Source organism: Winogradskyella costae (assembly GCF_013403865.1).
In the GTDB taxonomy this organism is placed as follows: Bacteria; Bacteroidota; Bacteroidia; order Flavobacteriales; family Flavobacteriaceae; genus Winogradskyella; species Winogradskyella costae.
On sequence record NZ_JABFDK010000004.1, the window covers coordinates 1 to 230,686 of the forward strand.

The 230,686-nt window shown below is 33.2% G+C and carries 210 protein-coding genes and 2 other RNA genes (1 of these 212 cut by a window edge); 99 read left to right on the top strand and 113 right to left on the bottom strand.

Annotated elements, in window-relative coordinates:
* The first annotated feature begins 261 nt into the window (after positions 1-261).
* Positions 262-705, top strand: a complete 444-nt coding sequence (locus HM986_RS10225; protein ID WP_218841427.1) for a hypothetical protein — start codon at positions 262-264, stop codon at positions 703-705.
* A 195-nt stretch (positions 706-900) separates the two neighbouring features.
* The gene (locus HM986_RS10230; RefSeq protein WP_179334997.1) at positions 901-1,317 is read left to right on the top strand and encodes a hypothetical protein; all 417 of its coding nucleotides are present in this window, start codon (positions 901-903) and stop codon (positions 1,315-1,317) included.
* 251 nt (positions 1,318-1,568) lie between these two features.
* Here HM986_RS10230 and HM986_RS10235 read toward each other — a convergent pair whose 3' ends face one another.
* A complete protein-coding gene (locus tag HM986_RS10235) occupies positions 1,569-2,165 on the bottom strand; it encodes an NAD(P)H-dependent oxidoreductase (RefSeq protein WP_179334998.1) in 597 nt (198 codons plus the stop codon).
* Positions 2,166-2,258: 93 nt separating this feature from the next.
* On the opposite strand from HM986_RS10235, the gene HM986_RS10240 reads away from it, so the two are divergent.
* The 5 genes from HM986_RS10240 (at position 2,259) to HM986_RS10260 (ending at position 6,114) form a co-directional block, all read left to right on the top strand.
* The gene (locus HM986_RS10240; RefSeq protein WP_179334999.1) at positions 2,259-3,161 is read left to right on the top strand and encodes a LysR family transcriptional regulator; all 903 of its coding nucleotides are present in this window, start codon (positions 2,259-2,261) and stop codon (positions 3,159-3,161) included.
* 278 nt (positions 3,162-3,439) lie between these two features.
* On the top strand, positions 3,440-4,384 hold the full coding sequence (locus tag HM986_RS10245) for an SDR family NAD(P)-dependent oxidoreductase (RefSeq protein WP_179335000.1): 945 nt from the start codon (positions 3,440-3,442) through the stop codon (positions 4,382-4,384).
* A gap of 9 nt (positions 4,385-4,393) precedes the next feature.
* Complete coding sequence (locus tag HM986_RS10250) at positions 4,394-5,305, top strand: helix-turn-helix domain-containing protein (protein ID WP_179335001.1); 912 nt, start codon at positions 4,394-4,396, stop codon at positions 5,303-5,305.
* Positions 5,306-5,308: 3 nt separating this feature from the next.
* Positions 5,309-5,839 (top strand): hypothetical protein, encoded by a 531-nt coding sequence (locus HM986_RS10255; RefSeq protein WP_179335002.1) that lies wholly within the window; start codon positions 5,309-5,311, stop codon positions 5,837-5,839.
* A gap of 35 nt (positions 5,840-5,874) precedes the next feature.
* Positions 5,875-6,114 (top strand): hypothetical protein, encoded by a 240-nt coding sequence (locus tag HM986_RS10260; protein ID WP_179335003.1) that lies wholly within the window; start codon positions 5,875-5,877, stop codon positions 6,112-6,114.
* A 56-nt stretch (positions 6,115-6,170) separates the two neighbouring features.
* On the opposite strand, the gene HM986_RS10265 is transcribed toward HM986_RS10260, so the two are convergent.
* Positions 6,171-6,362 carry a hypothetical protein gene (locus HM986_RS10265; RefSeq protein WP_179335004.1) on the bottom strand — a complete coding sequence of 64 codons (192 nt, stop codon included), beginning with the start codon at positions 6,360-6,362 and terminating at the stop codon, positions 6,171-6,173.
* Between the two features lie 375 nt (positions 6,363-6,737).
* Here HM986_RS10265 and HM986_RS10270 point away from each other — a divergent pair, with 375 nt between their 5' ends.
* The 4 genes from HM986_RS10270 (at position 6,738) to HM986_RS10285 (ending at position 10,201) form a co-directional block, all read left to right on the top strand.
* Positions 6,738-7,274 carry a Crp/Fnr family transcriptional regulator gene (locus HM986_RS10270; protein ID WP_179335005.1) on the top strand — a complete coding sequence of 179 codons (537 nt, stop codon included), beginning with the start codon at positions 6,738-6,740 and terminating at the stop codon, positions 7,272-7,274.
* A 56-nt stretch (positions 7,275-7,330) separates the two neighbouring features.
* On the top strand, positions 7,331-7,894 hold the full coding sequence (locus HM986_RS10275; RefSeq protein WP_179335006.1) for a DinB family protein: 564 nt from the start codon (positions 7,331-7,333) through the stop codon (positions 7,892-7,894).
* Between the two features lie 218 nt (positions 7,895-8,112).
* Positions 8,113-9,135 carry a methyltransferase gene (locus HM986_RS17840; RefSeq protein ID WP_179335007.1) on the top strand — a complete coding sequence of 341 codons (1,023 nt, stop codon included), beginning with the start codon at positions 8,113-8,115 and terminating at the stop codon, positions 9,133-9,135.
* A gap of 169 nt (positions 9,136-9,304) precedes the next feature.
* Positions 9,305-10,201, top strand: a complete 897-nt coding sequence (locus HM986_RS10285) for a PIG-L deacetylase family protein (RefSeq protein WP_179335008.1) — start codon at positions 9,305-9,307, stop codon at positions 10,199-10,201.
* Here the strand turns inward: HM986_RS10285 and HM986_RS10290 are convergent.
* Positions 10,181-10,498: a hypothetical protein gene (locus HM986_RS10290; RefSeq protein WP_179335009.1), complete on the bottom strand. Its 318-nt coding sequence runs from the start codon at positions 10,496-10,498 to the stop codon at positions 10,181-10,183. The genes HM986_RS10285 and HM986_RS10290 overlap by 21 nt on opposite strands.
* Before the next feature lie 515 nt (positions 10,499-11,013).
* Here HM986_RS10290 and HM986_RS10295 point away from each other — a divergent pair.
* The 4 genes from HM986_RS10295 to HM986_RS10310 all read left to right on the top strand — a co-directional run bounded on the left by HM986_RS10295 (position 11,014) and on the right by HM986_RS10310 (position 14,014).
* A complete protein-coding gene (locus HM986_RS10295; protein WP_179335010.1) occupies positions 11,014-11,730 on the top strand; it encodes an FRG domain-containing protein in 717 nt (238 codons plus the stop codon).
* A gap of 247 nt (positions 11,731-11,977) precedes the next feature.
* Entirely contained in the window at positions 11,978-12,823 is an 846-nt protein-coding gene (locus HM986_RS10300; protein WP_179335011.1) for an SDR family oxidoreductase, read from the top strand.
* 11 nt (positions 12,824-12,834) lie between these two features.
* Entirely contained in the window at positions 12,835-13,083 is a 249-nt protein-coding gene (locus HM986_RS10305; protein ID WP_179335012.1) for an Atu4866 domain-containing protein, read from the top strand.
* 16 nt (positions 13,084-13,099) lie between these two features.
* Complete coding sequence (locus HM986_RS10310) at positions 13,100-14,014, top strand: helix-turn-helix domain-containing protein (protein WP_179335013.1); 915 nt, start codon at positions 13,100-13,102, stop codon at positions 14,012-14,014.
* 219 nt (positions 14,015-14,233) lie between these two features.
* Here the strand turns inward: HM986_RS10310 and HM986_RS10315 are convergent, their stop codons facing one another.
* A complete protein-coding gene (locus tag HM986_RS10315) occupies positions 14,234-14,983 on the bottom strand; it encodes a hypothetical protein (RefSeq protein WP_179335014.1) in 750 nt (249 codons plus the stop codon).
* Positions 14,984-15,220: 237 nt separating this feature from the next.
* Here HM986_RS10315 and ribB point away from each other — a divergent pair, with 237 nt between their 5' ends.
* The 7 genes from ribB to HM986_RS10350 all read left to right on the top strand — a co-directional run bounded on the left by ribB (position 15,221) and on the right by HM986_RS10350 (position 22,039).
* Entirely contained in the window at positions 15,221-15,883 is a 663-nt protein-coding gene (gene ribB / locus HM986_RS10320; protein ID WP_179335015.1) for a 3,4-dihydroxy-2-butanone-4-phosphate synthase, read from the top strand.
* Positions 15,884-16,459, top strand: coding sequence for a Crp/Fnr family transcriptional regulator (locus HM986_RS10325; RefSeq protein ID WP_179335016.1), 576 nt, complete (start codon positions 15,884-15,886; stop codon positions 16,457-16,459). It begins immediately after the preceding gene.
* A 25-nt stretch (positions 16,460-16,484) separates the two neighbouring features.
* Positions 16,485-17,228, top strand: a complete 744-nt coding sequence (locus HM986_RS17655) for a hypothetical protein (protein ID WP_218841428.1) — start codon at positions 16,485-16,487, stop codon at positions 17,226-17,228.
* 196 nt (positions 17,229-17,424) lie between these two features.
* Complete coding sequence (locus tag HM986_RS10335) at positions 17,425-18,660, top strand: ATP-binding cassette domain-containing protein (RefSeq protein WP_179335017.1); 1,236 nt, start codon at positions 17,425-17,427, stop codon at positions 18,658-18,660.
* 261 nt (positions 18,661-18,921) lie between these two features.
* On the top strand, positions 18,922-19,995 hold the full coding sequence (locus tag HM986_RS10340) for a hypothetical protein (protein WP_179335018.1): 1,074 nt from the start codon (positions 18,922-18,924) through the stop codon (positions 19,993-19,995).
* Between the two features lie 171 nt (positions 19,996-20,166).
* Complete coding sequence (locus tag HM986_RS10345; RefSeq protein ID WP_179335019.1) at positions 20,167-21,165, top strand: lipoate--protein ligase; 999 nt, start codon at positions 20,167-20,169, stop codon at positions 21,163-21,165.
* A gap of 91 nt (positions 21,166-21,256) precedes the next feature.
* Positions 21,257-22,039: a hypothetical protein gene (locus HM986_RS10350; protein WP_179335020.1), complete on the top strand. Its 783-nt coding sequence runs from the start codon at positions 21,257-21,259 to the stop codon at positions 22,037-22,039.
* 8 nt (positions 22,040-22,047) lie between these two features.
* Here HM986_RS10350 and trhA read toward each other — a convergent pair whose 3' ends face one another.
* The 4 genes from trhA to HM986_RS10370 all read right to left on the bottom strand — a co-directional run bounded on the left by trhA (position 22,048) and on the right by HM986_RS10370 (position 28,100).
* On the bottom strand, positions 22,048-22,674 hold the full coding sequence (gene trhA / locus HM986_RS10355; protein WP_179335021.1) for a PAQR family membrane homeostasis protein TrhA: 627 nt from the start codon (positions 22,672-22,674) through the stop codon (positions 22,048-22,050).
* A 2-nt stretch (positions 22,675-22,676) separates the two neighbouring features.
* The gene (locus tag HM986_RS10360; RefSeq protein ID WP_179335022.1) at positions 22,677-23,351 is read right to left on the bottom strand and encodes a DUF4294 domain-containing protein; all 675 of its coding nucleotides are present in this window, start codon (positions 23,349-23,351) and stop codon (positions 22,677-22,679) included.
* A 186-nt stretch (positions 23,352-23,537) separates the two neighbouring features.
* Positions 23,538-27,185, bottom strand: coding sequence for an ABC transporter permease/M1 family aminopeptidase (locus tag HM986_RS10365; protein ID WP_179335023.1), 3,648 nt, complete (start codon positions 27,183-27,185; stop codon positions 23,538-23,540).
* Positions 27,186-27,209: 24 nt separating this feature from the next.
* Positions 27,210-28,100: an ABC transporter ATP-binding protein gene (locus HM986_RS10370; RefSeq protein WP_179335024.1), complete on the bottom strand. Its 891-nt coding sequence runs from the start codon at positions 28,098-28,100 to the stop codon at positions 27,210-27,212.
* A gap of 222 nt (positions 28,101-28,322) precedes the next feature.
* Between HM986_RS10370 and HM986_RS10375 the strand changes: the two genes are divergently transcribed.
* The 6 genes from HM986_RS10375 (at position 28,323) to HM986_RS10400 (ending at position 34,480) form a co-directional block, all read left to right on the top strand.
* Positions 28,323-29,411 (top strand): M42 family metallopeptidase, encoded by a 1,089-nt coding sequence (locus HM986_RS10375; protein ID WP_179335025.1) that lies wholly within the window; start codon positions 28,323-28,325, stop codon positions 29,409-29,411.
* 48 nt (positions 29,412-29,459) lie between these two features.
* A complete protein-coding gene (locus HM986_RS10380) occupies positions 29,460-30,020 on the top strand; it encodes an NUDIX hydrolase (protein WP_179335026.1) in 561 nt (186 codons plus the stop codon).
* On the top strand, positions 30,017-30,694 hold the full coding sequence (locus HM986_RS10385; protein WP_179335027.1) for a PrsW family intramembrane metalloprotease: 678 nt from the start codon (positions 30,017-30,019) through the stop codon (positions 30,692-30,694). The genes HM986_RS10380 and HM986_RS10385 overlap by 4 nt, the downstream gene beginning before the upstream one ends.
* Before the next feature lie 94 nt (positions 30,695-30,788).
* A complete protein-coding gene (locus HM986_RS10390) occupies positions 30,789-31,265 on the top strand; it encodes an acetyl-CoA carboxylase biotin carboxyl carrier protein subunit (protein WP_179335028.1) in 477 nt (158 codons plus the stop codon).
* 105 nt (positions 31,266-31,370) lie between these two features.
* Entirely contained in the window at positions 31,371-32,810 is a 1,440-nt protein-coding gene (gene accC, locus HM986_RS10395) for an acetyl-CoA carboxylase biotin carboxylase subunit (RefSeq protein ID WP_179335029.1), read from the top strand.
* Between the two features lie 128 nt (positions 32,811-32,938).
* A complete protein-coding gene (locus HM986_RS10400; protein WP_179335030.1) occupies positions 32,939-34,480 on the top strand; it encodes an acyl-CoA carboxylase subunit beta in 1,542 nt (513 codons plus the stop codon).
* A gap of 157 nt (positions 34,481-34,637) precedes the next feature.
* Here HM986_RS10400 and HM986_RS10405 read toward each other — a convergent pair whose 3' ends face one another.
* The 3 genes from HM986_RS10405 to HM986_RS10415 form a co-directional block, all read right to left on the bottom strand.
* Positions 34,638-35,726: an amidohydrolase family protein gene (locus HM986_RS10405; protein ID WP_179335031.1), complete on the bottom strand. Its 1,089-nt coding sequence runs from the start codon at positions 35,724-35,726 to the stop codon at positions 34,638-34,640.
* 75 nt (positions 35,727-35,801) lie between these two features.
* Complete coding sequence (locus tag HM986_RS10410; protein WP_179335032.1) at positions 35,802-37,574, bottom strand: ABC transporter ATP-binding protein; 1,773 nt, start codon at positions 37,572-37,574, stop codon at positions 35,802-35,804.
* Positions 37,575-37,642: 68 nt separating this feature from the next.
* Positions 37,643-38,086: a DUF1572 family protein gene (locus HM986_RS10415; protein ID WP_179335033.1), complete on the bottom strand. Its 444-nt coding sequence runs from the start codon at positions 38,084-38,086 to the stop codon at positions 37,643-37,645.
* A gap of 83 nt (positions 38,087-38,169) precedes the next feature.
* Here HM986_RS10415 and HM986_RS10420 point away from each other — a divergent pair, with 83 nt between their 5' ends.
* Positions 38,170-39,372, top strand: a complete 1,203-nt coding sequence (locus HM986_RS10420; protein WP_179335034.1) for a multidrug effflux MFS transporter — start codon at positions 38,170-38,172, stop codon at positions 39,370-39,372.
* 57 nt (positions 39,373-39,429) lie between these two features.
* On the opposite strand, the gene HM986_RS10425 is transcribed toward HM986_RS10420, so the two are convergent.
* Together HM986_RS10425 and HM986_RS10430 are read right to left on the bottom strand one after the other, a co-directional pair.
* Entirely contained in the window at positions 39,430-42,324 is a 2,895-nt protein-coding gene (locus HM986_RS10425) for a T9SS type A sorting domain-containing protein (protein WP_179335035.1), read from the bottom strand.
* Positions 42,325-42,632: 308 nt separating this feature from the next.
* On the bottom strand, positions 42,633-43,253 hold the full coding sequence (locus HM986_RS10430) for an L-threonylcarbamoyladenylate synthase (RefSeq protein ID WP_179335036.1): 621 nt from the start codon (positions 43,251-43,253) through the stop codon (positions 42,633-42,635).
* Between the two features lie 50 nt (positions 43,254-43,303).
* Between HM986_RS10430 and HM986_RS10435 the strand changes: the two genes are divergently transcribed.
* Positions 43,304-44,167, top strand: coding sequence for an alpha/beta hydrolase (locus HM986_RS10435; protein ID WP_179335037.1), 864 nt, complete (start codon positions 43,304-43,306; stop codon positions 44,165-44,167).
* On the opposite strand, the gene HM986_RS10440 is transcribed toward HM986_RS10435, so the two are convergent.
* Complete coding sequence (locus HM986_RS10440; RefSeq protein ID WP_179335038.1) at positions 44,164-46,506, bottom strand: ATP-dependent helicase; 2,343 nt, start codon at positions 46,504-46,506, stop codon at positions 44,164-44,166. The genes HM986_RS10435 and HM986_RS10440 overlap by 4 nt on opposite strands.
* Before the next feature lie 133 nt (positions 46,507-46,639).
* On the opposite strand from HM986_RS10440, the gene HM986_RS10445 reads away from it, so the two are divergent.
* Positions 46,640-47,911, top strand: a complete 1,272-nt coding sequence (locus HM986_RS10445; protein WP_179335039.1) for an amidohydrolase — start codon at positions 46,640-46,642, stop codon at positions 47,909-47,911.
* On the opposite strand, the gene HM986_RS10450 is transcribed toward HM986_RS10445, so the two are convergent.
* From HM986_RS10450 to HM986_RS10485, 8 genes are all read right to left on the bottom strand, one after another.
* Positions 47,908-49,479, bottom strand: a complete 1,572-nt coding sequence (locus HM986_RS10450; RefSeq protein ID WP_179335040.1) for a hypothetical protein — start codon at positions 49,477-49,479, stop codon at positions 47,908-47,910. The two genes, HM986_RS10445 and HM986_RS10450, sit on opposite strands and share 4 nt — an antisense overlap.
* A gap of 139 nt (positions 49,480-49,618) precedes the next feature.
* The gene (locus HM986_RS10455) at positions 49,619-51,370 is read right to left on the bottom strand and encodes a hypothetical protein (protein WP_179335041.1); all 1,752 of its coding nucleotides are present in this window, start codon (positions 51,368-51,370) and stop codon (positions 49,619-49,621) included.
* 155 nt (positions 51,371-51,525) lie between these two features.
* Positions 51,526-52,269 carry a LytR/AlgR family response regulator transcription factor gene (locus HM986_RS10460; RefSeq protein ID WP_218841429.1) on the bottom strand — a complete coding sequence of 248 codons (744 nt, stop codon included), beginning with the start codon at positions 52,267-52,269 and terminating at the stop codon, positions 51,526-51,528.
* Complete coding sequence (locus HM986_RS10465; RefSeq protein WP_179335042.1) at positions 52,266-55,127, bottom strand: sensor histidine kinase; 2,862 nt, start codon at positions 55,125-55,127, stop codon at positions 52,266-52,268. The genes HM986_RS10460 and HM986_RS10465 overlap by 4 nt, the downstream gene beginning before the upstream one ends.
* A 145-nt stretch (positions 55,128-55,272) precedes the next feature.
* Positions 55,273-56,313: an LVIVD repeat-containing protein gene (locus HM986_RS10470; RefSeq protein ID WP_179335043.1), complete on the bottom strand. Its 1,041-nt coding sequence runs from the start codon at positions 56,311-56,313 to the stop codon at positions 55,273-55,275.
* 107 nt (positions 56,314-56,420) lie between these two features.
* The gene (locus HM986_RS10475; protein WP_179335044.1) at positions 56,421-56,966 is read right to left on the bottom strand and encodes a hypothetical protein; all 546 of its coding nucleotides are present in this window, start codon (positions 56,964-56,966) and stop codon (positions 56,421-56,423) included.
* A gap of 9 nt (positions 56,967-56,975) precedes the next feature.
* Positions 56,976-57,641: a hypothetical protein gene (locus tag HM986_RS10480; protein ID WP_179335045.1), complete on the bottom strand. Its 666-nt coding sequence runs from the start codon at positions 57,639-57,641 to the stop codon at positions 56,976-56,978.
* An 11-nt stretch (positions 57,642-57,652) separates the two neighbouring features.
* The gene (locus HM986_RS10485; RefSeq protein WP_179335046.1) at positions 57,653-58,093 is read right to left on the bottom strand and encodes a hypothetical protein; all 441 of its coding nucleotides are present in this window, start codon (positions 58,091-58,093) and stop codon (positions 57,653-57,655) included.
* Between the two features lie 338 nt (positions 58,094-58,431).
* Between HM986_RS10485 and HM986_RS10490 the strand changes: the two genes are divergently transcribed.
* Entirely contained in the window at positions 58,432-58,953 is a 522-nt protein-coding gene (locus HM986_RS10490) for a DUF7935 family protein (protein WP_179335047.1), read from the top strand.
* A 96-nt stretch (positions 58,954-59,049) separates the two neighbouring features.
* Here HM986_RS10490 and bshA read toward each other — a convergent pair whose 3' ends face one another.
* The 11 genes from bshA to HM986_RS10545 form a co-directional block, all read right to left on the bottom strand.
* Positions 59,050-60,189 (bottom strand): N-acetyl-alpha-D-glucosaminyl L-malate synthase BshA, encoded by a 1,140-nt coding sequence (gene bshA / locus HM986_RS10495; RefSeq protein ID WP_179335048.1) that lies wholly within the window; start codon positions 60,187-60,189, stop codon positions 59,050-59,052.
* A 181-nt stretch (positions 60,190-60,370) separates the two neighbouring features.
* Positions 60,371-63,328, bottom strand: a complete 2,958-nt coding sequence (locus HM986_RS10500) for a glycoside hydrolase family 3 N-terminal domain-containing protein (RefSeq protein WP_179335049.1) — start codon at positions 63,326-63,328, stop codon at positions 60,371-60,373.
* Between the two features lie 135 nt (positions 63,329-63,463).
* On the bottom strand, positions 63,464-64,687 hold the full coding sequence (gene serB / locus HM986_RS10505; protein ID WP_179335050.1) for a phosphoserine phosphatase SerB: 1,224 nt from the start codon (positions 64,685-64,687) through the stop codon (positions 63,464-63,466).
* Between the two features lie 84 nt (positions 64,688-64,771).
* A complete protein-coding gene (locus tag HM986_RS10510) occupies positions 64,772-65,257 on the bottom strand; it encodes an ABC transporter ATPase (RefSeq protein ID WP_179335051.1) in 486 nt (161 codons plus the stop codon).
* Between the two features lie 35 nt (positions 65,258-65,292).
* Positions 65,293-66,795 carry a PH domain-containing protein gene (locus HM986_RS10515; RefSeq protein ID WP_179335052.1) on the bottom strand — a complete coding sequence of 501 codons (1,503 nt, stop codon included), beginning with the start codon at positions 66,793-66,795 and terminating at the stop codon, positions 65,293-65,295.
* Entirely contained in the window at positions 66,782-67,300 is a 519-nt protein-coding gene (locus HM986_RS10520; protein WP_179335053.1) for a PH domain-containing protein, read from the bottom strand. The genes HM986_RS10515 and HM986_RS10520 overlap by 14 nt, the downstream gene beginning before the upstream one ends.
* 15 nt (positions 67,301-67,315) lie before the next feature.
* On the bottom strand, positions 67,316-67,522 hold the full coding sequence (locus HM986_RS10525) for a hypothetical protein (protein ID WP_179335054.1): 207 nt from the start codon (positions 67,520-67,522) through the stop codon (positions 67,316-67,318).
* 12 nt (positions 67,523-67,534) lie between these two features.
* Complete coding sequence (locus tag HM986_RS10530; protein WP_179335055.1) at positions 67,535-68,317, bottom strand: (Fe-S)-binding protein; 783 nt, start codon at positions 68,315-68,317, stop codon at positions 67,535-67,537.
* A gap of 110 nt (positions 68,318-68,427) precedes the next feature.
* On the bottom strand, positions 68,428-69,744 hold the full coding sequence (locus HM986_RS10535; protein WP_179335056.1) for a (Fe-S)-binding protein: 1,317 nt from the start codon (positions 69,742-69,744) through the stop codon (positions 68,428-68,430).
* 11 nt (positions 69,745-69,755) lie between these two features.
* Complete coding sequence (locus HM986_RS10540) at positions 69,756-70,703, bottom strand: MlaD family protein (RefSeq protein WP_179335057.1); 948 nt, start codon at positions 70,701-70,703, stop codon at positions 69,756-69,758.
* A 56-nt stretch (positions 70,704-70,759) separates the two neighbouring features.
* Positions 70,760-71,875: an N-acetylmuramoyl-L-alanine amidase family protein gene (locus HM986_RS10545; protein ID WP_179335058.1), complete on the bottom strand. Its 1,116-nt coding sequence runs from the start codon at positions 71,873-71,875 to the stop codon at positions 70,760-70,762.
* A gap of 111 nt (positions 71,876-71,986) precedes the next feature.
* On the opposite strand from HM986_RS10545, the gene HM986_RS10550 reads away from it, so the two are divergent.
* Both HM986_RS10550 and HM986_RS10555 read left to right on the top strand, forming a co-directional pair.
* Positions 71,987-74,749: a putative LPS assembly protein LptD gene (locus tag HM986_RS10550; protein WP_179335059.1), complete on the top strand. Its 2,763-nt coding sequence runs from the start codon at positions 71,987-71,989 to the stop codon at positions 74,747-74,749.
* 173 nt (positions 74,750-74,922) lie between these two features.
* Entirely contained in the window at positions 74,923-75,303 is a 381-nt protein-coding gene (locus HM986_RS10555; protein ID WP_179335060.1) for a RidA family protein, read from the top strand.
* 690 nt (positions 75,304-75,993) lie between these two features.
* Here the strand turns inward: HM986_RS10555 and HM986_RS10560 are convergent.
* Complete coding sequence (locus HM986_RS10560; protein ID WP_179335061.1) at positions 75,994-76,542, bottom strand: hypothetical protein; 549 nt, start codon at positions 76,540-76,542, stop codon at positions 75,994-75,996.
* Between the two features lie 123 nt (positions 76,543-76,665).
* On the opposite strand from HM986_RS10560, the gene HM986_RS10565 reads away from it, so the two are divergent.
* The 4 genes from HM986_RS10565 to HM986_RS10580 all read left to right on the top strand — a co-directional run bounded on the left by HM986_RS10565 (position 76,666) and on the right by HM986_RS10580 (position 81,544).
* Positions 76,666-77,442 (top strand): TIGR02757 family protein, encoded by a 777-nt coding sequence (locus HM986_RS10565; RefSeq protein ID WP_179335228.1) that lies wholly within the window; start codon positions 76,666-76,668, stop codon positions 77,440-77,442.
* 190 nt (positions 77,443-77,632) lie between these two features.
* Entirely contained in the window at positions 77,633-78,682 is a 1,050-nt protein-coding gene (locus tag HM986_RS10570; protein WP_179335062.1) for a GMP reductase, read from the top strand.
* A gap of 108 nt (positions 78,683-78,790) precedes the next feature.
* Positions 78,791-80,278, top strand: a complete 1,488-nt coding sequence (locus tag HM986_RS10575) for a S10 family peptidase (protein ID WP_179335063.1) — start codon at positions 78,791-78,793, stop codon at positions 80,276-80,278.
* Between the two features lie 81 nt (positions 80,279-80,359).
* The gene (locus tag HM986_RS10580) at positions 80,360-81,544 is read left to right on the top strand and encodes a sensor histidine kinase (RefSeq protein ID WP_179335064.1); all 1,185 of its coding nucleotides are present in this window, start codon (positions 80,360-80,362) and stop codon (positions 81,542-81,544) included.
* A 64-nt stretch (positions 81,545-81,608) separates the two neighbouring features.
* Here the strand turns inward: HM986_RS10580 and HM986_RS10585 are convergent, their stop codons facing one another.
* Positions 81,609-83,504 carry a M61 family metallopeptidase gene (locus HM986_RS10585; protein ID WP_179335065.1) on the bottom strand — a complete coding sequence of 632 codons (1,896 nt, stop codon included), beginning with the start codon at positions 83,502-83,504 and terminating at the stop codon, positions 81,609-81,611.
* Between the two features lie 83 nt (positions 83,505-83,587).
* On the opposite strand from HM986_RS10585, the gene HM986_RS10590 reads away from it, so the two are divergent.
* The 5 genes from HM986_RS10590 to HM986_RS10610 all read left to right on the top strand — a co-directional run bounded on the left by HM986_RS10590 (position 83,588) and on the right by HM986_RS10610 (position 88,863).
* Positions 83,588-84,595 (top strand): glycosyltransferase family 2 protein, encoded by a 1,008-nt coding sequence (locus tag HM986_RS10590; protein WP_179335066.1) that lies wholly within the window; start codon positions 83,588-83,590, stop codon positions 84,593-84,595.
* A 113-nt stretch (positions 84,596-84,708) separates the two neighbouring features.
* Positions 84,709-86,634, top strand: coding sequence for a BatA domain-containing protein (locus HM986_RS10595; protein ID WP_179335067.1), 1,926 nt, complete (start codon positions 84,709-84,711; stop codon positions 86,632-86,634).
* A complete protein-coding gene (locus HM986_RS10600) occupies positions 86,631-87,884 on the top strand; it encodes a dihydroorotase (protein WP_179335068.1) in 1,254 nt (417 codons plus the stop codon). The genes HM986_RS10595 and HM986_RS10600 overlap by 4 nt, the downstream gene beginning before the upstream one ends.
* Positions 87,884-88,216, top strand: a complete 333-nt coding sequence (locus HM986_RS10605; protein WP_179335069.1) for a hypothetical protein — start codon at positions 87,884-87,886, stop codon at positions 88,214-88,216. Before HM986_RS10600 ends, HM986_RS10605 begins: the two co-directional genes overlap by 1 nt.
* A gap of 2 nt (positions 88,217-88,218) precedes the next feature.
* On the top strand, positions 88,219-88,863 hold the full coding sequence (locus tag HM986_RS10610) for an alpha/beta hydrolase (RefSeq protein WP_179335070.1): 645 nt from the start codon (positions 88,219-88,221) through the stop codon (positions 88,861-88,863).
* Here the strand turns inward: HM986_RS10610 and HM986_RS10615 are convergent.
* Together HM986_RS10615 and HM986_RS10620 are read right to left on the bottom strand one after the other, a co-directional pair.
* On the bottom strand, positions 88,860-89,303 hold the full coding sequence (locus HM986_RS10615; protein WP_317167359.1) for a hydrolase: 444 nt from the start codon (positions 89,301-89,303) through the stop codon (positions 88,860-88,862). The two genes, HM986_RS10610 and HM986_RS10615, sit on opposite strands and share 4 nt — an antisense overlap.
* Before the next feature lie 65 nt (positions 89,304-89,368).
* A complete protein-coding gene (locus tag HM986_RS10620; RefSeq protein WP_179335071.1) occupies positions 89,369-90,130 on the bottom strand; it encodes an MBL fold metallo-hydrolase in 762 nt (253 codons plus the stop codon).
* 206 nt (positions 90,131-90,336) lie between these two features.
* Here HM986_RS10620 and HM986_RS10625 point away from each other — a divergent pair, with 206 nt between their 5' ends.
* Positions 90,337-91,791, top strand: coding sequence for a TonB-dependent receptor (locus tag HM986_RS10625; protein ID WP_179335072.1), 1,455 nt, complete (start codon positions 90,337-90,339; stop codon positions 91,789-91,791).
* Between the two features lie 80 nt (positions 91,792-91,871).
* On the opposite strand, the gene bcp is transcribed toward HM986_RS10625, so the two are convergent.
* Positions 91,872-92,327 carry a thioredoxin-dependent thiol peroxidase gene (bcp, locus tag HM986_RS10630; RefSeq protein ID WP_179335073.1) on the bottom strand — a complete coding sequence of 152 codons (456 nt, stop codon included), beginning with the start codon at positions 92,325-92,327 and terminating at the stop codon, positions 91,872-91,874.
* A 46-nt stretch (positions 92,328-92,373) separates the two neighbouring features.
* On the opposite strand from bcp, the gene HM986_RS10635 reads away from it, so the two are divergent.
* Positions 92,374-93,030: an endonuclease III domain-containing protein gene (locus HM986_RS10635; RefSeq protein WP_179335074.1), complete on the top strand. Its 657-nt coding sequence runs from the start codon at positions 92,374-92,376 to the stop codon at positions 93,028-93,030.
* 130 nt (positions 93,031-93,160) lie between these two features.
* Positions 93,161-93,712 (top strand): hypothetical protein, encoded by a 552-nt coding sequence (locus HM986_RS10640; RefSeq protein ID WP_179335075.1) that lies wholly within the window; start codon positions 93,161-93,163, stop codon positions 93,710-93,712.
* 28 nt (positions 93,713-93,740) lie between these two features.
* Here HM986_RS10640 and HM986_RS10645 read toward each other — a convergent pair whose 3' ends face one another.
* Positions 93,741-93,884 (bottom strand): hypothetical protein, encoded by a 144-nt coding sequence (locus HM986_RS10645; protein ID WP_179335076.1) that lies wholly within the window; start codon positions 93,882-93,884, stop codon positions 93,741-93,743.
* Between the two features lie 57 nt (positions 93,885-93,941).
* Positions 93,942-94,526 (bottom strand): RNA polymerase sigma factor, encoded by a 585-nt coding sequence (locus tag HM986_RS10650; protein WP_020897844.1) that lies wholly within the window; start codon positions 94,524-94,526, stop codon positions 93,942-93,944.
* Positions 94,527-94,841: 315 nt separating this feature from the next.
* Between HM986_RS10650 and uvrA the strand changes: the two genes are divergently transcribed.
* Both uvrA and HM986_RS10660 read left to right on the top strand, forming a co-directional pair.
* Complete coding sequence (uvrA, locus tag HM986_RS10655) at positions 94,842-97,631, top strand: excinuclease ABC subunit UvrA (protein ID WP_179335077.1); 2,790 nt, start codon at positions 94,842-94,844, stop codon at positions 97,629-97,631.
* Between the two features lies 1 nt (position 97,632).
* Entirely contained in the window at positions 97,633-98,292 is a 660-nt protein-coding gene (locus HM986_RS10660) for a hypothetical protein (RefSeq protein ID WP_179335078.1), read from the top strand.
* Here HM986_RS10660 and HM986_RS10665 read toward each other — a convergent pair.
* Positions 98,289-99,347 carry a DUF3667 domain-containing protein gene (locus HM986_RS10665; RefSeq protein WP_179335079.1) on the bottom strand — a complete coding sequence of 353 codons (1,059 nt, stop codon included), beginning with the start codon at positions 99,345-99,347 and terminating at the stop codon, positions 98,289-98,291. The two genes, HM986_RS10660 and HM986_RS10665, sit on opposite strands and share 4 nt — an antisense overlap.
* A gap of 190 nt (positions 99,348-99,537) precedes the next feature.
* On the opposite strand from HM986_RS10665, the gene HM986_RS10670 reads away from it, so the two are divergent.
* On the top strand, positions 99,538-100,782 hold the full coding sequence (locus HM986_RS10670) for a hypothetical protein (RefSeq protein WP_179335080.1): 1,245 nt from the start codon (positions 99,538-99,540) through the stop codon (positions 100,780-100,782).
* 80 nt (positions 100,783-100,862) lie between these two features.
* Here HM986_RS10670 and HM986_RS10675 read toward each other — a convergent pair whose 3' ends face one another.
* The 5 genes from HM986_RS10675 to HM986_RS10695 all read right to left on the bottom strand — a co-directional run bounded on the left by HM986_RS10675 (position 100,863) and on the right by HM986_RS10695 (position 106,822).
* Entirely contained in the window at positions 100,863-102,320 is a 1,458-nt protein-coding gene (locus HM986_RS10675; RefSeq protein WP_179335081.1) for an oligosaccharide flippase family protein, read from the bottom strand.
* A 53-nt stretch (positions 102,321-102,373) separates the two neighbouring features.
* Positions 102,374-103,660 carry a glycosyltransferase family 4 protein gene (locus HM986_RS10680; RefSeq protein WP_179335082.1) on the bottom strand — a complete coding sequence of 429 codons (1,287 nt, stop codon included), beginning with the start codon at positions 103,658-103,660 and terminating at the stop codon, positions 102,374-102,376.
* A 33-nt stretch (positions 103,661-103,693) separates the two neighbouring features.
* Positions 103,694-104,011: a hypothetical protein gene (locus HM986_RS10685; protein WP_179335083.1), complete on the bottom strand. Its 318-nt coding sequence runs from the start codon at positions 104,009-104,011 to the stop codon at positions 103,694-103,696.
* 17 nt (positions 104,012-104,028) lie between these two features.
* Entirely contained in the window at positions 104,029-106,464 is a 2,436-nt protein-coding gene (locus HM986_RS10690; protein WP_179335084.1) for a YfhO family protein, read from the bottom strand.
* Positions 106,465-106,549: 85 nt separating this feature from the next.
* The gene (locus HM986_RS10695; protein ID WP_179335085.1) at positions 106,550-106,822 is read right to left on the bottom strand and encodes a DUF4834 family protein; all 273 of its coding nucleotides are present in this window, start codon (positions 106,820-106,822) and stop codon (positions 106,550-106,552) included.
* Positions 106,823-106,973: 151 nt separating this feature from the next.
* Between HM986_RS10695 and HM986_RS10700 the strand changes: the two genes are divergently transcribed.
* Together HM986_RS10700 and HM986_RS10705 are read left to right on the top strand one after the other, a co-directional pair.
* On the top strand, positions 106,974-107,930 hold the full coding sequence (locus HM986_RS10700) for a transporter (protein WP_179335086.1): 957 nt from the start codon (positions 106,974-106,976) through the stop codon (positions 107,928-107,930).
* Positions 107,931-107,950: 20 nt separating this feature from the next.
* Positions 107,951-109,069, top strand: a complete 1,119-nt coding sequence (locus HM986_RS10705; protein WP_179335087.1) for a GNAT family N-acetyltransferase — start codon at positions 107,951-107,953, stop codon at positions 109,067-109,069.
* A 102-nt stretch (positions 109,070-109,171) separates the two neighbouring features.
* On the opposite strand, the gene HM986_RS10710 is transcribed toward HM986_RS10705, so the two are convergent.
* From HM986_RS10710 to HM986_RS10720, 3 genes are all read right to left on the bottom strand, one after another.
* The gene (locus tag HM986_RS10710; RefSeq protein WP_179335088.1) at positions 109,172-110,431 is read right to left on the bottom strand and encodes an aminotransferase class I/II-fold pyridoxal phosphate-dependent enzyme; all 1,260 of its coding nucleotides are present in this window, start codon (positions 110,429-110,431) and stop codon (positions 109,172-109,174) included.
* A gap of 243 nt (positions 110,432-110,674) precedes the next feature.
* Positions 110,675-111,712 (bottom strand): PLP-dependent cysteine synthase family protein, encoded by a 1,038-nt coding sequence (locus HM986_RS10715; protein WP_179335089.1) that lies wholly within the window; start codon positions 111,710-111,712, stop codon positions 110,675-110,677.
* Positions 111,713-111,785: 73 nt separating this feature from the next.
* Positions 111,786-113,849: a S9 family peptidase gene (locus HM986_RS10720; RefSeq protein ID WP_179335090.1), complete on the bottom strand. Its 2,064-nt coding sequence runs from the start codon at positions 113,847-113,849 to the stop codon at positions 111,786-111,788.
* A 238-nt stretch (positions 113,850-114,087) separates the two neighbouring features.
* Here HM986_RS10720 and HM986_RS10725 point away from each other — a divergent pair, with 238 nt between their 5' ends.
* On the top strand, positions 114,088-114,411 hold the full coding sequence (locus HM986_RS10725; RefSeq protein WP_179335091.1) for a YbaB/EbfC family nucleoid-associated protein: 324 nt from the start codon (positions 114,088-114,090) through the stop codon (positions 114,409-114,411).
* Here HM986_RS10725 and HM986_RS10730 read toward each other — a convergent pair.
* Positions 114,404-115,420 carry a threonine aldolase family protein gene (locus HM986_RS10730; protein ID WP_179335092.1) on the bottom strand — a complete coding sequence of 339 codons (1,017 nt, stop codon included), beginning with the start codon at positions 115,418-115,420 and terminating at the stop codon, positions 114,404-114,406. The genes HM986_RS10725 and HM986_RS10730 overlap by 8 nt on opposite strands.
* Before the next feature lie 207 nt (positions 115,421-115,627).
* Between HM986_RS10730 and prfB the strand changes: the two genes are divergently transcribed.
* From prfB to HM986_RS10750, 4 genes are all read left to right on the top strand, one after another.
* A protein-coding gene (gene prfB / locus HM986_RS10735) for a peptide chain release factor 2 (RefSeq protein ID WP_179335093.1) occupies positions 115,628-116,738 on the top strand; the annotation gives its coding sequence in 2 pieces (ribosomal slippage) (positions 115,628-115,690 and positions 115,692-116,738; 1,110 coding nt in all).
* Positions 116,739-116,750: 12 nt separating this feature from the next.
* Positions 116,751-117,092: an arsenate reductase (glutaredoxin) gene (gene arsC, locus HM986_RS10740; RefSeq protein WP_179335094.1), complete on the top strand. Its 342-nt coding sequence runs from the start codon at positions 116,751-116,753 to the stop codon at positions 117,090-117,092.
* A 96-nt stretch (positions 117,093-117,188) separates the two neighbouring features.
* Positions 117,189-117,611, top strand: coding sequence for a hypothetical protein (locus tag HM986_RS10745; RefSeq protein WP_179335095.1), 423 nt, complete (start codon positions 117,189-117,191; stop codon positions 117,609-117,611).
* A gap of 115 nt (positions 117,612-117,726) precedes the next feature.
* Positions 117,727-120,258, top strand: a complete 2,532-nt coding sequence (locus HM986_RS10750; protein ID WP_179335096.1) for an outer membrane beta-barrel family protein — start codon at positions 117,727-117,729, stop codon at positions 120,256-120,258.
* A gap of 74 nt (positions 120,259-120,332) precedes the next feature.
* Here the strand turns inward: HM986_RS10750 and HM986_RS10755 are convergent, their stop codons facing one another.
* Positions 120,333-122,915, bottom strand: a complete 2,583-nt coding sequence (locus HM986_RS10755; RefSeq protein ID WP_179335097.1) for a zinc-dependent metalloprotease — start codon at positions 122,913-122,915, stop codon at positions 120,333-120,335.
* Positions 122,916-123,128: 213 nt separating this feature from the next.
* Complete coding sequence (locus HM986_RS10760) at positions 123,129-123,791, bottom strand: HAD family hydrolase (protein ID WP_179335098.1); 663 nt, start codon at positions 123,789-123,791, stop codon at positions 123,129-123,131.
* Positions 123,792-123,921: 130 nt separating this feature from the next.
* Between HM986_RS10760 and HM986_RS10765 the strand changes: the two genes are divergently transcribed.
* Positions 123,922-124,074 (top strand): hypothetical protein, encoded by a 153-nt coding sequence (locus HM986_RS10765; protein ID WP_179335099.1) that lies wholly within the window; start codon positions 123,922-123,924, stop codon positions 124,072-124,074.
* Positions 124,075-124,151: 77 nt separating this feature from the next.
* Here HM986_RS10765 and acs read toward each other — a convergent pair whose 3' ends face one another.
* From acs to HM986_RS10825, 12 genes are all read right to left on the bottom strand, one after another.
* Positions 124,152-126,059, bottom strand: coding sequence for an acetate--CoA ligase (gene acs, locus HM986_RS10770; RefSeq protein ID WP_179335100.1), 1,908 nt, complete (start codon positions 126,057-126,059; stop codon positions 124,152-124,154).
* 72 nt (positions 126,060-126,131) lie between these two features.
* Entirely contained in the window at positions 126,132-128,027 is a 1,896-nt protein-coding gene (locus HM986_RS10775) for an acetate--CoA ligase (protein ID WP_179335101.1), read from the bottom strand.
* On the bottom strand, positions 128,024-128,248 hold the full coding sequence (locus HM986_RS10780) for a hypothetical protein (RefSeq protein WP_179335102.1): 225 nt from the start codon (positions 128,246-128,248) through the stop codon (positions 128,024-128,026). The genes HM986_RS10775 and HM986_RS10780 overlap by 4 nt, the downstream gene beginning before the upstream one ends.
* A 73-nt stretch (positions 128,249-128,321) precedes the next feature.
* The gene (locus HM986_RS10785; protein ID WP_179335103.1) at positions 128,322-128,687 is read right to left on the bottom strand and encodes a response regulator; all 366 of its coding nucleotides are present in this window, start codon (positions 128,685-128,687) and stop codon (positions 128,322-128,324) included.
* Positions 128,688-128,703: 16 nt separating this feature from the next.
* The gene (locus HM986_RS10790) at positions 128,704-131,391 is read right to left on the bottom strand and encodes a sodium:solute symporter family transporter (protein WP_179335104.1); all 2,688 of its coding nucleotides are present in this window, start codon (positions 131,389-131,391) and stop codon (positions 128,704-128,706) included.
* A complete protein-coding gene (locus HM986_RS10795; RefSeq protein WP_173589256.1) occupies positions 131,384-131,578 on the bottom strand; it encodes a hypothetical protein in 195 nt (64 codons plus the stop codon). The genes HM986_RS10790 and HM986_RS10795 overlap by 8 nt, the downstream gene beginning before the upstream one ends.
* A 125-nt stretch (positions 131,579-131,703) precedes the next feature.
* Positions 131,704-133,470: a sodium:solute symporter family protein gene (locus HM986_RS10800; RefSeq protein WP_179335105.1), complete on the bottom strand. Its 1,767-nt coding sequence runs from the start codon at positions 133,468-133,470 to the stop codon at positions 131,704-131,706.
* 31 nt (positions 133,471-133,501) lie between these two features.
* Entirely contained in the window at positions 133,502-133,762 is a 261-nt protein-coding gene (locus tag HM986_RS10805; RefSeq protein ID WP_173589254.1) for a DUF4212 domain-containing protein, read from the bottom strand.
* 13 nt (positions 133,763-133,775) lie between these two features.
* Positions 133,776-135,023, bottom strand: coding sequence for a hypothetical protein (locus HM986_RS10810; protein ID WP_179335106.1), 1,248 nt, complete (start codon positions 135,021-135,023; stop codon positions 133,776-133,778).
* 109 nt (positions 135,024-135,132) lie between these two features.
* Positions 135,133-135,552: an IS1/IS1595 family N-terminal zinc-binding domain-containing protein gene (locus HM986_RS10815; RefSeq protein ID WP_179312978.1), complete on the bottom strand. Its 420-nt coding sequence runs from the start codon at positions 135,550-135,552 to the stop codon at positions 135,133-135,135.
* Between the two features lie 192 nt (positions 135,553-135,744).
* Complete coding sequence (locus HM986_RS10820) at positions 135,745-136,104, bottom strand: DUF779 domain-containing protein (protein ID WP_179335107.1); 360 nt, start codon at positions 136,102-136,104, stop codon at positions 135,745-135,747.
* A 69-nt stretch (positions 136,105-136,173) separates the two neighbouring features.
* Positions 136,174-137,673 carry an aldehyde dehydrogenase family protein gene (locus HM986_RS10825; protein ID WP_179335108.1) on the bottom strand — a complete coding sequence of 500 codons (1,500 nt, stop codon included), beginning with the start codon at positions 137,671-137,673 and terminating at the stop codon, positions 136,174-136,176.
* A gap of 172 nt (positions 137,674-137,845) precedes the next feature.
* Between HM986_RS10825 and HM986_RS10830 the strand changes: the two genes are divergently transcribed.
* On the top strand, positions 137,846-138,760 hold the full coding sequence (locus HM986_RS10830; RefSeq protein WP_179335109.1) for an AraC family transcriptional regulator: 915 nt from the start codon (positions 137,846-137,848) through the stop codon (positions 138,758-138,760).
* Here the strand turns inward: HM986_RS10830 and HM986_RS10835 are convergent, their stop codons facing one another.
* On the bottom strand, positions 138,761-140,137 hold the full coding sequence (locus HM986_RS10835) for an alanine/glycine:cation symporter family protein (protein WP_179335110.1): 1,377 nt from the start codon (positions 140,135-140,137) through the stop codon (positions 138,761-138,763).
* Positions 140,138-140,392: 255 nt separating this feature from the next.
* On the opposite strand from HM986_RS10835, the gene HM986_RS10840 reads away from it, so the two are divergent.
* From HM986_RS10840 to HM986_RS10850, 3 genes are all read left to right on the top strand, one after another.
* Complete coding sequence (locus tag HM986_RS10840) at positions 140,393-141,334, top strand: mechanosensitive ion channel family protein (protein ID WP_179335111.1); 942 nt, start codon at positions 140,393-140,395, stop codon at positions 141,332-141,334.
* A gap of 99 nt (positions 141,335-141,433) precedes the next feature.
* The gene (locus HM986_RS10845) at positions 141,434-142,531 is read left to right on the top strand and encodes a heparan-alpha-glucosaminide N-acetyltransferase domain-containing protein (protein WP_179335112.1); all 1,098 of its coding nucleotides are present in this window, start codon (positions 141,434-141,436) and stop codon (positions 142,529-142,531) included.
* Between the two features lie 633 nt (positions 142,532-143,164).
* Complete coding sequence (locus HM986_RS10850; RefSeq protein ID WP_179335113.1) at positions 143,165-143,638, top strand: nuclear transport factor 2 family protein; 474 nt, start codon at positions 143,165-143,167, stop codon at positions 143,636-143,638.
* 36 nt (positions 143,639-143,674) lie between these two features.
* Here the strand turns inward: HM986_RS10850 and HM986_RS10855 are convergent, their stop codons facing one another.
* From HM986_RS10855 to HM986_RS10890, 8 genes are all read right to left on the bottom strand, one after another.
* On the bottom strand, positions 143,675-144,712 hold the full coding sequence (locus HM986_RS10855) for a hypothetical protein (RefSeq protein ID WP_179335114.1): 1,038 nt from the start codon (positions 144,710-144,712) through the stop codon (positions 143,675-143,677).
* A gap of 317 nt (positions 144,713-145,029) precedes the next feature.
* Positions 145,030-145,578, bottom strand: a complete 549-nt coding sequence (locus tag HM986_RS10860; protein WP_179335115.1) for a 1-acyl-sn-glycerol-3-phosphate acyltransferase — start codon at positions 145,576-145,578, stop codon at positions 145,030-145,032.
* A 1-nt stretch (position 145,579) separates the two neighbouring features.
* Complete coding sequence (locus HM986_RS10865; RefSeq protein WP_246288496.1) at positions 145,580-146,662, bottom strand: iron-containing alcohol dehydrogenase family protein; 1,083 nt, start codon at positions 146,660-146,662, stop codon at positions 145,580-145,582.
* A gap of 41 nt (positions 146,663-146,703) precedes the next feature.
* Positions 146,704-147,327, bottom strand: coding sequence for a CatA-like O-acetyltransferase (locus tag HM986_RS10870; protein ID WP_179335116.1), 624 nt, complete (start codon positions 147,325-147,327; stop codon positions 146,704-146,706).
* A gap of 4 nt (positions 147,328-147,331) precedes the next feature.
* The gene (locus HM986_RS10875) at positions 147,332-148,036 is read right to left on the bottom strand and encodes an HAD family hydrolase (protein ID WP_179335117.1); all 705 of its coding nucleotides are present in this window, start codon (positions 148,034-148,036) and stop codon (positions 147,332-147,334) included.
* Positions 148,027-148,740, bottom strand: a complete 714-nt coding sequence (gene kdsB / locus HM986_RS10880; protein ID WP_179335231.1) for a 3-deoxy-manno-octulosonate cytidylyltransferase — start codon at positions 148,738-148,740, stop codon at positions 148,027-148,029. Before kdsB ends, HM986_RS10875 begins: the two co-directional genes overlap by 10 nt.
* 61 nt (positions 148,741-148,801) lie before the next feature.
* Positions 148,802-149,371, bottom strand: a complete 570-nt coding sequence (locus tag HM986_RS10885) for a DUF4126 domain-containing protein (protein ID WP_179335118.1) — start codon at positions 149,369-149,371, stop codon at positions 148,802-148,804.
* A 10-nt stretch (positions 149,372-149,381) separates the two neighbouring features.
* Positions 149,382-150,821, bottom strand: coding sequence for an ATP-dependent DNA helicase (locus HM986_RS10890; protein WP_179335119.1), 1,440 nt, complete (start codon positions 150,819-150,821; stop codon positions 149,382-149,384).
* A 164-nt stretch (positions 150,822-150,985) separates the two neighbouring features.
* Between HM986_RS10890 and HM986_RS10895 the strand changes: the two genes are divergently transcribed.
* The 3 genes from HM986_RS10895 to rsmD are packed head-to-tail and all read left to right on the top strand — an operon-like array spanning position 150,986 to position 153,068.
* Positions 150,986-151,711 carry a hypothetical protein gene (locus HM986_RS10895; protein WP_179335120.1) on the top strand — a complete coding sequence of 242 codons (726 nt, stop codon included), beginning with the start codon at positions 150,986-150,988 and terminating at the stop codon, positions 151,709-151,711.
* A gap of 1 nt (position 151,712) precedes the next feature.
* Positions 151,713-152,519: a DUF3822 family protein gene (locus HM986_RS10900; RefSeq protein ID WP_179335121.1), complete on the top strand. Its 807-nt coding sequence runs from the start codon at positions 151,713-151,715 to the stop codon at positions 152,517-152,519.
* Positions 152,520-153,068, top strand: coding sequence for a 16S rRNA (guanine(966)-N(2))-methyltransferase RsmD (rsmD, locus tag HM986_RS10905; RefSeq protein ID WP_179335122.1), 549 nt, complete (start codon positions 152,520-152,522; stop codon positions 153,066-153,068).
* A 56-nt stretch (positions 153,069-153,124) separates the two neighbouring features.
* On the opposite strand, the gene rnpB is transcribed toward rsmD, so the two are convergent.
* An RNA gene (gene rnpB / locus HM986_RS10910) (RNase P RNA component class A) lies at positions 153,125-153,460 on the bottom strand.
* Positions 153,461-153,595: 135 nt separating this feature from the next.
* Here rnpB and dnaX point away from each other — a divergent pair.
* The 5 genes from dnaX (at position 153,596) to HM986_RS17885 (ending at position 157,555) form a co-directional block, all read left to right on the top strand.
* Positions 153,596-155,320, top strand: coding sequence for a DNA polymerase III subunit gamma/tau (dnaX, locus tag HM986_RS10915; protein ID WP_179335123.1), 1,725 nt, complete (start codon positions 153,596-153,598; stop codon positions 155,318-155,320).
* Positions 155,321-155,545: 225 nt separating this feature from the next.
* The gene (locus HM986_RS10920) at positions 155,546-156,130 is read left to right on the top strand and encodes a hypothetical protein (RefSeq protein WP_179335124.1); all 585 of its coding nucleotides are present in this window, start codon (positions 155,546-155,548) and stop codon (positions 156,128-156,130) included.
* A gap of 2 nt (positions 156,131-156,132) precedes the next feature.
* Positions 156,133-156,714 (top strand): tRNA-(ms[2]io[6]A)-hydroxylase, encoded by a 582-nt coding sequence (gene miaE, locus HM986_RS10925; RefSeq protein ID WP_179335125.1) that lies wholly within the window; start codon positions 156,133-156,135, stop codon positions 156,712-156,714.
* A gap of 442 nt (positions 156,715-157,156) precedes the next feature.
* On the top strand, positions 157,157-157,333 hold the full coding sequence (locus tag HM986_RS10930) for a hypothetical protein (protein ID WP_179335126.1): 177 nt from the start codon (positions 157,157-157,159) through the stop codon (positions 157,331-157,333).
* A gap of 84 nt (positions 157,334-157,417) precedes the next feature.
* The gene (locus HM986_RS17885; protein WP_179335232.1) at positions 157,418-157,555 is read left to right on the top strand and encodes a hypothetical protein; all 138 of its coding nucleotides are present in this window, start codon (positions 157,418-157,420) and stop codon (positions 157,553-157,555) included.
* 58 nt (positions 157,556-157,613) lie between these two features.
* Here the strand turns inward: HM986_RS17885 and HM986_RS10940 are convergent, their stop codons facing one another.
* The 4 genes from HM986_RS10940 to HM986_RS10955 form a co-directional block, all read right to left on the bottom strand.
* Entirely contained in the window at positions 157,614-158,144 is a 531-nt protein-coding gene (locus HM986_RS10940) for a porin family protein (RefSeq protein ID WP_179335127.1), read from the bottom strand.
* Positions 158,145-158,246: 102 nt separating this feature from the next.
* Positions 158,247-159,152, bottom strand: a complete 906-nt coding sequence (locus HM986_RS10945; protein WP_179335128.1) for a Ppx/GppA phosphatase family protein — start codon at positions 159,150-159,152, stop codon at positions 158,247-158,249.
* 2 nt (positions 159,153-159,154) lie between these two features.
* The gene (ppk1, locus tag HM986_RS10950) at positions 159,155-161,209 is read right to left on the bottom strand and encodes a polyphosphate kinase 1 (RefSeq protein WP_179335129.1); all 2,055 of its coding nucleotides are present in this window, start codon (positions 161,207-161,209) and stop codon (positions 159,155-159,157) included.
* On the bottom strand, positions 161,206-161,694 hold the full coding sequence (locus HM986_RS10955; protein WP_179335130.1) for a SixA phosphatase family protein: 489 nt from the start codon (positions 161,692-161,694) through the stop codon (positions 161,206-161,208). The genes ppk1 and HM986_RS10955 overlap by 4 nt, the downstream gene beginning before the upstream one ends.
* 347 nt (positions 161,695-162,041) lie before the next feature.
* On the opposite strand from HM986_RS10955, the gene HM986_RS10960 reads away from it, so the two are divergent.
* From HM986_RS10960 to HM986_RS10980, 5 genes are all read left to right on the top strand, one after another.
* Positions 162,042-162,284 (top strand): hypothetical protein, encoded by a 243-nt coding sequence (locus HM986_RS10960; RefSeq protein WP_179335131.1) that lies wholly within the window; start codon positions 162,042-162,044, stop codon positions 162,282-162,284.
* Between the two features lie 25 nt (positions 162,285-162,309).
* The gene (locus HM986_RS10965; RefSeq protein ID WP_179335132.1) at positions 162,310-167,772 is read left to right on the top strand and encodes a DUF6923 family protein; all 5,463 of its coding nucleotides are present in this window, start codon (positions 162,310-162,312) and stop codon (positions 167,770-167,772) included.
* A gap of 15 nt (positions 167,773-167,787) precedes the next feature.
* A complete protein-coding gene (locus HM986_RS10970) occupies positions 167,788-168,723 on the top strand; it encodes a PorP/SprF family type IX secretion system membrane protein (RefSeq protein WP_179335133.1) in 936 nt (311 codons plus the stop codon).
* A 12-nt stretch (positions 168,724-168,735) separates the two neighbouring features.
* Complete coding sequence (locus HM986_RS10975; protein ID WP_179335134.1) at positions 168,736-170,655, top strand: OmpA family protein; 1,920 nt, start codon at positions 168,736-168,738, stop codon at positions 170,653-170,655.
* A 121-nt stretch (positions 170,656-170,776) separates the two neighbouring features.
* Positions 170,777-171,679: a carboxypeptidase-like regulatory domain-containing protein gene (locus HM986_RS10980; RefSeq protein ID WP_179335135.1), complete on the top strand. Its 903-nt coding sequence runs from the start codon at positions 170,777-170,779 to the stop codon at positions 171,677-171,679.
* A 23-nt stretch (positions 171,680-171,702) separates the two neighbouring features.
* Here the strand turns inward: HM986_RS10980 and HM986_RS10985 are convergent, their stop codons facing one another.
* Both HM986_RS10985 and pdxH read right to left on the bottom strand, forming a co-directional pair.
* Positions 171,703-172,200 carry a CAP domain-containing protein gene (locus tag HM986_RS10985; RefSeq protein WP_179335136.1) on the bottom strand — a complete coding sequence of 166 codons (498 nt, stop codon included), beginning with the start codon at positions 172,198-172,200 and terminating at the stop codon, positions 171,703-171,705.
* Between the two features lie 257 nt (positions 172,201-172,457).
* Positions 172,458-173,105, bottom strand: a complete 648-nt coding sequence (pdxH, locus tag HM986_RS10990) for a pyridoxamine 5'-phosphate oxidase (RefSeq protein WP_179335137.1) — start codon at positions 173,103-173,105, stop codon at positions 172,458-172,460.
* A gap of 82 nt (positions 173,106-173,187) precedes the next feature.
* On the opposite strand from pdxH, the gene HM986_RS10995 reads away from it, so the two are divergent.
* Positions 173,188-173,619 carry a hypothetical protein gene (locus HM986_RS10995; RefSeq protein ID WP_179335138.1) on the top strand — a complete coding sequence of 144 codons (432 nt, stop codon included), beginning with the start codon at positions 173,188-173,190 and terminating at the stop codon, positions 173,617-173,619.
* On the opposite strand, the gene HM986_RS11000 is transcribed toward HM986_RS10995, so the two are convergent.
* From HM986_RS11000 to rpsA, 5 genes are all read right to left on the bottom strand, one after another.
* Entirely contained in the window at positions 173,606-174,514 is a 909-nt protein-coding gene (locus HM986_RS11000; RefSeq protein ID WP_179335139.1) for a ribonuclease Z, read from the bottom strand. The genes HM986_RS10995 and HM986_RS11000 overlap by 14 nt on opposite strands.
* Positions 174,515-174,594: 80 nt before the next feature.
* On the bottom strand, positions 174,595-174,927 hold the full coding sequence (locus HM986_RS11005; RefSeq protein WP_179335140.1) for a ribonuclease Z: 333 nt from the start codon (positions 174,925-174,927) through the stop codon (positions 174,595-174,597).
* 3 nt (positions 174,928-174,930) lie between these two features.
* Positions 174,931-175,860 carry an aspartate carbamoyltransferase catalytic subunit gene (locus tag HM986_RS11010; RefSeq protein ID WP_179335141.1) on the bottom strand — a complete coding sequence of 310 codons (930 nt, stop codon included), beginning with the start codon at positions 175,858-175,860 and terminating at the stop codon, positions 174,931-174,933.
* Positions 175,861-175,940: 80 nt separating this feature from the next.
* A complete protein-coding gene (pyrR, locus tag HM986_RS11015; RefSeq protein ID WP_179335142.1) occupies positions 175,941-176,480 on the bottom strand; it encodes a bifunctional pyr operon transcriptional regulator/uracil phosphoribosyltransferase PyrR in 540 nt (179 codons plus the stop codon).
* 641 nt (positions 176,481-177,121) lie between these two features.
* Positions 177,122-178,957: a 30S ribosomal protein S1 gene (gene rpsA / locus HM986_RS11020; protein WP_179335143.1), complete on the bottom strand. Its 1,836-nt coding sequence runs from the start codon at positions 178,955-178,957 to the stop codon at positions 177,122-177,124.
* Positions 178,958-179,245: 288 nt separating this feature from the next.
* On the opposite strand from rpsA, the gene HM986_RS11025 reads away from it, so the two are divergent.
* A complete protein-coding gene (locus tag HM986_RS11025; RefSeq protein WP_179335144.1) occupies positions 179,246-179,623 on the top strand; it encodes a LysM peptidoglycan-binding domain-containing protein in 378 nt (125 codons plus the stop codon).
* Positions 179,624-179,690: 67 nt separating this feature from the next.
* Here HM986_RS11025 and HM986_RS11030 read toward each other — a convergent pair whose 3' ends face one another.
* The 4 genes from HM986_RS11030 to lon all read right to left on the bottom strand — a co-directional run bounded on the left by HM986_RS11030 (position 179,691) and on the right by lon (position 184,650).
* A complete protein-coding gene (locus HM986_RS11030) occupies positions 179,691-180,092 on the bottom strand; it encodes a hypothetical protein (protein WP_179335145.1) in 402 nt (133 codons plus the stop codon).
* A gap of 65 nt (positions 180,093-180,157) precedes the next feature.
* Complete coding sequence (gene cmk, locus HM986_RS11035; RefSeq protein WP_179335146.1) at positions 180,158-180,844, bottom strand: (d)CMP kinase; 687 nt, start codon at positions 180,842-180,844, stop codon at positions 180,158-180,160.
* Position 180,845: 1 nt separating this feature from the next.
* Positions 180,846-181,865: a type IX secretion system protein PorQ gene (porQ, locus tag HM986_RS11040; protein ID WP_179335147.1), complete on the bottom strand. Its 1,020-nt coding sequence runs from the start codon at positions 181,863-181,865 to the stop codon at positions 180,846-180,848.
* Positions 181,866-182,196: 331 nt separating this feature from the next.
* Positions 182,197-184,650, bottom strand: a complete 2,454-nt coding sequence (gene lon, locus HM986_RS11045; RefSeq protein ID WP_179335148.1) for an endopeptidase La — start codon at positions 184,648-184,650, stop codon at positions 182,197-182,199.
* 230 nt (positions 184,651-184,880) lie between these two features.
* Here lon and HM986_RS11050 point away from each other — a divergent pair, with 230 nt between their 5' ends.
* The 4 genes from HM986_RS11050 to HM986_RS11065 are packed head-to-tail and all read left to right on the top strand — an operon-like array spanning position 184,881 to position 187,835.
* Positions 184,881-185,429: an RNA polymerase sigma factor gene (locus tag HM986_RS11050; protein WP_179335149.1), complete on the top strand. Its 549-nt coding sequence runs from the start codon at positions 184,881-184,883 to the stop codon at positions 185,427-185,429.
* A gap of 2 nt (positions 185,430-185,431) precedes the next feature.
* Positions 185,432-185,989, top strand: coding sequence for a hypothetical protein (locus HM986_RS11055; protein WP_179335150.1), 558 nt, complete (start codon positions 185,432-185,434; stop codon positions 185,987-185,989).
* Positions 185,973-187,064 (top strand): hypothetical protein, encoded by a 1,092-nt coding sequence (locus tag HM986_RS11060; protein WP_179335151.1) that lies wholly within the window; start codon positions 185,973-185,975, stop codon positions 187,062-187,064. The genes HM986_RS11055 and HM986_RS11060 overlap by 17 nt, the downstream gene beginning before the upstream one ends.
* 45 nt (positions 187,065-187,109) lie before the next feature.
* Entirely contained in the window at positions 187,110-187,835 is a 726-nt protein-coding gene (locus HM986_RS11065; protein WP_179335152.1) for a head GIN domain-containing protein, read from the top strand.
* Between the two features lie 125 nt (positions 187,836-187,960).
* Here HM986_RS11065 and HM986_RS11070 read toward each other — a convergent pair whose 3' ends face one another.
* From HM986_RS11070 to HM986_RS11105, 8 genes are all read right to left on the bottom strand, one after another.
* Positions 187,961-189,313 carry an MFS transporter gene (locus HM986_RS11070; RefSeq protein ID WP_179335153.1) on the bottom strand — a complete coding sequence of 451 codons (1,353 nt, stop codon included), beginning with the start codon at positions 189,311-189,313 and terminating at the stop codon, positions 187,961-187,963.
* A 98-nt stretch (positions 189,314-189,411) separates the two neighbouring features.
* Positions 189,412-190,239 carry a M48 family metallopeptidase gene (locus HM986_RS11075; RefSeq protein ID WP_179335154.1) on the bottom strand — a complete coding sequence of 276 codons (828 nt, stop codon included), beginning with the start codon at positions 190,237-190,239 and terminating at the stop codon, positions 189,412-189,414.
* Positions 190,240-190,329: 90 nt separating this feature from the next.
* Entirely contained in the window at positions 190,330-192,747 is a 2,418-nt protein-coding gene (locus HM986_RS11080; protein ID WP_179335155.1) for a glycoside hydrolase family 31 protein, read from the bottom strand.
* Between the two features lie 185 nt (positions 192,748-192,932).
* Positions 192,933-193,787, bottom strand: coding sequence for a hypothetical protein (locus HM986_RS11085; RefSeq protein ID WP_179335156.1), 855 nt, complete (start codon positions 193,785-193,787; stop codon positions 192,933-192,935).
* Entirely contained in the window at positions 193,784-194,191 is a 408-nt protein-coding gene (locus tag HM986_RS11090; protein WP_179335157.1) for a hypothetical protein, read from the bottom strand. Before HM986_RS11090 ends, HM986_RS11085 begins: the two co-directional genes overlap by 4 nt.
* A gap of 79 nt (positions 194,192-194,270) precedes the next feature.
* Complete coding sequence (glgB, locus tag HM986_RS11095; protein ID WP_179335158.1) at positions 194,271-196,181, bottom strand: 1,4-alpha-glucan branching protein GlgB; 1,911 nt, start codon at positions 196,179-196,181, stop codon at positions 194,271-194,273.
* Between the two features lie 3 nt (positions 196,182-196,184).
* Positions 196,185-197,450 carry a glucose-1-phosphate adenylyltransferase gene (locus HM986_RS11100; protein WP_179335159.1) on the bottom strand — a complete coding sequence of 422 codons (1,266 nt, stop codon included), beginning with the start codon at positions 197,448-197,450 and terminating at the stop codon, positions 196,185-196,187.
* A 40-nt stretch (positions 197,451-197,490) separates the two neighbouring features.
* Positions 197,491-198,897, bottom strand: a complete 1,407-nt coding sequence (locus HM986_RS11105; protein WP_179335160.1) for a glycogen synthase — start codon at positions 198,895-198,897, stop codon at positions 197,491-197,493.
* Between the two features lie 165 nt (positions 198,898-199,062).
* Between HM986_RS11105 and msrB the strand changes: the two genes are divergently transcribed.
* The 3 genes from msrB to lpdA all read left to right on the top strand — a co-directional run bounded on the left by msrB (position 199,063) and on the right by lpdA (position 201,846).
* A complete protein-coding gene (msrB, locus tag HM986_RS11110; RefSeq protein ID WP_179335161.1) occupies positions 199,063-199,548 on the top strand; it encodes a peptide-methionine (R)-S-oxide reductase MsrB in 486 nt (161 codons plus the stop codon).
* Between the two features lie 222 nt (positions 199,549-199,770).
* Complete coding sequence (locus tag HM986_RS11115) at positions 199,771-200,325, top strand: DUF1572 family protein (RefSeq protein WP_179335162.1); 555 nt, start codon at positions 199,771-199,773, stop codon at positions 200,323-200,325.
* A 144-nt stretch (positions 200,326-200,469) separates the two neighbouring features.
* Complete coding sequence (gene lpdA, locus HM986_RS11120) at positions 200,470-201,846, top strand: dihydrolipoyl dehydrogenase (RefSeq protein ID WP_179335163.1); 1,377 nt, start codon at positions 200,470-200,472, stop codon at positions 201,844-201,846.
* Between the two features lie 93 nt (positions 201,847-201,939).
* On the opposite strand, the gene HM986_RS11125 is transcribed toward lpdA, so the two are convergent.
* The 5 genes from HM986_RS11125 to HM986_RS11145 all read right to left on the bottom strand — a co-directional run bounded on the left by HM986_RS11125 (position 201,940) and on the right by HM986_RS11145 (position 205,245).
* Complete coding sequence (locus HM986_RS11125) at positions 201,940-202,179, bottom strand: hypothetical protein (protein ID WP_179335164.1); 240 nt, start codon at positions 202,177-202,179, stop codon at positions 201,940-201,942.
* Between the two features lie 566 nt (positions 202,180-202,745).
* Positions 202,746-203,384 (bottom strand): porin family protein, encoded by a 639-nt coding sequence (locus tag HM986_RS11130; RefSeq protein WP_115808532.1) that lies wholly within the window; start codon positions 203,382-203,384, stop codon positions 202,746-202,748.
* Positions 203,385-203,566: 182 nt separating this feature from the next.
* Complete coding sequence (locus HM986_RS11135) at positions 203,567-204,049, bottom strand: outer membrane beta-barrel protein (RefSeq protein ID WP_179335165.1); 483 nt, start codon at positions 204,047-204,049, stop codon at positions 203,567-203,569.
* Between the two features lie 65 nt (positions 204,050-204,114).
* Positions 204,115-204,537, bottom strand: a complete 423-nt coding sequence (gene aroQ, locus HM986_RS11140; protein ID WP_179335166.1) for a type II 3-dehydroquinate dehydratase — start codon at positions 204,535-204,537, stop codon at positions 204,115-204,117.
* A 165-nt stretch (positions 204,538-204,702) separates the two neighbouring features.
* Positions 204,703-205,245 (bottom strand): hypothetical protein, encoded by a 543-nt coding sequence (locus HM986_RS11145; protein ID WP_179335167.1) that lies wholly within the window; start codon positions 205,243-205,245, stop codon positions 204,703-204,705.
* A 379-nt stretch (positions 205,246-205,624) separates the two neighbouring features.
* Here HM986_RS11145 and xerA point away from each other — a divergent pair, with 379 nt between their 5' ends.
* Complete coding sequence (xerA, locus tag HM986_RS11150) at positions 205,625-206,533, top strand: site-specific tyrosine recombinase/integron integrase (RefSeq protein ID WP_179335168.1); 909 nt, start codon at positions 205,625-205,627, stop codon at positions 206,531-206,533.
* A gap of 64 nt (positions 206,534-206,597) precedes the next feature.
* Entirely contained in the window at positions 206,598-207,785 is a 1,188-nt protein-coding gene (locus HM986_RS11155) for a PAS domain-containing sensor histidine kinase (protein WP_179335169.1), read from the top strand.
* A 94-nt stretch (positions 207,786-207,879) separates the two neighbouring features.
* On the opposite strand, the gene rny is transcribed toward HM986_RS11155, so the two are convergent.
* From rny to HM986_RS11175, 4 genes are all read right to left on the bottom strand, one after another.
* Positions 207,880-209,457, bottom strand: coding sequence for a ribonuclease Y (gene rny / locus HM986_RS11160; protein WP_179335170.1), 1,578 nt, complete (start codon positions 209,455-209,457; stop codon positions 207,880-207,882).
* 58 nt (positions 209,458-209,515) lie between these two features.
* Positions 209,516-209,646: non-coding RNA, 6S RNA (gene ssrS, locus HM986_RS11165), on the bottom strand.
* A 59-nt stretch (positions 209,647-209,705) separates the two neighbouring features.
* Positions 209,706-209,993, bottom strand: coding sequence for a cell division protein ZapA (locus tag HM986_RS11170; protein WP_020897946.1), 288 nt, complete (start codon positions 209,991-209,993; stop codon positions 209,706-209,708).
* 20 nt (positions 209,994-210,013) lie between these two features.
* Positions 210,014-210,304: a hypothetical protein gene (locus HM986_RS11175; RefSeq protein WP_179335171.1), complete on the bottom strand. Its 291-nt coding sequence runs from the start codon at positions 210,302-210,304 to the stop codon at positions 210,014-210,016.
* Between the two features lie 178 nt (positions 210,305-210,482).
* Here HM986_RS11175 and HM986_RS11180 point away from each other — a divergent pair, with 178 nt between their 5' ends.
* From HM986_RS11180 to HM986_RS11190, 3 genes are all read left to right on the top strand, one after another.
* Complete coding sequence (locus tag HM986_RS11180; RefSeq protein ID WP_179335172.1) at positions 210,483-212,171, top strand: M23 family metallopeptidase; 1,689 nt, start codon at positions 210,483-210,485, stop codon at positions 212,169-212,171.
* 68 nt (positions 212,172-212,239) lie between these two features.
* Positions 212,240-214,708: a TonB-dependent receptor gene (locus HM986_RS11185; protein WP_179335173.1), complete on the top strand. Its 2,469-nt coding sequence runs from the start codon at positions 212,240-212,242 to the stop codon at positions 214,706-214,708.
* Positions 214,709-214,852: 144 nt separating this feature from the next.
* On the top strand, positions 214,853-216,643 hold the full coding sequence (locus tag HM986_RS11190; protein ID WP_179335174.1) for a T9SS type A sorting domain-containing protein: 1,791 nt from the start codon (positions 214,853-214,855) through the stop codon (positions 216,641-216,643).
* Here HM986_RS11190 and HM986_RS11195 read toward each other — a convergent pair.
* Entirely contained in the window at positions 216,633-217,778 is a 1,146-nt protein-coding gene (locus HM986_RS11195) for a cysteine desulfurase family protein (protein WP_179335175.1), read from the bottom strand. The two genes, HM986_RS11190 and HM986_RS11195, sit on opposite strands and share 11 nt — an antisense overlap.
* Positions 217,779-217,903: 125 nt before the next feature.
* Here HM986_RS11195 and HM986_RS11200 point away from each other — a divergent pair, with 125 nt between their 5' ends.
* Positions 217,904-218,926: a hypothetical protein gene (locus tag HM986_RS11200; protein ID WP_179335176.1), complete on the top strand. Its 1,023-nt coding sequence runs from the start codon at positions 217,904-217,906 to the stop codon at positions 218,924-218,926.
* Between the two features lie 5 nt (positions 218,927-218,931).
* Here HM986_RS11200 and HM986_RS11205 read toward each other — a convergent pair whose 3' ends face one another.
* Both HM986_RS11205 and HM986_RS11210 read right to left on the bottom strand, forming a co-directional pair.
* A complete protein-coding gene (locus HM986_RS11205) occupies positions 218,932-219,489 on the bottom strand; it encodes a Smr/MutS family protein (RefSeq protein WP_179335177.1) in 558 nt (185 codons plus the stop codon).
* On the bottom strand, positions 219,479-219,688 hold the full coding sequence (locus HM986_RS11210; RefSeq protein ID WP_179335178.1) for a hypothetical protein: 210 nt from the start codon (positions 219,686-219,688) through the stop codon (positions 219,479-219,481). The genes HM986_RS11205 and HM986_RS11210 overlap by 11 nt, the downstream gene beginning before the upstream one ends.
* A gap of 197 nt (positions 219,689-219,885) precedes the next feature.
* On the opposite strand from HM986_RS11210, the gene HM986_RS11215 reads away from it, so the two are divergent.
* Both HM986_RS11215 and HM986_RS11220 read left to right on the top strand, forming a co-directional pair.
* A complete protein-coding gene (locus tag HM986_RS11215; RefSeq protein ID WP_246288498.1) occupies positions 219,886-220,083 on the top strand; it encodes a DUF2752 domain-containing protein in 198 nt (65 codons plus the stop codon).
* A 14-nt stretch (positions 220,084-220,097) separates the two neighbouring features.
* Positions 220,098-220,430 carry a CCC motif membrane protein gene (locus HM986_RS11220; protein ID WP_179335179.1) on the top strand — a complete coding sequence of 111 codons (333 nt, stop codon included), beginning with the start codon at positions 220,098-220,100 and terminating at the stop codon, positions 220,428-220,430.
* A gap of 82 nt (positions 220,431-220,512) precedes the next feature.
* On the opposite strand, the gene rocD is transcribed toward HM986_RS11220, so the two are convergent.
* Positions 220,513-221,757 (bottom strand): ornithine--oxo-acid transaminase, encoded by a 1,245-nt coding sequence (rocD, locus tag HM986_RS11225; RefSeq protein ID WP_179335180.1) that lies wholly within the window; start codon positions 221,755-221,757, stop codon positions 220,513-220,515.
* 451 nt (positions 221,758-222,208) lie between these two features.
* Here rocD and rlmD point away from each other — a divergent pair, with 451 nt between their 5' ends.
* From rlmD to HM986_RS11245, 4 genes are all read left to right on the top strand, one after another.
* Complete coding sequence (rlmD, locus tag HM986_RS11230; protein WP_179335181.1) at positions 222,209-223,663, top strand: 23S rRNA (uracil(1939)-C(5))-methyltransferase RlmD; 1,455 nt, start codon at positions 222,209-222,211, stop codon at positions 223,661-223,663.
* The gene (locus HM986_RS11235; RefSeq protein WP_179335182.1) at positions 223,664-224,248 is read left to right on the top strand and encodes a DUF6452 family protein; all 585 of its coding nucleotides are present in this window, start codon (positions 223,664-223,666) and stop codon (positions 224,246-224,248) included.
* The gene (locus tag HM986_RS11240) at positions 224,229-224,972 is read left to right on the top strand and encodes a DUF6048 family protein (RefSeq protein WP_179335183.1); all 744 of its coding nucleotides are present in this window, start codon (positions 224,229-224,231) and stop codon (positions 224,970-224,972) included. Before HM986_RS11235 ends, HM986_RS11240 begins: the two co-directional genes overlap by 20 nt.
* Before the next feature lie 82 nt (positions 224,973-225,054).
* Positions 225,055-225,618 carry a DinB family protein gene (locus tag HM986_RS11245; protein WP_179335184.1) on the top strand — a complete coding sequence of 188 codons (564 nt, stop codon included), beginning with the start codon at positions 225,055-225,057 and terminating at the stop codon, positions 225,616-225,618.
* 47 nt (positions 225,619-225,665) lie between these two features.
* Here HM986_RS11245 and HM986_RS11250 read toward each other — a convergent pair whose 3' ends face one another.
* The 3 genes from HM986_RS11250 to HM986_RS11260 all read right to left on the bottom strand — a co-directional run bounded on the left by HM986_RS11250 (position 225,666) and on the right by HM986_RS11260 (position 228,336).
* Positions 225,666-226,610: a phosphoribosylaminoimidazolesuccinocarboxamide synthase gene (locus HM986_RS11250; RefSeq protein ID WP_179335185.1), complete on the bottom strand. Its 945-nt coding sequence runs from the start codon at positions 226,608-226,610 to the stop codon at positions 225,666-225,668.
* A 120-nt stretch (positions 226,611-226,730) separates the two neighbouring features.
* Positions 226,731-227,246 carry a hypothetical protein gene (locus HM986_RS11255; RefSeq protein ID WP_179335186.1) on the bottom strand — a complete coding sequence of 172 codons (516 nt, stop codon included), beginning with the start codon at positions 227,244-227,246 and terminating at the stop codon, positions 226,731-226,733.
* 136 nt (positions 227,247-227,382) lie between these two features.
* Positions 227,383-228,336 carry a PhoH family protein gene (locus HM986_RS11260; protein WP_179335187.1) on the bottom strand — a complete coding sequence of 318 codons (954 nt, stop codon included), beginning with the start codon at positions 228,334-228,336 and terminating at the stop codon, positions 227,383-227,385.
* Positions 228,337-228,457: 121 nt separating this feature from the next.
* Here HM986_RS11260 and HM986_RS11265 point away from each other — a divergent pair, with 121 nt between their 5' ends.
* The 4 genes from HM986_RS11265 to HM986_RS11280 form a co-directional block, all read left to right on the top strand.
* Positions 228,458-229,294, top strand: a complete 837-nt coding sequence (locus HM986_RS11265) for an SAM hydrolase/SAM-dependent halogenase family protein (RefSeq protein WP_179335188.1) — start codon at positions 228,458-228,460, stop codon at positions 229,292-229,294.
* Between the two features lie 3 nt (positions 229,295-229,297).
* Positions 229,298-229,594 (top strand): putative quinol monooxygenase, encoded by a 297-nt coding sequence (locus HM986_RS11270; RefSeq protein ID WP_179335189.1) that lies wholly within the window; start codon positions 229,298-229,300, stop codon positions 229,592-229,594.
* 247 nt (positions 229,595-229,841) lie between these two features.
* Positions 229,842-230,564, top strand: a complete 723-nt coding sequence (gene gldF, locus HM986_RS11275; protein ID WP_179335190.1) for a gliding motility-associated ABC transporter permease subunit GldF — start codon at positions 229,842-229,844, stop codon at positions 230,562-230,564.
* A 1-nt stretch (position 230,565) separates the two neighbouring features.
* A protein-coding gene (locus tag HM986_RS11280; protein ID WP_179335191.1) for a hypothetical protein crosses the window boundary here: on the top strand, positions 230,566-230,686 show its 5' end (the start). Its footprint extends 377 nt past the window's final position; the window shows 121 of its 498 coding nt (coding positions 1-121); the start codon lies at positions 230,566-230,568; its stop codon lies off the right edge, out of view.

The window sequence follows — 230,686 nt, forward strand, 5'->3', positions numbered from 1 at the left end:
TCTCTAATCTAAAACACGTTATAGTTCTCCTCTTTTTCTAGTTAAAGATATTTAATACAAACTAAAGAAACACGTTGCCTGTAATATGAAAATCAGAATCTATAACAAAAAATGGAAGCCAAAAAAATATTAATAATAATTGGTGTAATATTACTCATCGTAATTGGGTGTTTATATTTCTACATGCGCGCACTTGGTTCAATGTGGGTTGTTAACACGCCTGATAAAAGTCCTTATTTTATAACCACTAAACCAATAGTTGTGAATAATATACTTTTGCCAAAAGAAACAAAAATAACGTATAAGAAACGTTACTTTTGGGAAAAGTATGAACAAAAAAAACCACTCAACGAGAAGGATATTACAAGTATTTCTTTAAAAGAAGGAAAAACAATAGATTGGGCAGGAGTACCAATAACTTCTATTCATAAATTTTTTAATCCAGAAATTAAAGGGTTTTCTGTTTATGCCGATTTCGATAAGTTGAATAGTAATAAAAAAACACGATTCTCTAATCTATGGTTAAGTTGTAATAATGATTTGGGAATAACTGTAGAAAACACAAATGATTGGTCTTTTAACAAAAATAATATTTTGGATATAGAATCTTGTGGTGTAAATAATCAAAGGTATTTTAAAGAAGATAAAAATCAACAAAGCTTTTTAGATGAATTATATAGTCAACTAATGAAAATAAAAGATTAATGCAAAAATACTGACAGGCAACACCGTATATAATTTATTGCTGGCTTCTTGCCTACTTACAAAAATCCTCTCGGACTTTCTTGGTCGGTAATTACCTACTAAATTAGTTGCTTAAACCACGCAACAAATTTTGGATTTAAAAAAACAACAATCAATTAACAATGTATATTCTCAATTAACTGAGACTAAGGTATTATGAAAATAAAAAATCTAAACTCATTTTATTATACAAGTTTAATATTGTATTTAATTTCGTTAACTCAAAATGCTTTTTATATTAATAATGAAAACGAAAATCAAGGATATTTAATTCTAATTTTTGGATTCTATGCGATTTTTGGTGCTGGAGTATCTTGGTTAGCGAATATATTAATCTTATTTTCTTGGCTTTTTCGTCATAAAAAGTCGTCAATATACTTTAGCCTCTCAGCTTTGATTTTAGGTATTTCATTTTTATTCTTTGACAAAGTTGTTATGGGAACGAATAACAAATATGAAATAATCACAGGCTATGATATCGGATATTATTGTTGGATATTAAGCTTTTTAGTTATGTTTATTGGAAATATTTTAAATTATAAAAAACGATTTGCCAACACCATGTATAATTAATTGATTTGTTCTTGCCTACTTTCGAATATTTCTGCGGAATTTTATCAGGTTCATAAATGTTTGCTAACTTAGTTCCTAAACCACGCCACACCCGAGCGCAGCGCACAGACGAAGTAAACCATTTACAAACACGTTTTAATACCCAAAAACATTGAAAACTGAATGAAATTAAAGAATGTAAATTTGAAATTATCCTTTTTTGGAATATTAGTTTTAATGTTTTTGGAGTCTTGTAATAAATGAACAAAATTCTACAATTTAAGCTTGATTTCATTTAAAAATGTACTGTAATTATGTAACTCATAAGGAACATCGGCATTTTTTTCCATATCATGAAAATGATGTGTGGCTAATAATTCCATTCCTGTAAAAGCATTCATCTTATGAAATCCAAACATCACTCCCTCATCTACACTTCTTTGATCAAAAAATTCATTGTCTAAAGTAAAAGCCGTTTTAGGAGCATTCCAACTTGTAGTCAATATATATTTCTTGCCGTGCATTAAACCACCAGTCCCGTAATTAATGTCTGGATTCTTTCTACTTCTACCATCACTGGCATAAATACCGTTTTGATGACCTTCCGTAAAAACATCATCTATATATTTTTTAAACCCAAAAGGTATTTGAAACCACCAAATTGGTGTATGATAAATCACAATATCAGCCCATTTAAATTTTTCAACTTCGTCCTTAGTGTTATAATTATCTCCTACTTGAGTAAATTTCACTTCAAATTCCTCACGCGTATCAAAATATGAAATAGTTTTATTGAAAAGTGTTTCGTTAAACCGTCCTCCTGAATGTGCAAATGGATGACTTCCATTAATTATAAATATATGTTTCATAAGTCTATTATTTTATTTTGGACAAAATTAAAACGATTAAACCTATTGCAAAAATAATACAAATCATACCTTTGTATTAATTTATTAATAGTTATGGTGAATTTAGAATGGTATAGAACGTTTAAAGAAATATATGAAAACGGAACTCTAACAAAAGCGTCCATAGCACTGTATGCCTCACAACCAGGTGTAAGTGTTCATTTAAATGCTTTAGAAGCCTATGTTGGTAAAAAACTATTTGAACGTACGTCGAGAAAAATGATTCCAACGGAAGACGGTAAATTTTTATATGAATACATTATTGAATCATTAAAAAAACTTGAGATTGCCGAACAGCATTTTAAAAAAACAACGCAAGAAAAGAATCCATCCTTAAATATTGGCATGTGCTCTGAAATGTTTCAATTGATTATTGAACCCGAAATTCCAAAATTAGACTTTGATTTAGTAGCCCGATTTGGGGCACATACAGATTTAATAAAAGACCTCAACAATGGTATTTTAGATTTAGTGATAACCCCTGAAAAACAGAATGAAAAAAAGTCATTAGTAGCATATGTGCCATTTTCAAAAGAAAGAATCGTTTTAATAGCAGGAACTAAAACAGATACAACAACAATACAAAAACATATTAAAGCAAAAGATCTCATTAAATTAGAGAATGAACTGCTGCAAAACATTTGGTATAGTTCCTCAAACGAAATGGAACATTTTAGGCGTTTTTGGTTTGATAATTTTAAGAAGAAACCCGCTTTCAAGCCCAACTATATTTTACCAAATCTTACATCTATTATCAGATGTTTAAACAATGGTAACGGATTAGCATTAGTTCCAGATTTTTTATGTCGAGAAGAAGTTTTAAGAAACGAAATAAATGTAGTTTGGGAAGGCAAAGTAAAAACGGAAAACACCTTATATTTTGCATCAAGAACGGATTTAAAATACAAAAAGGAAATAGATACAATTAAAAATATATTTACCTCAAAAATGAAATAAACCCAGTACAAAAATGCATATATTTAATTACTAGGTTCTAGCCTGCTTACAAACATTCCTGCGGAATATTCTATTCAGTTTTATTTGCTAATTTAGTGACTTAAACACGCAACACCCAAGCGCAGCGATCAGACGAAGCAAACCATATGCTAAACCGTGGTGTGTAATTACCACTCAAACCAAAAAGTATACAACATTCGAAAATCCGTATAAAGTATTTAAGCTACTTACAACCGACCTTTGTCTTATAATTTCGATTATTAAATAATAGACAAAAAATGAATACAAATCAATTTGGTAAAAAAGGGTGGACACCAGACAGAATTGGAGACTTGAATGGTAAAACATACGTCATCACGGGAACTACAAGCGGAACAGGTTTTGAAGCCACGAAAATATTGCTGTCCAAAGGTGCAAAAGTGGTCATGCTAAATCGAAACCTAAATAAAGCAGCAGACACCATTAAAACTTTAAAACAAGAACTTGGTAATCATATAGACGTTGCAAATATTGTAATGGATTTATCAGTACAAGCTTCTGTAAAAAAAGCAGCTGAAGAAGTATTAAAAACAGTTTCTCAAATAGATGCTCTTATTTGCAATGCAGCAATTGCACAAGTACCTAAACAGACGCTAACTGTAGATGGTTGGGAAAGTCAAATGGGAACAAACTATTACGGAAATTGGACATTGCAAGCTTTATTGTTCCCACTTATTGAAAAATCTAAAGGACGAATTGTAACTGTTGGGAGTATGGGTTATGATATGGGCATCAAAACGATAAAATTTGATGACTTGAATTGGGATAATGACTACACACCTAATAATGCATACAGTCAAAGTAAATTGGCTCAAATAATGTCTATGTACGAATTACAAGACAGATTGAAAAAAGCAGGAAAAACAGAGGTAAAAGCATACGCTTGTCATCCAGGAGCCTCAAGAACAAACCTAATAAGTACAAGCGGAAGTGTAATGATGCGGATGATGTTTTACCTAATGATGCCTTTAACACAATCAGCTGAAAAAGGGGCTTATCCACAATTGATGTGTGCCACAGAACCAAATTTAGACCAAAGCGGTTTTTATGGACCAACAGGAAGAAGCAATTGGGTTGGTCCTGTAGGAGCACACAAAATAGAACCACACGCTAAAGATAAAGCAGTTTCCAAAAGGCTATGGGAACTTTCAGAAAAAGAAACAGGTGTAAAATGGAATATCTAAATTTGTATTATGCAACATTTTAAAACACTGTCATCGTATTTAGATTATTTAGGGCTTCCTCGGCCGGAACATCCTATGTTGAGTATTTTCAACTCAAAAGGCGAAGGTTATTTACCTTGTCCAAGAGAAAGTTCCCCACCAATTACTAATGATTGCTACTCTATTAGTTTTAAAAAATATGTGAAGGGTGATTTAAATTATGGACGCACAAAATATGATTTCACTAATGGCGCTTTAATTTTCATCGCACCAAGACAAGTCCTACAATGGGACAGCAGCGTAGTTTTTGAACAAAAAGGCTTTTCGATAAACTTTCACGAAGATTTTTTGAAAGGAACAGAATTGGCTCAACAAATTAAAAAACATGGTTTCTTCTCATATGCCGTAAATGAAGCTTTACACCTTTCGCCTAAAGAAGAAAAACAGATAGAATCTATTGTTGAAAATATTGAAATTGAGTATCAAAATAACCAAGATGCTTTTAGCAAAGACATCATCATTTCGCAATTGGACACTTTACTAAAATATGCCAATCGTTTCTATGAAAGGCAATTTTTAAATAGGAAAGAAATATCGAACGACTTGTTAGAGCAATTCAATAAGCATTTAACTGAATATTTTGAATCTGGACAGTTGCAAGAAAAAGGTATTCCAAGTATAGAACAAGTCGCAAATCAACTATCGGTTTCTCAGCGATACTTAAGTGATACTTTGAAAAAGGAAACAGGTAAAACGACTACCGAACATTTACACTTACACTTAATAGATGAGGCGAAAAATATACTATTACAACCCAATAAAAGTATTTCAGAAGTGGCTTACGAATTAGGATTTGAATATCCACCCTATTTTTCGAGACTATTCAAAAAGAAAGAAGGAATAAGTCCAACAGAATATAGAGAAAAATATAAATTAAATTAAACGATGGAACTATTAAAATTAGCGACAGAATGGGCAAAAGCCGAAGTATTTTCAACACGTTTTTTTATCTTATTTGCGATAGGATTTTTAATCGCAAGTGTTGGATTTTGGCAATTAGGAAAAACAGATTTAGCCAAGGCTTATATCATTCCAACCTTGGTAGCAGGTGTATTATTGATGACTATAGGAATTGGTTTACTTTTCACCAATAAATCAAGAATTACCGAATTTAAAAAAGCATTTAACGCGGATAAAGTAGCCTTTTATCAGTCAGAAATAGAACGTACCGAAAGCACTTTAAAAGAATACACAGTGGTATTTAAAGTAATTCCAATCCTTATTATCATTGCAACCTCACTGATCCTATTCGTCAATATACCAACATGGAGAGCAATTAGCATTACAACAATTGCTATGCTGATAATTATATTATTGGTCGATGGAACTGCACATTCGAGAATTGAAGTTTACCATAAAGAATTAAAATTTTTGAATAATATAAACCAGAAACAATCACTTAAAGGTGATTTTTAAAAACAGTTAATCCTAAAGAATCTTACAATAAAAAATTGATCATTTTATTGGGAGAATTAGATAATGACAGTAGTTTAGGAACCTTCAGAACAACCGATTTAGCCATGGAACAAGGAGCACATAGACTAGAACGTGGAACGACGTTTTATAATCAAAATAAGGAATTAAAAACTAAAAACGATTGGACTTTTAATTGGAAAATGGACACTATCAAAGGTGTACGTCACGACTATAAGGAAATGTCTAAAAGTGCAATCGTATGGATAAAAAACTAACTTAAGAAGTACTGTGGCTCAAAATAAATTAAAACAAAGTCGCAATCGCTTAACCTCTACAAACATTTCAAAACCGCAATACCAACACTCCCTTTATCATTTAAAACATATAGAGCTCCATCAACCTCTTGGTAAAACCGCATACCAAGCACACACAGCGCAGTACCAAGACCACTAGGTAAAGTAGCAGGCCCTAAAGTCACCGTTGAACCAGTATAAGAACGATCTAAAACCAAAGGAGGTGCCAAATGCAGAGCATAATTTTTCAGGTGTACAATATCATGTCAGAATAAAACTCAAAGTTGTTGAGAAAAATTTCAGTTTTTATAGTATTGGAGTAAAAGAAGATTCTAAAATAAATTAGAAGGTTATTGTATTCAAATTCTATCAGACAGATACCACGATTCATCTATCTTAATTGATCTAATAATTAGCAAAAAAAAGCATGAATTATATACTGTGGACACCGCTGTATTTAATTCATAGTAAATTCTCAACAACTATCAAAAACCCTCAGAGGTTCTACACTCAATAAATCTGAGTCTACTACGTTATTATTTAGTAAATTAGGTGCTGTAAAAAATCAAACAACGCATTCTTAAAAACATTAGCTTCAGCATCATATGAATCCTATGTCTAATTTTATTAAACGAATCAATAAAGAAAATCTTTGGGACAAAGCCATTGAATTAGAGCGCAACGACTACTTAAAAACAAGAGGAACTAGCGACACCAATATCTACTTAGTCATACATGGAAGCTTAAGAATTTTTGTGATCGACAAAAATGAAGAACACACAATTAGATTCGGTTATAAAGATAATTTAATCGCTGCTCTAGATTCATTTTTAAATGAGCAACCTTCGGATTTATATATACAAGCGCTTAAAAAAACCAAAGTAAAAGTTATTAATAAAGCGAAGTTTAAATCATTTATGATGTCGTCTCCAGAGAATCAAAACATTTGGATGTCGATATTAGAAAATTTGGTATTACAACAAATGGAAAGAGAAAGAGACATCCTTACATCATCTCCTGTTGAACGTTACAATCGCGTTTTAAAAAGAAGCCCACAGCTATTTCAAGAAATACCTAATAAACATATTGCGTCCTATCTAAGAATGACACCCGAAACATTATCAAGAATTAAAAAATCTTAATTTCAATCAATTTTTAAAACAAATTATCTATTCAAATTTGCATTAAAATAAAAACCATGGCCATAGCTTCTCAAAAATTATTGCAAAACTTATTAAAAATCACGCAAGAAAACTGCACGGCTTCAGAAAATTTAAAAACGCAGCCAACAGCTATATTAAATTGGAAACAAGACCCTAAGTGCTGGAGCGTCTTAGAATGTATAGAACACTTAAATAGATATGGCGATTTTTATTTACCAGAAATAACCACTAAAATAAAGACAGCGCAACCTAAACGCTCAGAACTATTTAAAGGCAATTGGCTAGGATCATATTTTAGTAAATCGGTGTCCTACTCCGAGACCTTAAATAAAATGAAGACGTTTAAATCTATGAACCCTTTAAATTCTGAACTAAATAGTCAGACCTTAGAAAAGTTTATAAACCAGCAACATCAAATCATCGGGCTTTTAGAACAATCTAAAAACATCGATCTAGACAAAACCAAAACTGCTATTTCAATTTCAACATTAATTAAACTAAGACTGGGAGACACATTTAAAGTGCTTGTATATCATAACGAAAGGCACATCAAACAAGCAGAACAGACATTAAAAAAAGCTGTAATTAATAACCTTTAGAAACTTCACCTTAGTATAGTAAACCTAATAAATAAAAATCAATCAATGAAAACAGCCGATAAACACGTATTTCTATCCGCATTATTCTTAGCAGTCTATGTAATAATCGAGTTTACAGAAATTTTTGGAGATCCAACATGGTTTAAATTTTTTCTAATTATAGCCTTCGTCACATTTCTAATTAGTGGAGTGTCACAAAAAATAAAGAATCAAAAAAAGTGAACAATTTTACAGAAGCAGAAAAACAAATTATAACCGTGTTATCATGGTTTAGAACACGATATGCGTTGTTTTTAAATTTGGATATAAACAGACGCGCTGACAGAAAAAACCTTGAAGACTTCGGAAACATTTGGATTGGTAATTTTAAATGTAATTGGCAAAGCGCTTTTAGCGCACTTGTAAAAAAAGAAATCTTAGTATGTGCCCAGGGAGAATATCAATTTACGGCTGAAGGGGAGCGCATTAAGCAACAAATAGAAGCTAAAACACCTTTTTTTAAATACGAGTACGATCACTTTTTCGATTCAGAAAAAAAGAGCCATGCCCATTCCCTATTCTGTAAACAAGTATATGGCAAAGATTTGGCACAACATGGACTTATAGATATGAAAGAACTTTCTATCCTCATTGACAAATTAAACACCCAACAACCTAAAACGATTGCTGACGTTGGCTGCGGCAACGGTAAAATAACGGAATATCTTTCACAACAAATACAAGCACATATAACTGGTATTGACATTTCGCATCAAGGTATAAAACTGGCAAATGAACGAACTGAAGGAAACAATGCACTACTGTTCAAAGAAGGAAATTTAAATAACATAGATTTCGTTAACGCTTATGATGCCATCTTATTTTTAGACACACTTTATTATGCAGATGATTTACAAGACACCATAGAAAAAGCGATGAATGGGTTAACAAAAAATGGCCATTTATACGTCTACTTTTCGCAATGGATAATGGACACGGCATTTACAGATACCCTTAAACCTAACAATACCCATTTAGCAAAAGTACTAGCCAATTTAGGATTAAACTATGCATTTACAGACCTAAGCATTTCAGGAATCAACCATTGGAAAAAGAAACTAAAAACACTAGTCGCTATGAAAACCGACTTTGCAAATGAGGATAATATAGACCTTTGGGACTATCGTTACCGGGAAGCTTACAGGTATGCAAATTGGGGAGACCATAAATATACCAGATACTTATATGATGTAAAAAATTAACAGAGACAACAAAACTAATGTTTAAAAACCTATGTAAAGTCGCGTGTTGAAATACCCAAACGCCCCATAACGTTACAAACTTATAATAACAAATAAAATGCGGATATCACAAGCAAAAACAAACCATCAAACATATATAATTTGTCAATCAAAATAAAAACCTTACCGAATGAATAAAACAAATTTAATCATAGCTATACTTATCATTTATAGTCTTTTCAGCTGTAATGAGAAGGTGTCTACTGAAGATCTTAAAAGGTTTGTTCCTACAGAAAATTACCCTGCAGATGTATTTTTAGATACAGTCAGTAATAAACGCGCCGTTATTATAGTAGCACATGATGATGATGACTGCGCAATGTCTGGGACAATTGCCAAGCTTAAAGTAAATGGCTGGAAAATTAAACAACTAAGTCTGCAAAGTCATATTATCGAAAAAACAGGAAAAAACCCAGCAGATATTATTTGTGAAGGTAATGAACGTCTTCTTAAAAATGGTTTATATCGTATCGGTTTAGACACCATAAAAAATCCATATCTACCTATACCCTATCGAGATATTAGCGCACAATTTCTTACCAAAAAAGTTGCTACTGCCATTATAAACAAAGTAAATGAATTTAAGCCATCGGTTATTTTTACGCTCGACAATGTGAAAGGTGGCTATGGACACCCCGACCATATTTTTATTAGCCAATTAGTCAAGGACCTTTTTGAAAATGGAGCGTTAGAAATAAAAAAGATATACCAATCCGTATATACAGACCAAATGGAACGAGAAATTATTGATAATTGGTTAGGTGCAAAAATGAAAAAATGGGGATATCCTAGCCCAAGTGATATAGCTAATAAGATGTATGGAATTGATGGTATGCCTGAGCCAACAGTTCAGATCAACATTGCAGAAGTTGCTGGAATGAAAATGGATTACCTCAGAGCCTACGACGAGGATGTAAGGAAAAATCTCAGAAAATTTATTCCGTATTATGAAATCTTTGATGCAAAGACATATTTTGAAATTTTTGATAAAGAATTTTTTAGAGTATTAGAAAAATCCAACCACTAATAAAGCTGCTAACGATAAGTATATCTTATCCCAAGGCGTTAAAATCAAAGTAGACCCCGTATAAGACCGCTCTAAAACCAAAGGAGGAGCCAAATGCAAGGCATAATTCAAATGGTTAAAATCAAAATCCAAAACCCCATACGTCAATGCCATATGGGTAGCACCTTCCGCAAAGCCTACCTGCGCTATGTTAAAATCAGAAATGGTCAACGTATAATCCGTAGTAGTAATACCAAACTCAAACAAAAACGAACGAAAATTTGACGTTAATAGGGAACTTGGAGGAATGAGACACAAATGGCATAAGTTTTTCGGAAAATTAAAATACCATTTATGGTAAATCAACTATGACCGAAAAAAGAAAATTAGGAATAAAAACGTTGGGTAACACCGTATAAAAATTACTACTTCTCGTCTACTTACCAATCCCAATAGCAATCAAGACACAAATTTGCTGTGCCGTCGATATCTGCTAAACCAATCCTAAAAGTAAAAACCAGTGCTTTTATAACATGTTCTAACTATTAATTTAAAAACCACCTAGCAAAAGCCTAATGGTTTTTGGTGTTTTATAAGGTTTTGGTTGTTATAATTTAGTCATTACGGTTTACCGTAAATTATCTAGAACAGAAACTTTTAACTTAGCCATGATTTAGAGACATATACGTACAACTACGTATAGCTATATTCATAAATATAATTAACTTTAACACCCCTAATTTTTAGGACAAGTAACTTTTGTAATATCCCGCTTAATTTATGGGATATCACTTATAAAAGTTATGATATAACGAGTTGGGCTTAATTTAGAAATGAAAGAATATCATACAACAGAAATAACTTCTTTATCAGAGTTTGTTAAGGAATTGGAAACACGAATTGACGATAGGAATAGGATAATTCTATTTAGAGGTCAAACTGTCGACAAAGCTCTGATACCTAAAATCGCTAGACATATATTTCAGAAGAGTCGGGAAAAAGACGAACAAAGAATGTTAGATGAATTTAGTTCTAAATCTTTAGCTCATATCAAATACAACCCAACTTTGAAACTTGAACACCTAACTATAGCTCAACATTATGGAATTCCAACAAGATTGTTGGATTGGACTGAAAATGCTTTGACTGCTCTCTTTTTTGCGACAAATGTAGATTTAAAAGACACTGAAGAATTCGCTGTAGTTTGGGTTTTAAGTTTGCAGAGAAATAGCGATTTTTTATTAACTGATTTAAGTAAGAATCCCTTTAAATTAAATAAGCTAAAATTATTTAAGCCTGCTGATATAATACAACGAGTTTCTTCGCAATCAGGTTGGTTTAGCATTCACCCTTACGGAGGGCAAGGTTGGTACGAACGTATTGAAACTAACCTAGACGAATCTGTTAGACTAAATAAAATTTTGATTCCTAGAAAAAAAGTTAAAAGTATTCGTGAGACTCTTGAAAGTTGCGGAATTAATGAATATTCAATTTTTCAAGATTTAGATTCTTTAGGTCGTTATGTATTTAATAAGTATAGAAAAAACTAAGCCCAACAACGTGTATAATTCATTGCTAGTTATAGCTTGCTTACGAAAGTCCTCGCGGACTTTCTATCTGTGATTTATTTGCTAATTTAGTTGCTTAACCACGCAACTAACCATACACAAAACCGTTAGCGGTAATACGACCAAAAATCATCAGACAAAGTAGATTTGACTATATCATTCTTAGATTTGGAAAAGCGAAAAACTCTTTAATGAACCAATTTTGTACCATAATCTAAATTCAAAGAATATGAACACAAAAAAAGTATGGTTTATTACAGGAGCTTCGAAAGGTTTAGGATTAATCTTAACAAAAATGCTTCTTTTAGAAGGTTATAATGTTGCCTCTACATCAAGAAACAAACAATCCTTAATTAAAGAAATTGGAGAAGAAAATGAAAAATTCTTACCAATCGAAATGGATTTAACAGAAAATGAAAATGTTAAGAAAGCCATTGAAACTACGATTAGTCATTTTGGTAGAATTGATGTTTTAGTTAATAACGCAGGCTACAGTCAAATTGGAACTTTAGAAGAGCTTTCAGAAAAAGAAGTGGAAGATAATTTTAAAGTAAATGTGTTTGGTTCTCTAAACGTAATTAGAAATGCTACACAATATTTACGTAAACAAAAATCTGGACACATATTTAATATTGCTTCTATAGGTGGTTATACAGGTAATTTTGCAGGTTTTGGTATTTATTGTTCTACAAAATTTGCTGTTGCAGGTTTTACAGAGGCTTTAGCCGAAGAAATGAAATCATTTGGAGTATATACAACCTTAGTATATCCCGGTTATTTTAGAACCAATTTTTTATCAGAAGGCTCTGTCAAAACACCTAATAATCCAATTGAAGATTATAAAACAGCGCGAGAAATGGAACAAGCACATTTAAAGGATATAGATGGTAATCAACCTAATGACCCAGAAAAAGGAGCGGAAGTATTAATCGCTTTAAGTAAACAAGAAAATCCACCAGTACATTTTTTTATGGGTAAAGATGCATATCACTATGCAAACCTTAAAATAGATACGATTCAAAAAACGATGACAGAAAATTTAACTCTAGGAATATCTACAGAATTTGAAAATTAAATTTTGAGCAAATGACAATAGAAGAATCAAAACAATACATTGGAATGTGGGTAACGGAAGATGGAAATATACGTCACAAATTATTACCGAACAACCGATATGACGAGGCTAGAGGACATAATGAAAGTGCTTATCAAGGAAGTTATCAAGTAACAGGAAATCAAATTGATTATAAAGACGATACAGGATTCACAGCAGATGGAGAGTTCAGAAATGGAATCCTTTATCACGCAGGAATGGTATTATTTAAAGAAAATTAATTCTTAATTTTAAAGAATGAAAGAAATCCATCGATTTAAATCTATAAGTGAATTTCATAACTATAGTAATTTACCCAAGTCAGAACATCCACTTATTAGTTTAGTAGACTATAGTAAAGTAAATTATGCAACTGATTCAGATAAAATTAAATGGATGCAGGACTTTTATTCTATTGGTTTAAAAAGAAATGTAAGTGAGAAATTTAATTATGGACAACAAAAATATGATTTTGACGAAGGTGTATTTTCATTTGTTGCACCAAAACAAATATTAACAATTACAATAAATCAGAACATAAAAGTAAATCCGTCTGGATGGCTACTTCTTATCCATCCAGACTTTTTATGGAATACACCTTTGGCTAAATCTATTAAAAATTATGATTTCTTTGGTTATGATGTGAATGAAGCCCTTTTCCTTTCTGAAAAAGAAGAAAATATTATTGTAGAACTATTAAAAAATATACAGAGAGAATATCAGTCGAATATTGACAAATTCAGTCAGAACATTATCATTTCACAAATTGAATTATTGCTCAATTATGCTGAACGTTATTACGAGAGACAATTTATTACAAGAAAAATTTGCAATCATCAAATTCTTATAAAACTTGAACAAACGTTAAACAACTATTTTAACAATAGCGAGACACTTACTAATGGAGTTCCTTCTGTTGCTCAAATTTCAAATGATTTAAATCTATCGCCTAATTACCTAAGTAGCATATTAAAAATAATTAGCGGACAAAGTACACAACAACACATTCAGAATAAAGTAATTGAAAAAGCCAAAGAGAAATTATCAACTACAGAACTGAGTGTTAGTGAAATTGCTTATGAATTAGGTTTTGAACACCCTGCTTCATTTAGTAAATTATTTAAGAATAAAACTAATATTTCACCTATTGCATTTAGACAGTCTTTTAATTGAATATAAAGTACTACCGCTAACAATGTGTTTAATTAATTGCTAGTTCTAGCCTACTTGGAAAATTCCTGCGGAATATTCTATTCGGTTTTTATTTGCTAAATTAGTTGCTTAAACACGCAACTAACCATGCACAATCACGTCCCAAACAATTCCATAAAACTTAGCGCTATTCAATAACTGATCGCAACAAACTAAAACACCTCCACTACCCCAATCTTCCTACAAACATTTCAAAACCGCAATACCCACACTTTCTTTAGCATTTAAAACATATAGCGCTCCATCAACCTCTTGGTAAAACCGCACACCAAGCACACAGAGCGCAGTACCAAGACCACTAGGCAAAGTAGCAGGTTCTAAAGTCAAAGTAGAATCAGCATAAGAGCGATCTAAAACCAAAGGAGGTGCCAAATGCAAGGCATAATTCAAATGGTTAAAATCAAAATCCAAAACACCATAAGTCAACGCCATATGAGTAGCACCTTCCACAAAACCCACCTGCGCAATATCAAAATCAATAAGTGTTAACCCAAAATCACTGCTAGAAACACGAAACTCAAAAGGCAACACCTGCCGTACATCACATGCTGGCGTATAGCTAAACTGTTCCAACAATTGAAGGCCATGCGCCTGCCCTATCCCATTAGCAACAAGTCGTTCCCCACGTTTATGTGTCGTATCCAAAGACTTTATACGCGTAAACAAACCCATCAAACGACTATGAAAATGTGTAAACTTATGTCCCTTATAAAACGGATTCAAAGCAGATCTAAACGCTTTATTCACCGCAGAACAATGCCCAAACTCATTGGCATTTTCGCGCACGCGTTCCATACTAGACTTCGTTTTTATCGCTTTTCTAGTAAACCCACCACCCGCTTTTCGTGCAATCGGTTTACCATTTAAATAATAAAAATTAATACCATTTAACGTCCCTACTAAAGGGATAATTCCAGTCTGTTGTGCCATAGCATCACATTTTTAAGTTAAACACCTACAATACAGCAATATACAAAAAATTATAATACAGGTTATAGCGTGGTTATAGCATGCTTATAAAATGCTTAAAACACGCTTATAGCATCTTAGAAGTCAAATGAGACCTAAGCATACAACTTATAGTAATAAAAAATCGATTTATTGACTTAAGTCAAATAATCTGACTTTAGACAGTATTAGTTTTGCCTATCAATAATAAAAACAAAAATGGTACTTACAGAAATAGAGACGTTAACAACATTTAATAAAGACAGTCAACAACGGTTAGAAAAAGCCCTAATACACCTACAAAACGGAAATGGAATAATCCTAATGGATGATGAAGACAGAGAAAATGAAGGAGATTTAATATTCTCTGCGCATCACATGACGAATAACCAAATGGCACTCATGATTAGAAAATGTAGTGGTATTGTTTGTCTTTGTTTACCTAATAAAAAAGCGGATGCGTTAGAATTACCGTATATGGTCAAAGAAAACACCAGCAGTTACCAAACCCCTTTTACCATTTCAATTGAAGCAAAGGAAGACGTTACTACAGGGGTTTCTGCTAAAGATAGGCTAACAACCATAAAAGCGGCTTGTAAAGAAAATGCGACAAGCAACGACTTAGCAAAACCAGGTCATATCTTTCCTTTAAGAGCGAAAAACAATGGTGTTTTTGAAAGACAAGGTCATACCGAAGGCAGCGTAGATTTAATGAAATTAGCAGGCTTACAACCAGAAGCTGTCCTGTGCGAATTAATGAACGATGATGGAACCATGGCAAAAATGGACACCATTTTAGACTTTGCAGATGAACATAATTTAATGGTACTATCTATTCAGGATATTATTCATTATCGTAAATTTGTAAGAGACTACAAATAGATGACAGACACTATAGAACTCACTAATTTCATAAAAAAGAATATAAATATTGATGATGAAGATTTAACAATCGTGTTGTCTTATTTTAAAACAATTAAAAAAAAGAAAAACGACATTTTGCTGTCCCATGGGAAAAATAGTCAGGTGAGTTATTTCGTAAACAAAGGCTGTTTAAGGCTTTTTTACATTAATGAAGAAGGAAAAGACGTCACACGTTACATCGCCTTTGAAAATCAATTTGCGACAGAACTGGTAAGTTTCATCACCAATGAACCTGCACAAGAAACAATTCAGGTGATTGAAAACAGTGAACTTCTATACATCACACACGATGATTTTAGACATCTTATGACCATTGTTCCTAAATGGAAAGATTTTTATAGCATCTATTTAGAAAAAGCTTATGTCAATAATGCGAAGAGATTAATCTCTTTTACGACACTAGATGCAGCAGAAAGATACAAGCAATTATTCAAGATAAACCCAAACATTGTGAAGCGTTTACCAAACAAAATTGTAGCCTCTTATATCAATATATCACATGAAACATTAAGTAGGATCAAATCTAAAATTTGACACTAAAATTTATAAATTATAAAACATGAAATACGCAGTATTACTCCCATTATTCTTACTACAGATGATGCTTCATGCACAATCGACTGATAGCCTTAACAGCACTGAAAAAGTGGATGACAAGTTATTATTAACCATCTTTCTTAAACACGATCAAAGTCTGAATTTAAATGAGATTGAAAAGATAAAAACCGATCAAGCATTTTATGAAAATTTCCCATCAGAAGGTGTATCAGTTGTGGATTGGTATGTGGTAATGGGAATTGGTCAGATGGTGGTATTAGAACTTCCTGCTTCCAAATTAAGAACGGTGAATGTGGCGCTTGAGAAAACGGCTTGGAAAGCTTTTAAAACAGAATTTTATACCACGTACAATTTGTATCCTATCATTGAACATAAGTTGAAAAATAAGTCAAAGGTGACGCTAGATGTAACACCCAGTTCTGAAAAAGAAGATGACAAGTTGTTATTAACCATCGTTCTTAAACATGATCAAAGTATGACTTTAAATGAGATTGAAAAAATAAGAACAGATCAAGGCTTTTATGAAAATCTCCCTCCAGAAGGGACTTCTGTAGTGAATTGGTTTGTGGTTATGGGACTTGGTCAAGTGGTGGTGATAGAACTTCCTGCTTCAAAACTATCCGCTGTAAATTTAGCTATTGAGAGAACGGCATGGAAGGCTTTTACAACAGAAATTTATCCAACGTACAACCTATACCCTATCATAGAAAATAAATTAAAGAATAAGTCAAAGGTAGAATACTAGAATTTTAGTGACCATAAAAGATCAAAAAAATAAAATCATTGAATAATCGACAGCACGCCATAAATGCAATCGAGCAAACCATATATAATTTGCTCGCAACGGTCACAGCCATTGAATCAGCGTTAAAGAACAATGGCTATTCACATGAATTAGGATTAGGAACAGCTCAACTATTAAAACACTTCTAACTAGACTAATGACACCATCACATCAACATTACGCCATTGAAGACACTGCACGTTCACCACAAAAGCAATGGTTACCGCTGCTACTTAGTGGTTCTTATAAATTACCAGGAATAGAAGGCAAACGAGGGGCTTTATTTTCAAATGCGGTGTTAGAAAAATATATTGAAGAGGAAGAAAAATACGATAATTTTGAATTAACATCGGGAGCAAACAGAAGCCTTAGAACATTATCTTCGGGTGAGCAAAAAAAAGCATTGCTCTCGCATTTACTCCAACAAAACCCAGATTTTATCGTCTTAAATAATCCTTACGAAGCCTTAGACAAAGCGTCTGTGTCTGAATTAAAACAGCAATTAATAGCATTGTCTAAAGATATGCCTATCGTCTTAATTATCAACAGACAAGACGACCTATTACCAGTAATAACACACTCCATTACCTTCGAAAAAGATAAGCTAAAAGCTGTAATCCCAATTGAAAACTATAGATTTAAAAAAAAGAAGTTCATTTTTGATAAAAACCTCCCTCTGGCGATAACAACGTACAACAATATTCCAGAAGTGCTCGTAGAACTTAAGAATGTAAACGTGAATTATGACGAGCGTTCCATTTTAAAAGATATCAACTGGACCATCAAAAAAAAGGAATTCTGGCATTTAATAGGCCCTAATGGCTCTGGTAAAACGACCTTACTCTCTATGATTTATGGGAATAATTCCAAAGCTTATGGTCAAGACCTATATCTCTTTGGCAAGAAAAAAGGCTCTGGTGAAAGTGTTTGGGATATCAAACAGAAAATCGGCTATATCAGTCCTGCGATGTTAGAGTTATTTAAACGTAGCTATACTGTAGAGCACATGATTATTTCGGGCTTTTATGATAGTATTGGCTTATACCAAACACCATCGACCGCACAAATACGTGCCGCTGCTCAGTGGATAGAGGTCTTAAATTTAAGCGACAAAAAAAACACCTCGTTTCTTAAATTATCGCCAGCTGTTCAACGCTTAATATTAATAGCAAGAGCGATGATTAAGCATCCACCGTTGTTGATTTTAGATGAACCCTTAATTAATGTTGATGATGACGGTAGAGCACTTATTTCCGCTTTAATAAACAAAATCGCCAAAGAAAGTGAGACCAGTATTTTGTTTGTTGCACATCGCGACGAGATTAACATTAATCCTGATTTTATCTATGAACTTCACCCTTCTCCACAAGGGTCTGTAGGTATTCAGAAATAACATACAGCGCGGTTTTGGGGCGCCAATGAGTTATACTCGGAACAATTTGGTTTTAATTTCCTAAATTAGGTGCTTAACCATGTAACCAACCACATTCAACAATAGTGTAAGTGATTTGAGAAAATGACAAAAAAAATATAGTGCTACTATAAAAAACATCACGCATTTTCTATTCTTCTTTTATTTGCTAACTTACGCGCTCAATCACGCAACGATTCTTTTACAAACCTACTGTAGAGAATTAAAGAAAACCAATATCTCATGAAAAAAACAATTTTACTTATCACCTGCCTACTATCAATTTTTAGCGTTTATTCCCAAGTAAATATTGGAAGAAAAAGAGGGCTTGGAAATTTATATGTTGTTGAACACAAAGACAAACTATTTGATATTGTAAAGAAAACAACGACTTACTTTGTTGTACCAGATAGTTTAGATTTCGATGAGACAAAAAAAACTATAGAAGAAATATGGACATTCAATAGTATTAAGTTTATATCTGAAGCTGATTATCAAAACGACAAGTTAATTTCAACGGACAATTCTATTATCAAATTTCAGGACCAGAATTACATCAAAACGAAAGAAACAATGGGCGCAAATGATAAGCGAATCGTCGGTGCGATTGATTTATATAAATTTCAAATGTTTTATTATGAAAACGTTTCAAAAAAGAATAACGGGAAAATCAAATCAGAGATAGGGCAAATTGCCGAGATCATATTTACGCCTGAAATCTACTATAGATTTTTAGCAAAAAAGGTTGACTATACTGGTGACTTTGAAATTGGTTATATCTCAAAATCAGATGCGTTTAATTCAGGGATTAATGAAATAACTAGTACATCTAAAGATGATGGTAATAGTTATAAATATATTAAAAACCCTTCATCATATAATTTTCACTTAGGTTATATTAAAAATTACTTTCAAATTTTAAATAATAAATTAACGGACAACGAAAGTTTAAAAATAAGAGATGATATTAAAAATAAAGACAAACTAAAAGAATTGAAATCAAAAACACTTTATGTTCCCAATTGGCTATTAAAAGAATATAGTACATTTAAATTAATGGTAACTAAAGTCCTAAAATCGGAAGAATTATTTGAAGACTATAAATATGATTATAAAGTGCTTTCAAATGAAGAATTAAATTCAAAAATTTTAAACAAAGATGATTTCTATTATTTAATGCACACGTCATATAATGGCGAGAAGGTAATAACAATAATTAATAGTCTGACTGGTGACGTCATTTATTCTGTAGTTGATAACTCTAGTAATCTTATTGAAAAATCTGATTTAAAGACTATCAGTAAGCTACTGAAGTAAAACAATCTATAACCAAGCGTATACATTACAATTTGTAGCTTAATCTAAATTTGGCAGTAGTAATTATGTCAATATCTTACTAAATTGCGTACGCTTCCAACGAATTAAATCCTTCATAAAACAGCAATGTCAAATTAGTATCTTTATGAAGTACTAAATGCTTTACACCTTATGATTTTTATAGATAACGAAGGCCACACCAATCCCAAATTAAACTTAGCATTAGAGGAATATGCTTTAAGACATTTTGATACGTCTACCGATTATTTGTTATTTTACATTAACGAACCTTCTATTATTATTGGTCGTAACCAGAATACCTTAGAAGAAATTAATCAAGAGTATATAGATGCTAATAATATACACGTCGTTAGACGCGTTTCTGGTGGTGGCGCAGTGTATCACGACTTAGGAAATCTAAATTTTAGTTTTATCACCAACCACGATGGTAAAAGTATCAGCAACTTTAAAAAGTTTACGGCACCTGTAATTAAAGTCTTAAATGACATGGGGGTTACTGCCGAACTTAAAGGCCGAAATGACATTTTAGTAGATGAGAAGAAAATCTCTGGCACTGCTCAATTTTCTACAGGTAAACGTATGATCAGTCATGGTACGTTATTATTTGATACAGACATGAGTGAGGTCGCAAAAGCGCTTCAGGTAAAAATGAGCAAAATACAATCTAAAGGTCATAAATCCGTAAGGAGTCGTGTAGCAAATATCAGTGAGTTTTTAAAGACACCGATTTCTATGGCTGACTTTAAAAAACAACTTCTCGTTGGACTATACGAAGCCAGTGAACCTTTTGAAACCTATAAACTAACGGAAGCCGAATGGCAAGCTGTACACCAATTAAAAGCGGAGAAATATGATTTATGGGATTGGAATTTTGGACGCTCGCCTAAATTTAATATTCAACGGAATAAACGTTTTCCTATCGGAGAAATTGACATCCGCATTTTTGTAGAAAAAGGACATATTACCGAGGTTAAAGTCTTCGGAGATTTCTTTGGAAGACAACCGGTGTCAGATCTCGAAAATAGACTTATCGGTGTGCCTTATGATAAACATGACATTCGTAAAACACTTGAAAACGTTTCAGTTGAAGACTATTTTGGCACTTTAGAAACATCCGATTTCATTGATCTTGTGTATGGAAATGATTAGTGTTAAGTGCAGTTTGCAATTCAGGACTGCAGTATCATCTTGAAAAACTATAATTTTACATAAGTTACTTTTAAAGCCTTAAACCTCAAAAATGATTGCACAAAATAGCACGACTAAAGACTTAAAACTCTATTCACAAAAATCAATTGGACTAGCTTCTTTTATTGGTGGTCCTTTGGCAGCCGGATATTTAATTAAAGAAAATTATAAAGCGTTAAACCAAGGTGAAAAAGGAAAAAAAGCTTTAATCATTTCGATAATAGCAACAGTCGCTATTTTTGGAACCATTTTTCTGATTCCAGAATCGGTAATGGATCAGGTTCCAAATATGGTTATCCCTGCCATATATACAGGGATTATATATTTAATAGTCGACAAAATTCATGGTACCATATTAAACAATCACGATCTCAATAATTATCCTTTTTATTCTGGCTGGAGAGCCGCAGGTATTGGTCTAATTTCATTAGTTATTTTAATAGCCATCATTTTTGCTTCTATATTCTTAATTTCTGATGAAATATATGATACCTATGATGCTGAAATGGAGCAGTTCTATAAAAACGAAGAGGTGTCACTACTATTTTACGACCACTTAAATACAGAAGATGACCTAACGCTTGTAAATGAAATTGATAATATATCTATTCCTAAATGGAAAGAGAATGTAGAGATTATTAATAGAACCAATAGTATTGAAGACTTACCATCTGAACTTATAGAGCAAAATAAAAAATTACTGAAATACGCTAAATTAAGATTAGAAGCATTTAAGCTATTTAAAAATTTAATTATCTATGAGACCGATAATTACAACATAGAATTAAATAGAGTTCATAACCAAATAGATGTCGTTATCCAATCCTTATATTAAAAGATCATCTATATAACGTAAAGATAAATCATAAAAAAGTGACAAATAGCACCACCTAGAACAAACAAATGCCATATGACATGGTTATAAGGCATTCTCTGCAAGGCATAGAAAATGATTCCAACGGTGTAAAACATACCACCTGCAAACAACCAAAGGATGCCATTAGGCCCAAGTGCTTCGGACACATTTGAGAAATCAAATACAATTAGCCACCCCATTACTAAATATAAAAGGGTTGAAAAAATCTCAAAGCGCCCAGTAAAAAACAGCTTTAAAACCACACCAAAAGCTGCAATTCCCCATACCGTCCAAAATAAGTGCCAACCCAAACTATTTGTTAGCAGTATCAATAAAACGGGAGTATAGGTCCCTGCAATTAACAGATATATACTCACATGGTCTACAATTCTAAAATAATGCTTGCGCTTCTCTCCTTCTACCGCATGGTAAAATGTTGATGCTAAAAAAAGAATGATAATAGAAAGTCCGTAAACAACAACACTAAATAAACTCCAAGGTTTTAGATTATCTGCATCTATAATTAATACAGTTAAAGCTATGATGCCTAAAAGAGCACCGAAACCATGTGTCCATGTGTTTAGCCTTTCTTCTCGCTTAGTTTGAATACGCATAATTACTTTTTAGGTTTTGGCGACCACTTATTTACACAATTGTAAAAATCGATTTCAAAAGCGGATTCTTGTCGCTTTAAACTTTCACTCTGAAATGCACGCTGCAGAATATCTTCTATGAGATAGTCTTCTTTTTCATCTATGGGGCTAAATTCTTTCTTTAATGAAATATCAAATAAACTTGCGGTACTATTAAACCAAAAGGCACGCCAACCACTGCGTAATTCTTTAATCAGCTGAAAAGTTGTTTTACCTGTTTGTCTATGGATTAATTTAACTAAAATCTGACCTTCGGTCTTTGTGAGTTTCTTGAGTTCTGCTGAAAACTCATCCTCAATATAATTCTGAATTATCTTAGCGTAGCGCTTCTTATCGCGTTTACGTTCTAACTCATCTAAGCGTGTCTGTAAGGCTTCTAATCGCTCTGCAGCTAATTTGGCATACGGATACACTTTTAATGTTTTTCGTCTTAAAATGATATACCGAATGCGTGCTTCCCTATCTTCAAACTTTAAATTTGGTAGGACTAAAACTTCACTTAATTCTACAGAGGTTACAGGAATAGAATCTCCTTCAATATACATGTAATGGACTTCAGTAGAATCTTGTTTTACAGGATCTTCTTGAGCGCTAATGACAATTGAAAAAAGCAAAGCTATGTAGGTAATGTATTTCATGTAATATTCTAATACTAAAATCGTTCCAATTTGAGATTCTTAGCAATTTCAAAATTAATAATATTTAAAGTCTATAACCTTAAATTCTTATTAATATTATGATACCTTTTCAAAAAACCTTAAATAAAAAAGACCTTTCAAATTAATTTTATCTGAAAGGTCTTCAATATTAAAACTTAACTCTAATTATAGTTTTTGACGGTTATCACCAGAGTTTCTATCAATTAACTTATTATATGGGTCTACACCAACTTCTGTCGGTTTCTCATCTACAATAATTGATATTTTATTATCAATAGCAGTAATTTTATGCTTCTTAAGATGCAGTTGCTCTTCTTTCATTTTTCCATCAACATCTTTCTCTGTAAAGATTCCGATATCAATATAATCTTGTAATTGAAGCGATAAGACAGGTTTCGTTTTTCCTTCTGGTAAATATGAAATAGAATCTCTTCCGACTTCAGAAAATAATTGTTTTCCTTTTTCGTCATTTCTGTATTTACTGACTTCAAATTCTATATCTACTTTATACTTACCATTATCTAATTCGGTAGATGTTGTGCTTGTAATACGGTTGTCATAAACCGTAATGGTTTCAAACATATCTTTAATGACATATTGTAAGCTATCTGGAGTTACCGCTTTAAAATGATTCACCATATCAATAGACGTTGTATAAGGTGGTTCTTGAAACTTCACTTTTTCAATATACGTTTTTAAGGCTCCATTTAAAACATCCTCTCCAATATAATCGCTAAGTGCATATAATACCAATGACCCTTTCTGATAATGAATATAACCTTGTCCGTCGTTATACATTAGAGCATTTTCACGTTTTCGCTCAAACGTTCTTCTCAATAAATAATCGTCTAAAGCTTTTTTCAAAAACTTACGCATTTGTGACATTCCTAATTCTTTTTCAAGAACCTTTAAAGACACATATTCCGATAAGCTTTCTGACAACATGGTGGCTCCTAAAACATCAGCTCCAATGACTTGGTGTGCCCACCATTGATGTGCTACTTCATGAACTGTAATCGCGTACGTATAATCTATTCCTCCGTCTTCACTATCATCTACTTCCGCAATAAAACCAGTATCTCCCCCAAATGGAATCGTATTTGGAAACGATTGTGCAAAACCACCACTTGGGAATTCTACAATACGCAATTGCCTATGTTGATAAGGGCTGAAATTCTCGCTGTTATATGCTAATGAGGCTTTCATTCCATCCATCATGCGATCTAAATTATATTCATGTCCTTTATGATAGTAAATTTCTAAACTCACATCGTTCCATTTATCTTTTTTCACTTCATACTTTGCGGAATTGAAGGCGTAAAAATTCAAGATTTTACTATCCATTTTATAATGAAAATAGCGTCTTCCGTCTTCTACCCATTCCTTTTGAAGATAACCTGGAGCAATCGCAATTTGATCTTCACTAGTACTCACTGTCGCTTCAAAATCGATCCAATCACTATCCTTTGCAATATAGGTGTTACCTAATGCTGTGGAATCTGATGGATGTGGTTTTAACTTATTTGGAGGTAAATCGTATTTTTTACGGGTTTTATCATCCGTAAGCTCACCTCCGTTATATCCTAAACTAGGAAACAATTGCATATTATTAATAAATGTTCCGTTTTCGATAATAGGTGAATTAGAAACGAGAAACGTATTAGGTTTATTTTTTACCGTGAAGTTTAACGTCATGGAGTCACCTGGCATCAATGCTTGTTTCAACCTATAAATATCAAAATTGTATAATGTATCTTCTGAAACCAAGGTGTTTTCACGATTAAATTTAAACGTACTTGGATAATCATTATGATTTAAGAAAATACTATCAATAGCAGTATCTGTTTTGTTAATCATAGCGTACTCACCAGACGATTCAAAATTACGATCATCTATAAATAAATCCATGTTTACTTTAACAGAAACAATCCGAGGTTGCGCATAGTTTTCGTATTTCTTATAGGTTTTTTCCCATTCAACAGTCATTTCTTCAACTTCTTTAGAAGAATAACGGTCGTTATTAATATTTGTAGCGTTATAAATAGTGTAACCCATTGTTAAAAAACCTCCTAAAAGCACTACAAACGTAATGGCAATTGGTGCTGTAAATCTTGCTATAGCAATCGATAAACGCTCTCTAAATGAATGCGGCAAACCACGTACCCAAAAGAGAGCAGCAATAAGCATTAGTACTAAGCCGCCAAGTACCCAATAAAATTTATAAGTTAAATAATTGGCTAAGGAATCCCCGTAACCATTCATATCATTGAACCCAAACCCAGGACCTTCGTTATATTTAAATACCGCTTGTTCTACACCCGCCAAACTTAAAAATGGGATGGCTATAGAAATCACTAAAAGTACAAACAGACCTAAGTATGGATTTCTAATTAATGTTTGAATAGATAAGGCCAAGAATGCCCAAATCACATAATTAATTAGTTTTAAACCGAAAAGCTCTTTTATATATAAACCAAGTTCAATATCGAAATATCCTTTATACAGTTGAAATAAAATACCTGAAACCATAATAACGGTAAGCAGTAGTATTTGCATTTTAACTATGGCAATAAACTTAGATAAGAATAACGACCAGTTTGGTATTGGTGTTACGTCCTCTAAACCATGAACGTTTGCTATTTTACTTCTGTTCACCAGCATACCTGCATATAAAAATGTACAAATATTAATAGCAAATACAAATGCACTACCCCCTCGTAGCATTAACCAAGTTCTAGGATACGTTGTTGTTCCGTATGGATTACTTACGTCTGCTAAAGCAATTAACACGACTATTAATCCGACTAAAACAATACTGATAAATGGCCAACTTTTAACGATGTACTTAAATTCTACATTAGAAATTTTCCATGTCGCTTTTAAATTCTGAACAAAAGAGTAATCGTTAACAACCTTTGGCAGATTGATCTTTGTGATACCCCCGAAATTACGTTTTATTGCACGTTCTCCCTTTGATTTTTTAAATAATGAAATGGTCATTGCATTTTGACTAAATGTAAAGAACTTAAACACCAAACCAAACACTAAACTAGCCACACCCAACCATATTAAACGGTTATACAGAATCACTTCTTTAATAGGAATATGTAATTCATTTTGTTCATAAACTGTCCAGTAACGCGTATAATAATCAGAAGCTGAAGACCCAAAAGGATCAAATAATGCCGCTAAATAACGACTATCAGGATCTGACAATAAATTATCAGTGACTCCCTGAATAAAAAGCAATAAAATTACCGTTATAAAACCTGCCGCAATATTTCGTGTAAAGGTGACGACTGCAAAAACAATAGCACCAAACAAAAGTATATTAGGCAGAATAAAAAGCCAATACGCATCGAAATACGATTTGAAATCAAACGCTATAATCAAATCAGAATTGGTACCCGGCAACCTAAAACCAATAAACATTCCAATTCCAATGGTAAAAACTATGAGCGTTACGACTGTAATTGCACTAAAGAATTTAGCAAATAAATAATTGGCTTTTGTAAATGGATACGAATATAAAATAGAATGCATTTCACTTTTAAAATCCCTATTAATAGAAGCTCCTATGATTGACGGAAATAGAAAGAAAATTAAAATAGTAAGTCCATTAAAAAGGTTAGAAATTCCGATTGGAGAATTCACAATCCTTGATGAACTTGTTGTGGCTGTAATACTATCAAAGATGCCCGCTGTTGTCGCAGCCATAAATAATGATAACATAAAGAAAATCGCCATATAAATATAAGTCGCAGGTCGTTTTAACCAGTACTTTAATTCATAAAAAAATATTGTAGAAAACATAGATGTACTTTTTAGGTTAAAAAATTAAACGGCACTTACAGGTTCGTCTTGCTTTAGTGCTATAAAGTACACATCGTCTAATTGTGGCTCAACAGATTTAAAATCATCACTGGGTTGCGAATCATTAAAAACACGAATATTAAGTGAATTATCTTCATTATAGTTAGAAGACAATATATTGTATTGCCCTTCATGCGCTTCTAAATCATCTCTATCTATAATCTTAGTCCAAATACGTCCTTGTAATTCTTGTCTTGCCTGAGATGGCGTAGCTTGTTTTAAGATACGACCACCATTTAAAATTGCCATATCGTTACAAAGTTCCTTTACATCTTCAACAATATGTGTCGAAAAAATTACGGTACAATTGGTACCAACTTCACGAAGTACATTTAAAAAACGATGACGTTCTGCGGGATCTAATCCTGCCGTTGGTTCATCTACGATAATTAATTTAGGATTGTTCAATAGCAGCTGTGCAATACCAAAACGTTGTTTCATTCCACCAGAATAACCCGCCACATGCTTTTTACGCATATCGTACAAATTGGTAATATCTAAAACTTCTTTTACAATAGCTTGTCTATCTGTTTTTGAACTTATACCTTTTAAAGTTGCAAAATAATCTAACAACGCTTCTGCTGACATTTTTGGATACACACCAAACGACTGGGGTAAATAACCCAATACTTTTCTCAAAGCCATTTTATCTTCTAAAACGTTGATATCACCAAACATTATAGACCCAGAATCTGGACTTTGCAATGTAGAAATGGTTCGCATTAATGAAGACTTACCAGCTCCGTTTGGTCCTAAAAGTCCAAACATTCCTGTCCCGATTTCAAGGTTAAGATTATCAATGGCTTTAACACCATTTTTATAGGTTTTAGTAAGGTTCGTTATAACTAGTTTCATGAGTTTATATTTATTTGATTTTTATGGTCACATGGAACATCCTAATTAATAATTCGAAGGATCATCAAATTTTCAGGATGGATGTTTCATGATTTTTAATTTAAGTTTAAGGTTCGTTGATGGATTAGTGTAAAAATAGATGAATTTGTTACAAAAATTTTTCAAAAGTCATTAAAAGCTTAGGAAATCCTTTTATTTTTACACAAATTCAAAATAGTTATTATGGCTTCTAAAAGCATACTCAATAAAAAATCACTCGATTTCCTCGAAAAATACCTAAACAACGCCTCTCCTACTGGTTATGAATGGGAAGGACAAAAAATTTGGATGGATTATCTAAAACCTTATGCTGATGAATTTATCACAGATACTTATGGTTCTGCCGTTGCCGTTATTAATCCGGACGCTAAGTTTAAAGTGGTTATTGAAGGACATGCCGATGAAATTTCTTGGTATGTGAACTACATTTCTGATAACGGTTTAATTTACGTGATTAGAAATGGTGGAAGTGATCACCAAATTGCTCCAAGTAAAATTGTAAATATTCATACTAAAAATGGTATCGTTAAAGGTGTTTTTGGTTGGCCAGCAATTCATACCAGAAATAAAGCCAAAGAACAAGCTCCAAAACCAGATAATATTACTATCGATGTTGGAGCAAAAGATAAAGAAGAGGTTGAAAAAATGGGGGTTCATGTAGGGTGTGTTATTACATATCCTGACGAATTTCATATTCTTAACAACGACAAGTTTGTTTGTCGTGCTTTAGATAACAGAATGGGTGGTTTCATGATTGCTGAAGTAGCGCGTTTATTGAAAGAAAACAAGAAAACCTTACCTTTTGGACTTTATATTACCAATTCTGTACAAGAAGAAATAGGTTTACGTGGTGCTGAAATGATTGCACAAACTATTAAGCCTAACGTTGCCATTGTAACTGATGTAACGCACGATACGACAACTCCAATGATTGAGCAAAAAACACAAGGTTATGCTGAAATTGGGAAAGGACCAGTTATTGCTTATGCACCAGCTGTGCAACAAAAATTAAGAGATTTAATCACAGATACAGCTGAAGAAAAAAATATACCTTTTCAACGTGCTGCATTATCTAGAGCTACCGGAACAGACACTGATGCCTTTGCTTATAGTAATGGTGGCGTCGCTTCTGCACTAATATCATTACCTTTACGTTACATGCATACCACTGTAGAAATGGTACATAGAGACGATGTAGAAAATGTGATTAAATTGATTTATGAAACATTACTTAAAATAGAAGACGGAGAAACGTTTAGTTATTTTAAATAAAAACACAAGACCTGTTAGGCTTTAAAAATCTGACGGGTCTAATTATATATGGACGAATATCTTGACATAGTAGATGAGAAATGTCGACCAACGGGTGAAACAGCTTTAAAATCTGAAATTCACAAAAACGGTTGGTTGCATAATACTGTACATGTGTGGTTTTACACTTTGGACGGTCATATACTTTTGCAACAACGTTCACATAAAAAATCAATTTGTCCATTACTTTGGGATGTCTCTGTTGCAGGACATGTAGATGCTGGTGAAACTATAGAAGCCGCTGCCGTTAGAGAAACTAAAGAAGAAATTGGTTTAGACATTCACCCAAATGATTTACGCAGAATAGGAACACATTACCATGAAGCCTCCTATTTTAATGGAGCCATTCAAGATAATGAGTTTCATCATATTTTCATTTCAAAACTAAAAGTGCCTTTAAAGAATTTACTTCCAGATCCTACCGAAGTTGAAGCCTTAAAATTAGTTTCTCTAGAAACTTTTGGCGATTTGGCACTTAATAGTGGCAAAAACATGCACTTTGTCTCAACTAATGAAGGCTATTATCATTTTGTCAATCATGAAATATATTCCGAACTTTTTCCTGAATGAATCTACTCCTACTAGCCGTCGCACCTATCTGTGCCGTTCTTCTATATATTTACGTTCAAGATAAACACGAAAAAGAACCAAGAGGTCTTTTGATTAAAAGCTTTCTTTTGGGAGCTATTTTAAGCATTTTGATTGTTTTTATATTATATTTTTTCACAGGGCGATTAATTCCTATCACTGATGAATTCAGTATATGGCAGCAATTCATTCAGGCCTTTATAGTTGTGGCGTTATCAGAAGAATTCAGCAAGTACGTCATTGTAAAATATTATGCACAACCCAAAAAAGCATTCAACGAACCTTATGATGGTATTATCTATGCTGTAATGGTTTCCATGGGTTTTGCTTGTACAGAAAACATTATGTATGTCATTGATGGTGGTTATCAAACTGCTATTTTAAGAGCATTCACTGCTGTTCCGGCTCATGCTGTTTTCGGTATACTTATGGGCTTTTACATGGGAAAGGCCAAATTCTCAAATAACAGATTAGTTCTTAATCTGACCGGTTTGGTATTAGCCGTATTGTTTCATGGAGCTTATGATTTCTTTTTATTTATAGGCTTTATTCCTGGTATTTCCATTGGTGCTTTTGTGTCTTTAATTATTGGTATTGTATTATCCCGAAAAGCGATTAAGCGACATCAAGAAGATTCACAATTTAAATCCTTGTAATATTCGTAATATTCATAAAATAAACCTTAAAAATTTCATATTTTGCAGTAGATTTAGTGATTTTTGATGAAAATCACGTAATAAACTCAATATTATGTACAAAATAAAAGTTAACACGTCCTATGTTTTTAATGTCACAAACGAAAACATTGAACAACTAGACGCTGTTGAAACAGCCAATAATAAATATCATATTCTTCAAGACCACACTCCTATAAATGCCGAAATCATAACATCTGATTTTAATCAAAAATTATATACAATTAAAGTGAATAATAACACTTATGAGGTTGATATTTATGATGCCTTAGACCAACAAATCGAGGCCTTAGGTTTTGAAATTGGTGCATCAAAACAAGTTAATGATATTAAAGCTCCAATGCCTGGCCTCATATTAGAAATCAATATAAAAGAAGGTCAACAGGTTAAAGAAAATGATGTGTTATTAATTTTAGAAGCTATGAAAATGGAAAATGTGATTAATTCACCTCGGGAAGGAGTTATAAAATCCATTCAGGTAAAACAAGGTCAGACTGTCGATAAAAACATGCTTTTAATTGAGTTTGAGTAAAATTAACGTCAGTTGGAGTGTTCTGCCTTTTTAGGCAGAATCTACCGAGAACCTTTCAATAAAACAAGTTTAATTAAAAAGATACCTGCTTTGGCAGGTAATACTATGAAAAAACTATTAGTCGCAAACAGAGGAGAAATCGCCATAAGAGTCATGCAAACCGCAAAGAAAATGGGCATTAAAACGGTTGCTGTATTTTCTGAAGCCGATAGAAATTCTCCACACGTTAAATACGCAGATCAAGCCGTTTGTATTGGCCCTGCACCGTCCAATGAATCGTATTTACGAGGAGATAAAATTATTGAAGTTTCAAAAAAACTCAATGTTGATGCCATTCATCCTGGTTATGGATTCTTAAGTGAAAATGCAGATTTTGCCGAATTGTGTGAAGCTAATGACATTATTTTTATCGGACCACGTTCTAAAGCGATCCGTGTTATGGGAAGCAAATTAGCGGCAAAAGAAACGGTTAAAGCCTACAATATACCTATGGTTCCGGGTACTGATGAAGCCATTACGGATATTCCTGAAGCTAAGGAAATAGCAAAAGAAATCGGGTTCCCTATCCTTATTAAAGCCTCTGCTGGAGGTGGAGGAAAAGGAATGCGTATTGTTGAAAACGAAGCTGAATTTGAATCGCAAATGGACAGAGCTATCAGTGAGGCCAAAAATGCCTTTGGAGATGGTTCTGTATTTATTGAAAAATATGTGGCATCACCTAGACATATCGAAATACAAATAATGGCAGATATGCATGGCCATGTTATTCATTTATTTGAACGCGAATGCTCCGTACAACGTCGCCATCAAAAAGTAGTCGAAGAAGCTCCTTCTGCGGTTTTAACGCCAGAACTTAGAGAAAAAATGGGACAAGCTGCTATTAATGTAGCACGTTCTTGTGATTATATCGGTGCCGGAACAGTCGAATTTTTATTGGATGACAATCTGAATTTCTATTTTTTAGAAATGAATACTAGACTTCAAGTTGAACACCCTGTTTCGGAGTGGATTGCTGGAGTCGATTTAGTAGAACTTCAAATTAAAATTGCTAGAGGCGAACATCTTAATATCAAACAAGAGCATTTAAAAATTAACGGTCACGCTTTAGAGTTACGAGTTTATGCTGAAGATCCGATGAATGATTTTTTACCTAGCGTGGGGAATTTAGAAGTTTACGTACTACCTGAGGGTAAAAATATAAGAGTCGATAATGGTTTTGAACAAGGTATGGACATCCCTATTTATTACGATCCAATGCTATCTAAACTAATCACTTATGGCAAAACACGTGAAGAAGCCATTGAACTGATGATAGAAGCCATTGACAACTATCATATAGAAGGAGTGCAAACTACCTTGCCTTTCGGTCGTTTTGTTTTTGAGCACGATGCTTTTAGAAGTGGAAATTTTGATACGCATTTTGTAAAAAAGTACTACTCACCTAGCCTTTTACAAGATCAGGAAACATTAGAAGCAGAAATTGCTGCAAAAATTGCCTTAAAGCATTTTTTAAAAGAACAAAACATTTTAAAAGTACCGCGTTAGTTTTAAGTCGCAGTTTCAGTCTACAGCATTTTTTATTCCACTGATAACAAAACGACAACTAACTAGACTATAAACAACATAATACACAGAGCGTTGCACAATTACGCATTTGCCAGAAACCATAGAGCATGAACAATAACATAAAAATCCTAAACGAAAAACTAGAACTTGCCAAACTTGGAGGTGGACAAGCACGAATAGACAAACAACATCAAAAGAAAAAATTAACAGCAAGAGAGCGCGTACTTTACTTACTAGACGAAGGTTCGTTTGAAGAGATTGGAGCCTTAGTGACCCATAGAACAAAAGATTTCGGGATGGCAGATCAGCAATTCTACGGAGATGGAGTTGTTACAGGTTATGGCACAGTTAATGGAAAATTGATTTACATATTTGCTCAAGATTTTACTGTTTTTGGTGGTTCATTATCTGAAACACATGCCGAAAAAATCTGTAAAATTATGGATATGGCTGTTAATGTCGGAGCCCCAATTATTGGCCTTAACGATTCTGGTGGAGCACGTATTCAAGAAGGTGTACGTTCGTTAGGTGGTTATGCTGATATTTTCTATAGAAACGTTCAGGCATCTGGCGTTATACCTCAAATCTCTGCAATTATGGGGCCTTGTGCTGGTGGAGCGGTTTACTCCCCTGCTATGACCGATTTTACAATGATGGTTGAAGACACCAGTTATATGTTTGTAACAGGCCCAAATGTTGTAAAGACAGTTACTAATGAAGAAGTTACTAGTGAAGAATTAGGTGGTGCAAGTGTACACTCTTCAAAATCTGGTGTGGCTCACATTACATCTACAAATGATGTTGAATGTTTAGAGGATATCAAAAAGCTCTTAAGCTATTTACCGCAAAGTAATAAAGAAAAAGCTGACGATATTCCTTTTGAACTTAACGATGAAGTCAGGGATAACCTAAATACGATTGTACCAGATAATCCTAATAAACCTTATGATATGCATCAGGTTATAAAAGGTATTATTGATGAAGACTCTTTTTACGAAATCCACAAAGATTATGCAGAAAATATCATTGTAGGTTTTGCGCGCTTAGCTGGGAAAAGTATTGGTATTGTTGCCAATCAACCTATGTTTTTAGCTGGAGTTTTAGATGTAAATAGTTCTAAAAAAGCTGCGCGGTTTGTACGTTTTTGTGATTGTTTTAATATTCCATTATTAGTATTAGAAGACGTTCCTGGATTTTTACCTGGTACGGATCAAGAATGGAATGGTATCATTGTGAATGGCGCAAAATTACTCTATGCGTTTAGCGAAGCTACAGTGCCAAGAATTACGGTTATTACAAGAAAAGCTTATGGTGGAGCCTACGATGTAATGAACTCAAAGCATATTGGCGCAGACATGAATTTTGCGTGGCCTAATGCCGAAATTGCAGTTATGGGCGCTAAAGGTGCGGCAGAGATTATTTTTAAGCGTGAAATCTCTAAAGCGGACGATAAAGAAGCTAAATGGAAAGAGAAAGAAGCAGAATACGCTAAGTTATTTGCGAATCCATACAGCGCTGCCGAACGAGGTTTTGTAGATGACGTTATTCTACCCGAAAATACCAGACGAAAGTTAATTAAAGCGTTTAGTATGCTCGAAAATAAGGATGTTGTAAGACCAAACCGTAAGCATGGGAATATTCCACTTTAGAAATTGAATCTGAACTTAAAATCGAAATTATATCTCACGTGAAAACTTAATTTCGATTTCAAGTTAGAGTATAGAATCAAGACCTTTCAAGTTATAACAATTTGAAAGGTCTCTTTAGTGTAACGCGTAATAATACTCATTCAACTCTAAATTTTACCTATTCAGGAAACTTACTTTTATCTATTCCTGGTACAATTCTCAACGCATTTTTATAATACACTTTTTTTAAAACATCATCTGATAAATCCAAACCATACATTGGCCAAAACGCGTGGTATTTTTTATGATAAGGAAAATATTCATCATCAGATTCCAACACTCTAAAATAGGTTGGGAATTCTTCAGGCTTCCAACTGTCTTTTCCAAATAAAATTCGGTCTTGGTATTTTTCAAAAAATGCTTTGGCAAATCTTGGTTGGCGACCAAGCTCTGCGATGATAGCTCCGATACCAACATTCATATTTGGCATGTCATCTAATAACTCACCTAAATGACCTAAATCATTAGCAAACCACCCCATATGCGCATTAATAAACGTAGTATTCTTATGCTTTTTAAACATGGTATGTTGCTCTTGTATAATCTGCTCCCACGGTACAGGATCTGTAGCACTCCTTTTACGTCTTGGATTTAATTTTAACTCTAACCAACGTTCATTATTACTATCAAAATCTGCCCAAAATAATTTAGGATCTGCTGAGTGAATTAAAACAGGAATACCTAGTTCTCCGCATTTTTCCCAAATGGCATCTAATCGAGAATCATCGACCGTCAATCGTTTACCATCAGAATCATTGTTACGTAGTCCTAAACTTTTATAGACTTTAAGTCCAACAGCACCTGCTTTTACATCGGCTTCTAATTGTTTTACCGTTTTTTCTATCCAACCTTTAGCTCCTGCACCTTCAAAATCGATATTACAAAATAACACAAAGCGTCCTGGATAGTTGCGTTTTGCATTAGATATTGCTTTTACTAAATTGTCTCCAGTTCTTCCACTCAAATTAACCATGACTTGCAAATTCAAGGAATCCATTGCGGTAATAACGGGTTTTAGATCTTGCGTCGCCATTTTATATTGGTGACCATGTACATCTATAAATGGGAACTTAGCGCGATTAATTATTTTTCCTGGAACGACAAGTGTGGATTCAGGGTTGTAATCTTCAAAGGTGACTTCTTGCGCACTACTGAGATTAAAAATTAGTAAGGACCATAAAAAGAATGATAGAATTTTGAATTTCATAGAATTGAATTATTAAATGGGCCTAAATTTATACAAAACGTTATAGGTTTATAGTAGTTTACCTTGTGTTTAACACTATATTTTTGCCTGAAACGTGTACAAATCATAATAGCGTCCTTCTATTTTTAACAATTCATCGTGTGTGCCGCGTTCTGCAATTCGTCCATTTTCTATCACTAAAATCTGATCTGCTTTTTTAATGGTACTTAAACGGTGTGCAATAACAATCGTCGTTCTGTTATTGGTTAATTCTGATAAACTTTTTTGAATTAAACCTTCACTTTCTGTATCTAAGTTAGACGTTGCTTCATCTAAAATTATGATTTTAGGGTCTGCCAAAATAGCTCTTGCAATTGCGATACGTTGACGCTGGCCACCAGACAGCTTTACACCACGTTCACCAATCAACGTTTCTAAACCTTCGTCAAAACGATCTGTAAATTCATTAACATAAGCGGCTTTTACTGCTTTTTGTAATTGTGCTTCCGTTGCATTAGGTCTTGGAAACATAATGTTTTCTCTAATCGTACCTTCAAACAAAAATTCATCTTGTAACACGACACCCAAATTCCGCCTAAAACTACTTAATTTCACTTTAGATAAATCCTGACCATCAATGGTAATAATTCCTGAATCAGGATTTAAAAATGTAGCTGATAAACCAGCAATAGTAGATTTACCAGATCCTGAACTTCCTACTAACGCTATTACAGATCCAGATGGTGCTTCAAAATTAATATCGTGTAAAACGGGTTTTCCTTTTTCATACGCAAAGGTGACATTATCAAACTTGATATCTCCTTTCATCGTTTCTAACACAATGGTTCTTTCTGCTTGATCGTCTTCTGTAGCCAAATTCATTAATTCTTCAGTACGATCTAAACCTGCTAATGCTTCTGTTAATTGGCTACCGATGTTACTCATTTGAACTATTGGCGCAATCATAAATCCTAGAATTAGGGTAAAGAATAGAAATTCACCTGCAGACATATCACCTATAATCATGTAATAACCACCAATTCCCATAATTCCTGTCGTTGCTACACCGATTAAAAAAGTTGACGAACTCGTCATTAACGCGGTTGCTGTTAAACTTTTTTTAACGTTTTCATACAAGCGCTCTACACCTTTTTCAAACACTTGGTTTTCCTGCTCTTCAGCATTAAATGCTTTAATTACGCGTACTCCTGCTAATGTTTCGGTTAACCGCCCGGTAACTTCAGCATTAATCTTTCCGCGATTTCTAAAAATGGGCCTAATGTATTTAAAAGCCTTTAAAGCCACGATTCCAAAAAGTGAAAGCGGCACAAAAACGAATAAAGTCATCCACGCATTTAGTTTTATTAATATCACCAAAGACACAATGGCTGTAAACGTACCCCCAACAAGTTGCACCAATCCTGTACCAATTAAATTTCTAACCCCCTCTACATCTGTCATTATTCTAGACACTAATGCACCAGATTTTGTATTATCAAAAAAACTAATCGGTAAGGCAAGTACTTTCTTTTGAACTTGTGCTCGTAATTCTGAAATAAGATATTGTGCTTGTACACTTAGAATTCGAGTTAATAAAAATGACGTTACGGCTTGTATCAAAATAGCAACTAATACAATACCAATAAGTGTGTAAAGTCCATCAAAATCTTTATTAGGCACCACATCATCTAGCAACACTTTACTTTGCCATGGTAAAATAAGCCCTGATAAACTACGAATTACAATGAGTATCAAACCAATAAAAACTAATTTCCGCCTTGGCCAAATAATGGTTTTAAAAGCGGTTGCCATGGTTACTTTTGGCTTATCTGTGTTGGATCGTTTAGGTGAATCTTTGAAGTGTTGCATCCTTAGTTTAAAATTTACACAAAGATACGTTTAGAAATCCCCTTAAATAGCAATCATCAAACTGAAATTTAATCTAACAGACGTCTGTGAAAATTAATCTGTCCTAAATGATAGGCCAGGTGCATCGCTAAATGTATTAGAACGTACGCTGTAGTTTTAGGTTCTTTAAAAACAGGAAGATTATAGTCTTTTTGTAAATCGGATTCACTTAAAGGTTGTAGCGTGTTTTCTATGACTATAATGGTTGCCTCAACTTGCTTTATCAATTCCATTCTTGAAACATATTTCAACGAAAACTCTAATTCACGTTGTCTAATATATTCAGTATTCCCAAGAGTTGTACCTATAAAATGGTTCAGGTTTCCAACAAGGTGAAGACATAAATTTCCGGCAGAATTAGTCACTGATCCTTCTAATTTCCATATATGAGATTCATCCTTATATAGATTAATCTCTTCAATTAATTTGTGAAGGTCTCTTTTAAATAAGTCTATTAATGTTTTACTGAGCATTATATGTCAATATTAAATGTGAGTATCCGATATTAGAATAACATCTATCCAAAAGTAGCTAATATATATATTACTTTTGCGCCATGGAAAATAAAAAAAGGTCGCAATTAGAATTTGTAGTATTAATGGCAGCATTGATGTCTATTGTTGCTTTATCTATTGATGCACTTTTACCGGCATTACCTAAAATTGGGGACTATCTAGGTAGTGTTAATGAAACGGAAAACCAAAAACTTATTACAGCAATATTTTTAGGCTTAGGATTTGGACAACTTATTTTTGGACCATTATCAGATAGTTTTGGACGAAAACCAATGGTTTATTTTGGATTTGGTGTTTTTATAATTGCTTCTATTATATGCATTACTACTAGAAATTTTGAAATAATGCTTTTGGGACGTGTGCTGCAAGGTGTTGGCTTATCATCACCTAGAACGATGAGTATTGCTATTGTACGAGATTCATATGATGGTGATCATATGGCAAAAATCTTATCTGTGGTAACTATGACTTTTATTTTAGTCCCTGTGATTGCCCCCATGTTAGGTCAGTTTTTATTAGGACATTTTGGATGGCAATCTATATTTATTGTTAATCTTATTTTTGGATCCTTGGTTATTCTATGGTTTTGGAGACGCCAACCCGAAACGCTTCACAAAAAATATCAGAAGACCTTTCGATTAGCCATTTTTAAATCTGGTGCCATTACATTCTTTAGAATAAAATCTGCGGTTATTTATACCTTACTTTCTGGTTTAGCCACAGGATCTTTTATGGTTTACTTAAGTACTTCTCAGCAAATTTTTCAAGTGCAATATGGTTTGGGAGAGATGTTCCCTTATATTTTTGCCAGTTTGGCTGTAACGATTGGACTAGCAACCTTTTTAAATAGTGCCATTGTAATGCGCTTTGGCATGTGGAATTTGGTAAATATTGCCTTATTGGTATTTGTGATTAACTCATTAACTTATGTCATCATATTTTGGTCTGGTGTAAATCCCCCTATAGAAATACTCATTATATTTTTAATGCTTCAGTTTGCGAGTGTAGCGTTCTTATTTGGAAATTATAGAGCTTTAGCTATGCAACCTATGGGACACATTGCTGGTGTAGGATCTGCACTTAATGGTTTTATATCTACCATAATGGCTGTACCAATTGCTAACTATATTGGTAGTTTTGTAAAAACGTCTGTCTTACCGCTTTTTATCGGTTTTTTTGTAACAGGAATTATTGGTTTGGTTTTATTCTATAGTGTAAAGAAACCAATAAGAGTGAAAGCATAATGTTTAAATTATCGCTTTCACTCTTATAGTTACATTTAATACATGGGTATACTCTGCTTATTTCAATATCACTTTTTGTGTTTTGTGCTGTGTTTTATTGTTTAATTCTACAATATAAACACCTGTACTTAATCCACTCACATCAATGGCTTGAGATCTGCTAGATGTCATTAAACTTTCCGAAACAATTACACGTCCTTGCAAATCGTAAATCGTAGCCTTAGTTGCACTTGCTAACTGCCCTGCAACAACAATTGTTTTATCTGCTTCGCTGGTATAAATATTTAACTGGTCTAAGGTATTATCTACTGTAGATAATGTGCTATTTGAAATCTGTAAGTAAAAGCGACCTGTACCACTTAAGTTAGTACTAGGTGTTAATGTATATTCTCCAGAGTTTAACAATGTAGATGTATTAGCTACAGTATCTTCTAAATACACTAGTGTTGTATTCGCTAAGTTAGATGTGTTTATACTAAATGTAATTGCTTCTCCTTGGTTGGCATTTACCCCTAATGGAATTGAAACAGACGTTAAATCTGTATTATTGATAGCTTGTAAAGCCATTGCTCTCCCTGTGTTTTCTTCAACTAAATGAGAGAATATAGGATAGTTTTCTGAATCGTCACCATACACTGCAGCATCATAACCAGGATCTAAACCTAAACTAGCGTTAGTATTAAAGAATATACTTGTAGAATAGGTTTCAGAACCTATTAAGTTTAACTTAAAGAATTCACTGTCATTAGACGTTCTACCTGCAATATAATCATCATCTCCACTTAATGTACGCATAGCAGGTGTAAACTCAATAGATCCTCCTGCAGCATTTGAAGCTACAAAAAAGCCTTGACCTGGTGCTATATTAAAGTTCTCTCCAGTTAATGCTGCGATAGTAGCTTTATTAATAACCGTAAAATTACTATTTGTTGGTGCTGCTCCTGAATAAATTCCGCTGTTGTAAGCATAAATAGCCACTGCAGAAGCATCTAATAAGGCGCCATTTGCAACACTTAAAAATAGATCTGCATCTACATAACTAGTGTATGGGTTACCAATAAGGTTCCATTCGCTTCCTAAAGCAGGATTAGCTATTGGGAAAGTTACAGTGCCATTCTCAGGAATTCCTGTAAAAGTTAAAAGGTCTCCATTATCTGTAGCAACTCTATAACCTTTAGCCTTAAGTAACACATCACTTGCTCCCATAAGGAAATTCTCATAAGCTGAAGCCGTAATATTATTATAAGGTGCAAAAGCGTAATATGTACCATTGTCTGCTATTTCAGTAGCATTTTCTCCATTAGTAATAAAGGTATCAAATGTTAAACTTGTTGGCATTAAAGGAAGCGAAATTAAATCGTTTCCTCCCGTACCTGTACTCAATGTATTTACGTAACGCTCATAATTTACTGTACCATTAATAGTACCGTTTAAAATTAAACTTGAAAAACTATCAGATTCAGATGTTAAAGTCATAGCCTCGGTAACTGTTAAAATAACTTCAGAATCAATAGTTAAGCTAGCCCCTGCTTCTACCAATACTGATTTAACCTCTGCATCTGCACTAAGAACTGCATCAGTACCTGATTTTATGATTAACCCATAACAAGTATCTGTAGCTGCTGGAGCACCTGAAACGACTGAACCTTTAAAGTAATCCGTACCATCCCAAACAATATCAGAAATGAAACTTAATGTAAAATAATCGCCGTCAGCAAAAGAAACACCTGTTGCTGTTGCTGTATTATCTAAAACTGTTAAATTATAAGCTGTTGATGTAGTAAAAGTATCATTATTAGCTACAACTAATTGTAAGCCTTGGCAACCTTCTTCAGCTGCACTAATAGTAGTAATGTCAAATTCTACTGTTACTGTACCTAAATCTCCGGTTTCACTAACACGCCACTTAGACGTTAACTCTTGAGAGTTGTTTGCTGTGTTTGTAGCAAAATCATATGCTGGATCTTTAGTATCTTCTCCCCAAAACAAATACTCGCTATCATTTAAATCTGAAGCAGCACTGATACTAACAATTCCTGTTCCTCTAGAAGCTAAATGATTAGAACCATCTGATGCTTGGCCAATACCTGCTACATTGTGGTCAAAATCTCCATTACCAGTATTATCTTGTACATAAAAATCTTTAGAACCGTCTAAAGCTGTACCATATTTTGAAGATAAATAATTTTCAACAATGGTAGTTTCAGCTAAATTAAGTGATTTTGTGTATAAAATAACTTCTGCGATGTCGCCGTTAAAACTATCACCTGACTGTCTACCAATACCGAAATCACTAAAGCTACGTAAAGTATTATTATAAGTAATAGAAGTAGATAATTCCGCATTTACATATTGATTTATGTCTGTACCGTTATAATCTTGCGTTATTACATACGGGGTATTATTTGCTAAGATTATTCCTGTTTCTTTGTCAAGAGTCCTTACAGTTTGATTAGATTGTGTTCCTCTTCCCCACAAACGTCCATTACTACTGGCCCAAATTCCAATAGATTTATCCTCTAATGCACCTGAAAACGAAGTTCCAGATGGCCCCGCTTGTATAATACCTCTAGTACCACCACTAAAAGATGTTGATTTTAGCACAACAAATACACTTACTTGATTACTAAATCCGACACCAGTGGCTAAGATTCTATCATCATTGCCATCAAAATTTAAAGCTGAATAGCCATTTATTGCGTTTGTCTTTAATTTAGGTTTATAACTTCCGCTACCTTGTAAAGCATCATTACCTTCACCAGAAGCATCATTCCATTGTTGTATCAATGAGTTATTATCAGCTGGAATTGTACCTGCATCTGTATAAGTACTATTTTCGGCCTTTAGCCATATTTCGTTATCTGTAGTGACTCCTCCTGGCCCTGATTGGGCGATACAAAAAGTTGATAATACTAAAAAAAGGCCTGTGTATACTTTTGTTTTTGTATTCAAAATTATAAGTTAATTAATTAATATAAAACAGCAATAATACAATAACTACTATTAAGCACAAAATAAATCCGACAAAATGATATTTTTTGTAAGAAAAGAAACACATAAAACACACTAAAAACACATAAACAACTCACTACTAAAACAGTAACAACTCAAAATTTAATCCGTTTAATGGTTCTAAAATGTAGCTATTAACTTAATAAAAAAGATATTTGTGTTAAAAAAAGAGACCATTAGCAAAAAAGATGGTGCTGCTCTCGCGTACCTTAAACGATTAAGAAACCGCTCTGAACAAGGCGTTCAATTTAAAAAATCTCTAAGCTCCCCTTACCTTCTCTTACAACAATAGGTGTATCTTCGGATAAATCGATAATCGTTGAGGCTTCATTATCTCCGTAGCCACCGTCAATAACTAAATCAACTAAATTATCCCATTTTTCAAGAATGAGCTCAGGGTCTGTTGTATACTCTAGTACATCATCCTCGTCTCTTATAGATGTTGAAACTATTGGATTACCTAATGCCGTAACAATCGCTAAGGCAATAGAATTATCTGGAACTCGGATTCCGACAGTTTTTCGTTTTTTAAAAGGGTTTGGTAAGTTTTTAGATCCTGGCAAGATAAAAGTATATGGTCCAGGTAAGGCACGTTTTAAAATTTTAAACGTAGTGGTATCAATTTGCTTTACGTAGTCACTTAAATTACTTAAATCTTCACAAACAAATGAAAAATTAGACTTTTCTAACTTAACTCCCTTTATTTTAGCAATACGCTCTAAAGCTTTTATATTAGTAATATCACATCCTAAACCATAAACGGTGTCTGTTGGATAGATTATTAATCCTCCATTTCTTAATACTTTAACTACTTTTTGAATCTCTCTCGGATTCGGGTTTTCTGGATATATTTTAATAAACTCGGCCATAATATGTATCTTTCAAATACGTTATACAAAGTAACTATATTTTTTTCAATATGAAGTATTTAAAATTTGTATTCATCTTTTTTATGTCAATTTCAGTAATGACATCTTGCTCTACTGAACGTTCTGATGAGGGAGGTATAGAACCGTTAAACACGTCAGAGTCTTACGAAGCTCTCAATATTTCTTATGGTGACGACGAGAATCAGGTTTTTGATTTGTATTTACCAGCCAATCGAACAACTATTACGAAAACAATTATTTTAGTTCATGGAGGGGGTTGGACTTCAGGGGATAAAGAAAATATGACTGCTATTAAGAATTTTATCAAAGATCAAATGCCAAGCTATGCTGTTGTAAATATCAATTACCGATTAGCGGATGAAAACAATTCACCTTACCCTATGCAAATTAATGATATAACGAGCGTTGTTAATTACCTAAAAACCAACCAAGAACATTATACCATTTCTAATGACCTAGGTTTTATCGGCGCTAGTGCTGGTGCACATCTGTCCCTATTATGGAGTTATAAATTTGATAGCAACAACCAAGTAGATATGGTTTGTAGTATTGTTGGTCCAACAAATTTTACAGATCCTGCCTACCTAAATAACACCAACGTAGTTCTGCAAGAACTACTAGACACTTACAGCGTTGATACCTCAACAGATTTTTTAGAAACGGTAAGTCCATATCATAGCGTCACAGCAACAGCACCTCCAACCATTTTATTTTATGGAGGAGACGATCCTTTAATCCCAATAACCCAAGGTACTGCTATGCGAGATCAACTAGAAGCGCTTGACATTGCACATCAATTTACACTTTATGCTGATGAAGGACATGGATGGACTGATCTTAATTTGATTGACACCACACTAAAACTAAAAGTATTTATTGAAACCTACCTTTAATCTTGCTTCGTTCTTAAAATTTCAAGTTTAGCAAAGCGCAAAAGTAATTTTTTAGTATCTCCGTTCAGAAATTTAATTTCAGCTTTTGCATCAGCTCCAGTGCCCTCAATTGTCATCACTTCACCTCTACCAAATCGATCATGATTGACAGTGTTACCAACTTCTAATTTAGTATTAAATGAGCCCGATACCTCGTCAGTATCTGCTAGTGGCTTCATCTTTTTTGGTGTACTAATTTGAAATTTCTCAGGTTTCTTCTTAGACTCTTTTCTCAAAATTTTTGCTGTTTTTGGTTTCGCGAATCGAATGCGATTAGGTTCAATATCTCCAAATATAGATTGATCTAACATTGGATTCGTTCGTTGTTCTCTTAATGGTGTTACTATATCTACAAATTCCTCGTCTATTTCTTCAATAAATCGACTAGGTTCTGCATCTATTAATTTTCCCCATCGGTAACGCGATAAGGTATATGTTAAATAAGCTTGTTTTTCTGCTCTAGTTAAAGCTACGTAAAATAAACGGCGTTCTTCTTCCAATTCACTTCGTGTATTCATGCTCATACCACTTGGAAATAAATCTTCTTCCAAACCAACGATAAATACATGACCAAATTCTAATCCTTTTGCCAAGTGAATTGTCATTAAAGCGACATGATCTGGATCGCCTTTATCTCCATCTAAATCTGTTGCTAGAGCAATATCTTCTAGGAATTCAGCTAAAGAATCGCCTGCATCTGCCAATTCTAATTGACCTTCAACGAAATCTTTAATACCGTTTAGTAATTCTTGAACGTTATCCATTTTTACCACACCTTCTGGTGTTGCATCCTTGTTCAGTTCTCGTATTAATCCACTTGTTTTAGTGACATGTTCTGCTAGATCAAACGCATTTGCCGTCTGATTCATTACTTGGTAACTTTCAATAAGTGTTACGAAGTCTCTCAACTTATTTTTAGTTCCGCCATTGATATTAATATCAATACTATCTAGGTTTTTTAAGACTTCAAAAATAGTTTTACCATACCCATTGGCTGCTACAATTAATCGATCTACAGTGGTTTGACCAATTCCTCTTGCAGGGTAATTAATAACTCGTTTTAACGCTTCTTCATCTGAAGGATTTAAAATTAAACGCAAATACGCGGTTAAATCTTTAATTTCTTTACGTTGATAAAATGATAATCCTCCATAAATGCGATAAGGAATATCACGCTTACGCAATGCATCTTCAATAGCTCTAGACTGCGCGTTGGTACGGTATAATACTGCAAAATCACTGTTGTGAAGTTGCTCATTCATTTTTGTTTCCCAAATGGTACTAGCAACATAACGCCCTTCATCACCATCCGTTAAAGCGCGATGTACTTTTACTTTTTCCCCTTCATCATTCGCCGTCCAAACAATCTTATCTAATTTGGTTTTATTGTGTTCTATTACAGAGTTTGCTGCACCAACAATACATTTAGTAGAACGGTAATTTTGTTCTAATCGGTACATTTGCACACCATCGTAATCTTTTTGGAAATTTAGAATATTACTAATGTTTGCACCACGGAAGGCATAGATACTCTGAGCATCATCCCCTACCACGCATATATTTTGAAAACGATCAGCTAATGCTCTAACGATTAAATATTGCGAATGGTTGGTATCTTGATACTCATCTACCAATATATATCTAAATCTATTTTGATATTGTGCTAGCACTGCCGGAAAGCGTGTAAGAAGCTCATTTGTTCTCAACAGTAAATCATCGAAATCCATGGCCCCCGCCTTAAAACAACGCTCTACATATTCTTTATAAATCTCACCCATTCTAGGACGTCTGGCCATAGCATCGGCCTCCATCAGTTCTGGATTTTTATAATATGCTTTTACGGTAACGAGGCTGTTTTTATAAGAAGAAATTCGGCTATAAACCTGCTTCGTTTTATAAATATCTTTATCGAGTCCCATTTCTTTAATAATAGAACCCATTAATTTTTGTGAATCTTGGGTATCGTAAATTGTAAAATTGCTAGGATAGCCTAGATGATGGCCTTCAAAACGTAAAATCTTAGCAAATACAGAGTGAAATGTTCCCATCCAAAGATTCTTAGCTTCACCATCTCCAACAATATCTGCAATTCTGCCTTTCATTTCTTTGGCCGCCTTATTTGTAAAGGTCAATGCCAAAATATTAAAGGCATCCACTCCCTTGCTCATTAAATAAGCAATACGAAATGTGAGCACACGTGTTTTTCCAGAACCTGCACCAGCAATGATTATCATTGGTCCATCAATCTGTATGGTAGGCGCTAATTGAGCCTCATTAAGTTGACTAAGATACTTTTCCAAGCTAAAATTTTTTGAAGGAGTAAAATTACGCATAGTCCTATAGTTTACCGCATGGAAATGGCATAAATTATAAACAAACTCATAAAATTTGTACTTTATTAAAATTCAATATCTTAGTAGAAATATTTATTCCATGAAAAATTTAACTATACTCCTCATCTTTTTAGCGCTATTTTCTAATGCTCAAAACTCTATAGAAAACGACATTAATGCAATTGAAGACAAAATGATAGCATGGAGACATCATTTTCATGAGAATCCAGAATTATCAAATCGCGAATTTAAAACGGCTGAAAAAATAGCAGAACATTTAAAAGCTTTAGGATTAGACGTAGAAACTGGTATTGCTAAAACTGGAGTTGTTGCCTTGTTGAAAGGCGATCAACCAGGGAAAGTTGTTGCGTTACGAGCAGATATAGACGCATTACCTGTTACAGAACGAAACGATTTACCGTTTAAATCTAAAGTAAAAACGACATTTTTAAATACGGAAACCGGAGTGATGCATGCTTGTGGTCATGATACGCACATTTCAATTTTAATGGCTACGGCTGAAGTGTTATCAAAACACAAAGACAAAATAAAAGGGACGATCAAATTTATTTTTCAACCTGCAGAAGAAGGCCCCCCACCAGGCGAAGAAGGAGGTGCTAAATTGATGATTAAAGAAGGGATTTTAGAAAATCCTAAAGTAGATGCTATATTTGGTCTTCATATTGACTCTGGAACTCCTGTTGGTTCTATAACTTATAAAACGGGTGGCATTATGGCTGCAGTAGAGCGCTTTGTCATTGATGTAAAGGGGAAACAAACACATGGCTCTCAACCTTGGTCAGGAGTGGACCCGATTTTGATTTCGGCAAAAATAATAGATGGTTTGCAAACGATTATTAGTAGAGAATCGGATCTCACTAACGAAGCTGCGGTAATTACTGTTGGTAAGATAACATCTGGCACACGATTTAATATCATTCCAGAAACCGCTGAAATGATTGGAACGGTAAGAACACTAGATCCTAAAATGCGCGCTCATATTGAAAAACGCATGACAGAAATGGTGGAAACAATCGCTAAAGCCTATGGAGGCGAAGCAACTATTACGTTTCAAAATTTCACCTCTATTACGTTTAATGATTCGGATTTAACAGCAAAAGTATTACCATCATTGCAAAAAGCAGCTGGTGACGCTAATGTTTCACTTATGAAAGCAACAACTGGTGGAGAAGATTTCTCTTACTTTCAAGAAGTCGTTCCTGGCGTATATTTCTTTTTAGGAGGCATGACACCTGGTGCAACAGAGTCGTTTCCGCATCACACACCCGATTTCAAAATTGATGATAGTGGCATGTTACTTGGCGTGAAAGCATTTACGCAATTGACTTTAGACTATTTAAATTCAAATTAATCCTCCTCTTCACCGTTTCCCGCCATAGCAGAAAGTAAAGCCGATTTGATATTTAACCATGTAAAGTTAAATACAGATTTGTTAGTTTCTCGTTCTACATTTTCGGATTGGCCGTAGCGGTAATCCTTTTTGTCGTCCTCACTATCTTCTGAGACAAATAGATTGACTAAACCCGATAAAAATTTATTCTTTTCTCTACCGTCTTTTTTTAGGATTGACACTTCAAAATCATCATATTTCATTTTCAAATCTATACGAGAATTTTGTGGGTTACCACTAATTGTAAAGTAGGTTTGTTTTAATTCCCCATTTAAATCCACATTAAGATTAGGTTTTGTAAACTGATCCATTTGAGCTGCATTGAAAAAACCTAAATCAGCTTTGAAGACAAATTGATCTGTAGTGTCAGCAACTTTAAAACTCCAATTCACTTTTAAAGGTGAATCATTCATAAAGGTTGATTGTATTTCAATAGCCGTATCATCATTTCCAAATGTGTTTCCTAAATTAGTAAATGTAGCATTTAGGTTGTTAAAATCTAAACGACCAGCTTCTTCATCTACATTTACTTTTTCTAAATATGAAAGACTTCCATCAGTGATTTCAACCGTATTTATTCCCAAATTAAAGTTTAAATCTCTAAGAGATGTTCCATATAATGGTTTATATGACAAATCATCTGCTACTAATTTATCTCTATATATCTCGGCTTTAGGTGCGGTTAAATTCACTTTTTTGGAATTGAAATAAAAGTCTTCAGAACTATCAAGTCCAAAATCCATATCTGAAACCAGTATCTCTTCTATGTTTAAGTTAAAATGGTCGCGTTCTTTAGTGAGAATTTTTGAATATTCTGATTTAGAATATTTCGTTTTTAATTTGAAGGCTTTAAATGTAGCTTTATTGTTAGTAATGTGTATGGCATCAGCCAAGATATCATCATAGGCATTGGTTGCCCATTTTAGATTTTCAGCCTTTAATTCAAAATTATTATATGTAATTTTCTTGTTTGCTGTTGATGCTTTAGGATCTATTTGTAAATCGAGAACTTCGAAATTTAAGTTAGGAATACTCAAAATTATAGAATCACTTTCATAATTCGTTATTAAAACATCGGCCTTAGTAATCGCGATTTTTTCCGCATGAATAACCTGTTTGATTTTATCTAGAAAGCTGCTTTGGTAATCCTCATTCTTCACAACTGAGTTATGTTTATATTTTGCTACTAACTCATCGATTACAAGGGATTCAATCGTTATTTTATCATTAAAAAGTAAATCCCAATAGCCAACATCATTGATTTCTATAGATTTAAGTTTTGCGTCTAAAATGGTTTTGTTAGTTGTTTCTCCTGAGACAAGGATTGTTGGGGATTTCACCTCAACATGACCTGTCCATATATTAGCATTAATAGTTGTATACTCGATTTTAGTGGATTCGGAAACATTTTGAAGCTCCTCACCTATTTTTTGTTCAATAAAACTATTTGCTAAGAATGATAGTAGCACAGTAACGATTACTATAATAGCTATTACAATGATCGCTTTTTTATGTTTTGGTTTTGTCATTTTATTCAGTCCTGAAATATTATGGATGAATCTACCTAAACGCTTTTAAAACCATTAACCAATACCCTATTTATGTTAACTCAAAAAGAGCCATTTCAAACTATGAAATGGCTCTTTAGGTATTATTCTTCTTTTTCTATTAACTATCTCTTAGCACATGAATAGTGATTGCTAAGTTTCTTACGGCACCGCTCGTATCCGTATAGGTCCCAGTTATAGTCATATCGACATAACCTCCTATCGGTCCAAAATTTGATATAGTAAATTGCAGCGTATCTGGTGCATTATAATCCATATCTAACATAGACGATTGTACCCAAAAGTCTGGAGTTGTATAGGTACCTGGTGTGGTTGTATCACCACCTACTCCAATTGAACCATCTTCGGATTGACTAGACACTACAAACATACCGTTTATTGGTCCTTCTTGATACGCATAGAGATCCATTAAAAGATATTCTGCAGGATCACTATCTACTTGCACAGAAATAAACTCCGTAACCGCACTACAAGCCATGATACTACCAACATTAGGTGTACTTAAATTAGAAGGCAAAACGGTTGTTGATTGAAACGCATCGTAATCTACTCCTTCTAATGAAAACGTATTTATGGAAGCACATTTAATAATATTCATTGCAAAAGCTCCATTAGTAACTTCAGCCAATGCTTCTTGATTTCCGTAATTTAAATTCACATAACCGTCCGTAACATTAGCATTACTACAATTTACTAAGTTACCTGATATTACTTCGGTTACAGTACCTGAAAGCACAATGTCGCCATAATTAGTATCCGTTGAAAATGGTCCTATAATTGTTGAAAATACGACTGCTCCACATTGATCATATGCTGTTAGCGTTATGGTTTCGTTTGCTGGAATTAGCCCACAAATTTCTCCATTTGCATTTGAGAATCCATATCTAGGATAGACTTCTCCTGCTCTTCCTAATGATACTTTTACATTAGAAATTGGCACGTTTACATCATCTACAACATTTAAACAAAATGATACGGTTTGGAAAGGGGCATCACAATTCCACCAAGAAAAATGAGAAACGTCTCCAATATATACACCACCAATTAAATTGGCTTCACCATCTTCTACCCAATAACCATTGACCTCATCAAAATGCCATAATGGAATTGTTGAAGGTGCTACTCCACTTTGTGCAGGATCTAATGGCATATGTATTTCAGCCAAATGACCATCTGCTATGTTTAATTTCTGACCAGAATCACCTTTTAATTCCACGTTTAACATACCATACGTTTCTAGTAATTGCTCATCATCGTCATTGTTTATAGCTTGTAAATTTCCAGGCATTACATCGTAAACATTACCATGTGCAGGGTCTAAATGATACATATACACATCAACATTACCAGAGTACGCATTTCCATCTTCATCTTTAAAAGCACCATCGAACTTTACTTTAGCACCGTTACCTAGAGACACTTCACTATTTGTTCCTGAAGACACAGAACCTGTTAGATTTTTAGCAACAAGCATAATTTGCACATTGCTCATACCTTCTGTAGGTACTACCGTTTTTAAGCCCGTAATAAAACCTGCTTTTTCTGCGATTACGTAGGCCTGTCTTTCTTTGACTTGTGCATCGCTAATCATAAAAACACCATTAGCGTCAGTTGACGCTACTTTGTTTCCAATTGTAATACTTACATTACTTAAAGGCATAGAAGATTCATCTACTATTTTCCCCATAAAATCTCTTTGAATATTTATACCTTGGTCTATAGCACCTATTTCATTATTGCCATTACCTGAAGGAATGTCTATACCTTCCTCTTTTTCACAGGATGTAAATAGAACGCTACACACTAGAACTAACCCTAGTGAAAGTTTTGAAATTGCTTGTCTTGTTTTCATATTGTTTTGAGTTAAGAGTGTTATTAATTTATTATCACCCTTATATCAAAACAAGCTTCGATTTGTTACCCTATTTTTTAAATTAAATTGAAATTTTAATTGCTAATGGCTTGAAATTGCATTGCGCTTCTATCTTATTTTGCTCGTAAGTCTACTTAATTAAATAGCTCTAGAAACGCTTTTTTATTAGCTCTAGAAATTGGAATACGTTGTTTATTTTCTAATACCAAATACCCTTCGTTTTCAAAATGTCTCACCTTATTGAGATTTACGATATGCGATTTATGGCATTTAAAAAAATTAGAGGACATCACTTTTTCAAACTTCCCTAAGTTATAAGAACTCATTAAAGTAGAATTATCTTCTAAATGGATTTTAGTATAACCTTCATAGCCTTCAATATGTAAAACTTCATCTTGAGGGATAAATGATAAGCCCTTAACGGTAGGAACAATCAGCTTATTATTGTCTGTAACTGTAGTTGAAATTAATTTTAACAACTTTGAATTTAGTTCTACATTATCTTGAGCTTCCACGCTTTTAATCGCTTTCTCAACGGCCAACTTTAATTCTATGTCGTCAATCGGCTTTAGAATATAGTCAATCGCGTTTTGCTTAAATGCTTGTATCGCATATTCGCTGTATGCTGTTACAAATATGACCTGAAAATCGATCACATCAACAGCTTCTAACAATTCAAAACCATTAATTCTTGGCATTTGTATGTCTAAAAAGACCAATTGCGGCTTTAACTCTTTTATGGCTGCTATAGCCAATTCTGGTTTTTGATAACTACCTACAATGTGAATATCTGGAAATAAATTTTTAATTTTTTTTTGCAGACCTTTAATATTCGAAATTTCATCATCGACAATTACCGCGTTAAGATTTTCAATCATAATTTTTGCATTATAAATATGGATTTATTCCCTTTTTCGTATTGATCTGGATAAAGTTCTTGCTCTGAATACGAGATATTCCATTTTTTAGAATTATTCAGAAAATGCAATCGGTCTTTTAAAACACTCGATGACTTCACCCCTTGACGTTGTCCCTTAGCTGTATTTACAAATCCTACTCCGTCATCTATAATTTCTACAATTAAACTATCCTCATCTCCTTTTTTAAAATTAACTGTAACTGTCCCGTTGTCTTCCTTATTGAATAAACCATGATTGATGGCATTTTCAATAATAGGTTGTAAAATCATGGTAGGCACTTTTATATCTTCCACAAATAAACCGTCATCAACATTAATTTTAAAACTTAGTTTCTCCTTAAAACGCAGTTTTTCTATTTCTAAATAACTTTGAAGCAAGCTTATTTCTGAAGCTAATGAGATTTCGTTTTCTTTAGAGAGTTCGAAAAATTGTCTGATAAGTTTAGAGAATTTCACCAGATACCTTTCTGATGCTTCAAAATCATTTTCGTTAATATAAAATTGAATTGCCGCTAAGGAGTTGAACACAAAATGGGGATTCATCTGTGAGCGTAAGGCTTTTAGCTGAAGCTCTATTAGACGTTTATCTTCAAATATTTTTTGATTCTTTTTAAATTCAGATTTTTTAACAATGAATCTCGATATTAAAACAATAAGAAAAATACCGATTAATACTACTATGAGTTTAAACCAAAACGTTTGCCACCACAAGGCTTTAACTTTGAAACTTATATCCTTTGAAATGGACTTATTATATACCTGAAACACATAATTTCCTGGCTGAAGATTATTATAATTTACGGAATTAATTGTGGTATGAACCCAATCGGTTTGCAAGGGTTCTAACTTATAGAAATACCCTTCATTTTTAAGCCTATCTTCGGAATAATCGATAGTTTCAAATTTAAAATTTACCGTATTGTTATTGTCATAACGAAATGCAGTATGACCTTTAGTAATGGATTGTTGATTATATGTGGCTTCAGTGATAAAGACATCAATTAATAAATCATTTTTTGTCTGATTAAGTGGTACAATGGCCAATCCATTATTAGTCCCAACAATTAAATCTTCTTTGACAACACTAACGGTATTAATATTGTTATTTGGTAAACCATCGTTACTATTATACGCTTTAACTAATTTGTATTCGTTGTTGATCTTGGTATAATGCAACACACCAGAATTAGTTGCTAACCAAATCGCGTTGTCTTGAATAAATGCGTCTTGAACGATTAAAAATTCAGAATATTCTAAAGGCTTCATCGTTCTTAAATCCGAAATATAGCTCCCAAAACCATCGGTATTAATTAAAATATCTGATTCCGATAATGCTTTAATACTGAGTATTGGTTTATTAAAAATTCCATCGTCGAACTCTATTTTTTTTATAGTATCGCTTTCTAATTCCTTTAAGCCATTATTGGTGGCTATGATCAATCGGGAATTAAAAACTAAGAAATCATTAGCTCCTTTTAGAATGATATCTTTTTCTATATTAAAGCTCTCAGCATTTATTTTAAAAATTCCAAAAGAATAAATACCATATAAATTGGACTTAAAAAAAGTCAGTTTCTTTACAAACGAGTTAATATGTCGTGATGATTTGGCATTTTCATTAAAGTTGATGTCTACTCTTTTTTGTTCTCCTTCGGAAATAATGCCTGAATATTTTAAGAAATACGTACGCTTAAGGCTATCAATGTAAACTCCGCCAAAATTATAATCGTCAGAAGCTATATAGGGATCAAAGGTTTTATTTATAGGATTGTATTTGAAGAATCCTTTATTATAAACACTTGCAAACAACTCGTTATTTATATAATTTAAGTTTTGAACTTTTTCATTATTAAAGTGGTAAACTATGTTTTGCTTTATGTAAGGTAATTTATAAACTCCGTTAGTAAACGTAGCTAGCCATACCGTATTCTGTTGGTCTATAAAACCAAAATGTGCATTTAACTCTGGCGGAAAGAAAAAAGGATTTGAGATATGTAGATCCCTATTCAGTGTGCCTACAAAGCGATCTCCTGAGATTTGAATTGAATTTCCAATTAAATTAATTCTAGGGTATTTTAAGGTTTCTATACCAACTTCATCTATAAATTTAAAACTTTTTAAAGCATATGTTTTTAGATTTAAAATACTATAAGTTTTTTCCGAAGCCCAAAAAAATAAGCTATCACTTATCTGACCTCGAGAACTATTTTGATTAATAATACCTTTAGTAGAGCTTTTACTTAAAATATGATTTTGGTTATCATAAACATTTAGGATTTCATCTTCTAACCTCATGCCTAAATAAGCCACCTTATCATTAAAAACAGTGGTATAATCTTCTCTTGTTTTATTTTCTATTTGAATTTCAAAACTTCTCCATACGTTATTTTCTAACTTATAAATCTTTTTGGGTCCTGCCGGATATACTTCATTATTTAGCTGAATTGAGTATATAGGGTTTATGGTTTCTTCTTCATTTTTATTAGGAAATGATAACACACTATCATTCTCTATATATCCCAAATGCGTTGATTTGGATAGGTACCAAATTTTACCATCTGGCGTGGGAAAAGCATCCCAAACATCATTATTAGGTAAACCTTGTTTTGTAGTAAAGGTTTTAAATGTTTTACCATTATATCTCACCATGCCTTTATCGGTTAAAAACCACATAAAGCCTTTGGCGTCTTGCATAATAGTATAGACGTGATTACTTGGCAAACCGTTCTTTGTAGCGTAATTGGTATATTGTTGTGCAAATGAAAAACTCCATATCAGAAGAAAATAAATTGAGATATGGAGCTTGTTATGTTTCAATAAAATTGTTTGTCTTTATGTCTTACTGGAATGAAGGCTAAATATAAGTGTAAATTTAATCTTTAATTATTTTTTTAGTCGAAATACAATTTCTGTTCTACATTATAAACTTAGCAATCAAGCTCTATGTAACGTTTGTTTGTTTTTATTGACCTAATGCTATAAAATTTCCGAAACCAGTTCCTAAAGAAGATTCTAATACAAAATCATTTCCACTGATATCATAAATATGAAGTCCATTTGCATCTGTTACATAAGCGTAATTCCCATTTAATGCTACACCACTTGATCTCGATAGTATTTTCATATCCTGTAAGGAAAGTGTAGCCAAATCATACATTCTAACACTATCAGAACTATTTTGCAGAGGAGCATTTGCACTAGCTTTCATGGTTACATAAGCATTACCATTATGAATTGCGAAAGCTGTAGGATATCCTTCTATATTAACCTCGTTAACTAACGCAAGCGTCGCAGCATCGAATTGTTTTATTTTCTTATCTATTGTATTAGCAACGAAAAGATAAGTTCCATCGGTTTCAACCCAAGAATGATATTGACCAAAAGGAGCATCACCATAAGAAGCCGTATCAACATCTGTGGTATTTGTTGTTCCTGTTGCCGAAGGAGTTCCTGGTGTTGTAACATCGTAAGAATGTAAACCGTTAGCTTGATCGATGACAAATAATTCATTTTGAACCTTTGTGAGGCTCATAGCATCTCCACCAGAATTTAATTGACTAGTAAAATTAAAACTAGCGATATCTACAACATGTAAACCTCTATAAACATCTGTTAAATAAGCCACATTATTAACCGTGTACATATCACTTAATAAACTAAAAGCAAGTGTATTAATTTTTTGAATCTCTGCCTGAATACTTGGTGCCGCTACATTACTAATATCTACGATACTTAAATAAGGTTCAGTAACATCATATTGAGCAACATAAGCCACATCCGGAGATACACTTACAAAGTAAGAGGTATTTACCGCAATACTATTTACTAAAGTTGGTGCGGTTGGTACAGTTATATCAATAATTTTTAAATCTGTCCCATCTGTTACATAGGCATACTCCGCATTTATTGTGCTTCCAGAACCGCTTGAAGAGCTATTATCACTACAACTAAAAGCCAATAACACGACTAATGTTGATACTATCGTTTTTATATTTGTTTTCATGTGTTTATTTTTTTCGAAGGTCACATGCTGTTCGTTATTAATCAGATCTTTGTTATTAATAATTTTAACATGCTCGTTTCATAATTTTTATTATTTATTTGAATAACTTATTCTCTCAACACTCTACCCTCTCCTATTATTGATCCTTGAATAGAATTATCTGTCGCAAGTAAATAATCACCTTGAAAAGAAAATTCTATATAGTCTCCTACGTTCACTGGGTGTACGGTAATTGTGCATACAACGGGATTACTTGGCATGACCGTCCAACTAGTCAAAAACGTATGACCAGGAGTTAATTCTGTGAAATAAAAATTAGCTGTTAGACCATCCGATACTCCCCAATTAAAATTAGTTGTATTAGTAAATGACGTGAAATCTTGAAACGTAAAATCGGCATCAACTATAACAGTCGAACCATCGGCCGTTGCCGCACCTGCTCTAAAATAAAATTTCTCAAACGTAGAATTGGGATTTGGCTCATACCATCCTCTAGCGTAAGCATCAAAAATACGGTCAGGACCATTATTTATTGAATATTTAAAATACTCACTCGTATTTAAGGTTGGTATAATTGTATCGTCGTCACTACTACAGCTAAAACTCAAGAGTACTAATGCCATTAAAAGCATCGATTTAAAAAATGATTTCATAGTATTGTTTTAATCTAATATTATTCCTAAAGTGCCTTCGTAATGCCCCGTAATGGAAGTGCCATCTGAAGCTAAAAACGTATAGTTTACATCGATTGTGCTATTTGCTGGTACATTTGTATCAATGTTTATTGCATTTATAATCACCGTCGGGCCTATAGTTCCTACAGCATACCAAACTCCACTTGTTTCTGGAAGGTGACCATAATCGATTCCATTTTCTGTTCCGAACGAAGGAGAAACAACTCCATCATAAGCTATTAAAGAATCTGCTGAGTAATTAGGTACACCAGTACTTAAGCTAGAACCAATATACGTATTACCAGTAGAAATTAAATCCGTAGATAAACTTGCATTATCATCTACGGATATTTTTATTAAAGCCAATTTTGAAGTTGTATTAACCGAATAGGCATACGCATAACCAAGACCTACATCTCCAAAAGAATCTGTGATTCTCCCATCAGTAAACATAAAGTTGTAATGATCAGGATTACCATCTGCATTGCTGTCTAGTTGATCTATAGTGACGTATGCATTTACAGTTTCATAAAATGTTGAATTTATTGTAAATCCATCTGTTGAAGCTGCTGACGTCGCATCATCGTTATTATCACAATTAAAAAAAGTAAGGGCAACAACTAGAATTAATAAGGTGTTTATTCCTAATTTCATTATCTACTTTTTTAAGGGGCTACATAATCAATTACAACACATAATTCTACCTCTTCACCTGAGGCTAGTACAATGTCTAATCGAAGCTCATCTCCTAGAGCACTTCCCGCTCTTTGACAAGTTACCACACCTGAATGAGTGGTACCATTGATTACTATTTGTGGACTTGAATCTACAGCCCCCACTGTAAGTGCTCTTGTTACTACAAATGTACTTCCTGGACTGACCGAGTGATATACCTCAACTGCGGGAATACCTGGCCCATCATTATTTGGAAAATAATCTGTAACTAAGTCCGATTCTGGTATTAAAGTTATTGTGCCTTGTATGTCTGCCGTAAGTCCTTCATAACTACAAACACTCATGTTTGGTGCATTGCCATCATCATTATCACAGTTAAATAAAGTAAGTGTAATGGCTAGTAATAAAATTGATTTTAAAATTGATTTCATAATTATTATATTTTAGTTTTTTATAATTCAGTTAACGCTTTGAAAACTGACATTCGAGGTTATATCAAGTGAATCGGAAAATTGTTACCCTCTAATTCTTTCTTTTTTTGAATTATTTAAAAAAAAAGATTATTTCGTGTAAGCAATCGAAAACGATTAGATACTTTTCACGACGTAAAAATCAATAGCTTATGCAAAATAAGCCGTACACTATAAAATGCACGTTACCATATGCCTTAAAAGCGACTTCATGAAATGAAAGACAGACTTCATTCAATTATCGGTTTTGTTTGTACAATAGATTGAAAGGTTTTAAGTTTGTGTTCTAAATTTACACTATGGATATTGACAACATTATCGAGTTACTTTTCAGCATTGCTCCTGCTGCTATCGTTGGCGCAGTGGCTTACTATTTTTTTAAGCAACATGTAGAAAACGAAAACAGTAGAAGACGCTTTTTATTGCAGAAAGATTTGCAAAAAGAAAGCTTTCCATTACGCTTGCAAGCCTACGAACGGATATCTCTTTTCTTAGAGCGTATTGCACCTTCTAAACTTTTAACGAGGGTCCAACCTACGTCTTCTAATAAAACAGATTATGAAAGCTTACTAATTGCAACTATAGAACAAGAGTTAGAGCATAATTTATCGCAACAAATTTATGTTAGCGATCAATGTTGGTCAATTACTTTAGCTGCAAAAAATGCAACCATTCAATTAATTAGAAAAGCTGCCATGCAAGAATCAACTGATACAGCTAATAAACTTAGAGAGGTTGTTTTAACCGAACTGATAGATAAGCCTGCCCCAAGTAAAGCGGCTTTAGCGTATATTAAAGAAGAAGTTAGTGATATATGGTAAAACCATAGACATTAAGCTTATACAAAAAAGTCTTCCAAATAGGAAGACTTTTTTGTATTGTATTATAAATTTTAAAAGAATATAAGTGTATTCATTTTAGTTATCTACTAAAAATTCTTTCAAGGTTTCTTCATATATTTTTTCATACATAGGTACAATAGTTCTTAAATCGAATTTTTGAGATTGCACTTTTGCATTGGCTTTAAATGTCTCTAAAGTCTTAATATCCGATAAGATTTTCACGGCATTCTTAGACATATCCTTTATAGCACCAACCTCACTTAAATACCCTGAAAAACCATCTTCATTAACTTCAGACAATCCTCCTGAATTAGTAGATATGACAGGTACACTACTCGCCATAGCTTCAAGTGCTGCTAAACCAAAACTTTCTGTTTGTGATGGTAATAAGAAGAGGTCACTAAAGCATAAAATACGATCAATTTCATTGCTATTACCTAAGAAGATAACACGATCACTCATTCCTAACTCTTCAACTAACTGCTCTGCAGCTTCCTTTTCCGGACCTTCACCAACCATCATTAGTTTAGCTGGTAATTCTTTTTGAATATTATAAAATATTTTAATAACATCAGGAATTCGTTTTACTTCCCTAAAATTACTAATATGTGTTATGATACGCTCATCATCATCAGCCATCATTCCTCGCTGACAGTCCGTAAATTTATGATTATGCTTCTCTAAATCTATAAAATTAGGTACCACATGAATCTCTCGTTTTATACTGAATAAGCGCATGGTATCCTTCTTCAAACTTTCCGAAACAGAAGTTACCGCATTAGATTTATTAATACTAAATGTTACTGCTGGTTTATAAAACGGGTGACTGCCTACTAAAGTAATATCGGTACCATGCAACGTAGTTACGATAGGAACAAAAATCCCTTCGTCCTTCAGCATTTGTTGCGCCATATATGCCGCGTACGCGTGAGGAATAGCATAATGCACATGTAATAATTCAATACCATGTAACTTTACCATATCTACTAATTTACTAGATAAGGCAAGCTCATAAGGTTGATATAAAAAAAGAGGATATTCAGGCACGTGCACTTCGTGAAAATGAACATTATTACTCAACAGTTCTAAACGTACAGGTTGACTATATGTAATAAAGTGAATCTCGTGACCACATTTTGACAGCTCTAAACCTAATTCTGTTGCAACAACTCCACTTCCTCCAAAGGTAGGGTAACAAACTATTCCTATTTTCATGTAAACCGTTTAATTTTTAAAGTTAGCAGTTTTTCTATAATCAGCTGTTAACTTTAAGTACATATTAACTTGTATCTTGGGTGATGCGTAATCATCACAACACCCTAAATACGATATTTAAAATAGTCTAATATTTGTGAAATTCCTTACAAGGCTATTTGTATTTAACCTAGTAAAAACATTAATCTATTATGGCCTCGTAGATTAGACGTTGTATTTCTGTTCTAATATTTTCTCTCAATAATAGATTTTTACCAGCTTCTGGATAGGTTCTATTAGCCAAAAACACGTATACTATTTCTTCTTCAGGATCTGCCCAAGCATAAGTTCCTGTAAAACCTGAATGCCCAAAACTAGTCATAGATAAACACCCACAAGTTGGACCTTCTTCACCTAATTGTGGCTTATCAAACCCGATGCCTCTTCTATTGTTGCTCCCACAATAATAACAGTAGTTAAACTTATCTATGGTTTTACTTTCAAGATAGCGTTTCCCCCCGTAAAAGCCTTTTTGCAAATACATCTGCATTATTTTAGCAACATCATTTGCATTACTAAAAATCCCTGCGTGTCCACCTATTCCATCTTGCATTGCAGCTCCCATATCATGCACGTATCCGTGTACCTCTTTAAAACGATAATAATCATCTATCTCTGTTGGCACTATATTTTTTAAACTGAATTTAGTTCGTGGGTTGTACGTTGTATAATTTGCACCTAAAGATTTATAAAAACGATCTTCTGTGATTTCGCTTAATGGCTTATCATAAAAATCTTCGAGATAACCTTTAAGAATATAATACGGTAAATCACTATATCGATATCTTAAGCTAGATAATAAATCACTATCTCGTATCACTTTTTGAATAGAATCCTTATAATCATCTCGCATAAAAAGCGTGTTAGTCACTTCTACGGTAAAGCCTTCTGAACGTTCTTTTCTGTAATATTTGGGGTCTGGTCGTTTAGTCACTGAATCTAAAGTAGCATAGTAAAATGGAATCCATGGCTTAAGTTGCGCATAGTGAGATAACATTTTTTTAAGCGTTACATTTTTCTTATTTGTGTTTTTATATTCTGGAATTAAATCACCCAATCTATCATCTAAAGATACTGAGCCTTGCTCTTCCAATTCCATTAAAACCGGTAAGGTTGCCAATATCTTTGTCAATGATGCCACATCATAAAGATCATCAAACTTTACCTCTTCTTTCTTCTCATAGGTATGATATCCGAAATTCTTATTGTAAATTACTTTGCCTTTTCGGGCAACTAAAAGCTGAATTCCTGGTGTCATTTTACCATCAATAGCACGATGAGCTACAGAATCTATTCGACTTAGCAATTTAGAATCCATACCAACACGTTCTGGTAAACCGTAGCTTAAACTCAATAAAGAATTATAATTCTCACCTGTTCCAACCGGAAAGAAAGGTCCTGTACTTACAGGCAATTTACCTTTTGCCTCAAATGCTCCGAAAAGAAGCTGCGCTGATTTTTCCTGAGCTATTGTACTATTTTGATAACTCATTACAATCCCTTCAATATTGTCTACTGTTAACAAATCATTCAGTGCGTAAGGTCTCGCAAATACATCGAGGACAACAGTATTCGTTCTCGCAATTTCATACAACCATGCCAATTCTTGTTGAGAAAACTGATAACTTTTCCAAGGGTTCGCATTCGATTTATGAAAACCTACAACTACCGTATTGTAATTCTGAAGTTTAGATATCACTTCATCCAATTTATCTGCTTTAATTTCGTGGACTTTGGTGTATTTTTTTAACTCATTTAAAAACGCAGAACCATCGTCATCACCTAATGATACATAAGCAATTTTCTTAGTTTCTAAATCTCTGAATGGTAACAACTCATTTGTGTTTTTTACCACTGTAATGGCATTTTCCATGAGTTCCTCATAGAGTAAATCGTCTTCTAATCGGTTTAAATCCTTTTCTAAATCATAAATTCCAATAGGAGAATAATTATTTAATCCAACTTTATATTTAGCCATCAATATTTTTTTAACTGAGTGCGCTAGTCGCTCTTCAGTTATAGTACCATTTGTAAATGCTTCAACAAATTTAGCAATCCCTTTTTCTGGATCTTCAGACATTAGCATCACGTCATTTCCTGCTAAGAATGCCATTAAATCAATCTCTCCTCCTTGTATTAAGCTTTTTACATTAGAGCCGTCAACATCGTTTTCAACATAATCAGCTGCACCTTTCATGGTTAAGGCATCCGTAAAAATTAACCCATTAAACCCTAAACTATCTTTTAAAATATCAGTAACGATATGTTTTGATAATGAGGATGGAAAATCTCTTCGAGATTCTAAACTTGGTACATTTAAATGAGCTACCATAACACTAGATAGTCCTTCTTTTATAAGCTTTCTATACGGGTATAATTCAATAGAGTCAATCCGTTTTGCACTAAAATTAATAGTAGGCAATTTTAAATGTGAATCTTCTTCGGTATCTCCATGACCAGGAAAATGTTTAGCATTTGCTAATGTACCAGCGCTTTGCATGCCCTTCATAAATGCTAATCCTTTTTCGGTAACATTATCTCTGTCTTCCCCAAAAGATCGGTTACCTATAATAGGATTTTTAGGATTGGTATTAATATCTACGGCTGGCGCGAAATTAAAGTGCACACCTAATCGTTTACAGTGTTCACCAATATGTCTTCCGGCTTGCTCCACCAATTTATTGTCTGTAATTGCTCCAAGGGTCATATTCCATGGGAAAGCATAAGTAGAATCCAAGCGCATACTTAAACCCCACTCTGCATCCATTCCTATTAACAATGGAATTTTAGAACCAGCTTGTAATTCGTTATTTAATTTGGCTTGACGAACAGGTCCGCCATTAGAATAAATTAGACCACCAATATGCTGACCTGTAATTAGCTTAGCAATCTTATTTTCATGTGCTTTTCCTTTATCAGAAAACACCTGTACCATAAATAGTTGTCCAATTTTTTCCTCAACAGACATTGAATTGTATAAACTATCTACCCATTTCTGTTGTTGAATAGGATCCTTGGATAGTAATGGATTTTTAGAAAGGTCTTGCCCAAAATTAAATTGAAAACAAGTACATATAAATATAAGGGCAAAGTAACGCATTAGCAAACTTTTATCGTTTATAGGTTGAACACATAATTCATAACGAATATTGTGCCAAATTAGCATATTTAAGAGGAAGTAAAAAGACTTTAAGATACTTTTATAACCTGTGCAATTGATATGGCAGACTTAACTTTATGATAGTAAATCAATTTGTCGATCATGATAGCCTAACAAATAAAGTACACCATCTAATCCTATGCTAGAAATAGAACTTTGTGCATTATCTTTTACTTTTGGTTTGGCATGAAACGCAATACCTAAACCCGCTAGATTAAGCATTTGTAAATCATTAGCACCATCACCAACGGCAATGGTTTGACTGATATCTATTTGCATATTATCCGCAAGTAATTGTAAATATTCGGCTTTTTTATTACCATCAACGATATCTCCAATATAGCCACCAGTTAATTTACCGTCTTTGATTTCTAATTGATTAGCATAAACATAATCAATATCTAATTTTTGCTGAAGATAATGTCCGAAATAAGTAAAGCCACCTGAAAGAATCGCTGTTTTAAAACCGTAATAATGTAACGTATCAATCAAACGCTTTGCGCCCTTAGTAATGGGTAAACGTTCTGCAACTTCTTGTAAAACAGACTCACTTAAACCTTCTAAAAGCTTCATACGTCTTTTAAAACTTTCATTAAAATCTATCTCCCCTTGCATGGCTGCTTCAGTGATCGCTTTAACCTCTAATCCAACTCCGGCTAATTCCGCTAATTCATCGATAACTTCTGTTTGAATTAACGTTGAATCCATATCAAAACAAACCAAACGCCTATTACGTCTAAAAATATTATCTTCTTGAAATGCAATATCCGCGTCTAATTCTCTAGAAATTTCCATAAATTTCTTAGTAAAATCAGACTTATCTCCTATTTTTCCTCTAATAGATAATTGAATAGATGCTCTAGGGTATTCTTCTTTTTTAACGAGTGACAATCGGCCAGTTAATCGTTTTATGGAATCAATGTTTAAGTTCTTTTCAGAAATTATTTTAGTGACTTCAGATATTTGCTCTGCAGCCAATTTTTCGCCTAAAATAGTAACGATGTAGCGATCTTTACCTTGTTCGTTAACCCAATTTTCATAATCTTCAAGCGAAATGGGAGTGAATTTGGCTTTAATTCCCAATTCATAAGCTTTAAACAATAAATCTTTTAGTACTGCTGAAGACTTTTTACCCTTTTTAATTTCAAACATGATACCTAATGATAACGTATCATGAATGTTAGCTTGCCCAATATCTAAAACTTTAGCGTCATATTCTGCCAATACACTTGTTAAGCTAGAAGTTAAACCTGGTCTATCTTGTCCTGAAATATTTAATAAGAAAATGTCTGTAGCCACTTTTGTAAGTTTGTATTAATCATCTTTTACTCGTTGTAAAAATGACTAATCTATTTGAAATATAAAATTTATTTATGTGAAGTCCTATTTAATAAAACGGTTATGCCAACTATCGCTCGCAGGGACTTCCCAATTTTCATTAAATTCTGCAATATTAGTTACTAAATTATTAAAAACAATAGTGTTTTTAGATACTGCTTTTTGTTGTGCCATTTTTTTAAAATCAATTAAAGATTTGTAAGCAATAAATTCACCTTGCTTATAGGACACGTTCATTTTATCCATTAAATCTACATTGTATTGTTGCTCTAATTGTTGAATAAAACTAACGGAAGAATCTATTGAGCAACCTGTTGCATTATTTAAACTTTGATCCATTGCAATAACGATAAATCGTTTGTAAACTAACTTATAACCTGCTTTTAAATCTTTTCCGTGAGCCGTCCAAGCCTCTATAAAAGTATCTAATTGTGTTGTAAGTTGTTCTAACTCTTCATCTGAAAATGAACGGTTAGATTGGTATATCCAAACTCTTGATTCTTCTGGTAAGGTATTAAAATCGACTAGCATAAATTCATCATTTTTCTGATTGTAAAAATACGGTTTTACATCCAATCTCTGTCTTGAGATTCTACCTTATATAATAAGTAATTATAAATAGTTAATGCCTCTTGTTTTGATATATAAGGAATCGTCACAGATTTTGAAGCTGTAGAGATTACAAGCGACGCTATATTTCTGGGTTTTTGAAAAATGGTCTGCTTTAATTTTAGACCTTGTATTTTGTGTGTTTCTAAAATATTGGTGGTTGTATCAATTACTCCGCTTCCAAGAGTTACAAAATTGTTAGAAATTATATAATACGCTTTTTTATATTCGAAATAGACATAAAATATTGCAAAAGGAAGGTAAATAACATTAATCCATAACATGCCTATCCCAAAAAGAAACAGCGCCAAGGCGTTGGCTAAAACAATAAAAAACAACATTCCTAAAGCCGAGATTAGCACAAAATAAGGTTTTGGTTTTCCAGTTTTACCCTCAAGATTATAGTCTGATAAAAGTTTATTTATTAAGTAATTAAGTTGTTCTTTTTCTAAAGCCACAATTTTAAAATTCTTTTGTTGCTTTACATTAACCATCGCTTGCTTAACTGATAAGCTATATAACCCAAAATATTGTTTTACACGATTTGTGGTGATTACCAAATTCTGAATTCTACTTGGTGTTAAGCTCAATGATATTTTATTAAAAAGACCTTTATTAATTTCTATGGTTTTCTGATTTTCTACGACCTCTAAATTGAAGTTTATAATAAACGTCTTAGCCACTGAAAATAGAAAAGAAAACAAAACCACCGCTATTACAAGAATAACATTAGTAATTATTAGATTGAATAAGTCAGTTTCATCTAGGTTTACAAAACCTTCTACACGTTTCTCTAGCTCTAACTCTTCTAAGAAATCTTTGAACTCATTATAAATTCCATAACCGAAAGTTATTATTAGTAGAAAACTCTTAAAATGATTTTGAGATAAACCTTCTAAAAGCAAGCGTTTTGGTGTGACTCTGAAGAAAACATTTTGTTTTTCTTCAGTTTCCGTATGTTGTGTTTCTTCTGATTCTACACTTATTTTATTAAATAATTTCTTCTTTAATAATAAAGCTGTTGGTTTATCCAAAGCACTAATTTCAATTTCAGATTTTTTGTCCCCCGCTGTTTCAATTTTTAGTGAAACTACATTGATCAACTGTTGCAGAAAATTTTGTTTGATATATACATTCTGAATTTTAGACTTCGGAATAATGGTATTGTCTTTATTTATTATTCCTGTAGCTAAATGAAAATCATCTTTACTGAGGTGAAACTTAAAATTGAAATACTTTAGAATCGCAATAATTAAAATAAGTACTATCACCGCTATCAACCCTAAATACATCATTGTTGGCGTCACACCTCCAAATGACTTTTTTCTTATAACTTGAATACCAAAAGCTATAAAAAATACAAGAAATTTTTTGAAAAATTTTAGCAGATTAAATGCAAAAATGACAATTATTCCTTTAGCTGATTGTCTTATGGGCTGCGAGAAATCAGTTATTTCCATCAACCCTAGCGCTAATAAAATCGTTGATACCTTTTGCTTCAAGTTGTTGAAGTCCTTTAATACTTAGATCACTTCCCGCTTCACCTGCAGTAAATATTTTCAGTGTAGACAAACCTAAGTGTCTTGCCAACCAACTTCGAGATTCCTCTACATGCTGAATTCTAGAAATTGGTACTGTAATTATAGACTCTACAATCAAACCCTTAGCATAAATAACATCGTTACCACGCACAGCGTATTTCCGCTTTTTAAATGCCAATACGGAAATGATAAAATTCGCAATGCAAACCATCACAGATCCTATAAGGATTAACCAAAAATTATCTTGAAAACCGTCTTCTTTAATCAAGTATTTCAAACCAATTACAGCACCTAAAATAAGACTATAAAAAGCAAGTCTATTCAGTATGATAATTTTTAAATATGATTTTGAAATTGGTTTTAAAACAACGTCTTCAATATTAGGTAAGTCTTCGATTTGTATTTGAGGATTTGTGAAGTTCATTGTATAAACATATTATTAACCTTTATTTTTAGTGATTTTATACCTAAATGCATAACTCATAACCAATCCAAAAAAGAAAGCATTAAATAGAAACTTTGGCAAAGAAAATGGTTCGTCGGTAAAATAGTCATAACCCGCCATTAATGAAGCATAAAATAAACCAATGGCAACACCTGAAATAATCCGCTTTTTTAATGGTAATTTTTCAATATTATTCCCCACAACCTTATTCTATTATGCATTAGCAATGAGCTCTGCAATATCCAATACCTTAATTTCAGATTCTTTTTCTTTGAACTTTACACCATCAGTCATCATAGTGTTACAATACGGACAACCAGTAGCAATTATTTCGGGTTGGGTTTCTATAGCATCTTCTGTTCTTAAGACATTAATTTCCTTATTTCCGGGTTCTGCATCTTTAAACATTTGCGCTCCACCAGCTCCACAACACAACGCTGTTCCTTTATGGCGTTTCATTTCTACTAATGTCGCATTTGTTTTTTTAAGAACATTTCGCGGTGCATCGTAAACTCCATTACCTCTTCCTAAATAACATGGATCGTGAAAGGTAATTCGTTTGCCTTTATACGTATTTCCTTCTAAAGTTAAACGACCAGAACTCATCAGTTCTTGTATATATTGTGTATGGTGAATAACGTCATAGCTTCCACCTAAACCAGGGTACTCATTTTTGATGCAATTAAAAGAGTGTGGATCGCAGGTTACAATTCGTTTTATCTCATAAGCGTTAAGCACTTCGATATTCATAACGGCTTGCATCTGAAATAAAAATTCGTTACCAGCACGTTTTGCAACATCACCCGTATTGCTTTCTTCAGTTCCTAAAACTGCAAAATTAACATTTGCTTTATTTAAAATCTTTACGAAAGCTTTAGTGATTTTCTTTGCTCTATCATCATAGCTACCAGCAGAACCAACCCAAAATAGAATTTCTGGTTGTTTTCCTTCTGCCATCATTTCTGCCATAGTTGGCACTTTTAGTTGCTCGCTCATACTTTAACGTTTAATCGTTTAATTGTGTAATTGTTTACGCATTTACCTATTGTACTAATTTGTAATATTAGTGACATTCAAAACGTTAACTTTTCAACCTCTAAACATTTTTAGTTTTCGTCTTTCCAATTTAAACGGTCCATTTGGTTGTAAGGCCAGGGTGCTCCGTTATTTTCTATATTGGTCATCATATTATTCAGCTCCATCGGTGCTGCACTTTGCTCCATTACTAAATAACGGCGCATATCCATAATTATGGATAGTGGATTAATACTCACCGGACAAGCTTCTACACAAGCATTACAAGTTGTACACGCCCAAAGCTCTTCGTTTGTGATGTAGTCTCCTAATAACTGCTTTCCGTCATCTATAAATTCACCTTTATTGGTTTCAATATTTTTTCCAACCTCTTCTAGTCGATCTCGCGTATCCATCATAATTTTACGCGGTGATAATTTTTTACCGGTAAGATTAGCGGGACATTCACTTGTACAGCGACCACATTCCGTACAGGTATACGCATTGAGTAACTGAATTTGGTTTAAATCCATAACATCACTCGCTCCAAACTTTGCAGGAACATCATCTTCCGAAGTTTCTGCTGGTGCAGCATAAGGATCTGCGTCTGGATCCATCATTAATTTCACTTCTGCCGTAACGGCATCAAGATTATTAAACTTGCCTTTTGGCTCTACACTACCTAAATATACATTAGGGAATGCTAATAGAATGTGTAAATGCTTTGAGAAGTATAGGTAATTTAAGAAAATTAAAATACCTACAATATGCAACCACCACGCGGATTTTTCAATAATATAAAGCGTTCCTACGGATACTCCCTCAAACCAAGGGGCAATGAATTGTGAGATAACATTACCAGATCCTGTATTTTGAAAGATTGTATCCGTAGCATTCATTAACAAGAACAAACACATTAAAACGACCTCAAAATATAGAATGATATTACCATCACTTTTTGGCCAACCTTTCATTTCCGAACTTAAGAAACGTTTCACTTTAATAACATTTCGCCGTAGCCAAAACACGGTGACAGAAACTAGAACTAAAACAGATAGTATCTCAAATGACCCTATTAAAAATCCATATAACCACTCTGGTAAAACTTGTTGTCCAATACGATGTGTTCCAAAAAGGCCATCAATTATAATTTCTAAAACCTCAATATTTATAATAATAAATCCGACGTAAACAATAGCATGAAGAAACCCCGAGACAGGCCGCTTTACCATTTTACTCTGACCAAGAGCAATATAGGCTACATTTTTCCAACGCTTCGCTTTATTATCTTTGGCATTGACTTCTTGACCTAATTTAATATTTCGAATTATCTTTTTGATATTTCTAACAAAATAACCAATACCTAATATTAGGATAACTGCAAAAATGATATTTGGTAAGTATGCCATGATTGATGGGGCTAATTATTGTTTAATTCCTCTTGTGTAGGTTCCTCATACGGAATCTCTCTTTTAGACAAAATACGTCTGTATCTTGCTGGGTGAAGCTTAATATCTAAAAGTAATAATTGTAATTCCTTTGATGCATTTTCTAAGTTATCATAGAGTGCATCGTCTTTTAATAGTTTTCCTATAGACCCTTCTCCTGCCTCTAAACCTGTAGCTAATTGATTTAGTTTTAAAACCATATCATCGAGATTTTTAACGGTATTAGAAAGTTTAGCCTCATTTAGATCTTTAATTAAAATAGCTAATTCCGAACTTGTTTTATCAAAGTTCTCTAAAACGGAAGCAATTTTTTCATCGTTATCACTAATGAGTGAATTGGCTTTAAAAGCAACATTCTTAAATGATTTTAACGTTGCGTTTAATTCTGCAATTGTTTGCTTTAAACCATCGTCGGATTCATCAATAACTAAGGCATTTAAATTGGTAAGTAAGGTATCTGACGAACGCAGTGTTGTACCTAAATCTTCACTAATACCTGAGAAATTCTTTTCTAAGGATGAAATCATTCCTGGTTTTACTTCTGATTTTATGAAATCACCAGATTCAGCAATGACACCATCACTTGCCTCTACAATTGATAAGGCATTGCCTCCCATTAAACCATCTTGGTATAAACGAACAATACTGTTTTTAGAAAATTTTAATTCTGGTGTTACGGAGAATGCAATTCGAGTTTTTCCAGAGTTAAAATCATATTTAATCTCTTCTATCTTACCTACTTTATTACCTTTAATTGTTACGGACGAGGACATGCTTAATGCATTATAGTCGAATTCCGTATAATACGTGTTTGAACTATCAAAGAGGTCTTCACCTTTAAGATATGTAAATAGGTATATGCAAAAAGCGATACCAGCCAACACTAATATTGCTGTCTTAACTTCTCTTGAAACTTTCAATGGGCGTTTTCTTTAGTTTGCTAACAAAATTAGGAATAAATATATTAATAATGTTTCTAATTAGAATCAGATTTTAACGCATCTGCGACATCTATTTTTTTATCATCTTTATAAGCTACAATAAAAGCGTCTGAATAGCCTGCTAATTTAGCTTCGTTCTGAAGTTGTTTTATTTTATTATAATCGGAAGTTTGTCCACTAAAGTATTTATAAATATCACCTATTTTTTCTGATGAAATATCTGCAAGACCTTTAAAATTATAGGATTTAGCTTCTAATTCTTTAGAACCTGCGGAAATCTGAACTTTAAATATCACGTCTTTAATAACTCTAGGAGTGTCTTCTACCTCTTCCATTGTTTCTGCTTCCACATTCAAAATATGGCTGCCAACGTTTTGATCTAAGACTTTTTTATAATCAGTTATCGCGGTTTTTATGGCACTTGCCATTTTTGATTGTCCGGCTTTAGTATTAAGATAATTACCTTCAATATTATTAGTTAAAAATCCAACTTCTACCAACACACTTGGCATATATGTATTTCTAATAACCAGCAGGCTTGCTTGCTTTAACCCTCTACTTTTACGCTTGGCATTATTTACAAAGTTATCTTCAATTTTTCGAGCTAATACAATACTTTGCTCAATATAGACTTCTTGCTCTATACCAATAGCTATTGTAGATTCTGGGGAGCTTGGATCAAACCCTGCATAATTTTCTTCATAATTTTCTTCTTTAAAAATAACTTCGTTTTCACGTTTGGCTACTTCAAAATTACGTCCTGTATTTTTCTCACCTAAAACGAAAGTCTCGGTACCACTTGCTTGAGAACTATGAGCGTTACAATGAATGGACACAAACAAATCAGCATCTGCCTTATTTGCAATGTTAGCCCGTTCGTGCAAAGCGATAAAAACATCCGTTTTACGTGTGTATATTACTTTAATATCAGGATTCTTTTCAAGCTCCTTACCTACTTCGAGCGTAATTTTAAGTGCAATATTTTTTTCGCTATGTCCATTACCAACATTACCTGAATCTCCACCTCCATGTCCGGCATCTAACACCACCACAAACTTTTCTTCTTGGGCGTACAGAGCTGAATAGGATGTTAAAGTACTTATAAATATAAGGATCGAAAATACTATTGTTGGTTTTAGTGTCGTTTGCATATTTGATTTAACGGTTTATAAATTCGGTTTATTACATAATGCCAATTAGTGAGACAGTATTTTTTAATTTCTAATTTTTAATGAATTAATCACAAAAAAATAGCTGTACTTTTGGCGATTCAAAAACCGAGCCATACTTTTACAAAAATACATTTAAAAGCATTGCATACAAAAAGCTTATACATACTTTTTATCTTGAGTTTTACAGTGTTTATCAACACTTTTAGCTTCGCTCAAGAATTACCAAAAAAGAACGGAACTATTCCGATAGAGCAACGCAAGGATTCGACCACTGTTGTAATTGATTCAATTATTAAACCTCCGATAAACACAAAGGAAGTTGATTCCACAAAAAAAGATTCGGTAAAACAAAAAGGATTATTAGAAGGCACGGTAAAATATAAAGCCTCCGATTATGTGTCTTTGAGTCAGAAAAAGAAAAAAATATATTTATATAACGAAGCTGAAGTACTATACCAAGATATGGAAATTAAAGCTGGAGTCATTGTCATTGACTACAGTAAAAACTTAGTCTATGCAGGTCGTTTAAAAGATTCTACAGGCTATTCTCAACGTCCCGTTTTTAAACAAGGAGAAAATGTTATTGAGCCCGATTCTATTGTGTTTAACACCGAAACTAAAAAAGCTTTAGTTTTTAATTCTAGAACAGAGCAACAAGGTTTTAAAGTCTATTCTCCTTTAACTAAAAAAGAAAACGATTCGGTTTATTTTATGCAAAACGGTCGCTTTACTACGGCTGAAAATGAAGAGGATCCAGAGTACCAATTTGTAACTACCAAAATGAAGATGGTACCTAATAAAAAAGTTATTGTAGGACCAACTTATATGGAAATATATGGTATTCCGACACCAATCGCGTTACCATTTGCATTTTTTCCAATGACGAAAAAACAAACTTCTGGTCTTATTTTTCCAACTTTTGGAGAGGATAGTAATAGAGGTTATAATCTACAAAATGGTGGTTACTACTTTGCTATTAATGATTACTTAGATTTAGCTGTTCTTGGAGATTACTATACCAATGGTAGTTATGGTTTACGCGTTGAAAACAATTACGCCTTACGCTACAAATATAGAGGTAATATAAGTTTCAGATATGAAAACTTACTGAATGAAGAACGTGGATTTCCAGACTTTACTCAAAGTACAGTATATAATCTTAGATGGTCGCATAGCCAAGATACTAAGGCAAATCCTAATTCTCGGTTTTCAGCCTCTGTCAACTTGGGTAGTAGCACTTATTACCAAGAATCAATCAACCAATTGAATCAAGCCAATTTTTTAAATAACACGTTAGCATCATCTGTTTCATATTCAAAAACATTTTCGGGAGAACCACAAGTTAACCTTAGTTTAACGGCAACTCATAACCAGAACACAAATACTGGTGATATTAATTTAACCTTACCAACGATGCAAGCATCTATGGGTAGAATCTATCCGTTTGCACCAAAAACAGGTACCAAAAAGGGAGCTATTCATAATATTAACTTTCAGTTGACTTCTAGAGGAGAATATAACATTCAGACCAATGACTCTGTATTCGGTAAAAGCGAAATGTTTGATGATGCAATAACTGGAATGAAACACACTCTACCAATCACCACGAACTTTAAGGTCTTTGATTATTTTAGTGTGAGCGCCAACGCTAATTTTGAAGAAACTTGGACTTTAAAAACAATTAAACGCTTTTACGATTCGGCAAATGAAGATGTTGTATCTATTAATCAAAATGGTTTTGACCGCTTTTTAACCTATAATGTTGGAGCCAGTATTGGTACAACTATATATGGTATGTACGATTTGGAAAACGAAGATAAAACGGCAAAGGTCAAAGCTATAAGACATGTTATAAGACCTTCATTGAGTTACTCAATTAATCCTGCATTTGATCAGTATTATGAAACCTACGATGTTATCGATGCTGATGGTACAACTTCTGACCAGGTAGAATATACACGTTTTGAAAATTCTTTGTTCGGTAGTCCTGGTAATCGATACTCTAGTAGTGTTGGTATGTCTGTAGGTAACAACTTAGAGGCTAAAATTCGTTCTAAGGATTCTACAAAAACGGAACCTGAAAAAATATTCTTATTAAATAACCTGAACTTTTCTACTGCTTATGATATCGCTGCAGATTCTCTAAATTGGAGTCCTGTACGGGTGAGTGGTGGTACTCAAATTTTAAATAAAAAGATGAGTATAAACTTTGGTATGACATTAAACCCTTATGCGTTAGACAGCAATAATAATGTTGTTAATACTTTTAATATAGATAACGGAGGAAGTCTTTTTAGATTAACATCTGCCAACGTTAATATGAGCTACACCTTATCTAATGATAGTTTCTCAGGCGGTGAATCTGAAGAAAAACGAGCCTCAGCACAGGAATCTGCACGATCTGGAGGACGAACAGACGACTTATTTGGTAGATCCGAGGATTTTGCTGACAAACGCCTCTCCGATCAGGATAACGACGAGGAAGAGGAGGAAAACAACGAATTCTATAACTATAAAATGCCTTGGAGTTTAAGGCTAGCATATTCGGCAAACTATACAAACACAAGGCGTGACAATGCTATATCCTCGCATTCTTTAATGTTTTCTGGAGACGTAGATATATCACCTAAATGGAGTCTAGGGGCATCTTCTGGATACGATTTCCTTAATCAAGGATTTACCTATACGCAATTACGTTTTGAACGCGACTTATTAAGTTGGCGTATGAATTTTTCATGGATACCATTTAGTGACCGAAGTTCTTGGAATTTCTTTATTGGTATAAAATCTAATTTACTTAAAGATTTAAAATACGATAAACGAAAACAACCAGATCAACAACTTGGTAATTAAAACGTGTTATATAATTTAGGTTTTATTAATAACACATATTCTTTCTCACGTGTATCGAAGGACTTTAACCAACCTTAGAGACTTATTTATTCAGCTTGTCGAAGTGAAATTGTATTACTAAATTTGTTATAATACTAACCATTAATAAAAATCCCATTTCTTTGGGTTATATGATGAAAAAAATAATAAATACAACAAAAGCACCAGCACCGATAGGCCCATATAATCAAGCCGTTTTATCAGGAAACACTTTATACACTTCAGGGCAAATAGCGTTGCACCCTGAAACAATGGAGTTAGTATTAGACGATATCAAAACCGAAACTAAACAAGTTATGGAAAACATGAAAGCCGTTTTAGAAGCTGCTGACATGACATTTGAAAACGTTATTAAGTCTTCTATTTTTATTAGTGATATGAATAACTTTAAGCAGATCAATGAAGTCTACGGTAAGTATTTTGATGAAGCTACTGCACCCGCTAGAGAGACCGTTGAAGTCGCTAATTTACCTAAATTTGTAAATGTTGAAATTAGCATGATTGCTATTAAATAGTTCAGCTATTTCATATATATCTGATAAGTCTTTTAAAACCTATTAACTACACTTGTCTCAAAACCTAACACTTAAGTTACTACGTACTAAATTTTTTAGAAATAGCAACTCATTAGATTTAATCACCTTGTTAGTTATTAAATTTCTATTTAAATGGTTCAAAATCATAACTGATAAAAAAGAGTGAATTACATCACTTGGTATGGTTGAATATCTAGACTTGTAATTATTACCATCTTTCTAAAAATGATGAGGAGTTACTTATACTTATTATATCTACTGATGAATAAACAGCATTTGTTGTGCCGCTACTGATACGAAATATTTCAAATTCTAAATATAAGATGCTTCATCTATTTTTAGGTATGTGCCCATTTTAAAAAGTTATATTGAAGCAGAATTTAATGAAGTGGATTTTCATAAAGAGCTTAACAATTGCTTTATCTGAATATAATATCATTGCTCTTTTTCAAGATTACATACCAATGTTAGAAGGGTATAAATAAACTCCTAATAGTTTAGGAAAAATTACATCCCTAAGCAAAGTCGTTAATTATAGACGTTACGGAAACTATCGTCAATTAAAGAATACAATAGAAGATTAAAGACCTACCTTAAACAAATTGCGCAGAACTTGCAATATAACTGAAGGAATCTGTCTTCAAATATAATAGCTAGCTTATACTTTTACTATTCATACTGAATTTCTCCTTCTTCATTCAAAATAGGTTTAAACCACTTTATATAATAAAATACATGTTTTCTTATGGAATACATTAAATAAATACCAAGAGTGAGAGTTACTGTGTATAGCATTATAAATATTAAAACAAATTTATAATCATAAGTTATAAATTCCGAACCCAATACATTAAAGGAACGCAAGATGGTAACAACAAACCATACTATTCCCGACAAGAAAAACCGACCGTCAAACTTCCAAATACTTATAGTGATATAAATTGAAAGTAAAAGAGAAATGAAAGTCATAATATTAAACTGCTCTAATAAATCAAAAATAGACATTAACTCAAAAAACAAATAGAAAGCCCAAATTACAGAAAGTAGTAAATGACGCTTTTTAAATTTTTTCCATAGATCATAAGAAGGTCTATTAGCTAAAAAACGTCTAAGGTTTTCAGTATCCATTTTATCCTTGTATTCATTATATATTAGAGATTTTGAATCCCCTTGACTTATTTTATTAACTATTTCTCTTTTAAAATCTTTTTCTGTCATAAGCAGATTTTCGCTAGTTTTATTTAATATTCAGACCTGCAATCAATAATACAAAATCAAATTTAACTTTTATCGTCATTTCCATTCTATGTAGAAGGCTTATTTTTACATTAAAATTCTATCATAAAATTGAAACTTAAAACTTCAGAACTTAAAGATTTCTTAGACGAAAAAGTGAAGCTTTACAATCATCCTAAATTTATTGAGAGTGACCCAATACAAATTCCACATAAATTCTCAAAAAAAGAAGATATTGAAATTGCTGCCTTTTTATCAGCAACCATTGCTTGGGGAAATAGAAAAAGTATCATTAATAATGCAAATAAGATGATGGAGTTGTTAGACCACTCCCCTTTTGAGTTTATAACACAACATCAAGAAACCGATTTAGAGCGCTTAGAGCCTTTTGTGCATCGTACTTTTAATGGATATGATTTTATGCAATTTATAAAAAGCTTAAAATACATCTACCAAACACAACAAGGTTTAGAAACTATATTTTCTTTGCATGCCGAAAAGGATTCACTTCAAAATAGTATTCACCACTTCAAAAAAGTATTCTTCGAGGTGCCGCATTTGAAGCGTACACAAAAACATATTAGTGATCCTCTTAAAAATTCAGCAGCCAAGCGTCTTAATATGTTTTTAAGATGGATGGTAAGAAACGACAATAACGGAGTCGATTTTGGGATTTGGCAATCATTATCTCCATCTCAATTAAGCTGCCCTTTAGATGTTCATTCTGGTAATGTGGCTAGGAAATTAGGCTTATTAGAGCGAAAACAAAATGATGGCAAGGCCTTAGCCGAACTAGATAAAGCATTACGAAAATTAGACGCTAACGACCCTGTAAAATATGATTTTGCATTATTCGGACTAGGTGTTTTTGAAGGATTTTAGAGTTTTATTTCAAATATTATACAGAAGTTAATTCTCATTTCTTGGGCATATACAACATTCATATACAGGTCGTTTCATTAATTTTTCTGCTATAAACAATTGTTAATAAAACATCGTATCACAAATGCAATTGTGAACTTCTTTTTTTAAATAACTTGTATTTTTGAATATCACCAAATATTCCCCAAAGATGCATATAGAAAACGATATAAAATTAGGCTTTAAAGATGTTATGATTCGTCCAAAACGCTCTACATTAAAAAGTAGATCTGAAGTCTCGCTAGAACGCAATTTTACTTTTTTAAATAGCACCTCTACCTGGACGGGAGTTCCTATAATGGCTGCCAATATGGATACTGTTGGTACTTTTGAAATGGCTTTAGCTCTAAAAGAGCAAAAATTATTTACAGCAATACATAAGCATTATTCCTCAAAACAATGGAATACGTTTTTAAATACAGCACCTAAAGACATTGTAAATTACATTGCGATTAGCACTGGAATAGGCACGCAGGATGCTGAGAATCTAAAAGCCGTTATTAAAAGTCATCCAGAATTAAAATTTATATGTATTGATGTTGCCAACGGCTACTCAGAACACTTTGTTAACTTTTTGCAACAGACACGAGAACAGTATCCAGACAAAGTAATTATAGCTGGTAATGTTGTTACAGGCGAAATGGTAGAGCAATTATTGCTCTCGGGTGCAGACATAGTAAAAGTAGGCATTGGTCCAGGTAGTGTATGTACAACACGCGTTAAAACTGGTGTTGGTTATCCACAATTATCAGCCATAATAGAATGTGCAGACGCGGCGCATGGCTTAGGAGGTCAAATTATTAGTGATGGAGGCTGTGCTACGCCTGGAGATGTAGCTAAAGCGTTCGGTGCAGGAGCAGATTTTGTAATGCTTGGTGGTATGTTTGCTGGTCATACAGAAAGTGGAGGCGAACTTATAACTCAAAATGGAGTAAAATATAAACAGTTTTATGGCATGAGCTCTGCTACTGCTATGGATAAATATGTTGGTGGAGTTGCAGAATATAGAGCTAGCGAAGGCAAAACGGTAGAAGTCTTATATAAAGGTGACGTTAAAGACACCCTGCAAGATATTTTAGGCGGCATACGTAGCACGTGTACTTATGTTGGAGCGCGACGCTTAAAGGAGCTAACAAAACGTACAACCTTTATAAGAGTTGCTGAGCAAGAAAATCAAGTTTACAATGGTTATAGTGTGTAAGTTACAATAGACGTTGGTAAATATGACTATAAGAATAGATCTGTTTAAAGAGTTCTAAATTCAGGTTTCATTTTAGTATCTTTAAACTTTTGAAATAAATCTATTTTTATGAAAAATCCTTTCGTTGTTCTTTTGTGTCTTAGTTTTACATTTTGTTTTTCTCAAAATTTGAAAATTCCTACCGATACTGTACATGTAACCAACCACTCGGTTACTATTAAAGGTAAACAAATCAATTATGAAGCGGAAACAGGGTTTCAACCTGTTTGGGATAACGAAGGCCAAATGATTGCCTCTCTTTATTATACCTATTATAAAAGAACCAACGACGCCAAAGACAAGAATAGACCAATTGTTTATTCATTTAATGGTGGACCAGGTTCTGCTTCTTTATGGATGCATATTGCGTATACGGGACCAAAAGTTCTCAATATAGATGATGAAGGTTATCCCGTACAACCTTACGGTGTAAAGGACAACCCAAATTCTATTTTAGACATTGCAGATATTGTATTTATAAATCCTGTAAATACAGGGTACTCTAGAAAAGTGGCTGATATAAATGGAAAAATGCCAGACGACAAACTATTCTTTGGTGTGAACGCTGACATTAAGTATCTAGCCAGTTGGATGAATACTTTTACCACAAGACATAACAAGTGGCAATCCCCTAAATACATTATCGGCGAAAGTTATGGTGGAACGCGTGTGATGGGATTATCGCTAGAGTTACAAGATAATCAATGGATGTATTTAAACGGTGTCATTATGGTATCGCCAGCGGATTACAAAGTTTTAAGAGTAGGCGGACCATTAGCGTCTAGCTTAAATTTACCTTATTACACTGCAGCAGCTTGGTATCATAAAATGCTCAGTCCTGCGCTTCAAAATAAAGATTTATTAGAAATATTACCTGAAGTTGAGCATTTTGCTATTCATAATTTAATGCCTGCACTCGCAAAAGGAAGTTCTATTTCTAATGATGAAAAGCAAGTTATAGCCAAACAAATGAGTTATTATTCTGGTTTGTCTGAAAAAGTGATTACGCAACAAAATTTAAATGTTCCAAATCGTTTTTTCTGGAAAGAATTACTTAGAGACAAAACAGGACAAACAATAGGACGATTAGATTCTAGATATATTGGCATAGACAAAGTCGAGACTGGCACAAGCCCAGATTATAGTGCAGAACTCACTTCTTGGTTACACTCTTTTACACCAGCAATAAATTATTATATTCAGAATGAATTAGGCTTTAAAACAGACATTAAATATAACGTTTTTGGTAACACTGGTCGGTGGGACGACTCAAATGATAACACTAGAGATGATTTACGCCAAGCAATGGCGCAAAACCCTTATTTAAAAGTATTAACTCAATCTGGATATTACGATGGCGCAACCACTTATTTTTCTGCTAAGTATTCCCAATGGCAAGTGGACCCAAGTGGAAAAATGAAAGATCGTTTTTCATTTAAAGGTTATAGAAGTGGACATATGATGTATTTGAGAAATGAGGACCTAATTAAAGCTAATGACGATTTAAGACAATTTATTGAAAATTCGCTCTCTAAAGGTAAATCCGCAAAATATTGATAGATCATAAATTAATTTTTTTAATCAAATCCATACAGATAAATCCTACGTAGTTTAATAGAATATTTAATTTTTTTTTAAATGAAAGCCCCAAAATTCCCTACAAATGAAGTCGAGCGTCTCAAAGCCGTAAACTCTTACAGCATTATAGATACGTTGCCAGAAAATGATTATGATAACTTAACAGAATTAGCTGCGACCATCTGTGATGTACCTATTGCATTAATAACTATACTAGATAAAGAACGAAATTTTTTTAAATCTCATTATGGGATTTCCTTAAGCGAATCTCCTAGGGAACTTTCATTCTGTGGGCACGCCATTTTAGAAAATGATATATTTATTATAAATGATGCCAGAGAAGACATCCGTTTTATAGATAATCCGTTACTAGATGAACAAAACGTTGTTTTCTATGCCGGAGTTCCATTATTGGATCCTTCAGGATACAAACTAGGTACAATCTGTATTTTTGACCACATACCGAGACAGTTAAATGAATCTCAAATAAAGGCTCTTAAAACGTTAGGAAAACAAGTTGTTAATCTGTTAGAATTAGGAAAAAAGAATACAAACTTAAATCTTATAAAAGGAGAATTAGAAGAACGTAACGCACAACTTAAATCTTTTGCTAGTCTTGTATCGCACGATCTGAAATCTCCATTATCCAATATTATAGCGCTAACCGATTTACTAAAAGAAGAAAATAAAAATAATCTCTCTGACGATTCACTTCAATACTTAGACTATATTGAAGATTCTACAACAGTTCTTAAAGATTATATTGATGGTATTTTACTGTACTACAGTGCGGACGAACTTTTAACTTCATCAAAAGTTAATATAAAACTAAGTGATATCGTAGAAGATATTAAGCATATACTTATTTCCGATCATGAGCAGCTTTTATTTACTGATGCCGTCATTAAAAATGTAAATAAAGCCGCGTTATCACAAATTTTAATAAACCTGGTTGACAATGCTCTAAAGTATAATGACAAACAAGACCGTAAAGTAGAAATTAAATATCAACTGCTTCCTACTCATCATAAATTTAGTGTTATAGATAACGGTATCGGTATTCCTTTAAATCAACAAAAAGAAATATTTGAAATTTTTAAAACTATAAAAAATGATTTTTCCAAATCCAATACTGGCATTGGGCTAAGTACCGTAAAAAACTTGGTTGAAAAACTAAATGGAGAAATTGCTGTTGATTCAGAATTAGGAAAAGGAAGCACCTTTAGTTTCACTATAGAATATTAATTTTCATAAAAAAAGCTGATAAACATAATGTCTATCAGCTTTATAGTTTTTATTAAGGTATTATCTATCCTTTTAACCAAGCTGCTCTTACAGCTTTTTGCGCTTCTGTAGCGTTCTCATTTTCTATAATAGATTCACCTGGTGCATAAGCTTTAGTAAGTGTTGTCTTTATCACTACTGGTTTACCATCACGTTCCAAATCCATTGTAATCTCATCACCTTCTTCCCATTCAAACATGCTTCTTATAACATCATTGGCATTTATTAGCGTTAGTTCACTACCATTTACTTTCTTAATAACATCACCAGCTAAAATACCTTCTGATTTCCAAAAAGAGTTATTTAAAGCCACAGGGGAAAAGAAAATTACTCCTTTCTCTTGGTCACCATCAAAGATAATATTCTGCCCTCCAGCAAAAATATAATTCGTTTCTGTTTGTGATTCTCCCATGGTTAATCCAACCAATTCTAAATATGAGTTGTAATTAATTGGCACATCACCTTCAACATGTGTTTTTAAGAATTCTCCAACACTTGGGTAGGTCATAGCTGTAATTTCAGCAATTAAATTATCGTCAACAAAAGGTTTATCCTTTCCGTATTTTGCAGATAATTCTTTCATTAATGACAACATACTTCTATTACCATCGCTTTCATTTCGCATTAAGATGTCAATACACATTCCTATTAATGCACCTTTCATATATACATTATAATATTGTGATGCATAAGGCTCATCTAAAACATTCTCACTCATAATAGTAAAACTCATCGCATCATCTAAATGCTTTGTAGATGTTACTATTTTAGACATCATGGTATTATAAAAAGTGGTATCATCTGTTAAACCTTCATATACCTGAAAATGTTGCGCAAAATATTCGGTTACACCTTCGTACATCCATAAATGTTTAGAAAATGTAGGCTGATCGTAATCAAAATAATGCACGTCTTCAGAATGTACAGATAATGGTGTTACGATATGAAAAAACTCATGAGCAACAACATCGATAATTGAAGCTTTAAGACCTTCTAGAGAACTGTTTTCACTAAAAACAGCTACTGTAGATGTGTGGTGTTCTAAAGCACCAAAGCCTTTTGGAGATGTTTCATCGCCTTTAGATAAGTACACATAAATATCATAACGCGGTGTGCTATTAACATCACCTAAATAGCTTTTTTGAGCTTCCATCATTTTGTAAACGGTCTCTTTTAAACTTTTTGCAGTGTGTTTACCTGTAGGAGAATAAAGACTTAAAACAATTTTAATATCTCCAACCATAAATTCTTCAACATCTAATTTTCCATACATCATAGGATTATCTGTAATATCAAAGTAACGCTGACCAAAATAGCTCGTTGTCATGGACATACCATCTTCACTTACCTTAGAGCCTTTATCTTCTAATGCCGACGTCTTAACAAAATCTACAGGTGCTGTTATATCTACGGCATACTGAGCATTCTTTAAAGAGTCAAAATAACCAATAAATCCATGAAGATTTAGAACATAATTATCTGTTTCAATATTTGTTCCTGCTGGTGAAAATGGTTGCTCTTCCCCTATTCCGCCAGTCGTTTCAATATCAAATGTATCATTAACATAATATTGAAGTTTATCTAATTTAGTTGCCTCAGTAATTGTCCATGTATTGTCATCAACCTTCGTTACTTCTAATTCATTTCCGTCGTAATCTAATGCTTTAAAATCGTCTACATATTTACCAAAATCACTAATAGAATACGTTCCTTGTACTACTCTAGGTAATCTATACGTGACAGTTTCAGTGGTAAAACGACCAGGGTTAATAATTACTGGTACTCTATCGTTGTTAACTGCTGTTAAATTTAATGCTGTTTCAATGGGATTGCTTACTGCTAAATCATTAACTGTTGGCTTTGCAGATCCACAACCGGCTAAAACGATACTCAAGCCAAGAATGGCAAAATAATTCTTCATGTAAATGTTTGTTTTTTTTAATAGACGCACAAATCTACAATCTGTTACTATTAAAAACCTAAAGGTTTTGTTAAATTCGCAGCATGTCGCAACCACTCGTTAGTATAGTAATTCCATTTAAGAACACCGATGCATTTATTAATGAGTGTATTAGTTCTATTTTAAACCAAACTTATCCTAACTGGGAGGCCATTTTTGTAGATGACAATTCTAAAGATAAATCGTACAAAATAGTTGAACACATCTCTAAAATAGATTGTAGAGTAAAATTATATAAAAATAAAGGCGACGGCATAATTGAAGCTATAAGAACCGCTTACAAGCATAGTTCTGGAAGTTATATTACCAGAATGGATAGTGATGATGTAATGACGCCTACGCGACTGGAGACCATGGTTTCTAATCTTGAGAAATACGGCAAAAAACATTTAGCTGTCGGACAGGTAAAATACTTTAGAGCCGATGGGTTGAGTGATGGCTTTGCACGCTATGAGCAATGGTTAAACTCTTTAACAGTTGAAGGTAATAACTATTCCGAAATTTTTAAAGAATGTGTCATTCCCTCTCCTTGTTGGATGTTACATCGCGAAGATTTTGATGCTTGTGAAGGTTTCAATTCTAATATTTATCCCGAAGATTATGATTTAGCATTCCGGTTTTACAAAGCTAACTATACGTGTATTCCTTGCAATAAAGTGTTACTTCACTGGAGAGATTATAGTACAAGAACCTCAAGAACACACAAGCATTATGCAGAGAATTCTTTTCTAGATCTAAAAGTAAAATACTTTTTAGAGTTAAATTATGATGCATCACGACCACTAGCAGTTTGGGGAGCAGGACACAAAGGAAAAACATTAGCCAAAATATTGTTGAAACTAAATATTTCATTCTATTGGATTTGCGATAACCCAAAGAAAATAGGAAAACATATATACGAACAAGAACTTTTTAATTTTGATTATTTAGCAGAACTTAAGCAACCTCAAAGTATTGTAACTGTAGCTAATTCAGAAGCTCAAAAAGAGATTAAACGTTATTTTGAAACTCAAAATATGCAAGCAATGATCGATTATTTCTTTTTCTGTTAAATTTCTCAAAAGCGGAACGAGGTAATCTCTTTGTATTCTATATATTTGAATCATTAAGACCTATCAGTTTTTGGAAATGGGACAGGTCTCTAAAAAAATCATAATTACAACGCATGCAGTTTAAAAACCCCGAATTACTTTACGCTCTATTTTTGCTGGTCATTCCTATTCTGATACATTTATTTCAACTGCGGCGTTTTCAGAAAGTTGAATTTACCAACGTGAAGTTTTTAAAATCGGTTAAGCTTCAAACTCGTAAAAGTTCTCAACTCAAAAAATGGATTACATTATTAACACGCATGTTGCTTTTAGCTTGCGTTATTATTGCATTTGCTCAACCTTTTATTCCGAATACAGACGATTTTAACGACGCTCAAGACACCGTTATTTACTTAGATAATTCCTTTAGCATGCAAGCTAATGGTCGTAATGGCACTTTGCTAAATGAAACGATTCAAGATATCATCAATACCTTACCAGAAGATGAAACGATTAGTCTATTTACTAATGATGCCACATTTAAAAATACCACGGTAAAAGCATTAAAAAATGACTTAATACAATTATCGCATTCATCGACGCAACTTAACTATGATGCTATTTATATGAAGGGAAAACAATTGTTTTCTAATCAATCTGCTGCGACACGAAATTTAATTTTAGTATCCGATTTTCAACAAAATGACACCCCTCTGAATTTTGAAAATGATAGTACCATTCAACTTAAATTAGTACAGCCAAAATCTACTTTAGCCACAAATATTAGCATCGATAGTATTTATGTTTTCAATAGCACTGCTGAAACATTAGATTTAAATATAAAACTATCTAGCGCCACTGCATCAGTTGATAATGTTTCAGTGTCCTTGTTTAATAATGACATTTTACTTACTAAAAGTGCTGTAGATATCGAAAGCGAAGCTGAAACAACGTTTACCATAGCCAACAATAAAATAATAAACGGAAAATTGGTGATTGATGATGCAGGCTTGCAATATGATAATTCATTTTATTTTAATATCAATTCGAAACCTAAAATTAAGGTGTTGACTATAAATGAAAATGCAGATGATTCTTTCTTGAATCGGATTTACACAGACGATGAGTTCGACTATCAAAGCTTCGCAATAAAGGAGCTTAATTTTAATTTAATTCCAGAACAGAATCTCATCGTTTTAAACGAATTGAATACCATTTCTAATGCCTTAAAAACAGCTTTAATAGCCTTTAAAAATGATGGAGGAATAATAGTTATTATCCCTTCAAATGATATAAATATAGAATCTTACAATCAAATATTTAAAGATTTAAAACTAAATGCTTTCGGTAATCAGAATACAACTCAAAAACAAATCACTAGCATTAACTATGATCATCCACTTTTAGCAAATGCTTTCTATTCTAAAGTCACTAACTTTCAATATCCTAAAGTAGAAAAATCTTATGGTTTTTCTTCAAATTCAAATGCCGTTTTATCTTATGAAGATGGCTCTCCATTTTTAATAGGAAACACAAATGCATATGCGTTTTCTTCTGCGTTATATTCAGAAAACTCAAATTTCAAAAACTCACAATTAATTATTCCTGTGTTCTATAACATGGGATTACAGAGCTTAAAGCTATCAAAATTATATTACACAATTGGCCAACCCAATACGATTGCTATTCAAACATCTATTGGTCAAGATGATATTTTAACTTTAGATTTAGACGACACTTCAGTTATCCCGCTTCAAAAAACATATAGCAAATCTGTCGTTTTAGAAACGGAAGATTTTCCAAATACAGCTGGCATTCTAAACGTAAAGAATAAAGAGACTATTATTCAGAATTTAAGTTTCAATTACAATAGAGCTGAAAGCAACTTAAGTTACTACGATTTAGGTACTTTAAAGAACGTAACCGTAGATAACAGCTTAGAAACAACCATTAATACTATAAAAAGTAGTACAAATATCAATGCGCTATGGAAATGGTTTGTTATTTTTGCACTAGCATTTTTAATAATTGAAATGTTACTTCTAAAATATCTTAAATGAACGCACTCATAAAATCTGCAACCATCGTTGATTCTAAAAGTGATTTTCACAACGAAACGGTTGATATTTTAATAGAAAAAGGTCGTATTTCCAAGATCGCCAAACACATTACCAATCCTAAAAATTACAAAGAAATAGAATTAGACAACTTGCATGTATCGCAAGGTTGGTTTGATAGTAGTGTATCTTTTGGAGAACCAGGTTATGAAGAACGCGAAACCATAGCAAATGGATTAAAAACAGCAGCAAATTCTGGATTTACAGCTGTAGCTTTAAACGCCAATTCTTTTCCTGTCATTGATAGCTATGCGGATATAACGTTTGTAAAATCTAAAGCTCAAAATAATGCGGTAAGCCTCTACCCTCTTGGCGCCTTAACCCAATTAAGTAAAGGTGAAGATTTAGCAGAACTATTTGATATGACTAATGCTGGAGCTGTTGCTTTTTACGACTATCAGCAACCAATTTCCAATCCTAATCTTATGAAAATTGCGTTACAATACGCAAGCAATTTTGATGGTTTGGTTTGTTCTTTTCCTCAGGAATCAAAAATTTCTGGACTCGGAGTCGTTAACGAACATATTAATAGTACCATATTAGGCTTAAAAGGAAATCCGGCTTTAGCAGAAGAGTTACAAGTGGCTAGAGATCTTTTTTTATTGGAATATACCGAAGGTAAACTTCATATCCCAACTATTTCGACTGCAAAATCTGTTGAATTAATTAGAGCTGCAAAAGCTAAAAAACTCAATGTTACGTGTAGTGTTGCTATACATAATTTAATATTTTCTGATAATGTTTTTGAGGACTTTGACACCAATTATAAAGTGCTTCCCCCATTACGAACGCAACCCGATTGTGATGCTTTAATTGAAGGGTTAAAAGATGGTACCATTGATATGGTGACTACAGATCATAATCCTATTGATATTGAACATAAGAAAATTGAATTCGATTATGCGAAATACGGAACGATCGGATTAGAATCCGCTTTTGGAGCCTTGCAAACATTATTTACCACTAAGAAAACCATAAGCCTTTTAACACAAGGAAAATCTAGATTTAGAATTTCAGAAACCGTGATTAACGAAGGTGAAATTGCCGACTTAACGTTATTTAACCCTGACACGACTTACAAATTTAGCATTAATAATATTACATCGCGTTCTAAGAATAGTGCTTTTTTAGGAACAGCATTAAAAGGTGAGACTTATGGCATCATCGCTAACGATATAATTGTTTTAAAATAATGGATCGAAATACAATAGACGAAGGTAAAACTTTAGGTTTAGTTGCTTACTTAACCCTATTTGGCACTTTAATAGCCTTTTTTATGAATCAAGATAAACGTAATCCGTTTACAGCATTTCATATTAGACAAGGTTTAGGCTTAGGTTTAGTTTATGTAGTTATTGGTTTTGTCATTACTGCTTTTAACAGTTGGATGATAACATATTCATTTTGGATCTTCTTTTCTGTACTTTATATATATGGCATTTTTGGCGCAATTACAGGTAAGCTTAATAAAATTCCTATACTCGGAGACTTTTTTCAAAATGCATTCAAATCAATTGGTCAATAATTATGTCGAAATTACACTACATCACTAAACCGTCTTCGCTAAAAGAAAACGCACCACTTTTAATAATGTGTCATGGTTACGGCAGTGACGAAAATGATTTATTTTCTTTTGCTTCAGAATTACCAGAAGAATTAATGATTATTTCATTAAGAGCACCATATGCCATGCAACCGTACGGCAATGCTTGGTATGCTATTAATTTTGATGCTGATAAAGGTAAATGGAGTGATAATGAGCAAGCCAAAGAATCAGTAGATTTAATTGCTGAATTTATTGATTATGCTTGTAGAACCTATAATGTAGACTCAAAAAATGTTACGCTGTTGGGATTTAGCCAAGGTACAATCTTAAGTTATGCTGTGGCGTTGAGTTACCCTGAAAAAGTAAAGAATATCGTTGCTTTAAGTGGTTATATTAACGAAGACATTTTACCAGAATCTATACAAGAAAGTACGGTTTCTCATTTAAATTTCTATTGTTCTCATGGTTCTGTAGACCAAGTGATTCCGGTAGATTGGGCTCAAAAAGCACCTGTGTTTTTAAAAGCTTTGAATATTAATCATGTATATTCAGAATATCCTGTTGGACATGGAGTTGCACCTCAGAATTTCTTTGATTTAAAAGCGTGGTTAGTTAAGTATATCTAATTCAATTTAGGGTATAAAAAATATTCAACCAATTTATACTTAAGCTCATTATTTTCGTCTATCGAATAGGTCAGGAAAATTTCGCCCCATAATTCTCCATCTGTAAAATTGGCAACAATCCATTTGTGATTCATTACTCTAATTTTATTAATCAATAGTTTAGAATCCGTAGTGGAAACATATGGAACCATTGGGTGATCTTCTCCTTCGTAATCATTCATATTATAAAGCCCTTCAATAATAGCAGGGATCAATTGCTCAGGATCATAACCAAAAGCTTCAAAATAATTATAGGCATCCTCATTTCTATCTATGCTAAAATAGCTTAACTCAAAGTTTTGTTCTTCTAACGTTTTTATAGTATTCTCTTTTTCGGCAACCTTAGCTTTAACCTTTACGATATCTGCTTCGTATTTATCAATAATATTTTTTGAATTCACATATTGAAAAACGAGTAGCAATAGGGAAAAAATGAATAAATACATTAAAATTTTATTCTTCATATCTAAATAGTGATTTGTAAATTATCGTAAGCCAAAAAAACGTTTTCTGGTAATATTTTTTGCACGTCATCATGAAAACCTAACAAATGGCTAATGTGTGTTAAATACGTACGCTTAGGTTTTACTTTAGCAATAAAGTCTAAGGCTTCTTCTAAATTATAATGTGAAATGTGTGGTTCTATTCGCAAAGCATTCACTACTAAAACATCTAAATTTTGAAGTTTTTCAATTTCAGAATCAGCAATAGTTTTCATATCAGTTAAGTATGCGAAATTATGAAATCGATAACCAAAAACCTGAAGTTTATAATGTAAGCCGTCAATGGGGATAATATTAAGATTTCCTGCTAAGAACGGCTCGTTCTTAATTTCAGTTTTAGTGACACTAGGAACACCAGGGTACTTGTTTTCTGTTGTAAAAATATAATCAAAACGTGTCTCTAAGGCATTAAAAACGCGTGGATGGGCATACAAATCAATATCCCCTTGCCTAAAAAAGAACGGTCTAATATCATCTAATCCCATGGTGTGGTCGGCATGCTCATGTGTAAAGATAATGCCATCAATTTTAGAAACATTAGCTCTAAGCATTTGCTGTCTAAAATCTGGACCGCAATCCACAACGAATGTAAAATCATCCCATTCTACTAAGATTGAAACACGCAAGCGTTTATCTTTAGGGTTTTCACTTAAACACACCGGATGATCGCTTCCTATAATTGGAATTCCTTGTGATGTACCTGTTCCTAAAAATGTAACTTTCAATATGTTTTAGTTTAATAAAATTTCACCGAATTGAAAACCTCTTAAAAAAACAGTCGTATTTTCTTTAGATATCATCATAAAGCAAAAAAATAACCTATTCAATTGTTATATTTTCAATTTGGCAGTGTGATGACAAAAATAAACTTATTTTTTTGTTTGCAATAGTAAAACAGTACCTTTGCTAAAACGATGCATACCCAATATCTATGAAGGACATAACGTACACTGGTGACTCAGATTTCGAAAATATTCCGTCGCTAAAAGACAAAGCTTTACGTATTAATCTTAATGCTGACATTTACGGTACGTTTTCTGAAATTGGAGCAGGACAAGAGACAGTGCGTCATTTTTTTAGAGCTGGAGGTGCATCTGGTACAATTGCAAAAGCAATGTCTGCTTACGACAAGGATTTCAGTGATGCCATATACGGAATTGAAGATGATAAGCGCTATGTAACTGAGGCGCGTCTTCGTAAGATGTTAAATCACGAAGTGAACCTAATGGAAGAACGTATTACCAGAGAGAAACATCCTAATAAAATATTTTTCTCTTATGCGAATACTGTAACCACCATTGATTTTGCGAAACAATTTAAAGGTCACGGTTGGGTTGGCATAAAATATCAGGTAGGACCAAACCAAGAGTACAACGATATAATTATTCATGTTCGTTTTAAGGAAAATGATGCACGTTTACAACAAGAAACGCTTGGTAAATTAGGTACTAACTTAATTTATGGCGCCTTTTATAAATATAATCAACCTCGCAAATTACTGCGCTATTTATACGATCATTTAGATAAAGACCAATTAGAAATTGATACTATTAATTTCTCTGGCCCAGTTTTTAAAGATGTTGACAACCGACTAATGAGTTTACAACTGGTTAAAAACGGTATGACGGATGCTGTGATGTTTGCACCAGATGGTAATAATGTTTTACCGGCTCGCGTGCTTTATAAAAAGAATATTTTAACTTTAAGAGGTAGTTTTAGGCCTGTAACCAAAGTAAATATGGACATGTTTGAGAAATCTTACGAAATGTTCATTAAGGAGAACAAGGTTGAAAAGGAAAAAACTCAAGTTATTTTTGAAATTACGCTATCTAACCTAAGAGCGGAGGGTAAAATTGATGAGCAAGATTTTATGGATCGTGCAAAACTTTTATGTTCTTTGGGGCAAACCGTGTTGATTTCTAACTTTCAAGAATATTATAAATTAGTCGAATATTTCTCTCAATATTCTAGAGCACGAATGGGATTAGCCATGGGAGTAAATAACCTTGTGGACATATTTGACGAAAAATACTACCGCCATTTAAGTGGTGGAATTTTGGAAGCCTTTGGGAAATTATTTTACAAAGATTTACGTGTGTACTTATATCCAATGGTAAATAACGATGGTAGCTTAACTACAAGTGAAAATCTAAAAGTACATCCACGTATGAAAGAACTCTACAAGTTCTTTAAATACAATGGTAAAGTTGTTGACATCACAGATTACGATATATCTAACCTATCTGTTTTCTCTAGAACAGTTCTTAAAATGATCGTTGATAATGAAAAAGGTTGGGAAAAAATGTTACCAGAAGGGGTTTCAAAATTAATTAAAGAAAAAAGTTTATTCGGTTGTGAATCAGAAGAGGTGATGCACAAGAATTAATCTTAAATAATAATAAATAAGCGACCATTTCTCTTAATAACAGAGTATAATGGTCGCTTTTTTGTTTTCTCAATATTTTATTATTCGCCTAAAATCTGCTCAGCATGAGCCTTGGTTTTTACTTTTGAAATAACATCTTCAATAACACCATTTTCATTTATTACAAAAGTGGTTCTGTGAATACCCTCATATTCTTTACCCATAAATTTCTTAGGCCCCCAAACCCCGAAGGCTTCAATAACCGCTTTATCTTCATCAGCTAATAATGGATATTGAAACTCGTATTTATTTTTAAAGTTAGATTGTCGTTTAGCACTATCCGCACTAACGCCTAAAATCTCGTAACCTTGCGCCTTAAAACGATCGTAGTTATCATTAAGATTACACGCTTCTGCTGTACAACCTGGCGTGCTTGCTTTTGGGTAAAAGAAAACAACTAATTTTTTACCTTTATAATCTGATAATGAAATGGGATTACCTTGTTCATCTTTCGCTGAAAAATCTGGTGCCTTATCTCCTACTTTTAAATGTGTCATAATTACGTAAATTTGTATTAAATCTCTGATTAGGTAAAAATACAAAATGACTAAACAAGAAAAAGTAAATTTCGTTATAAATACATTGTATAAATTATATCCTGAAATTCCGATTCCGTTAGACCATAAGGATCCTTACACATTGTTAATTGCTGTTTTAATGTCGGCGCAAAGCACTGATGTACGTGTTAATAAAATTACTCCACTGTTGTTTGAACGTGCGGACAATCCGTATGATATGATTAAATTAAGTATCGAAGAGATTAGAGAAATCATAAAACCTGTTGGCTTATCGCCTATGAAAAGCAAAGGTATCCATGGTTTGTCTCATATTTTAATTGACAAGCATAATGGCGAAGTACCAAAAACGTATGAAGATTTAGAAGAACTGCCTGCTGTTGGCCATAAAACGGCTGCTGTAGTTTTATCACAAGCTTTTGGTATACCTGCATTCCCTGTAGATACGCATATTCATCGCTTAATGTACCGATGGAATCTAACCAATGGTAAAAACGTGGTACAAACCGAAAAAGATGCCAAACGTATCTTTCCTAAAGAACTTTGGAATGACTTGCATCTTCAAATTATTTGGTACGGTAGACAATATTCACCCGCGCGTGGTTGGGATTTGGATAAGGATATTATTACCAAAACCATTGGAAGGAAATCAGTATTAGATGAATATTATAAAAAGAAAAAATAAAGTCAACAGTCGCAGACTTTTTCGATGGTTAGCGAAACCAGAGATTCGTTAATCTATTATAATTTTTAGAAATAAAATCACAAACTCTTTTTGGTGCAATTCTTGTGACGTTAAAAGAAACCGCTAACCCATGAAAAAACTTATTATTCTACTATTAGTAATTACAACAACCGCTTGTATTCCTGTGCAGATTGCTCCAAAATTTAAGAATCAGGATTACAAAATTATGCAAGCCAAGAAATTTCAGAAACAAATGCCTAGAGAGACAGCTTTTATTTTTAAAGACTCTAAAGATGCCGAAGAATTCTACAATTATATCAATAATAAATTCAGGCTAAATGGAAATGATGTTGGCTATAACGTCCCTTTTCAACTTGAAGGTCAAACACTTTATTTATCATATCACGAAGCAGAACGCACAGATAAAAATGTCAATCTTCCCTTTGCTGTAATTGATGCTAAAAGAGAAAGTAATGGAAATTCACGGTTGTTTGAAGGTAATTATTCCAGTCGAACAGGCCATTGGTATATTATTTTAACCGTTTTTGATGAAAACATCAAAAATTGTTTAAAAGAGAGTCACCCTCTAAAGGAAAAAACAATAGATTATTTAAAAAATATAAAACAAGAATATCTAACGACACAAAACTACGAAGCCTTGTTATTAACCAAAAAATCCTGATGCTTTCACATCAGGATTGTTCCATTAATTAATTGAGAAGTGCTTCAAACTTCAATTTATTATAATCTATAACACTTAAAGCCTTGGAATAATTTAAAAGGAAACGTATCGTTTCATCTTTTGGTGATAGGTTATTATGTTTTGGGGAAGCGTGAGAGTAAATTTTTGCCATTTTATCAATTTATGAGTTTATATATAGCAAAAACGTACTTCTATATACTTTATTGTATCAATTAGTTAAAATGATGTTGTTTTGATCAATTACTTTACGCATGTTAATTAAGGCATAACGCATTCTTCCTAAAGCCGTATTAATACTTACGCCAGTACGTTCTGAGATTTCTTTAAAACTCATGTCTTGATACATACGCATTAACAGCACCTGTTTTTGGTCTTCTGGTAATTCTTCAATAATACGTCTTACATCAGATTCCACTTGGTCTTTTATAAGTACTTTTTCAGCATTTAAAGTAGAATCGCTTAGTACAGAAAAAATACTAAATTCACCAGTATTATCAAATTTAGGCATGCGACTATTCTTTCTAAAATGATCTATAACCAAATTGTGAGCAATACGCATAACCCAAGGTAAAAATTTACCTTCCTCATTATATTTACCGCGTTTCAAATTTTTAATAACCTTAATAAAGGTATCCTGAAAAACATCTTCAGTGATATCTCTATCATAGACTTTAGAATAAATGAAACTGTAAATTTTTTGCTTATGCCTTTCTATTAATATTGAAAGCGCATACTCATTGCCATTAATGTAGTTGCTCACCAACTCTGCGTCTTGAATAAGTTCTTTTTCCATAATAATTACTTTAGTCCTTAGCAATTACTTACTAAGTTTGGGGTTACTAGCTGTTTTCTAAAAGTAATATTATGCTATACGCAGATGATTTTAAATTGTGAATATGTTTCAAATATAACAACAATCATTCCAATTACGCAAAAAAAAGATGTGAAATTAACATATTACCGAACAAAACTCGCGTTTAGCAGACGAATATAAAATACAATGACTGGCTGCTATTCACTGCAGGATGGCATTAACGAATTGTAGCAGTTATTTTAATCATTATTTTGTATTGTAGTATCTTTGCAGACTTATAGATTAAAATAAGCTATGAATACTACAAATTTAGACGTTAGTCCAAAAGAAAACATTATTATAAAAGGAGCAAAATTGCACAATCTTAAAAATATTGATGTGGTTATTCCTCGTAATAAATTGGTCGTTATTACGGGCTTATCTGGTTCTGGAAAATCTAGTTTAGCATTCGATACACTCTACGCAGAAGGTCAAAGACGTTATGTAGAAAGTTTAAGTAGTTATGCACGTCAGTTTTTGGGACGACTCAATAAACCCCAAGTAGATTATATAAAAGGTATTGCGCCAGCGATTGCTATTGAGCAAAAAGTAAATTCAACCAATCCACGATCAACGGTTGGTACCACAACGGAAATTTATGATTATCTAAAATTATTATTTGCAAGAATCGGTAAGACCTACTCTCCTATTTCAGGTGAAGAAGTGAAAAAACATACGGTTTCTGATGTCATTAATCATATTTCAAAATTTGAAGAAGGTACCAAATTATTACTCTTAGCTCCTATAATATTAGAAGACGGACGAACTATTGAAAACAAACTTCAAACTTTACAACAGCAAGGTTATGCGCGTGTAAAAGTGAAAGACGAGGTTGTTAGAATTGATGACGCCTTAAAACAAACTATTAAATCTGATAAAAACCTATATTTAGTTGTAGATCGAATTGTCTTTAAAAACGATGAGGACTTTTTAAATCGATTAGCGGACGCTGTAGGAACCGCTTTTTACGAGGGTGTTGGCACTTGTATTATAGAATCCCTATCGGACAACAAGCAAACAACCTTCAATAATAAGTTCGAAATTGATGACATGTCTTTTCTAGAACCTAACGCACATTTGTTTAGCTTTAATAATCCTTACGGAGCTTGTCCAAAATGTGAAGGTTATGGAGATGTTATTGGTATTGATGACGACTTAGTGATTCCAAATACCGAGCTATCTGTTTTTGAAAACGCTATTTTCCCATGGAGAGGGGATAGTATGAGTTGGTATAGAGATCAGTTGGTTAATAATTCGCATGAATTTGATTTCCCTATTCATAAACCCTATTTTCAATTAAGTGATGAAAACAAAGCACTCATCTGGAAGGGTAATAAATACTTCGAAGGTTTAGATGATTTCTTCGCAGAACTCGAATCAAAAGCTTATAAAATTCAGAATCGAGTAATGTTATCACGGTATCGTGGTAAAACAAAATGTAATGTTTGTAAAGGCAAACGTCTCCGTGTAGAAGCAAGTTATGTAAAGATTGACAATGCTACCATCACAGATTTGGTCGATTTACCTATAGACGAATTAACTGTGTTTTTCGAAAACTTAAAGCTAAGCGAGAGTGATACTAAAATTGCCAAACGTCTATTAACTGAAATTAACACACGATTGGGATTTTTATCTAATGTTGGATTAAATTATTTAACCTTAAATAGAAAATCCAATACACTTTCTGGTGGAGAAAGTCAACGTATAAACTTAGCGACCTCTCTAGGAAGTAGCTTGGTTGGTTCCATGTATATTTTAGATGAACCTAGTATTGGCTTGCATCCTAAAGACACAGAACGTTTAATTGAGGTTTTAAAATCTTTGCGAGATTTAGGAAATACAGTAATCGTCGTAGAGCATGATGAAGACATTATGAAAGCTGCAGACTCCATTATTGATATCGGGCCAGAAGCCGGAACTCTAGGTGGTGAAGTGGTCGCTGTTGGTAATTTTGAGGAAATCCTAGCTGCAGATACACTCACAGCGAAATACCTAAATGGCGACTTAGAAATTGAAGTGCCAAAAAAACGAAGATCTTCTAAATATAATATCGAAATTGTTGGTGCTCGTGAAAACAACTTAAGAAATGTAACTGTTAATTTTCCATTAGAAATGCTAACCGTGATTACCGGAGTTTCAGGAAGTGGGAAAAGCACCTTGGTTAAAAAGATTCTTTTTCCTGCGATACAAAAGAAACTCACTGGTTTTAGTGATAAAATTGGTCAGGTGTCTGAAATAAAAGGGGATCATAGTAATATTCAGCATGTTGAATTTGTGGACCAAAATCCTATTGGTCGTTCTTCGCGCTCCAATCCTGTGACTTATATTAAGGCTTATGATGATATTAGAGCGTTATTTGCGTCTCAAAAATTAAGTAATATCCGTAATTATGCTGCCAAGCATTTTAGCTTTAATGTAGATGGTGGTCGCTGTGAAACCTGCAAAGGAGAAGGAGAAGTTACTATTGAAATGCAATTTATGGCAGATGTGCATTTAACTTGCGATACTTGTGGAGGAAAACGCTTTAAAAAAGAAGTTTTAGAAGTTAAGTTTGAAGATAAATCTATTGATGATATTCTAAACTTAACCATTGATGACGCTATTGCTTTTTTCAAAACTCATAAGCAAGCTAAAATTCAAGGAAAATTGCAACCGCTTCAAGATGTTGGTTTGGGTTATGTCACTTTAGGACAATCCTCTTCTACCCTTTCTGGTGGTGAGGCGCAACGTATAAAACTAGCGACATTTTTAGGAAAAGGAAGTAAAAGTGATAATGCCCTTTTTATATTTGATGAACCTACAACTGGACTTCATTTTCACGATATTAAGAAGTTATTGAAATCATTTCAAGCATTAATTACCAAAGGCCATTCAATAATTGTAATTGAGCATAATATTGATTTAATAAAATGTGCCGATTATATTATAGACTTGGGTCCAGAAGGAGGAAAACATGGAGGACAACTCGTTGCTGCTGGTAAACCTGAGGACATCGCAAAAAACAAAAACTCAGTAACAGGAAAATATTTAAAAGAGAAATTATAGAATGGATTTGCCTAAAGGTTTTCATAAAGAAGTTATTGAAGTTAGCGAACAAATGCTCAGTAATGATACTATAAAATCTAAAGTTTCAACCTCTGCTTTAAAGCCTGGTGGAGCTAGTTTTAAAACCAATGTTTTGATTCAAGCCAATCCTTCTAAATTAATTTATAAACCTTCCATTGGAGCCGCAATCTTCAGTTTTATATTTTTAGCCGTTGGTTTAGGAGTTCTTTTTTATGCTTTATATCCATTGTTTCAATCCCATATTGAATCTGTTTCTATCCCTTGGTTTTTAATTCTTTTTGGACTCATTTTTTCTGGTGCGGGAGGTTTCATGTTTTACATATTTTATAAACCGCGGGTTTTCGATAAGCAACAAGGACTTTATTACACGACTTATGCATTTAAAAATCATCGATCTAAAAGAAATGTATCTGAAGACTATTTACGCTTAAAATCAATAATTGCCATTCAAATCATAGGTGAACACATAAAAAGTGACGATGGATCTTACAAAAGCTTTGAACTCAACTTAGTTTTGGATGATGCGTCTCGAAGAAACGTCGTTGACCATGGAAACCTTAAATCTATCATTAACGATGCTGAGATGTTAAGCGAATTTCTAAATATTCCTATTTGGCATGCTAGCTCTATTAAAAATTAATAGAACATAAAAGCAAAAAACATTATAAGCACTGCAGAAATAAAAACGACTGGAAAAAAGAGCATTGTTAAGAGAGACGTTTTAATAAAACTTAAAAACCATCCTTGATTATAAAAGCGTTTTATAGCTATAAAAAGATATATAAAACAAGATAATGCAATTAAGAAATCCACTATATCTGATAGTTCAAAAATCATGTTAATCCCAAAAATAATACTCAATACAGTAAAAATAAATGAGAAATAATAAAAGCCGAAGACTAGATGGTGTGAATAAGAGCCTTTCTTGTAATAAAAAAACTTAATAATAAACGCAAAAATTGGCAACAAGAAGAATAAGGCAATTGGCACAGTATCTATAAATGTTGCCCAAATGTTTCCAGCATCTTTAGCTTTATATAGTTTAAGACCTTGCTCGTAAACCTTTCGTTTAAACCAATTATCTCCTTCTTTTACATCCCAATGTTCATAAATAACTTTATCAGAGGCTTGAGCTTCTAATAAAGAATCCAATTCAACTTGAAATGAACCTAACGAAATATTATTCTTTTTAGGTAAAACATCTAATGATACAATAGAATCAATTTCTCGTTGAGACATTCCCGATAACAACTTTGTATTTTCTAAAGTTTCACGTATTTCAATACGATCTAAAGAATCTTTTGTTCTTTGAAGCAATGGATCAATTAATGCTATATTTTCAGAATCAAGAGCTTCCTTAAAACCTCTAGTTAATGAATCCGATTGTTCGCTTACAGTAAACGAAAAGATAAAGAAAAACACCACTGAAACAAACAAATACATCTGAGCAGGATGTAAATACAATAAACGCTTTCCTTTTATAAACTCTTTCGCTAAATAGCCAGGCTTAAATAATAAAGGAATAAAACTCTTAAAAAAGCGTGCATCAAACGAAAAGTAATTACTGATGGTATTATAAAATAAAACACCTATAGTAAGTTCATCATTAGCTTTCTGTCCACAATGCGGACAAAATTGAAAATCCGCATCAAAAGGTCGTTCACAATTTTTACAATTCACTTGATTTGGTTTCATGGTTGATGCTTAGTATCGGCTTAAAAGTAATAAAATATACGACATTATAGGTGTTCATGAGAAGACTGAATCTAACCAGAGTAGTATTATTAATTACCCTACAATCATAACACCTTGTTAAACAGCGGATTATTTTTTTGGCACGTTGTTTGTTTTATACTTAACGAGTTTAATTTAAAACCCAATTATTATGAAACGAATTGTATATTTATTTGCAGCTTTAGTCGCTATAAGCACAACTGCATTCGCAACTACCACCACAACATCAGAAGCAGAGACTTCAATTAATAACTATGTGAAAGGTTATGGCAATTCTTTCATATTTAATGAAGCCGGAATTGAATTTTCTGTTTTTGCAGATGGCCAGTTTGATTTTTATTTACCAAATTATGGACCAGATGTAAGCGTCGGAATTAACACCCCTGGTTTTAGTTTGAGTTTTAACTCTGGTTATGATTATAATCCTTATTTACAATACGATAGTTTTGGAGCTATTATTCAAATTGAAAACACACCAATCTATTATGATTATTACGGTCGTGTCAATCAAATTGGAAACATTTTTATCAACTACAATAATTTTGGTAGAATTAGTAACGTTGGAGGATTAAATGTGTACTATAGAAACAATGTGTTTTATAGATATGACGGCTTTATTAATGTGTATAATAGATCTTACATTTACAGACCTTGGCACCAATTTTATGCGGTACCACATGCTAATTACAGTATTGTACATATAAATCCATATAGGCAACATTACACCCCTGTAAGACATATTTATTATAGACCTTATACTAACAATGTAAGACATTATAATATTGGAAGACGCGATAATGGTTATGCGGTTAGAAGAACCACCACAACTACGAGAACACGTGTCAGTTACGCACAAACTCCGAGAAACAGTAGAGAGCGTAGTATTAGAAGTCAAGCACAACGCAATAATACGACAATTGCAAGCACAAGAGCTACACGTTTAAGAGATAACAATTCAACGGTTACTAGAACTACAACGACGCGAAGTACAACTGCAACACCTGCACGTTCTGCGACGAGAGTTTCAGCAACTACAAGAACAGTAACCCCTCGTAATAGTGTAACAACGAGAACGAATACTAGAGTGTCAACCCCAAGTAGAACACTTACCCAGAGTTCCACTAGAGTTACACCTACGAGAAGTACAAATACAAATGTGACTAGAAGCAGTTCTTTTGTGTCTAAAACTATAGAACGAGGAAATAGTTCATCAGTTAGAAAACCAACTGTTACTAATTCTCGTATATCTACTAAAGCAACGTCACAAAGCTCAAGAAAAAGTAAGGTGGCTCAAAATAGAACAACGAAATCGGCTGTAAAAGCAAGATCAAATACAAGTAGTAGAACAAGTAATCAAAGTTCTACAAGATCTACCTCAAGTCGATCTAGAGGATAAAAAGTTTTTTTTGGTTGGTTAGAAGTTCCCGTATATAGTGTGCCTCAAAGCGCTTTACGGGAATTTCTTTTATATGAAATTTAAAGATTTAGGTACTTCTTTATTTGTTGTGAAATATCTTCTGAGACATTTAACTTATAAATGAATATGAAATAAATGACACCTATTAATCCAGATTTGAGAATAATATTCATTATTGGATGAAAAGAGAAATCCCAAAAATAAAATGCTAACGACAATACGAATATTGCTAATACAACCTTAGCTGAACCAATTGTAAATGGCAGCATATTAAATTTTCGTTTCACAAAAATAATTTTAATAGTGTTATAAACACAAACAGCTAAAAATGTTGCAAAAGCAGAACCTTCAATACCATACACAGGAATGAAGACGGTGTTCAGCACAATGGCCATAATAGCAAGTAATACACCAAAAAACAAAACCATTCTGTAATAATCACTATTAAATAATATGGCATTATTGTTCCCTAGACTATTATCATAGAGTTTAGCAAGACTTACGATTAAAACTACAAAAAGTCCCCCTGTAAATTTCTCTGGAAGAATTTGATACAATTGATTGATGTTTAAAATAATGAGTAGAAAAATAAAACCACTGACCACCAAAAGTGTTACAGAGCTCCTTTTGTATAAATCTTCTAAAGCGACTTTGTCCTTTTCATTAAGATATTTTGCTGTTAATGGTAACATAATTTGATGCATGGCACGCTGCGGAACAGCAATAACTGTTGCAATAAAAATAGCCACACTATAATAAGCAACTTGTTCAATATCTGGTAACATTAGCCCAATCATAAATTTATCAATATCTAGAATAAGCATCGCCACCGAACCTGCAATAATCATTAATGATGCATACTTTAATATTGAAAATTGATTTTCTAATTTCTGAAACTTTAACTTCGGAAATCTTATAGAATAGGCATATAGCTGCATAATTACCATACGCAAGACATAAACAACAACCAGTGCGTTAATAAATTGGGCAACCGACAACCAATCTAAATACACTGCAAAGAGTAAGAATATAATGCAAACTCTGTGAAATATCTCTTTCATTACGTTTCCAAAAACCGTTTGCATTTGTACTTTTGTCCAAGCAAAAAAGATTTCGAAATAAGCCATTGCCACAGCCAGAATAAAAATATGCCAGATATAATTTTCTACAATTTGGTTTTCGTTTGAAAGCCAATCTACAATTGAATCATAAGCAAAATAGCCTATAACAGCCGTTGGAATTATAAACAATAATGGCAAAAACAGCATCAGCGTTAAAAAGCTATTGATACTATTCTTCGTTCTAAAAGTGGAATAAAATTTTACAATGGCATTATGCACTCCAAATGCCATAAAAGGCATCATAATATTAGCTGCTGAAAGTAGAAAGGCAACTAAGCCATAGTATTGATCTGTTAAAAAATTAGTGTAAAGAAAAAGTGTATTAATAGCACCAATACCAAAGCCCAAGTAAGTTGTAATAGTATTTTTAAATGATTGGCTTAATACAATTCCCATAGTCTAGCAAAATACAACTATAAAGCTTTAAATTCTATTACGAATTTCAAAAATTAACGCTTCAAAATTATTGCGCTTAATTTTTGAGTCAGAGCTTTTCGACTATAAGGTTGCAAACCTACAGCATTCACTTCTAAGGTATTATTCTGATAAGCTTCGAAATAGCTTAAAAGTTGCACCTTTAATTCGGGTTTCTGTTTGTAGTTAAAATAGGTTCCTGTATTTGTTGATTTAATTATTTGTTCTACATCTGAATCTTTTGGACCAATGGCTAATATAGGTGTTTCAGAAACGAGATATTCAAAAACCTTACCTGCTATAATGGCCTTAGTATCTTCTGAATCAATTTCAATGAGCAATAACAATTGAGATTGCATTTGAAATTTTAATGCTTCATCATGACTCACATAACCCAAAACATTGACATGGTTTTTTAATCCATTTTTGTGAATGGACTCAGTAACATCATCACTTACCACACCTATTAATTGTAATTTGAAGGCTTCAGAAAAAGCATCATTTTCTTCAATTAATTCTGAAAGGGTTTCCCATAAAACCACAGGATTACGTTCTGATAATAACGAACCAATATGAGATAGAGTGAACTTCTCATCCTTCCTCTCTACCCTGACTGAATGAGAATCGTAACCATTAGTAATTACAGAAATGGGTTGTTTAGTTTTGGTTTGAAATTCGTTTTTGGTATGATTACTAGTTACTATAATTTCATCAGCTGCATTTAGAACCTTTTGCTCTAAGTCGGTGTGTTTTGCCTTTGAAGCATCTGTCAATTTTAAATTTTTATGATAGCCAATAGTTGTCCAAGGATCTCTAAAATCTGCTAACCATTTTGCACCTAATCTTGCTTTTAATTGTAAACCAATTAAATGTAAACTATGTGGTGGACCTGTTGTAATAATAGTTTCAATTTTATGTTTTTGAATATAATCTGACAAAAACGAAACTGAAGGCTGTACCCAATTTTTGCGTGCATCAGGTATAAAATAATTACCTCTTATATAAAGCATTGTTTTTTCAATCAACGACTGCTTTTTTGCTTTTGGAATCACTCCTGAACTGATTTTTTTAGAGCGTCCTTTAGAAAACAAACGCGCTAAACCATAAGGTTCATTAATCGGTTGTTTTAAAATAGTAATTGTATTTGGGATGTCATTCACCAAACTTTCGTCCATAATGGGATAATTTGGATTTTCAGGACAATACACAATGGGTTCTATACCAAACTCAGGCAAATACTTCACAAATTTTAACCAACGCTGCACGCCTGGCCCTCCTGCTGGTGGCCAATAATAGGTTATTATGAGTACTTTATTTTTCATCGTGAATTCCTACGAAGATAGGAATCTAATTAATTAGTCTACTATAATTGAAATGAGTGAATCATTTTTAAATATCAAAAATGTATTATCTAAGAACAACGTATCTCCTTTTTTATCAACTGTGATATGAGCGTGATTTAGATTTAAGAAAGACTCTATTTCATTTTTATCATATAATCTTTTTGATGCTATTTCTCCTATTACATGAGTATCTGACTTTAAAAGCATAAAATTTATTTTCTTAAAAGCTAACTCCACTTCTAACGAATTTGATTTACCAAATTGATAAATTGCGAGAACAATTGAGAACACAAATAAAATCCAAAAACTTTTTTTATAAGTTAACTTCATAACATGAAAGATTAATATCAATTATTCTTCCTACGCTTTACCTCATAAAACAATCCACCTAAAAGAAGCAATCCTAATAAAACAGAACTCGCTAAAGCCACTTTACTTCCTGTTTCTACAACCTGCGGTTCAAACTTAAATTCTATAGTGTGATTTCCTTTTGGAACTTCTAAAGCTCTCAATACGTAATTCACATGGAAATGTGGAACCAATTCACCATCAATGTAGGCATTCCAACCATGACTATAATATATTTCAGAAAATACCGCTGCACCTTCGTTTCTATTGTTGGATTCGTATTTTAAATAGTTAGGTTTAAATTCTTTTAACTGAATTGAAGCTATTGAATCAACTTGATAGGATGTTTTTAAATTATATTCAGCCTGAGTCGTTTGTTCTAAAACAGCTATCGTCTTTGTATCTAAACTATCTAAAGCTAGGATTTCTTGATTAGCATCTTTCACCACCTTAAGTTTAGAAACAAACCAAGCATTGCCATTAGCATCTGTATTGGTATAAGGAAAAATTTGGCCTTGTTCTTCCGCTATGATATATTTAGTGTTAAGCATGTTAAGGACATTCATGTTGTTTTTATACACATGAAAATCTAACAACTCATTAACACGACCTAATTTAGCCGCATGATAACCAAATAATGAATTATGAAAATAGGCAGATCTTGCAGGTTTACGCTGTCCTTCATTTGACATATCTAAAACCCTGAAATGACTGTTATCATTTAAGATTTCTAAATCAGCACTAGTTGGTTGATAAGGTTTATCTACTTTTAAGGCAGATACAAAATTATCATTATTAACATATTCTCTATCTACCGTTACTAAATCGAAAAGAATTAGAACAGCAAATACAACCACGACTAAATTTTCAGACAATTTCTTTTTTAAGAACATAAAAATAGTACCTGCTGAAAGCAATACTAAAACCAGAGCTCTCAATGTATCTGCAGTCATCAAAGCTTTACGATCTTCAATTACAGCATCAATAAAAGACTGACCATATGCACCAATATATTGATCATCTCTGAAACTTTCAAAATCAAATAGAAAAGATTTAAATATTAAAAAGATTAAAGCTAAAACTGCTGTGATTGCAACTGAATATTTTAAAGTTTTAAGTTTTTCTTCATCATTCTGAAAATCATTAAATAAACGAACTAAAGCCATAATTCCTAAAACAGGAATACATAATTCTAAAATAACTTGAATAGAACTTACAGCCCTAAATTTATTATACAACGGCACATAATCAATAAAGAAATCAGTTAATAACCCAAAATTCTTTCCATATGATAGACATAATGATAAAAGCGTACCGCCAACAAGCCACCATTTTAATCTGCCTTTTACTAAAAACAATCCTAAAACGAAAAGAAAAATAATTACAGCACCTACATACGCTGGAGCCTCTACTATTGTTTGATCGCCCCAATACATCGGCGCATTTCTGGCTCCGTCTAGGGCTTCAATTGGAGAAGCCCCCAAACTAATATAAGCTTCATAAGTGTTAGAATCCCTTCCTACATCTTCAGAATTTCCTCCTCCCATAAATTTGGGAATAAAGAGATTGAAAGATTCTAGAATACCATAGCTGTACTCTGTAATATATTCCCTACTTAATCCTGAAGTTACCTCTTTAGGAGATCCATCTACATTTATAGTTAAATCACTCTTGCCTCGAGTACTTTCTTTAACATACTCTTGAGTCGCCATAATATTTGTAGCGTTTAACCCAACAGCTAAAATCGCAGCAATAGAAAGTAATCCTACAGTCTTAAAAAAATGCGGCAATTGTTGTTTTTTGTAAGCATCGACGAGATAAGCCACTCCTAAAACTAACACCAATAAAAGGAGATAATAAGTCATCTGAAAATGATTCGTTACGATCTCTAAACCTAAAGCAATAGTTGTTAAGAAAAATCCGAGTATATATTTCTTCCGAAAAGTGAGTACAATACCTGCCAAAACCAAAGGCATATAGGCAATGGCATGCGCTTTAGAGTTATGTCCTACACCAAGTATAATAATGAGATAGGTTGAAAACCCAAAGGCTAATGCTCCGAGTGCGGCAAGTTTAAAATCTACTCTTAGTGAAAGTAATAATATGTAAAACCCAATAAAATACAGGAATAAATAATCTGCTGGCCTCGGTAGGAATCGTAAGGTTAAATCGAGTTTCTTTATATAATTATGCGGATATTTTGCACCTAATTGATAGGTTGGCATACCTCCAAATGCACTGTTTGTCCAATAGGTTTCTTCTCCTGTGGTTTTGGCAAACTCTTTTTGCTGTTCTGCCATACCAATGTAATGCATGATATCACTTTGGTTGATTTTCTTGCCTTGTAAAACAGGACTGAAATAGGCTAAAGATAATGCTACAAATCCTACTAAAATTAAAATATGTGGCAACAAACGTTTAATAGAAAATGACATAAAAATGCTTTAAGTTGAATGATTCTGAAAAGTAGCTATTTTATTTGAAACATTATATGAGATTCCTAATTACAAAGGAATTCTATTAATCAATTTCTTCGTAATCTATATATTCACCGACTTTTTGGTTAGAAGAACCATTTTTGTTCGGCATTTTATCAATGACGGTTTCACCTTCCTTTTGCTTTTGCTCCTGTCTTTTTTGATTCGGATTTTGAAATCCACCAAATTGACCACCAAATTTTTCTTCAGCTTTCTTGGCTACAAACTTCAACAATAAAGGCGCAAAAAGACGTGATAATATCTTAAAGCCAAAGTAAACAAGTAAAATAATTAATATAGTTCTCAATAATCCCATGGACTAAGCTTGTTGTATGATAAACATGTTATAATATTCAAAAATACAATTATACTCATTTATAATCCGATTTAATTCCTTAAAAAAACTATAAAATATCTATATTTGACTTCAATCTACAATAGACCGAATGGTTTTAAATCCATATACAATGCGAATACTCAAATCTATACTTGTTTTAATTTTTGCCTTTAGTTTTAATTCTACCTACGCCCAATATACTGAAGTTATTAACTCTAATCGACCTGGCGTTTCTAAAAGTGCCTTTTCTGTCGGGACAGGGGTTATACAATTTGAAACTGGAGCTTACACAGTAAAAGAAGAGCATGCGCTTGCAAATTACGAAGTGTCAGGATTTGGTCTTGATTTTGCGTTGAGATATGGCTTATTCTTTGAAGAGCTAGAACTATCTCTAGACGGTATTTATCAAAATGATAAAATCACTTATAATAATGCTACAATTCCTCTTCCAGACAAACGCTCTAATTTTAAAAATTTCACTTTAGGTGCAAAATATTTGGTATACGATCCTTATAAAAATGCAGAAGAAGAAAAGCCTAACCTATATAGCTTTCACGCTAACAATAAGTTTAGCTGGAAATCTTTAATCCCGGCTGTTTCTGTTTATGCTGGCGCTAATTTTGACGCTAAAGACAATCCATTTACGGCAACAGATATTGAAGGCTTTAGCCCAAAAATAATGCTGGCGACACAGAATAATTTTAATGGAGGTTGGGTATTTGTAATGAACTTAATTAAAGATAGAATCGGAACAGATCAATCTGACTTTCAATATATTTTTACACTAACACATTCATTTACTCCACAGTGGGTTGTCTTCGGTGAAGCACAAGGTATTAAAAGTGATTTCTATGCGGATAATATTTTTAGATTTGGAGGTGCTTATCTCTGGACTAAAAACTTTCAGTTAGATGCCAACCTTGCCTTTAATACTAAGGACACACCAACTGTTTTAAATATTGCATTTGGAGCGTCGTATCGCTTAGATTTCCATCAAGATAAAAAGATAGATAATGGTAATGGCAATGACGGTAATTTCAAGAAAAAGAAGAAAAAGGAAAAGAAAACAAATGATTTCGATTCTTAATTTATAGCGTTCTTAACTACATGATAACAATTAAAGAAGCCACATCAAAAAAGGACTTAAAAGCATTTGTTCGGTTCCCTTTTAAAATTTACGAAAATTCTGAATATTGGGTACCTCCTATTATAAAACAAGAATTAGAAACTTTTAATAAAGACAAAAACCCAATCTTTAAAGATGCTGAGGCACGATTTTTCTTAGCCTACAAATCAGGAAAAGTTGTCGGTAGAATTGCAGCTATTATTAATTGGCTAGAAGTTGACAAGCAAGGCATAAAGAAAATGCGTTTTGGTTGGTTTGATTTTATAGATGATCTAGACGTCAGCAAAGCGTTATTAAATACTATTGAAGACATCGGAAGAACACAGCAACTTAGTTATGCTGAAGGCCCTGTAGGATTTTCAAATTTAGATAAAGTCGGTGTTATGACCGAAGGCTTTGATCAATTAGGAACAATGATTACGTGGTATAATCACCCTTATTATATCAATCACTATAGTCAACATGGGTACATTATAGAAAAAGAATACTCAGAAAATAAATTCCCTTTTGAAAATGTAAAGCCCGAATTTTTTAAAAAGGCACAAGAACTGATTAAACGACGGTATAAGTTAAGAGCTCTTCAGCTTACAAAAACAGAAGAGGTAATGCCTTATGCAGATCGTATGTTTGATTTGTTTAATGAGAGTTATTCATCTTTATCCTCTTTTGTTGAAATTACAGATATTCAGAAAGAGTACTTTAAAAAGAAATTTATTAGTTTTATTAATCCCGAATACATCAAATTTGTAGTGGATGAACATGATAAATTAGTTGGATTTGCTGTTGTTATGCCACGGTTTGCAAACGCTTTACGAAAAGCAAATGGCAGATTATTCCCTTTTGGGTTTACACATATTCTAAAAGCTAAAAAACAGAGTAAAGATGTTATTTTCTATTTAATAGGTATTCATCCAGACTATCAAAACAAAGGGGTCCATGCCGTTATTTTTAATGAGTATTATGAAACCTTCAAGCAAAAAGGCATTGAAACTTGTTATAGAACTCCAGAACTCGAAGATAATATTGCTATCAAGCAAATCTGGAAACATTTTGACCCTAAGGTTTACGTGCGACGAAAAACGTTACGAAAAAATCTATAAAAAGTAATTTTTAGCACCTAGAATGTTGGTTGCTAATTATATAAGTTAAAAAAAAAGGTCATCACTTATTGCGATGACCTTTTTATATTTATAGTGACTTATTTATTCGCCCATCGCAGCAATTAAGGCTGCTGACATTCTTTTATAAGTACCGTTTACTAAACGTTCTCTAATAGCATCAAAAGCATCTAACGTTTCTCTTACATCTTCTAATGTATGAGTAGCAGTCGGAATCATTCTTAACAAAATTAACCCTTTAGGAATCACAGGATAAACAACTATAGAACAGAATATTCCGTAATTTTCTCTTAAGTCTCTTACTAAAGCCATAGCTTCTGGAATACTACCTTTAAGATATACAGGAGTTACACAACTTTGTGTTGTTCCGATATCAAAACCACGTTCTTTTAAACCTGATTGCAATGCATCAACTATAGTCCAAAGATTCGCTTTTAGTTCTGGCATTGTGCGTAACATGTCTAAACGTTTTAATGCCCCAACAACAAGTTGCATTTGTAAAGACTTAGCGAACATTTGAGAACGTAAGTTATATTTTAAATAATCTATAATTTCTTTATCAGCTGCAATAAACGCACCTGTACTTGCCATAGATTTTGCAAAAGTTGCAAAATAGACATCAATATCATCTTGCACTCCTTGCTCCTCACCTGCTCCAGCACCTGTAGCACCTAAAGTTCCAAATCCGTGAGCATCATCTACAAAAAATCTAAAATTGAATTTTTTCTTAAGCTCAACAATTTCTTTTAAACGGCCTTGTTCCCCACGCATTCCAAAGACTCCTTCAGAAATTACTAGAATTCCACCACCTGTTTGCTCTGCCATTTTAGTAGCACGCTCAAGGTTTTTCTCTAGGCTTACAATATCATTGTGCTTATAAGTAAAACGTTTCCCCATATGAAGACGTACACCATCAATAATACAAGCGTGTGCATCAACATCGTAAACAATAATATCGTCTTTAGCAACCAACGCGTCAATAGTAGATACCATTCCTTGATACCCAAAATTTAAAAGATAAGCCGCCTCCTTATTAACAAAAGCAGCAAGTTCTTCTTGTAATTTTTCATGTAAATCTGTATGACCAGACATCATACGAGCTCCCATAGGATAAGCTGAACCATATGCTGCACCAGCTTCCGCATCTACTTTTCTCACTTCTGGATGATTGGCTAAACCTAAGTAGTCATTGATACTCCAAGTAATTACATCTTTACCTTGAAATTTCATCCTGTTAGAGATTTGCCCTTCGAGCTTAGGGAAAACAAAATAACCTTCAGCCTGAGCTGCCCATTTTCCAAGTGGTCCTTTATCTTTGTAAATCTTTGCAAATAAATCCTTCATGCACGCATACTTTGACATTAATTATTAATTCTATGTTTATAGCACATAAAATCAACGATTAATAATTGTTAATTTATCTAGTTAGTGTCTGCAAAATTAGGTAATAATATTATGAATGCATAATTTATTTAGTGAAGTATTCACAAGTTATAAACCACTTTATTCACCCTATTTTACGTAATTATTCTGCAAAAAAAAGCCTATTACAAATTTAGCAATAGGCATGTGTTTTTATATTATAATTTACTTTATGTACTCAATAGTAGCTTGTAAAGCACTTTTAGCATCAAAAAAGCCTTGGTCTTCCATCCACTTATCATTATAGACTTTACTCATATAACGCGATCCATGATCTGGAAAAATAACTACAATTTTATCCGTTGGCTTAAATTCACCTTCTTCTTGTAATTGTTTAATCGCTTGCATTGCTGCACCACTTGTATAACCAACAAAAAGACCTTCTGTGTTTGAAATTTCTCTTGCTGTGTGTGCACTTTCTTCATCTGTAACTTTGATAAACTTATCAATTAGATCGAAGTCTGTAGCCGTAGGAATTAAATTCTTACCCAAACCTTCAATTCTATAAGGATAAATTTCTTTATCATCAAACTCACGTGTTTCGTGATAGCTCTTTAAAACAGAACCATAAGCATCAACACCAATAACTTTTACATTTGGGTTTTGCTCTTTTAAAAACTTCGAAATTCCAGAAATTGTTCCACCAGTTCCACTACATGCTATTAAGTGTGTAATTTCACCACTTGTCTGATCCCAAATTTCTGGACCAGTAGAACTATAGTGTGCATCAATATTTAATTGATTAAAATATTGATTAATATAAATAGAACCTTTATTCTCTTCGTGTAAGCGTTTTGCAACTTCGTAATAAGAACGAGGATCATCAGCTTTTACATGTGCAGGGCAAACATAAACTTTTGCTCCCATAGACTTCAACATGTCTATTTTATCTGCAGATGATTTAGAGCTTACAGCAAGAATACATTCATATCCTTTAATGATACTCACCATAGCGATACTAAATCCGGTGTTACCCGAAGTTGTTTCTATAATTGTATCACCTGGAGTCAAAATACCCTGACGCTCAGCTTCCTCTATAATATGTAATGCAATTCTGTCTTTTGAAGAATGACCTGGATTAAACGCTTCTACTTTGGCATAAAACTCACCATCGAAGTCAGCAGTCATTCTATTTAATTTGATTAGGGGTGTGTTACCTATTAGTTGTAACACATTATCAAATACATTTTTGTTTTGCTTCATAAATAAAATTTTTCAGTAACTAATCAATTTATTAGACACCTAAAACCTCGCAAAAGTAACCTTTTTTTTTGATTTAACTTGAAATTCCTTCTAAATCAAGTAAAAATGCAAACTCTTCCGCATCCTCTTTTAAGCTCTCAAACCGTCCGGATGCACCTCCATGACCAGCTTCCATGTTCGTTTTAAGATACAATTTGTTAGTGTTTATTTTTAAATCTCTAAGTTTAGCTACCCACTTTGCAGGCTCCCAATATTGAACTTGCGAATCGTGAAGTCCGGTTGTAATCAACATATTAGGATAGGCTTTGGCTTCAACATTATCGTAAGGCGAATACGATTTTATATAATCATAATAGAGCTTATCATTGGGATTTCCCCATTCATCATATTCTCCTGTCGTTAACGGAATAGAATCATCTAACATCGTCGTAATAACATCTACAAAAGGTACCGCTGCAATAATACCGTTATATAATTCTGGTGCTGTATTAATAATTGCTCCCATTAACAAGCCTCCTGCACTGCCTCCCATAGCATATAAATGTTGTGAAGACGTATAACGTTCTTTTATTAAATGCACTGAACATGCTATAAAATCTGAAAATGTATTTTTCTTGTTCAGTAGCTTTCCATCTTCATACCAATGGCGACCGAGGTATTCTCCACCTCTAATATGAGTAATGACATATATAAATCCACGATCTAATAAACTCAATCTTATGGTTGAAAAATAAGGATCCATTGTAGAACCATAACTTCCATAAGCGTATTGTAACAACGGACTGTTCCCGTCTTTTTTCACACCCTTTTTATAGACTACAGACATCGGAATTTTAGTACCATCGTCTGCTGTGGCCCAAATGCGTTCTGATACGTAATTGTCTTTATCGAAATTCTTATCTAAAACCTCTTGCTCCTTTAATACAACTTTCGTTTTCGTACGCATATTAAACTCAATAACCGAAGACGGAGTCGTTATTGCATTGTAGCCATAACGCAATATTTCAGTATCAAAATCTACATTGGTGCCTGTATATGCAGTGTACGTTTCGTTATCAAAAGGTAAATAGTAATCTTCACTTCCATCCCAACGTTTTATTCTTATTTCGTTTAAGCCGTTTCTTCGTTCACTAATAACCAAATAGTCTTTAAAAATATCGATACCTTCTAATAGAACATCGCTTCTATGCGCAATCACCTCACTCCAATTTTCTATTTCTGTACCTGACTCAGGCGTTTTCATTAGTTTGAAATTGATGGCTTTGTCCTTATTGGTGAGAATATAAAAGTGATTATCATAATGAGAAATACTATATTCTAAACCTCGCAATCGGGGTTGAAAAACCTGAAATTTGCCTTCAGGATTATCCGCATCTAGAATATGATATTCATTCGTTAATGTGCTATAGCATGCAATTATGATATATTTTCTAGATTTTGATTTGTAGACCGCAGCACCAAATGTATCATCTCCTTCTTCAAAAACAAGTTCGTCTTCCGAATTATCTCCTAAGCGATGTTTATATATTTGAAACGCCCTAAGGGTAATCTCGTCCTTTTTGGTATAAAATAAAGTAGCATTATCATTTGCCCAACTTGAAGAACCTGTAGTATTCAATACGCGATCTAAAGCCACTTCGTGAGTTTCCAAATTCTTTATATGAATCGTATAATTACGTCTTCCGGTATTATCGATACCGTAGGACACTAATTTATTATCCGGACTAATACTGATCCCTGCTAATTTGAAATAAGGTTCTCCTTCAGCCATCACATTACAATCAAATAATAACTCTTCAGGATTATCTAAATGCTCTTTTTTACGTGTGTAAATAGGGTAATCTTTTCCTTTTTCGTATTTTGTAATGTACCAATAGCCGTTATATTTATAAGGTACGGACGAATCGTCTTCTTTAATTCTAGCCTTCATTTCTTCAAATAAATTGGCCTGAAAATCCTTCGTATGTGCCATTTCAGAATCGCAAAAGTCGTTCTCAGCATTCAGATAATCAATCACTTCTGGATGTTCTCTATCTTTCATCCAAAAATAATTATCAACACGAATATCTCCATGTTTCTCTAATTGATGTGCGATTTTCTTGGCAATAGGTGGATGTATATCCGATTTTTTTATCATTTGTTCAGGAAATTTAGTCCAAAAGGAGGCGCAATTTAGTAATTTTGCATCGAACTCATCTCGACTTTTTGTTTTTAACCGAAAATGAGATGGAATTTGTTTAGATGAGACTATTTTTGCAAAGCATAGCATCACTATTTAAAGTAAAATAGTTGAAAGACAACCTATTTTTAATCATTTTTTAGGAAACAAATAAAATGAAGATGCGTTCATAAAATAAATTTAAAAAGACAACAATATGTTTGGAGATATGATGGGAATGATGGGCAAATTAAAAGATGCTCAAAAGAAAGTTGAAGCGACAAAAGAGCGCTTACATACCGTTTTAATTGACGAAGCAAGTAGCGATAATAAATTAAAAGTAACAATTACAGCTAATAGAACAATCAAATCTATTGCTATTGCTGACGAATTACTTCAAGATAAAGATATGCTTGAAGATTATTTAATCCTTACTCTTAATAAAGCGATTGACAAAGCAACCAATGTTCATGAAACAGAAGTTGCTGCTGTTGCTAAAGAAGGTATGCCTAATATTCCTGGAATGGATATGTTTAAATAGATTTTAGCTCACTTAAAAGTTTGTCATGCATTTGGGTTGTATAATCCAAATGTGTGACCATTCTAAGTTTATTACTTCCCATTCCTATAATATGAATATTCTTTTCTTTTAAGTTATTCAGGAATTGTGCCTCATCCACGCCCTCATTTAATTCAAAAATGACAATATTGGTTTCAATAGGTTCTACCTTTTTAATCATGGATAATTTAGATAACTCCGCTCCTATATCTTTCGCTTTTTTATGATCGTCTGCCAGTCGTTCAATATTATTATCTAAAGCATACAAACCAGCAGCAGCCAAATAGCCAACCTGTCGCATATTACCCCCAAAAAGTTTTCTTAAACTTAAGGATTTTTTCATAATCTCGGCATCACCTATCAATACAGAACCTATTGGGCAGCCTAAGCCTTTACTTAAACAAACGGAGACCGTATCGAAAAGCTGACCGTATTGTAACGCCGTTTCATCTTTTGCAACCATAGCATTCCATAAACGCGCTCCATCTAAATGAAAACCTAGATTATTAGTTCTACAGACGTTTTTAATGTTTTCAAGCTCTTGAAAATCCCAACACGCTCCTCCACCCTTATTTGTGGTGTTTTCAACCTCAACTAAACTGGTTTGACTATAATAATATTCAGAAGGGTTTATGGCTTCCTTTACTTGTTCTGCCGTAAACATACCACGATCACCATCAATGAGTTTACAAGATGCGCCACTATGAAAAGCCACTCCTCCAACTTCATAATTATAGATATGAGCATATTTATCGCAAATCACTTGTTCACCAGGATTGGTATGCAATTTTATAGCAACTTGATTCGCCATACTTCCCGATGGAAAAAATAATGCTTTCTGTTTTCCAAATAGTACAGCCAACCGTTCTTCTAATTCATTAACCGTTGGATCTTCTCTAAAAACATCATCTCCAACTTGGGCAGACATCATAGCATCTAACATCCCTTTCGATGGTTTTGTCACCGTATCGCTTCTTAAATCTATTATCATATTCTTTCCCCGAGAAAGCGGAAATCTTTTATTAAAATTTGAATCCTATTCTAAATACTAAACTAGACTATTTTTCTCTTTTCGATTGAGAAGAATTAAAATTAAAGTCTCATTTTCTAAAATATAAAACTACGAAATTTCCAAAAAACCGATTCAAAATTATGGCACTTTAACAACGCACCTTATATTTGTATAAAATTCTACTATATGATTACATCAGATCAAATAAAAGATCTCAATTCCCGTCTAGACGTACTTAGACAATATCTTTGACTTAGATGCTAAGCTCATAGAAATCGCTAACGAAGAAGAGCAAACTTTTGACCCTAATTTCTGGAATGACTCCAAAGCTGCCGAATTGATTATGAAATCCATTCGAGAGAAAAAAAGTTGGGTTAATGACTATAACGATGCCAAGTCTCTTTTTGAAGATTTAGAAGTCATTTACGAATTCTATAAGGAAGACGAAGCTCCCATGGAAAATGTTGAGACACGCTATAAAATGGCAACTGATTCTATTGAAAAATTAGAATTTAAAAACATGCTTTCGGAAGAAGGTGACAGCTTAAGCGCTGTACTGCAAATTACAGCCGGCGCAGGTGGAACCGAGTCTTGTGATTGGGCAAACATGTTAATGCGAATGTACTTAATGTATGCTGAAAAAAGCGGTTATAAAGTTAGAGAGCTTAACATGCAAGAAGGTGATGTTGCTGGCATAAAAACAGTAACTCTAGAAATTGAAGGAGATTTTGCCTTTGGTTGGCTAAAAGGTGAAAACGGCGTTCATCGTTTGGTACGTATTTCTCCTTTTGATAGTAATGCTAAGCGCCATACCAGTTTTGCATCTGTTTACGTTTACCCATTGGTTGATGACACTATTGAAATAGACATTAACCCATCTGATATAGAAATCACAACAGCCAGATCTAGTGGAGCTGGTGGACAAAATGTAAACAAGGTTGAAACCAAAGTTCAACTGTTACATAAGCCTTCTGGGATTCAAATTCAATGTTCAGAAACACGTTCTCAGCACGATAACCGAAATAGAGCAATGCAAATGTTGAAGTCTCAATTGTACGAGATTGAGCTACAAAAGCAAATGGCACAACGTGACGATATTGAGGCTGGAAAAATGAAAATTGAATGGGGAAGTCAAATTAGAAATTACGTGATGCATCCTTATAAATTAGTTAAAGATGTACGTTCTGCCCATGAAACGGGAAACGTAGACGCGGTTATGGACGGTGACATCGAGCCTTTCTTAAAAGCCTATTTAATGATGATGGGGCAAAAAGAAGATTCAACACTAAAATTGTAATAAACTCAGACTATGATTAAAATATACCACAATCCAAGATGTTCTAAATCGAGACAAGGACTTTCTTTATTAGAAGAATCCGGCAAACCATTTGAAACCATAAAATATTTAGATGAAAATTTAACATCGGTAGAACTTCAAGATATTATTATAAAATTGGGTATTGAACCTATAGATTTAATCCGAAAGAACGAAGCTATTTGGAAGTCTGAATTTAAAGGTAAAACTCTTACTGATAACGAAATTATTGCAGCTATGGTCAATCATCCCAAACTCATAGAGCGTCCTATTGTAATTAATGGAGATAAAGCTGTGATAGGCAGACCACCAGAAGCAATCAAAGATATCCTATAACGTTACAACCATTAACGCGCCTGTTCTAAATTTTATCATAAACTAAAATGATTTAAAGTGAGCAGCATGTGACTATACAATATTAAACACAAACACATGAAAAAGATAGTTTTAATCACTTTTACCATACTCTTAAGCTTAAACACTTTTGCCCAAACGAATAGAGAGCCAACAAAGCAAGAAATTGCTAAATATGAACGCGAGGCGGAAGAACGCAAAGAGGAATATATTGCAAATTTCTTAACCACTCTAGAAGCTGATGATTTTCAAAAGCAAATCGTTAAAATAAATATAAACAGTTTTTTTGATGAGAAAATAGCCATCTTAAAAACAAATTTTGAACGTTCTATAGATCGTAATGCAGCGATAAAAAAATTAGAAGACAATCACTTTTTAGAGTTAGAGGAGCTCATTTCGGAAGACGATATGACTAAAATAAGAGAACTAATTAAAGGTGATTTTAAAGAAAGGGAAGTTATAAAAAAGAAGCGCAGAAAGAAAAAAAAGAACAAAGACTAATGTTTTGTTAAAAACGACTCAACACCTATTGTCTTTAACACAAGATTAACCAATTTCAACTAAACTAAAGGTATTTTTGCAAATCTAACAGACTAATAACCTTTAAATATTTGTGATGAAATTACACCTTATTACCGCTTTTTTTTCAATTTTTTGTTTTACGCTTTCTTTTGCTCAAGAAGATATAACGATTGAAGGTACCATTCTTGAAGAAGATACCAATATCCCTTTAGAATACGCTACAGTTGTTGTTAAAACTAAAGCCGATAGTAAAATTATAACTGGTGGTATTACAGACACTAAAGGTAATTTTAAAATTGAAGTTCCGTCTGGAGCTTATATTATCTCTGTAGAGTACATCTCTTACAAAACAAAAAATTTCCCAGAACAAAATTTTAACGAAGATACCAATTTAGGTACGATCAGTTTAGCCTTAGACGTAGCGTCTTTGAATGAAGTTATGGTTGTTGCAGAGCGGACTACTGTCGAAATAAAATTAGACAAAAAAGTTTATAATATCGGTAAAGATCTAACTACTGCAGGCGGAACCGTAAGCGATGCACTAAATAATGTACCATCTGTTGATGTAGATGTAGAAGGAGCTATAAGCCTTAGAGGTAATGAAAATGTCCGTATTTTAATTAATGGAAAACCTTCCGCGATGGCAGGTTTTGGTGACAGTAATATCTTAAGTCAGTTACCTGCAGAAGCTATTGAGCGCGTCGAAGTGATTACCTCACCATCTGCGCGATATGATGCTGAAGGTACTGCAGGAATACTGAATATTATTCTTAGACAAAAAGAAACATTAGGCTTTAATGGGTCTGTAAATTTAACCGCTGGTAATCCTGATAATTTAGGAGTTTCTGCGACTCTAAACTACCGTAAAGAAAAGTATAATTTGTTTTCTAATTTTGGTTGGCGTTATTCTGATGCACCACGCACCACCTTCACTGATGTTGACTATTTTGATACCTTAGATGACGACGATCAAATTGACGAACCAGAATTCAGAAGAATCCGTGAAGACCAAAAAGTTGATCGCTTAAGCAGAAACTACAATGCCAATATTGGTATGGAATATTTTTTAAATGAATCTTCCTCTTTAACAGGTAGTTTATTCTATAACTTTGGAAACGATTCAGACGTTTCTCTAAATAGTAGTGAACGCTTTAACAATAATGTCATTGTAGAAGAAACACTTAGGAGAGAAAGAGAAACGGAAAAAGACAACAAGTATCAAGTTGCACTTAATTACGTTAAACGTTTTGGCGAGAACAGCGATCATAAATTGACTGCTGACTTTCAATACGAGAAAAGTAAAGAAGATGGACTCACTTACTTAAATGAAGATTATATTTTTACCAATCAAACGTTACCAGAACCATTTCAGATTGAACAAGAATTCACTTACGAAGATCAAAAAGAATACCTATTTCAAGCAGATTACGTATTACCTTTAGGAAAAGATTCTCGTTTCGAAGCTGGGTATCGTGGCAACTTTAAAAATAGTAACACGGACTATCAACTAAATCAAGAAGATACAGATACTGGAATTATTTCGATCAATGAGGCTATTTCAAATATATTCGATTACACAGAAAACGTAAACGCTTTATATACGCAATACGGATCTAAAATTGGGCAATTCTCTTACCTATTTGGGTTACGATTAGAAAACACGCAATTAAAAGGAACAATTGATTCACGCCTTACAGAACAAGAATTAAATACTGAATTCGGTTTCCCTATTGATACTGATTTTAATAATAATTATTTAGGTCTATTCCCTACTGTTAACTTTATTTATAATTTAAATACAACCGACAATGGGAATGAAGAAAGTATTACACTTGGATACAATAGAAGAATTAACCGTCCTCGTGGTTGGTACATTAACCCTTTCCCTTCTCGTTCTAGTAGAACTAATATTTTTCAAGGAAATCCTAATTTAGACCCTGCTTACTCTAGCACTTTTGATTTAGGCTATTTAAAACGTTGGGAAAAGTTTACACTTACCTCGTCTGTTTATTACCAACACGAAACAGATTCTTTTGAACGTGTACAGGAAAACACTGGTCAAACAACCACAGATGGTATTGATATTATTAGAACAATTCCTATTAACTTAGCGACTAATAAAAGAGTTGGAGCTGAACTAGGAGCTATGTATAATCCTGAAAAATGGTTACGTTTAAACTCTAGTTTTAACTTCTTTCAATTTGAAACAGAGGGTGATTTTAATGGAGTAGATTACGGAGCTAAAAACACAAGTTGGTTTGCACGTTTCAGTTCTAAAGTCACTTTACCTCTCGCTATAGATTGGCAAACAAGCGCATTTTATAGAGGAGCAAGACAGGATGCACAATCTGATACCGAAGGTATTTTCTCTTTAGACTTAGCATTCAGTAAAGAAATATTAGATAAAAAAGCAACAATATCAGTAAACGTTAGAGATTTACTTAACTCTAGAAAATACGAATCTGTAACCACTACAGATTTCTACAGTCGATATAGCGAATTTCAATGGAGACAGCGTCAAGTTAATGTTTCTTTCATCTACAGATTTAACCAAAGGTTAAACAACAAAGACCGTTCTGATGATCGCAGAAATGGTGGTGGAGATGATATGGAATTCGAGGGTTAGAATTAAATTACAATTATTAAAAAAGCACAAATTGCAATGCAATTTGTGCTTTTTTTTATGCTAAATACTTCTTTTTATTTCACCTCTTTAAGTGCATTATCTATTAAAGTACGTAAATGTTCCTTATGAGCTTTACTAGAAATATTACCATTAGGCGTAGCCATAGTTCTAATTTGCTTTAAATTATAAAGTGTCATTGATTTAGCATTATTAGAATAACGACTACTTTGTTTTCCTGTTAACATATCAATAAGCGTATTGGTATAAGAAATTTGTAAATTTTGTCTAAACGAATTTATATTTTTATAGATATCTGCTTTAAAAATGGCAGAGTTCAAATCAGTCATAAACTGAGATAAAGTGTATTCATTACCATACAATTCACTATCGGTGATTCTCTGCAAAGTATTATAATGTAATACATGCCTTAATACATTCTGTTGATATGTTAAGACTTGTTCGTGTATTTTAGGGTCTTCTGTTCCTCTCATAAAGCCAAAACCACGGCGTTGCATCGCTAAATCATTATACAAATCATTTGGTGCACTAAACGCTGTAGGAGCAAAAGCATATGTGGTTAAGGCGCTCATTGCACGCTCTTGGTCTTCTAAACTGACAGGAGTAAATGGCTGCGAACCGCCTTCTTGTCCAATCATTGCTCTATCAACGTAAACACCACCGATAAATCTTGAAATAACAGTAACAGCAGTAGCACGTTGACCACTTAATAAATAATAAGCACGTCTTAATTCTTGATAAGATTCACCAGTTTTAGAGAACTTCGTTTTAACGTCGCTCATCATACTATCAACTAACTTAATTCTATCAATAGAATACCCAATTTGATCGTTAGACAAATCACCTATCATAACTCTAGGATCGATTGCTTTACCAGGAGAACGCATATCATCAGCATCATTACCAAATATTAATTCGGGTTCTGTACTTCTATTAAGCAGTGCTACTTTCTCTCCTTCAGAGTCAAAAGGTGTATAACCAAACTGAATAGCCCAAACATCGTAAGGACCAACTGATGTATCGTAATACTGACCCTGCATAGATCTGTCGTTAGTAATATTAATACCTGCATAATCCATTACAGAACCTGTTAGACATTTACCTTCAATAAAATCTTTATCTGCTAACTGTTCAGGTGAGAATAGCTGACTTGCTTTCATATTATGATTTAAACCCAATGTATGTCCTACTTCATGCATAATCAAAGCTAACATCGACTCTTTCTTCATACGAGCCATTTCAAGATCTGAGCCCGTTGTAGATTCAATTAATGCTTGCCCAAATAAAGTGTTTTCGTGCATTACATGCCCAAAAGAACATAATACTTCATTCTTTTTTAAATAATCTGATGGACTAAATTCGATATCGGCTTTTGCTAAATCAAACAACTGATCATAAAAAACGCGGTTGGTAAAATGCACATACTCTAACATAATATCTGCACCTATAATTTCGCCTGTTTTTGGGTTTACAAAACTTGGTCCATAACCTCCAAAAGGTGGGTTTGGTGAAGACGTCCAACGTAAAACATTATAATTAATATCTCCAGCATCCCAATCTGCATCATCTGGTTGCAACTTTACAACCATAGCATTTTTAAATCCTGCTTTTTCAAACGCTTTATTCCACTCTAAAACTCCCGCTTTAATTGTTTCTCTCCATTCTACAGGAGTTGAATTCTCCATCCACCAAATAATGGGTGTAATAGGTTCTGAAATGGCTAATTCAGGATCTTTTTTAATTAGATTCCAACGGTGTACTAAATCTTTATAGGGTGCTGAATTAGTAGCTGTTTGATCATTAACTTGCGTCGTAAAATAACCCACTCTAGGATCATCAAATAGTGGTTCATAGTCATTATTTGGAATGGCAATTAAACTATGGAATATCTTTATACTTACATTTCTACCATCGGCAATAGCTTGAGATCCTCCATTTATTACTGAAGGACTTGAATACACATATTCTACTTCAAGATTGGTGTTATCATCATAATTTTTGATACTATTAATTTTCGTCTTAGTCTTATCGAGATTACCTAAGGTAAACGCCATTGGGCTAGCACCCGGAAAACGCGGAGGTTTTATTTGAGTTAAGGTTTCTTTTAAAAATAAATCATCCGCTTTAATTAAATACAAGCCTTCTTTATCATCGTGTGCTTCAATTTTTACTGTTGCCATAATGCCTTCACTCGTATTGGCATCTTTAGATTTAGATATTGCACTTTCAGGATTGAAATAAAACGATGTATTTTGAGAGACAAATTCTATTTTATCGTAATATTTTTTCACTTTAAAAACTTTAGAACCACCATAAGCTCCTCTGAACCGACCAGCATCTACTACTCCATTTGAGATTTGATTAAAATGGATAAACTCTTTATCTAAATGATCTTCACTTATTAACATTTGCAAAGATCCATTAATGGTATCTCTATACATGGTAAAAAGACCTTCAATCTTTTTGCTAGATTTGGTAAGCTCTTTTATTGATTTTACCTTTTTAGGTGCTGAAGCAGGCTTTTCCGTCTTATTTTTTTTCTTTTTGCGCTGAGCCTCTACGTTTTGAGGCACTATAACAGCACAAACGAGCAATGCCAATGAGAACAGTCTAAAAATATGGCGTTTTCTGATAGTCATAATGATGTGGTATTTGTTAGTTTATAATGAAGAGATACAAGATAAGGAATATCTTTCTAACACAGACAAAAATAGCAACATTCTAATAGACAGCAGGTTAAACTAAAAAGAAAGAACAACTACAGGTTAACACATCATAAACCTGTAAAATGTATTAAAGCTTTAATAATTAAGTATATTCAAAAGTACGTCTCAAACGACAAAAGGCTGATTTTAGTGCTTAAAAAATTTAGGTGACTCAGAATACGCTATTTCCTTGAAACTGGAAATTACAACATTTGCTTTTGAATAATCTTGACCCGAAGAATGCGCACTTTTAAAACCTGCACAAAAGATACCAGCGGCATGTGCTGCTTTAATACCGTTGGTAGAATCTTCAATTACCATACATTCCGATTTTTCAAAACCCGTATGCGCTGTGGCTTTTAAAAAAATTTCAGGATGTGGCTTTGATTTTTCTAAATCGGCTCCACTAAATTTACCTATAAAGAATGGATTCAATTCAAAGCGATTGAATATGCGCTTAATATTTGGCATTGAAGCAGAAGATGCTACAACCAATTTTAAACCATTAGCATGATAATCTTTAATGCGTTCTAAAACCCCTTCAATTAAGGTTAAATCGGAATCATTTTCGAATAAATAGGTAAAGTGTTTTCTTTTGATACTTACTAAACTTTCAGGAGAGACATCCATCTTAAAATGATCGACTAAGCGTTTACAAATATTAATAGTAGATTGCCCTGTAAAGGATTCATATAGTGTCTCATCAACATCAATATTTACATCACTAAACATCTGATAGTAGGCTTTGCGATGCAAAGGTTCTGTATCTACAATTACACCATCCATATCAAATAAAACAGCCTTTAACATAACATTCTTTTTAATTTGAGGCGAAGATAAAAAAAGTAAATGGTAATGCAGAATCTAAGCCCCTAACAATAGTCTTACGTTTATATTAAATTATGCGTAGCTTTGCCTCTAGATATTTATTTCTTAAATCATGGCAAAAACAGGACGCGAAAAAAACACAAACAATAAGGCCAAGCATAGCAAACTCATTGCTCAAAAAAAGAATAAGCTAAAGTCTAAATCAGACGAACGTAAAGCACGTTTAAAAGCGATTATAGATAAAGCCAAAGAAGCTAAATCTTAAATAGTAATTTATATACTCAAAAAAAAATCCAAAACTAAATTGAAGTTTTGGATTTTAAAATTTGATGTTATGATGTGTTATTTCACATTATCAATTATGCTTTGCACGACTTCCGGATTTAGCAACGTACTTGTATCTCCTAATTGATCGACTTCATTTGCAGCAATCTTTCTTAAAATTCTACGCATAATTTTACCTGATCTAGTTTTTGGCAATGCTTCCGTAAATTGAATTTTATCGAGTTTGGCAATAGGACCAATTCTATCTGTAATTAGCTGATTGATTTCCATTCTTAAATTATCATGGTTTCGGCTTTCTCCAACATCTTTTAGGGTTACATAACCATATAACGCATTTCCTTTAACATCATGTGGAAATCCTACAATAGCAGATTCTGAAACTGCTGGATGCTCATTAATAGCATCTTCAATTGGTGCTGTTCCTAAATTATGACCGGAAACGATTATGACATCATCTACACGACCCGTAATTCTGTAGTATCCAACCTCATCTCTTAAGGCTCCATCTCCCGTAAAGTACATATTATCATAGGCAGAAAAATAGGTGTCCTTATAGCGTTGATGATTACCCCAAATGGTTCTTGCCATTGAAGGCCATGGAAATTTAATACACAAACGCCCTTCTACTTGGTTACCTTTTAATTCTTTCCCGCTCTCGTCCATTAAAGCTGGTTGTACGCCTATAAATGGCAAAGTCGCATAAGTTGGTTTAGTTGGCGTAGAAAACGGAATTGGAGTAATCATAATACCGCCCGTCTCAGTTTGCCACCATGTATCAACAATCGGGCTTTTCTTTTTTCCAACGTTTTCATCATACCAATGCCACGCCTCTTCATTTATTGGCTCTCCTACAGACCCTAAAACTTTTAAAGACGACAAATCATATTTTTCTACAAATTCTGCCCCCTGTTTTGCTAATGCCCTAATAGCCGTTGGTGCCGTATAAAACTGCGAAATTTTATGTTTCTCTACAATATCCCAAAAACGACCGTAATCTGGATAGCTCGGCACCCCTTCAAACATTACAGATGTAGCACCATTTGCTAAGGGTCCATAAACAATATAACTATGCCCTGTAATCCAACCAATGTCCGCAGTACACCAATAAATATCATCTTCACGATATTGAAAAACATTCTTAAATGTATAAGCCGTATAAACCATATAACCGCCAATGGTATGCACCATACCTTTTGGTTTTCCTGTTGAACCTGAAGTATAAAGAATAAATAACGGATCTTCAGCATCCATAATTTCAGCATTACAAACTGCACTCGCATCGTCTAAAAGTGGTTGTATCCAAACATCACGATCCTCTTTCATATATACCCCAGAATTAATACGATTGACAACTAGAACAGATTCTATACCTGGTGTATCATTTAAAGCTTCATCTACAATACCTTTTAAATCTATAGTTTTAGAACCACGATAAGATCCATCGGACGTAATAACCATTTTGGCATTACAATCATTAACTCGGGAAGAAACTGCAGTAGAAGAAAAACCTGCAAAAATAACGGAATGTATTGCGCCTATCCGTGCACAGGCTAATACTGAAATTGCTAATTCAGGAATCATGGGTAAATAAATACAAACGACATCTCCTTTTTTAATCCCCTTATCTTTTAATACGTTAGCAAACTTACACACTCGCTCATGGAGCTGCTTATATGTAATATGTTCTGCCTCATCATTTGGATTATTAGGTTCAAATAACAATGCTGTTTTATCTCCTCTAGTATGTAAATGTCTATCTATACAGTTTTCTGTGATGTTAAGTTTGGCGTCTTCAAACCATTTGAATTCAGCTTTCTTAAAGTCATAACTTAAAACATTAGACCATCGCTTTTTCCATGTAAAATGTTCCTCTGCTATTTCTTCCCAAAATTGTTCTGGATTACGGACTGATTTTCTATAAACTTGAAAATATTCTTCAAATTGCTTAATATGATAATTACTCATGCTTTTTTTAATTTAATATGATTTATTGGACTTTAACCACTTTTATATATGAAGTGTAAGAATGTTATGTTTTTATTTATATATCCCGATACTATAATTTTGGTATACTCGTTTTATTTCATCTATAATCGCAACATCATCAATGGTTGATGGTATATTATACTGTTGTTCATCTGCTATATTTCGCAATAGTTTCCGAAGTGTTTTTCCACTTCTTGTTTTTGGTAAACGTTCTACAACAAGTACATCTCTAAAGGATGCTACAGCACCTATTTCTCTCCTAACATCTTGTACTATTTCTTTTTCTACAAGTGTACTTTCATAGTTTTTATCGGTTTTTAACACAACTAAACCTAAAGGCTTTTGCCCTTTAATTTCGCAATGCACTCCAAATACAGCACATTCTGCAACAGCATTATGTGACGCTACTATTTCTTCCATTTCTGCGGTAGATAAACGGTGACCAGCGACATTAATTATATCATCTACACGACCTGTAATGAATACATAACCGTCTTCATCAATATAACCTCCATCCCCTGAAAAATAATAACCTGGAAAACGATTTAAATAACCGAACTTGAAACGCTCTGGATTTCCCCAAAGATTACTTAATGTTCCTGGAGGCAATGGTAACTTTACAGTTACGTATCCCTCTACAGTAGATTCAACCTCCTCACCATCTTCATTTAAAACTTTTATATCATAACCCGAAACAGGAAGACCTGCAGATCCTGGCTTTATTGGCTGTAAGCTTACGCCAACCATATTCGCCAACATTGGCCAACCACTTTCGGTTTGCCACCAATGATCTATTACAGGAATATTTAAATGATGCTCTGCCCAAGTTAAGGTCGCGACATCACAACGTTCGCCAGCTAAAAACAAATATTTTAAACAGGATAAGTCATATGGTTTTAACAGATCTCCATTAGGATCTTCTTTTTTAATTGCTCTAATTGCTGTTGGAGCTGTAAACATTGCTTTTACATTATGTTCATTTATAACGCGCCAAAACGTAGAAGCATCTGGTGTTTTAATTGGTTTACCTTCAAAAACAATAGTTGCATTTCTATTAAGCAACGGTCCGTAAGCTATAAAACTATGACCTACAACCCAACCAACATCACTTGCTGCCCAAAATACTTCACCTTCATCGACACCATAAATAGATTTCATAGAAAACTTCAAAGCTATAGCATAACCACCTGTATCTCTAATAATTCCTTTTGGTGTCCCAGTGGTTCCTGAAGTATACAAGATATATAAAGGATGTGTGGACTCTACTGAAACCGCCTCTATTGAAGGTGATTCTTCGACTAAAGTTCTATAATCTACATCATAATCTTTCTCAGGGATCTCGACACCCAATTGCCTATCGAAAACAATAACATGTTCTGGCTTATTTTCAGATTTTACAATGGCTTCATCTACAAACGGTTTGTAAGGAATAATACGCTTAATTTCTACTCCGTTTGATGCTGTAATAATTGCTTTTGGCTTACAATCATCAATACGAATTGCCAACTCATGTGGCGCAAAACCACCAAATACAACGGAGTGAATAACACCAAGTCTAGCACAAGCCAACATAGAAAAAATAGCTTGCGGAATCATAGGCATATAAATAATACAAGTATCTCCTTTTTTAAGGCCTAACTTTTGCAATCCACCAGCTAATTTTGAAACTTCGTAATGTAGCTGATTAAATGTAATATGTTGTTTTGTATTGGTAACAGGAGAATCATAAATAAGCGCATTTTGCTCTCCATAACCATCATTAATATGTTTATCTATACACAAATAACTGAGGTTAAGTTTCCCATCTTCAAACCACTGATTATAGTCATACTTATCCTTAGACAATATGATTTTAGGTGATTTAAACCAATCGATTTCATTAGCTTGAGTTTTCCAAAATTGTTCTGGATTACTGATGCTTTCGTTATAAAAATTTTGGTATTTCACGACTTTCCTTTTTTAGAGTTAAGTAAGCCAAACCAATTAGGATTGAGTATTTGAAGTTTGATAAGCACCCAAATAATGACCACAAAACAAATTCCCATAACTATTGAAAGCATAGGAGTTACGTTTGTAATATTTTCGTATTTAAACCTTAAAAACAGCGTAGCTATAACATAGATACTTATAATTATATCTGACGCTAATGGGTTAATGTGAAATTTCATGTCTTTAAATTTTAATTAAACTTAGTTTGTTTGCACACAAAACCAATTTTAAAAAAGACTTAACAGACTATTTCTAAGTCACAAGTTCCAATATTTCTGAAACTATTTTTTTTACTGAAAAAGGTTTGGTTAAATATTTATCCGCTCCAAGTTTTAAACCTTTTTCAACGTCTGAAGCTTTATTTTTAGCTGTCAAAAACACAACTTTTATATGTTTTAGACTTTCAGATTCTTTTATAAATGTTAAGGTTTGATACCCATCTACATTTGGCATCATAATATCTAACAAAACAACGTTAGGCGTATGATCTTTTAATATTTCTAAAGCCTCACTTCCATCTCTTGCAATAAACACTTCAAAACCTTGTTTTTTGAAGGTGTACTCTAACGACATCACAATATTTGGCTCATCGTCAACAATTAAAATTTTCTTCGTCATACTTTAGGGTATCAATTTACTCAAAAGGTATTGTAAAAACAAGCGTTGCACCATTTTTTATATCTTTTTTGGCCCAAATTTTCCCTTTATGCTTTTCTACTATTTGTTTTGTAATCGCTAAACCTAACCCACTACCCTCTGGTTTTCTTGTATTTTGATTTTTAGATTGGTAAAATTTATCGAAAATATAAATAAAATCTTCTTCCGGAATTCCTTTTCCATTATCTGCTACTGAGATTTCAACGACTTGGTTACCGATCTTATAATCGACTATAATTTTTCCTGTTTTTGTTTCGCAAAATTTAATAGCATTAGATAATAAGTTAGTCAACACTTGAAGAATACGGTCTTCATCATAGTTAATTACAAAAGGATGCATATTGTTATTTACAATTAAAACTTCTTTTTTTGATGCAATTTGAGAAACACTAGCAATAGCTTTACCAATTGTTTTTTGAATATCTTGTGGTTGTAAGTCTAAATGCAAACCACCTGTTTCTAATTTTTCAAAATCTAAAATATTCTTGATTAAGCGCCCTAAACGATCCGAATCTTGTAAAATATTCTTTAAAAATTGGACTTTAATTTCTTTAGGCATTTCCTCATCATCTAGAATGACTTCGGCTGCTGCACGAATTCCTGTTATTGGCGTTTTTAACTCATGGGCGACAGTATCTAAAAATTCATCTTTTTGCTTGTCTTTATCTATCAACTCTTCATTAGCTTCTTTCAATTGAGATGTTAATTGAGATAACTCATTCGACTTTTCTAGAAGTACTTTATTGCTAACTATGTTCTCTTTAGATTCCTCTAAAATCTTTAAAACCTCAACCAAACTAATCTGCTCTTCCTTAACCACACTTGCAATTAATATTTTTGCTGATGCAGAACCAATACTTCCTGTTAAGAGTTTTTCTGAAAAATTAATTAAACGTGCATCTGCCAACTGTGTATCTTGAGATAATTTATACTTTGTGAAAAATATTTTTAAAGCACGATTCGCTCTTTTTTCACCTAAGAATCGTGCTAAAACATTTTTAATATCTGCCACATAAGCTTCACCTTTCCAAACCAAGGCATTATCCTGAAGATTTGTAAAGTTTTTACTATCTACAAACATTTCAGCATAATTACGTTCTCTATAATTTCCTTTAGACATTAATGAAAACATTAAATAGCTAAACAAATTAAAGGTTATACTCCAGAAAAAAGCGTGAGCTGGTGGACTTAGAAAATCAATTCCAAATAAGGCATAGGGTTTTAAGGCTTCAATACCCATTAATCCATATTGACGAAAATCGTCTGTACCTGTATAAGCTTCCAATGTAAACGGCAAAACCAAGGTGTATATAGCAATACAAAAACCGACTATCATTCCAATAATGGCGCCTTTTGAAGAGCCACGATTCCAATATAAACCTATAAAAAAAGATGGTGCTAACTGAGATATAATCACAAACGATATTAAACCTATGGAATACAGCGATAGTGCTTTTGAAAAAATTACATAAAAGAAATATGCTGCGATAATGATGGTAAAAATAGAAACACGACGGATAGTCTTAATGTATTTTGAATTGCGTTCCGGTTGATTTTTTATGAATTTATCTAAGAACCCATATGGAATTACCAAGTTATTACTCACCATTGTAGACAACGCCAAAGTAGACACTACAACCATAGAAATCACCGCTGAAAACCCACCTAAAAACACAAGCGTTGCCAAAAAGGTATTACCATATTCTAAGGGCAATAATAGCGTATAGTATTCTGCATTTTCTGTGGACCCAAAAGTGAGTTTCCCTGCCCAAGCAATAAAGATGACAAAGATATTAAACAACAATAAATACAATGGAAATAACCAAATAGCCTTCTTAAGATGTTTTTCTCTGTTATTCTCTAAAACGGCAACTTGAAACTGTCTTGGTAATAAAAACACGACCATAAATGATAAAGCGATCATGAAGAACCAATTAAAACCATCCTCTACTTTACCAAGTGTAGTTAATTCTTTAAAGTTATCTGTTACAGAAATTTTCTCATAAATATCCGAAGTCCCATCAAACAAGTAGAATGTAATATACGTTCCTATTGCTAGAAAAAACAACAATTTCAACATCGATTCTAATGCTACTGTGGCAACAATTCCTTTATGTTTTTCTGAAGCATCTGTATTTTGAGTTCCAAAAAAAGCAGCGAATATGGCTAACAATAAAGCGATGTAAAATGTAGAATCGTCAATTACGGTGGTAGAAACATAACTATTATCTCCAGATATAATTTCGAAGGTTTCTGAGACGGCCTTCAACTGTAAAGAAATATAAGGCAAGGTACCAAAAAGACAAATCACAGTAACTAATGCACCTAAAAACCTATTATTTCCGTAACGTAAAGAAATAAAATCTGCAATAGATGAAATTTTATGTTGCTTAGATATTCTTATAATTTTCCGAAGCACAACAATCCATAGAGGTGCAGCAATAACAGGCCCTAAATAGATTGGTAAAAAATGGATTCCGGAATTAGCGGCAATACCTACGCTTCCATAATACGTCCATGCTGAACAATAAACCGCTAAAGACAAGGTGTAGACGTATGGATTATTTACCCATTTACTTTGTCGTTTCTTTTCAGCAAGAAAAGCAATATAAAACAACATTGCTAAATAGATAATAATGATAATGATTACGGCGTAACTATTCATAATGGCGTTTTAAAACGATATATGAAATCACAATTGAAATCATCCAAAACGTAAATAGCGAAAAGTATAGTGTTGGAATCCCAAAAATGGCGCCTTCAAAATTAAAAATGAGGACAAAGGGAATATTGAATACAAAAAACAAAGCTATTGATAACACAACTAGCTTTTGCTCGTGACGTTTTTTCATGAATTCGTAATTATTAATAGAAACAACTAAATATCTACTAATATAAGAAATCAGTATTACAAAAATTGCAATACTGATTCTCTAACTAAGTAAAATTAAAATAATGATATATAAACATTAACTTTTTAATGGTCTTGTGCTTCTCCTGCTCCTGAAGGTATTCTGATACTTTCAACCATATCTTGAACCTCTTGAGGTGGTGCAACTGATAATCTTGAAATAACTACAGAAACTACAAAATTGACACACATGGCAATAGTTCCAAAACCTTCTGGTGATGTTCCAAACCACCAATCTTCACTGGTTCCTCCTCCAAACATATCAAGTTTAAATCGCATCATGTAGTACATCATTAATGTAATACCAACGATCATACCTGCAATAGCACCTTCTTTATTCATTCGTTTATCAAAAATCCCTAAAATAATGGCAGGAAAAAAAGATGCCGCGGCAAGACCAAAGGCGAGCGCGACGACGGCGGCGACAAATCCTGGTGGATTAATCCCGAAGTAACCTGCAATTAAAATCGCTACAAAAATTGAAATTCTTGCTGCTCTTAATTCATTTTTATCAGAAATATCTGGTCGCAATTGTTTCTTAATTAAATCATGAGAAACGGATGTAGAAATTACTAAAAGTAATCCTGCAGCTGTAGATAAAGCTGCTGCAAGTCCACCGGCTGCTACCAATCCAATGACCCAGTTTGGTAAGTTTGCAATTTCAGGATTTGCTAATACCATGATATCTCTATCCACATATAATTCATTGACTTCACCGCTACTGTTAGCAACAATACGCTCACCATGTTCTCCCCTAGCATCTGTAAATTCTGGCTTACTACTAGACAATGCGTTTCCTGCAACATATTGAATTTTACCATCGCCATTTTTATCAGACCAAGCAATTAAGCCTGTATTCTCCCAGTTTTTAAACCAAACCGGAATTTCATCATAACGTTGGTTACTTACCGTTTCAATTAAATTAGTTCTAGAAAAAACGGCTACAGCAGGCGCTGTTGTATACAAAATAGCAATTAAAAATAATGCATATCCTGCAGATTTACGTGCATCTTTCACTTTAGGCACTGTAAAAAAGCGAACAATAACGTGAGGTAAACCAGCAGTACCAGCCATTAACGCTAAAGTAATTGCAAATACATCCCAAGTACTTTTGGTTCCGCTTGTATATTCATGAAACCCTAATTCTGTATGTAAAGAATCTAATTTATCGATAAGAAATGCTCCGCCTTCAACTTTACCACCCATTCCTATTTGAGGAATTATATTTCCTGTCATTTGCAATGAAATAAAGAATGCTGGCACCATAAAGGCAAAAATCAAAACACAATATTGTGCCACTTGCGTGTATGTGATTCCTTTCATACCACCCAATAAGGCGAAAGCCAGTACCACTGTCATTCCTATAATCACACCTACAGTAATATCTACCTGTAAAAATTGAGAAAACACAATTCCAACACCACGCATTTGACCTGCAACGTAAGTAAATGAAACGATTAACGCACAAATTACAGCCACCGTTCTTGCAGTGTTTGAATAGTAGCGATCTCCAATAAAATCGGGAACTGTAAACTTCCCAAACTTCCGCAAATAAGGCGCTAAAAGTAATGCTAAAAGTACATAACCACCTGTCCATCCCATAAGGTAAACAGAGCCATCGTAACCTGCGAAGGAAATAATACCTGCCATACTTATAAAGGAAGCGGCACTCATCCAATCAGCAGCCGTTGCCATACCATTTGCTAATGGCGAAACACCTCCACCGGCAACATAAAATTCTTTAGTTGAGCCAGCTCTAGCCCAAATTGCGATTCCGAAATACAGCGCAAAAGTAATGCCGACTAATAACCAAGTCCATGTTTGTACACTCATAATATTTTTATTTAATGTTGTTAGTTAAGGCTTACTCGTCGTAACCGTATTTTTTATCTAGTTTGTTCATTAATCTTACATAAACGAATATTAATACCACGAATACATATATAGACCCTTGTTGCGCAAACCAAAATCCTAGTTTAAAACCACCTAGCTTAAATTGGTTTAACTCTTCTCTAAATAGAATGCCACACCCAAAGGATACTACAAACCATATTGTTAGAAGTATGGCTAGATACTTCACATTTTCTTTCCAGTACGCTGTTGCGTGATCCTGTTTGTTACTCATAGTTTCTTAGTTTTTATAGGTAAATCATAGCCTGAAGCGAAATAGTACTAGTGTCTACCGATCCAAAGCTTTGATTCATGTATTCTAAAGTTAATTTTGAATTATGTCCGCTCATATAAGCATTGATGCCAACACCTAATGTAGATTTGTTATCATCAACAGCATCATAACTATGTGTTCCGTAACTGAAGTAAGGTTGAAATCTAGTTTTTAATTTATCACCATTGAGAACATAACCTACATGACCATAAAGCATACTTCCTGTTCCGTATGCGCTATATAAATAGTTTTTTCCGTAGTTACTATTTTGATAGACAGCATACGCAGTAATAGCACTTCCGTCTTCACCAATTGGTGTATCATAAAAAGCATCGACTGCAAAGATGGATACATCTTCACCTTCAAGATTTGGTGCAATAGCTGTGCCTGTATCAATTACTGAACCTTCAGGATGTAAAAAGAAACCTGCACCAATATTGAATACTTTTTTCTCTCCTAAATAGGTACCAACTTTATAAGGCAAAAAGTTTGACTCTTGATCTAAAAAATGATAATCGAAATAACCAGCATAGGTTTTTCCTGCAGCTTTAGAACCAAGATTAGAGCGACCATTATAAACGGCATCACCACCTGCAACAGCTGTACGACCATCTAAAGAAGATACAGATGCATCGTTTACAGCAACGCGATATTGTAATTTATTGAATTTCCCTTTCATAAACACACCTAAATGTCTTGCAAATTGATCTGACAAACCAATAGTTGCCCATGACTGACGGTTGTTATCTAGCGTCATGATATTAAGTGTACTTTGATTGTTTAATCTAGAAATACCATTGAAATAATGTAATCCTCCACCAACAGTATGATTTTCGCCTACATTATATTGCGCCCAAACATCGTGAAAGAAGAGTTGAGAACCATCACCTTTTCCAGTAGGACTTAACGTGGAACTTGTTAAACTATTTAATCCAAAATGAGTTAGAATTAAAAAGTCCTTGTTAATTTGAGCGAACATTAACACTCTAGCACGTCGTAAATTAAAGTTTAATTTACTGTTTTCGTTTCCGTTACTGTCAAATGTGTCATCCGTATTGTAATTGGCTTGGACTTGTGCCCAAGAAATGAGACGAAGATATTTAGAGCCATCTTCGTTGAATTTGAATTTAAGTCCACCAGAATAATCTGGCGAGCCTTGAGCAATCATAAATTGAAAGAACATGATAAACAGTCCTATCAATACAAAAGTTTGATTCTTCATTGTTTAAAAAGATTAGTTAGTACTTAAAATTAGTTTTGTGTGCACTACTAAGCTCTTAAAAACATCTCTTTAATTCATATTTTATATACTTATCTGTTAATTTAATATACTAATCTTTAAATCGCTCCCATTTTATGAGCATAAATTTATCACCCAATTCAGTGACAACAACACCTGCACCTTTTATATTTTCAGGCTCTGAAAAATAACGACCAAGCTCATTTGCATTTAAAATTTTATAAGTCGGGTGATAATTAGAGTTATAAGGGCGCTTAATATTGTATTTTTTTACCCAATTCATAACACTGACATGAGAAATTCCTAATATGCGCTCAATTTCTCGATAGGTGAGCCCTTCTAAATAAAGTTGCAGTGATTTATTAACATAGTAGTCATCTATCTTCTTTCCTATCTTATTAACTGTGAAATAATAATTACACTTTTTACACTTGTAACGTTGCCTTTTATTCACTATTCCGCTCTTAACATACTGATCGCTACTGCAATTTGGACACAAATCTATAGTCATATATAGTTATTTAGCATAAATATATCAAATTAGCAACATATACAATAATGAATAGTTAAAATATTTCATTTTTGATAATTTAAAAACGAAAAACATATCATATTCATGATAATTATAAGTTAAATTACGAAAACACAAAAAAGCCTATATACTGAATATATAGGCTTTCTTAATCGTAAACTCTTTAGATTATTAAACTGTAGAATTAAAATGATTCTCCTCTTCTTCCGTTAATAATCGTGAATGAATTAAGAACCGAAGTCCTAATGGGATTTCTAATGAAAAACTAGATCCGCGTCCTTCTGTCACATCTACAGTAAGGTGTGTGTGCTTCCAATATTCAAACTGATCTTGGTTCATGTAGAAGTTTACACCTTCTACCTCACCTAAAAGCACATCACTTTCATCGAGATACATATCTCCTTTCTCAAAAATCATAGGTGCAGAACCATCACAACAACCTCCACTCTGATGAAAAATTAATTCACCATGCTTCGCTTTTAATTGCTTAATAATCTTTACTGCTTTATCTGTTATTTCTACTCGTTTCATATAATTATGATATTAAAAAAGGCTGAATTAAATGGTCTAATTCAGCCTTAATTTGCTATTAATACAATTCTAAAAGAACCCTAATTTATTCTTATCATAAGAGATTAACATGTTTTTAGTTTGTCTGTAATGACTCATCATCATAAGGTGATTTTCTCTACCAAATCCAGATTTTTTATAACCACCAAATGGTGCATGTGCTGGATAAGCATGGTAGCAATTTACCCAAACACGACCTGCTTTTATAGCTCTTGGTATTTGATATAACTGGTGTGCATCTCTCGTCCATACGCCTGCTCCAAGTCCATACATGGTATCATTAGCAATTTCTAAAGCTTCAGCTTCATCTTTAAATTTAGTAACACAAACGACTGGTCCAAAAATTTCTTCTTGAAAAACACGCATTTTGTTATGACCTTCTAATATGGTTGGCTTAATGTAGAATCCATTTGCTAAATCTCCCTCTAATTTATTAGCCTCACCACCTGTTAATACTTTTGCTCCTTCATCCTTTCCAATTTTAAAATACGATTGAATTTTTTCATATTGATCATTAGACGCTTGCGCACCAACCTGCGTGTTTACATCATAAGGATTATCTTGAATAATAGCATTTGTTCTTGCCACTACACGCTCCATAAAAGCATCATAAATATCTTCTTGCACTAAAATTCTTGAAGGACAGGTACAAACCTCACCTTTATTAAAGGCAAATAAAACAGCTCCCTCGATAGCTTTATCTAAAAACGCATCGTCTTCATCCATTACGCTATTAAAGAATATGTTTGGAGATTTTCCACCTAATTCCATTGTCACTGGGTTTAGATTTTTTGACGCGTATTGCATAATTAACTGTCCTGTAGTTGTTTCACCTGTAAAGGCTACTTTATCTATTTTAGAACTTGATGCTAATGGTTTTCCTGCTTCGGGACCAAAACCATGAATAATATTTAATACACCTGGAGGAAAAACATCTGCAATTTTCTCCATTAATAATGTGGCTGAAGATGGCGTTTGTTCTGCTGGTTTTAAAACTACACAATTTCCTGTTGCTAATGCTGGAGGTAATTTCCATGACAACATTAATAAAGGAAAGTTCCATGGAATAATCTGACCAATTACACCTAGTGGCTCCTTAATATTCATGGATAAGGTATTCTGATCTAATTCTGTTGCGCTTCCTTCTTCTGCTCTAATGCATGCTGCAAAATAACGCCAATGATCTACTGCCAGTGGAATATCTGCATTCAGCGTTTCGCGGATTGGTTTTCCATTATCACAAGTTTCTACGATCGCAAACTCTTCTAAATTTGCTTCTATAATATCGGCTACTTTATTTAAAAGTGTAGCACGTTCTGTTGCTGATGTATTTCCCCAGGCTTCTTTAGCTGCATTTGCTGCTTCAACCGCATTTTCTACATCTTCTTTTTGTGATCTTGGATATTTTGCGATTACACTTCCATCTATAGGAGATGTGTTTTCAAAATAATCTCCACCTACAGGTGGCACAAATTTTCCATTTATAAAATTGGAATACTTCTCTTTAAATTTTGGTTTAGAATAGCTCATACCTTAATACGTTTTATTATTAATTATATATTTATTTAGTATAAAAATTATCTATACTTTAGTTTTGATAAAGTTATTTTATCATATCTTAAATATCTTGAACATATCCGTTATAATTTTGAACATATCTCTTATTAACAATTTTTAAGATTATTTTTTCGTAATATTGAATATGAGAGGTTTATTAGATCAACATAAAAGCCATAGAAAACTGAGTACATTAGTAGAAAATAGAACTACTTATAATGCTGAATATGCCGAATTAAATATTTATGAAACTCATGTTATTGCCGAACAAGTATCTTTAAAATTTGACTTTCCCATTATCGCTAGCATGCTCACCGGAAAAAAGGTAATGCATCTAGAAGGTTTTAATCCTTTTGATTTTTTTCCGGGAGAATCTGTGGTAATGCCTACCAATAAAGAAATGATAATTGATTTTCCAATAGCTTCAAAAAACGAACCTACACAATGTTTAGCGCTAGGAATTGATGCTTTTAAGATTGAAGAAGTTGTGGGGAAATTTAATCATCATGTCGCTATTGAAAATGAAAACAATAATTGGGACTTAGATGCCACCAGTTCTCATTTAATAAATAATGTAGATGTTAACCATTTAATAGAACGACTAACATATACTTTTACTAATAGCAATACCTCTAAAGATGTGTTATTGGATTTAATGATTCAGGAATTAATTGTAAGATTACTTCAAACAAAGGCCAAATCGTTAATTACGAATGACAATCATATATTTACGGATACCAGAATTGGAACCGTTATTAAATTCATAAAAGATAACTTAACCAATAGAGATATCTCTGTAGATCAACTAGCAGAGAAAGCTTACATGAGTACGTCTCATTTTCATAAGCAGTTTAAAAACACCTTAGGCATATCGCCTATTGACTATATCAATTCGGAAAAGATTAAGTTTTCTAAAAAGCTAATTAAAACATCGCAAAATTTGAGAATGTCCGAAATCGCTTTTAAATCTGGATTTAACAACACTAGTTATTTCAACAGACAATTTAAGAAAACGGAAATGATGACTCCTCAACAATTTAAAGCTTCTGTTAGCAAATAATTACTCGTTTTTTAATCGTTGAATATACGCTTTGAGCTCAATTAACACTTTTGGAGCTAAGATTAGCGTTGCCAACATAGTCGGTATCGCCATTAATGCAAACACTCCATCAATGAGATTAATCATCATACTTAAGCTCGTCGTAGCTCCGATAAAAATACTCAAGATATAGAAGTAATTATAATAGTGCTTTTTATCCGCTCCAAAAAGAAACGACATACATTTTGTACCATAATACGAGTAAGAAAATAGGGAGCTCATACTAAATACAGCAATACAAACTAGTAGTAGATATTTACCATAGATAGGCATAACATCATCAAAAGCTGATGCTGTAAGACTCACTCCGTTATCAGAAGTCGTTTCCCAAACACCAGTAACCAAAATTGCTAAAGCTGTAAGCGTACAAACAATTAAAGTATCTATTGCAGGTCCAAGCATTGCCACCAAACCTTCGCGAATAGGCTCATCCGTTTTAGCTGCACCATGTGCCATTGGCGCCGTACCAATTCCGGCTTCATTAGAAAATGCTCCACGTTTTATACCATGAAGAATTAAAGCACCTATAACACCTCCTAAAAAGGTATCATCTTTAGGAAAATAGTTAGCAGCGAAGGCGTCTGTAAATATAAGTTTCAAATAATATAATAACACATCGTTATGTGCTATAAGAATGATAATTACCAATAGAAAGTATAAAGCCACCATACTTGGCACTAAACGCGAAGCAACAGAACCAATTCGTTTAATACCTCCTAAAATCACCAAGCCAGTAATAAACACTAAAATAACACCAATAGTGAGATTGGTATATAAGCCTACTTGTACTCCATTCGGAATTAATAAAATATCATTTAAAGCTTGCGTCAGTTGGTTTACATTAAAAACAGGCAAGGCGCCTATAAGTCCACAGAGACTAAAAAATACAGCTAAAGGTTTCCATGATTTCCCTAAGCCTTCCATAATGAAGTACATTGGCCCTCCTTGAAGCTCCCCTGCACTATCCTTTCCTCGATACATTATTGCCAAGGTAGAAGTAAAGAATTTTGTAGACATCCCAACCACAGCACTAATCCACATCCAAAATACAGCTCCAGGTCCACCAATTGAAATAGCAACGGCAACACCTGCAATGTTGCCCATCCCTACAGTTGCAGATAATGCTGTTGTTAAAGCTTGAAAATGGGAAATTTCTCCAGGATCATTTGGGTCGTCATATTTTCCCCTAAGCACATTTAAGGCGTGCCCTAAATACCGAAACGGTAAAAAATGTGAACGTATTAGTAAATATAGACCTCCACCAATTAATAAAATAAGCAAGGGTAATCCCCAAGCCAAAGATGAAAAGTCGCTGAGTAGTTCGTTTAAAAATTCCATAGACGATAAATGTAGTAAACGGTTTTAATTTTATGAGTCTTCAGTTACGAATATTTATAAAAAAAAAGCATAATTAAATGAAATTCAATTTTCATTAATAAACAATCCTCTAGATTGTAATATGTTCAATTATAAGTTTTTTTATTTTCAAAAAACACAAAAAAGATATAGATAAACAGATTTGTAGCGGTTTTACTTGCATTTCCATTATAAACCGAATATATTAAACGAGACACTTAAGTCCCTTTTTATACTATGAAAAGATCCATTCAACTGACTATATGCCTCTTACTAATTCTAATAATTTTTAATATTGAAGGTATTATCAACTATATCAATTCACTTTCAAATTTTGAAGATTATGAAAGCTCATTGTTAGTTCCACAAAAACATAATCTCCTAATTATTTGTTTCGCTTGGTTATTAATAATTTTCCTAAAAAAAGGTAAAGCACTCTTCCTTAAACGTTATGATATTTCTGCTGAAGACAATCTTGAAGCCAGAAAGATGTATACGCAGATAAATCTTCTCGAAAAAATCATCATATTTATTATTGGGCTATTAGCTATAGGATTTATTTTACTCTCTTTTGATAGCATTAAAAAAATTGGATATGGTATTTTTGCTTCTGCTGGTTTAGCCGGAATTATTATTGGTTTATCAGCTCAAAAAGTAGTTGGCGCATTGCTAGCTGGTATTCAAATAGCTTTTACACAACCTTTTAGAATTGATGATGCTGTAGTTGTAGAAAATGAATGGGGTTGGATCGAAGAAATTAATCTCACTTACGTGGTAATACGATTATGGGATAAAAGACGCTTGGTCTTACCGTCAACTTACTTTTTGGAAAATCCTTTTCAAAACTGGACTCGCAATTCAGCTGACATAATTGGATCCGTTTTTTTACATACCGATTATCATGTTCCTTTTGATGCCTTGCGAACAGAATTAACCAAAATATTGGAAAACACTGTTCTTTGGGATAAACAAGTAAATGTTTTACAGGTAACAGACTCAAAAGAAACCACAATTGAAATTAGAATTTTAGTAAGTGCCAAAAATTCACCTACGGCATGGGATCTGCGTGTGCATGTTCGTGAAAAAATGATAGAATTTATTCAGAAAAACTACCCAGAAAGTTTACCGCGAACACGTGTTTATCTCGATAGTGATCATACCAACAACAAAGCCTCATAGTTCTAAATGCAAAAAAGATAAGGTTACTATATCAAAATTGTTTGATATTATTTATTTACAATTGTAAAATAGTACATTTGTACACCAATCAATTATTACTTGAGCACAAATCGACTATACTTCATAGATGCCGTAAGAGCATTTGCTATCTTAATGATGTTACAAGGACACTTTATAGATACCCTTTTAGACGTTTCTTATAGAAATCATAGCTATACAGCTTATAAAGTTTGGGAATACACAAGAGGTATTACTGCACCCACTTTTTTCACTATTTCGGGTCTCATTTTTTCATATTTATTAATAAGAGCGAAACTTAATGGAACAATTGAGAAGCGAATGCATAAAGGCCTAATACGAGGATTTATGCTTATTGGTATCGGTTATTTATTGCGGGCCCCAATTTTTGAATGGCTAACAGGTAAATTTCCCGATTCCTTTTTAGTTGTAGATGTTTTACAATGTATTGGACTCTCCCTTATACTAATTGTTTTTATTTACAGGCTCACACTAAAGAAAACCTTGGTATTTTCAATAGTGATGTTACTACTTGGTTTAACCATTTTTATACTAGAGCCTTTATACCGCCGTTTAGAATTAGCAGAGATTCCTACGGTGTTTTCTAACTATTTATCTAAAGCAAACGGTTCCATTTTTAATATAATTCCTTGGTTTGGCTATGTAGCCTTTGGTGCTTTTATCGCAACGTTATTTTATCGCTATATAGAACGTCCAAAATTTAAAATGGCCATTGTATCTGGTTTTTTTGTTATTGGAATTGCACTTATTTTCGGTTCTTCTGAAACATTAATGAAACTATACTATATTTTAGATTTATCGATTTTAAAAGAGGTTGCTTATTATAATTATTTATTTACCAGACTAGGAAATGTGTTGATTATCTTTTCTTTATTCTATTTAGCAGAAAATTATATTAAACAACCGTTAATTCTAAAAATTGGCCAGAAAACACTATCCATTTATGTCATTCATTTCATTATCATTTACGGTAGTCTTACTGGTTTCGGTCTTCACCAAAGCATCGGAAGAACTTTAGAACCTTTGCAAGCTGTAATTGGCGCCATATTATTTCTTTCTGTGGTTTGTTTTATCTCTTTTTATTACGGTAAAACGAATGAATTTGTATATGATAATTTACAGAAAATCATAGACAAGATTAAGAAATATACGCGCTAAGTTCACGGTTATTAATGACCTTAAATCAAGTCATTATGAATTTATACAACATACTAATTCCTCTTATCGCTTTATGTTTATTCTCTTGTAACCGCATCACAAACTAAATAAAAGAAAATTTAAACAAAGGAGGTAAAATGGTTGGGGAATTGGCTTCAGAATTCTTTGAAGGTGTTTCTGAAGGTGTAGACAAAATCTTAGAATGCAAAATTATATTATCCGATGTCTTACTAAAGAATGGTTAAAAAATGGAGGTTATAGTATTGACAACCACAATCGCACTAACAATACTAAACTCAAGTTATATTTAATTTTTTGAATCAACGCTTAATATAGAAGTAATTGCCAAAGCATATAATAAATATAGATTAGAAATCGGTAGAGCAAAAACCACAATACAAGGGGGAAGCAGTGAAACCGGTTATTTTTCAGTTTTTATTTGATGAGCAGACAGACATTGATTATAAAATCACAATAACTATCGACTAAAAAAAAGACCATCTCGTTAAAGATGGCCTCTCCTTTTCATAACAATTAAATCCCATTCGAATGAAAGAATATAAGCTAATAGCATTCTACTTACGTAATTTTGTGTGGCATGGTTTTATAAATAATTAAACTAACTTTAACCTTATGAAAAATATTGTAGAAAAATTTTATACAGCTTTAAGTAATTGTGATGGTCCCACTATGATATCTTGTTATCATGACGATATTACTTTTGAAGACCCTGCATTTGGAACTTTAAAAGGCGAGCGTGCTAAGGCTATGTGGTTAATGTTATGTGAATCCCAAAAAGGAAAAGGATTTAACGTTGAATTTTCAGAAATCAAAGCTAACGCTAAGACAGGTTCTGCGCATTGGGAAGCTATTTATAATTTTAGCAAAACAGGACGAAAAGTACACAACAAGATCGATGCGTCTTTTGAATTTAAAGACGGTTTAATTATTAAACATACAGACGAATTTAATTTGCGCAGATGGGCAAAGCAAGCTATGGGGGTTAAAGGCATTTTCTTTGGGGGAATGCAGTTCTTTAAGAACAAACTTCAAAGTCAGACGAATTCTATGCTAGATAAATTCATAAAAGAAAACAAAGCCGTATAAAATACGGCTTTGTTTAAACTTATTATAAGGCTTTGATTAATCCTCTAAATATACTGCTGATGCAGAAGCTAGTGCACTATTAAAAGAAGGGGCAATATTTCCACCAGCTGAAAAGTTAGAAAAACCTAATATACGACCACCATCGTTTCCGGCTTCTGCGATATAAATAACTTCGTTTTCAGAATCGTAAGCAACATCAACAGGATTTCCCATAAACGTTGAAGATCCAGAAACTCTTATTTGATTTCCTGCCACAGCCATAATATCACCGTTTGCAACGGCGTTAAATTTACTAGTAAAACCTGAAATGATATGAAACCCGCCATCATCTTGTACGTTAGTAGCATCTCCAATATCAGTCATAATTAGAGTATCTGAAGAAGCATCATAGGTTATACCATGCGTTCTTACAACACCTTCAATAGTAATTCTTTTAGTGGCGCTAACTGTAGCGTCAGTAGTATTGGACAAGAAATCATTAAATACCGCTAAATCACTAGTGGCATCCACTACTGCATATAAATCGTTGCCGATAAATGTAATTCCCCATAGCTTGAAATCTGTGGTAATAACATTCCTTAATGAGAAACTAGTCCCAGAATAGGTATAAATAAACAATTTTCCGTCAGCAGTTGTATCGTCTCCATCTGCATCTGCATTATCTGCTACAACAAAAAGGTTTCCATTTACAGCCATTTCTCTTGGACTAGACATGTCGTTTGTTCCTAAAAAATCTGCGTTTAATACACTTCCGCTAACCAAATCATCAATATTGGCAAAACCTTCTATACTATTGTTAGATCTTGATACTTGATAAACTGATTCAGAATCATCGTCATAAAATATTCCATCAGCTGCAGTAGAGGATGTTATTAAAGTTTTTGTTTCAATATTTTGTTCAGATTCAAAATCATAAACGGAAATATTTCCATTTGAATTATTGGAAGCATATAATGTAACAGAGTCGTAATTATCGCCCCCATCATTGTTGTCGTCATCATCACTACAAGATGTAAATGTTACACCAAGTGTTAATAATAAAACGAAAATTGAATTGAAATTCTTGTTAATCATAATTGTGTTTTTTTGAGTTAATACTTTGTACTTATATATACGAAAAAATCAAGTTTTGGTTTTTTTAAATTTAAAACCAAGAAACACAATACACACAAAAACCTAATTATCAATACATTGAGTTGATGGTTTTTTGCTAACTTTAACAAATAGAAATGTAAGAAATATCCTAAAAAATGATACTAATAAAAAAAGCCATCTAATTAAATCAGACAGCTTTTTGGGACAATGTTTCTTTTTAGGGACTTGGAGTTTACTTTATGTTTCATTGCAATAGAAATACTTCAATTCTCGTGCCAGAATCTACTTCATAAGTTTTAGCTGTATTCTTTCACTTTTCCTTCTACACCTTTAAAAAAAGCTTTCATCACCTTAAAATCAGCTTCTATATCATCTGTGAGATAAAATGGTTCTGAGATCTTGTTTTGCTTGTTCTTAAAATCTAGCGTGAACATTATAATTGGCACATTTGCCGTTTTGGCGATGTAGTAGAATCCTGTTCTCCACTTTTCTACTTTTTTCCGAGTACCTTCTGGTGCTAATGTTAATCGAAACTCATCTGTTTCGGTAAATAGTTTTGCAATAGCTTCTACTTTATTTTGACCAGACGTTCTATCGAGAGCACGTCCGCCAATAGCCCTAAAGTAGTAACCAAATGGCCATACAAACAGTTCTTTTTTTCCTACAAAATTAGTTTTAACATCAGTAACCTTGCGAAGAAGTACACCTATATAAAAGTCGTGCCAACTAGTATGAGGCACAGCAATAATAATAGATTTTTTAATTTTATCTTTTGAAAAGTTAGTGTTCCCAACAACCTTCCAACCCAGTAACTTAAAATACACAAATTTGGCTAACCAGCGCATGTTACATCTTTTTGTAAAGCTCTAAAAGCTTTTGTCTGGTGATAATGGTTTTCCAGTTTTTACCAATAGCATTTTCCCAAAGTGGTTCTAAACTCAATGCCACATCAATCATAATATCAAATTGACTTTGATCTAAATCAGCACAAATTCCTAATGGGATTTCAATATTATGTTTGGCTTTCATCTCTTTAAAAATGGCTACACCTTCAGGATAAAACTCTTCCAAATGATCAAAGACGATACAGTTTCCAATACCATGTTTTACACCTAAGAGGTACCCTAAACCATAACTCATAGCATGCGCGACACCAACCTGCGAATAAGCAATACTCATCCCACCATGCCAAGAAGCCATCATTAATTTATCTTGCGCTTCTTCGACACTTAACGTATCTCTTAAAAAGATTTCTTTACACAGCTCAAAAGCCTTTTCCCCATAACTTTCGCTAAAAGCATTAAGATATGTTCCTGTGAGAGATTCGACACAGTGCACAAAGCAATCCATTCCGGTATAAAACCATTGATCTTTTGGAACATCCTTAGTTAATTCTGGGTCTAAAATCACCTGATCAAATGGGGTGAAATCACTGTTGATTCCCAGTTTACGTACCGGACCAGTTAAAATTGTGGTTCTAGACACTTCTGCACCTGTACCAGAAATTGTAGGAATACCAACATGATAAATCGCAGCATGTTTTATTAAGTCCCATCCTTGATAATCTTTAGACTCTCCTTTATTAGTTAGCATTAAAGACACTGCTTTCGCAACATCTAAAACCGTACCGCCCCCAATACCAATAATCCCAGATGGAAGTTCACTATATTCTAATATAATGTCTTCAACTAACTGATCTATCTGATCGGTGCTTGGCTCATTATTAGTAGGAACATATATAATTTTATCCTTGTAGGATAATGTAATGCGAGACGTTAACCAATGATTGCCTTTAAAGACATCATCAACATAAAATATAAATGGTGCATTGCGTCCTTTACGCTTTAAAGAGAGGATCTCATCGAGTTGATTAAAACTTCCTCGTCCAAAAACAACTCTGGACACCATTGGATAATTTTTGAATATCATTTACTTTATATCTTTAACAAAAATAATAACTTAGTTTATATTTAATAACTATTTAAATGAAATTGTAACTTTTCATTAAATAGTCCAATATGATAGCCATCTACCAAGGCGTGATTTACACTGATAGCGACTTGCATTTCTTTTTTTGATCCTACACTTTCCATTTTGCTAAACGCCAATTTTGGTATAGATTCTTTACCTCCTTTGAACGGCTCTTTATGACCTGTAAAATTCACCCATGGCAAAGACGAGCAATGCACACAATCTATTGAGTTTACCGGTGGAAATAGTTCATTAGAACCAAATACTCTTTCTTTTTCTTTTAAAAAATTATTCTGAAATTTTAGAATATCTTTATGATACGTCACAAATGAAAATCCGAATGTTTTATTAGGCCTTAAGATTGTGGGTGATGCATGAATGGTATCACATACCACCACTTCATTACAGTCATTTATTCTGTATTTTAAATTCTCAACGTCATTTATAGCCTGCATTGTAGCATGCAAATAGGTGATAAAAAAAGAGGGGTCATTATGACGTGAATATTCATAAGCATTTGAAACATCTACTTTGAATGTCACTCCAAAATAAGGATCTACAAACGTATTAAAGAACTCAAAATGAGCTTGTCTATTCCATGTATGCTTATCAAGTACTTTCAAATTCTTAATTAAAATATTTTAAAATTTCAGTTAAATTATGTGCCGTCTTATATTCCGATCCATTGGATTCTTCTTTAGATACTGTTTCATGCTGCCACGTGGTATGAAATGGCACATGAATAGCTTTTGACCCAATCTTCACTAAAGGCAAAATGTCTGACTTTAAAGAATTCCCAACCATTAAAAAGGACTCTGGTTCTATATCTAGTCGTTTTAATAATTGAATATAATTAGTCTCATGTTTTTCACTTAACACTTCGATATGATGAAAATATTTTAACAATCCAGATTTTTCTAGTTTTCGTTCTTGGTCTAGCAAATCTCCTTTTGTAGCGACAATTAATTTATAATCTTTAGACAATATCTTTAGCACCTCTTCTACTCCATCTAATAATTCAATTGGCTTATTAATCATCTCCTTACCGATGACCAATATTTTAGATATAATAGCATTGGATACTGCTCCATTAGATAATTCAACGGCCAATTCAATCATAGATAAAATAAAACCTTTAACACCATAACCGTAGGTCGGAAGGTTTTCAATTTCCATTCTAAATAATTCTTGATCTATTTTATTAGGCGTCTCGTAATGCGACAATAATCGCCCTACTTCCTCTTCCGCTTGCCTAAAATAGGTTTCGTTCACCCAAAGCGTATCGTCGGCATCAAAGCCTATAACTTTTATGTTACTATAATTTATTTCCACAAACGCTTCGCTTTTTCTAAATCTTCAGGTGTATCTATTTCTACTCCTTGAATTTGAGTTTCTACCATTTTTATACGTTTACCATATTCCAAGTATCTAATACATTCAATTTTTTCAGATGCTTCAAGAAACTGCATTGGCAGAACGGTAAAATCTAATAAAGCTTGTTTTCTAAAAGCATAAATTCCTTTATGCTTAAAATAACGTGCCCCTACATTTGCATCTCTTGGATACGGAATTGGACTTCTAGAAAAATACAATGCAAAATTCTGCTGATCTACAATGACTTTTACTGTATTCGGATTTTTAATCTCCTCTAAATCATTAATCTCAACCATTAAAGAAGCTAAATCAATCTCTTTATTTTTATCGTCCTTAAAAACTTCAATTACTTTTGCTAAACTTTCCCCTTCCGTAAATGGTTCATCTCCCTGTACATTTATTACAATATCACAATCTACATTAGCAACAGCTTCTGCGATTCTATCGCTACCCGATTCGTGCTCCTTTATACTCATAATGGCTTTGCCGCCATTATTAACAATTTCATTAAAAATAATATCGCTATCAGTCACCACATACACCTCGCTAAACAACTCAGTTGCTACAGTAGCTTCATAAGTTCTTAGAATTACAGATTTACCTGCTAAATTCTGCATCAATTTACCTGGAAATCGGGATGCACTATAGCGTGCAGGAATCATGGATATAATTTTCATCTATGTAATTTGTATAAGGAACGAATTCAATTTCAAAAATAAGGTTTTAAGATGATTTCGGTCTATTTGGTCGCATCTTTTTATAGAGTTTATAAATCAAATAAAATATAAATAGAACTAAGATTATTGCTAAAATCGGTAAGAATATAGAGACAATAGTCATTACAACGGAGGTACCTGTTTCAACGGTTGATACTATAGGGTTTCCAAAGCCAGCTGTAGAGACCGTAGACCCCACGCGTGTTGCACTAGCAGAGCTTTTAACGGCGGCTGCAGTTCCGCCTCCTGCAATAATCGCCAAAGCCCAAGTAATTACAGGACTTAAATCTGCCACGGTAGACACCATTATCGCTGTACCAGCGATAGTTGCTAACGGAATGGCGATGCTATCTAATAAATTATCTACCACAGGAATGTAATAGGCTACAATTTCAACCAAAGTTGCTATACCTAAAGTAATTACAGCAGTTATACTACCAATCCATTGCCACGACTCATTAAGCTCCCAAACATTAAAATAGGCTGCTAAGCTTAAAGCAAACAATGGCAAAAAGACTCTAAAACCTACAGAAGCTGAAAGCCCAATGCCTAAAAAAACACTTAGAATTGTTTCCATTATAACTACTTTAGTTTGATTCTTTTTCTACAAACATCTCATCCTTAAACCCAATTAAATACAGCTTTTCTTTTGCTCTTGTAATTGCTGTATACAACCACCTAATATAATCTCTATCCATACCATTTGGCAAATACGGTTGCTCTACAAAAATGGTGTTCCATTGACCACCTTGAGACTTATGGCAAGTAATTGCATACGAAAACTTGACTTGTAAAGCGTTGAAAAATTTATTGTTCTTTACTCCTAAAAAGCGCTTATATTTTGTCTCCCCTTCATAATCCTTAGAGACTTCTTGGTACAATCGGTTTGATTCTTCATAACTTAGTGAGGCACTTTCTACATCGATAGTATCTAAAAGTAGTACTGTTTCAAAAGGTGTCATATTAGGATAATCTACCATTCTTAATTTTACTTCCGCAAATCTAAAACCATATAATTCTTTGATACTAAAGATCTCTAAGACTTCAATAATATCTCCGTTGGCAATGAAACCAGCTTCACTTGTAGGTTTTAACCAAAAATAATTGTTCTTAACAACCATTAGGTAATCTCCTGCAGACAACTCCGTTTCATTAAATAAAATACGTTGTCTAATTTGTTGGTTGTATGCATTAGCGCGTTTATTACTTCTTACAATGATTGCCGTTTCTTCGTAACCATCTGCGCTATATGCATCGTTAATGGCATCCATAATTTCGTAACCATCTATTAAACGTACACTATCTGCATAACCATTTAAGTCGAATTTAAAGCTCTCGTAAAAATTAGATTCCAAAACCGCTCTAAGTTCTGTAGCGTTACTTAAAATACCTGAACCCTGTTCTTGTCTTACAACTTCATCTAACTCAATTCCTACAACATCTTTGCTGTAGTTTAAACTAAGCTTATTTTCATCTAACGCTGGACTCAAATCGGACTTCACCGGAGGCAACTGTGCTTTATCCCCTATTAATAGTAGTTTACACTCATGACCAGAATACACATACTGCATAAGATCATCTAGCAAAGAACTGCTATCAAATGATTTTGTATCTGAAGGAGTATCTGGTATCATAGAAGCTTCATCTACAATAAAAATAGTATTACGGTGCTTATTTGGTTGCATCACAAAGTTAACACCTCCTCCTTTGTCTTTTTTAGGAAAATAAATCTTTTTATGAATGGTAAAAGCCTCCTTTTTAGAGTAATTTGAAATAACCTTAGCTGCTCTACCTGTAGGAGCTAATAAAACGGCACTTTTCTTTACTTGCCATAAATTGGAAACTATAGTACCAATAATACTTGTTTTACCTGTACCTGCGTATCCTTTTAATAAGTAAATTGAATTTTTATTAGTATCAAAAATAAATTGAGACAACTGCATCAACACCATGTCTTGCTTAGAAGTAGGTGCAAATGGAAATTTAGATTTTAATAGCGAGTAGAATGCAGATGCATTAGAAATCATAGAGAGTATAAATATATAGCAAGATACTATTATTCTACCTTTTTAAAGCGCAAATTTCATTAAGTTCAATATTTTTAATGTTTTTTATTTTAGATAGTTTTAACCAACAAAAAAAAATTGTAGATTTGCGATAGACCTAATAGACTTAATAAATAAAAACTAATATGGAAGTAATTATAGCGATTGTAGTTATTATAGCATTAACCATTGGAATTGTATGGTTAATAGACAAATTTGTACCTAAAAAAATAAAACCAGTGATTAACATATTACTATGGGTCTTAATTATTTTCTTAGGCTATATAACTTACATGTCTGTTTATAAAGAAATACAATTTAACGAATTAAAACAGAAACGATTTGCTGTGGTAATTGACCGTCTTATTGACATTAGAGATGCACAATTAGCATATAAAGATGTAAATGGAACATTTACAGACAGTTTCGATAAACTAATCAGCTTTGTAGAAACTGGTAAAGTGCCAATTACACAAAGACGTGATACTTTAGTCTTAGATGAAGAGAAGACAAAAGCATTTGGTGGTGTTGAAACTATGAAAACACTCACATTAATTGATACGTTGAGTTTCTATTCTGTTAAGGACTCACTATTTAAAGGTAGTGATCGTTATAAAAAAATGATGGATGTTGGTGTTGGCAAAGAAGGCTCAAAATTCACTCTTAAAGCTGGTAAGTTAGACGAGTTCTCTGTGTTTGAAGCAAGCATTGAAAAATCTGTTGTCTTAAATGATCAAGAACCTTACTTAATTCAAAAAGAAAACCAAGTAATGTCTGTAGATGGTGTTAATGGACCAACTTTAAAAGTAGGATCTATGACCGAAGTATTCACTAAAGGAAACTGGCCAAAAAGCTACACAAATAAAGAATAGTTTGAAAATAAACGATATTAAAGAACTGTCCATTCAAATTAATTTGAATGGGCTTTCTTTTTGTATTCTAAATAGAACTCTTAATGCTGTTGAGTTTCTCAAAACCATTCCATTTGAGCAAAAAACAACTCCTGTTGAAGTTCTCAATCATTTAAAAACAGAACTCAGTAATAATACTGTTTTTTCAGAAGATTTTAATGCAGTTTTAGTAATTCATCAAAATGAACTGGCGACATTAGTTCCAGAAGAATTATATAATGTAGAGCATAAAGCGGACTACTTAAAATTTAACTCAAAGATACTGAGAAACGATTTTATAACAGAAGATGATATCTCCATAAATAAAAGTGTAAATATTTATGTACCCTATGTAAATATCAACAATTACATCTTTGATACATTTGGTGAGTTTGTTTATAAGCACTCTTCAAGTGTCCTTATAGATTCGCATTTACAACATATAGAAACTGAAGAATTTCCAACAGTCTATCTAAACATTAATAAAACAACTGTTGAAGTACTGGTCATTGAGAAAAACAAACTTCAACTCTTTAATGTTTTTGAATACTACAGTAAAGAAGATTTCATCTACTATATTTTATTTGTCTTTGAACAATTAAAACTAGACGTCGAAACTACCCATATTAAATTAAGCGGCAACGTTGAAAAGGATGATGAATTATACACTATACTTTTCACTTACGTAAGACATGTTGATTTTGTTGAAAACAACTATAAATTTTCAATTTCTAATGAGATCGATAGTCGTTATTTACATAAACATTTTTTAATTTTAAATTCCTTTTAAATGCGCATCATATCTGGATTATTTAAAGGCAGACGTATTACTGCTCCTAAAAAATTACCTGTTAGACCAACAACTGACATGGCAAAGGAAGCACTATTCAACATTTTAAATAATCAGTACTATTTTGATGATATTTCTGTATTGGATTTATTCTCTGGAACTGGAAATATTAGCTATGAATTTGCTTCAAGAGGCACCGAACAAATTACTGCTGTAGATGAAAATTTTGGTTGCATTAAGTTTATAAACGAAACTGCTGACGCTTTTGAGATGACTATCAGCACTATTAAAAGTGACGTTTTTAAATTTCTAGAAAAATCGAAGCAAAAGCATTCAATAATATTTGCTGATCCTCCTTATGATTTTGATTTGGAGGCTTTTTCTAAAATTCCTGAATTAGTATTTAAAAATGAACTTTTAGAGGACGAAGGGGTCTTAGTTGTTGAGCATTCAAAACATACCGATTTAAGTCAATTAGAACATTACTCACATTCTAAAAGCTATGGAGGTAATATGTTTAGCTTTTTCGATTATACAGCAAAAAGTTAATTCAATTAAAAAAACGATATAAAAACAAAGCTTCATGTGAAACCATGAAGCTTGTTTATTTAAGTAAATCTATAAGCCGAATTCTGTACATTTTCTTCTTAAGGAATAAATTCCTAATAAAGAAAAGCCCTTATCATTTATCTACGTTTACTGTTACCAGCAAACTTTAGCTGCCTACCCTCTAACAATCGCGCGTGTACACTCAAGCGTTAGTATACATGACATTGCACCACATAGAGTTTACCTGGTTTCACTACAGCATTACCTGTACATACTTTCTGTTGCACTTTTCCTCACCTTACGATGGATGGCTGTTAACCACTATGATTGCACTATGGTGTTCGGACTTTCCTACCCTAAATAAATTTAGAATCGATAAGGCGATCTACTTGGCGCAAAAGTACACAAATTGTTAATAACTCATGTTAAATTTCAGTCCTTATAAAGAGCTTTTAAATGGTTATTCTTAAATTTGTAATGCTCAAAAATTTGGCGTTAAAAAACACCAAATTAAATTCAGCAGTATCATGGAACATTTTGTAGTATCGGCTCGTAAATACAGACCCCAAACCTTTAAGGATGTTGTGGGTCAGCAGGCCATTACAAATACGCTACTGAATGCTATAGAAAATAATCACTTAGCCCAAGCATTATTATTTACAGGTCCTCGTGGAGTTGGGAAAACAACCTGTGCCCGTATTTTAGCTAAAATGATTAATAGTGATGAAAACACAAGCGAAGACGAAGATTTTGCTTTTAATATTTTTGAGTTAGATGCAGCGTCTAATAATGGTGTAGATCAAATAAGAGAGCTAACAGACCAAGTCCGTATCCCACCACAGGTTGGAAAATATAAAGTGTATATTATTGATGAGGTGCATATGTTATCTCAAGCCGCTTTTAATGCTTTTTTAAAGACCTTAGAAGAACCACCTAAACATTGTATTTTCATATTAGCAACGACTGAAAAGCATAAAATCATCCCAACCATACTATCGCGTTGTCAGATTTTTGATTTTAAACGTATAACGGTATCTGACGCTAAAGAATACTTAAAATATATAGCTAAAGAACAAGGTATTGATGCCGAAGATGATGCCCTTCATATTATAGCTCAAAAGGCTGATGGAGCCATGCGTGATGCTTTATCTATATTCGATCGCGTTGTTAGTTTTTCAGGTAAAAATTTAACAAGACAAGCCGTCACTGAGAATTTAAATGTTCTCGATTACGAAACCTATTTTACAAGTACCGATTTCATCTTACAAAATAAAATTCCAGATTTATTAATACAATTTAATACCATCCTTTCTAAAGGTTTTGATGGTCATCATTATATTGCTGGCCTAGCATCTCACTTTAGAGATTTGATGGTTTGTAAAAACCCTGCAACAATTCCGTTGTTAGAAGTTGGTGAAGATACCAGCCTTAAATACATGGAACAGTCGCAGAAAACAACACATACGTTTCTAATGGAAGGCATTCGATTAGCAAATGATTGCGATTTAAAATATAAGACTAGTAAAAATCAACGCTTACTCGTTGAGTTAACACTTATGCAACTTGCCTCTATCACTTTTGATGGAGAAAAAAAAAATCTTAAGCACTTCATAATTCCTCCGTCGTATTTTAAAGCGAGAGGCATTACACCTATTCCTGTTACACAACCGAAAACAGATGTTAAACTATCTGAAAACCCTGTTGCTACAAAACCAATCGAGGCAAAGAAAGAACCGGTTTCTGTAGTGGCAGAACCTTTAACTATTCCTAAAATATCTATAAATCAACCTAAAAAATCAACTTCAGGCTTATCCTTAAGAAGTATAAGAGAAAAGAAGGAGCATCAATTACGCCAAATGGAAGTGGTTATTGATGAAGAAAACCTTCCTAAAGAGCCTGTAACACAAGAAGCCTTAAGTGAAGCATGGAGACTTTACACCGAACAGATGGACAAGAAAGGTGAAAAAATTATGGCGTCTATTTTACAAATGGATCACCCTAAATTAGAAGGCACTACACTTTACTTAACGTATTCTAATAACACTAATAAGATTGAGTTAGAAAGGGCAGAATTTCCTTTAATGGCTTTTTTGAAGAAAAAATTACTTAATTACGATCTTAAATTAGATATCACAGTTAACGAAGAGGTTGCAAAAAAATATGCTTTCACACCTTTAGAAAAATACGAAAAGTTAAAAGAAAAAAACCCTAATATTGAAGTGTTGCGACAGATGTTTGGGTTAGATGTTTAAACAACAAGCAGTTTAAAAAATCAGAACGCATGAAAAAAAATTTACCTTTAATTGTTATTATTGCCAGCGCTGTTTTAATTGTTTTCAATTTTATATTCTCAGAGAAATTTGACCGTGGGTTTTGGATGTCATCACTCTCTAGTGTTTTGATTATTATATCGATGGCATTGACAATTAGAGAACGAAATAAGAATAATTAAATAGGTGGTTTTAAAATTCAAACAGATGAAACATTTATTAGGACTTTTAATAATTATTATAATTGGCTTTACAAGCTGCGAAGGTCGAAAAACACAAAGTCAAGCCCTATATGAGAGTATTGCCGAATTCAAAAAAACAGTAACTTTTGAAACCAATATTTATATTCCTGAAAACTACTTAGAACACCAAGTAGACACCTTGATGAGCAATGGTTTTAGAGTAAAAATAAAAACCTATTCTGATATGACTAAGGACGTTCTTTTTTCGAATATAAAAGACACTATTAATTATCAAACCCATTATAGAAATTTCAAATTTGATATTCGTGTTGAAAAAGAAGGCCAACTAATTTTTGAAGAAAGCTTTGATAAACAAAAAGCAAATAAACTATTTGGTTATCGAGATGACTTCGCATCAGACTCTCCTTTTTATAATTTTGATAAATTAGCCATCTTACACTCTATACAAGTAGATGATGAACCTTCACTAAAAAACAAAGTACTTATAGATGTAATGTATGCGATACCAGAAACTAATCGCACTGCGCTACACACGCTATTTGTTAATGATAACGGCACTATTAATATGGTACATGTAACACAAAACTAATTATGTTAGGACTAAAATTACCAACCGATCCAAGATGGGTAAATATCGTTGAAAAGAATATTGAAGATATTCTAACCGATCATGCCTATTGTGAGCAAAAAGCAGCAAGTACGGCTATTTCATTAATAGTGGGTTTTCCAGAATACACGGATTTGGTACAAGAAATGATAGCTTTAGTAGAGGAAGAAATGAGCCATTTTAAAATGGTACACGATAGGATTTTAGAAAACGGTTGGACACTTGGTAGAGATCGTAAAGATGACTATGTACTTGCGCTTATAAAATTTTTTCCTAAAGGAGGCAGTAGAACGACGCAATTAGTTCACAGATTACTATATGCAGCCTTAATTGAAGCACGAAGTTGTGAGCGGTTTAGATTATTATCTGAAGAATTAGAAGATAAAAAGTTAGCCAAATTTTACCGTAAATTGATGATTAGCGAGGCTGGACATTACACCATGTTTTTAAATTTCGCTAGACAATATGGGGACCGAAAAGACGTGGATGAAAAATGGGAACAACTTCTTGACTATGAAGCTAGTATTATGAAAAACTTAGGAGATAAGGAAACTATTCATGGGTAATTATGTCGGTTTACAAAGCTTATGACCTTATTTTTTAAAAAAAATCTACTTTGTTTTTCTTTTATTATCACCAATGTCTTATTCTCAAGATGACGCTTTGTTAAGTAACTGACACTTAAAATCGGTAATAAAAAATGGTATTATATATAACAATGTTATAATAATTTTTCTATTGCTTTTACAGATACTAATTACTTAGAGTTTTCCGCCTCATATTGTGTAGCGTATAGTGCGCAGTCTATAGATTCACCTAGTATAATATTAGGACCAGAAGGGTACCGTTTTTTTTGATCAATTTCCTTTAATGGTAGAAGAGTCTATAACACATTTAATGCAATTATTATATTTATCAAAGTAATGGCGATGAATTAATATTGAAAGCTTTACTCCAGCTACAAATGTTTGTCAACAACCTAGTGACTTTGAAAATGCTTGTTTTTCAATGTTTAACGATGACTCTACTAATACATTTGGTTCCGAAATTATCATTAATGGTGAGAACTTAATCCTAATTAGTATTTCTGATGACGGAGGTCGCTCTACCAATGACAATAGTAAAGTTTTAAGTTTGAGTAAGGAAGTACTTTCAATGAATGATTTTGATTATAATGCTAATTAAATAAGCATTGTAAAGAATACTGTTGAAGACCAATTATTGTTAAACGTAACTGATAACTTATTATTTTAAAATTTAAAATATACCATATTCAATTTAGAAGGAAAACTGATATTTACATCAGAATTTACCAAGGCAAACATGGATGCAAACCACTTATTATCTGATGTTTATTTCATAAATATTAATGATAGCAACAAAACATTATCCACCTTAAAATTTTAAAAAAAAATAAAGCCTCAACATCTGTTAAGGCTTATATATTATTTGAAGTAATTTCGTTTTATAATTTGATTCCAAAACCAAATTGAATCACATGGTTTTTAGCTTCAACATCTGTTAAATCCTCATCTAAGATATTAGTAATTCCATAATAATATCTTGCATCCAAGAACAACTCATCAGTAATCATATACTCTACCCCTGCAACTCCAGAAAACACAAATGTTGAGAAGGCATCTTCATATTCCCATGTTTTTAAAGCGATCTGAGGACCAACACCTAATAAAAGGTTATCTGAAATTGAGAACCTAAGAAGGATAGGTAATTTAAGATAATCTGCTCTAAGGTTTCTTTCTTTAGCACCCTCTGCAGACCATTGTAATTCTGTTAATAATGATAAATTATCAGACAAGCTAAAGTCGGCAAAACCAGCAAAGGCAAAACCATTTCTATGTTCGTTATCAAAATTAGCATCAGGATCAAAGTCTAGATTAGACACATTTAGAGCGCCTCTAACACCATATAAAATATCCTGAGACATTCCTACAGACGTAAACGCAACAAACAACAAAGCAACTACATATTTTTTCATAATTTTCAATTTGAGACTACGAATATAAATTAAATAATAATTTCATATCAATTAATAGGTCTATATAGTAAAAAATCGGATAAATGGATTAATTACAACAAATTATACCACCACACTAGACACCGTTTCATAATACATACTTTTAATTATACCATCTGATAGCCCTATTTTTGGTACATAGATATCTTTTGCTCCACTCCATTTCATCGCGGACAAGTAAATTCGGGTTGCTGGTATTATAACATCTGCTCTATCTTGATTAAGATTTAACTTGGTGATACGCTCCTCATAAGAATAATTTTGAAGCATCTTATAGTAGCTCGTTAAATAGAAATAAGTTAATGGCTTACCAATATCTTTTCCTGAAATTTTAAAAATCTTGTTGATGTTACCACCAGATCCAATCAATTCTATTTTCTCATATTTTTTAGTATTGTCTTTAATCCAATACTCTAATTCTCTCCAAGTTTCACTCTTCACAATATCGTTTAATAGCCTTACAGTTCCTATTTTAAATGATCTTGACATTTTCTTATCACCATTATGTATTATAGAAAACTCGGTACTCCCCCCTCCAACATCTACATAAAGGTAAGTTTTATTGGGGTTTATAAAAGATTGCAGATCTGTTGCCGCAATAATAGCGGCTTCTTCTTCCCCATCAATGGTTTCTATACTAATTCCGCAAGTTTCAAGAATTTTTTCAGATAGCGGTGCACTGTTTTTAGCCTCTCGCATCGCAGATGTTGCACAGGCTTTATAACGCGTTACTCCATGAGACTTTATAATTAGACTAAAAGCTTTCATGGTATCTATCATTCGTTCTTGATTGTACTCTGATATTTCACCTTTTAGAAACACATCTGCCCCTAATCTAATAGGCACACGAACTAATGAATTCTTTTTAAAAATTGTAGGCTCGTCATCTTGTTCTATAATGTTAGAAATTAATAACCTTACGGCATTCGATCCTATATCTATAGCTGCAAACTTCTGTATCTTCAACATACTTATCCTTCTAATTTATTTAAGTAATACTTATAGGTATCAAATTGTGCCCTTACTTTTGGGTTATTATTTCTACTATAGGTATTGTCTTGATTTTCATTAATAATACGTGCTTTTACGTTATCGTTCCAGCAAATATCAAATAAATCTTTTAATTCTTCTTTGATATCTTCATCATAAATAGGACAGCTAACTTCAACTCTATTATCGATATTTCTAGTCATCCAATCTGCAGAAGAAATATAAATTATAGGATCGCTTTGATTCGAAAAAATATACAATCGTGTATGTTCTAAAAATTTATCAATTATGCTGATAATTTCAATATTTTCGCTCATACCTTTAATTCCCGGCACCAAACAACACAGCCCCCTAACAATCATCTGTATTTTTACACCAGCCCTACTTGCCTCATATAACTTATCTATCATTTTATAGCTACTAACACTATTCATTTTAAGCTTAATATAAGCTGGTTTACCGTTTTTAGCACTTTCGATTTCTTTATCTATTAAAGCAAACAATTTGGACTTAGTGTAGTGTGGAGAAGTGATAAGATGTTTATATCTGTTAATTTTGTAATTCACTTCAAAAAAGTCGAATACCTTATTTACCTCTTTCAAGATTTTTGAATTTGCTGTCATTAAGGTAAAGTCTGTATAAATTTTTGCCGTAGATTCATTAAAATTTCCTGTGCTTATAAATCCATATCTCACTAATCGATCGTCTTCCTCTCGTTCAATAACACACATTTTACAATGCACCTTTAAACCCGTAACACCAAAAAACATTTTAATGCCTTCGTCTTGCATTTGTTCTGCATAATTAATATTGGCAGCTTCATCAAAACGTGCTCTAAGCTCTATGGACACTGTAACTTTTTTACCATTCTTAGCTGCGTTAATTAATGAACTGGCAACATGAGAGATTTGAGCTAATCTATAAATTGTGATTTTTATAGTTTTAACTTGTGGATCTAAAGCTGCTTCTCGTAAAAATTTCACGATATAAGAAAAGGTATGGTAAGGTGTGTACACCAAATAATCCTTCTTAGCAATAGTTCTAAAAATACTATCTTCTAAACTCAACCCTTTAACAGGTAGTGGTTTAATCTTTGCATAAAGTAAATCAGTCCTTCCTAAACTAGGAAAACTCATATAATCCCTACGATTGTGATATCTACCTCCTGGAATAAGACTCTCCTTTTCATCAACAGCCATCAATTTAAGAAGAAAATTCAGAGTTTCCTCTTCTATATTCATATCATAAACGAAGCGTACAGGATCTCCACTTTGCCTATCTTTTACGCTCTCTGAGAGTTTATCGATAAAACTTTTGCTCAAATCACTATCAAAATCTAATTCACCATCTCTCGTTATCTTTATCATATGAGCACTAATGCTATCATATTTAAAGATATTGAAAATATCATCTAAACAATATCTTAAGATATCATCTACCATAATAATATAGTTGTTACCATTTTTACTAGGCAACACAACAAAACGATCCATTGCCGTAGAAATCTCAATCAATGCGACTTGGTCTTTACCATGTTCACTAGACATTTTTACCGTTAAATAAGCAGAAATATCCATAAGTTCTGGCAGTGCAACATCTTCATTAAGCATTATTACTACTAATGCTGGACTTATCTCTTGAAAAAAATAATTCTTGATAAATTCATGATGCTCATCATCAATTTCGGTTTCATTAATGACATAAATATTCTCATTTTGAAGCTCTATATCAATCTCGTCTAAAATCTTTAAACTATAACTTTGTTGTTCGATAACAATTTTAGTTATTTCTTCTAAAAGATCACCCGCTTTGATTCCTCCTAATTCAGATTTACCTCCCTTGCCTGCTTCATAAATACGCTTTACAGTTGCATATCTAACTTTAAAAAATTCATCTAAATTATTAGAGAAAATACCCAAGAAACGTAATCGTTCTATCAATGGCACATCTTTGTCCGCAGCTTCTTGCAAAACCCGCTCATTAAATTTTAACCAACTTAATTCTCTATTGATATAAATGTTTTTGTCTTTTGTCATTCTCTTAAATCCTTTGGAATTATAATAAATTCTGTAGTTCCTTGTTTTAGGTCTTTCCAATCTTCAATATCAAAATTTAATTTTATTAAACCACTTGTAGGAAGATTATCTATTAATGTATCCCCAAATATATTAGAAATTGACGTGAAAGCATGATTGTGACCAAAAATCATAACCTCTTTTAATTCACTTGATAAACCTTTTATAAACTCAATTACATTTCTACCATCAAAATCATAGAGTTTTTCATCAATAATAACCTGATTTTTAGATAAATTAAGTCCATCCATAAAGATTTCGCAAGTGCTTAGTGCTCTATTTGCTGAACTTGAGAATATAGCATTAGGCACATAACCTCTCTTTTTAAGGTCTTTTACAACGCGTTTAGAATCCTCTATACCTCTTTGTTTCAAAGGCCTATCATGATCTATAACATCATATTCCCAAGATGATTTACCATGTCTTACTAGTGTAATAGTTTTCATATTTTATCGACTAAGTGTAATTATTTTCGACAAAACGTTGCGTATGTCCGTTTTGACGAGTATATTGCCGCTTCAACTTTAATATTTGCCTATGAATTTAGTTATAAGTTATTTTGCTTTGTAAAATTAATGTAAAACACCCCAAATTAAAAAACTATATTAATAAATCCATGTTTTGGTATTTAACCACCAAAAATCCCTCCCTCTATATATTTTGATTGCCCAATTGAACATAAATATATGTTTGATAAATGATTGATGTACTATATTATCAAAAAGAAAGACATCGCTAAGCGAACCATAAAATTTGTTAATCAATTTTAAATATGAAAATAATTTTACCTATAATGTTTATTACGTCAGGGTTTTCATCATCAAGTAAACTAGACTTTAAGCTATCTGATGCTAGTAATACGACTGATGACCTTGAACTAGCTTCAATCTATTTTTATTCAACAACATTTGACATTACAGAGAAAGGCAATTATTTAAATACAAATATTCACACCAACCATAATAAAAAATCAAACTATTTTCACAGCCATATTCCAACTTATATAACTCAAAATCATATTTTAAAGCAATCATAACCTGATTAACTTAAAAAAGCTTAAGATGAAACATTTATACAATCCCAAATCTAAAACACCTCGTAAACCTCTAATGAGATTGGTGTTTATCATGACTCTAGTTATGGTCAATTTTTATTCTTTTGGTCAAGCTATCTTGCCACTAAATAAAAAAGGATCAAAAACCCAACAGGTTTATTCAGAAACTTTTACTTCCACAAATGCGGACTTACTACATAAGGATTCAAATTATACGGATTTACAAAAAGCAAACATAGGTGAAGCAAATATTCCTTTCAATTGTGAAGATGGTTTTGGATATATTCTAACAAACGTACTAAGTGCTAATGGACGTGTTACTGGATTATATACATTTGATCTATCTACAAATTCACTCAATGTAATTAAAGACCCAATTATCTCAACTACTACAACCTCTCAGTTCGTTAATGCTATTGGTTACAATGTTCTCGATAATTATTTATATGGTTTATTGCAACGCAGTAATCAAGTGGTTAAAATTGATAGTAATGGAGATATAGAATTATTAACTGTTACTGGCTTAACTGATTTTACTAGCAATAATTATGCGGCTGGAGACATCGATGAAAATGGTATTCTATATATATATGGAAGCAACAAATTTGTATCAATTGACTTAAATCCATCTAGTACAAATTACCTAGTTGCCAATATTGTATTACAGCATTCTAATTCTTTTAATGATATGGCATTTAGTCCTATCAACAATAAATTATACATGCTAAGAGGGTCAGGATCAAGATCCTTGTATGAGTTCGACCCTGTTGCTAATACAATTACTAATATAGGAAGTGTCTCAGGCCTGCAATCTGAATCTTCTGATTCATTTGGTACTGCTTACATGGATGCTTTAGGTAATATGTATGTTGCAAATAATGAGTCTGGAAATACATATAAAATTACAACACCTCATTTAGGAGGTACAACAGCTACTTTCTATAGCAATTTGCCAGGCGTAAGTCCTGGTGACGGTGCACGTTGCCCTTCACAGCCAACAAAACCAATAGCTATTGCTGATGATGTTTGTATTACTTCTGACACTACCAATGTTACGCTTAACGTCGCTAATAATGATTCTGAAGGTACATACCCAATTGATCCAAATTCTGTACAACTTATTGACCCTAACACGTCGTTACCATCTAACAGTGTAACCGTTTCTGGTCAAGGTACTTTTACATTAGGTTCAAATGGAGACGTTACGTTTCAAGCTTTAACTAGCTTTACAGGTGCCTCTGTTGAGTATACAATTTTAGATGTCATAGGTTTTACTTCGACACCAGGAGTTATAACTATTAACTTAAACGATACAGAAGCACCAACAGGCTCAACAACTCAAGAATTTTGTGAAAGTGAAAACGCAACTGTAGCTAATTTAGTAGCTTCAGGAAGCAATATTATTTGGTATCCAAATGCAAATAGTGATACCCCATTAAATTCAGATGCATCATTAAGCGATGGAGATATCTATTATGCATCTCAAACAAGTTCGGCAGGCTGTGAAAGTACCGAGAGATTAGCTGTTACAGTTAATTACAGTGCTGAAATCGCTTTAGTTTCTCAACAAGAAACAAGCTGTACCGTTGTCAATGGAACCTTATACACTATTGAAGCTACATTTACTGGTACAGCACCATTTACAGCTTCTGGAGATGGACAACCAGGTACTTTTACAGATAACAATGACGGCACAACAACTTGGGTCTCTAGCCCTATTGAAAGTGTGGTTGAAACCTATAATGTAACGATTAACGATAATTGCAGTTCACTAATATTAACAGGAGCTTCTCCTGCTGATTGCTTAAACACTCCTTTTGATTGTGACAATGGATTTGCCTACATTATTGTTAATCAAAGAGATAACCAAAACAATCGTGTTTCAGGGTTATACTCTTATGATTTAGCAACACATGCCCAAACTTTAATTAAAGCTCCATTGATAACAGACACTTCTGTGTCTCAATTCGTAAATGGTATTGGTTACAATATTTTAGATAATAATATTTATGGAGTTCAACAAAATACTAATAACATCGTAAAAATTGATGCCTCTGCTAATGTGGAATTTCTACCTATAGTAGGCCCGTTTACTATTGGAGATTACAGCTCTGGTGATATTAATGAAAATGGTATTCTGTTTCTATATGGTGAAGGCAAATTTGTATCTATTGATTTAAATCCTTCTAGCCCAAACTATTTAACGTCAACAACATTGCTAAATTACAATGTTGCGATAAACGATATCGTAGTTAGCCCTGCAGATAGTAATATTTACATGGTTACGAGCACAAATATTAGAAAGTTATTACGTTTTAACGTTGCTACTAATACAATAGACGACCTTGGTGCAATTACCGGATTAAGTTCAGAAACGTCTAACTCTTTTGGAACGGCATATATGGATGCTCTTGGAAATATGTACATTGCAAACAATGATTCAGGAAATATTTATAGAATAGCATTACCACATACAGGAAATTTAATAGCGACAAATCATGCTGATTTAATTGATATTGAACCAGGAGATGGAGCGCGTTGTCCTTCACAGTTAATTATACCTGAGGCAGATGATGACTTTATTTGTGCTACTTCTGAGGAAATAGAGGCTGTAATAGAAATTAATATTTTAGATAATGATTCTGCAGGAACTTATAATATAGATGTAACTGGGGTACAGTTTATCGATCCTGTAACATTATTACCAAGTACTACTGTTACAATTTCTGGTCAAGGAACATTTACAGTAAGTAGTGATGGTATTGTATCATTTGAAGCAGTATCTAGTTTTTCTGGAACTTCTGTAGACTATATTATCACAGATGTTATTGGAACACCATCGATTCCAGCAACTATTACGGTTAGTTTAAATACAACTGATGCTCCTACCGGTGATGTAAATCAAGAATTTTGCGAATCTAGTAATCCAGCTGTTGCAGACTTAAATGTTACAGGTGAATCAATTCAATGGTATGTAAGTGAAAACGAAACAACTCCTATTAATCCTTCTGAGGCTTTAATAGATGGGAACACTTATTATGCGACACAAACTTCTGCTGAAGGTTGTGAGAGTTTAGATCGATTAGCAGTAACCGTAAGCTTGAATCCTGATGTAACTTTGGTAACTGCAGAAGTAACATTATGTTCAGATGATAATACAACATATACTATTGTAGCAACATTTACCGGTTCAGCACCATTTACGGCTACTGGAAATGGGCAGCCTGGTACTTGGATCTCTAACAATGATGACTCTTTTACCTGGACATCAGACGCTATTCCTTCAGACCAACCTTATAACGTAGTAATAACAGATGAAATTTCTTGTAATACCATTACACTATCGGGTGAAGCGGCTATCTGCTGTGAATTTATAGTAAGCTGCCCTACTTTCGAGGAAACTACTGTAGCTTGTTATGGAGAGTTACCTTCTGAAACGTCTTATACGATTGAAGAATTTGAAGCCTTAGGCAATGCAGATGGAATTATAGGTGATGATGCTTGTGGGATCATAGAGATTACTGCTCTAAATAGCAGCGATGAAAACACATGTAATCAAGTTATTACACGTACCTATACTATTATCTCTTATGAAGATACGAATGGAAATGGATTGCGCGATGGAAATGAGTCTACAGTTTTAAATAGTACAGAATGCACACAATCTATTACAATAAACGATACTGTTGCACCATCATTTACTGTGCCTGCAGATGTCACTATTGAATGTGATGGAGATGTAACAGACTTAACCATTACTGGAGATGTTACAGATGAAGCTGATAATTGTACCACTGCTCTTGAGGCTACCTTTATAGATACCTTGACTGAAGGTTCTTGTCCTAGCTTATCAGTTATTTCTAGAGCTTGGTCTTTAACAGATGATTGTGATAATACAACAACTCTTATTCAGACTATCACTATTCAAGATACCACGGCGCCGACGTTTACTGGTCCTGCAGATATCACAATTGAATGTGATGTTGATGTAACAGACTTAACCATTACTGGTGATATTACAGATGAAGACGATAATTGTGCTGCTGATCTTGAGGCTACTTATACAGATAGCGTTGAAGAAGGGACTTGTCCTGGCTCATCAGTAATTACTAGAACATGGACCTTAGCGGACGACTGCAACAATGCAACAACTCATATCCAAACAATTACCGTTCAAGATGCAACTGCCCCAACATTTAGCGTTCCTGCTGACATAACTATTGAATGTGATGTAGATGTTTCAGACCTCTCAATTACAGGTGATGTCACTGACGAAACTGACAATTGTGCTACCGCTCTTGAAGCTACTTATTCTGATAGTGTTGAAGACGGAACTTGTCCAAGTGCGTCTGTTATTACTAGAACATGGTCTTTAACTGATGATTGTGATAATACCACAACATTTGTTCAAACTATTACAGTACAAGATACTACGGCACCATTATTTAATGAAACGTTACCAACAGATATAGTTGCAGAGTGTGACGCTGTACCAACAGCAGAAACATTAACCGCATCTGATAACTGTGGAAATGCAGAAGTCAGCTTCTTAGAGGAAATAACTGATGGTTCTTGTATGGGAGATTATATTATTGAGCGTACATGGACTGCAACAGATGCTTGTGGAAATGACGCTGTACATACACAGATCATCAGTGTACAAGATAACACCGCACCGACTTCAGTAACTGCTTTTGATGCGACAGTAAATGTCTTCTGTGATAACATTCCTGAAGTGCCAAGCTTAGTATTTGAAGATTCTTGTTCAAGTGATATTGAGGTTAGTTTTATTGAAGAATCAACACAAACTAATAACTCAGAAAATTATGATATTATTAGAACATGGACTGTGACCGATGATTGTGGCAACGAAGCCCTATTTACACAAACGGTTATAGTACAACTAGCCAATACAATGCAAGTAACAGACGCAAATCGTTGTATTGAAGATTCTGAATTTGATTTATTCGACCTATTATCTGGTGACTTTGATAGTAACGGAACTTGGAGTGTAGTTTCGGGTAATGCCACTGTCAATGGTAGCTTATTTGATCCATCTTCTGCTGAAGTTGGAGAGTATACCTTTATGTACTCGATTACTGATGCTGCGTGTCCTGCGGATATTGAAGTTAATGTCACTTTAGATGATGATTGTGTTGTATTAGCATGTGGTGAAGATGATGTTGTTATATCTAAAACAGTAACAGCAAATGGAGATGCTTACAATGAAACATTTACAATTTCGGGTATTGAAGACTGTGGATTTGTAATTGAGCTTCAAATATTCAACCGTTGGGGTGCTGAGATTTATAAATCTAACAATTACTTAAATGATTGGCGAGGTGAAGCACACAGTTCTTCAATTGGAAGTTCTGGAAAAGTCCCTACTGGTACATATTATTACATTATTAACCTAAAAAATAGTGGATTAGAGCCATTTGCTGGTCCTATCTACGTAGCAACAAATTAACAAAAAACTTAACCAATGAAGTTATCAAAAATTATAAGTATTGCGATACTATTTTTGAGTGTTTCTACAGCTTTTGCTCAGCAGTTACCTCAATTTACGCAGTATATGTTCAACACTATTTCTATCAATCCTGCATATGCAGGAAGCAGAGAAACGCTTAGTGTAGTAGGTTTACACAGAAGTCAATGGGTTGGTTTAGATGGTGGACCAGAAACACAAACCCTGTCAGTTCATTCTCCATTACGTAACGAAAACATGGGGTTAGGAATTTCCTTTATCAATGATAAACTAGGTTATGAGAATTTCTCATACCTCTATGCAGATTACTCTTACACGATTAAAGCAAGTGAAACTGTAAAATTAGCCTTTGGTATTAAAGGTGGACTTACACATTACAGCTTAGATGAAGAATTATTAAATGATCCTTCTGTAATCAGTGATCAGTTTTTTAATGACGTATCAAACCGTTGGAGCCCAAACTTTGGTGCTGGTTTATATTTACATTCGTCACGTTGGTATCTTGGGCTATCTGCACCAAGAATATTAAATACCGACTATAATAATGGCGGAAGTGGTTCTGTTGATTATGTCGCTTTAGAACGCATTAGTTATTATGCGACTGGGGGCTATGTTTTTGATCTAAGTGAAAACACAAAATTAAAGCCATCTGTATTATTAAAAGCTACAAATGGTGCTCCGTTATCATTTGATGTCTCTGCAAACTTCTTATTCCATGATAAAGTTTGGTTAGGAGGTGCTTATAGAGTTAACCAAAATGCAGCAGCAATTGGTGGTATAGCTGATTTTCAAGTCTCAAAACAATTGAGAGTCGGTTATGCTTATGAATATCCAATTTCAGACATAAGACCCTACACTAGTGGTACACACGAAGTATTATTAATGTTCGAAGTCTTTAAAAGTAAACGTATTAAATCGCCTAGATATTTCTAAAAAGATCCAATTATGAAGACCAAAATATTAGCGTTCGTTATAGTTTTTAGTAGTACATTCTCGTTTGCCCAAACAAAATTGGCAGATAAATTTTTTGAGAATTATGGCTATGTAAAAGCCATTGAATTGTACGAAAAAGCTGTTGAAAAAGGAACAAATAGCGCCCATGTATTAACACGCTTAGGTGATGCTTATTACAATAATTCTAATTCTGAAAAAGCAGCTTATTGGTATGAGAAAGCCTTAGCTGAGCACGATAACATTGAAGCTGAGTATGTTTATAAATATATTCAATCTCTAAGAAGCATTGGAAATTACAAGGAAGCCGATGTATGGTTTAAAAAACTTAGTGAAGCTCAAAATGGAGATAGTAGACTTAAAGGTTACAATCCTGATGAAGTTGATCTTTTTGATAAATTAACTTCAAAAAACAATGATCTTATTGTTCAAATTGAAAATCTACCTTTCAATACTGAAAATTCTGATTTTGGATCGTACATGTTTAATAATACACTTTATTTCGCTTCATCAAGTAGCAGCGACAAAAAAGTATATAATTGGAACAAAGAACCATTCTTAGATATCTTTCAAATAGAAGTTACAAATGAAGACGATGGTTCTCAATCCTATGGAGAAACTTCTGAAATTAATGCAGATGGTATAAACACCGACTATCATGAAGCTTCAATTGCAATAACTAATGATGGAAACACCATGTATTTCACAAGAGACAATACATCAAAGCGCAATAGATTGAAGTACGATAAAGAAGGAACAACACACCTTCAAATATATAAAGCAACTTTAGTAGATGGTGAATGGACTGATGTTGAAGAATTACCATTTAATGATGATTTATATTCAACAGGACATCCAGCATTAAGTCCAGATAATAAAAGCTTATACTTTGTATCGGATAGAGATGGTGGTTTAGGACAAACGGATATTTACTCAGTTACTATAAACGAAGATGGAACTTATGGATCACCTGAAAATTTAGGAGATGATATCAATACAGAAGGACGCGAAATGTTCCCTTTTATCAGTGAGGATAATACCTTCTACTTCTCTTCAGATGGTCATTTAAACTTAGGTCTTTTAGATATTTTTCAATCTAACATACTGAAAGGAGATGCGACAAAAACACCTGTTAATATTGGTGCCCCTTTTAATAGTGGTTATGATGATTTTGCTTATTTCATAAACAGTGAAACACAAAAAGGTTATTTCTCTTCAAACAGACTCGGAGGTAAAGGAAGTGATGACATCTATAGTTACTCAGTAACAGAATGTCACCAACAAATTACAGGTATTGCAAGAGAACAAAGAACAGATATTATCTTAAGTGGAGTTACAGTTCAACTTATTGACGAAACTGGTAAAATATTAGAGAAAGTTGTAACGACTGAAGATGGTGCTTATACATTTGATGTAGAATGTGGAAAAACATATACTATCTTAGGTTCTAAACCAGATTACGTAGATGATAAAGGAACCATTACAACGACTAATGAGAATGAAAAAGTAAATTCATTAGATTTATCATTACGACCATTAATTATGGAAGATCAGATTGTGATTAATCCTATATTCTTTGATTTTGATAAATCTAACATACGAACAGACGCACAATATGAATTAGAGAATATCGTTGATGTCTTACGTAAGCATCCTGAAATGATTATAAAAATTGAGTCACATACTGATAGTAGAGGTCGCGATAATTATAATTTAAAGTTATCTGATCGACGTGCAAAATCGACTAGAGACTATCTTTTATCAAGAGACATCAGTCCAGAAAGAATAGAAAGTGCAATTGGTTTTGGTGAAACACAACTTTTAAATGATTGTGGAAATAATTCTAATTGTTCTGAAGAAGATCATCAATTAAATAGACGTTCATACTTCTATATAGTAGATAAGGATAGATAGTAAATTATATTTCTAATTATTAAAAAAAGAGTAAGCTTAAATAGTTTACTCTTTTTTTTGTCGGAAAAACTTCATTATTATCATAGAGAAGCAATTTAGCATTACATCAAAAATTACCTAAATGAAAATTGTAGTATTACTCTTAGCATTACTATTCAACTTATCTATATATTCTCAATCTATAAGAGGACGAGTTACAGACAGCCTTAATAAAGATAAATTAGCCTACGCTAACCTTGTTATTGAGCATTCAAAAACTGGTATATACTCTAATGAAGATGGAACCTTTAAATTAGATATATCAAAAACGACTTCATCAGACACATTAGTAGTGTCATTAATAGGATTTCAACAGCAAAGAATAGCATTATCTGGTTACAACAATATAAATGATTATGTTTTAAACATATCTCTGCTGCCAAAGATAGAAGTCCTCACAGAAGTGCTTATTTTAAGTAGCACTAAAGAATATGAAAACCAAAAAACTAGTCTATCAACAGGTCAAAGAAAACAAGTATTCCCAACATCTATTCCTTTTGGTTACGAAACAGCCACGTTAATAGAAAACACAAAGCAGCGTAGAGGTAAATTAATTGAAGTAGAATTAAAATTTAAAGATTCTAGTAGCGAAATGTATAAAACATATCAAACTTACTATAGGTTAGCTTTTTATAATGTAGACGACCTCGGCTTTCCTAGTGAACTTATATACCATGAAAACATCATTATAAAGCCCGAAAAGGACACGAAGAATTTTAAAATAGATTTAGAAGATAAAACTATACCTTTCGGTAGAAAAGGGATTTTTGTAGGTATTGAAACTATAAAACCAGAATATGTTGAAATCACCAATTCAATGTATTTAACAACGCCGAGCGTTCTAAATACACATGCTGAAAAACAACTAAAATTTACGCGTTTTCATTCAAACAATTGGTCAAAGCATACTCGGAAATCTGTTTTAAAAAAGAAATATTATGCAATTCCTTTTATAAAAACTAAAGTTGTATTTGAAAAACAGTAATTATTATTTAAAATAAGAGCCATTTAGCGCTTAATGAAAATATTTGTAAAGTACCACTTCCCTGCACTATTCTGCTCTGCTGAGACATCAAAATCTGTATAATCACCTTCAATATTTTCTCTATGGCTAGGACTAGCCAACCAAGCATTCACAACAGATTCTGCAGAACTAAAACCATAACCAACGTTTTCAGTAACGATATTAGCGCTAGCGTTAGCCTGTAAGCTTTGCTTTCGTAAAAAGAAATTATCATGAGAAACATTATTAACTTCAATCATGTAATCCGTATGTGTAGAGGCCACAGCTTTAACCGTATTATGATTATTGAGAGCATTTAATCCTTCGGTAATGCGATATGCATTAATAAGCTCCATGATTTCAATCTCTATAGATTTGGCTTGAGGTGTTACAGGAACTTCAATGGAATTTATAGCTTCATTTTCTTCACTGTCATTTGCACAAGATGTGAAACTAATAAGGGCAACAATAGCCAAAATAGGCAAGAGTTTAGCTGCTTTCATAATGTAGGTTATTTAGGTTTGGGACTGCTAAATTAACCACACAGTTAAGCTAAACTGTTAATAAAATGTTAAAATCGACAAACAACATGCTTTTAATCGATATTTAATGTAAATCATCGATGAAACGCATTTTTAAAAGTGAAAAAAGTGATTTTAAACCTAGATAAATGTATTTCGTCGACAACTCAACTTATTGATATATCTATTCTATATGACTAACTAAAAAAACCGCAATACTATAATAATTGACATAGCGATCAAGGTGCTAAACGCTCCATCTTCCAATTAAAATCGTCTTGAAGTTGATATCGAATTCTATCGTGAAGCCTATTTGGTCTACCTTGCCAAAATTCTAACTCTACGGGTTTAATTATAAACCCTCCCCAATTTTTAGGACGTTCTATAGGTTTTCCTTTAAATTCAGATTCAAGAACTTGTAGCTTATTTTCTAATTCTTGTCTGTTGGCCACCACTTCACTCTGATTAGAAACTAGGGCACCTAACTGACTGCCTCTTGGGCGTGATTCAAAATACCCATCACTTAGATTTTCTGATATCCTTTCAGCTTTACCTTTAATTATAATCTGCCGCTCGGCTGCATGCCAAAAAAAGGATAGACAAACATTAGGGTTCTCTTCAATAGCTTTACCTTTTTCACTATCGTAATTGGTATAAAATATAAATCCCTCATGTGTGTACTTTTTAAGTAGCACTACTCTACTTTTTGGATAACCATCTATTCCTACAGTAGAAATGGTCATTGCATTCGTTTCACCCACGTTAAAATGCGTATCTACTTCTATAAACCAATCTCTAAATAGCTCTATTGGATTTTCTGGTACACTATCTAATAATAACTCACCTTTTTCGTAAGATTTTCTATAATTACCTAAGTCTGCATCCATTACGTTTTTATTTTAATTTTTCTTCTTCTATTATTTTTTACATCGTAATTTTCACTATAAATTTAAGGATTAAAATATATAAATGAAGTTTGAAGACAGTAAATATTCTAATCAAATAGCTTACAAAAAAGAAGTATTTTCTTTTGGTTCCATATACGTGACAAAACATTTTTTATTATCTGAATTTAACGAAGGGATACATGTTGATTATGACATCGCCATAGAGTTAATTTCTAGATTTAGTCCATTACTCTCTAAAGGCGTTAAAATAGGTTATATAGCCAATCGTTACAACTCCTATTCTTTTGATCCTCAAATTTGGGTGGATTTTAATAAAGACTATGATGCTTTTGTTGCCTCTGCAATTGTTACTTACTCTAACTTTAGTTACCTCAATGCTTCTTTAGAAAAGCAATTTTTTAATAAAAGTCTAAAACGTTGTAAAAGTTTAGAAGAGGCTGTAGAATGGATTACAAATTTAAAAGAATTCAAAAATGAGATTAATCAAAATTAAAGGTCTTACCATCTTTAGATAATAGGACGTTTTCGAATACTGTTTTAGCTTCTCTTTTAAACTCTTCATAACCGTTATAACGTGTAGAATAATGTCCAAGTATTAAGGTTTCTACATTAGCTTTCTTAGCAATAGTTGCGGCTTGTTTTGCTGTACTGTGTTTTGTTGGAATACAAAGTGATTCGTTTTTATCTAAAAATGTCGATTCGTGATATAATACTGTACATTCCTCAATAATTGGAATTATAGCCTCATTATAGACAGTATCACTACAAAAGGCATAGCTTTTTGCTGGTAGTGGATTTTTAGTTACCTTTTCGTTACTAATTAATACTCCATCTTCATTTACGACATCAAATCCTTGTTTTAACTTTCTGAAATACGCTTTATCAATATTAGCCTCGGTAACCAAATTAATATCAATCTTACGTTCATTTTCTTTCTCCTTAAATAAAAATCCATTAGTGTAAATACGATGTTTTAATGGAATCGTGTGGACTTCAACTTTATCATCTTCGTAAATTAATTCAGATTCGTTAGCGCTTAATTCATGAAAAATAAGTGGATATTTCGTCCAACTAGCAGATAACTTCATTTGAAGCAGTATCACTTCTTTTAATCCTTTTGGTGCATAAATATGAAGTTCTGTTTCTCTAGTTAAAAGACTAAATGTATTCACTAACCCCACTAAACCAAAATAATGGTCTCCATGGAGGTGTGAGATAAAAACATGTTTAATCCTTGAAAACTTCACCTTATTTCGTCGCAATTGAACTTGCGTACCTTCCCCACAATCAATTAAAAACATATGGTTTTTAATCTCCAATACCTGAGCTGTTGGATTACTATTAATACCTGGAGTGGCACTGTGGCAACCGAGAATGGTTAGTTTCATTAATTGTGCTTTGCGAAGTTCTTAATCTGTCTAATCGTTAATTAAAAGTGACTAGCATCTTAAAAAAACAAACGTGATTTTTACAATTCTAAATCGCGTTCAATATCTTCCATTTCAATAATATCAAAAGCTTCTTGCATCGTTGGTACGACAACTATTTCATCTGGCATTTGACTTAAATCTACGTTTTCAGACACAATTACAAAGCTCTTTTTATCGCCTCTGTGATTATTACTTATTCGTAAAAACTCTATGACATCTTCTAGTGTAATTTTATCTAAACTCGATAAGTTTACAATAAGATGATCATTTTTATACGTATCATACGCTTGTTCAATATTTTGAACTAGTGTTTTTACAGTTGCTGATTCTTGTGTTATTATGGCAATGTTACCATCTCTATCTATTATCATAATCTATTGTTTTATTTTAGAAGCTAAAAGATAAATCACTGCCATCCTAACGGCAACCCCATTCTCTACTTGATTTAAGATAATGGCTTGCTTAGAATCTGCCACGTCACTTGTAATTTCTACTCCTCTGTTTATTGGCCCAGGGTGCATTATTACAATCTCTTTATTTAAGCTGTCTAATAGTTCTTTATTAACGCCAAATTGCTGTGTATATTCTCTTGTCGAAGGAAAATAACTGATATCCATACGCTCATTCTGTACGCGTAACATATTGGCTACATCGCACCATTCTAAAGCTTTCTTTAGATTGGTTTCTACTTTTACACCTAAATCTTTAATATATTTTGGCAATAACGTCTTAGGTCCACAAACCATAACATGGGCTCCTTGCAATTGTAAGGCATAGATATTTGAAAGTGCTACACGACTATGCAATATATCGCCAACAATAACGACATTTTTGCCTTTAACGCTTCCTAATTTCTCTCTAATTGAATACGAATCTAGTAAGGCTTGAGTCGGATGCTCATGTGCTCCATCACCTGCATTGATAATACTAGCGTTTACATGTTTCGATAGAAATACACCTGCTCCAGGATTGGGATGGCGCATCACTACCATATCTACTTTCATAGATAAAATATTGTTAACGGTGTCTATAAGTGTTTCCCCTTTTTTAACTGAAGACTGCGAAGCCGAAAAATTAATAACATCTGCAGATAATCGTTTTTCTGCCAATTCAAAAGATAATTTTGTTCTTGTTGAATTTTCAAAAAATAGATTGGCAATAGTAATATCTCTAAGTGATGGTACTTTTTTAATAGGTCTATTAATAACCTCTTTAAACTGATCGGCAGTTTCAAAAATAAGGTCGATATCTTGTTTGGTCAGATATTTAATTCCTAATAAGTGATTGACACTTAATTCGCTCATTTTTATTGGCTTTTGGCTATTAGCTATTGGCTAATAGCAATTCACTTTATGTGGTAATTTTATTTATAAACGTTTTCTTATTATTTATCTACTAAATAAACGGCATCTTCTTCTTCATTCTCAACCCACTTCACTATAACTTTCTGGTTGTCAATAGCATCTACTTGTCTACCTCTATAATTCGGTTGAATAGGTAAATGTCTGCTAAAGCGTCTGTCTATCAATGTCAGTAATTCTATGTCTTTAGGTCTTCCGAATGATTGAATGGCCGTTAGCGCAGATCTTATGCTTCTCCCAGTATACAAAACATCATCGATAAAGACGACATTTTTATCTTCAACGATAAAATCTATTTTGGTTGTGTTGGCTTCTAGCGGTTTATCTCCTCTTCTAAAATCGTCTCTAAAAAACGTAATATCTAAATGACCAAGTTGAATATTTTTAATCTTATAATCTTCTGTCAAGACCTGAGCTAAACGATTCGCTAAAAATTTTCCTCTTGGCTGAATACCAATTAATACGGTTTCAGAAAAATCATCATGATTTTCAATGAGTTGACAAGCCAATCTATGAAGGGTAATATTGACTTCTTTAGAGTTAAGTAGTACTTTGTGACTCATATTATTTCCAAACGTTGTTGGCTTACAAAGTTAGGATAAAATTTGCGGTTTGCAATAGCTTTTCACCCAAAGAGATTACGATCTCAGAAGAATTTAAGTAATTATTGTTTTCTTTTTATACGAAATATTGAAACCGATACTCAGACATTAATGATAAGTCCTAAAAAGAGATAGTATAAAGAATGAAAGTTACTCATGAAATATGAAGGTTTTGCTTAGTCTTGAAAGTCAAAATTAGCTCTCTATAAATGAAAAAATAATCTTAAAATCCAAATAAAGATGCCTGATACACTAATTAAAATGAAAAATTTTACGTCTTGGTATAAACAGCAAATCTTTTTGATTATCTAAATTACAAAATAGCCAATTGGAATGAAGCCAATTACATTAGCAAATATAAAGCTTGAATTAAATCGTCCTAAAATAATGTTATACTATAAGATAATACTCTCTTTATTAACTTTAGATAACGACAACTTCAAAAAGGGTTTACAGACTGTAAATTTAATATAAAAGCATAATGTTTTTTAATCGCCTCTTAATAGATAACATAAAACATTAAATATATAAAAAAGCCTCTCAAAAATTGAGAGGCTTTAAATTATAGATTAATGGGTTTCCTTTTTTCAAAGGAATTAGGATTATTTCTTCCCGTCCATTTTATCTTTAAGCGCTTGTAAAGCATCATTTGCATCACCTAAAGTTGGTTTCGCTTCTGCCGCTTGAGCCTCCTGTTTTCTAACAGCTTGCTTAACGATTTTAGCTTCTTCTTCTCTAAATACTGCTGTATGAGATGCTACAACACGTTTGAATTCTTTATTAAATTCAATAATCTTGAATTCAACTTCTTCACCTTTTACAACTTTCGATCCGTCTTCCTTCTCTAAATGACGTGCTGGTACAAAGGCAACGATATCTTCGTTAAAATCAATTGTTGCTCCTTTATCTACCATCTCTGTAATAGCTGCTTTATGTACAGTATCTAAAGCGAACTCAGTTTCGTACTTGTCCCAAGGGTTTTCTGTAGTTTGTTTATGACCTAAAGATAATTTACGTCCATCTACATCTAACTCTAATACAACTACATCTAAAGTATCACCTACGTTACAGAACTCAGATGGATGCTTTATTTTCTTAGTCCAAGATAAATCTGAGATATAAATTAATCCGTCGATACCTTCTTCTAATTCAACAAATACACCAAAGTTTGTAAAGTTACGTACAATACCTGAATGCTTAGAACCTACAGGATACTTAGTAGTGATGTCAGTCCATGGATCTGGTGTTAACTGCTTAATACCAAGAGACATTTTTCTGTCTTCTCTATCTAAAGTTAAGATAACAGCATCGATTTCATCTCCTACAGATACGAAATCTTGAGCAGAACGTAAATGTGTTGACCAAGACATTTCACTTACGTGAACTAAGCCTTCTACACCTTCTTCTACTTCAACAAAAGCACCGTAATCAGCGATAACTACAACTTTACCTTTTACTTTATCTCCAACTTTTACACCTTCACCTAAAGCTTCCCAAGGATGCTTAGATAATTGCTTAAGACCTAATTGGATTCTTGATTTGTTTTCATCAAAATCAAGGATTACAACATTTAATTTCTGATCTAATTCAACAATCTCATTTGGATGGTTGATACGAGACCAAGATAAATCTGTAATATGAACTAAACCATCTACACCACCTAAATCGATAAACACACCATAAGAAGTAATATTTTTTACAATACCTTCTAAGACTTGTCCTTTTTCTAGTTGACCAATGATTTCTTTCTTTTGTTCTTCAATATCAGCTTCGATTAACGCTTTATGAGAAACAACTATATTCTTGAATTCGTGGTTGATTTTCACAACTTTAAATTCCATAGTTTTATTCACATACTGATCGTAATCTCTGATAGGCTTCACATCAATTTGAGAACCTGGTAAGAATGCTTCAATACCAAATACGTCAACGATCATACCACCTTTAGTTCTGCATTTTACAAAACCGTTTACAATTTCACCTGTATCGTGTGCATTATTAACACGTTCCCATGCTTTAATTACACGCGCTTTTCTGTGAGATAATACTAATTGACCAGTTGCATCTTCACGCACATCAATTAATACTTCAACCTTATCACCTACTGCTAAGTTTGGATTGTAACGAAATTCGTTAAGTGAAATAACACCTTCAGATTTTGCGTTAATATCAATAATTGCATCACGATCTGTGATAGTAATTACAGTACCTTCTACAACTTCGTCATCTAAAGTGTCAACGAAATTTTCTGATACTAATTTTTCAAATTCTTCTAATTTAGTATCCGCTACTTGCTCAATTCCTTCTTCGTAATTGTGCCAATCGAATTCTTTTAAGAATTTTTCTGGGTTTGCTTGAGCTTCAGATACTACTGGAGCTACTGCTTGAGTTGCTTCAGTTGCTTCAACTTCAGCTTGGTTTGTTTCTTTTTCAGACATGTGTGCTGAATAAAAATTTGTATTCTGTATCTTTTGAAAGATTTGCGAAAAATCTACAGAAGTTATTATTAGATTTGTTTTTATCCCTTTCCTTACTTTCTTTAATTCGCTAAAAAGGAGTGCAAAAGTACTATATATTATTCTGAAAACCAAACACTAAATGATGTGACTTTATATTCTTTTAGGTGTCCAATATATGAGGGTATCAATTTGAGGCTTAGAACACTAAAAATTGGCGCATAAATTGGTATCTTTACGAGAGTATTAATATTTAAAAACATAGAAAAAATGGTTAGAGCTAAATACCAAGACGTTTTAGACTTAGGTGAAACATTAAACATTCAGAATGGAGATGTTAATGAAAAAGATGGTGTACTTCAAGTAACAGGAACTGCAGCAACTCAATACGACAAAAACTTAATCTGGGATAAGATTAAAGAAGCAGGTGGTGATAATCCATCTGATATTATGGCAGACATTAAGGTCGCTGACGAATCTATTTATGCAAAGCACACTGTAGCTTCTGGTGAAACTTTAGGGAAAATTGCTAAGCAGTATTATGGAGAGCCTGGTAAGTATCAGAAAATCTTTCAAGCTAATACTGACATTTTAAAGAATCCGGATGTGATTCATCCTGGTCAGGAATTAATTATTCCAAATTTATAATTAGGTTATATCACTAAAAAAAGTGACTTTATTTGGCCACAAATAGTAGCTAAATAAAGTCACTTTTTTAGTTTCTTTCAAATATTAAATCAGATCCACCGACTTCAGATAACCCTAATTTCATTATGCCATTGGTTAAATCATAGTTCCAATATGTTTGATCTATTTTTACAGTAAAAATAACCAAATCGGAAATACCCTCTACAATACCTTCCTCTATCTCGTACTCGTATGTTCCAGTGGTATGAACACCTTGTTCTGCTCCTGAGACGACCAAGGTTCCATCTTCACGAAAGTCGTAAATAATATTAACACCAGAATAACTAATGATGGAATTTCCTACAGTACTATAATATCTGATTTCAGTTAATTTCCATTCATCAACAATTTTATTGGCTGATGAAAAGTCGTCGTCTGAACAACTAAATAGGGTAATTAAAGTTATAATTAAAATAAGCCTGTTTTTCATATTACTCTTATTTAGTTAATTACGCAGATATACTTAGCAAAAGCAAAGAAATGACGCTACTATTATTAAGCAATCAACGCTTTAGCTAAACCAATAATGGTGTTCAACTGCGCTTCAATAGTTAACTCTGAATTATCAATTTCAATAGCGTCTTTCGCTTTCACTAAGGGAGAATCTTCTCTTGTAGAATCGATATGGTCTCTGGTGGTTACATTTTCTAGGACATCTTCGTAACTCAATTCGTGGCCTCGATCTGTTAATTCTTTGTAGCGTCGTTTTGCTCTTGTCTCCGCAGAAGCAGTCATAAAGACTTTTAATTCAGCATTAGGAAAAACTACCGTTCCTATATCCCGACCATCCATAACTATACCCTTGTCTTTGCCCATAAGCTGTTGTTGTTCTACTAACTTTCGTCTTACTGCAGATAAGGTCGCTACAGGACTTACATATTTAGAAACTTTAAGCGTTCTAATTGCGGCCTCAATATTTTCACCGTTTAAATACACTTCTGCAAAACCAGCTGTTTCGTTAAATATAAAGGTAATATTTACATCTTCTAACCTATTAACTAAATCGTCTTCTTTAAAAAAATCATCACCTATTAATTCATTCTCCAAGGCAAAATAAGCCACTGCTCTGTACATGGCACCAGTATCTACATAGATATAGTTCAGTTTTTTTGCTAATTGTTTAGCTACCGTACTTTTTCCTGTAGATGAAAACCCATCTATAGCGATAATTATTTTACTCATTTTATTGTAAATCTATTTGAAGTCCGAAAAAACTAGAATTTGAAGCACTAGTATATCTCGCATGCGTATAACTAAAACGCATTTTATTTAATTTAATACCAACACCTACCGAAAGTCCTGAAAAGTTTCTTTGGTCTACAATCCGCAATTCTTCTGCTCTCCTAAAGTTATATCCTAACCTTACATTAAAGCCTCCTTCTGGAAATAATTCAGCTCCCAAAATTAAATGACGTAATCCTTTGTTTAAAAATCCTAGTTTCTCTTCTGTTTGGTTACCATCCAAATCAGTTGTGGCTCGTGCTGGGTTAGACACTGCTATTGGCCATTTTTGTAAATTCTCTAAAGTTAAATGCCAACGTAAAGGTACATTTTCGAGAGTTTGTGACATTCCGAAATTGACTTCGAATGGTAATGGTTCATTTTGACCTGCATACGTTGAAAATTGAGTTCCTATATTTCTTACGGTTAGTGCGGCATGAAAATCGAGCTTTTCGTTAATATACATAGCTCCAAAATCTATGGCACCTCCCACTGAATTGTATTGTTCTAATGCCGATGTAATGACTTTAACATTGGCACCCACATAAAAATCCGTGTATGGAATTTTATAATTGTAACCTGCGGATATCGCTGTTTCATTCCCACTAAAAGTCCCAGTAGAATTCCCATTGACATCATACCCATCAAAACTGCCATAATTAATGTAAGTGACGCCAAAGTGAAACGTTTGCACTCGTCTATCCCAAGTGTAGGCATAAGCAGCAGTTCCGTAACTAATACCACCTAAATAGCTAGAATAGTTGACTGCCAATTGATTGTTCATTTTATAATTAATAGACGCAGGATTGTAAAGTGCTTCGGTTACATCGTGGTCAAAATTGGTAATTATTTTCCCACCTAAAGCGGCCTGTCTAGGAGAAGATACAAGATTAAGAAATTGATAGGTTGCTTCACCACCCAATTGCGCAAACATTGGCAGTGTTAAAAGCATTAAAAATAAGGTCGTAATCCTCTTAATCATAGATTTTGCAAAATAACTAAATCTATCTTAAAACGATGATATGATTTTTTTATTTTTTGAGCGCTGTTATTTTCTATTATAATTGTAATTTTTGACTGATTTTAATAACATCGCTCTTTCAGTCATTGATACGTTTAAGCGCTTTTACTGTTGTTCTGTTTCTTTAGCAATTCTGTGTAAACTCTCGTTTAATATTACTAAAAGATATCCCGCCAACAACTATATGTGATTTTGCAGGCTATATATCTAATACAACATTGTTAAATTTTACTTCGTCTTAAGCGAAAATACTCATAAACGAAGTAAAATTTATTAAAATGTAAATATTAGTTTAAAGCTTTTTAGCATTCTCCACCTTTTGTTTCGTAAGTGCCAGTTTTAAAACATCACTCATATCCTTAACATAGTGAAATGTTAAGCCTTTTAAATATTCAGGTTTAATTTCCTCAATGTCTCTTCGATTATCTTCACAAAGTAAAATCTCTTTAATACGAGCACGTTTCGCTGCTAAGATTTTTTCCTTGATACCACCAACAGGTAACACTTTACCTCTTAACGTTATTTCACCTGTCATCGCTAAGCTCTTTTTAACTTTGCGTTGTGTAAACAAAGATACTAAAGACGTTAACATTGTAACACCTGCACTTGGACCATCTTTTGGAGTTGCTCCTTCTGGCACGTGAATGTGTACATTATATTTTCCAAAAACCTCTGGATCAATACCAAATTCATCTGCATTTGCCTTAATGTATTCCATAGCAATAGTTGCAGATTCCTTCATTACTTTCCCTAAGTTTCCGGTAATTGATAGGGTTCCTTTTCCTTTAGATAATATAGATTCTATAAATAAAATATCTCCACCAACACTCGTCCAAGCTAAACCTGTAACAACTCCGGCAACATCATTGTTCTCGTATTTGTCGCGCTCCAGTCTTGGGCTTCCTAGAATCTCAATAACATCTTCGTTAGAAATCTTAATGTTATACTCCTCTTCCATTGCAATATTCTTTGCTGCATAACGCACCATTTTTGCAATTTGCTTTTCTAAGCCTCTAACTCCTGATTCGCGCGTGTAACCTTCAACAATTTTTTCGAGTTGTGGCTTTGCTATCTTTAAAGCTTTGTCATCTAAACCATGCTCTTTTAATTGCTTTGGTAATAAATGACGTTTAGCAATCTCTACTTTTTCTTCAATAGTATAACCGGTGACATTAATGATTTCCATTCGGTCTCTTAATGCTGGCTGAATGGTATTCATGCTATTAGAGGTCGCAATAAACATCACTTTAGATAAATCGTATCCCATTTCTAGGAAATTATCATAAAACTCATTGTTTTGCTCAGGGTCTAACACTTCTAACATTGCAGACGAAGGGTCACCTTGGCTACCTGTGGACAACTTATCTATTTCATCTAATACAAATACTGGATTAGACGTCTGTGCTTTTTTCAAGCTCTGAATAATTCGTCCTGGCATCGCGCCAATATAAGTTTTTCTATGACCGCGGATTTCTGCTTCATCACGTAAACCACCTAATGAAATTCTCACATATTCTCTACCTAAAGCTTCTGCAACAGATTTTCCTAATGAGGTTTTACCAACTCCTGGAGGTCCGTAAAGACATAGTATTGGAGACTTCATATCGTTACGAAGTTTTAATACCGCTAAATATTCAATGATTCTTTTCTTTACATCTTCTAGTCCAAAATGATCACGGTCTAAAATTTTCTGTGCGCGCTTTAAATCAAATTTATCCTTACTAAACTTATTCCAAGGCAAATCTAAAAAGAGATCTAAATAATTACGTTGAATAGAATACTCAGCCACCTGAGGATTCATACGTTGCATTTTAGCCAATTCCTTATCAAAATGTTCTTTTACTTTATCATCCCATTTCTTTTTCTTAGCACGTGCACGCATATCTTCAATCTCTTCACCAGAAGATACGCCACCACCCAATTCTTCTTGAATGGTTTTCATTTGCTGATGTAAGAAATATTCGCGTTGCTGTTGGTTCATATCACTTTGAACCTTATTCTGAATATCATTTTTAAGCTCCAATTTTTGAAACTCAAGATTCATGAATTTTAAAGTTTGAAGCGCACGTTCTTTAAGATCATTAATCTTTAATAATTCTTGCTTCTCCTCTACTTTAAGATTCATGTTAGACGACACAAAGTTGACTAAGAACGAATCGCTTTCAATATTTTTAATCGCAAAACTCGCTTCAGAAGGAATGTTTGGACTTTCTTTAATAATGTCTAAAGATAAATCCTTAATAGAATCTATAATGGCTCTAAACTCCTCATTTTCTTTCGCAGGCTTTGCTTCAGGAATATCAGAAATTGTAGCCGTTAAATAAGGTTTTTCTGAAATCACTTCATTAATAGCAAAACGCTTTTTACCTTGAATAATGACAGTTGTGTTACCATCAGGCATTTTTAGCACTTTTAAGATTCGTGCAACAGTACCTGTTTTATAGATGTCTTTAGCTGTTGGGTTTTCAACAGATTCGTCCTTCTGAGATACCACACCGATTACTTTTCCGCCTTTATTGGCATCATTAATCAGTTTAATCGATGCATCTCTACCAGCAGTGATCGGAATCACAACACCTGGAAATAAAACCGTATTTCGCAATGGTAAAATTGGTAACGACTCTGGTAACGATTCGTTGTTTATTAATTCTTCATCTTCAGGAGTCATTAATGGAATTAATTCTGAATTCTCATCAAAATCCTGAAATGACAGATTGTCTAAGTTTAAAAAATTTGATTTTGCCATATATATTTTTGAGCCATTCTGTCATTATTAAAAACAGAGCAACATTATTTTAAAAGTATTAATAATTAACTTCATACTGAATATCAAAACATTAGAAGATATTCAAAGTTATTCACACTACTGTAATTTCAATTGTTATGCCATTACCTTTATATCCGTATAAAACTTTTTTCATATGAACTGTAACAATATATAAAAGTAGCGCTCTATAAATAAAAGCAATTGTTTTTTTGACATCAACCAATCAAAATATCGAACAGTTATTACAGCTTTGTCAATCTGGAAACCAACGTGCACAGTTGGAAATATACAACAGATATAACAAAGCTATGTATAACACAGCCATTAGAATTGTAAAAGATTCTTTTATAGCTGAGGACATTATGCAGGAGTCTTTTTTAACAGCTTTTACAAAATTGAACACGCTACAAGACACCAATTTATTTGGCGCATGGTTAAAACGTATTGTTGTGAACAACAGCATTGGGTACTATAACAAAGCGGTAAAACAAAACGAAGTATCTTTAGATAGTGTTATCTATAAAGTTGAAGACGATAACGGCATTAATGAAAATGAACAGAATAACGAAAAAGTAAAACTTATTTTAGACGCTATGAAAACCTTAAATCCAAATTATAGTTTGGGCTTATCATTACATCTGATTGAAGGTTACGATTACGAAGAAATCTGTGAGATTATGAACATTTCTTATGCCAATTGTAGAACCTTAATATCGAGAGCAAAAGATAGTTTACGCAAAAAATTAATACTAAATTAATTATGACAGACGATCATTTAGAACGCTTATTTAATGATTTAAAAGGTGAATTTAATATTGAAACACCTCACAAAAATCATGAGCAACGCTTTTTAGACAAACTGAAAGCTAAAGACTCGGTTGTACCTGAAACCAAAAAGCAATCTGGGTTTAACTGGAAACCTTTTTTAGCCATTGCGGCAAGTATTGTCATTTGTTTTGGTATTTACTCCGTTATACCAGGTGAACCTGAAACTTTAGATTTAGCTAGCGTATCACCCGAAATGTCCGAAACACAAGACTTTTTTACTATAACCATTGAAAATGAATTAAAGAAACTTAATAAAGAACGTTCACCTTTAACAGAACAAATTATTAATGATGCTTTAGTGCAAATTCAACAATTAGAAACCGATTATCAAAAATTAAAAACAGATTTAACCGAAAGCGGAAAAAACCAACGTGTTATTTATGCGATGATTTCCAACTTTCAAACACGAATAGATATTTTAAATACGGTTTTAGAACAAATTGAAACTGTAAAACAATTTAAATCCAACTCCAATGAGAACATTATATAAACTCTGCTTTTTTCTAATCTTGATGCCAACACTTTTGCTAGCATCAAATGAGACACCTAAAGCGGCAAAACACGAAAAACAGAAAATCCTAAAAAAATCTTTTAATGTAAATGCTGATGCTACCTTTAATATAACCAGTAGATATGGGAATATTGACATTATTACATGGGACGAAAACCGCATTGATATTCAAGTCACCATAAAAGTGGAAGGTAATAATGAGGATAAGGTCAATAAAAAATTAGCAGAACTCGATGTCGCTTGGCAAGCTGCACCTCATAAAGTTACAGCAATTACCTCAATTGAAGGCAATAGCGCTAGTACATCTTGGTGGAATAAAAAATTAGGGGACAATGTAAAGATAGAAGTTAACTATGTGGTTAAAATGCCTATTACAAACAACGTAAAGCTTTTTAACGATTATGGCTACATCAATTTAGACAAGCTTAAAGGCAATGCCTATATAAAATGTGATTATGGTAAGGTCACCACCAAAGAACTCATGGGAACATCTAACACCATACGATTAGATTACACAAAAAACAGTTATTTTGAATTTATAAACAACGGCACCATTGAAGCCGATTATAGCGAATTTACGGTTGCAAAAGTTAAAGATTTAAATCTTGAAGCCGATTACACCACCTCAATAATTGAAATTGCCGAGAATGTCGTTTACGAATGTGATTATGGCTCACTCAAAATTGATAATATCAACAATTTAGATGGTAATGGTGATTATTTAGCGCTACGACTTGGTACTGTCTTCAAAATTGCTAATATCAGTTCCGATTATGGTTCCATAAAAATTGATCGTTTGGTATCAAAAACTAAGACTGTAAACATCCATTCTGAATTCACCGGAATAACAATTGGGTTTGATACTGATTTTAACTTCAATTTTAATATTGGAATTGACTTTGGTACTTTTAGAGAACCTGAGGGTTTTATATATAAAATAAAAAACGTTGGTAACATCGGAAAACAATATATAGGACATCATGGTGATCAAAACACTGAGAATTTAGTTTTTATTGATTCGGAATATGGCAGCATAACTTTTAAAAAGAATTAAGTAAAAAAATCAAATATTACATCAATCAAATAAAATCGAACACTTATGAAACTTTTAAAATCAATTACAATCTTAACGCTTCTTTTATGTACTACATTAGTTTCGGCACAATGGGGAAAATCTAAAAAGATTAAAGGCGATGGCAAAATTACAACCACAACCGTTACTACAGATTCTTATGATAATATAAAAGCTTCAGGATCTATGGACTTTAAACTTGTTAAAGCTACAGAAGGCAATATTTTAATCAAAGGAGATTCTAATTTAATGGAGTATATAATTACTGAAGTTAAAGGCAATTCGCTACACGTTAAAATTAAAGATGGGTATAATTTAAAGCCGAGTGAAACTATCCTTATCACTATACCTTATCAATCTATTAGTTCTGTGTCGTTAGCTGGCTCTGGTGACCTTGAAAATTCTGGCACCATAAAAGCAGATACATTTAAAGTGGCTTTAGCTGGTTCTGGAGATATCGATTTAACGATTGAAGCGGAAGACATTGAAAGTAAAATAGCTGGTTCTGGTGACATTAAGCTTAAAGGCACAGCCAGAAATCTAACTACTATTGTGGCGGGCTCTGGTGACTTTGATGGGGATGCTTTAAAAAGCACCAATGTAGAAGCTAAAATCTCCGGCTCAGGAGATATATCTGTGGTTTGCAACGGAGAGCTTACTGTTAAAATAGCAGGTTCTGGTGATGTAAAATACTCAGGGAAACCAACAAAGAAAAATACCAGTATTGCAGGATCTGGTAGTGTTCACAATTAAATCTTGTCATTACATATTAAATAAAAAAGGACGAGCGTTTGCTCGTCCTTTTTTATTATAATAATCTTATACATCAACTTTTATCATTCAAGTGTTTAAAAACCTAAAATAGTGACATCAAACTCCTATGCTTTATTTTTCTCATCTAATCTTGGCACTCTAAACAAGAGTACAATTCCTGCCACAAAAAAGACGACCAAAAACAAAATAGCATTTCTCATACTACCAGTAACTTGGTCTATAGTCGCAAAAATGACCATTCCAATAACGATTCCTATTTTTTCTGCTACATCATAAAAACTAAAATATGAGGTGGTGTCTTCGGTTTCTGGTAAAAACTTAGAGTATGTCGATCTCGCCAAAGCTTGTACTCCCCCCATAACCAATCCTACAAAACCCGCTGCAATATAGAATTGAAATGGCGTTTCCATAAAATAAGCATAAAAACAAAGTAACATCCAGAAGAAATTAATAGCGATAAGCGTTTTAATATTCCCAAATTTAGAAGACGCATAAGAAGTTACCAATGCTCCGATTATAGCAACCAGTTGAATAACTAAGATACTTACAATAAGTCCAAAGGTTTTGGCATCATCATCTCCCCAAGCAATTTCTTCTTCTCCAAAATAAACTGCCACTAACATTATAGTTTGCACTGCCATACTAAACACAAAAAATGCGACTAAGTAGCGTTTTAATCTTAAGTTCTGTTTTAATTGAAGCCAGACTTGCTTCAATTCTCTTAAACCATTAAAGACAACGTCTTTTGTAACTTTTCCACCTTTTTTAACACCCTCAGGTAATACATGAAACGTATATTGGCTAAATAAAATCCACCATAAACCTACCATTATAAAAGAATATCTCATTCCGACTTGTGCTGCCGTTTCTATTATTTCCCCATTTTCACCTACGTTGTCAGCAATATGAAAAAAGTTTGGAAACATTACCATAGCCAAGTTCAACACTAGAAGTAAAACACTTCCAAAATAACCTAAACTAAATCCTTTTGCACTAATACCATCTTGTTGTTCCGGAAAGGCAATGTCTGGCAAATAGGAATTATAGAATACTAAACTTCCCCAATACCCTATTAATCCCATAAAGTAAAATAGAAGACTGATATGAATACTATCAAGGCTAAACCAATACAAGCCGATACAACCCAAGCCACCTACATAACAGAAGAATTTCATAAAACTCTTCTTATTACCAACATAATCTGCTATTCCAGAAAGAATAGGCGAGGTAAAAGCAACTACTAAAAAAGTAAATGCGGTAACATAAGTAATCAATGCTGTACTTTTAAAAACCATTCCGAAAGCAGGAACCGCTTTCTCTACTTGAGATATAAATAATGCAGAATAAAATATTGGAAATATAGACGACGCAATAGTTAAAGTATAAACTGAATTTGCCCAATCATAAAACGCCCATGCGTTAAGAAGTTTTTTACTTCCTTTTTTAAGTTCACTCATAAATGTTTGTTAGTTATCTCGTATAGATATTAGAAAATTTCATGAAAAAAGCTGCCCAAATTGAGCAGCTTCTAAAGTAAACAAATATATTTATAATCTTAGTTTATTGGTCTAAATGATGTGACACCAAATTTCTTTGCTTCAACTTTAGCTTTCTCAGATAACGATTTTAAATTCTGAATTCTAGAATCATTACTTGGGTGAGAGCTTAAAAATGCTGGTGGAGATTCACCTCCGCTATTTGCTTTCATACGTTCCCATAGAACAGAAGCTTCATCTGGATTATATCCCGCAATGGCCATTAAATAAATACCAATTTGATCTGCTTCAGTTTCATGTGATCTACTAAAAGGTAACATACCTGCTACGTTAGACACAACCCCATATGATTGATTAAAAATCCCTAAAGCCTGGTCATCATTTGACAAAGCAACATTTCCTACAACAGCTAAACCTTGTTGCACATAAGCTGCACTCATACGTTGCTGTCCATGGTTCGCTAAAGCATGTGCAACTTCGTGCCCCATAATTGCTGCAATACCTGTCTCATTTGCTGCGATCGGTAAAATACCTGTATAAAATGCAATTTTACCACCTGGCATACACCATGCATTTACTTGCTCGGATTCTATAAGCTTATATTCCCACTGATAATCTTCTAAATAGCCTTCAAAACCATTTGCTGTTAGATAACGTTCTGCTGCTACTGCAATACGTTGTCCGACACGCGTTATCATCTCGGCATCTTTAGTACCTGTAATTACACTACTTTCTGTAAGTACTTGGTTATACTGCGCAAAAGCTGATGGAAACAACTGATCGTTACCGACAAATGCCATCGTTTTTTTTCCTGTAAAAGGATTTGTTGCACATGAAGCCACAAAGGCGACTATTGCAAGACTCAATATTATTTTATTAAATTTCATAGCTAATTATTAATTAATCATTACTAAAACATTAAAATCACTTTTCCTATATCTTAGTATTAATAGGACACTAAAATAAGCAAATGGTCACTATGAGTTTGACTTAATACCTATTATATGTAGCTCAGAAAAGCTCTTATCTACAATAATAGACTCTAATCCATTAACTCTTAAGCTCTTATGAGCTATTTTTTCATTATCTAATTGAACCTCTACAATATCAAATGGTAAACCATGAAACTGAATATTAAAGGTTTCGTAAGGTGTTGTAAACTTCCCTTCTTTATGTTGATTGATTATTAACTCATTAGACTTTCCTGTTAGTTTAAAATTCCTTAAACTATAACGTCCTTTTGTATAATCGAAACCATCATTGGCATCACTATAAAGCTCACTTTCTTCTTTACCTTTTTTATAATACACATCTAAAGTCACTTCAGTGATTTCCTTCTCACCAACATATTGTTGAATAGGAAATTTAGGTATAATTGCTCCTTCTTTTATAAAAATTGGCATGCTGTCAATATCTGCATCAACCCACATTTCTTTACCTCCTTTAATGATGTTATCTGTCCAGAAATTATACCAATTTCCTTGTGGAATATACATACGTCTCCCCTTGGCATTTGGTTCTAAAACTGGACAAGCTAATATCTGTTCACCAAATATAAACTCATCCGTTCTGTAATGTGTTTGTACATCTTCCTGATCATACAGTACTAAAGACTTTAATAATGGTTTCCCATGGTCTGTATAGTTCCAAAAGGCAGTATATAAGTACGGTAATAATTGATATCTAATTTCTATAAATTTCTTAACAATCGCTGTTACATCTTCATCAAAAGCCCAAGGTTCTTGGTCGCCATGATCACCAGAGGAATGCACTCTGAAGAACGGATGAAAGATTCCTAATTGAATCCATCGTGTAAACAACTCTCCTTGTGGTTGCTCCGCAAATCCACCTATATCACTGCCTGCAAATGAGAAACCAGACATTGCCATACGTTGCGCTTGTATATTTGCAATCCATAAATGTTCCCAAGTTGCGACGTTATCACCTGTCCAAGTTGACGTGTAACGTTGTGTCCCAGAATAGGCAGCACGTGTAATAACAAATGGACGTTTAGGGTATGAATATTTCTTTAACCCTTGGTAGGTTGCCCTTGCCATCTGCATGCCATAAATATTATGAGCCTTTCTATGACTACACGGATTTCCATCATAATCGTGACGCACATCATCTGGAAATGTTTTATTTGGCACTTCCATTACTGCAGGTTCATTCATATCATTCCAAACTCCTTTGATACCGATATCCTCAATTAATTCTTGAAATAATCCAGACCACCAATCTCTCACTTTAGGATTTGTAAAATCTGGAAAATAACATTCTCCAGGCCAAACTTTTCCTTTCATATAATCACCATCTGCACGTTTACAGAAAAAATCGTTTTCTAAAGCTTCCTGAAATACCGAATAGTCCTTATCAATCTTAATACCTGGATCGATAATAGCCACCGTTTTAAATCCGTCGTCTAATAATTCCTTAACCATACGTTTTGGGTCTGGGAAATATTCTTTGTTCCAAGTGAAACAACGGAAACCTTCCATATAATCGATATCTAAATAAATAGCATCACATGGAATTTGAAGTTTTCTAAAGGTTGATGTAATTTCTTTTACTTTACTTTCTGGGTAATAACTCCATTTACATTGGTGAAAACCTAAAGCCCAAAGTGGTGGCAAATGATGTGGTTTCCCTGTTAAATCCGTATAACTTTCAACAACATCCATCATTTTAGGACCATAGAAAAAGTAATAATTCATTTCCCCCCCTTGCGCCCAGAAACTAGTAACATTTCTACGTTCTTGAGCAAAATCAAAAGATGATTTAAACGTATTATCAAAGAAAATCCCATAAGCTTTACCGTGATGTAAACCGGTATAAAATGGAATCGTTTTATATATAGGATCTGTATCCTTTCCGTAAGCATAAGAATCCGTAACCCAATTACTATAGCGTTTTCCCTTTAAATTTAAATGATTTGGTTTATCACCAAGACCGTAATAACTCTCACCATCGTTAGAGATTTTACTCATTTTAACGACATTTCCGCCATACTCATAACTTTCTTCCCAATGAAAGCCACTTTCATCTTCATTAATAAGCATACCATCAATGGCATCATAAATAGAGACTCTCATATCTTCTTTAGAAATCTTACATCGCAATTTGGAAGTTAAAATTTCAAAACAATCTGTCTTCTCTTCAATCTCTAATTTGTTATAACCTATACTTGCGTATTTAGTAATAGCGTATGAAAAATCATTATCAAAATTACCAACAGTAGTATATCTAAAACGAAGTAAACTATCTCTAACTACAGTTAATTCTAGGATAACGTCATTATCTGCTGTAAAATACAGTTTATCAACATCCTTTTTAAAATCTATTATTTTTGAAGGAAATAAATTTCCTTTATTTTCTAATTCTGTATTTATAATCATAGTTTAATTTTTTGGCAAAAATTACTAGCAAAAAAACGGAAAAAATTGAACATTAAAAAGGGTTGTCCATGCTTATTAAGAATTCTTACTAACTAAAACGTTTTCGGATTACATTTTTATGATTTCTCTAATTTTCTTCAAAAATTAAGTGTTATTCATAATAAAAAGATAGCGATAATGCAGACTTAATGAAACCCTACTTTGGCTATAATTAATGACATACAAATTATAATAATCATAGCATACAGCAATCTCAAACTAAGATTACGGCATAAAAACATGCCACAAATAGCTAATAACGCCATAAACCCCGTCTCTAATCTTGTACATAGAATACTTAAAATCAATACAATAAACAACAAATGCACCCATTTACTTTTGGGTTTCCATAATATAGCTATTGCAACAATAAATTCAACAGCCACTGTAATCCATGAAAAAATGCGACTAAAAAGACCAAGACTAGGGAAGATATTTGTTAACACAATGCTTTCTTTAAGATTTGGATCAGTAGCTTGCAACTCTATAATCTGATCCGAATTACTCTTAGCTACCTCTAAACTTTCAGAAAATAAAGGATGTAAAACATTAAAAATAAAACCTCTATTCATCATATAATAATAAAATTCACCGCTCATAAACTGGCTAGATATTAGTTTTTGTATCGCTGATGTAGCTACGACTATAACCAAAAGCATTTGAATGTTTTTTAAAAGAATATGACGCCGTTTATGATAAAAGTAAAGAATTACTGAAAGCACCATAAATGTCAGTACAAAATGATGATTTCCTACTCTAAAATAAAATGGATAAAGATCAAAAACGAGCAGTGAAAAAAGCGCAATCCAAATAACGATATACCTTGTTTTACCTTGTAAAAAGAACCAGCTGAATATTGCCAGTATCAAAATTGGGCTTTTCCATATACCGTATTGTTCAGCCATTATAAAAATATATGTCGCAAGGAAAAAAAGTAAAAACTTAGTGCCGAGTGCAATATTATCCTTTAATGTATTTTGTATGTCTGACCAATACTTCACAAATCTTGATTTTTCAGTTGAATTTCATTAATCAAAACTCTTGAATACGTGCCATTACTAGAGTTTATACTAGGCTCCCATAATTGCACTTGAACGCTATCTTTATCTGTAGTTTCTAATACTAGTTTCGCTGCATTATAAAAATTTGCGTCATTAGGCATTATCATTAGTTTTCGGAATGCATTCTTAATAACAATGTTATTATCCACTAAAGAATCTACTGACATCCCAGGAATATAAATTTGATCATAATAAAAATGAATTTTGGTATACATACCATAACCCCCACCTTTCCATCTATTTAGATTTTGATAATGAACTAAACTTAATTGGATAGCCACAACAATAACAGCAAGGCTAGGGACACCATACTTTAAGATAAACTCATTTTTTATCTTTATCATTAGTTAATTTATTTTAAGCAAAAACCCTTCTGACTTTTTAATCAGAAAGGCTTCTAAAATATCTACCTTCGTTATTATATTACTTAGAGTACTTAAAAGCCACCATTCCTAACGGAGGAATCGTAATATCCACTGAATAATCTCTAAAATGCCAAGGGTCTAATTTCGTTTTATTTGTTTTATTTATGTATTGACCAGTACCAAAGTATTTCTTTAAATCGCTGTTAAACAACTCTTTCAAATTTCCTTTTCGAGGGACTCCAATTTTATAATTTACTTTAGGAACCGGAGTCATATTACAAACAACAATAACATCCTCTTTTTCATCTTTTCCCTTTCTAATATAGGTAAATACAGAATTCTCAGCATCACCATGATCTATCCATTCAAAACCGTCCACATCAAACTGTTTTTGATGTAATGCAGGTTCTTTTGCGTAAAGTGCGTTTAAATCTTTAACTAATTGTTGCACTCCTTTATGTGGATCGTACTGCAGTAAATGCCAATCGAGACTTGTCTTGAAATTCCACTCATCACTTTGCCCAAATTCGGCTCCCTGAAATAATAAATTAGTTCCAGGATGTGTAAACATATAGCTATAAAGCAACCTTAAATTAGCAAAACGTTGCCATTCATCACCAGGCATTTTACCTAATATAGAACTTTTGCCATACACAACCTCATCATGACTCAACGGTAGCATAAAATTCTCTGTAAAAACATAGGTCATTGAAAACGACAAATCATTCTGATGGTACTTTCTATACACAGATTCTTTACTAAAATATTGAAGTGTATCGTGCATCCATCCCATCATCCATTTCATCCCAAAGCCTAACCCCCCAATAGATACAGGTTTAGAAACCATAGGAAACGCTGTTGATTCTTCTGCAATAGTTTGTACATCTGGGAAAGCAGAATACACCGCTTCATTCATTTCTCTTAAAAATGACATGGCTTCTAAGTTTTCTCGTCCTCCAAACATATTTGGTTCCCATTCACCATCTTCTCTACTGTAATCTAAAAATAGCATCGACGCTACGGCATCTACCCTAAAGCCATCTGCATGGTACTGATCTAACCAAAAAATAGCATTACTAATTAAAAATGATTTTACCTCGTTACGGCCATAATTAAATATTAAACTTTTCCAATCTTGGTGATAGCCTTTTTGTTTGTCTGGATGCTCATAAAGTGCAGACCCATCAAAAAAACCAAGTCCGTGTGCATCTTCAGGAAAATGCGACGGCACCCAATCGAGAATAATACCAATATCATTTTGGTGTAATTTATCAACTAATAATTTGAATTCTTCAGGATATCCAAAGCGTGATGTTGGTGCAAAATACCCAGTAACCTGATACCCCCAAGACGGATCATAAGGAAACTCCATTATTGGCATTAACTCCACATGCGTAAAATTCATCTCTTTAACGTAGCTCACTAATTCATCAGCCAATTCTACATAAGACATAAAACGATTTTCTTCAACTTTCTTTTTCCAAGATCCTAAATGCACTTCATAAACAGAAAACGGAGCATCTAAAGCGTTATTTTTTTTACGCTTTTTCATCCATTTGGTATCCTTCCACTTATAATTATCATCCCAAACGATTGAGGCTGTATTAGGATTGTGTTCAGCACGCCTTGCGTACGGGTCCGCTTTTTCGGATTTTATATTATTATTACTACTAAGAATCTTGTATTTATACTTGCTACCTTTACCTGCACCAGGAATAAAACCTTCCCAAATTCCACTAGAATCCCAGCGTACATTCAATTTATGCTCGCCTTCTGTCCAATAATTAAAATCCCCTATTACAGATACCATTTTTGCACTAGGAGCCCAAACAGCAAAGTACACTCCTTCTACTCCATCTAAAGTCGTAATGTGCGAACCAAAATTTTCATATAAACGATAATGCTTTCCAGATTTAAATAGATTAATATCAAAATCTGTAAAACGACTGTGTGCTATGACTTCTCCCATAGGTTAAAGTACGAAACCTTTAGGGATAACTGCACCTTTTTTAATGACTACAATACCTTCTTTTACAACATATGTCTCTGTTTCTGTATCATCAAGATGAGGACCTCCATTGATCCTTACATCATCCCCAATGCGAACATTTTTATCTATAATTGTATTTTTAATAAAACAACGCTCACCTATTCCTACTAGGATTTCAGTATTGTTTTGATGAATTCCTTCTAGCGATTCGTAATCATCATTACCCATCATATAGGTATTAATAATCGTAGAATCTTTACCAATCCGTGAACGAATACCAATAACAGACTTTTCTATTTTAGCTGCCCCAATAATACACCCTTCTGAAACTACAGCTCTATCTAAACTCGTCCCTGAAATCTTTGAAGTAGGAAGTATGCGAGCATTGGTATATACACGTTGTTTAGAATCGTAAAGATTAAATTGAGGGATATCGTCAGTTAGACCAATATTGGCTTCAAAAAAGGAATCTATATTTCCAATATCTGTCCAGTACCCTTCAAATGGATAACTCACAGTTTTATATTTGTCGATAGATTGTGGAATAATTTCTTTTCCAAAATCTACAGTACTTTCATCTGCCATAAGCTTAATTAGCAACTCTCTGTTAAAAACATAGATACCCATTGAACCTAAATATTCTCGACCTTGACTTCGCATCTCATCTCCAACATCAGATTTCCAATCGACTAATAAATCTGAAGATGGTTTTTCAATAAATGATGTGATTACATTATCTTCATTAGACTTTAAAATCCCAAAAGATGTTGCATCTTTTGCATTAACAGGATATGTTGCAACAGAAATATCAGCTTTACTCTCTATATGTTTTTGAATAATGTCATTATAATCCATTTGATACAATTGATCTCCTGATAAAATTAGTGCATATTCAAATTCATGCTGTAAAAAATGATCCATACTTTGTCTAACAGCATCAGCTGTTCCTTGAAACCATTTATCACTTTTTATAGTTTGCTCCGCAGCAAGTACATCTACGAATGCAGAACTAAAAAAACTAAAATGATAAGTGTTCTTTATATGTCTATTTAACGATGCAGAATTGAACTGTGTTAAAACATACATACGTTTCATATCCGAATTAATACAGTTAGAGATTGGTATATCTACCAACCTGTATTTACCTGCAATTGGCACAGCTGGCTTAGAACGTTTTTCTGTTAATGGATATAATCGAGACCCTTGGCCTCCTCCTAGTATAATTGACAATACTTTATCGTTTATCATAGCTCATATTTAGTTTTTAGATTAGCGTGAATTTTTTAGTTTAGTTTATAGATTTATATAAGTTGAGATACGCTTTTGCAGAAACCTTCCAAGAATGATCTATACTCATAATTCGTTTTCTATTAGCCTTAAATTCCTTCTTCTCATTATAAAAGTCTTTTCCTCTATTGATAGCAAGCACTATATCTTGCAGGGAGACATCATTATGACAAATACCAAAACCTTGGTCCTCTATATCAATCACAGTGTCTTTTAACCCTCCAATACGTCGCACGACCGGTACGGTTCCGTACCGTAACGCATACATTTGGTTTAACCCGCAAGGCTCTACACGCGATGGCATTAACAAAAAATCTGCACCAGCATAGATAATATGCGAGAGTTTTTCATCATAACCAATAAATGCATTATAATTTCCACTATGGCGAGGTATTAAATCAAACAATTGTCTCTCGGTATCTTTAGAGCCAGACCCTAAAACAATGACTGATATATCCTTTGATTGTAATGCATGGTCCATAGCATAAGGCAAAAGTTCTGCACCTTTTTCACCTACTAAACGACCAATAAAGGCAAATAAAGGCTTGCTTTCATCTAAATTAAACTGAGAACACAACCACTTTTTATTCTCTTTTTTGCCCGTTTCTACCGTTGTCTTCTTATAGTTTTTAATAATATATTTATCTACCTCCGGATTCCACACATCTGTATCTATACCATTTAAAATTCCAAAAGCTTTAGAGTTTTCATGAGACAATAAAGATTCTAGTCCGTTAGCGCTATATTTTAATTCTTCCATATAACTTGGTGAAACTGTTGTGACACGCCAAGCACATTTAATCGCGGCTGCTAATGGATTTATCACGTCATCCCATAATAATAGACCTACGTTTTCGATATTAAACCTTGGTATCTTATAAAGATTATCGTAAGCCATCCAGCCTTGGTATTGTGCATTATGAATAGTAGTAATGACAGGTATTTTATTTAATGATTCATATTTATAACTTTCTTGAGCCATAAAAGGAATTAAACCTGTGTGATGATCGTGACAATGAATAATATTTGGTTTTTCTTCTAAACCTAATATCCAATCTAAAGCTGCTATTTGAAATACTAAAAAGCGATCAATATCATTGTCTGTATACACTTGCTCAGTGTAAAGTAAATTGTCTACGTGAACAAAGAAAATATCGAACTCTAAGACCGACGCATCTTCAATTTTTAAAATATTATACGGTAACTCTTCGCTACCTAATTTTAAGTGAGCTTCATATACGGAAGCAAACTTATGTGATTGTGTGAATTTATTATTATAAAAAGGCATAATAACAGAACTATTGGCATCTATTTCATTTTGGTACTTAGGTAAAGCACCTACAACGTCCGCCAAACCACCTACTTTTGCAATTGGATAGCATTCTGCACTTATATGTATTATTTTCATTAAAAACCTATTCATTAATTGTTGCTGCTGTTAAATTTAACAATAATTAAAATAAAGTCAAGCTTATTTTGAATGTAATTTCAAATAAAACAGCGATTATTTCGTAATGAATAAAAGATCTTAACGACTTAACCAACAAACAACAATTTTAAAAATTTTTAGATTTTGAAAAAGATAGCATTATTAACGATTATTAGTTTATTTCTTAGCTGTAATAGTTCGGCCCAGAAAACAGAAAATAAAGCAAAAGACACCTTTGAGATTACAAAAACGGATGCTGAATGGAAAGCTCAACTCACCGATGCTCAGTATAGCGTTTTAAGAAAGGCAGGGACAGAACGTCCATTCTCTAGCCCATTAGATAAAACCTACAAAGAAGGAATTTACCATTGTGCAGCTTGTAACACCCCCCTATTTAAAAGTGAGCATAAATTTGACTCGGGTACTGGTTGGCCAAGTTTTGATCGTGTTATTGAAGGTAATGTTGCCTTTGGTACAGATACTAAAATAGGATATACTAGAGACGAAGAGCATTGTGCCACTTGTGGAGGCCATCTAGGACATGTCTTTAATGATGGCCCAACGGAAACTACAGGTAAGCGCCATTGCATTAATGGTGTCGCTCTAACATTTGTTCCTGCTGAAGATTAATTCGTTAAAACGACATTTTGTTTTCAATACCACAAGATGATGACGTTAGCGCGTATGCTTTTCTCAAAAAACAAAACGTAAAAAGCTCTAAAACGATTGTAGTAATTTAATAGCTGAAAAATACATTTCTGTACTTATAATTAGCGATATAACATCAAACTATAATATATTATAGTGTGTTTAATGTTATATCGCTAATTTTATACAACTAAATTAAACGTTATGGATCAGTCCTATTTACCTAGTGCCATCAAACAATTTGAATACTATAAATCTCTTGGAGATAAAACGATAGAACAACTTTCGTTTAACGAATTACAAAAAGAGTTTTCTAAAGGTTCTAATTCCGTAGCCATAATTATAACACATCTTGTTGGTAATATGCTAAGTCGTTGGACTAACTTTTTAACAGAAGATGGAGAAAAAAAATGGAGACAACGTGATGATGAATTTAATGATAATTTTGAATCAAAAAGGGAATTATTAGACACTTGGAACAGAGGATGGGACTGTTTATTTTCAGCTCTTGCTCCTTTACATCCATCAGATTTAGAGAAAGTCGTTTACATAAGGAACCAAGGACATTCGGTTACCGAAGCTATCAATAGACAAATGATGCACTATGCCTATCATGTTGGTCAGATTGTATTTATTGGTAAATTGATAAGAGGTGCTGATTGGGAATCATTATCTATAGCTAAAGGACAATCTAAAGCTTATAATACCGACAAGTTCCAACTAGACAAACGACGTACGCATTTTACGGATGAGTTATGATCATAATCCCTTAATAACAAGCTCTCAACTTTAAATATCCACTTTGAATACACATATCACAATTTAAACGTTTTGGAATTTGGCATTTTCTTTTTGGAATTTGTTATTTTTGTAACTTCAAAAATTCAATAAAAAAACTTACCCATGAGTAAATACGATATTATAGTATTAGGAAGTGGTCCTGGTGGCTACGTAACTGCAATTAGAGCGTCGCAATTAGGATTTAAAACTGCTGTTGTAGAAAAAGAAAGTCTTGGTGGTGTGTGCTTAAATTGGGGTTGTATCCCAACTAAGGCCCTTTTAAAATCTGCTCAAGTATTTGAATACCTTAAACATGCTGAAGATTACGGACTTAAAGTTTCTGGAGCTGAGCACGATTTTGACGCTGTTGTAAAACGTAGTCGTGGTGTTGCTGAAGGCATGAGTAATGGCGTAAAATTCTTAATGAAAAAGAATAAAATAGATGTTATTGAAGGTTTTGGTACCCTAAAAACTGGAAAGAAGATTGATGTTGACGGCACTATATATTCTGCTGATCATATTATAATTGCAACAGGAGCACGCTCTCGTGAGTTGCCAAGTTTACCACAAGATGGTAAAAAAGTAATTGGCTATAGAGAAGCAATGACTTTAGAAGCGCAACCAAAAAAGATGATTGTTGTGGGGTCTGGAGCTATTGGTGTAGAGTTCGCCTATTTCTACAATTCTTTAGGAACAGACGTTACTATAGTAGAATATTTAGACAAAATAGTACCTGTTGAAGATGACGATGTCTCTAAGCAATTAGAGCGTAGCTTTAAAAAATCTGGTATTAAGATTATGACCTCTGCCGAAGTAACTTCTGTAGATACGTCTGGATCTGGTGTTAAAGCTACTGTAAAAACTAAAAAAGGAGAAGAAGTACTAGAAGCCGATATCGTATTATCTGCTGTTGGTATTAAATCTAATATCGAAAACATTGGTTTAGAAGATGTAGGTATTGCTGTTGATAGAGATAAAATCTTGGTTAACGATTTCTACCAAACTAATATTCCTGGTTATTATGCTATTGGAGATGTTACTCCAGGACAAGCATTAGCACACGTTGCTTCTGCCGAAGGAATTCTTTGTGTAGAAAAAATTGCTGGTCAGCATGTAGAAGCTTTAGATTACGGTAATATTCCTGGTTGTACGTATTGTTCACCAGAAATTGCAAGTGTTGGTTTAACTGAAGCACAAGCAAAAGAACAAGGTTTAGATGTGAAGATTGGTAAATTCCCATTCTCAGCATCTGGAAAAGCAAGTGCTAGTGGAGCAAAAGATGGATTTGTTAAAGTAATTTTTGATGCTAAATACGGTGAATGGTTAGGTTGCCATATGATTGGTGCTGGTGTTACCGATATGATTGCAGAAGCTGTTTTAGGTCGTAAACTAGAAACTACAGGTCATGAAGTACTAAAAACAGTGCATCCTCACCCAACAATGAGTGAAGCTGTTATGGAAGCTGTTGCAGCTGCTTATGATGAAGTAATTCATTTATAAGCCCATTCCAACCTTCCCTTTAGGAAGGAGTTCTTATTCGGATGGTTCAATATATTATAAATGCGATTCAAAATTGAATCGCATTTTTTTTGTTTAAAACTTAAGTCCGGATTTTAAAATAAAGCTAGAATTATTGCCATAGTTATAATTGTAACCATAACCTGTGTTATTTATTTGGTAATTAAACCCTGCATTAATAAAAGCATCCTTATTTATATCGTATTGTAAGCCCGTAGATATTGAAACACCTACATCAGAAGACAGACGTTGCTGTACTTTGTAAAAATCTATTTTAGCACCAGACAGCAGACTCAATTTTTCTGATATCTTCACTTTAAATAACAAAGGAACCTCTATTAAGCTCGCTTCAGCATTTAAAAATTCAAACTGACTTGCGGTAAAAGAAACAGTTTTAGTTAAGAAAATCCCATTAACTGCTAAATCCCAATTTTGTGACGCTAAATCTTCTTGAAAGGTAGCAAATTGTGAGCTCTACTGTCCAAAACATGGTGTCGTAGACATTAGATACATACTTAAAAAAGTAATAAGGCATATCTGGTGTTTTAAAGAAAATGTCATGTAGTCAATAGTTATAGCACTATCAAAAATAGCTCATTTTCAATTATATCAAACAACTGCTTAGTTATAAATTAGTTAAATAATCTTAATACGTAATTTAAAGTTAAAAAGGGAACTTTAACACCGCAGTTAATCTCTTTTCGAATAATGGCCTTTCACTGATACTAAAATCGTGTAGCCTACTCCAAAACCTATGCTTCTATTTTTACCAAATTAGAAGGATAGCATTTCTATTATATTCAAAGGTTTAGCTGTAAAAAACAAAAAAGTTCCAGAATTATCTGGAACTTTTTTTATGCTATTTTTTTAGGATGGCTAGATTAAAACATGAATCCAACACCAAATTGCCAAACTTCATTTTTTCCATCTACGTTTTCAAATAAGGTATCGTCTTCAAAAATGCTAGTTAAGCCCATTGTATAACGTGCACTTAAAAAGAAACCACTGTCAAATTTATAAGAGGTTCCTAATGCTAAACTGGTGTCAAAATCCTTAACGTAAGAATCGTCTTCATCAATTTCAAAATCTCCACCATCAGAATTTGGTTCTAAATCAAATTCTTCGTGAATCTTAAATCCAAATTGTGGCCCCGCCTCTACACTTAATCCTTTTACTAAATACACTTTAAGTAATAATGGTACTTGGATATAATCTAGTTGGTATTCTACATTTTGATCGGTATCAAAAACGTTATCCTGATCTCTTTCTAAGATATCAAAACCTTGTCCTGAATAAAATACCTCTGGCTGAAATGAAATACGCTCAGAAAGTGGAATTTCTGCAATTAAACCAGCATTGAAACTTGTTCTTGAATCCACATCATCAAAATCGTCACCAGTAAGTTTAGAAAAGTTAACACCTCCCTTGGCCCCTAGCTGAATCGTTTTTGAATCTGATTGCGCACTAACAGATGTTAATGCAAATAAAAATGCTCCTGTAAAAACTATTAATTTCTTCATAATTTATGATTGTTTTATTGGGTTTAAAACAACAAAACTAATAGCCAAAACAGCAGTAACAATAAGGCTTAACAGCAGTTTAACAAGTTTTAAGATTTACCTAAAAAACAATCGGGAATGTTTAATAATTACATCAACTCAATGACTAAAATCATTGACTCTATTGAAGAAATTATCGGAATTTACAAGCGATACCCCAAACCTAAAAATAACCCATTTGGAGTAATTTCTTGAAAACCTATGGTGTATTTCATGTGTAAATCTACACTCGGAGTAAAATTATAAGCAAATCCTAAATCAGCTCTAATTTTAAGTTTCGCATTAAAAAAATCGAAGAAATAATTGATACTCGGACCGACGAGAATGTTAAATCGTTCGTCTATATTATATTTTAAATATATGGGCGCATTCAAAAAATTAAAATCGCCAAGACTTATAAAAAGTAATTCGGGTTGTAGGTGAAAATCATTTTCTACTTCAAAATCGGCAAACGCACCCGCATAAAATCCTAGTTGTACATCTGTATTTTCTCCAAAATTAGATTCGGCCACTTTAAAAAAGGTAAAATTAAGTCCACCTTTAATACCAAATTCAGTTTGAGCTTGAACACCAAACGAGCTACTTATAACACTAAAAATTAATAGGATTTTAATAAGATTCTTCATGCAAGTCAATTTAAATAGTTTCAAAAATTACAGTTCTCAATTCTTTGAGATTATTATAGTAAGCGTTAATTAGAGGTAAAACTCTCTATAGCTAACTCATAACTCTGTAAACCAAAACCTAAAATAACTCCTTTAGCGTTAGGAGAGATAAATGATTTATGTCTAAATTTTTCTCTTGAAAATGTATTAGAAATATGCACTTCTACAACTGGAGTTGTAATAGCTTTGACGGCATCACCAATACCTACAGACGAGTGTGTATAAGCTGCTGCATTTAAAATAACACCATCGTAAGTAAAACCAACCTCTTGTATTTTATCTATAAGTTCGCCTTCTATATTAGACTGAAAATGCTCTAGAGCCACATTAGGATACTTTTCTACAACAGAATCAAAAAACTCCATAAAAGTGAGGTTACCATATATATTGGTTTCGCGCTTACCTAATAGATTAAGATTAGGACCGTTGATGATAATTATTTTTTTCATATGTTTTTTCTATTTTTTAATTAACGTCACATGCTGTGTGCTATTAAACACTTCATTTGAGACAAAACTCTCAACATGCTAGTTTCATGTAGTAAATATATAAAATATGCGCATAAAAAAACCGAAGCAGATGCTTCGGTTTTTTTTAATATAATAAGTTTCTAATTAGAAATGTAGAGCGAAACCTACACGGAATTCTAAAATACCTTCGTCAGTAAAATCTTCATTCATTGAAAGATTGTATCTAAGACCTGGCTCAATAGAAATGTTATCCGCAACAAACCATGCATAACCACCTTGTAAACCAAGCCATAATGGTGTTTCATCACCAAATACATCGTCTCCAGAAGCTCCTGTTAAATCAATTTGCACAGGAAATTGACTAGCGATATAGTATTTTGCCCCAACTTTATAGCTAAATGAAGATGCACCATCGAAATCATTGTAACCTAAACCAAGTTTGATCGCTAAATCATCCATAATAAAGTAACCTGCTTCACCACCAACAGACCATACCGTAGTATCATCAACAGAGTATAAACCGATTCCCGTGTTAGCAGTATGACCGAATTCACCAGCACCAAAACCAGTGTTAGCTTCTACTAACCAAGAACCTTTAGTTAAAGCGCTTGAAGTAGATTCTTCTTGTGCACTTACATTTGCAAATCCTAATACTGCAACTGCAGCTGTAAACAATAATTTTTTCATAATTTAAGTTTAAATTTGATAATTAATTTGGTCGACAAAAGTAGACTTTACTCCCATAGTACAAATCCTAATTATGTTAAAATATAGTGCGTTTCGTCGATATTAATCGTGTTTCAGCTATAAAAAAGGCTAATTACCTCATTTCTAAAATATAAAAATTTCATAACTATCTTAATTAATAACCTAGAGTTAATTAAAAATCATCGATATCTTTATAACCATTATAAGCTGTTATTCACGCAAAAAAAGAGAGGAGCTTTACCGCTTTAATAGTTGCAGTTTATTACCAGTTTGAATTAGTAATCATTTTAACTAAAAGGCAAGATAAAATAGATGCTGCTTTTACACCTTTATATATCGCAAATTACTATTTTTAACCATGAATTGGCAACAAGCATTAACGGATTACAAACACTATCTTAGAATAGAACGTGGCTTGTCTCATAACTCTATTGAGAATTATAGTTACGACATAAAAAAACTCATACTATATATTGAAACACATGCCATAAAAGCATCACCTCTTACCATAGACATTCATACAGTTAAAGATTTTATTTATTCCGTATCAAAAAGCCTAAATCCAAGATCGCAAGCGCGGTTAATTTCGGGGCTTCGTAATTTCTTTGATTACCTCATTTTTGAAAATTACAGAACAACCAATCCTTTAGATTTAATAGAATCCCCTAGAATAGGTAGAAAGTTGCCCGATACCTTATCGATTTCTGATATTGACAACCTCATTAAAGCCATCGATTTAAGTCACCAATATAATGGAGTCAATCTTGGCGAACGCAATAGAGCTATTATTGAAACCTTATATAGTTGTGGTTTGCGCGTTAGCGAATTAATAGAATTAAAAATTTCGGATCTATTTTTTGAAGAAGGTTTTATTAAAGTTACTGGTAAAGGAGACAAACAGCGTTTTGTACCCATTGGAGGAACCACTCAAAAACTCATTAATATCTGGCTTGCGATTAGGAACCATATTGATGTACACCCCCATTCTAAAGACATCGTCTTTTTAAATTATAAAGGAGGAAAACTGACACGAGCCATGATATTTACCATCATAAAAAAGCTTGTAGAAAAAACCGGATTACAGAAAAATGTATCACCACACACCTTTCGGCATTCCTTTGCTACACATTTATTAGAAAACGGTGCAGACCTTAGAGCTATACAAATGATGCTTGGTCACGAAAGCATTACTACCACTGAAATATATATGCACGTCGACCGCTCACATTTAAGTGATATATTAAATAAGTACCACCCAAGAACATAATGTAAAAAAACATCATTATTTTTGTGACAATCGTATTGCTTTGGTGTCTTAAAACAAAGAGAAAATGATGAAACTTCCAAGTCTACATATAAGAAATTACAGGTCAGCCTTTTATAAAACCCGAGAAATCTCCGAACCTACAATAGAAGACGAGAAGTATAGAATAGCGTTAGAATTATCTAATGTTGGTATTTGGGATTGGAACATTGTTACCAACAAAGTATTTTACTCAAAAGAATCGAAACAAATCATAGGATATTCGAACCATGAATTAAAAAACACCTCTGAATTTTGGGATAGTAAAGTACATTTAGATGACAAAGAAACGTATTATAATGAATTTAAGTCTCTATTAAAAGGCCATATTGAATTATACGAGAACGAATACCGTATTCAATGTAAAGATGGTAGTTATAAATGGATTTTAGATAAAGCAAAAGTTGTAAAAAGAGATTCTAAAGGTAAACCCTCTCATATTATTGGTACACATACAGATATTACCAATTCTAAAGATAAAGAAGCCCAACTTAAGAATAACCTACAACTTATAACGAGCCAAAATAAACGTTTATACAGTTTTACCCATATTGTTTCTCATAATTTAAAAACACATATAGGGAATCTAAAAAACATATTAGAATTTTATGATGAAGCTGGTTCGGAAACTGAGAAAGTAGAACTGGTTGAGCATTTAAAGTCTATATCAGATTCTTTAACCACAACGATCGTCGATCTTGATGATATTGTAAGTATAAAATCTAAAATTAATATTAGTCAGCTTAACGAACGTGTAGACCTGCATGACTTTACAAATAAAATTATTGAAAGTCTAAAAATAGACAGCGACAAACAAGGGGTTACCATACACAATGCTTTGAGGAAAGATGAATCGATGTTAACGAATAGATCTTATTTAGAAAGTGTGTTTTATAATTTGATTTCTAATGGTATTAAGTATTCAGATCCTAATAAAAAATCTCAAATCGTCATTCAATCCATTCACACTAAAGATTCGGTTAAAATTCTTATCTCTGATAATGGTATTGGTATTGACATGAAGAAGTATAAAGATCAAGTATTTCAAATGTATAAAACCTTTCATGGCACTGAGCGATCCGATTCTAGAGGTATTGGTCTATACATCACAAAAACGCAAGTTGAAGCTTTACAAGGGGAAATTTTAATGGAGAGCACACTAAACGAAGGCACGGCATTTTCTATAACTTTCAAAAACAAAAAGAACTCTAATTAAGGAATCACTAACGATCCCACATTTTAATTAGCTTAAAATAAGACATAAAAAATCCGGTATAATACCGGATTTTTTATGTCATATATGTGTTTTACTATTTAGCAATATTCACTGCTCTAGTTTCTCTAATCACAGTAACCTTTACTTGTCCAGGATACGTCATATCTGTTTGTATTTTCTGAGAAATCTCAAACGATAAACTTGCAGCGCGTTCATCTGTAACTTTTTCGCTTTCTACAATAACACGTAACTCTCTACCTGCTTGTATCGCATAAGCTTTCTTTACACCTGTAAACCCAAAGGCAACATCTTCTAAATCCTTTAAACGTTGTATGTAAGAATCTAAAACTTGGCGCCTTGCTCCTGGTCGTGCTCCAGAAATAGCATCACACACTTGGATAATTGGGGCCAACAATGTTGTCATTTCAATTTCGTCGTGGTGTGCTCCAATAGCATTACAAACTTCTGGTTTTTCACCATGCTTCTCAGCCCATTGCATACCTAATATAGCGTGTGGAGTTTCAACATCAGTTTCAGATGATGGTACTTTTCCGATATCGTGTAATAAACCTGCGCGTTTAGCTAATTTAGGATTTAAGCCTAATTCTGCTGCCATTACACCACAAAGTTTAGCAACTTCACGCGAGTGTTGTAGTAAGTTTTGTCCATAAGACGAACGGTATTTCATACGACCTACCATTTTAATCAATTCAGGGTGTAAACCATGAATTCCTAAATCGATAACCGTACGTTTACCTACTTCTATAATTTCTTGTTCAATCTGCTTTTCGGTCTTCTTAACGATTTCTTCAATTCTTGCAGGATGTATTCTTCCGTCAGTAACTAATTTATGTAATGATAAACGTGCAATTTCACGTCTTACAGAATCAAAACACGATAAGATAATCGCTTCTGGTGTATCATCTACAATAATCTCTACACCGGTTGCAGCTTCAATAGCTCTAATGTTACGACCTTCTCTACCAATAATTCGACCTTTAACATCATCAGACTCTATATTAAAAACAGACACACAGTTATCTACTGCTTCTTCTGTTCCGATACGTTGAATAGTGTTAATTATTATCTTCTTAGCCTCTTGCTGTGCTGTTAACTTCGCCTCTTCTACATGGTTTTGTATAAAAGCCATTGCATCTGTTTTCGCTTCTTCTTTAAGCGATTCTACCAATTGACTCTTTGCCTCCTCTGCAGATAATGACGAAATGACTTCCAATTGTTTGATTTGGTTTTTATGGGCCTTTTCGATTTCCTCTTGTTTCTTATCAAGGAATTCTAGTCTAAAATCATAATCCTTGAGTTTATCATCAAGCGATTGATTAGACTTTTTAGACTTACTAAGCTCATTAGATACATGAGATTCCTTATCTCTAATACGCTTTTCGGCTTCAGCCATTTTCTTATCGCGAGATAAAATCACCTTTTCATGTTCTGATTTTAGCTCAATAAATTTTTCTTTTGCCTGTAATATTTTATCCTTTTTTAAAGATTCTCCATCTGATTTTGCCTGTTTTAAAATAGATTGAGATTCTCGCTCTGCATTTTCAATTATTTTTGAAGCCTTTCCTTTTTCTAAAGATTTAGCTATTATATATCCTAGTATTACTCCTAATATTACTCCTCCAACAATATATAAAATTGTGTTAGTGTCCATGTTCATTATTTAGTTTAGTGTATAAAAAAAAAGCCTACATCGGTTATCGGTTTTGTATAAACTCCTTAAAAACAAGTTTAGGGCTAACAAGCTGATCAAAAATCTGTCTAAGATACTGAAACGAGTTCAGCACTAACAGCACGATTTTACAACTTAAACTCACCCTTTTTAAAGAATTGATCGTTGAGTTTATCAAAAAATGTAACTAATGTAGGCAGTAACCTTATGTATTTAAAAGAACGTACGAGTTAAATATGTTGATTTAAAAGTTCATTTAAAGCTTCAAGCTTTTCCTGTACTTCTTCATTCACATACTCTTTATCTATTGACTTTTGCTCTACTTGAGCGGCAAATTGCAAGGCACACATGGCCAAAACATCTTGCTTATCTCTTACAGAATAATTCTGCTCAAATTGTCCAATCATAGCCTCAATCTTTTTTGTGGCTTTACGTAAACCTTCCTCTTGACTTGGGTTTATCGTTAACGGATAAACTCTATTTGCTATAGAAAGTTTAATTTTTAATTGTTCTGACATTATAATCTAAATTTACAATATTATTCTGATAATTGTCCAATACAATGGTCAATATCTCTAATAAGTGCATTTATTTTGAGCTTCGTTTCTCGTTTATTTTCGTCACTACCAAGCATTGAATTCGCCATTTTGAGTGTATCATGTTTTTCTACCCAACCAGAAATTTCTTCTTGCTGTTCTAAAAGCCTTTGTTGTTGCTGTTCTAATTGATCTGAGAGTTTAGCATTAGTTTGTTTTAAAACCTCCTGCTTGTGTAAAATCTTACTGATTTTATTCTCTAAAGCATCAACAATGTCTTCTATTTTACTCATTAAAGCAATTCAATACTGTTGAAACAAAGTTAACATACCTAATGAAAAAATACAATTCTTTTACATTTATTTTTTAATATTATAAGTTCAACGAAATTAAACCGTTAATAAAAATAATACAGTTTTAGAGTTTGCAAATCGTAATCAAATTGATATTTTAGCTGTAATAGTCGATTTTATGAAACAATTTTTGCTCCTTTTTTTAATAACATGTTCACTACATGGACAATCCGAATATCCTCAAGATTACTTTAGGCATCCCTTAGATATTCCTTTAGTGCTTTCTGGCACATTTGGAGAATTACGATCTACACATTTTCATGGTGGATTAGATATAAAGACACAACAAAGGCAAGGATTAAAAGTTTATGCAGCAGCAGAAGGTTATATCAGTCGGATTAAGATTTCACATTTTGGATATGGGAAAGCCATCTATATTACGCATCCAAACGGTTACACTACTGTTTATGGACACCTTAAAGCCTTCTCTAAACGTTTAGAAGATTATATAAAGCAGTGCCAATATGATAAAGAAAGTTTTGAAGTTGAAGTCTTTCCGCATACCGAAGAACTTCTAATTGCACCAGATGAAGTTATCGCCTTTTCTGGTAACACGGGGAGTTCTGGTGGACCTCACCTCCACTTTGAAATACGAGATAATGAAGAACGGCCTATGAATCCATTATTGTTTGGCATGGAGGTTAAAGACTCTAAGGCTCCTTATGTTTCAGGCGTTTTTGCGTATCCAAAAGATGAAAATGCTGTCATCAATGGAAAAAATGAGCGTGTTCCGTTGCGATTGATTCCTCAAAAATCTGGTGACTATGCTGTTGAAAAAATATCCGCCTATGGTAATATTGGTTTTGGAGTGATTTCTTTTGACAAGCAAGATTTAGCACCTAATAACAATGGCGTTAGTAATATTCAAACTTTTTTTAACGGGAATAAAAGTATCGAAATTGATTTTAAACGCATTAGTTTTGATGAAACCAAACACATAAAACGTATGGTAGATTATGAATATTACGTGAGAAAGAAAGCCAAAATCCAGAAACTTTTTATTGAACAAAATAATCCGCTAAGCATTTATAAAAATGCTTATGATAATGGTTATGTTGAAGTAAAAGATAGCACCTCATCTGTTTATAAAGTAAGAATTAGAGATTACCACCAAAATGAATCTTGGGTGGTAATACCAATAGACGGAAAACTTGAAACGATTAAGAAAGACAGCATTTCAGATATTTCAAAAAAATCTCTAGTTAGCAGTGCTAACACTACTAAATTAACATCAGGAAATATCACTGTGGATTTTTATCAAAATACGGTTTATGATGATTCTTATATTGATTTTAGAGTCAGTTCTGACACTCTCTTTCTAGGTGATGACAATATCGCAATGCAAAAAAACTTTTATATTAATTACGACTTAAGCAATTATAAAGCAGAGCACCAAGACAAACTATATATAGCAAGATTTTATGGAAATTACAAAAAACCATATTATGTACCTACCTCTAGAAAAGGAAATATCTTATCTGCAGGAAGTAAAGCTTTAGGAACTTATGCCTTAGCCATAGATACTGAACCTCCAACTATAACACCACTTAATTTTACGGATAAAAAATGGGTAAGTAATTATCGGTATTTAGAACTTAAGATTGATGATAAGCTTACTGGCATTAGTAAATACAGAGCGACAGTTAATGGTAAGTGGATTTTAATGGAATATGATTACAAAAAGAATACACTAACGCACGATTTCAATGATAATATCGTTAAAGATACCAAAAATGAATTAAAAATAATTGTAACAGATAATGTTGGAAATAGTTCTACATTTGAAGCAACGTTTTTTAGAAAATAGACACATCATTAATTTAAGGATTAAATTTATTACCCCTATTTCATCCTAACTAAGAAAATTAAAACCATTTGAAACGCTTATATTTTATAGTCTTAACAAGCTTACTTTTTAGTTTGCTTTCTTTTTCGCAATCCGGAATTATTAGAGGTGTCATATTAAACGAAGGAAGTTTACCCATAGAAGGAGTAAATATCACTACAAGCACTGGCGAAGGTGCTGCGACAAACAATAATGGCTTTTACGAACTAAAAATTCCTTTTGGTGTTGAAGTCACCGTAATTTTCACACATGTTTCTCATAAGCGTGTAGAACAAAAATTTAATTTAAAAAACGGGCAAGAAATTGAATACAACCCCGTGATGCTCATTGAAGTTGAACAAATCGCTACCGTGACTATTAATACAAATACGAGACAATCGGTTGATGGAGTTACCTCTATCTCACCACAAATGATTAGAACGATTAAAGGAGCACAACCTGGTGTTGAGAACATTTTAAAGACCTTACCAGGAGTAAATATTTCTAATGAATTAAGCACACAATACTCCGTAAGAGGTGGAAATTTTGACGAAAACCTAGTTTACGTTAACGAAATTGAAGTGTATAGACCGTTTTTAATTCGTTCTGGTAACCAAGAAGGTCTAAGTTTTGTAAATACCGACATGGTTCATAATGTTGATTTTTCAGCTGGTGGATTTCAAGCGAAATATGGAGATAAATTATCCTCTGTTTTAGATATCACTTATAGAAACCCTGTTGACTTTGGTATACGGACAGATTTAAGTTTACTTGGTGGAAGTCTTACGGCTGAAACTGTTTCTAAAGATGGTAAATTTTCGGGTATAGCAGGTGTACGCTATAGAGACAACAGTTTGTTATTAAATAGTCTTGAAACAGATGGAAATGTAGAACCTGTATTTGCAGACGCACAAACGTATTTAACGTATCGCTTTTCGAGTAAATTTCATTTAAACTTTTTAGGGAATATCTCTTCAAACAAATACAATTTCCAACCAGAGAATAGACAAACTAATTTCGGAACCTTACAAGATCCGGTGGCATTATTAGTGTTTTACGATGGTCAAGAAAAAGATCAATACCAAACTTATTTCGGAGCTTTTAAAGCTAATTATTTTGCTAGTGATGATTTAACGCTTAAACTCGTTGCCTCGGCTTATCATACCACAGAACAAGAATACTTCGACATCTTAGCACAATACCGTCTAGGGGAAGTGAACACAAATATTGGAGATGAAAATTTAGGAGAAGTAGAATTTAGTGAAGGTATTGGATCTCAATTAACACATGCACGTAACGATTTAGATGCGTTCATTGTAAATGCAGAACACCGAGGTGATTATAAAATTGACGACGAAAGCACTGTAGAATGGTCTGTAAAATACACTAATGAAGATATTAGAGATCGTTTAGTAGAATATGAAGTTATTGACTCTGCTGGTTTTTCAATTAGGCCTCCAATATTTAGCGAAACTAACCCACAGCCTTATACCCCTTTTACCGGACCGTTAGTGGCATTTGAAGATACTAGAGCCACAAATCGTGTGCAAATCAATAGATTTCAAGCATTTTTACAATACAGCAAACGAACAGATTGGAATGGCAACGACGTCTTCTATAACGCTGGTGTAAGAACACATACTTGGAACGTAAGTGGAGACGGCATTGCAGATAGTAAAACGCAAACCGTTATTAGTCCAAGAGGACAATTTGCTATTAAACCTAATTGGGAAAAAGACATGCTCTTTAGAGTTGCTGCAGGTTTGTATTACCAACCTCCTTTTTATAGAGAGTTAAGAGATTCTGAAGGTGTCGTTCAGCCTAACGTTAAAGCACAAAAATCGTTTCATATTGTGCTAGGAAACGAATATAGTTTTGAAATATGGGACCGACCATTTAAATTAGTTACCGAAGCGTATTATAAAGGGATGACTGATGTCAATCCTTATACAATAGAAAATGTTAGAATTCGTTACAGTGCAGATAACAATGCAGAAGCTTATGCTTATGGTCTAGATTTAAGGCTTAATGGCGAATTTGTACCAGGAACAGAATCTTGGTTTAGCTTTGGTTATTTAAAAACAGAAGAAAATATTGATGACCGTGGTTATATTGCCAGACCTACTGATCAACGTTTAAAATTTGGAGCTTTGTTTCAGGATTACGTGCCTAATATGCCAGATTTAAAAATGTATTTAAACTTAGTTTATAATACTGGAGTTCCTGGGGGGTCTCCGAGTTACGCTGACCCTTATAATTATCAACTTAGACTCCGCGATTATAGGCGTGCAGATTTAGGAATTTCATACGAAATAGTTAATCCTGAAAAAACATACAATTCTAAGTGGAAAGATTCGTTTAGAGAATTGTCTATTGGTTTTGAAATCTATAACATGTTTAATAACCAAAATTCTATCACCAACACATGGGTTAGAGATGTTTATAGCAAGCAACAGTTTGCGATTCCAAATTTTCTAACACCCCGTGTCTTTAATATAAGGCTCTCTGCTCGTTTTTAGAGTAGATCGCTGTTTTAGAACGAAATGAGTATGCTTTTGGATGAATTCAGCAAAGAGAGACCGATTTATATATTTAATTTTGGCTAGCTAGATCTATTTAGATTATTTTACTCTCTTTATGCTTTAGTTCAAAATTTAAGACTTATGAAACTATCCCTCTATTCATTACTACTACTTAGCTCCTACATATCTTTTGCCCAACTTAGTGTACAAAATGACGCTTATGTCTTTGTAAAAAACCAATATGTTTATGTTACAGACGATGTTAATATTGATGATGCTGATTCTAAAATATACCTAAGAGACGAAGCGCAACTTCTTCAAGGTAATGGAACAACTGGTAATTCTGGTCTTGGTCAATTGAGTGTCTATCAAACAGGAACAGTAAACCAATGGAGTTATAATTATTGGTGTTCACCAGTAGGGAACAATTCAGCTGCTTTCGGCAATGAAGATGCACGTGTTAATTTAATTAATGATGCTACTGGATTAACCTCTAGCGTAGATGCATTATTTGTGGGAGGTTACGACGGAAGTGCTAGCCCGTTGTCTATAGCTCAGCGCTGGTTATGGACGTATCAAACATCAGATCAATATCTCGATTGGGTTTTTGTAGGTGCCATCGGAAATATTAAACCAGGACTTGGTTTTACCATGAAGGGAAATGGAACTGGTTTAACAGGAAGCCAAGTTTACGATTTTAGAGGTAAACCCAACAATGGTACTATTGGTAATGATGTTGCTACTGGTTTAAATACATTAGTAGGTAATCCGTATCCTAGCGCTATCGATTCTGCTGCATTTATCCACGATATAGACAACCAAGCATCCATAAATGGTACGTTACAATACTGGGAGCAAGATGGTACTGTGGGCTCACATGTATTACAAGATTATATTGGTGGCTATTATTCATTTACAATAGATGCCACAGGAACTTTAATAACTGATACACCAGCTCCATTTATGACTTACAACGAGCAAGACGAAAGTTTCCCTTTACCAGTACCAGATAATGGTAATAAAGTTGCGGGAAGATACATACCAATTGGGCAAGGCTTTATGGTTGAAGGAAGCGCAGGGACACCTGCAGCACCTGCAACAGTATATGTAAGAAATGATCATCGAGCGTTTGTAAAAGAATCTGATGGTGAGAGTTATTTCTTTAGAAATAGTTTGGACGCTGTTACAGCTGAAAATACTGGAATTCAATACCAAGAAAATGGCCTTTCTATTATACCGGAAGATTATAAGCGCTTTAGAATTAATGTCGATTTTAGTGATGAAGAATCGCAATACACAAGACAACTGGTTTTAAATTTCCATGATTCTGCAACTGCTGGCTTTGATTATGGATTAGAATTAATTCGTTCAGAAAGCTACGACTCAGACGCCTATTTTTCTCTAGATGAAAAGGTCTATTCGGGTCAAGCATTTCCTTTTGAAGAGTCCCTTGTTATTCCAATTTCTATAGATATTGAGCAACAACAGCCGCTGCGATTTAGAATATTTGACATTCAGAATTTTGAGGATTCACAAGCTATATATATTCACGATAACGACACGGATACCTATGTTAATTTAAGGCATTTAGATTACGAACTAAATATAGAACCAGGTAATTATACGGATCGTTTTACTATTGTATTTACCTCTCAAACTTTAAGTGTTAACGAATTTGATACTAACACACTAACTCTAAACCAAAACAATACGCTTCACCAACTTTCGGTACAAAACCCTAAAGGCTTAGATATAAGGAGTATTGAGGTTTATGATGTTACTGGTAAACGTATGATTCAAGTCCAGTTTGATGCCATCGAAGATGAGTACAACGTATCGACGTTACGCTTAAGTGATGGTGTTTATGTCGTAAACGTATCTTCTGACATAAACCCTACTGCAAAATCGCAAAAGGTAATTGTTAAGAATTAACAAATTCCTTCAAAACAGAAATCACATAATCTAACTCTTCTTTGGTGTTATAAATACTGAACGAAAAGCGCACAGAAGGTTGTTTTAGTTTATCATTAGTTAAAATTTCAGTTAACACATGCGATTGTTGATTACTTCCGCTTTGGCAAGCACTTCCTTTTGAGCATGCAATCCCTTTTAAATCGAGTTGAAATTGTAACATCGGAGCTTTTGCAGGTGCAATTGGCAAACAGACATTAACTAACGTGTACGTACTATCTTCAACAGTTTCGCAACTACCATTAAAACTTGCGTTAGGTAAATATGTCTTTATTTGTTGAATGAAATAGTCTTTTAATCCGGAAATGTATTTTTTGTCCTCATCAAGATTAGTATAGGCTATTTTTAAAGCTTCATCCATACCAACAATATTGTGTGTCGATTCTGTACCAGCCCTATAACCACGCTCTTGTTCACCACCAAAAATCAACGGTTTTAAACCCGATTCTTTTCGGATAAAACAAAACCCAACACCTTTTGGTCCATGAAACTTATGTGCACTTGCTGCCATAAAATCAATTTGGATTTCTTTTAAATCTATTTTGTAGTGCCCAACAGACTGTACCATATCTGAATGAAACAAGGCGTTATGTATTCTACTAAGTTGCGCTACTTTTGCTAAGTCTAAAATATTGCCAACTTCATTATTAATATGCATTAAGCTTACGAGTGGCTTATTTGTAGATTGTAATAACTGCTCTAAATGCAGATAATCTACGACACCACAATCGTCCAAATTCACATAGTGAATATCTATGTTGTACTCTTTTTGTAATTGTTCGGCTGTATGCAAAACGGCATGATGCTCTATTTTGGTTGTAATAATATCTGTAATACCTAAATCTCTTACCGCACTTCGCATCGCCAAATTATCAGCTTCTGTGCCGCCAGATGTAAATACAATTTCAGAAGACGATACATTAAAATAAGCCGCTATATTTTTTCTACATTGTTCTAAAAGTGCTTTCGAAGAACGCCCAAAACTGTGTGTAGATGATGCGTTTCCATAATTTTCTTTTAATACTTGTGTCATACGCTCAATGACTTTTGGTCGTAAAGCGGTAGTGGCTGCATTATCTAGATATACTGAATTCATGTGTTTATGGGTATTGAAGTTTTAAGTACACATGCGGTTGGTTATTCATCATTTCCTTGAATGATAAAGTTTGGAACATGCTCATTTCGTTTTGCAAAAATATTGTAAATAAAATTATTTAGATAATGGAGCGTTATAATTTTACAAATCCGTTATTTTTGTTAAAAATAGAATCTATGATCCGTCGTTTTTTTATCCTATGTTGTTTTGCGTTTTTAACCACCTGCGATGATGGTGATATTTTGACTGTAGATTTAGAGTTTGATCAAGAATTAGACCAATGTGATAACTTTGAAGATTCCCATCTTGTTTACGATACGCGTGAAGACCCAAATGAAGCACTACTTTTAATTTTTCCAAAGTCTACGACTAATGATGCACTATTTGCGTTTGCTACTACAGAAGGTGCACCTGAAGAATTAACGATTAACGAGGGTACAATTCGTTTTATTTACAGAACCTATAATAGAGAATTAACTTCTGATGATATTTGTGCTGTTATTTCTCCTTCAGATTTAACCATAAGAGAAGATTATGAAGCACGTTCTGGTACTGTATTTGTTACTACTACTATTTTAGATGATGACAATGATGGAGTTCCTAATGAAAGTGAAGGCATTTCAGGATTACCAAACGAAGATGGTATCTATATGGATTCTTTAGATACTGACGGAGATGGTATACCTAATTATTTAGATATAGATGATGATGGAGATAATGTATTGACAGAAGATGAACTAGACGAATTGGATGAGGACGGAGATGGAGATCCTTTAACTAACCCTTTAAATACTGATGCAAATCATCCCACAAATAGTGATGATATTCCTGATTATTTAGATCCTGATGACGATGGTGACGGAATTCCAACGCGTTATGAGGACGCCAATGGAGAAAATGGCCCTAGTGATGATCGTATAGCTGTGAATGGAGTTCTTGTACAACTTTATCTTAATAGTGCAGAAGCTATAGCATATATACCAAACCCAAACGAGGATTACGTAGCCTTTGAAAACGTATATGCGAGAACAGTGACCATGACTTTTACCATTGAAAATACTGATTTAACAATTTTTAGAACAGAAAATATTGATCTAGGAACATTAACCTTTACTATTTCCGAATTTGATCCAGAAGATTACAATTAATAAACTTAAGGTTCTACGTTTTGAAGTATTCTAACTTCTGTGGCGCCTAAACCATAGGTTTTATAATCTGCATCGTAAAATTGAACATTATTATAACGACTAAAAAGTGTTTCTAACTCCTGTCTCAATACTCCTTCTCCAACTCCATGTATAAAAACGATTTTAGGAATACGTTTGCGCATCGCGAATTCTAATTGACCTCTTGCTGTGTCTAACTGAAGATTCAGCATATCATAATTAGACATTCCTCTAGACGATTTTGTTAATTGGTGAATGTGTAAATCCACTTCAAATTTAGGAATATGACGTTCTTTTGGTTTTACAGTCGGTTCTGATTTTCGTTTTTTAATTTCCTTTTCCCTCTTTACAGCTTCTATATCGGTATCGTAAACCGCATTTTCTAAACTATTACCGGAAGCCATTAACATGAGTTCTCTGGCTTCAAATTGAAAAACAAAACCATCAGAGTCTTCAACGGAAACTATATCGTCCGAAATTTTTGTGACAATTCCAGAAATTGCATCATCAATCGTTTCTACAGTATAGCCTATTTTAAACTTCATTTTCTTTTTCTGTTTTTACAAAAGACTCTTCTTCTTTGTCAAATTTGCTTGGAATATTTCGAGATGTTCTATAAATACCAAATATTAATAAAATAGCACCTGCCATCAATAAATACGTGTTTTGTTCTTGCTCTGCTTGCGCATATAATGCAACTAAGCCACCAACAACGATGCAAATAAAATTTATATTTCTAGACATATCCATGATTTAAGCGTTTAAAGCAGCTACAAAAATAAGGTTTAGAAAAATATTAATAGCAATTACAAAAGTATTTAGCAAATTGTTAATTTAGCAGCATGTTAATATTCGCAAAAAGTCTCGATGATTATATGTTGCCATGCTTATGGAAACAAACATTTAATGTAGATTGTATGGGGTGTGGTATGCAACGCTCAATGTCATTAATTTTAAAGGGCGATTTAGTTGCCGCTTTTTATATGTATCCAGCAATCTACTCACTGATAATAATGTTTTCCTTCCTAATATTGCATCTTAAATTTCAATTTAAGAATGGTCACAACATAATTCTTGGGCTTTTTATCTTAAATATTAGTATTATTGTAATAAGCTTTTTAATCAAACACTTTAACTAATTAAATCAACACAAATGGAAAAACAAATGTTACCAAACGCAACCCTAGCATTAATTATGGGTATTTTATCAATAGTAGGATGCTGCTGTTATGGATTACCTGGAATAATTTTTGGTATTGTTGCTATCATTATAGCGAGTAAATCAGAAAAGTTATACAAACAAAACCCTGAAGAGTATTTAGGATATGGAAATGTAAAAGCTGGGAAAATAATGGGAATTATAGGTGTAGTTCTAGGTATTTTATTTGCAGCATACATGGCTTGGTTCATTGGTCAAGTAGGATGGGATGCTTTACAAGACCCTGAAATGCTAATGGAAAGAATGGAAAATATGCAAAACCAATAGGTTTTACATAATATTTCTAACAATTAAAAAGCGATTTTCATTTAAGAAAATCGCTTTTTTTATACTTACCATTTAGAGATTTTTAAACCTCAAACTCTTTTAACGTCTTAGTAATAATAGATACACAATCTAATAATTGCTCTTTTGTCATTACTAAAGGTGGAGCAAAACGTATAATATTACCATGTGTTGGTTTTGCTAACAACCCATTGTCTCTTAATTTTAAACAAATATTCCAAGCGGTCTCACTATCTTCAGTATCATTTATTAAGATAGCATTTAATAAGCCTTTCCCTCGTACTGAATTAACAATAGAACTTGTTTCAATGAATTTAGACAATTCACTTCTAAATAATTCACCTAATACTTGAGCATTATTTGCTAAATCTTCATGCTTTACAACCTCTAAAGCTGCAATAGCTACTGCTGCTGCAATTGGATTTCCTCCAAACGTACTTCCGTGGTTTCCTGGCTTTATAACATTCATAATGTTATTATCTGCTAAAACAGCAGATACAGGATAAGCACCACCTGATAAGGCTTTCCCTAAGATTAAGATATCTGGCTTAACGTTTTCATGATCTACAGCAAGCATCTTACCTGTTCTTGCAATTCCTGTCTGTACTTCATCTGCAATGAATAAAACATTATGAGCTTCACAAATTGCTTTTGCTTTGGATAAGTATCCTTCTGTAGGAACATAAACTCCGGCTTCACCTTGAATTGGTTCTACTAAAAACCCAGCAACATTAGGGTTGTTTTTTAAAGTTTGCTCTAAGGCCTCTAAATTATTATATTCAATTTTAATGAAACCATTCGTATAAGGTCCAAAGTTCTTGCGCGCTACAGGATCATTACTAAATGAAATTATTGTTGTTGTTCTTCCGTGAAAGTTGTTTTCACATACAACAATCTCAGCTTCATTCTCGTCAATTCCTTTGACTTCATAAGCCCATTTTCTACAGAGTTTTAAAGCAGTTTCTACTGCTTCAGCACCTGTATTCATTGGTAAAAGCTTATCGAAATTAAACGTTTCAGAAGCATATTTTTCATACTTCCCTAACATATCATTATAAAATGCTCTCGATGTTAAGGTCAGTGTTTGTGCTTGCTCAGTCATAGCAGCAACAATTTTAGGGTGACAATGCCCTTGGTTTACAGCAGAATAGGCAGAAAGAAAATCGTAATATTTTTTACCTTCTACATCCCAGACAAATACACCTTCTCCTCTGCTCAATACTACAGGTAGTGGATGGTAATTGTGCGCACCATATTTGTTTTCTAAATCTATCGCTTCTTGCGATGTTAATTGGTCTAAAACAGCCATTTTAAAAATAATTTAATAAATGAATAAAATATCCATTCCTTCATCACCTTTATTCTTTCAAAAGTATTGAAAAAGCAGCGTGGGAGAGAAATCATCCCTAAGAATGTGCAAATTAATAAATATTCTTTTCGATTTAAAACTTAGTCAGCAATTTTTCCTGACTATGCTAAAACTTGAGGCTTTAATCTTTTTATTTCGTGTAAAATCCCTTTTTATCCATTTGCATCCAAGACAACAATTTCAATAAATTAATCTCAACCCGAATTAATAACTATATATAATTGCATTTCGTAAGACTGCAGGACATCTTTGCACGCACGAATCGAATAGCACCAATACATAACGAGTCGAGAGAATAAATCGTTTAAACTTAATCTAAAATATAACAGACCCAATTCAGTCTAACTATTTATAAAATAAGAATATCTTTGCACTCAAATTATTATAAGAAATGCCAAAAAGAGAACGGAATAAATTTGTAAGACGCGGACAAATCATTGAGATTTTAATTGAAGACTACGCTTTTGGCGGCAAAGGTATTGGTCGTATTAGAAATGAACATGGAGAATTCGTTGTTTTTGTTCCTAATACATTGCCAGGTCAATTGGTTAAAGGACAGGTAAAAAAGACGAGTAAAAAGTATGCCGAATGTAAACTTTTTGAAGTCTTAAAACCATCGGAAGATGAAATAGACATGCCTTACCAAACCATTCCTGGTGCTCCATATATAAACTTACCAATTGAAAAGCAGCACGAATACAAAAAACAAAGTACTTTAGAGTTATTTAAGCGCATTGGTAAAGTTGCTGACATTGAAGATAAGTTTGACGAATTTGTGACCTCTCCAAATACGTTTCATTATAGAAATAAAATGGAATATGGTTTTTCTGCCATTGGCTATAATCACGAATTAAAAACCGATGTAGACGAATTTACATTAGGATTTAAAAAACGTGGTACATGGTGGTGTGGTGACGATCTTAAAAAAGATTCTGGTTTATTTGACGCTGAATTTGAAAACCGCCTAAAAGATATCAAAGCGTACTGCGTAGACACCGGATTAGCACCTTGGCATCCTCCAAAAAGAGAAGGTTTCTTTAGGTATTTTGTCGTTAGAAAATCGTTTAAAACCAATCAATTACTTTTCAACTTAGTCACAACCTCTCATGATTTACCAGAGTTTGACTTAGATAAATTCGCGAATTATTTAGTCGAATTATTTGGGGATCGTGTCGCTGGTTTATTACATACCATTAACGATGAAACTGGAGATCGCACTATTGCGACAACAGGGAGTATTTCTTTAGTATATGGAGATGATAAAATTGTGGAAGAATTATTAGGCTTAAATTTTGAAATCAGCATGAAAAGCTTTTTTCAAACCAACCCTAAATGTGCTGAGGAGTTATATTCTAAAGTGGTCGATTATGCTTTAGAAAATAAAGAAGCTATTGACAATACCGTTGTCTTAGATTTATTCTGTGGTACAGGAACGATTGGTCAAATTATAGCTAACAAATCCGAAAACACTAAAATTGTTGGTGTGGATATTGTGGCTGCTGCCATTGAAGACGCTAAAGAAAACGCTAAGCGAAATAATATTGAAGGCTTAAAATTCTTTGCTGCTGATGTTGGTAAATTTTTATCAGAACATCCTGAATACACCGATAAAATAAGAACTATTATTTTAGATCCTGCAAGAGCCGGAATTGCTCCAAAAACTCTTAAAAAAATAATAAACCTAAATGCAGAACGTTTGGTTTATGTATCTTGTAATCCTGCAACACAAGCTCGAGATACAGAACAATTAATGGAGTCTGGATATACTATTAAAAAATTAAGTTTGGTAGATCAGTTTCCGCATACAGCGCACATTGAAACCGTTGTGCTATTTGAGAAAAAGTAAATGAAAAACTTAAAATTTTTAGTCCTGTTTATAGCTATAGTGCTTGTTAATTGCGAACGCGATGACATCTGCCCTGCCTCCACACAGACCACACCCAGATTAATTGTTGAATTCTATGATGCATCTGACACTGATGAGTTATTAAATGTGCCGAGAATTACCGTTTATGGCGAAGGCCTTTTAGAAGAAGATGTGGATGGCAATCCTATTGAACCAATTGTATCTTCCGACGCAACATTACTCTTTAATGAAATTTCTAATACCGTTGAATTACCACTTATTATAGGTCTAGAGGGAGAACTTCAACCTCCAACAACGGTAAGATTTGTTTTAGAAAAAGATACCAATTTAAGAATTGAAGATGATGATCCTTTAACAAATTCAAATAAAGACATCATTGAAATATCGTATAACACAGAATTTATTTACGTGTCTAGAGCATGTGGATACTCTAGTAATTTTAAGTCATTAGGAGTCTCAAGAGTAACAGATGATGATCAATGGATTACCAATATAGAAATCGAAGAAACAACACAAGCACTCATTGAAAATGAAAATACAACACATGTACGCATCTATCACTAGAAGCGTAATCTTACTGCTGTTGTTTTCTACAATAGCTGTTGCGCAAGAAAAGAAAAAAACGGTCAACGATACATTAGTATTTAAGCAAAAGTATGGTCTTAGGCTCGGTACTGATATCAGTAAAATCGCAAGAACATTTGTAGATGATGATTATTCTGGTTTTGAATTTATGGGTGATTACCGTTTAACTAAACGTATCTATATTGCTGGAGAAATTGGAAATGAAGAACGTCTGCTAGAAAATGAAGTATTAAGTAATACCACAAAAGGTAGTTATTTCAAAGCCGGAATAGATATGAACTTCTATCAAAACTGGCTAGATATGGAAAACATGGTTTATGTTGGGTTTCGTATTGGCGCAAGTTCTTTCAATCAGACACTAAATAACTATACCGTGTATGATATTAATAATCAATATTGGGGGGATCGCTTGACTGTTAATGAAGCCAGAGAATTTAATGGCCTAACTGCACTTTGGACAGAATTACAATTTGGTTTAAAAGCTGAACTCTTTAATAATTTCTTTGCTGGATTCAACTTTCAGCTTAAAGTATTAATTACCGAAAAAGAAATCGATAATTATGAGAATCTTTATATCCCTGGCTACAATAGAACCTATGACAGTAGTGCCGTTGGTGGTGGTTTTGGGTTTAACTTATCTTATTTAGTACCTATTTTTAAGAAAGACAAAATTGTTATCCAAGAGAAAGAAGTTGAAGAATAGTTATTGATTGTTGGTTAATAAATTATACCAGACAATCAGTTCAGTAAAATTCCTTATCTTTTCTTTATTAAATAGTTTCAGAATGCATAAAGATGATATTGCCGATTTAGTTGACGTTAAGTATTCGGAACTTATTACTTGGTTGCAGAACCAAACAAACGAATCTTGGGTTTTAGGGCCTGAAGGGAAATGGACATCAGGTCAGCAAGCACTGCATTTACTACAGAGTATAGTTCCGCTTAACAATGCATTGAGTATGCCTAAGTTGTTATTGCGTTTTAAATATGGAAAATCTAATAGACCGGTCAGAACATACGATGCTATTGTAAAACGTTATCATGAGCGCTTAAAAGGTGTCAAAGGAACAATATTTAAAGGCTCTCGAAACATGAAAGCCCCAAAGCTAGAAGACAAACAGTACCTTTTAAACAGATTACAAACCGAAGCAAAAAAGCTACAGTACAAGACAAGACGTATTAGCGATGTAAATTTAGATACTGTAGTGTTACCACATCCCTTAATGGGAAAAATGCCAGTTAGAGAAATTATAATATGGACGGCTTATCACGTAGAGCATCATTTAGAGACTTTAAAGCACCATTATTTAGAATTAACTATAAATGAAAATAACCTTACATTAAAATAGTAATGTTAAGGTTATTTTGATTTTAAAACTAGGCTTCAAGCCGCATACTACTTTAAATATTCTAATACGTTCTTTTCTATTCTACCTTGGATATCAGAAACATCACCTTTTACAAACGCATCTCCAGTTATATTTTCATACAATTCAATATAGCGTTCACTTACAGATTCAATATAATCGTCACTCATTATAGGAACAGTTTGTCCTTCTAAGCCTTGAAAATCGTTAGCTATAAGCCATTGTCTTACAAATTCCTTAGACAATTGCTTTTGTGCTTCTCCTTTATCTTGACGCTCTTGGTAACCATCTGCATAGAAGTAACGTGAAGAATCTGGTGTGTGAATTTCATCAATCAATACTATTTTTCCGTCTTTAGTTTTTCCAAACTCGTATTTGGTGTCGACTAAAATTAATCCACGAGCTGCGGCAATTTCTGTTCCGCGTTGAAATAATTTTCTAGTATAATCTTCTAAAACAATATAATCTTCTTCTGAAACAATTCCTTTTTTCAAAATGTCCTCTCTAGAAATATCCTCATCATGGTCACCCATTTCTGCTTTCGTTGCTGGAGTAATAATCGGAGCTGGAAACTTATCGTTTTCCTTCATGCCTTGTGGCATTTCTACTCCACATAACATACGCTTTCCTGCTTTATATTCTCTGGCGGCATGGCCAGACATATAACCACGTATAACCATTTCAACCTTAAAAGGCTCGCACAAATGACCAACAGCCACATTAGGATCTGGAGTGGCGACCAACCAATTAGGAACTAAATCTTCAGTCTCCTTCATCATTTTTGTTGCTATCTGATTTAAGATCTGACCTTTATACGGAATACCTTTTGGCATCACCACATCAAACGCACTTAAACGGTCTGTAGCAACCATTACCAATTGCTCATCGTTGATATTATAAACAGCTCTTACTTTTCCTTTATAAAAACTCTTTTGGTTTGGAAAGTTGAAATTGGTTTCTATTATGGTGTTCATCTAATCATCATTTAATTATGAACTACAAATGTAATTTCTTTACTTGGCTCAAACAATAAACTAAATGAAAAAAGGAGAAATAAACTTTCTCCTTTTTAATAAATGTTATGTTATTTATGCTTATTTAAACCTAATGTTATAGGTTGCTCCAATACCTACAGACTGAATATCTAGGTCGTTCTCAGCAAAGGTATTTTGATAATATGCGTAAAAATTCCAATCACGATTATGGTATCCGATTTGTGGATTAACGTATAATCCCCCTTCATTGTCGTCTACTCCTGTTAAAAATCCGTAACCTATATCAGTTCCGAAGAAGAGTCCATCTGGTGTAAAATAATACCGAATAAATCCTGCAAGTGGAATGATACCAAAATCATCAGTATCATCTTTTCCAAAATAATTGGTGTAACCTGAAGCTAAACCAATTCCTAAGTTTGGATTGAACAAGTATTGTCCTCTCAAATCCAAACCTAAAGCAAATGAGGACGCATCATCTGCATCGCCCACTGGTATTCCAGCTGTTAAGCCCGCTTTAAGCCACGAGTTGTCTGAATTGAAGTCTATGTCTTCCTCTTGAGCAAATAAAGGGCTTAACCCTAATGATAATCCGATAATTAAAAATACTTTCTTCATGTTCTTTTTCTTTTAAGTTTTTGTTACGTTGGCAAATTTATACCAAGTTTGCTGTTAAAACTTTATACAATTTCGTTGTAATCTTATAAAATTAAAGGACACAAAAACTTAAATCACTGATTATCAAAACATCTTATTATTCCATGTTTTCAATACTCTTATAAGCCGCAATCACCTTCTTTACGAGCTTATGACGAATAACATCTTTATCATCTAAATAAATTATGCCAATGCCTTCAACATTTTGCAAGACTAAAAGCGCTTCTTTTAAACCTGAAATCGTACGACGTGGTAAATCGACTTGACCAGGATCTCCCGTTAATAAGAATTTGGCGTTTTTACCCATTCGAGTTAAAAACATTTTCATTTGGGCGTGCGTTGTATTTTGGCCTTCGTCTAAAATTACGAAGGCATTATCAAGTGTGCGGCCTCTCATAAATGCTAATGGTGCGATTTGTATGACGCCTTTCTCCATATAACTTTCTAATTTTTCATGAGGAATCATATCACGCAACGCATCATACAAAGGCTGCATATATGGGTCTAATTTTTCCTTTAAATCACCTGGTAAGAACCCTAAGTTTTCACCAGCTTCAACTGCCGGGCGTGTTAAAATAATACGTTTTACTTCTTTGCGTTTTAAGGCCTGTACAGCCAAAGCCACACCTGTATAGGTCTTACCGGTTCCGGCAGGTCCGATGGCAAAAACCATATCATTATTTCGCATACTTTCTACCAACTTACGTTGATTAGCAGTTTGTGCTTTAATGAGTTTTCCGCCAACACCATGGACTAATACTTCATCACTTTTAGCAGATGTAGAATAATCGTCACTACTTTGGCTGGTTAATACGCGCTCAATAACATTTTCATCAAGCTTGTTATACTTCGCAAAATGCGTCATTAACATGGTCATTCTGCGATCAAACTCTTCAAGTAAATCTTCATCACCATAAGCCTTTAATTTATTACCTCGGGCCACGATTTTAAGTTTAGGAAAATACTTTTTAAGAAGTTCAATATTAGCATTTTGTGCTCCGAAGAATTCCTTTGGAGATATTTCTTCGAGTTCTAGGATAAGTTCATTCAAAAGCGAGCTACATTTAGTGTGTTAATATGTTTTCTTTTATTAATTTTGTAATTCTGTTGTATACACACAAAGCTAATAATTTTACGACCATAATTCTTAAAAATATATCAACAATTAATTCATGGCTATAATCACTTTGACGACTGATTTTGGAGAAAAAGACCACTTTGTAGGAGCCATAAAAGGATCTATTTTTAGCGAGCTTGAGCAGATTAATATTGTAGATATATCGCATTCTATTTCGCCTTTCAATATTTCTGAAGCTGCATATATTATTCAGAATGCTTACAGTAGTTTTCCTAAAGGAACGATTCATTTAATAGGTATTGATTCTGAGTTAAGCCCTGAAAATAAGCATATTGCAATAAAACTAGATGACCATTACTTTATATGTGCCAATAATGGCATTATGAGTATGATTTGCAATGACATAGCTGCTGAAAAGGTTGTAGAAATTAACATCCATGACAAGGTTGAAACCAACTTCCCTGTATTAGACATTTTTGTAAAAGTCGCATGCCACATTGCACGAGGAGGGACATTGGACGTCATCGGAAAAGTTATTAACACTATTAAGCCAATTAAAAATTTAATACCCTTTGTTAATGATGAGCACAACCAAATTATTGGAAGTGTCATTTATATTGATAATTATGGAAATGTAATCACCAATATAAGACGTAAATTTTTTGAATCTATTCAAAAAACTAGAGCTTATGAAATATCTGCTCGTAGTCATAAATTTAAAACTATTTATCAAAAATATAGTGATATTATAGATTTTGACATGGAAGAATCTAAGCGTAACGTAGAGGGTAAAGGCTTAGTTGTTTTTAATTCCTCTGGTTACTTAGAAATTGCGATATACAAAAGTAATTGCAGTACTGTTGGTAGCGCATCTACCTTAATGGGCTTAAAAACTATGGATACGGTAACCATTAATTTTTTAAATCAATAAATTTTGTTAGTAAGAATTGTAAAAATGAGTTTTGAACCGTCTAAGATCGAAGAATTCTTGGCTAACTTTGAAACTGTAAAAGAGAAGATTCGAAATTTTAAAGGCTGTAATTTTTTAGAACTCTATCGCGATCAAAATAATACTAATATTTTTTTTACCTATAGCTATTGGAATTCTGAAGACGATTTAAATAATTACCGCCATTCAGAATTATTTAAAGGAGTTTGGGCGAATACGAAACCTTTATTTAATGCAAAACCTGAGGCTTGGAGTGTAAATAAAGTCGCATCGCTTAAGTAAGATATCTCAGTATTCAATTTGCAGTTAGATTGCGTACAAATTAATATTATGAATAAAAAGAAATAGATCAACACGAGGCGCAAAAAGACGAGTTTTAGTAATGACAGAACGAAAAAAGTTAAAAACTAAAGGTTAGAACGTTTTTTTTATTTACACGTTGTTCTGAAGACTAAACTCACTAAGATAATGAAATTAAAACTAAATAATTCAAACGTTTTACTGAACACTGAACACTGAATATTAATCTATGCTAGCAATACTTAAAAAAGAAATAAACACCTTCTTCGCTTCGCCAATCGGTTATTTGGTAATTGGCGTATTTTTATTACTCAATGGCTTGTTTCTTTGGGTTTTTAAAGGCGAATTCAATATTTTAGACAGTGGGCAAGCTAGTTTAGCATCCTTCTTTTTATTAGCTCCTTGGATTCTTATTTTTTTGGTGCCCGCAGTAACCATGCGTAGTTTTAGTGACGAGAAAAAACAAGGAACTTTAGAACTATTAGTCACTAAACCTATTTCACATTTTCAGATTGTATTAGGAAAATATCTGGGGGCTTTCGCGCTAATCCTATTGGCCTTAATTCCTACGTTAATTTATGTTTACACCATTTCAATATTAGGAAATCCAGAAGGCAATCTCGATATGGGAAGCACCATCGGTTCTTATTTTGGACTCTTATTTTTAGTTGGTGCTTATACGGCAATTGGAGTGTTTGCTTCAACACTTTCAGACAATCAGATAGTGGCATTTATTATTGCCATATTTATCTGCTTCTTTTTCTATTTTGGTTTTGAAGGCCTTTCTAATTATAATATTTTAGGTGATCTTGTTTACATAGAAAACCTAGGAATGTCTGCCCATTATAACAGTATGAGTCGTGGTGTTATTGATACTAGAGATTTAGTTTATTTTATAAGTATTTCCTTAGTCTTCTTATTATTTACAAAATTCAGAATCCAAAAACAATAATATGATAATTACACCTTTATTAGTTATATTCTTACTCATTGTATTTGTACTACTTTTTTTGTTTTTAAACACTGTTGATAAGCGCAAATGGCTTTCTGGATTAATCAGTTTAGTATTAACAC

Bases quoted from the DNA above. Each gene is read 5' to 3' on its own strand.
- HM986_RS10230 (WP_179334997.1), top strand. From the start codon at position 901: ATGAAAATAAAAAATCTAAACTCATTTTATTATACAAGTTTAATATTG.
- HM986_RS10235 (WP_179334998.1), bottom strand. From the start codon at position 2,165: ATGAAACATATATTTATAATTAATGGAAGTCATCCATTTGCACATTCA.
- HM986_RS10240 (WP_179334999.1), top strand. From the start codon at position 2,259: ATGGTGAATTTAGAATGGTATAGAACGTTTAAAGAAATATATGAAAAC.
- HM986_RS10245 (WP_179335000.1), top strand. From the start codon at position 3,440: ATGAATACAAATCAATTTGGTAAAAAAGGGTGGACACCAGACAGAATT.
- HM986_RS10250 (WP_179335001.1), top strand. From the start codon at position 4,394: ATGCAACATTTTAAAACACTGTCATCGTATTTAGATTATTTAGGGCTT.
- HM986_RS10255 (WP_179335002.1), top strand. From the start codon at position 5,309: ATGGAACTATTAAAATTAGCGACAGAATGGGCAAAAGCCGAAGTATTT.
- HM986_RS10270 (WP_179335005.1), top strand. From the start codon at position 6,738: ATGAATCCTATGTCTAATTTTATTAAACGAATCAATAAAGAAAATCTT.
- HM986_RS10275 (WP_179335006.1), top strand. From the start codon at position 7,331: ATGGCCATAGCTTCTCAAAAATTATTGCAAAACTTATTAAAAATCACG.
- HM986_RS10285 (WP_179335008.1), top strand. From the start codon at position 9,305: ATGAATAAAACAAATTTAATCATAGCTATACTTATCATTTATAGTCTT.
- HM986_RS10295 (WP_179335010.1), top strand. From the start codon at position 11,014: ATGAAAGAATATCATACAACAGAAATAACTTCTTTATCAGAGTTTGTT.
- HM986_RS10300 (WP_179335011.1), top strand. From the start codon at position 11,978: ATGAACACAAAAAAAGTATGGTTTATTACAGGAGCTTCGAAAGGTTTA.
- HM986_RS10305 (WP_179335012.1), top strand. From the start codon at position 12,835: ATGACAATAGAAGAATCAAAACAATACATTGGAATGTGGGTAACGGAA.
- HM986_RS10310 (WP_179335013.1), top strand. From the start codon at position 13,100: ATGAAAGAAATCCATCGATTTAAATCTATAAGTGAATTTCATAACTAT.
- HM986_RS10315 (WP_179335014.1), bottom strand. From the start codon at position 14,983: ATGGCACAACAGACTGGAATTATCCCTTTAGTAGGGACGTTAAATGGT.
- ribB (WP_179335015.1), top strand. From the start codon at position 15,221: ATGGTACTTACAGAAATAGAGACGTTAACAACATTTAATAAAGACAGT.
- HM986_RS10325 (WP_179335016.1), top strand. From the start codon at position 15,884: ATGACAGACACTATAGAACTCACTAATTTCATAAAAAAGAATATAAAT.
- HM986_RS17655 (WP_218841428.1), top strand. From the start codon at position 16,485: ATGAAATACGCAGTATTACTCCCATTATTCTTACTACAGATGATGCTT.
- HM986_RS10335 (WP_179335017.1), top strand. From the start codon at position 17,425: ATGACACCATCACATCAACATTACGCCATTGAAGACACTGCACGTTCA.
- HM986_RS10340 (WP_179335018.1), top strand. From the start codon at position 18,922: ATGAAAAAAACAATTTTACTTATCACCTGCCTACTATCAATTTTTAGC.
- HM986_RS10345 (WP_179335019.1), top strand. From the start codon at position 20,167: ATGATTTTTATAGATAACGAAGGCCACACCAATCCCAAATTAAACTTA.
- HM986_RS10350 (WP_179335020.1), top strand. From the start codon at position 21,257: ATGATTGCACAAAATAGCACGACTAAAGACTTAAAACTCTATTCACAA.
- trhA (WP_179335021.1), bottom strand. From the start codon at position 22,674: ATGCGTATTCAAACTAAGCGAGAAGAAAGGCTAAACACATGGACACAT.
- HM986_RS10360 (WP_179335022.1), bottom strand. From the start codon at position 23,351: ATGAAATACATTACCTACATAGCTTTGCTTTTTTCAATTGTCATTAGC.
- HM986_RS10365 (WP_179335023.1), bottom strand. From the start codon at position 27,185: ATGTTTTCTACAATATTTTTTTATGAATTAAAGTACTGGTTAAAACGA.
- HM986_RS10370 (WP_179335024.1), bottom strand. From the start codon at position 28,100: ATGAAACTAGTTATAACGAACCTTACTAAAACCTATAAAAATGGTGTT.
- HM986_RS10375 (WP_179335025.1), top strand. From the start codon at position 28,323: ATGGCTTCTAAAAGCATACTCAATAAAAAATCACTCGATTTCCTCGAA.
- HM986_RS10380 (WP_179335026.1), top strand. From the start codon at position 29,460: ATGGACGAATATCTTGACATAGTAGATGAGAAATGTCGACCAACGGGT.
- HM986_RS10385 (WP_179335027.1), top strand. From the start codon at position 30,017: ATGAATCTACTCCTACTAGCCGTCGCACCTATCTGTGCCGTTCTTCTA.
- HM986_RS10390 (WP_179335028.1), top strand. From the start codon at position 30,789: ATGTACAAAATAAAAGTTAACACGTCCTATGTTTTTAATGTCACAAAC.
- accC (WP_179335029.1), top strand. From the start codon at position 31,371: ATGAAAAAACTATTAGTCGCAAACAGAGGAGAAATCGCCATAAGAGTC.
- HM986_RS10400 (WP_179335030.1), top strand. From the start codon at position 32,939: ATGAACAATAACATAAAAATCCTAAACGAAAAACTAGAACTTGCCAAA.
- HM986_RS10405 (WP_179335031.1), bottom strand. From the start codon at position 35,726: ATGAAATTCAAAATTCTATCATTCTTTTTATGGTCCTTACTAATTTTT.
- HM986_RS10410 (WP_179335032.1), bottom strand. From the start codon at position 37,574: ATGCAACACTTCAAAGATTCACCTAAACGATCCAACACAGATAAGCCA.
- HM986_RS10415 (WP_179335033.1), bottom strand. From the start codon at position 38,086: ATGCTCAGTAAAACATTAATAGACTTATTTAAAAGAGACCTTCACAAA.
- HM986_RS10420 (WP_179335034.1), top strand. From the start codon at position 38,170: ATGGAAAATAAAAAAAGGTCGCAATTAGAATTTGTAGTATTAATGGCA.
- HM986_RS10430 (WP_179335036.1), bottom strand. From the start codon at position 43,253: ATGGCCGAGTTTATTAAAATATATCCAGAAAACCCGAATCCGAGAGAG.
- HM986_RS10435 (WP_179335037.1), top strand. From the start codon at position 43,304: ATGAAGTATTTAAAATTTGTATTCATCTTTTTTATGTCAATTTCAGTA.
- HM986_RS10445 (WP_179335039.1), top strand. From the start codon at position 46,640: ATGAAAAATTTAACTATACTCCTCATCTTTTTAGCGCTATTTTCTAAT.
- HM986_RS10450 (WP_179335040.1), bottom strand. From the start codon at position 49,479: ATGACAAAACCAAAACATAAAAAAGCGATCATTGTAATAGCTATTATA.
- HM986_RS10455 (WP_179335041.1), bottom strand. From the start codon at position 51,370: ATGAAAACAAGACAAGCAATTTCAAAACTTTCACTAGGGTTAGTTCTA.
- HM986_RS10460 (WP_218841429.1), bottom strand. From the start codon at position 52,269: ATGATTGAAAATCTTAACGCGGTAATTGTCGATGATGAAATTTCGAAT.
- HM986_RS10470 (WP_179335043.1), bottom strand. From the start codon at position 56,313: ATGAAAACAAATATAAAAACGATAGTATCAACATTAGTCGTGTTATTG.
- HM986_RS10475 (WP_179335044.1), bottom strand. From the start codon at position 56,966: ATGAAATCATTTTTTAAATCGATGCTTTTAATGGCATTAGTACTCTTG.
- HM986_RS10480 (WP_179335045.1), bottom strand. From the start codon at position 57,641: ATGAAATTAGGAATAAACACCTTATTAATTCTAGTTGTTGCCCTTACT.
- HM986_RS10485 (WP_179335046.1), bottom strand. From the start codon at position 58,093: ATGAAATCAATTTTAAAATCAATTTTATTACTAGCCATTACACTTACT.
- HM986_RS10490 (WP_179335047.1), top strand. From the start codon at position 58,432: ATGGATATTGACAACATTATCGAGTTACTTTTCAGCATTGCTCCTGCT.
- bshA (WP_179335048.1), bottom strand. From the start codon at position 60,189: ATGAAAATAGGAATAGTTTGTTACCCTACCTTTGGAGGAAGTGGAGTT.
- HM986_RS10500 (WP_179335049.1), bottom strand. From the start codon at position 63,328: ATGCGTTACTTTGCCCTTATATTTATATGTACTTGTTTTCAATTTAAT.
- HM986_RS10510 (WP_179335051.1), bottom strand. From the start codon at position 65,257: ATGCTAGTCGATTTTAATACCTTACCAGAAGAATCAAGAGTTTGGATA.
- HM986_RS10515 (WP_179335052.1), bottom strand. From the start codon at position 66,795: ATGGAAATAACTGATTTCTCGCAGCCCATAAGACAATCAGCTAAAGGA.
- HM986_RS10520 (WP_179335053.1), bottom strand. From the start codon at position 67,300: ATGAACTTCACAAATCCTCAAATACAAATCGAAGACTTACCTAATATT.
- HM986_RS10530 (WP_179335055.1), bottom strand. From the start codon at position 68,317: ATGAGCGAGCAACTAAAAGTGCCAACTATGGCAGAAATGATGGCAGAA.
- HM986_RS10535 (WP_179335056.1), bottom strand. From the start codon at position 69,744: ATGGCATACTTACCAAATATCATTTTTGCAGTTATCCTAATATTAGGT.
- HM986_RS10545 (WP_179335058.1), bottom strand. From the start codon at position 71,875: ATGCAAACGACACTAAAACCAACAATAGTATTTTCGATCCTTATATTT.
- HM986_RS10555 (WP_179335060.1), top strand. From the start codon at position 74,923: ATGAAAAAAATAATAAATACAACAAAAGCACCAGCACCGATAGGCCCA.
- HM986_RS10560 (WP_179335061.1), bottom strand. From the start codon at position 76,542: ATGACAGAAAAAGATTTTAAAAGAGAAATAGTTAATAAAATAAGTCAA.
- HM986_RS10570 (WP_179335062.1), top strand. From the start codon at position 77,633: ATGCATATAGAAAACGATATAAAATTAGGCTTTAAAGATGTTATGATT.
- HM986_RS10575 (WP_179335063.1), top strand. From the start codon at position 78,791: ATGAAAAATCCTTTCGTTGTTCTTTTGTGTCTTAGTTTTACATTTTGT.
- HM986_RS10580 (WP_179335064.1), top strand. From the start codon at position 80,360: ATGAAAGCCCCAAAATTCCCTACAAATGAAGTCGAGCGTCTCAAAGCC.
- HM986_RS10585 (WP_179335065.1), bottom strand. From the start codon at position 83,504: ATGAAGAATTATTTTGCCATTCTTGGCTTGAGTATCGTTTTAGCCGGT.
- HM986_RS10590 (WP_179335066.1), top strand. From the start codon at position 83,588: ATGTCGCAACCACTCGTTAGTATAGTAATTCCATTTAAGAACACCGAT.
- HM986_RS10595 (WP_179335067.1), top strand. From the start codon at position 84,709: ATGCAGTTTAAAAACCCCGAATTACTTTACGCTCTATTTTTGCTGGTC.
- HM986_RS10600 (WP_179335068.1), top strand. From the start codon at position 86,631: ATGAACGCACTCATAAAATCTGCAACCATCGTTGATTCTAAAAGTGAT.
- HM986_RS10605 (WP_179335069.1), top strand. From the start codon at position 87,884: ATGGATCGAAATACAATAGACGAAGGTAAAACTTTAGGTTTAGTTGCT.
- HM986_RS10610 (WP_179335070.1), top strand. From the start codon at position 88,219: ATGTCGAAATTACACTACATCACTAAACCGTCTTCGCTAAAAGAAAAC.
- HM986_RS10625 (WP_179335072.1), top strand. From the start codon at position 90,337: ATGAAGGACATAACGTACACTGGTGACTCAGATTTCGAAAATATTCCG.
- bcp (WP_179335073.1), bottom strand. From the start codon at position 92,327: ATGACACATTTAAAAGTAGGAGATAAGGCACCAGATTTTTCAGCGAAA.
- HM986_RS10635 (WP_179335074.1), top strand. From the start codon at position 92,374: ATGACTAAACAAGAAAAAGTAAATTTCGTTATAAATACATTGTATAAA.
- HM986_RS10640 (WP_179335075.1), top strand. From the start codon at position 93,161: ATGAAAAAACTTATTATTCTACTATTAGTAATTACAACAACCGCTTGT.
- HM986_RS10645 (WP_179335076.1), bottom strand. From the start codon at position 93,884: ATGGCAAAAATTTACTCTCACGCTTCCCCAAAACATAATAACCTATCA.
- HM986_RS10650 (WP_020897844.1), bottom strand. From the start codon at position 94,526: ATGGAAAAAGAACTTATTCAAGACGCAGAGTTGGTGAGCAACTACATT.
- uvrA (WP_179335077.1), top strand. From the start codon at position 94,842: ATGAATACTACAAATTTAGACGTTAGTCCAAAAGAAAACATTATTATA.
- HM986_RS10660 (WP_179335078.1), top strand. From the start codon at position 97,633: ATGGATTTGCCTAAAGGTTTTCATAAAGAAGTTATTGAAGTTAGCGAA.
- HM986_RS10665 (WP_179335079.1), bottom strand. From the start codon at position 99,347: ATGAAACCAAATCAAGTGAATTGTAAAAATTGTGAACGACCTTTTGAT.
- HM986_RS10670 (WP_179335080.1), top strand. From the start codon at position 99,538: ATGAAACGAATTGTATATTTATTTGCAGCTTTAGTCGCTATAAGCACA.
- HM986_RS10675 (WP_179335081.1), bottom strand. From the start codon at position 102,320: ATGGGAATTGTATTAAGCCAATCATTTAAAAATACTATTACAACTTAC.
- HM986_RS10680 (WP_179335082.1), bottom strand. From the start codon at position 103,660: ATGAAAAATAAAGTACTCATAATAACCTATTATTGGCCACCAGCAGGA.
- HM986_RS10685 (WP_179335083.1), bottom strand. From the start codon at position 104,011: ATGAAGTTAACTTATAAAAAAAGTTTTTGGATTTTATTTGTGTTCTCA.
- HM986_RS10690 (WP_179335084.1), bottom strand. From the start codon at position 106,464: ATGTCATTTTCTATTAAACGTTTGTTGCCACATATTTTAATTTTAGTA.
- HM986_RS10695 (WP_179335085.1), bottom strand. From the start codon at position 106,822: ATGGGATTATTGAGAACTATATTAATTATTTTACTTGTTTACTTTGGC.
- HM986_RS10700 (WP_179335086.1), top strand. From the start codon at position 106,974: ATGCGAATACTCAAATCTATACTTGTTTTAATTTTTGCCTTTAGTTTT.
- HM986_RS10705 (WP_179335087.1), top strand. From the start codon at position 107,951: ATGATAACAATTAAAGAAGCCACATCAAAAAAGGACTTAAAAGCATTT.
- HM986_RS10710 (WP_179335088.1), bottom strand. From the start codon at position 110,431: ATGAAGGATTTATTTGCAAAGATTTACAAAGATAAAGGACCACTTGGA.
- HM986_RS10715 (WP_179335089.1), bottom strand. From the start codon at position 111,712: ATGAAGCAAAACAAAAATGTATTTGATAATGTGTTACAACTAATAGGT.
- HM986_RS10720 (WP_179335090.1), bottom strand. From the start codon at position 113,849: ATGATAAAAAAATCGGATATACATCCACCTATTGCCAAGAAAATCGCA.
- HM986_RS10725 (WP_179335091.1), top strand. From the start codon at position 114,088: ATGTTTGGAGATATGATGGGAATGATGGGCAAATTAAAAGATGCTCAA.
- HM986_RS10730 (WP_179335092.1), bottom strand. From the start codon at position 115,420: ATGATAATAGATTTAAGAAGCGATACGGTGACAAAACCATCGAAAGGG.
- arsC (WP_179335094.1), top strand. From the start codon at position 116,751: ATGATTAAAATATACCACAATCCAAGATGTTCTAAATCGAGACAAGGA.
- HM986_RS10745 (WP_179335095.1), top strand. From the start codon at position 117,189: ATGAAAAAGATAGTTTTAATCACTTTTACCATACTCTTAAGCTTAAAC.
- HM986_RS10750 (WP_179335096.1), top strand. From the start codon at position 117,727: ATGAAATTACACCTTATTACCGCTTTTTTTTCAATTTTTTGTTTTACG.
- HM986_RS10755 (WP_179335097.1), bottom strand. From the start codon at position 122,915: ATGACTATCAGAAAACGCCATATTTTTAGACTGTTCTCATTGGCATTG.
- HM986_RS10760 (WP_179335098.1), bottom strand. From the start codon at position 123,791: ATGTTAAAGGCTGTTTTATTTGATATGGATGGTGTAATTGTAGATACA.
- HM986_RS10765 (WP_179335099.1), top strand. From the start codon at position 123,922: ATGGCAAAAACAGGACGCGAAAAAAACACAAACAATAAGGCCAAGCAT.
- acs (WP_179335100.1), bottom strand. From the start codon at position 126,059: ATGAGTAATTATCATATTAAGCAATTTGAAGAATATTTTCAAGTTTAT.
- HM986_RS10780 (WP_179335102.1), bottom strand. From the start codon at position 128,248: ATGAAATTTCACATTAACCCATTAGCGTCAGATATAATTATAAGTATC.
- HM986_RS10785 (WP_179335103.1), bottom strand. From the start codon at position 128,687: ATGACGAAGAAAATTTTAATTGTTGACGATGAGCCAAATATTGTGATG.
- HM986_RS10790 (WP_179335104.1), bottom strand. From the start codon at position 131,391: ATGAATAGTTACGCCGTAATCATTATCATTATTATCTATTTAGCAATG.
- HM986_RS10795 (WP_173589256.1), bottom strand. From the start codon at position 131,578: ATGAAAAAACGTCACGAGCAAAAGCTAGTTGTGTTATCAATAGCTTTG.
- HM986_RS10800 (WP_179335105.1), bottom strand. From the start codon at position 133,470: ATGAGTGTACAAACATGGACTTGGTTATTAGTCGGCATTACTTTTGCG.
- HM986_RS10805 (WP_173589254.1), bottom strand. From the start codon at position 133,762: ATGAGTAACAAACAGGATCACGCAACAGCGTACTGGAAAGAAAATGTG.
- HM986_RS10810 (WP_179335106.1), bottom strand. From the start codon at position 135,023: ATGAAGAATCAAACTTTTGTATTGATAGGACTGTTTATCATGTTCTTT.
- HM986_RS10815 (WP_179312978.1), bottom strand. From the start codon at position 135,552: ATGACTATAGATTTGTGTCCAAATTGCAGTAGCGATCAGTATGTTAAG.
- HM986_RS10820 (WP_179335107.1), bottom strand. From the start codon at position 136,104: ATGAAACGAGTAGAAATAACAGATAAAGCAGTAAAGATTATTAAGCAA.
- HM986_RS10825 (WP_179335108.1), bottom strand. From the start codon at position 137,673: ATGAGCTATTCTAAACCAAAATTTAAAGAGAAGTATTCCAATTTTATA.
- HM986_RS10830 (WP_179335109.1), top strand. From the start codon at position 137,846: ATGAGAGGTTTATTAGATCAACATAAAAGCCATAGAAAACTGAGTACA.
- HM986_RS10835 (WP_179335110.1), bottom strand. From the start codon at position 140,137: ATGGAATTTTTAAACGAACTACTCAGCGACTTTTCATCTTTGGCTTGG.
- HM986_RS10840 (WP_179335111.1), top strand. From the start codon at position 140,393: ATGAAAAGATCCATTCAACTGACTATATGCCTCTTACTAATTCTAATA.
- HM986_RS10850 (WP_179335113.1), top strand. From the start codon at position 143,165: ATGAAAAATATTGTAGAAAAATTTTATACAGCTTTAAGTAATTGTGAT.
- HM986_RS10855 (WP_179335114.1), bottom strand. From the start codon at position 144,712: ATGATTAACAAGAATTTCAATTCAATTTTCGTTTTATTATTAACACTT.
- HM986_RS10860 (WP_179335115.1), bottom strand. From the start codon at position 145,578: ATGCGCTGGTTAGCCAAATTTGTGTATTTTAAGTTACTGGGTTGGAAG.
- HM986_RS10865 (WP_246288496.1), bottom strand. From the start codon at position 146,662: ATGATATTCAAAAATTATCCAATGGTGTCCAGAGTTGTTTTTGGACGA.
- kdsB (WP_179335231.1), bottom strand. From the start codon at position 148,740: ATGATTCCTGCACGCTATAGTGCATCCCGATTTCCAGGTAAATTGATG.
- HM986_RS10885 (WP_179335118.1), bottom strand. From the start codon at position 149,371: ATGGAAACAATTCTAAGTGTTTTTTTAGGCATTGGGCTTTCAGCTTCT.
- HM986_RS10890 (WP_179335119.1), bottom strand. From the start codon at position 150,821: ATGATTTCTAATGCATCTGCATTCTACTCGCTATTAAAATCTAAATTT.
- HM986_RS10895 (WP_179335120.1), top strand. From the start codon at position 150,986: ATGGAAGTAATTATAGCGATTGTAGTTATTATAGCATTAACCATTGGA.
- rsmD (WP_179335122.1), top strand. From the start codon at position 152,520: ATGCGCATCATATCTGGATTATTTAAAGGCAGACGTATTACTGCTCCT.
- dnaX (WP_179335123.1), top strand. From the start codon at position 153,596: ATGGAACATTTTGTAGTATCGGCTCGTAAATACAGACCCCAAACCTTT.
- HM986_RS10920 (WP_179335124.1), top strand. From the start codon at position 155,546: ATGAAACATTTATTAGGACTTTTAATAATTATTATAATTGGCTTTACA.
- miaE (WP_179335125.1), top strand. From the start codon at position 156,133: ATGTTAGGACTAAAATTACCAACCGATCCAAGATGGGTAAATATCGTT.
- HM986_RS10930 (WP_179335126.1), top strand. From the start codon at position 157,157: ATGTTTAACGATGACTCTACTAATACATTTGGTTCCGAAATTATCATT.
- HM986_RS10940 (WP_179335127.1), bottom strand. From the start codon at position 158,144: ATGAAAAAATATGTAGTTGCTTTGTTGTTTGTTGCGTTTACGTCTGTA.
- HM986_RS10945 (WP_179335128.1), bottom strand. From the start codon at position 159,152: ATGTTGAAGATACAGAAGTTTGCAGCTATAGATATAGGATCGAATGCC.
- ppk1 (WP_179335129.1), bottom strand. From the start codon at position 161,209: ATGACAAAAGACAAAAACATTTATATCAATAGAGAATTAAGTTGGTTA.
- HM986_RS10955 (WP_179335130.1), bottom strand. From the start codon at position 161,694: ATGAAAACTATTACACTAGTAAGACATGGTAAATCATCTTGGGAATAT.
- HM986_RS10960 (WP_179335131.1), top strand. From the start codon at position 162,042: ATGTTTATTACGTCAGGGTTTTCATCATCAAGTAAACTAGACTTTAAG.
- HM986_RS10965 (WP_179335132.1), top strand. From the start codon at position 162,310: ATGAAACATTTATACAATCCCAAATCTAAAACACCTCGTAAACCTCTA.
- HM986_RS10970 (WP_179335133.1), top strand. From the start codon at position 167,788: ATGAAGTTATCAAAAATTATAAGTATTGCGATACTATTTTTGAGTGTT.
- HM986_RS10975 (WP_179335134.1), top strand. From the start codon at position 168,736: ATGAAGACCAAAATATTAGCGTTCGTTATAGTTTTTAGTAGTACATTC.
- HM986_RS10980 (WP_179335135.1), top strand. From the start codon at position 170,777: ATGAAAATTGTAGTATTACTCTTAGCATTACTATTCAACTTATCTATA.
- HM986_RS10985 (WP_179335136.1), bottom strand. From the start codon at position 172,200: ATGAAAGCAGCTAAACTCTTGCCTATTTTGGCTATTGTTGCCCTTATT.
- pdxH (WP_179335137.1), bottom strand. From the start codon at position 173,105: ATGGATGCAGACTTAGGTAATTATAGAAAATCTTACGAAAAAGGTGAG.
- HM986_RS10995 (WP_179335138.1), top strand. From the start codon at position 173,188: ATGAAGTTTGAAGACAGTAAATATTCTAATCAAATAGCTTACAAAAAA.
- HM986_RS11000 (WP_179335139.1), bottom strand. From the start codon at position 174,514: ATGAAACTAACCATTCTCGGTTGCCACAGTGCCACTCCAGGTATTAAT.
- HM986_RS11005 (WP_179335140.1), bottom strand. From the start codon at position 174,927: ATGATAATAGATAGAGATGGTAACATTGCCATAATAACACAAGAATCA.
- HM986_RS11010 (WP_179335141.1), bottom strand. From the start codon at position 175,860: ATGAGCGAATTAAGTGTCAATCACTTATTAGGAATTAAATATCTGACC.
- pyrR (WP_179335142.1), bottom strand. From the start codon at position 176,480: ATGAGTCACAAAGTACTACTTAACTCTAAAGAAGTCAATATTACCCTT.
- rpsA (WP_179335143.1), bottom strand. From the start codon at position 178,957: ATGTCTGAAAAAGAAACAAACCAAGCTGAAGTTGAAGCAACTGAAGCA.
- HM986_RS11025 (WP_179335144.1), top strand. From the start codon at position 179,246: ATGGTTAGAGCTAAATACCAAGACGTTTTAGACTTAGGTGAAACATTA.
- HM986_RS11030 (WP_179335145.1), bottom strand. From the start codon at position 180,092: ATGAAAAACAGGCTTATTTTAATTATAACTTTAATTACCCTATTTAGT.
- cmk (WP_179335146.1), bottom strand. From the start codon at position 180,844: ATGAGTAAAATAATTATCGCTATAGATGGGTTTTCATCTACAGGAAAA.
- porQ (WP_179335147.1), bottom strand. From the start codon at position 181,865: ATGATTAAGAGGATTACGACCTTATTTTTAATGCTTTTAACACTGCCA.
- lon (WP_179335148.1), bottom strand. From the start codon at position 184,650: ATGGCAAAATCAAATTTTTTAAACTTAGACAATCTGTCATTTCAGGAT.
- HM986_RS11055 (WP_179335150.1), top strand. From the start codon at position 185,432: ATGACAGACGATCATTTAGAACGCTTATTTAATGATTTAAAAGGTGAA.
- HM986_RS11060 (WP_179335151.1), top strand. From the start codon at position 185,973: ATGAGAACATTATATAAACTCTGCTTTTTTCTAATCTTGATGCCAACA.
- HM986_RS11065 (WP_179335152.1), top strand. From the start codon at position 187,110: ATGAAACTTTTAAAATCAATTACAATCTTAACGCTTCTTTTATGTACT.
- HM986_RS11070 (WP_179335153.1), bottom strand. From the start codon at position 189,313: ATGAGTGAACTTAAAAAAGGAAGTAAAAAACTTCTTAACGCATGGGCG.
- HM986_RS11075 (WP_179335154.1), bottom strand. From the start codon at position 190,239: ATGAAATTTAATAAAATAATATTGAGTCTTGCAATAGTCGCCTTTGTG.
- HM986_RS11080 (WP_179335155.1), bottom strand. From the start codon at position 192,747: ATGATTATAAATACAGAATTAGAAAATAAAGGAAATTTATTTCCTTCA.
- HM986_RS11090 (WP_179335157.1), bottom strand. From the start codon at position 194,191: ATGATAAAGATAAAAAATGAGTTTATCTTAAAGTATGGTGTCCCTAGC.
- glgB (WP_179335158.1), bottom strand. From the start codon at position 196,181: ATGGGAGAAGTCATAGCACACAGTCGTTTTACAGATTTTGATATTAAT.
- HM986_RS11100 (WP_179335159.1), bottom strand. From the start codon at position 197,450: ATGATAAACGATAAAGTATTGTCAATTATACTAGGAGGAGGCCAAGGG.
- HM986_RS11105 (WP_179335160.1), bottom strand. From the start codon at position 198,897: ATGAAAATAATACATATAAGTGCAGAATGCTATCCAATTGCAAAAGTA.
- HM986_RS11115 (WP_179335162.1), top strand. From the start codon at position 199,771: ATGGATCAGTCCTATTTACCTAGTGCCATCAAACAATTTGAATACTAT.
- lpdA (WP_179335163.1), top strand. From the start codon at position 200,470: ATGAGTAAATACGATATTATAGTATTAGGAAGTGGTCCTGGTGGCTAC.
- HM986_RS11130 (WP_115808532.1), bottom strand. From the start codon at position 203,384: ATGAAGAAATTAATAGTTTTTACAGGAGCATTTTTATTTGCATTAACA.
- HM986_RS11135 (WP_179335165.1), bottom strand. From the start codon at position 204,049: ATGAAGAATCTTATTAAAATCCTATTAATTTTTAGTGTTATAAGTAGC.
- aroQ (WP_179335166.1), bottom strand. From the start codon at position 204,537: ATGAAAAAAATAATTATCATCAACGGTCCTAATCTTAATCTATTAGGT.
- HM986_RS11145 (WP_179335167.1), bottom strand. From the start codon at position 205,245: ATGAAAAAATTATTGTTTACAGCTGCAGTTGCAGTATTAGGATTTGCA.
- xerA (WP_179335168.1), top strand. From the start codon at position 205,625: ATGAATTGGCAACAAGCATTAACGGATTACAAACACTATCTTAGAATA.
- HM986_RS11155 (WP_179335169.1), top strand. From the start codon at position 206,598: ATGATGAAACTTCCAAGTCTACATATAAGAAATTACAGGTCAGCCTTT.
- rny (WP_179335170.1), bottom strand. From the start codon at position 209,457: ATGGACACTAACACAATTTTATATATTGTTGGAGGAGTAATATTAGGA.
- HM986_RS11170 (WP_020897946.1), bottom strand. From the start codon at position 209,993: ATGTCAGAACAATTAAAAATTAAACTTTCTATAGCAAATAGAGTTTAT.
- HM986_RS11175 (WP_179335171.1), bottom strand. From the start codon at position 210,304: ATGAGTAAAATAGAAGACATTGTTGATGCTTTAGAGAATAAAATCAGT.
- HM986_RS11180 (WP_179335172.1), top strand. From the start codon at position 210,483: ATGAAACAATTTTTGCTCCTTTTTTTAATAACATGTTCACTACATGGA.
- HM986_RS11190 (WP_179335174.1), top strand. From the start codon at position 214,853: ATGAAACTATCCCTCTATTCATTACTACTACTTAGCTCCTACATATCT.
- HM986_RS11195 (WP_179335175.1), bottom strand. From the start codon at position 217,778: ATGAATTCAGTATATCTAGATAATGCAGCCACTACCGCTTTACGACCA.
- HM986_RS11200 (WP_179335176.1), top strand. From the start codon at position 217,904: ATGGAGCGTTATAATTTTACAAATCCGTTATTTTTGTTAAAAATAGAA.
- HM986_RS11205 (WP_179335177.1), bottom strand. From the start codon at position 219,489: ATGAAGTTTAAAATAGGCTATACTGTAGAAACGATTGATGATGCAATT.
- HM986_RS11210 (WP_179335178.1), bottom strand. From the start codon at position 219,688: ATGTCTAGAAATATAAATTTTATTTGCATCGTTGTTGGTGGCTTAGTT.
- HM986_RS11215 (WP_246288498.1), top strand. From the start codon at position 219,886: ATGTCATTAATTTTAAAGGGCGATTTAGTTGCCGCTTTTTATATGTAT.
- HM986_RS11220 (WP_179335179.1), top strand. From the start codon at position 220,098: ATGGAAAAACAAATGTTACCAAACGCAACCCTAGCATTAATTATGGGT.
- rocD (WP_179335180.1), bottom strand. From the start codon at position 221,757: ATGGCTGTTTTAGACCAATTAACATCGCAAGAAGCGATAGATTTAGAA.
- rlmD (WP_179335181.1), top strand. From the start codon at position 222,209: ATGCCAAAAAGAGAACGGAATAAATTTGTAAGACGCGGACAAATCATT.
- HM986_RS11235 (WP_179335182.1), top strand. From the start codon at position 223,664: ATGAAAAACTTAAAATTTTTAGTCCTGTTTATAGCTATAGTGCTTGTT.
- HM986_RS11240 (WP_179335183.1), top strand. From the start codon at position 224,229: ATGTACGCATCTATCACTAGAAGCGTAATCTTACTGCTGTTGTTTTCT.
- HM986_RS11245 (WP_179335184.1), top strand. From the start codon at position 225,055: ATGCATAAAGATGATATTGCCGATTTAGTTGACGTTAAGTATTCGGAA.
- HM986_RS11250 (WP_179335185.1), bottom strand. From the start codon at position 226,610: ATGAACACCATAATAGAAACCAATTTCAACTTTCCAAACCAAAAGAGT.
- HM986_RS11255 (WP_179335186.1), bottom strand. From the start codon at position 227,246: ATGAAGAAAGTATTTTTAATTATCGGATTATCATTAGGGTTAAGCCCT.
- HM986_RS11265 (WP_179335188.1), top strand. From the start codon at position 228,458: ATGGCTATAATCACTTTGACGACTGATTTTGGAGAAAAAGACCACTTT.
- gldF (WP_179335190.1), top strand. From the start codon at position 229,842: ATGCTAGCAATACTTAAAAAAGAAATAAACACCTTCTTCGCTTCGCCA.